The organism is Streptomyces sp. NPDC046909 (assembly GCF_040644695.1).
Classification (GTDB): Bacteria; Actinomycetota; Actinomycetes; order Streptomycetales; family Streptomycetaceae; genus Streptomyces.
In genome coordinates this window covers 1-230,163 of sequence record NZ_JBEYXC010000017.1, presented here as the reverse complement: position 1 = coordinate 230,163, position 230,163 = coordinate 1, and the positions used below count along the sequence as shown (strand labels likewise).

General features: G+C 68.8%; 204 protein-coding genes, 4 pseudogenes and 1 riboswitch (1 of these 209 only partly in view). Of the genes and pseudogenes, 101 read left to right on the top strand and 107 right to left on the bottom strand.

The window, feature by feature from the left end; all coding sequences use genetic code 11:
* Window positions 1–644 carry the 3' portion of an IS256 family transposase gene (locus ABZ928_RS41880; protein ID WP_361531193.1) on the top strand. The gene continues 601 nt to the left of window position 1, outside the view, so only the last 644 of its 1,245 coding nucleotides appear in the window; its start codon lies off the left edge, out of view; it ends in the stop codon at window positions 642–644.
* 86 nt (window positions 645–730) lie between these two features.
* Window positions 731–1,486, top strand: a complete 756-nt coding sequence (locus tag ABZ928_RS41875; RefSeq protein ID WP_361531190.1) for a tyrosine-type recombinase/integrase — start codon at window positions 731–733, stop codon at window positions 1,484–1,486.
* Between the two features lie 387 nt (window positions 1,487–1,873).
* Here ABZ928_RS41875 and ABZ928_RS41870 read toward each other — a convergent pair whose 3' ends face one another.
* Window positions 1,874–2,041, bottom strand: a complete 168-nt coding sequence (locus ABZ928_RS41870) for a hypothetical protein (protein WP_361531187.1) — start codon at window positions 2,039–2,041, stop codon at window positions 1,874–1,876.
* 264 nt (window positions 2,042–2,305) lie between these two features.
* Between ABZ928_RS41870 and ABZ928_RS41865 the strand changes: the two are divergent.
* Window positions 2,306–2,878: pseudogene (locus ABZ928_RS41865) on the top strand (NAD(P)-dependent alcohol dehydrogenase); the annotation flags it as partial.
* A gap of 325 nt (window positions 2,879–3,203) precedes the next feature.
* On the opposite strand, the gene ABZ928_RS41860 reads toward ABZ928_RS41865, so the two are convergent.
* The 5 genes from ABZ928_RS41860 to ABZ928_RS41840 form a co-directional block, all read right to left on the bottom strand.
* Window positions 3,204–4,355 carry an ABC transporter substrate-binding protein gene (locus tag ABZ928_RS41860; RefSeq protein WP_361531184.1) on the bottom strand — a complete coding sequence of 384 codons (1,152 nt, stop codon included), beginning with the start codon at window positions 4,353–4,355 and terminating at the stop codon, window positions 3,204–3,206.
* Window positions 4,356–4,478: 123 nt separating this feature from the next.
* The gene (locus ABZ928_RS41855) at window positions 4,479–4,859 is read right to left on the bottom strand and encodes a nuclear transport factor 2 family protein (protein WP_361531181.1); all 381 of its coding nucleotides are present in this window, start codon (window positions 4,857–4,859) and stop codon (window positions 4,479–4,481) included.
* Between the two features lie 36 nt (window positions 4,860–4,895).
* Complete coding sequence (locus tag ABZ928_RS41850) at window positions 4,896–5,306, bottom strand: nuclear transport factor 2 family protein (RefSeq protein ID WP_361531178.1); 411 nt, start codon at window positions 5,304–5,306, stop codon at window positions 4,896–4,898.
* Between the two features lie 2 nt (window positions 5,307–5,308).
* Window positions 5,309–6,115 (bottom strand): MBL fold metallo-hydrolase, encoded by an 807-nt coding sequence (locus ABZ928_RS41845; RefSeq protein WP_361531175.1) that lies wholly within the window; start codon window positions 6,113–6,115, stop codon window positions 5,309–5,311.
* Window positions 6,112–6,648 (bottom strand): hypothetical protein, encoded by a 537-nt coding sequence (locus ABZ928_RS41840; RefSeq protein ID WP_361531172.1) that lies wholly within the window; start codon window positions 6,646–6,648, stop codon window positions 6,112–6,114. Before ABZ928_RS41840 ends, ABZ928_RS41845 begins: the two co-directional genes overlap by 4 nt.
* A gap of 125 nt (window positions 6,649–6,773) precedes the next feature.
* Here ABZ928_RS41840 and ABZ928_RS41835 point away from each other — a divergent pair, with 125 nt between their 5' ends.
* Both ABZ928_RS41835 and ABZ928_RS41830 read left to right on the top strand, forming a co-directional pair.
* Complete coding sequence (locus tag ABZ928_RS41835; protein WP_361531169.1) at window positions 6,774–7,211, top strand: MarR family transcriptional regulator; 438 nt, start codon at window positions 6,774–6,776, stop codon at window positions 7,209–7,211.
* A gap of 398 nt (window positions 7,212–7,609) precedes the next feature.
* A pseudogene (locus tag ABZ928_RS41830) lies at window positions 7,610–8,027 on the top strand (transposase); the annotation flags it as partial.
* 128 nt (window positions 8,028–8,155) lie between these two features.
* Here the strand turns inward: ABZ928_RS41830 and ABZ928_RS41825 are convergent.
* Complete coding sequence (locus ABZ928_RS41825; RefSeq protein ID WP_361531166.1) at window positions 8,156–8,749, bottom strand: TetR family transcriptional regulator; 594 nt, start codon at window positions 8,747–8,749, stop codon at window positions 8,156–8,158.
* Between the two features lie 114 nt (window positions 8,750–8,863).
* Here ABZ928_RS41825 and ABZ928_RS41820 point away from each other — a divergent pair, with 114 nt between their 5' ends.
* Window positions 8,864–9,796, top strand: a complete 933-nt coding sequence (locus ABZ928_RS41820) for an oxidoreductase (RefSeq protein ID WP_361531163.1) — start codon at window positions 8,864–8,866, stop codon at window positions 9,794–9,796.
* Window positions 9,797–9,872: 76 nt separating this feature from the next.
* Here ABZ928_RS41820 and ABZ928_RS41815 read toward each other — a convergent pair whose 3' ends face one another.
* The gene (locus tag ABZ928_RS41815) at window positions 9,873–10,286 is read right to left on the bottom strand and encodes a helix-turn-helix domain-containing protein (RefSeq protein ID WP_361531160.1); all 414 of its coding nucleotides are present in this window, start codon (window positions 10,284–10,286) and stop codon (window positions 9,873–9,875) included.
* 120 nt (window positions 10,287–10,406) lie between these two features.
* On the opposite strand from ABZ928_RS41815, the gene ABZ928_RS41810 reads away from it, so the two are divergent.
* The 7 genes from ABZ928_RS41810 (at window position 10,407) to ABZ928_RS41780 (ending at window position 15,455) form a co-directional block, all read left to right on the top strand.
* Window positions 10,407–11,120, top strand: coding sequence for a DsbA family oxidoreductase (locus ABZ928_RS41810; RefSeq protein ID WP_361531157.1), 714 nt, complete (start codon window positions 10,407–10,409; stop codon window positions 11,118–11,120).
* 69 nt (window positions 11,121–11,189) lie between these two features.
* A complete protein-coding gene (locus tag ABZ928_RS41805) occupies window positions 11,190–11,834 on the top strand; it encodes an NAD(P)H-dependent oxidoreductase (RefSeq protein ID WP_361531154.1) in 645 nt (214 codons plus the stop codon).
* Between the two features lie 36 nt (window positions 11,835–11,870).
* Window positions 11,871–12,536 (top strand): NAD(P)H-binding protein, encoded by a 666-nt coding sequence (locus ABZ928_RS41800; RefSeq protein ID WP_361531151.1) that lies wholly within the window; start codon window positions 11,871–11,873, stop codon window positions 12,534–12,536.
* Window positions 12,537–12,621: 85 nt separating this feature from the next.
* Window positions 12,622–13,344 carry an SDR family NAD(P)-dependent oxidoreductase gene (locus ABZ928_RS41795; RefSeq protein WP_361531148.1) on the top strand — a complete coding sequence of 241 codons (723 nt, stop codon included), beginning with the start codon at window positions 12,622–12,624 and terminating at the stop codon, window positions 13,342–13,344.
* Between the two features lie 212 nt (window positions 13,345–13,556).
* Entirely contained in the window at window positions 13,557–13,952 is a 396-nt protein-coding gene (locus ABZ928_RS41790) for an NAD(P)H-binding protein (RefSeq protein ID WP_361531145.1), read from the top strand.
* A complete protein-coding gene (locus ABZ928_RS41785) occupies window positions 13,949–14,887 on the top strand; it encodes a catechol 1,2-dioxygenase (protein ID WP_361531142.1) in 939 nt (312 codons plus the stop codon). The genes ABZ928_RS41790 and ABZ928_RS41785 overlap by 4 nt, the downstream gene beginning before the upstream one ends.
* A 73-nt stretch (window positions 14,888–14,960) precedes the next feature.
* Entirely contained in the window at window positions 14,961–15,455 is a 495-nt protein-coding gene (locus tag ABZ928_RS41780; RefSeq protein WP_361531139.1) for a nuclear transport factor 2 family protein, read from the top strand.
* Here the strand turns inward: ABZ928_RS41780 and ABZ928_RS41775 are convergent.
* Window positions 15,449–15,799, bottom strand: a complete 351-nt coding sequence (locus ABZ928_RS41775; protein WP_361531136.1) for a hypothetical protein — start codon at window positions 15,797–15,799, stop codon at window positions 15,449–15,451. The two genes, ABZ928_RS41780 and ABZ928_RS41775, sit on opposite strands and share 7 nt — an antisense overlap.
* An 869-nt stretch (window positions 15,800–16,668) precedes the next feature.
* Between ABZ928_RS41775 and ABZ928_RS41770 the strand changes: the two genes are divergently transcribed.
* From ABZ928_RS41770 to ABZ928_RS41745, 6 genes are all read left to right on the top strand, one after another.
* Window positions 16,669–17,895: a helix-turn-helix domain-containing protein gene (locus ABZ928_RS41770; RefSeq protein WP_361531133.1), complete on the top strand. Its 1,227-nt coding sequence runs from the start codon at window positions 16,669–16,671 to the stop codon at window positions 17,893–17,895.
* Complete coding sequence (locus ABZ928_RS41765) at window positions 17,892–18,461, top strand: helix-turn-helix domain containing protein (RefSeq protein ID WP_361531130.1); 570 nt, start codon at window positions 17,892–17,894, stop codon at window positions 18,459–18,461. The genes ABZ928_RS41770 and ABZ928_RS41765 overlap by 4 nt, the downstream gene beginning before the upstream one ends.
* Before the next feature lie 179 nt (window positions 18,462–18,640).
* Complete coding sequence (locus tag ABZ928_RS41760) at window positions 18,641–19,354, top strand: ParA family protein (RefSeq protein WP_361531127.1); 714 nt, start codon at window positions 18,641–18,643, stop codon at window positions 19,352–19,354.
* On the top strand, window positions 19,351–20,202 hold the full coding sequence (locus ABZ928_RS41755) for a hypothetical protein (protein ID WP_361531124.1): 852 nt from the start codon (window positions 19,351–19,353) through the stop codon (window positions 20,200–20,202). Before ABZ928_RS41760 ends, ABZ928_RS41755 begins: the two co-directional genes overlap by 4 nt.
* A 118-nt stretch (window positions 20,203–20,320) precedes the next feature.
* The gene (locus tag ABZ928_RS41750) at window positions 20,321–20,632 is read left to right on the top strand and encodes a hypothetical protein (RefSeq protein WP_361531121.1); all 312 of its coding nucleotides are present in this window, start codon (window positions 20,321–20,323) and stop codon (window positions 20,630–20,632) included.
* On the top strand, window positions 20,629–21,255 hold the full coding sequence (locus ABZ928_RS41745; protein ID WP_361531118.1) for an HNH endonuclease: 627 nt from the start codon (window positions 20,629–20,631) through the stop codon (window positions 21,253–21,255). Before ABZ928_RS41750 ends, ABZ928_RS41745 begins: the two co-directional genes overlap by 4 nt.
* 153 nt (window positions 21,256–21,408) lie before the next feature.
* Here the strand turns inward: ABZ928_RS41745 and ABZ928_RS41740 are convergent, their stop codons facing one another.
* The 10 genes from ABZ928_RS41740 to ABZ928_RS41695 all read right to left on the bottom strand — a co-directional run bounded on the left by ABZ928_RS41740 (window position 21,409) and on the right by ABZ928_RS41695 (window position 32,431).
* Entirely contained in the window at window positions 21,409–22,065 is a 657-nt protein-coding gene (locus ABZ928_RS41740; protein WP_361531256.1) for an HAD hydrolase-like protein, read from the bottom strand.
* Between the two features lie 93 nt (window positions 22,066–22,158).
* A complete protein-coding gene (locus ABZ928_RS41735) occupies window positions 22,159–23,487 on the bottom strand; it encodes a hypothetical protein (protein ID WP_361531115.1) in 1,329 nt (442 codons plus the stop codon).
* Window positions 23,484–24,611, bottom strand: a complete 1,128-nt coding sequence (locus tag ABZ928_RS41730) for an ATP-grasp domain-containing protein (protein ID WP_361531112.1) — start codon at window positions 24,609–24,611, stop codon at window positions 23,484–23,486. The genes ABZ928_RS41735 and ABZ928_RS41730 overlap by 4 nt, the downstream gene beginning before the upstream one ends.
* Before the next feature lie 146 nt (window positions 24,612–24,757).
* The gene (locus ABZ928_RS41725; RefSeq protein WP_361531109.1) at window positions 24,758–25,624 is read right to left on the bottom strand and encodes a hypothetical protein; all 867 of its coding nucleotides are present in this window, start codon (window positions 25,622–25,624) and stop codon (window positions 24,758–24,760) included.
* A complete protein-coding gene (locus ABZ928_RS41720; protein WP_361531106.1) occupies window positions 25,621–26,298 on the bottom strand; it encodes a VUT family protein in 678 nt (225 codons plus the stop codon). The genes ABZ928_RS41725 and ABZ928_RS41720 overlap by 4 nt, the downstream gene beginning before the upstream one ends.
* Window positions 26,299–26,352: 54 nt before the next feature.
* Complete coding sequence (gene egtD / locus ABZ928_RS41715) at window positions 26,353–27,339, bottom strand: L-histidine N(alpha)-methyltransferase (protein WP_361531103.1); 987 nt, start codon at window positions 27,337–27,339, stop codon at window positions 26,353–26,355.
* A 12-nt stretch (window positions 27,340–27,351) separates the two neighbouring features.
* Window positions 27,352–28,620 (bottom strand): MFS transporter, encoded by a 1,269-nt coding sequence (locus tag ABZ928_RS41710; RefSeq protein WP_361531100.1) that lies wholly within the window; start codon window positions 28,618–28,620, stop codon window positions 27,352–27,354.
* 382 nt (window positions 28,621–29,002) lie between these two features.
* Window positions 29,003–30,019, bottom strand: coding sequence for a hypothetical protein (locus ABZ928_RS41705; RefSeq protein WP_361531097.1), 1,017 nt, complete (start codon window positions 30,017–30,019; stop codon window positions 29,003–29,005).
* A gap of 145 nt (window positions 30,020–30,164) precedes the next feature.
* A complete protein-coding gene (locus ABZ928_RS41700) occupies window positions 30,165–31,391 on the bottom strand; it encodes an MFS transporter (RefSeq protein ID WP_361531253.1) in 1,227 nt (408 codons plus the stop codon).
* A 680-nt stretch (window positions 31,392–32,071) separates the two neighbouring features.
* Window positions 32,072–32,431: a hypothetical protein gene (locus tag ABZ928_RS41695; protein WP_361531094.1), complete on the bottom strand. Its 360-nt coding sequence runs from the start codon at window positions 32,429–32,431 to the stop codon at window positions 32,072–32,074.
* A gap of 555 nt (window positions 32,432–32,986) precedes the next feature.
* On the opposite strand from ABZ928_RS41695, the gene ABZ928_RS41690 reads away from it, so the two are divergent.
* The gene (locus ABZ928_RS41690; protein ID WP_361531091.1) at window positions 32,987–33,745 is read left to right on the top strand and encodes a hypothetical protein; all 759 of its coding nucleotides are present in this window, start codon (window positions 32,987–32,989) and stop codon (window positions 33,743–33,745) included.
* Window positions 33,746–33,793: 48 nt separating this feature from the next.
* On the opposite strand, the gene ABZ928_RS41685 is transcribed toward ABZ928_RS41690, so the two are convergent.
* A complete protein-coding gene (locus ABZ928_RS41685; protein WP_361531088.1) occupies window positions 33,794–33,988 on the bottom strand; it encodes a hypothetical protein in 195 nt (64 codons plus the stop codon).
* Between the two features lie 683 nt (window positions 33,989–34,671).
* Between ABZ928_RS41685 and ABZ928_RS41680 the strand changes: the two genes are divergently transcribed.
* The 4 genes from ABZ928_RS41680 to ABZ928_RS41665 all read left to right on the top strand — a co-directional run bounded on the left by ABZ928_RS41680 (window position 34,672) and on the right by ABZ928_RS41665 (window position 37,611).
* On the top strand, window positions 34,672–35,616 hold the full coding sequence (locus ABZ928_RS41680) for a zinc-binding dehydrogenase (protein ID WP_361531085.1): 945 nt from the start codon (window positions 34,672–34,674) through the stop codon (window positions 35,614–35,616).
* Between the two features lie 147 nt (window positions 35,617–35,763).
* The gene (locus ABZ928_RS41675; RefSeq protein ID WP_361531083.1) at window positions 35,764–36,591 is read left to right on the top strand and encodes an IclR family transcriptional regulator C-terminal domain-containing protein; all 828 of its coding nucleotides are present in this window, start codon (window positions 35,764–35,766) and stop codon (window positions 36,589–36,591) included.
* A 105-nt stretch (window positions 36,592–36,696) separates the two neighbouring features.
* Window positions 36,697–37,053 (top strand): hypothetical protein, encoded by a 357-nt coding sequence (locus ABZ928_RS41670; protein WP_361531082.1) that lies wholly within the window; start codon window positions 36,697–36,699, stop codon window positions 37,051–37,053.
* 21 nt (window positions 37,054–37,074) lie between these two features.
* Window positions 37,075–37,611 (top strand): hypothetical protein, encoded by a 537-nt coding sequence (locus ABZ928_RS41665; RefSeq protein ID WP_361531079.1) that lies wholly within the window; start codon window positions 37,075–37,077, stop codon window positions 37,609–37,611.
* A gap of 82 nt (window positions 37,612–37,693) precedes the next feature.
* Here the strand turns inward: ABZ928_RS41665 and ABZ928_RS41660 are convergent, their stop codons facing one another.
* Both ABZ928_RS41660 and ABZ928_RS41655 read right to left on the bottom strand, forming a co-directional pair.
* Window positions 37,694–38,131, bottom strand: a complete 438-nt coding sequence (locus tag ABZ928_RS41660; RefSeq protein ID WP_361531076.1) for a DUF6233 domain-containing protein — start codon at window positions 38,129–38,131, stop codon at window positions 37,694–37,696.
* A gap of 33 nt (window positions 38,132–38,164) precedes the next feature.
* Window positions 38,165–38,386, bottom strand: a complete 222-nt coding sequence (locus ABZ928_RS41655) for a hypothetical protein (RefSeq protein WP_361531073.1) — start codon at window positions 38,384–38,386, stop codon at window positions 38,165–38,167.
* 275 nt (window positions 38,387–38,661) lie between these two features.
* Between ABZ928_RS41655 and ABZ928_RS41650 the strand changes: the two genes are divergently transcribed.
* The 7 genes from ABZ928_RS41650 to ABZ928_RS41620 all read left to right on the top strand — a co-directional run bounded on the left by ABZ928_RS41650 (window position 38,662) and on the right by ABZ928_RS41620 (window position 43,024).
* Entirely contained in the window at window positions 38,662–39,006 is a 345-nt protein-coding gene (locus ABZ928_RS41650) for an SH3 domain-containing protein (RefSeq protein ID WP_361531070.1), read from the top strand.
* 360 nt (window positions 39,007–39,366) lie between these two features.
* Window positions 39,367–39,735, top strand: coding sequence for a hypothetical protein (locus ABZ928_RS41645; protein ID WP_361531067.1), 369 nt, complete (start codon window positions 39,367–39,369; stop codon window positions 39,733–39,735).
* Between the two features lie 123 nt (window positions 39,736–39,858).
* Window positions 39,859–40,392 (top strand): GNAT family N-acetyltransferase, encoded by a 534-nt coding sequence (locus ABZ928_RS41640; RefSeq protein WP_361531064.1) that lies wholly within the window; start codon window positions 39,859–39,861, stop codon window positions 40,390–40,392.
* 11 nt (window positions 40,393–40,403) lie between these two features.
* Entirely contained in the window at window positions 40,404–40,601 is a 198-nt protein-coding gene (locus ABZ928_RS41635; protein ID WP_361531061.1) for a hypothetical protein, read from the top strand.
* Between the two features lie 72 nt (window positions 40,602–40,673).
* Window positions 40,674–41,261, top strand: coding sequence for a GNAT family N-acetyltransferase (locus ABZ928_RS41630; protein WP_361531058.1), 588 nt, complete (start codon window positions 40,674–40,676; stop codon window positions 41,259–41,261).
* Window positions 41,258–42,214 (top strand): alpha/beta hydrolase, encoded by a 957-nt coding sequence (locus ABZ928_RS41625; protein WP_361531055.1) that lies wholly within the window; start codon window positions 41,258–41,260, stop codon window positions 42,212–42,214. Before ABZ928_RS41630 ends, ABZ928_RS41625 begins: the two co-directional genes overlap by 4 nt.
* 321 nt (window positions 42,215–42,535) lie before the next feature.
* Window positions 42,536–43,024 (top strand): hypothetical protein, encoded by a 489-nt coding sequence (locus ABZ928_RS41620; RefSeq protein WP_361531052.1) that lies wholly within the window; start codon window positions 42,536–42,538, stop codon window positions 43,022–43,024.
* A 52-nt stretch (window positions 43,025–43,076) separates the two neighbouring features.
* Here ABZ928_RS41620 and ABZ928_RS41615 read toward each other — a convergent pair whose 3' ends face one another.
* Window positions 43,077–44,132 (bottom strand): hypothetical protein, encoded by a 1,056-nt coding sequence (locus ABZ928_RS41615; protein ID WP_361531049.1) that lies wholly within the window; start codon window positions 44,130–44,132, stop codon window positions 43,077–43,079.
* A gap of 594 nt (window positions 44,133–44,726) precedes the next feature.
* Between ABZ928_RS41615 and ABZ928_RS41610 the strand changes: the two genes are divergently transcribed.
* From ABZ928_RS41610 to ABZ928_RS41525, 18 genes are all read left to right on the top strand, one after another.
* A complete protein-coding gene (locus ABZ928_RS41610) occupies window positions 44,727–45,056 on the top strand; it encodes a hypothetical protein (protein WP_361531046.1) in 330 nt (109 codons plus the stop codon).
* Window positions 45,057–45,209: 153 nt separating this feature from the next.
* Window positions 45,210–45,959, top strand: coding sequence for a hypothetical protein (locus ABZ928_RS41605; protein ID WP_361531043.1), 750 nt, complete (start codon window positions 45,210–45,212; stop codon window positions 45,957–45,959).
* A gap of 283 nt (window positions 45,960–46,242) precedes the next feature.
* Complete coding sequence (locus tag ABZ928_RS41600; protein WP_361531040.1) at window positions 46,243–47,646, top strand: hypothetical protein; 1,404 nt, start codon at window positions 46,243–46,245, stop codon at window positions 47,644–47,646.
* 562 nt (window positions 47,647–48,208) lie between these two features.
* Entirely contained in the window at window positions 48,209–49,051 is an 843-nt protein-coding gene (locus ABZ928_RS41595) for a hypothetical protein (protein ID WP_361531037.1), read from the top strand.
* A 292-nt stretch (window positions 49,052–49,343) separates the two neighbouring features.
* The gene (locus tag ABZ928_RS41590) at window positions 49,344–49,478 is read left to right on the top strand and encodes a hypothetical protein (RefSeq protein WP_361531034.1); all 135 of its coding nucleotides are present in this window, start codon (window positions 49,344–49,346) and stop codon (window positions 49,476–49,478) included.
* 107 nt (window positions 49,479–49,585) lie between these two features.
* The gene (locus ABZ928_RS41585; RefSeq protein ID WP_361531250.1) at window positions 49,586–50,989 is read left to right on the top strand and encodes a DNA cytosine methyltransferase; all 1,404 of its coding nucleotides are present in this window, start codon (window positions 49,586–49,588) and stop codon (window positions 50,987–50,989) included.
* 98 nt (window positions 50,990–51,087) lie between these two features.
* Complete coding sequence (locus ABZ928_RS41580) at window positions 51,088–51,687, top strand: hypothetical protein (protein WP_361531031.1); 600 nt, start codon at window positions 51,088–51,090, stop codon at window positions 51,685–51,687.
* Between the two features lie 143 nt (window positions 51,688–51,830).
* A complete protein-coding gene (locus ABZ928_RS41575; RefSeq protein WP_361531028.1) occupies window positions 51,831–52,694 on the top strand; it encodes a phosphoadenosine phosphosulfate reductase family protein in 864 nt (287 codons plus the stop codon).
* A gap of 290 nt (window positions 52,695–52,984) precedes the next feature.
* Window positions 52,985–53,389 (top strand): hypothetical protein, encoded by a 405-nt coding sequence (locus ABZ928_RS41570; protein WP_361531025.1) that lies wholly within the window; start codon window positions 52,985–52,987, stop codon window positions 53,387–53,389.
* A gap of 81 nt (window positions 53,390–53,470) precedes the next feature.
* Window positions 53,471–54,415: a hypothetical protein gene (locus ABZ928_RS41565; RefSeq protein WP_361531022.1), complete on the top strand. Its 945-nt coding sequence runs from the start codon at window positions 53,471–53,473 to the stop codon at window positions 54,413–54,415.
* Window positions 54,416–54,520: 105 nt separating this feature from the next.
* On the top strand, window positions 54,521–55,276 hold the full coding sequence (locus tag ABZ928_RS41560; RefSeq protein WP_361531019.1) for a hypothetical protein: 756 nt from the start codon (window positions 54,521–54,523) through the stop codon (window positions 55,274–55,276).
* 126 nt (window positions 55,277–55,402) lie between these two features.
* Window positions 55,403–55,621, top strand: coding sequence for a hypothetical protein (locus ABZ928_RS41555; RefSeq protein WP_361531016.1), 219 nt, complete (start codon window positions 55,403–55,405; stop codon window positions 55,619–55,621).
* A 101-nt stretch (window positions 55,622–55,722) separates the two neighbouring features.
* A complete protein-coding gene (locus ABZ928_RS41550) occupies window positions 55,723–56,157 on the top strand; it encodes a hypothetical protein (protein WP_361531013.1) in 435 nt (144 codons plus the stop codon).
* A gap of 108 nt (window positions 56,158–56,265) precedes the next feature.
* Window positions 56,266–57,156 carry a hypothetical protein gene (locus ABZ928_RS41545; protein ID WP_361531010.1) on the top strand — a complete coding sequence of 297 codons (891 nt, stop codon included), beginning with the start codon at window positions 56,266–56,268 and terminating at the stop codon, window positions 57,154–57,156.
* A 399-nt stretch (window positions 57,157–57,555) separates the two neighbouring features.
* Window positions 57,556–57,816, top strand: coding sequence for a hypothetical protein (locus tag ABZ928_RS41540; RefSeq protein ID WP_361531007.1), 261 nt, complete (start codon window positions 57,556–57,558; stop codon window positions 57,814–57,816).
* A 407-nt stretch (window positions 57,817–58,223) separates the two neighbouring features.
* Window positions 58,224–58,856, top strand: coding sequence for a hypothetical protein (locus tag ABZ928_RS41535; RefSeq protein WP_361531004.1), 633 nt, complete (start codon window positions 58,224–58,226; stop codon window positions 58,854–58,856).
* Between the two features lie 219 nt (window positions 58,857–59,075).
* Window positions 59,076–60,170 (top strand): hypothetical protein, encoded by a 1,095-nt coding sequence (locus ABZ928_RS41530; RefSeq protein ID WP_361531001.1) that lies wholly within the window; start codon window positions 59,076–59,078, stop codon window positions 60,168–60,170.
* Window positions 60,171–60,242: 72 nt separating this feature from the next.
* Window positions 60,243–61,052: a hypothetical protein gene (locus tag ABZ928_RS41525; protein WP_361530998.1), complete on the top strand. Its 810-nt coding sequence runs from the start codon at window positions 60,243–60,245 to the stop codon at window positions 61,050–61,052.
* Window positions 61,053–61,226: 174 nt separating this feature from the next.
* On the opposite strand, the gene ABZ928_RS41520 is transcribed toward ABZ928_RS41525, so the two are convergent.
* Together ABZ928_RS41520 and ABZ928_RS41515 are read right to left on the bottom strand one after the other, a co-directional pair.
* Window positions 61,227–61,604, bottom strand: coding sequence for a hypothetical protein (locus ABZ928_RS41520; protein ID WP_361530995.1), 378 nt, complete (start codon window positions 61,602–61,604; stop codon window positions 61,227–61,229).
* 11 nt (window positions 61,605–61,615) lie between these two features.
* Window positions 61,616–62,128: a hypothetical protein gene (locus ABZ928_RS41515; protein ID WP_361530993.1), complete on the bottom strand. Its 513-nt coding sequence runs from the start codon at window positions 62,126–62,128 to the stop codon at window positions 61,616–61,618.
* Window positions 62,129–62,479: 351 nt separating this feature from the next.
* Between ABZ928_RS41515 and mobF the strand changes: the two genes are divergently transcribed.
* The gene (mobF, locus tag ABZ928_RS41510; protein ID WP_361530991.1) at window positions 62,480–67,306 is read left to right on the top strand and encodes a MobF family relaxase; all 4,827 of its coding nucleotides are present in this window, start codon (window positions 62,480–62,482) and stop codon (window positions 67,304–67,306) included.
* Between the two features lie 16 nt (window positions 67,307–67,322).
* Window positions 67,323–67,619: a hypothetical protein gene (locus tag ABZ928_RS41505; RefSeq protein WP_361530989.1), complete on the top strand. Its 297-nt coding sequence runs from the start codon at window positions 67,323–67,325 to the stop codon at window positions 67,617–67,619.
* 423 nt (window positions 67,620–68,042) lie between these two features.
* Here the strand turns inward: ABZ928_RS41505 and ABZ928_RS41500 are convergent, their stop codons facing one another.
* Window positions 68,043–68,963, bottom strand: a complete 921-nt coding sequence (locus ABZ928_RS41500) for a hypothetical protein (RefSeq protein ID WP_361530986.1) — start codon at window positions 68,961–68,963, stop codon at window positions 68,043–68,045.
* Between the two features lie 528 nt (window positions 68,964–69,491).
* Here ABZ928_RS41500 and ABZ928_RS41495 point away from each other — a divergent pair.
* The 4 genes from ABZ928_RS41495 (at window position 69,492) to ABZ928_RS41480 (ending at window position 76,480) form a co-directional block, all read left to right on the top strand.
* Window positions 69,492–71,063 (top strand): class I SAM-dependent DNA methyltransferase, encoded by a 1,572-nt coding sequence (locus ABZ928_RS41495; protein WP_361530983.1) that lies wholly within the window; start codon window positions 69,492–69,494, stop codon window positions 71,061–71,063.
* Window positions 71,056–72,249, top strand: a complete 1,194-nt coding sequence (locus ABZ928_RS41490) for a hypothetical protein (RefSeq protein WP_361530980.1) — start codon at window positions 71,056–71,058, stop codon at window positions 72,247–72,249. The genes ABZ928_RS41495 and ABZ928_RS41490 overlap by 8 nt, the downstream gene beginning before the upstream one ends.
* 3 nt (window positions 72,250–72,252) lie before the next feature.
* Window positions 72,253–75,327, top strand: coding sequence for an HsdR family type I site-specific deoxyribonuclease (locus ABZ928_RS41485; RefSeq protein ID WP_361530977.1), 3,075 nt, complete (start codon window positions 72,253–72,255; stop codon window positions 75,325–75,327).
* A 241-nt stretch (window positions 75,328–75,568) separates the two neighbouring features.
* On the top strand, window positions 75,569–76,480 hold the full coding sequence (locus ABZ928_RS41480; protein WP_361530974.1) for a Ku protein: 912 nt from the start codon (window positions 75,569–75,571) through the stop codon (window positions 76,478–76,480).
* Here the strand turns inward: ABZ928_RS41480 and ABZ928_RS41475 are convergent.
* Window positions 76,470–76,880, bottom strand: a complete 411-nt coding sequence (locus tag ABZ928_RS41475; protein ID WP_361530971.1) for a DUF6233 domain-containing protein — start codon at window positions 76,878–76,880, stop codon at window positions 76,470–76,472. The genes ABZ928_RS41480 and ABZ928_RS41475 overlap by 11 nt on opposite strands.
* A gap of 303 nt (window positions 76,881–77,183) precedes the next feature.
* On the opposite strand from ABZ928_RS41475, the gene ABZ928_RS41470 reads away from it, so the two are divergent.
* On the top strand, window positions 77,184–77,318 hold the full coding sequence (locus ABZ928_RS41470; RefSeq protein WP_361530968.1) for a hypothetical protein: 135 nt from the start codon (window positions 77,184–77,186) through the stop codon (window positions 77,316–77,318).
* Complete coding sequence (locus ABZ928_RS41465; protein ID WP_361530965.1) at window positions 77,311–77,511, top strand: hypothetical protein; 201 nt, start codon at window positions 77,311–77,313, stop codon at window positions 77,509–77,511. Before ABZ928_RS41470 ends, ABZ928_RS41465 begins: the two co-directional genes overlap by 8 nt.
* A gap of 137 nt (window positions 77,512–77,648) precedes the next feature.
* Here the strand turns inward: ABZ928_RS41465 and ABZ928_RS41460 are convergent, their stop codons facing one another.
* On the bottom strand, window positions 77,649–77,822 hold the full coding sequence (locus ABZ928_RS41460) for a hypothetical protein (RefSeq protein ID WP_361530962.1): 174 nt from the start codon (window positions 77,820–77,822) through the stop codon (window positions 77,649–77,651).
* Between the two features lie 642 nt (window positions 77,823–78,464).
* Window positions 78,465–78,710: a hypothetical protein gene (locus ABZ928_RS41455; protein ID WP_361530959.1), complete on the bottom strand. Its 246-nt coding sequence runs from the start codon at window positions 78,708–78,710 to the stop codon at window positions 78,465–78,467.
* A 648-nt stretch (window positions 78,711–79,358) separates the two neighbouring features.
* Here ABZ928_RS41455 and ABZ928_RS41450 point away from each other — a divergent pair.
* The 4 genes from ABZ928_RS41450 to ABZ928_RS41435 all read left to right on the top strand — a co-directional run bounded on the left by ABZ928_RS41450 (window position 79,359) and on the right by ABZ928_RS41435 (window position 85,607).
* Window positions 79,359–79,607 carry a hypothetical protein gene (locus tag ABZ928_RS41450; RefSeq protein WP_361530956.1) on the top strand — a complete coding sequence of 83 codons (249 nt, stop codon included), beginning with the start codon at window positions 79,359–79,361 and terminating at the stop codon, window positions 79,605–79,607.
* Window positions 79,608–79,828: 221 nt separating this feature from the next.
* Window positions 79,829–81,775 (top strand): AAA family ATPase, encoded by a 1,947-nt coding sequence (locus ABZ928_RS41445; protein ID WP_361530953.1) that lies wholly within the window; start codon window positions 79,829–79,831, stop codon window positions 81,773–81,775.
* A gap of 5 nt (window positions 81,776–81,780) precedes the next feature.
* Complete coding sequence (locus ABZ928_RS41440) at window positions 81,781–83,538, top strand: ATP-dependent helicase (RefSeq protein WP_361530950.1); 1,758 nt, start codon at window positions 81,781–81,783, stop codon at window positions 83,536–83,538.
* A gap of 1,136 nt (window positions 83,539–84,674) precedes the next feature.
* Entirely contained in the window at window positions 84,675–85,607 is a 933-nt protein-coding gene (locus tag ABZ928_RS41435) for a hypothetical protein (RefSeq protein ID WP_361531265.1), read from the top strand.
* A gap of 27 nt (window positions 85,608–85,634) precedes the next feature.
* Here the strand turns inward: ABZ928_RS41435 and ABZ928_RS41430 are convergent.
* From ABZ928_RS41430 to ABZ928_RS41415, 4 genes and pseudogenes are all read right to left on the bottom strand, one after another.
* Window positions 85,635–85,715 (bottom strand): annotated as a pseudogene (locus ABZ928_RS41430) (IS5/IS1182 family transposase); the annotation flags it as partial.
* A gap of 36 nt (window positions 85,716–85,751) precedes the next feature.
* Entirely contained in the window at window positions 85,752–87,053 is a 1,302-nt protein-coding gene (locus ABZ928_RS41425) for a DUF1173 family protein (protein ID WP_361530947.1), read from the bottom strand.
* Window positions 87,050–88,261: a hypothetical protein gene (locus ABZ928_RS41420; protein WP_361530944.1), complete on the bottom strand. Its 1,212-nt coding sequence runs from the start codon at window positions 88,259–88,261 to the stop codon at window positions 87,050–87,052. The genes ABZ928_RS41425 and ABZ928_RS41420 overlap by 4 nt, the downstream gene beginning before the upstream one ends.
* The gene (locus ABZ928_RS41415) at window positions 88,258–88,698 is read right to left on the bottom strand and encodes a hypothetical protein (protein WP_361530941.1); all 441 of its coding nucleotides are present in this window, start codon (window positions 88,696–88,698) and stop codon (window positions 88,258–88,260) included. Before ABZ928_RS41415 ends, ABZ928_RS41420 begins: the two co-directional genes overlap by 4 nt.
* 332 nt (window positions 88,699–89,030) lie before the next feature.
* Here ABZ928_RS41415 and ABZ928_RS41410 point away from each other — a divergent pair, with 332 nt between their 5' ends.
* A complete protein-coding gene (locus tag ABZ928_RS41410; RefSeq protein WP_361530938.1) occupies window positions 89,031–90,443 on the top strand; it encodes a hypothetical protein in 1,413 nt (470 codons plus the stop codon).
* A gap of 35 nt (window positions 90,444–90,478) precedes the next feature.
* On the opposite strand, the gene ABZ928_RS41405 is transcribed toward ABZ928_RS41410, so the two are convergent.
* The 9 genes from ABZ928_RS41405 to ABZ928_RS41365 form a co-directional block, all read right to left on the bottom strand.
* Entirely contained in the window at window positions 90,479–111,181 is a 20,703-nt protein-coding gene (locus tag ABZ928_RS41405; protein WP_361530935.1) for a UvrD-helicase domain-containing protein, read from the bottom strand.
* A gap of 62 nt (window positions 111,182–111,243) precedes the next feature.
* Window positions 111,244–111,516 (bottom strand): hypothetical protein, encoded by a 273-nt coding sequence (locus ABZ928_RS41400; protein WP_361530933.1) that lies wholly within the window; start codon window positions 111,514–111,516, stop codon window positions 111,244–111,246.
* A 615-nt stretch (window positions 111,517–112,131) separates the two neighbouring features.
* Window positions 112,132–112,740: a hypothetical protein gene (locus ABZ928_RS41395; RefSeq protein WP_361530930.1), complete on the bottom strand. Its 609-nt coding sequence runs from the start codon at window positions 112,738–112,740 to the stop codon at window positions 112,132–112,134.
* Window positions 112,733–114,550, bottom strand: a complete 1,818-nt coding sequence (locus ABZ928_RS41390) for a TraM recognition domain-containing protein (protein WP_361530927.1) — start codon at window positions 114,548–114,550, stop codon at window positions 112,733–112,735. The genes ABZ928_RS41395 and ABZ928_RS41390 overlap by 8 nt, the downstream gene beginning before the upstream one ends.
* Window positions 114,547–115,923, bottom strand: a complete 1,377-nt coding sequence (locus tag ABZ928_RS41385; RefSeq protein WP_361530924.1) for an ATP/GTP-binding protein — start codon at window positions 115,921–115,923, stop codon at window positions 114,547–114,549. Before ABZ928_RS41385 ends, ABZ928_RS41390 begins: the two co-directional genes overlap by 4 nt.
* A gap of 2 nt (window positions 115,924–115,925) precedes the next feature.
* Window positions 115,926–117,425 (bottom strand): SCO6880 family protein, encoded by a 1,500-nt coding sequence (locus tag ABZ928_RS41380; protein ID WP_361530921.1) that lies wholly within the window; start codon window positions 117,423–117,425, stop codon window positions 115,926–115,928.
* Between the two features lie 32 nt (window positions 117,426–117,457).
* Entirely contained in the window at window positions 117,458–118,993 is a 1,536-nt protein-coding gene (locus ABZ928_RS41375) for a hypothetical protein (RefSeq protein WP_361530918.1), read from the bottom strand.
* Complete coding sequence (locus ABZ928_RS41370) at window positions 118,983–119,786, bottom strand: hypothetical protein (protein WP_361530915.1); 804 nt, start codon at window positions 119,784–119,786, stop codon at window positions 118,983–118,985. Before ABZ928_RS41370 ends, ABZ928_RS41375 begins: the two co-directional genes overlap by 11 nt.
* A gap of 1 nt (window position 119,787) precedes the next feature.
* Complete coding sequence (locus ABZ928_RS41365) at window positions 119,788–120,111, bottom strand: hypothetical protein (protein ID WP_361530912.1); 324 nt, start codon at window positions 120,109–120,111, stop codon at window positions 119,788–119,790.
* A 446-nt stretch (window positions 120,112–120,557) separates the two neighbouring features.
* Here ABZ928_RS41365 and ABZ928_RS41360 point away from each other — a divergent pair, with 446 nt between their 5' ends.
* On the top strand, window positions 120,558–121,730 hold the full coding sequence (locus ABZ928_RS41360) for a hypothetical protein (RefSeq protein ID WP_361530909.1): 1,173 nt from the start codon (window positions 120,558–120,560) through the stop codon (window positions 121,728–121,730).
* Window positions 121,727–122,521, top strand: coding sequence for a hypothetical protein (locus ABZ928_RS41355; RefSeq protein WP_361530906.1), 795 nt, complete (start codon window positions 121,727–121,729; stop codon window positions 122,519–122,521). Before ABZ928_RS41360 ends, ABZ928_RS41355 begins: the two co-directional genes overlap by 4 nt.
* Before the next feature lie 372 nt (window positions 122,522–122,893).
* Here ABZ928_RS41355 and ABZ928_RS41350 read toward each other — a convergent pair whose 3' ends face one another.
* Together ABZ928_RS41350 and ABZ928_RS41345 are read right to left on the bottom strand one after the other, a co-directional pair.
* The gene (locus tag ABZ928_RS41350) at window positions 122,894–123,694 is read right to left on the bottom strand and encodes a hypothetical protein (RefSeq protein WP_361530903.1); all 801 of its coding nucleotides are present in this window, start codon (window positions 123,692–123,694) and stop codon (window positions 122,894–122,896) included.
* A 366-nt stretch (window positions 123,695–124,060) separates the two neighbouring features.
* A complete protein-coding gene (locus ABZ928_RS41345) occupies window positions 124,061–125,374 on the bottom strand; it encodes a hypothetical protein (protein ID WP_361530900.1) in 1,314 nt (437 codons plus the stop codon).
* Window positions 125,375–125,535: 161 nt separating this feature from the next.
* Here ABZ928_RS41345 and ABZ928_RS41340 point away from each other — a divergent pair, with 161 nt between their 5' ends.
* The gene (locus tag ABZ928_RS41340; RefSeq protein ID WP_361530897.1) at window positions 125,536–125,670 is read left to right on the top strand and encodes a hypothetical protein; all 135 of its coding nucleotides are present in this window, start codon (window positions 125,536–125,538) and stop codon (window positions 125,668–125,670) included.
* 398 nt (window positions 125,671–126,068) lie between these two features.
* On the opposite strand, the gene ABZ928_RS41335 is transcribed toward ABZ928_RS41340, so the two are convergent.
* Window positions 126,069–127,823: a hypothetical protein gene (locus ABZ928_RS41335; protein WP_361530894.1), complete on the bottom strand. Its 1,755-nt coding sequence runs from the start codon at window positions 127,821–127,823 to the stop codon at window positions 126,069–126,071.
* A 344-nt stretch (window positions 127,824–128,167) separates the two neighbouring features.
* Between ABZ928_RS41335 and ABZ928_RS41330 the strand changes: the two genes are divergently transcribed.
* Window positions 128,168–128,800: a DUF6417 family protein gene (locus ABZ928_RS41330; protein WP_361530891.1), complete on the top strand. Its 633-nt coding sequence runs from the start codon at window positions 128,168–128,170 to the stop codon at window positions 128,798–128,800.
* A gap of 334 nt (window positions 128,801–129,134) precedes the next feature.
* On the opposite strand, the gene ABZ928_RS41325 is transcribed toward ABZ928_RS41330, so the two are convergent.
* Both ABZ928_RS41325 and ABZ928_RS41320 read right to left on the bottom strand, forming a co-directional pair.
* Window positions 129,135–129,797: a hypothetical protein gene (locus ABZ928_RS41325; protein WP_361530888.1), complete on the bottom strand. Its 663-nt coding sequence runs from the start codon at window positions 129,795–129,797 to the stop codon at window positions 129,135–129,137.
* A gap of 39 nt (window positions 129,798–129,836) precedes the next feature.
* On the bottom strand, window positions 129,837–130,229 hold the full coding sequence (locus tag ABZ928_RS41320; RefSeq protein ID WP_361530885.1) for an NUDIX hydrolase: 393 nt from the start codon (window positions 130,227–130,229) through the stop codon (window positions 129,837–129,839).
* A 486-nt stretch (window positions 130,230–130,715) separates the two neighbouring features.
* Between ABZ928_RS41320 and ABZ928_RS41315 the strand changes: the two genes are divergently transcribed.
* Complete coding sequence (locus ABZ928_RS41315; RefSeq protein WP_361530882.1) at window positions 130,716–131,546, top strand: hypothetical protein; 831 nt, start codon at window positions 130,716–130,718, stop codon at window positions 131,544–131,546.
* A gap of 114 nt (window positions 131,547–131,660) precedes the next feature.
* Here the strand turns inward: ABZ928_RS41315 and ABZ928_RS41310 are convergent, their stop codons facing one another.
* The 14 genes from ABZ928_RS41310 to ABZ928_RS41245 all read right to left on the bottom strand — a co-directional run bounded on the left by ABZ928_RS41310 (window position 131,661) and on the right by ABZ928_RS41245 (window position 148,487).
* Window positions 131,661–132,542 carry a 6-carboxytetrahydropterin synthase gene (locus ABZ928_RS41310; RefSeq protein WP_361530879.1) on the bottom strand — a complete coding sequence of 294 codons (882 nt, stop codon included), beginning with the start codon at window positions 132,540–132,542 and terminating at the stop codon, window positions 131,661–131,663.
* A gap of 278 nt (window positions 132,543–132,820) precedes the next feature.
* Complete coding sequence (locus tag ABZ928_RS41305) at window positions 132,821–133,642, bottom strand: hypothetical protein (protein WP_361530876.1); 822 nt, start codon at window positions 133,640–133,642, stop codon at window positions 132,821–132,823.
* A complete protein-coding gene (locus ABZ928_RS41300; RefSeq protein ID WP_361530873.1) occupies window positions 133,614–134,702 on the bottom strand; it encodes a hypothetical protein in 1,089 nt (362 codons plus the stop codon). Before ABZ928_RS41300 ends, ABZ928_RS41305 begins: the two co-directional genes overlap by 29 nt.
* Entirely contained in the window at window positions 134,699–135,673 is a 975-nt protein-coding gene (locus ABZ928_RS41295; protein WP_361530870.1) for an endonuclease/exonuclease/phosphatase family protein, read from the bottom strand. Before ABZ928_RS41295 ends, ABZ928_RS41300 begins: the two co-directional genes overlap by 4 nt.
* 41 nt (window positions 135,674–135,714) lie before the next feature.
* On the bottom strand, window positions 135,715–136,272 hold the full coding sequence (locus tag ABZ928_RS41290; RefSeq protein WP_361530867.1) for an NUDIX hydrolase: 558 nt from the start codon (window positions 136,270–136,272) through the stop codon (window positions 135,715–135,717).
* Window positions 136,273–136,353: 81 nt separating this feature from the next.
* Window positions 136,354–138,654 (bottom strand): methyltransferase, FxLD system, encoded by a 2,301-nt coding sequence (fxlM, locus tag ABZ928_RS41285; protein ID WP_361530864.1) that lies wholly within the window; start codon window positions 138,652–138,654, stop codon window positions 136,354–136,356.
* A gap of 36 nt (window positions 138,655–138,690) precedes the next feature.
* Window positions 138,691–140,049 carry a phosphotransferase gene (locus ABZ928_RS41280; RefSeq protein ID WP_361530861.1) on the bottom strand — a complete coding sequence of 453 codons (1,359 nt, stop codon included), beginning with the start codon at window positions 140,047–140,049 and terminating at the stop codon, window positions 138,691–138,693.
* 41 nt (window positions 140,050–140,090) lie between these two features.
* Window positions 140,091–140,948: a class I SAM-dependent methyltransferase gene (locus ABZ928_RS41275; RefSeq protein ID WP_361530858.1), complete on the bottom strand. Its 858-nt coding sequence runs from the start codon at window positions 140,946–140,948 to the stop codon at window positions 140,091–140,093.
* Entirely contained in the window at window positions 140,945–142,207 is a 1,263-nt protein-coding gene (locus ABZ928_RS41270; protein WP_361530855.1) for a methyltransferase domain-containing protein, read from the bottom strand. Before ABZ928_RS41270 ends, ABZ928_RS41275 begins: the two co-directional genes overlap by 4 nt.
* Before the next feature lie 45 nt (window positions 142,208–142,252).
* Window positions 142,253–143,167 (bottom strand): NUDIX hydrolase, encoded by a 915-nt coding sequence (locus ABZ928_RS41265; protein ID WP_361530852.1) that lies wholly within the window; start codon window positions 143,165–143,167, stop codon window positions 142,253–142,255.
* A 127-nt stretch (window positions 143,168–143,294) separates the two neighbouring features.
* Window positions 143,295–143,768, bottom strand: coding sequence for a hypothetical protein (locus ABZ928_RS41260; protein ID WP_361530849.1), 474 nt, complete (start codon window positions 143,766–143,768; stop codon window positions 143,295–143,297).
* A gap of 99 nt (window positions 143,769–143,867) precedes the next feature.
* Window positions 143,868–145,766, bottom strand: coding sequence for an ATP-binding cassette domain-containing protein (locus ABZ928_RS41255; RefSeq protein WP_361530846.1), 1,899 nt, complete (start codon window positions 145,764–145,766; stop codon window positions 143,868–143,870).
* A 61-nt stretch (window positions 145,767–145,827) separates the two neighbouring features.
* A complete protein-coding gene (locus tag ABZ928_RS41250; RefSeq protein ID WP_361530843.1) occupies window positions 145,828–146,715 on the bottom strand; it encodes an aminoglycoside phosphotransferase family protein in 888 nt (295 codons plus the stop codon).
* 851 nt (window positions 146,716–147,566) lie between these two features.
* Window positions 147,567–148,487 carry a hypothetical protein gene (locus tag ABZ928_RS41245; protein ID WP_361530840.1) on the bottom strand — a complete coding sequence of 307 codons (921 nt, stop codon included), beginning with the start codon at window positions 148,485–148,487 and terminating at the stop codon, window positions 147,567–147,569.
* A gap of 246 nt (window positions 148,488–148,733) precedes the next feature.
* Here ABZ928_RS41245 and ABZ928_RS41240 point away from each other — a divergent pair, with 246 nt between their 5' ends.
* A complete protein-coding gene (locus tag ABZ928_RS41240) occupies window positions 148,734–149,207 on the top strand; it encodes a hypothetical protein (RefSeq protein WP_361530837.1) in 474 nt (157 codons plus the stop codon).
* Between the two features lie 99 nt (window positions 149,208–149,306).
* Here the strand turns inward: ABZ928_RS41240 and ABZ928_RS41235 are convergent, their stop codons facing one another.
* The 21 genes from ABZ928_RS41235 to ABZ928_RS41135 form a co-directional block, all read right to left on the bottom strand.
* Window positions 149,307–150,527 (bottom strand): acyl-CoA dehydrogenase, encoded by a 1,221-nt coding sequence (locus ABZ928_RS41235; RefSeq protein ID WP_361530834.1) that lies wholly within the window; start codon window positions 150,525–150,527, stop codon window positions 149,307–149,309.
* Between the two features lie 67 nt (window positions 150,528–150,594).
* Window positions 150,595–151,152: a GAF domain-containing protein gene (locus tag ABZ928_RS41230; protein ID WP_361530831.1), complete on the bottom strand. Its 558-nt coding sequence runs from the start codon at window positions 151,150–151,152 to the stop codon at window positions 150,595–150,597.
* Window positions 151,149–151,751, bottom strand: coding sequence for an ATP/GTP-binding protein (locus tag ABZ928_RS41225; RefSeq protein ID WP_361531247.1), 603 nt, complete (start codon window positions 151,749–151,751; stop codon window positions 151,149–151,151). The genes ABZ928_RS41230 and ABZ928_RS41225 overlap by 4 nt, the downstream gene beginning before the upstream one ends.
* Window positions 151,735–152,139 carry a DUF742 domain-containing protein gene (locus ABZ928_RS41220; protein WP_361531244.1) on the bottom strand — a complete coding sequence of 135 codons (405 nt, stop codon included), beginning with the start codon at window positions 152,137–152,139 and terminating at the stop codon, window positions 151,735–151,737. Before ABZ928_RS41220 ends, ABZ928_RS41225 begins: the two co-directional genes overlap by 17 nt.
* Window positions 152,126–152,629, bottom strand: coding sequence for a roadblock/LC7 domain-containing protein (locus tag ABZ928_RS41215; protein WP_361530828.1), 504 nt, complete (start codon window positions 152,627–152,629; stop codon window positions 152,126–152,128). Before ABZ928_RS41215 ends, ABZ928_RS41220 begins: the two co-directional genes overlap by 14 nt.
* A gap of 81 nt (window positions 152,630–152,710) precedes the next feature.
* The gene (locus ABZ928_RS41210) at window positions 152,711–154,033 is read right to left on the bottom strand and encodes an ATP-binding protein (RefSeq protein ID WP_361530825.1); all 1,323 of its coding nucleotides are present in this window, start codon (window positions 154,031–154,033) and stop codon (window positions 152,711–152,713) included.
* 540 nt (window positions 154,034–154,573) lie between these two features.
* A complete protein-coding gene (locus tag ABZ928_RS41205; RefSeq protein ID WP_361530822.1) occupies window positions 154,574–154,768 on the bottom strand; it encodes a hypothetical protein in 195 nt (64 codons plus the stop codon).
* Between the two features lie 383 nt (window positions 154,769–155,151).
* Complete coding sequence (locus ABZ928_RS41200; protein WP_361530819.1) at window positions 155,152–156,330, bottom strand: hypothetical protein; 1,179 nt, start codon at window positions 156,328–156,330, stop codon at window positions 155,152–155,154.
* The gene (locus ABZ928_RS41195) at window positions 156,327–157,328 is read right to left on the bottom strand and encodes a thiopeptide-type bacteriocin biosynthesis protein (RefSeq protein WP_361530816.1); all 1,002 of its coding nucleotides are present in this window, start codon (window positions 157,326–157,328) and stop codon (window positions 156,327–156,329) included. Before ABZ928_RS41195 ends, ABZ928_RS41200 begins: the two co-directional genes overlap by 4 nt.
* On the bottom strand, window positions 157,310–158,533 hold the full coding sequence (locus tag ABZ928_RS41190) for a lanthionine synthetase C family protein (RefSeq protein ID WP_361530813.1): 1,224 nt from the start codon (window positions 158,531–158,533) through the stop codon (window positions 157,310–157,312). The genes ABZ928_RS41195 and ABZ928_RS41190 overlap by 19 nt, the downstream gene beginning before the upstream one ends.
* Window positions 158,530–161,583 carry a lantibiotic dehydratase gene (locus tag ABZ928_RS41185; protein WP_361530810.1) on the bottom strand — a complete coding sequence of 1,018 codons (3,054 nt, stop codon included), beginning with the start codon at window positions 161,581–161,583 and terminating at the stop codon, window positions 158,530–158,532. Before ABZ928_RS41185 ends, ABZ928_RS41190 begins: the two co-directional genes overlap by 4 nt.
* An 89-nt stretch (window positions 161,584–161,672) precedes the next feature.
* A complete protein-coding gene (locus ABZ928_RS41180; RefSeq protein WP_361530807.1) occupies window positions 161,673–161,879 on the bottom strand; it encodes an FxLD family lanthipeptide in 207 nt (68 codons plus the stop codon).
* A 57-nt stretch (window positions 161,880–161,936) separates the two neighbouring features.
* Window positions 161,937–163,160 carry a methyltransferase, FxLD system gene (fxlM, locus tag ABZ928_RS41175; RefSeq protein ID WP_361530804.1) on the bottom strand — a complete coding sequence of 408 codons (1,224 nt, stop codon included), beginning with the start codon at window positions 163,158–163,160 and terminating at the stop codon, window positions 161,937–161,939.
* A 105-nt stretch (window positions 163,161–163,265) separates the two neighbouring features.
* Complete coding sequence (locus ABZ928_RS41170; protein WP_361530801.1) at window positions 163,266–163,922, bottom strand: hypothetical protein; 657 nt, start codon at window positions 163,920–163,922, stop codon at window positions 163,266–163,268.
* 8 nt (window positions 163,923–163,930) lie between these two features.
* The gene (locus ABZ928_RS41165) at window positions 163,931–164,662 is read right to left on the bottom strand and encodes a hypothetical protein (protein ID WP_361530798.1); all 732 of its coding nucleotides are present in this window, start codon (window positions 164,660–164,662) and stop codon (window positions 163,931–163,933) included.
* A gap of 270 nt (window positions 164,663–164,932) precedes the next feature.
* Window positions 164,933–165,775 (bottom strand): SAM-dependent methyltransferase, encoded by an 843-nt coding sequence (locus ABZ928_RS41160; protein ID WP_361530795.1) that lies wholly within the window; start codon window positions 165,773–165,775, stop codon window positions 164,933–164,935.
* On the bottom strand, window positions 165,765–166,742 hold the full coding sequence (locus ABZ928_RS41155) for a methyltransferase (protein ID WP_361530792.1): 978 nt from the start codon (window positions 166,740–166,742) through the stop codon (window positions 165,765–165,767). Before ABZ928_RS41155 ends, ABZ928_RS41160 begins: the two co-directional genes overlap by 11 nt.
* Before the next feature lie 194 nt (window positions 166,743–166,936).
* Entirely contained in the window at window positions 166,937–167,434 is a 498-nt protein-coding gene (locus ABZ928_RS41150; RefSeq protein ID WP_361530789.1) for a helix-turn-helix transcriptional regulator, read from the bottom strand.
* A gap of 279 nt (window positions 167,435–167,713) precedes the next feature.
* Complete coding sequence (locus ABZ928_RS41145; RefSeq protein ID WP_361530786.1) at window positions 167,714–168,550, bottom strand: DUF6415 family natural product biosynthesis protein; 837 nt, start codon at window positions 168,548–168,550, stop codon at window positions 167,714–167,716.
* A 254-nt stretch (window positions 168,551–168,804) separates the two neighbouring features.
* Entirely contained in the window at window positions 168,805–169,239 is a 435-nt protein-coding gene (locus ABZ928_RS41140; RefSeq protein WP_361530783.1) for an ATP-binding protein, read from the bottom strand.
* A gap of 337 nt (window positions 169,240–169,576) precedes the next feature.
* Complete coding sequence (locus tag ABZ928_RS41135) at window positions 169,577–169,882, bottom strand: hypothetical protein (protein WP_361530780.1); 306 nt, start codon at window positions 169,880–169,882, stop codon at window positions 169,577–169,579.
* A gap of 568 nt (window positions 169,883–170,450) precedes the next feature.
* On the opposite strand from ABZ928_RS41135, the gene ABZ928_RS41130 reads away from it, so the two are divergent.
* Window positions 170,451–171,785, top strand: a complete 1,335-nt coding sequence (locus ABZ928_RS41130) for a DNA-binding protein (RefSeq protein ID WP_361530777.1) — start codon at window positions 170,451–170,453, stop codon at window positions 171,783–171,785.
* On the opposite strand, the gene ABZ928_RS41125 is transcribed toward ABZ928_RS41130, so the two are convergent.
* Both ABZ928_RS41125 and ABZ928_RS41120 read right to left on the bottom strand, forming a co-directional pair.
* A complete protein-coding gene (locus tag ABZ928_RS41125; protein ID WP_361531241.1) occupies window positions 171,786–172,799 on the bottom strand; it encodes an NAD-dependent epimerase/dehydratase family protein in 1,014 nt (337 codons plus the stop codon). It abuts the gene before it with no gap.
* 422 nt (window positions 172,800–173,221) lie between these two features.
* Window positions 173,222–173,911, bottom strand: a complete 690-nt coding sequence (locus ABZ928_RS41120; RefSeq protein WP_361530774.1) for an HAD hydrolase-like protein — start codon at window positions 173,909–173,911, stop codon at window positions 173,222–173,224.
* A 108-nt stretch (window positions 173,912–174,019) separates the two neighbouring features.
* On the opposite strand from ABZ928_RS41120, the gene ABZ928_RS41115 reads away from it, so the two are divergent.
* Both ABZ928_RS41115 and ABZ928_RS41110 read left to right on the top strand, forming a co-directional pair.
* The gene (locus ABZ928_RS41115; protein WP_361530771.1) at window positions 174,020–174,769 is read left to right on the top strand and encodes an XRE family transcriptional regulator; all 750 of its coding nucleotides are present in this window, start codon (window positions 174,020–174,022) and stop codon (window positions 174,767–174,769) included.
* Window positions 174,770–174,784: 15 nt separating this feature from the next.
* Complete coding sequence (locus ABZ928_RS41110; protein WP_361530768.1) at window positions 174,785–175,255, top strand: NUDIX domain-containing protein; 471 nt, start codon at window positions 174,785–174,787, stop codon at window positions 175,253–175,255.
* Window positions 175,256–175,268: 13 nt separating this feature from the next.
* On the opposite strand, the gene ABZ928_RS41105 is transcribed toward ABZ928_RS41110, so the two are convergent.
* The 7 genes from ABZ928_RS41105 to ABZ928_RS41075 all read right to left on the bottom strand — a co-directional run bounded on the left by ABZ928_RS41105 (window position 175,269) and on the right by ABZ928_RS41075 (window position 181,454).
* Complete coding sequence (locus ABZ928_RS41105) at window positions 175,269–175,826, bottom strand: HD domain-containing protein (RefSeq protein ID WP_361530765.1); 558 nt, start codon at window positions 175,824–175,826, stop codon at window positions 175,269–175,271.
* A gap of 94 nt (window positions 175,827–175,920) precedes the next feature.
* Entirely contained in the window at window positions 175,921–176,775 is an 855-nt protein-coding gene (locus tag ABZ928_RS41100; protein ID WP_361530762.1) for a hypothetical protein, read from the bottom strand.
* Window positions 176,762–177,109, bottom strand: coding sequence for a hypothetical protein (locus ABZ928_RS41095; protein WP_361530759.1), 348 nt, complete (start codon window positions 177,107–177,109; stop codon window positions 176,762–176,764). Before ABZ928_RS41095 ends, ABZ928_RS41100 begins: the two co-directional genes overlap by 14 nt.
* A gap of 65 nt (window positions 177,110–177,174) precedes the next feature.
* Complete coding sequence (locus tag ABZ928_RS41090) at window positions 177,175–178,188, bottom strand: NAD(P)H-dependent glycerol-3-phosphate dehydrogenase (RefSeq protein ID WP_361530756.1); 1,014 nt, start codon at window positions 178,186–178,188, stop codon at window positions 177,175–177,177.
* Window positions 178,185–179,066, bottom strand: coding sequence for a class I SAM-dependent methyltransferase (locus ABZ928_RS41085; protein ID WP_361530753.1), 882 nt, complete (start codon window positions 179,064–179,066; stop codon window positions 178,185–178,187). Before ABZ928_RS41085 ends, ABZ928_RS41090 begins: the two co-directional genes overlap by 4 nt.
* Window positions 179,063–180,211 carry a YcaO-like family protein gene (locus tag ABZ928_RS41080; RefSeq protein WP_361530750.1) on the bottom strand — a complete coding sequence of 383 codons (1,149 nt, stop codon included), beginning with the start codon at window positions 180,209–180,211 and terminating at the stop codon, window positions 179,063–179,065. Before ABZ928_RS41080 ends, ABZ928_RS41085 begins: the two co-directional genes overlap by 4 nt.
* A complete protein-coding gene (locus ABZ928_RS41075) occupies window positions 180,198–181,454 on the bottom strand; it encodes a TfuA-like protein (RefSeq protein WP_361530747.1) in 1,257 nt (418 codons plus the stop codon). The genes ABZ928_RS41080 and ABZ928_RS41075 overlap by 14 nt, the downstream gene beginning before the upstream one ends.
* 589 nt (window positions 181,455–182,043) lie before the next feature.
* On the opposite strand from ABZ928_RS41075, the gene ABZ928_RS41070 reads away from it, so the two are divergent.
* Window positions 182,044–183,420 carry an XRE family transcriptional regulator gene (locus tag ABZ928_RS41070; protein ID WP_361530744.1) on the top strand — a complete coding sequence of 459 codons (1,377 nt, stop codon included), beginning with the start codon at window positions 182,044–182,046 and terminating at the stop codon, window positions 183,418–183,420.
* An 11-nt stretch (window positions 183,421–183,431) separates the two neighbouring features.
* Here the strand turns inward: ABZ928_RS41070 and ABZ928_RS41065 are convergent, their stop codons facing one another.
* Both ABZ928_RS41065 and ABZ928_RS41060 read right to left on the bottom strand, forming a co-directional pair.
* A complete protein-coding gene (locus tag ABZ928_RS41065) occupies window positions 183,432–184,013 on the bottom strand; it encodes an HAD family phosphatase (RefSeq protein WP_361530741.1) in 582 nt (193 codons plus the stop codon).
* A gap of 103 nt (window positions 184,014–184,116) precedes the next feature.
* Window positions 184,117–184,674 carry a hypothetical protein gene (locus ABZ928_RS41060; RefSeq protein ID WP_361530738.1) on the bottom strand — a complete coding sequence of 186 codons (558 nt, stop codon included), beginning with the start codon at window positions 184,672–184,674 and terminating at the stop codon, window positions 184,117–184,119.
* A 1,176-nt stretch (window positions 184,675–185,850) separates the two neighbouring features.
* Here ABZ928_RS41060 and ABZ928_RS41055 point away from each other — a divergent pair.
* The 3 genes from ABZ928_RS41055 to ABZ928_RS41045 all read left to right on the top strand — a co-directional run bounded on the left by ABZ928_RS41055 (window position 185,851) and on the right by ABZ928_RS41045 (window position 188,897).
* The gene (locus tag ABZ928_RS41055) at window positions 185,851–187,095 is read left to right on the top strand and encodes a tyrosine-type recombinase/integrase (protein ID WP_361530735.1); all 1,245 of its coding nucleotides are present in this window, start codon (window positions 185,851–185,853) and stop codon (window positions 187,093–187,095) included.
* Window positions 187,096–187,225: 130 nt separating this feature from the next.
* Window positions 187,226–188,380, top strand: a complete 1,155-nt coding sequence (locus tag ABZ928_RS41050) for a citrate synthase (RefSeq protein WP_361530732.1) — start codon at window positions 187,226–187,228, stop codon at window positions 188,378–188,380.
* A gap of 280 nt (window positions 188,381–188,660) precedes the next feature.
* On the top strand, window positions 188,661–188,897 hold the full coding sequence (locus ABZ928_RS41045) for a hypothetical protein (RefSeq protein WP_361530729.1): 237 nt from the start codon (window positions 188,661–188,663) through the stop codon (window positions 188,895–188,897).
* A gap of 75 nt (window positions 188,898–188,972) precedes the next feature.
* Here ABZ928_RS41045 and ABZ928_RS41040 read toward each other — a convergent pair whose 3' ends face one another.
* Complete coding sequence (locus ABZ928_RS41040) at window positions 188,973–189,479, bottom strand: DUF6082 family protein (RefSeq protein ID WP_361530726.1); 507 nt, start codon at window positions 189,477–189,479, stop codon at window positions 188,973–188,975.
* Between the two features lie 322 nt (window positions 189,480–189,801).
* Between ABZ928_RS41040 and ABZ928_RS41035 the strand changes: the two genes are divergently transcribed.
* Entirely contained in the window at window positions 189,802–190,896 is a 1,095-nt protein-coding gene (locus ABZ928_RS41035) for a GTP-binding protein (RefSeq protein ID WP_361530723.1), read from the top strand.
* Here the strand turns inward: ABZ928_RS41035 and ABZ928_RS41030 are convergent.
* A complete protein-coding gene (locus tag ABZ928_RS41030) occupies window positions 190,893–193,352 on the bottom strand; it encodes a DNA topoisomerase IV subunit A (protein ID WP_361530720.1) in 2,460 nt (819 codons plus the stop codon). The two genes, ABZ928_RS41035 and ABZ928_RS41030, sit on opposite strands and share 4 nt — an antisense overlap.
* A 314-nt stretch (window positions 193,353–193,666) precedes the next feature.
* On the opposite strand from ABZ928_RS41030, the gene ABZ928_RS41025 reads away from it, so the two are divergent.
* The 4 genes from ABZ928_RS41025 (at window position 193,667) to ABZ928_RS41010 (ending at window position 198,466) form a co-directional block, all read left to right on the top strand.
* Complete coding sequence (locus ABZ928_RS41025; protein ID WP_361530717.1) at window positions 193,667–195,061, top strand: pitrilysin family protein; 1,395 nt, start codon at window positions 193,667–193,669, stop codon at window positions 195,059–195,061.
* Window positions 195,058–196,446 (top strand): pitrilysin family protein, encoded by a 1,389-nt coding sequence (locus ABZ928_RS41020; RefSeq protein WP_361530714.1) that lies wholly within the window; start codon window positions 195,058–195,060, stop codon window positions 196,444–196,446. The genes ABZ928_RS41025 and ABZ928_RS41020 overlap by 4 nt, the downstream gene beginning before the upstream one ends.
* A 192-nt stretch (window positions 196,447–196,638) precedes the next feature.
* Window positions 196,639–196,806: riboswitch (cyclic di-AMP (ydaO/yuaA leader) on the top strand.
* A 12-nt stretch (window positions 196,807–196,818) separates the two neighbouring features.
* Window positions 196,819–197,583: a M23 family metallopeptidase gene (locus ABZ928_RS41015; RefSeq protein ID WP_361530711.1), complete on the top strand. Its 765-nt coding sequence runs from the start codon at window positions 196,819–196,821 to the stop codon at window positions 197,581–197,583.
* 187 nt (window positions 197,584–197,770) lie between these two features.
* Window positions 197,771–198,466 carry a GntR family transcriptional regulator gene (locus tag ABZ928_RS41010; RefSeq protein WP_361530708.1) on the top strand — a complete coding sequence of 232 codons (696 nt, stop codon included), beginning with the start codon at window positions 197,771–197,773 and terminating at the stop codon, window positions 198,464–198,466.
* 137 nt (window positions 198,467–198,603) lie between these two features.
* Here ABZ928_RS41010 and ABZ928_RS41005 read toward each other — a convergent pair whose 3' ends face one another.
* Window positions 198,604–198,885 (bottom strand): HPr family phosphocarrier protein, encoded by a 282-nt coding sequence (locus ABZ928_RS41005; protein ID WP_013000229.1) that lies wholly within the window; start codon window positions 198,883–198,885, stop codon window positions 198,604–198,606.
* A gap of 199 nt (window positions 198,886–199,084) precedes the next feature.
* Between ABZ928_RS41005 and ABZ928_RS41000 the strand changes: the two genes are divergently transcribed.
* The 4 genes from ABZ928_RS41000 (at window position 199,085) to ABZ928_RS40985 (ending at window position 204,443) form a co-directional block, all read left to right on the top strand.
* The gene (locus ABZ928_RS41000) at window positions 199,085–201,895 is read left to right on the top strand and encodes a GNAT family N-acetyltransferase (RefSeq protein WP_361530705.1); all 2,811 of its coding nucleotides are present in this window, start codon (window positions 199,085–199,087) and stop codon (window positions 201,893–201,895) included.
* Between the two features lie 52 nt (window positions 201,896–201,947).
* Window positions 201,948–202,535: a DUF5998 family protein gene (locus ABZ928_RS40995; RefSeq protein WP_361530702.1), complete on the top strand. Its 588-nt coding sequence runs from the start codon at window positions 201,948–201,950 to the stop codon at window positions 202,533–202,535.
* Window positions 202,535–203,728 carry a nucleotide pyrophosphatase/phosphodiesterase family protein gene (locus tag ABZ928_RS40990; RefSeq protein WP_361530699.1) on the top strand — a complete coding sequence of 398 codons (1,194 nt, stop codon included), beginning with the start codon at window positions 202,535–202,537 and terminating at the stop codon, window positions 203,726–203,728. Before ABZ928_RS40995 ends, ABZ928_RS40990 begins: the two co-directional genes overlap by 1 nt.
* A gap of 73 nt (window positions 203,729–203,801) precedes the next feature.
* The gene (locus ABZ928_RS40985; RefSeq protein WP_361530696.1) at window positions 203,802–204,443 is read left to right on the top strand and encodes a thymidine kinase; all 642 of its coding nucleotides are present in this window, start codon (window positions 203,802–203,804) and stop codon (window positions 204,441–204,443) included.
* A 23-nt stretch (window positions 204,444–204,466) separates the two neighbouring features.
* Here ABZ928_RS40985 and ABZ928_RS40980 read toward each other — a convergent pair whose 3' ends face one another.
* A complete protein-coding gene (locus ABZ928_RS40980; RefSeq protein ID WP_361530693.1) occupies window positions 204,467–205,243 on the bottom strand; it encodes a VOC family protein in 777 nt (258 codons plus the stop codon).
* A gap of 297 nt (window positions 205,244–205,540) precedes the next feature.
* Between ABZ928_RS40980 and ABZ928_RS40975 the strand changes: the two genes are divergently transcribed.
* A complete protein-coding gene (locus ABZ928_RS40975) occupies window positions 205,541–206,398 on the top strand; it encodes a sulfurtransferase (protein WP_361530690.1) in 858 nt (285 codons plus the stop codon).
* 200 nt (window positions 206,399–206,598) lie between these two features.
* Here ABZ928_RS40975 and sepH read toward each other — a convergent pair whose 3' ends face one another.
* Window positions 206,599–207,633, bottom strand: coding sequence for a septation protein SepH (gene sepH, locus ABZ928_RS40970; protein ID WP_361530687.1), 1,035 nt, complete (start codon window positions 207,631–207,633; stop codon window positions 206,599–206,601).
* A 470-nt stretch (window positions 207,634–208,103) separates the two neighbouring features.
* Between sepH and ABZ928_RS40965 the strand changes: the two genes are divergently transcribed.
* Window positions 208,104–208,862, top strand: coding sequence for a hypothetical protein (locus ABZ928_RS40965; RefSeq protein ID WP_361530684.1), 759 nt, complete (start codon window positions 208,104–208,106; stop codon window positions 208,860–208,862).
* On the opposite strand, the gene ABZ928_RS40960 is transcribed toward ABZ928_RS40965, so the two are convergent.
* Both ABZ928_RS40960 and ABZ928_RS40955 read right to left on the bottom strand, forming a co-directional pair.
* Window positions 208,786–210,105 carry a D-arabinono-1,4-lactone oxidase gene (locus ABZ928_RS40960; RefSeq protein ID WP_361530681.1) on the bottom strand — a complete coding sequence of 440 codons (1,320 nt, stop codon included), beginning with the start codon at window positions 210,103–210,105 and terminating at the stop codon, window positions 208,786–208,788. The two genes, ABZ928_RS40965 and ABZ928_RS40960, sit on opposite strands and share 77 nt — an antisense overlap.
* A complete protein-coding gene (locus ABZ928_RS40955; RefSeq protein ID WP_361530678.1) occupies window positions 210,065–211,306 on the bottom strand; it encodes an MFS transporter in 1,242 nt (413 codons plus the stop codon). The genes ABZ928_RS40960 and ABZ928_RS40955 overlap by 41 nt, the downstream gene beginning before the upstream one ends.
* Before the next feature lie 187 nt (window positions 211,307–211,493).
* Here ABZ928_RS40955 and ABZ928_RS40950 point away from each other — a divergent pair, with 187 nt between their 5' ends.
* Window positions 211,494–212,621: a ferrochelatase gene (locus ABZ928_RS40950; RefSeq protein WP_361530675.1), complete on the top strand. Its 1,128-nt coding sequence runs from the start codon at window positions 211,494–211,496 to the stop codon at window positions 212,619–212,621.
* Between the two features lie 8 nt (window positions 212,622–212,629).
* On the top strand, window positions 212,630–213,445 hold the full coding sequence (locus ABZ928_RS40945; RefSeq protein ID WP_361530672.1) for an inositol monophosphatase family protein: 816 nt from the start codon (window positions 212,630–212,632) through the stop codon (window positions 213,443–213,445).
* 101 nt (window positions 213,446–213,546) lie between these two features.
* Here the strand turns inward: ABZ928_RS40945 and ABZ928_RS40940 are convergent, their stop codons facing one another.
* Complete coding sequence (locus ABZ928_RS40940) at window positions 213,547–213,711, bottom strand: hypothetical protein (protein WP_361530669.1); 165 nt, start codon at window positions 213,709–213,711, stop codon at window positions 213,547–213,549.
* Between the two features lie 439 nt (window positions 213,712–214,150).
* Between ABZ928_RS40940 and ABZ928_RS40935 the strand changes: the two genes are divergently transcribed.
* The 4 genes from ABZ928_RS40935 (at window position 214,151) to ABZ928_RS40920 (ending at window position 217,700) form a co-directional block, all read left to right on the top strand.
* Window positions 214,151–214,804 carry a response regulator transcription factor gene (locus tag ABZ928_RS40935; protein WP_007385219.1) on the top strand — a complete coding sequence of 218 codons (654 nt, stop codon included), beginning with the start codon at window positions 214,151–214,153 and terminating at the stop codon, window positions 214,802–214,804.
* A 6-nt stretch (window positions 214,805–214,810) separates the two neighbouring features.
* Window positions 214,811–216,049, top strand: coding sequence for a HAMP domain-containing sensor histidine kinase (locus ABZ928_RS40930; RefSeq protein ID WP_361530666.1), 1,239 nt, complete (start codon window positions 214,811–214,813; stop codon window positions 216,047–216,049).
* Between the two features lie 393 nt (window positions 216,050–216,442).
* Window positions 216,443–216,739, top strand: a complete 297-nt coding sequence (locus ABZ928_RS40925) for a DUF4193 domain-containing protein (RefSeq protein WP_005481602.1) — start codon at window positions 216,443–216,445, stop codon at window positions 216,737–216,739.
* A gap of 13 nt (window positions 216,740–216,752) precedes the next feature.
* Window positions 216,753–217,700 (top strand): hypothetical protein, encoded by a 948-nt coding sequence (locus ABZ928_RS40920; protein WP_361530663.1) that lies wholly within the window; start codon window positions 216,753–216,755, stop codon window positions 217,698–217,700.
* 44 nt (window positions 217,701–217,744) lie between these two features.
* Here the strand turns inward: ABZ928_RS40920 and ABZ928_RS40915 are convergent, their stop codons facing one another.
* Window positions 217,745–218,206 (bottom strand): DUF3093 domain-containing protein, encoded by a 462-nt coding sequence (locus ABZ928_RS40915; RefSeq protein ID WP_361530660.1) that lies wholly within the window; start codon window positions 218,204–218,206, stop codon window positions 217,745–217,747.
* A 58-nt stretch (window positions 218,207–218,264) separates the two neighbouring features.
* On the opposite strand from ABZ928_RS40915, the gene ABZ928_RS40910 reads away from it, so the two are divergent.
* The 9 genes from ABZ928_RS40910 to ABZ928_RS40870 all read left to right on the top strand — a co-directional run bounded on the left by ABZ928_RS40910 (window position 218,265) and on the right by ABZ928_RS40870 (window position 226,859).
* Window positions 218,265–218,849 carry a PaaI family thioesterase gene (locus ABZ928_RS40910; protein WP_361530657.1) on the top strand — a complete coding sequence of 195 codons (585 nt, stop codon included), beginning with the start codon at window positions 218,265–218,267 and terminating at the stop codon, window positions 218,847–218,849.
* Window positions 218,846–219,397, top strand: coding sequence for a dUTP diphosphatase (gene dut, locus ABZ928_RS40905; RefSeq protein WP_361530654.1), 552 nt, complete (start codon window positions 218,846–218,848; stop codon window positions 219,395–219,397). Before ABZ928_RS40910 ends, dut begins: the two co-directional genes overlap by 4 nt.
* A 1-nt stretch (window position 219,398) precedes the next feature.
* Window positions 219,399–220,166, top strand: coding sequence for a DUF3710 domain-containing protein (locus ABZ928_RS40900; protein WP_361530651.1), 768 nt, complete (start codon window positions 219,399–219,401; stop codon window positions 220,164–220,166).
* Window positions 220,167–220,344: 178 nt separating this feature from the next.
* Window positions 220,345–221,511, top strand: coding sequence for an alginate lyase family protein (locus ABZ928_RS40895; protein WP_361530649.1), 1,167 nt, complete (start codon window positions 220,345–220,347; stop codon window positions 221,509–221,511).
* Window positions 221,512–221,576: 65 nt separating this feature from the next.
* Window positions 221,577–222,269 carry an ABC transporter ATP-binding protein gene (locus tag ABZ928_RS40890; protein ID WP_361530646.1) on the top strand — a complete coding sequence of 231 codons (693 nt, stop codon included), beginning with the start codon at window positions 221,577–221,579 and terminating at the stop codon, window positions 222,267–222,269.
* A 118-nt stretch (window positions 222,270–222,387) separates the two neighbouring features.
* A complete protein-coding gene (locus tag ABZ928_RS40885) occupies window positions 222,388–224,967 on the top strand; it encodes a sensor histidine kinase KdpD (RefSeq protein WP_361530643.1) in 2,580 nt (859 codons plus the stop codon).
* The gene (locus tag ABZ928_RS40880) at window positions 224,964–225,650 is read left to right on the top strand and encodes a response regulator (protein ID WP_361530640.1); all 687 of its coding nucleotides are present in this window, start codon (window positions 224,964–224,966) and stop codon (window positions 225,648–225,650) included. The genes ABZ928_RS40885 and ABZ928_RS40880 overlap by 4 nt, the downstream gene beginning before the upstream one ends.
* Before the next feature lie 45 nt (window positions 225,651–225,695).
* Window positions 225,696–226,094, top strand: a complete 399-nt coding sequence (locus tag ABZ928_RS40875) for an OB-fold nucleic acid binding domain-containing protein (protein WP_361530637.1) — start codon at window positions 225,696–225,698, stop codon at window positions 226,092–226,094.
* Between the two features lie 3 nt (window positions 226,095–226,097).
* Entirely contained in the window at window positions 226,098–226,859 is a 762-nt protein-coding gene (locus ABZ928_RS40870) for a DUF3159 domain-containing protein (protein ID WP_361530634.1), read from the top strand.
* Window positions 226,860–226,929: 70 nt separating this feature from the next.
* Here ABZ928_RS40870 and ABZ928_RS40865 read toward each other — a convergent pair whose 3' ends face one another.
* From ABZ928_RS40865 to ABZ928_RS40845, 5 genes and pseudogenes are all read right to left on the bottom strand, one after another.
* Window positions 226,930–227,607 carry a TrkA family potassium uptake protein gene (locus ABZ928_RS40865; protein WP_361530631.1) on the bottom strand — a complete coding sequence of 226 codons (678 nt, stop codon included), beginning with the start codon at window positions 227,605–227,607 and terminating at the stop codon, window positions 226,930–226,932.
* Window positions 227,607–228,278, bottom strand: a complete 672-nt coding sequence (locus ABZ928_RS40860; protein ID WP_314200937.1) for a TrkA family potassium uptake protein — start codon at window positions 228,276–228,278, stop codon at window positions 227,607–227,609. Before ABZ928_RS40860 ends, ABZ928_RS40865 begins: the two co-directional genes overlap by 1 nt.
* Window positions 228,279–228,399: 121 nt before the next feature.
* The gene (locus ABZ928_RS40855) at window positions 228,400–229,218 is read right to left on the bottom strand and encodes a site-specific integrase (protein WP_361530628.1); all 819 of its coding nucleotides are present in this window, start codon (window positions 229,216–229,218) and stop codon (window positions 228,400–228,402) included.
* An 88-nt stretch (window positions 229,219–229,306) separates the two neighbouring features.
* A complete protein-coding gene (locus ABZ928_RS40850; RefSeq protein WP_361530625.1) occupies window positions 229,307–229,600 on the bottom strand; it encodes a hypothetical protein in 294 nt (97 codons plus the stop codon).
* A 381-nt stretch (window positions 229,601–229,981) separates the two neighbouring features.
* Window positions 229,982–230,163, bottom strand: a pseudogene (locus tag ABZ928_RS40845) (hypothetical protein); the annotation flags it as partial.

The window sequence follows — 230,163 nt, the reverse complement described above, 5'->3', positions numbered from 1 at the left end:
TGGTCGGCGACAGCGAATCGAAGCCCTTCTGGACCAAATTCCTTCGGTCCTTACGGGCCCGCGGCCTCGAACACGTCCAGTTGGTCATCTCCGACAGCCACAGCGGCCTGGTCGCCGCGATCCGCACCGTCTTCCTCGGCTCGGCCTGGCAAAGGTGCCGCGTTCACTTCGTCCGGGACGTGTTCTCGGTGATCGAAAAGGGGTCCGGGGAGATGGTGGCGGCCACCATCCGCACGATCTTCGCGCAGACCACAGCCGAGCAGGTCCGCACCCAGCTGAACGTGGTCGCCGACATGCTCGGACGGCAATTCCCGCAGGTCAAGAAGATGTTGCTGGACTCCGCACCCGACATCACAGCCTTCGCCGACTTCCCGTCGGCCCACTGGAAGAAGATCTGGTCCACTAACCCGCTGGAACGGCTGAACCGGGAGATCAAACGACGGGCCGACGTCGTCCAAGTCTTCCCCAACCCCGCCGCCCTGGACCGGCTCGCCGCCGCGGTCCTGGCCGAACTCCACGACGAGTGGCAGGTCTTCGACCGCCGCTACCTCTCCGAGGGCTCCATGGCCGAACTCTTCACCACCCAACCAGTCTCACCCGAACCGAAGATCACCCCGCAACCGGAATCAAAACAGCTGCCGTGACTACACCATCCAGCGGGACATGACCCAGACCCGGCATCAGTTCACCCCGCACAGTCAGACAGATCTTCAAGACCTGGCGCCTCCTCATGCACTACATCATCGACGAGGACATCCCGCTCCCGCCCAACATCGTGGCGCGCATTGACCTCCCTGAGATCCCACCACAGGTCAAGGTGGCGCTGACGCCTAGGCAAGTCGCAGCAGTCGCCGCAGCAATGCGTCACGTGGAGCCCCGCTACGAGATTCTGATCTGGCTAGGAGCGTGCGCGGGCCTGCGCCAGGGTGAGGCCTTCGGGCTGAGACGAAGCCAGGTGATGTGGGAGCGCGGCTTGCTATGTGTCGTGGAGCAACGACAGCATGGCAAGGCTGTCCGCCTCAAGACCAGAGCCAGCTACGCCACGTTGCCGGTGGATCAGTTCCTGATCGAGCAGCTGGCCCGGCACACTGCGCGAAGCTCGGGCACGGAATCCGCTTCGTCGTACGCCGAGCACTTCGTGGATCAGTGCGGCCATACCGATCCAAGGGGCGAAGACCTGATTGTCACAAACCGCTTCGGCCGGCCTGTCCTCCATAGCGATTTCTATCGGAAATGGAGAAGGGCCGTGGTGCTGGCGGAACTTCCGGGCAGGACTCGCTTCCACGACCTCAAGCACTTCTACACCAGCATCCTCGGAGCCTCCGGCGAGCACGACCCGAAGACCGTGCAGGCGCTCTCGCGGCATGCAGAGTTCTCCGAGACCTGGGACACCTACGCCCATCCGCCACTGGCGGTGGAGGCAGCCCGCGTCACTGCGTTCGGCGCCGCATTCTCAAACGATGCTGACGTGGGCCAAACTGCTTGACGGACCAAGGACTTGATCAAACGTCGGCAGCCCACCGACGTGCGTGCGGCACGAAGGGCGGAGCCCTGTCTCTCTCCCCGCGGACACGAGCGCCTTCGCGCGGGATCGCCCTTGCGCCCGTTGGGGTGAGCGCAGAGGGTCCCCCCCACGCGTACCTGTCGCCAGGACGACGGGGCCGGGGCTCGTCGGCGGCTCCTTCTGCGGGAGGGCGGGCTCCGGCCGCCTGAGGTGCGCGTGCCGTGCAGGTGCACGGGGGCATCGACACGACGTTGGCGGCGGTCGCTGCCGGCGTTCGTCCCAACGGCACCGGCGCACAGCGGGACCAAGATGGCTTCGCTGCCGACAGGTGCGGTGATCGCAGGGGAAGGCCGCCTCCGCGGCCTTGTGTCAGTCACCGTGGCCGGTCGAGCTGATCAGCGCTATCAGGACGAGGAGGCAGGTGGTGAGGGTGATGACCTGCTCGGCGCTCCAGCCCTGCTGGATGGTGAGGGTGATCGCGGCGGCGGTCACGTAGGGCGCCGCCAGCCGCTCGCGACGAAGCTGTAGCTCGTTCACGTTCGGCTGCGGCGTCCCCCGTCATTCGCGCCACACCCATTGCGCCATGTGAGAAGAGAGAAGGACGATATCCATGTCGGCAACGCCCAGCAGCTGGAATCGCCGCACCGTCCTGCGCGGTTCGGCCGCAACAGCCGCAGTCGCTCCGCTGACCGGCTTCAAGTTCGTCCGTGACGGTGCGGCGCAGTCCGCCGCCACCGCGGCCCCCTCGGCGACAAGCCGTTCACCGTCCCCGCCTACGCGGCCACCTCGGCCACCGAGCCCCTGGTCCCGGCCACGATCCAGCGCCGCGCCGTGGGTCCGCGCGACGTGCTGATCGAAATCAAGTTCGCCGGCATCTGCCACTCGGACATCCACACCGTCCGCGGCCACTGGGGCACGCAGACCTATCCGCTGGTCGTCGGCCACGAGATCGCCGGAATCGTCACCCAGGTCGGAAGCAAGGTGACCCGCCACCGCGTCGGCGACCGCGTCGGGGTGGGCTGCATGGTCAACTCCTGCCGGACTTGCGCCAACTGCCGCAAGGGTCTGGAGCAGTACTGCCTCAACGGAAACGTACAGACCTACGCCGGCGTCGACCGGGACGGCACCATCACCCAGGGCGGGTACTCCACCCACGTCGTCGTCGACCAGGACTTCGTCCTCAGGGTCCCCAAGAGCATCCCGCTGGAGAAGGCCGCTTCCATCCTGTGCGCCGGCGTCACCACGTACTCCCCGCTGAGGCACTGGCGCGCCGGTCGCGGCAAGAAGGTGGCCATCAACGGGCTCGGCGGGCTGGGCCACATGGGCGTCCAGATGGCTCACGCGCTCGGCGCCGAGGTCACCGTCCTCTCGCGTACGCGCTGCACGCCGGCCGCGCCCAACCCGCCGTGACCGACCAACCGGTCAGCGTCTAGGACTACCCGTGTACGGCACCCGCTTCGGCGCCTCCGGCCGGTCGGTAAGCCGAAGCTGCCGAATACCCGGTTCCTGCGCCCGTCGCGTGCACAGGGCTTCGCGCACAGGAACGGGACCACCACGACACCGCCCCATCAACTCACTCGAAGGAGACCATCGTGACCCCGGCGGCCACCAGCCGACGCCCTCCAAACCGGCGGCCGGGAATGGGAGGGCCGCCGGCCCAGCGCGCGGGGAGTGCGGGCCGGGCGGCACCGGTCGGCGGTCAGGCTCCGGGGTGCAGTCCGAGCCAGCCCGGTGAGGGTTCTCCCTTGACCTCACCGAAGTACAGGGCGAAGGTCTGCTTCCAGCGCTCGATCGCCGCGCGGTCGGCCATGAACTTGGGGAAGCCGTCGAGGTTGCCGTTGGGGTACTCCCAGACGGGCTTGAGCCCGGTCGGCGGGGTGACGTCGGTGCGGACCGACCAGCCGTTGGTGGCGGCCTTCTGCTGCTCGACGGAGAGCCGCCAGTTCAGGTAGAGCTTGGCGGCGGTGGGGTTCTTGGCCTGCTTGAGGATCGCGGCCCGCTGTCCCCAGGACATGAACGGCGCCTTCTCGGGCAGCACCCACTTGACCGGGCCGGTGGACAGCGGCGCGCCGGAGCCGCCGATGCCGATGGCCTTCTGGCCGCTGGTGACGGCAGCGCTCGGGGTGTAGCTGCCGCGGGCGAACTGCAGGTTCTGGGTGGCCAGTCGAGCCAGCCAGTCCCAGCCGTACTTCTGCACGTAGAGGGTGTAGAGGTAGAGGACCGCGTCGTCGTCGTGCGGGTAGGAGGAGGCGATCTTCCCCTTCCAGCGGGCGTCGGCCAGGTCGAGCGGGCCGCTGGGGATGTCGGAGCCGACCGCGGCGGGACCGTACATGTAGCTGAACGCGCTCACCTGCACGGCGACCCACGCGCCGTGCGGGTCCTTGAAGGGAGCGTAGAGCTTGGAGAAGCCGGCCGGCTTGTAGGCGAGCAGGCGGCCCTGCTCCTTCCAGCGCACGAAGTCCTGAACGGTCTGCAGCTGTACGACGTCGGGTATCAGGGTGTCGGTCGCGAACTGGTTGTCGACGCGGACGTCGTGGAACTTGCTGTAGTCGACGACCACGGTCAGGTCGATGCCCGGGAACTGGCTCTTGAAGCCGTTGCGGATTCCGTCCGCCTGGGTGGAGACATCGCCGCCAGCGTAGAGCACGAGCTTGCCGCCCTCCGCGAGGGCTGCCTGGTAGAGCTCGTCAAGAGTCCGCTTCTCCTCGCCGCCGCCCGTTGCCACGCGCCCCGCAGAGGCTTGGCCGTTGGCGGCCTGAGCGGAAGTGGCGGAGGCAGCGGCGACGCCGAGACCGAGAGCGGCGCCCGCTCCGGTGGCAAGCAGGCGGCGTCGGCTGGGAAGGCTGGTCATGGTGGGGGTGAGCCTTTCTGTCCGTTCTGTTCTGTTCGGTTGTCTGTGTGGTGCGGCTGGACCACGGCGGTGGGGCAGCACGGCGCCCGGGTACGGCACGGGTGCTGTGCTGCTGCTGTGGGGTCAGAACATGGTGTTGTCGTTGGCGCTCTTCTCGGGCACCTCCTGGATCACGTCCCAGTGCTCGACGATCTTTCCGTCGGCGACGCGCCAGAAGTCCGCGACGGCCATGCCCCGGTCGCCGGGCTTGAGGTGCAGGTTGCTGTGGGTGACCACCAAGTCCCCTTCGGCGATCACGCGCTTGATGTCCAGGCGCAGGTCGGGGAACTGACCGCGCAGCCAGTGCACATAGCCGACGAAGGCCTGCGGTCCGTCCTGCGCCTCGGGGTTGTGCTGGGTGTAGCTCTCGCCGAGGTGTGCGGTGGCGGCCGCCTCGGGCTGATAGCCGTTGAACGCCTGCTCGTAGAAGCCGGTCACGAGTGCCTTGTTGTCCGCAGCTGACATCTCTGTCTCCTGTCCTCTCGGTGGGTGCGGTACGGCTCAGTCGGCCATGGCCTCGCGGACGAGCGCCGTGTCGACGAACTGTTCGAAGCGGACGATGAGTCCGCCCCGTACGACGAAGTGGTGGGCGACCCGGACGTCGATCGGCTTGCCCGTGGCCTTGTTGGTCGCGGTGTAGCGGGCGAGGACGACGACGTTCTCGCCGTCGACGACGTAGGTGTCGTCGTGGGCGGCCCAGCCGTCCCACTCCTTGCCGAGTTGCTCCATGACGTTCGAGGTGACGCCCTCGGGTGTGCGATAGGTCCCGGCCAGCGGGAAGCCGGCCATCTCCGTCCACTCCACGTCGGGGGCGAGGGTGGCGCGCAGGGCGTCCAGGTCGCCGGCGGCCGAGGCCAGGTACTGGCGGCGCACGACGTCGGCGGGCGCGGTGGAGGTGGCGAACTCGCTCATGGTCAGCCCCACTTCATCTCGCCCTTGGCGACCTTCGAGCCGATCTGTGCGGCGATCAGCATGCCGTTGCCGGGGAAGCGCTTGACGAGAGCGTCGTTCAGCGCGGCACCGTCGGCGGCCTTGCCGAGCTCCTCCTCGAAGGCGACCAGGTAGTCACGGGTGGCGCTGATGGCGGAGCCGTCGGCCGCGGTGCCGGGGAGGCGGTGGCCGGGGACGACCAGTTCCGGGTCAAGGGCGGCCATCTCGTCGAGCAGGTCGATCCAGGCGGCGCGGTCGCCGGGGGTGGGGGTGTCGGCGACCCAGACGTGCTCCTGCTGGAAGAGCAGGACGCCGCCGAGCAGGGCTCGGTGCTCGGCCTGCCAGAGGTAATGGCGGTCGGGCAGGCCGGCCGGGCCGCCCCTCAGCTCGAAGCGGTGGCCCTCCAGGGTGAGGTCACCGGTCAGCGGCTCGAGGTCGACCAGACGGGTGGGCAGGTTCGGGCCGAGCGCAGCCCAGGCCTTGAGCTTGCCCTCGTACGAGTGGGCGATGTGCTCGATGACGATCGGGGTGGCCACGAACCTCGCCTCGGGGAAGGCGTCGGCGATCACCTCGGCGCCGAAGTAGAAGTCGGGGTCGCCGTGGGAGACGAAGACGGTGGTCAGCGTCTTGCCGGAGTCGAGGATCTCGGCGACCAGACGGTGGCCGTCGGCGCGGGTGAAGGCCGCGTCCACCAGCAGGGCCTCGCTCTCGCCGGTGACGAGGGTGGCCGTCTTGTTCCTGGATCCGGCCGGGAAGTCGAGATCGAGGACCTTGAAGGAGAGAGTGCTCATGCGTGCTTCCTCGGGTGAAGGGTGATGGTCGGGGAAATCGCCTCGCGGCGAGGTGTACGACGTGAACCGGGTCGAGGCGGGCAGCCCGTGTCGAGCAGGGGTTCAGCCTTGGGTGCCCGGCTGGTCGAACGGGTGGAGGCTGAGGACGTGGGGTCGGACGAGTCGGCGCCGCGTGAATCGCCGATGTAGAGGCTGAGGCGGGCCTTGCCACGGTCGAGGGCAGCTCCGTCGCTCATGAACCGGCCGACGCCGGACGGGTTCATGGTGGCGTGGCCGAAGATGCCCTTGCGGCCGGCGGGCGGGGCGACACCCGTGCGGACGCCCGGGCGCCGATTGCGTGCTCCTGCACGTCCTTGGAGAGCAGCCGACTCAGGTACGGCTTGACGGCGGGCTGGTACGGAGCGTTCGCCGGTCCGCTCGGCGGTGGAGGAGGCGGCGGCGTCCGCCGAAGCGGGTGCCGCAGACAGGCCGGACGCGAGGACGCCGCCCATGGGAGCTACGACTCCGAAGGCGGCCAGGACGCGCTTTCCCATGGGGCGGACTCCACATCTGCGGGGTGGACACGGCGAAGTATCTGCCGACGCAGACAATATATCTGCCACAACAGATATTGCAACGGCAGATTCTTCCGCTCATGTTCTTCTGCCATCCTTGAGGAGTGAACGAGCAACTGCTGAACGACGACGACGTGACACTCTTCGGTCTCTTCGTGGAGGCCCACAGCCGTATCAAGCCCCTGGTGAACCGCGATCTCGATATACCGCACACCTGGTTCGAAGTGCTGCTGCGACTGGCCCGCACCCCCGACCACCAGCTCCGCATGACGGATCTGGCAGAGGCCGTGTCCTTCAGCTCGGGCGGCTTCACCCGGCTCGCCGACCGCATGGAGAAGGAAGGACTCATCCGCCGCGACCCCGATCCTGCCGACCGGCGAGCCGCACTCGCCGTACTGACCGACAAGGGCGGTCAGGCGCTCGACCACGCACTGACCGCCCACGTCTCCCACCTGCGCAACCACCTCTCCGGACCACTCTCAGCCCAGGACCGCCGCCACCTTGAGCGCATCCTGCGCACGCTCCGCGACGCGAACGCGTAAGCTCCTGTCCCTGATCCGGATCACCGCCGCGGGCTTCGGACGCCGCCAGAGCCTGCCTCTGGCTCCACCGGCGACCGATCTTGGCGAGCACGTTGCAGTAGCTGCTTCCCGGCGTCCTGCGTCCCGCTGGGCCTATGACGGCCGTCACGACCCGGTGCCGTACGCCCGGCTCCTCGCGCTGATCGAGGTCGCGTCCAGGCCCAGGCCCAGGGCCTCACCACCGCGAGGTCACCCGTTCCTGCGCGGGCGCCGCTCTCCATTCCTCGCCGTGGCCCGTCGAGGTCACCGACGACGAGCGGAGCACCGTCCTGACCGCCGCGGACGGCGGGGTCCTGCGCTTGCACCGCGCCCTGGACTCCACCACACCCGACACCCGCCCCGCGACGGCGGCCGGCAGCTTCCTCGCGATGCGGGTCCGGCCGGCCGGGGTGCGCTCGCGTCGGCTGGCCCAGCAGGCCACGGTGGCCGGGCACGGCCGGTGAGACGGTGTCCTGCCCGAGGTGCGGCTGCTGGCCGAGTGGCCCGATGGCGAGGAGGAACCGCCCCGGTTCTGGCTGTCCGACCTGCCCGACGACACACCGATCCCGGAGCTGGTCCGCCTGGCAAAGATTCGCTGGCGCATTGAGCACGACTACCGGGAACTCAAGCACGGCCTGGGCCTGGACCATTTCGAGGGCCGTTCCTGGACCGGGTGGCATCACCACGTCCCCCTGGTCACCGCCGCCCACGCGTTCCTCACCGAGCAGCGGCTGGCCCCAAAAGCCGATACAGCACTCGCCCTGTACCAGATCCTCGACGCCATCCAGGCCCTGCTGAACTGCTGGACCGGTACCGGCACCACCTGCCACCAACCCCTGCCCGGAAGGACAACACCAAGATCGAGAAAAACCTGACGGAGTCCTACTAGTCGCCGTGTGACGGGCCGATATGCAGTTCGGAGTCGGTCAGCCCGCATCGACTCCGAGTTCGATCACCGGTCCAACCAGGGCAAGAGCCTGATCGACGACCTCGTCCAGGCCTTCGCTGCCGTCGCTGTCCACCCAGCGGCGCAGGGCGGCCTGGAAGGCCGTCAGCGCGACGCCGGCAGCGACGGCAGGACGCAGGTCGACGTCCGGATCCAGTCCGGCACGCAGGGCGAGGATGCCGGTCATCTCGGCCTGCCACTGGGACTGCCGCTCCAGGAAGCGGGCCAGAAGGGCCGGGGTGTCGAGGATCAGTCTGCTCACGCGCAGCATCTTGGCCGGATTGCCGACGCTCATCGAGGTGAACACCGACAGGGCGCGACGCAACGCCACCGCGGGCGGCTCGTCGGCGGGCCGGGCGTTCAGCTCCGCGCACAGCCTCACGCCGGCTTCCGCCAGCATGTGCACGATCACGTCTTCCTTGGAATCGAAGTAGCGCGAGAACGTACGGCGTGACATTCCCACGGCGGCCACGATCTGGTCGACCGTCGTCTCTTCGAAACCCTGGTCGGCCAGCAGCTTGACCGCGGCCTCCGCCAGTTCGCTGCGCACGAGCAGGCGCTTGCGCTCCGCCATGGTGGCCGCCGGGGCCGTCTTCGCATCTCCCACGACACCGATGCTAGTCCGAGCCAGGCGAGTCTCTCCAGGCCCTTATTGACTCACTGTGCCATGGACGGCAGTCTGAGTCTCATGGCAGACAGTAAATGGACCGCATCGCGCATCCCCGACCTGACGGGCCGGATCTTCGTTGTCACCGGAGCCAACAGCGGCCTCGGCCTGGCCACCACCCGCCACCTGGCGCGGCACGGTGCGCACGTCGTCATGGCCGTACGCAACGAGGCCAAGGGCCGCCGGGCCGTCGCTGACATCCGCGCCGCCGATCCCGACGCAAGCCTTGAGATGCGTCATCTCGACCTCGCCGATCTGGACTCGGTGAAGGCGTTCGCCGCCCGCGCGCACGACGACGCACTGCAGGTCGATGTCCTGATCAACAACGCGGGTGTCATGACGCCACCCCGAACGCTGAGCCCCCAGGGTCACGAGTCACAGTTCGCCGGTAACCACCTCGGCCACTTCGCCCTCACCGGCCTGCTCATGGACCTGCTGCGGCAGGGTCGTGACCCGCGTGTGGTGACCGTCAGCTCGATCGGGCATCACGGCGGGCAGATCCACTTCGACGACCTCTCCGGCGCACGGAAGTACCAGCGCGTGAAGTACTACGACCAGTCGAAGTTCGCCAACGTCCTCTTCGGCCTGGAACTCGACCGCAGGCTCCGCGCGGCCGACAGTCCGGTGCGCAGCCTGCTCGCCCACCCCGGGATCACAGCCACCAACCTCCAGCGAACTGGCCCGACCGGCGTGTTCCGGGTGGGAGGCGCCCTCGTCAACCGACTGTTCGCCCAGGACGTCCAGATCGGCACGCTTCCCCAACTGCGCGCCGCGACGGCACCGGACGTCGAGGGCGGGCAGTTCTTCGGCCCCGACGGATGGAAGGAGTTGCGCGGACATCCCACGATCGTCCGCCCCGACCCTGAGGCGGAGGACCCTGACACCGCACGCCGCCTGTGGGTGCTGTCCGAGGAGCTGACCGGTGTGGTCTACGCACCCGCCCCTTCGGCATGACCCAAGGCCGTCTTCGGCCCGCATAATGCTGCAGCGGTGAGGGGCCCTGAGGAGTGCGTGCTGCCACGCATCGACCTCACGGCTCCGAACGGCCCACTACCACAGCGCGGGCCCGGTGTGCGCGGATCTCGTCGTGGTGGTCGGCGGCCCAGCCGATCAGGGACGTCACGATCTCGTGGAGGCCGCGGCCCAGCGGGGTGAGGGAGTACTCGACGCGCGGCGGGACCTCCGCGTAGGCGGTGCGGGTGATCAGACCGTCCTCCCGGAGCTGGCGGAGCGTGAGGGTGAGCATCCGCTGGGAGATTCCGGGGACCTGGCGCTGCAGGTCTGTGTAGCGCAGCGGGCCGGCCTCCACCACCGCGATGAGCAGCAGGCTCCACTTGTCGCCGACGCGGTCGAGGACCTGCCGGATGAACTCCATGTGCTCGGCGGGGATGCGGGCACAGGGCCCCACCGCCGCCGCACCGCCCGAACTGCCGGTGACCTCCATGACACACATTCCTCTCCGGCACGAACACCGATGTGCCTTTTGTATCGACTTCCATACTGGCCCATCATGGCGCTACGAACAAAACGTAGGAATCAAGCGCAGGCACGGGAGGCGCGCGTCATGAAGATCGAGATCTGGGCCGAGGTCACCTGCCCCTGGTGCGGACTGGGCAGCCACCGTCTGGACCGGGCCGTGGAGCGGTTCGAGCACGGCGACGAGGTGGAGGTCGTCCACCACTCGTTCCCGCTGAGCAGCTCCTTCCCCGTGGATGAGACGTTCAGCGTCCGTGACGCGCTGCTGCGCCGGCACGGCATCGGCGGCTCCCAGGCCGAGGCGTCCACGCGTCGGATCGAGGCCCTGGCCGAGGCCGAGGGACTCACCCCCTACCAGGTGCTGGACAACCTGGTCGGCAACACCGACCTGGCGCACGAGTTCCTCGCCCACGCCTCCGCCGAGGGCAAGAACCGCGAAGCCTGGGACACGATCTTCCGCGCCTACTTCGGCCAGGCCCGCCCCGTCTTCACCATGGACGACCTGCTCGACCTGGCTCAGGAGATCGGCCTGGACCCCGAGAGCACCCGCCAGGCGCTCTCCGAGCACCGCTACCAGCGACAGGTCCGCGACGATGCCACCCGCGCCCAGCGCCTGGGCGCCACCGGCGCGCCCTTCATCGTCGTCGACGGCAGGTACGGCATCCCCGGCGCGCAGGACAGCGACGGCCTTCTCGACGTGCTGCGCACGGCCTGGGACGCATCCCACCCGCTCACCCTCACCACCGACGGCGACGCTGCGGTCTGCGGCCCCGACGGCTGCGCCGTACCGGCCCGCAGCTGACCTCCACCGTTCACCCCCCGATCCGCCCCCCCGACCCACCCTTGATCGTTTCGAAAGGCTGAGTTCTCCATGTCCTACCTGCTGCACATCGACGCCTCCTCGCTCGACGAGGCATCCGTCTCCCGTCAGGTCGCCCGGTCCTTCCGTGACGAGTGGAAGGGTCCGGTCGTCCACCGCGACCTGGCCGCCTCCCCCGCTCCGCACCTCAGCGCGGCGGGCATCACCGCCCGCACCACCGACCCCGCCGCCCGCACCCCCGAACAGGCGAAGGCCGCGGCGGTCCAGGACGAGCTGATCGAGGAGTTTCTCGGCGCCGGCGCCTACCTCTTCACCGTGCCGATGTACAACCTCACGATGCCGTCCGTGTTCAAGGCATGGCTGGACCAGATCATGGTCGCCGGGCGCACCCTGAGCTTCGACGGACCCCCGCCCACCCTCGGCCGCCCCGCCACGGTGATCTCCGCACGCGGCGGCGGCTACGGCCCCGGCGCCCCCAAGCACGGCATGGACCACCTGGTGCCGACGCTGGAAACCGTCCTGGGCCACCCGGCCAACCTCGGCCTCGACCTGACGACGGTCCTGCCCGAACTGACCATGGCCCCGTACGTGCCGATGATGGCCCCGCTGCTGCCGATGCACGAGGCGTCCATGACCAAGGCGCACGACGAGGCCCGCCGCCTGGGTTCGACCCTGACCGGCCGGCCGGCTGCCTGATCCACCCCTGAACTGCCGGAAAGGCGTTTGACCACCATGAGTAACCTCCTTGTCCTCGGCGGCAGCGGCCGCACCGGCACCCACGTCCTGGAGCACGCCGCCCAACGCGGCCACCACGTCCGCGCCCTCGTCCGCAACCCCGACAAGGTGCAGGCACCGGCCGGCGTCGAACTGATCCAGGGCACACCCGCCAACATCGACGACATCCGCAAGGCCGCCGAAGGCACCGACGCGGTGATCAGCGCGCTGAACAACGCCCGCACCTCCGACAATCCGTGGGCCAAGCCCGTCAGCCCGCCGATGTTCATGACCGACGCCACCCGCAACACGCTCACCGTCATGGGCGAACAGGGCATACCCCGCATCGTGCTGACGTCCACGCAGGGCGCCGGCGACGACTGGGCCCGGCTCAACCCGCTGGTCAAGGCGTTCATCAACCTGTCGAACATCAAGGCGGGCTTCGCGGACCACACCGGCCTCGACCAGCTCGTCCGCGCCTCGTCCGGCATCGACTGGACCCTGGCCCGCGCCGTCACCCTGACCAACAAACCCCTGAGCGGTCCCGTACGGGCAGCCGAGGCCGGCACCGAAAAGCCCGGCGCACGGATCAACCGCGCCGACCTCGCCCACTTCCTCGTCCAGACGATCGAGGACGACACCTGGATCCGCAAAGCCCCCCTCGTCTGGAACACCCGCGGCTGACGCCCTCGGGCGGTCCGACATGAACCGGACCCTGTTCCACCCCACCACCGCACCGCAATCCGAACAGTGAAGGGGAGAACATCCCATGTCCAAGGTGATCGCCATCTTCGGCGCCGGCAAGGGCCTCGGCGCCTCCGTCGCGCGCCGCTTTGCCCGCGAGGGTTTCCGTGTGGCGCTCATCGCCCGCGGCAAGGAGCGTCTCGACGCCCTCGTCGAGGAGCTGAAGGCCGAAGGCATCGACGCGGCCGGTTTCACCGCCGACCTGTCCAAGCCCGAGCAGGCCGGCGCCACGGTCCAGGCCATCCGTGACCACTTCGGTCGCATCGACGTGGTCGAGTACGGTCCGATCAGCGGCGAGCAGGCCTTCGCTCCCGCCGCGAAGCTGGACGCGGCCACCCTGCGCAAGGACAGCCCGCTGCTCCTGCTCACCCCGGTCGAGGTGGCCCAGGCCGTGCTGCCGGAGTGGAACGAGCGCGGCGACGGCGCCTTCCTGATGACCACCGGCGCCACGGCCGGCTCCCCGCGCCCCTTCGCCAGCGGCGTCGGCCCGCACATGGCAGCCGCCCGCAACTGGCTCTTCTCGCTCAACGGCGAGCTGGCCGACGCCGGCATCTACGCCGGCACCCTGTCCATCGCCGCGTTCATCGCCCGGAGCGAGATGGGCGAACTCGCCGCGAGGAGCCTGGCCAAGACCGGCTCCGGCACGGGCCCGCTCGTCGACCCGGACGCGCTGGCCGACCAGTACTGGGACATGTACACCAAGCGTGACCGCGTCGAGCAGCTCTTCCCCGAGTACGACGCCGCCTGAGGTAACGGCTGGGCAGGTGCTGCCCTACCGGCCCGATAGGACACCGCGCGGGGTGCGGCGCCCGGACGCACAGCCGTGCCCCGACGGCAGTCGAGCGGGAAAGCCCACGAGCCTGCGCGGCCCGGCAGCGCAGCCCGCGTTGCCGAGCCCTCAGCCGCCCCGCCATCAGCTCACCCGACCTCATCCCTGCCGTGATCCACACACTGTCAGCCTTGCCTGGGGGCGAGTCGCTCCGCGGGGTCCTCTTCAAGCTGTCGAACATCAAGGCGGGCTTCGAAGACCACACCGCCCTCGACCAGGCCGTCCGCGCCACGTCCGGCATCGACTGGACCCTGGCCCGCGCCGTCGCCCTCACCGACAAGCCCCTCAGCGGCCCCCTACGGGCAGCCGAGGCCGGCACCGAAAAGCCCGGCGCCCGGATCAACCGCGCCGACCTCGCCCACTTCCTCGTCCAGCCGATCGAGGACGACACCTGGATCCGCAAAGCCCCCTCGTCTGGAGCACACGAGGATGACCCACCCCATGATCCACACCCACCTCATGCACCACAGCTGTCCCACCTTAGGCGCGCCGTCCCCCGACGGCGACGCCGGACTGGAGTGACATGACAACAACCGACACCCCCCACACCGACATCGCGTTCAACCAGCGCCTGCGCGTCGTGCTCGACGCTCTCCAGAAGACGTTCGGGGACGTGGCGCTCAGGCAGGGCATCACGTTCGAGGAGCTGGGCCAGGCCATCACCTACGTGCAGAAGCTGGTCGCGTCAGGGGAGTTCCCGCTGGCGGCGATCTCGCTCCTCGGCATCCGCCCGATGGAGGTCAGTTACGGCAGGGCCTACGTCCACCCGGAGAAGGACGGCGCCTCCACCTGGATCCCCACCGGGCCCGCCTACGTGCCCGGGGCACCGCAGATCGACAACCCCGGCGTGCTGCCGATGGCGCCCGACGAGCCCGGCGAGACCCTGCTCGTCTCCGGCACCGTACGTTCCACCTCGGGCAAGCCGCTGCCCGGCGCGGTGATCGATCTCTGGCAGACCACCGCCGACGGCCGGTACGCGGGTCTGACACCCGAGCAGGCGGGACCCCTGGAGGGCCTCGACGTCGTCGACTTCGACCTGCCGAAATACCACCTCCGCGGCAAGATCATCGCGGACGCCGAGGGCCGCTACGAGTACCGCACCGTCGTACCGGGCATGGAGGCCTCGGCGGTGCCGGGCAGCCTGTTCGACAACCTCCTGCTCATGCTGGGACGGGCCAACTCCCGCGCCAGGCACATCCACGCGCACATCACCCACGACGACCATCACATGCTCACCCACCAGATCCACTTCGACGGCGACCCGCTCGTCGACACGGTCAGCGAGGGCGCCATCGCCCGGGAGCTGATCCACAAGACCGCACTCCACGAGGACCCCTCCGAGTGGGAAGCACGCGGCCTGACCGGCCCTTACCGCACCCTCACCTGCGACTACACACTCCGCCCCATCGGCTTCGACGAGGTCAAGGACCCGTACGTCCTCGAAGGCTTCTGGAAGCAGTGACCCCAGCAGGTGAACAACAGGATGTGGGCGGCGCCGTCCGGCGCCGCCCACATCCGACAAGGGAGGAATCCACATGCCTGGCAAGACTGCCGACGAGCTGGCCATCCGTGAACTGACCGCACGTTTCAATCACCTGGACTCCCAGAAGCGAAACAGTGAATTGGCCGCGACCTTCGTGGAGAACGGTGTGCTCGTGGCTCGGGACGAGCGCTTCGAGGGCAGGCCGGCCATCGAAACCTACTTCGACACCCAGCAACTGGGCGCGCCTGTGAACATCGGCTTCGGGGTGACGGGACGTTTGGGAACGACCGTTCATGCCACGACCGACAACCTCATCACCATCGAGGGCGACGAGGCGACCCAGCTGTCGTTCATGATGGTGTTCCGTCAGGTCCCGCACGAGGTCGTGAGCGGCGGGCTCGTCATCGCCACCGAGCGCTTCGAGGATCGACTGGTCAGGACGGACGACGGTTGGTTGTTCGACCAGAGGATCATGACCATCCTCCAGACCAACGCGGCCCCTGACTCGTCCCTGCAGCAGGTCGGGGTGGTTGAGTCTCCTCATTGAGTGAGCCGCCGCACCGGTCCCACGAGGCCGTGATTGCGCACCCGCGTGATGTGTGTATGGCCGTCCCTTCCGAAGAGCCTCACTCCGACGTCAGGTATGTCGTCGTAGTAGCCCCGCGCGATGAGCCGGTTGTTCAACGAGCTTGAGACCCGGACGACGACCGTGTTCCCGCCGTCAAGCAGGTCTTCAGCGATGCGCGAGGCCGGCATGGGGACGCTGCTGTTCACCACCGCGGCGGATCGATCCACCCCGTCCCCATCTTCGGCAATGTCAACGCCACCGCTGGCGCCCTGCACACCTGGGTGCTCAACCTGCACAACGAGTTGGCGGGATCCGGTATCCACGCCGGGTCCGGTGCGGGAACGGGGGGCGAGCGAATCACCGATTACGAAAGTAATCCGCAAGTAGATTCGACCCTGAATCGACCCCAACGCCGCGGCTGGACCTGCGCCGCAACTCTGACCTGCGCAAATGCAAGTGAACTAGGGTCAATTACAGTACCGCCAGTAAATCTGCCGCACCCTTTCTGACCTGGGCTTGTGAGGGTCAAAGCGGCTGTGACCTGCTAGGACGGGTTGCAGAGGCGATCGGAGGCAGTCAGAGGAAAACGCTCTGATTCGACCCCGGTTCGACCCGGGTCGCTCGGAGGCAGTCAGAGGCGATCCCTCTGAAACTCGCCTTGGCGCGGCCCGAGCGGACCGGGTGGATGAGGAGCGCTGACCCCTGGACGGGCCTCTGGTTCGAGCCTTGGTCGAGTTGCGATGGGGACGCCTGCCTCCAAAGGAGCCAGGCATACGAAAGCCTCCAGGACGGCAATCCTGGAGGCTTCGCTGGCACCGATTGGAGGTCGGTTCCGGGCACCACCCGTGGTTTTAGCGGGCCTAGGTGGCGTCCATGTCTTTGCGAGACGACCCCCAGAATGCCACACGCCATCCCTTCCCCGCACTACTCGCAGCACCCTCCGGTCCAGCCAGAGGCAGTCACAGGCACCCAAACCTCGCGACAGGGGCTCGCCCAACTCTCAGGGGCAGCGGCTGATCTGGTCCTTCTCGGGGACCTCACTGGACGCTACGCCGCCGGTAGTTACAGCAAGCTCGATCGTCAAGGGCAAGTCGTCCAGCGCGACCCTCGGGCCGGGATTGCCGAACACGGTCACCGCATCACAGCGGCTATCGCCTGCCACGTGGCCCGAGTCGGCGGAACCGTTGACCAGTTGACGAGCCTGCTGATGCACCCGGATCACGAGGGCGGCAGCCATGCGCAGAACATCGCCCTGCGTTCTGGACAAGCACGCGCCCTCGCGTACATCGAGCGCGTTTGGGAGGGCGCCGTCGTAACGGTCAGCGACACGGCGCAGGTTGCTTCTCGCCAGGACGTCTACGAGGACCTCGCTGCCCTTCGCGACCGCATCGAGGTCACTCCGTGGCGGAGTGAGCGAGGACGCACGGCCTTGCGGGTGTTGCGCGCGCATCTCAACTTCGCTGAAGCCGCCGGCAGCCGTCTGCACGCTGCCAGCGAGCGCCAGGCGGCTGAGGAAGCCGGGGTCTCTCGGCAGGCGGTGCGCAGCGCGTACGAGACCGTACTGAAGCCCGGCGGGTGGCTCCGCCGGCTGAAGGTCGGACGCGGCAAGGAGGGTTCCTCCTGGTACCTCGGCAACGGTCCCGGACGCGTGACAGAGGATCCACTTTCTCACTCACAGACCACTCAGTTCCCCCCCGACCTGGCACTTGACGAGTGGTCCACTCCTGAGACAGCCCTTTCGGCCGATATCGACTCCACCGTCATTAGCCGCTTGATGGCCCACGATGCCTTCGCCCACCGCGCGCTGGGGAGCTCCGCCCTGATGATCATTGGGGCCCTGCACTCACGCTCATCTCAGACCGTCGGCGAACTCGTCACCACCTCGTCCGTGTCTCGCGCCACCGTCTACCGGACTCTCCACCGCCTCGTAAGCCACGGCCTCGTGCACCACGTCGGTGAGACCTGGATCCTGGCCCCCCGTGCCTTGGAAGGCTTCGGTAACAGGCTTCTGGAGGCTGCTACCGAAACAGACGTCGTTCCCTCACGCGGGTGGGACGAGATCGCCTCCCACCGCGGAACTGCAGGCCTCTCCGCACGCCGAAGGGCGCTCCACGCAGCCGAGCGGGCGAGGTACCGGGCGGCGCTCGACAACCTCGCAGAGCACCGCAGCGCGGCCCATGTGATCGTCCGCGACGGCCGCCAGATCTTCATCCCGACACCGCGCCCCGACGAAGTCCCCGCCACATGGCAGGCCCCGGACGGAGGCGTCCTCGATCCGGTAACCGGCCGTGCCGCGCCCGACTGGCGGATCGCCACCGACGGGCGGCTGATCCTCATCACCCCTACTGACCAGCGCAGTTACGACGAGCTGGCCGCTGCCCATGCCGAAGCCCTCAGTGAATGGGAGTCCGCAGCATGAACCCAGGTCCCGCGAGCACGCCTGCCGAGGGCGATTCGCCAACCCCAGAAGCCCTGCGCACGCAGTACGAGTCCGGTGCGACAGTCGATGAACTCGTGGCTGTCAGCGGCCTGTCGTACGGCACGGTCCTCAACCGGCTGCGCGAGGCCGGGACCGTGATGCGCACCTCGTGGCAGACGCGCAGGCTGCGCGACGGGCAAGCCCGCCGCAACCTCGCGGCTCGTCTGCGCCGCCTCTACGAGCAACAGGGCGCCACGCTCGGAGAGTTGGCCGTGGCGGGGTCCGTGACACGACGTGCCGCCAAGCGGCTGCTGATCGAGGCCGGGGGTACGCCCCGCACCACTCAGCAGACACTGCGTATCCGTTCCGCGGCCAGTACCGCGCGGCGGATGGAGCTCGCGTTGTCCCTGCGGGCGCGGTATGAGGCCGGCGCCACGGTGCCGGACCTCGCCGCGGAGTGCAGCTACTCCGTCGGCACCGTCTACCGGCTCCTGCACCAGGCGGGCACCCATATGCGGCCCAAGCACAACCATGGCCCGGCCCGCGCCCCGAGGAAGCGCTCATGAGCGCCCTCGAACGGGTCCCCGGCTGGGCCCGGCAGGTCACGGGACCGATGGCGAGCCATCCCGAATACAGCGCTTCTCGGGGCCCTCCTTTGCCAGCGCTCAGCAGCCACCGAACGTCGGTCTGCTCGCCGACGGACGCACGTCAATGCACCTTTCCCGATTCAGGAGATCAAGCACTCGTGAGTGAAAACACCCGTACCAAGACCCTGGCCGCTGCTGCGGCTAGCGACTGGGACGCCTTCGTCATCGTGGTCGGCATGCTCAAGGGCGGCACCGGCAAGACCACCTCCGCCTGGTTCATCGCCCTCTACTACGCCGTCGTCCTCGACCTGCCCACCCTGCTCCTGGACGCGGACGGCACCAGCCAGTCCGCCTACGACTGGTTCAGGGTCGCCCAGGCCGCCGGTTTCGAGATCCCGGCCAACCTGGTGGTCGAGCGGTACCCGTTCGAGGACATCGCCGAGTACATCCGGGCCAAGCGGGCCGAGTTCGGTGCGATCGTGGTCGACGCCGGCGGCGGCAGCGCCCGGATCTTCCACGAGGCTGTTACCGAGGCGAACCTGCTGCTCGTGCCGGTCGCTCCCACCAAGATCGAGCGCCGCAAGCTCGTGGCCACCTTCGACGAGGCCGAGCGCGCCGCCGCCCGCAACGAGCAGGGCGTTACCGCACACGTGGTCATGGTCAAGGCAGATGACCGCACCAGCCTGCCCGGCCGGGCGAAGCAGCAGCTGCTGGAGCCCGCCGAGGGCGAGGGCATCGGCCCGGACCGCGACGAGGCGTTCCCGCTGGCCGAGACCACCATCCACTCCTGGGTGCACTACATGGAGGCCTTCGGCGAGATCCCGACCGAACTGAGCGAGTACGCCAACCTGATGAAGGAACTCACCGCATGAGCGAGAAGAACGAGCGGCCGAAGCCGCCGGCCCGCCGCACCGGCGGGCGTGCCCTGGGTGGGGCCGCCAAGAAGACCCCGCCGCCCCCGCCGCCGGCTGCCGAGCTCACGCCTGAGCAGTTCGCCGCCGAGCAGGGTGCTGGCCAGGGCGAAGCCCGTCCGGCTGTTGCCGAGGCCGAGGTCCACCAGCCTTCCACGGCCCCGGTTGAGACTGGGGCGCAGGGCGAGCCGACCAGGATGCTCGCCGAGACTCCGCAGCCTCAGGCCCCGCCGACTGTAGGCGCCGTACCGAGCGGCCCCGTCCAGGCCCCGGCCGCAGGAGCGCCCGCGATGCACTCTGTTCCCCCTGGACATTCCACACATGGGCACGAGCAGTTCGCGGCCCGCACTGGCGAGCTCGCGGCGCCCACGGCTCAGTCCACGCAGGTGAGCGAGCAGGTTCCGCAGACCGGTCTGCCTCACGCCATTCCCACGGCCGCTGGGGTATCGCCGACCGCCGAGGTTGCCGTGCGGCCGGTTGTTTCTCCGGTCCCGGGCGGTACGGCCTTCCCGGTGAGGAGCGATGCTCCGGTATCTCACCAGGAGCAGAACACGCGATCGGAGGCGGCACCCAGCGAGGGAACCCCGTGGGCTCAGGGACCCGGTCGTCCCAAGGACATTCCCGAGACGGCCACCGTTCTCAACCAGCGCATCATCACGCGCGAGAGCCTCGACTCCTCGGTCCCTGCGGCGCTGAAGCTGAAGAAGCGCATCAAGCGCTTCGCGCTGGACAACGAACTCGACCACCTGCCCATCGGCGACATCGTCTCTGTCGCCCTGGATGAGTGGCTCACCGCCCGCGGCTTCTAACGCGCGCCTCCCGGGTGGCCGCGAGATCGCCGCTCTCGCGGCCACCCGCCCGCCCGACTATTCCACTAGTCCACTAGGCGGCTAGCTAGTCGCCTAGTGGACCTGACCGGAGCCCCCAGTGCCCGATCTCTCGCAACACGCCAGTCAACTGCGCGCTGTCGCTGACGCCCTCGAAGCCCAATCCGATCCAACCAGCGACCCGTTCGCCCCTCATCCCGACACCTTGAATATCATCAACGGTCGCCACACAAATCGCGGGCAAATCAATTACGCGGTTCCCGACGAACTCCAGATCCAGCGACGTATCCGCCGTTTTCATGCGGATCACGGAATCCAGCACGGAGACATCGTGGCGATGGCTCTCGACGCATTCCTGCGTGCAAACGGATATCCCCCCGACCTCAAACCGCCCAATACTGATGCGTCGTGAGCCGATCCGACGGTCAACTCCTACTGGGCGGCATCGTTCCTCCCCGTTCCCCGGAACCAGGCGACGAGCAGCTTTCTCTTCTTGGCGAGCCGACACCGATCCGGCTGCCCGCAGAGCTATGGCGCTCGTGGCTCAGCGATACGTCTATTGTGGCCCGGTTCGAAGCCAAGCGATATGTAAGGGCAGCCGACCTTTGTTGGCCATGCCTTAATGCCGTGAGTTCGACTGGGCACGGTTCTTTCCGTGCTGCGAGCCTTCCTGGACCTTCTCGGCGCGGGACTGTGCCGGCTCATCTATTCGCATACCAGTTGGCTAATGGTGTCATAGATCGGCCTGGGTGGTCTGCTTCCCAGGATCCTGTCGTGTGTCACACCTGTGATTTCCACGGCTGTACCAATCCGGGCCATCTCCGGCTCGGAACAGCAGCGGAGAACCGTGCGGAATGGTCACTGCGAAGGGGAAATCCTCACGGCCCTCTCGCGGATACGCGTGGAGCCGCTGGACGCACACGGGCCATCGCACAGGCGATCCGCATGGGACTGAAGGCGGGAGAGCCGCCGGAGAGGATTGAGCAACTGATTCTGGCCGCTGAGACAGACGGTCTTCCACTCACCCTCTGGTGACAGGCAGCGGGGAACTCCTCGTAGTGGCCGCCAGTACGGCCGTCGGCGGCATACGGGTGGGGCGGCTCTCTACCGTCCTTCTCCGCACCTGGCGCGACGCGGATATCTGGGTGCCCTCCATGGACTCACCTCCGAGGGCACCCAGATCTCACATCATCGGGATGGCCACGCTGTGTGGGCATACTCCACGGCCAGCGCCGCCGCCTCGGCCAGGGTCTCGGCGACCGGGACGCCACTGCTTCGGAGGATGTCGGGGTGGGTCAGGCCCCCGGTGTACGACACGGGGTGAATCTGATTCGCGAGCGCGGCGCGGACGTCATCAACAGCATCGCCGATGAGCACGATCGGCCGGGCTCCAATGGTCTGGCGCAGCGCCGATAGGTGCCCGGCCAGGGGCTGCTTCTTGCTCCTGGCGGGAGGTCCCGTGCGTCCGTCGACCCGCATGAACAAGGAGCCGACACCGAGAGCCGAGATGTGCCGGGCCAGCCCAATGTGGGCGCTCAGTGACAGTACGGAGTGGCTGCAGCCGCTTCGGATCAGCCGCGTGAGGAGTTCCTCGGTTCCGGGCAGGAGGCCGGCTGGAGGCCGCCGGGAATGGTAGGTCTCAAATGCCATGATCGTTCGGGTCCGCTCGCGATCGGTGAGGGCACGACCGAGGATGCTGGCACACATAGCGGGGGCCGAGGTGGCGAAGTGATGTCGGACAGTGTCGAAGTCAACCGGTTGCGCACCCAAAGAAGCCAACGCTGCATTTACCGCTCCGACCTGGCGCTCGACGTCGTCAGCGAGCGTGCCTCTCCATCCCCACACCAAGTGTGGCCGGTTCAAGATCCGTGGCACGGACGTGGCTTCCTCTCTTGATCAGGTGTGAAGAGTACGACTCCGTTTCGGGAGAACGGAATGTCACGGGTGCCGGATTTTGTGAAGATCCGCTATCAAGACCCGAATGCGCTGGTAATCCCTCTCGATCACCCCGGGCAGCTCGTGGGCCAGGACGATCTCCCACGCTCTCCCGCCGGGCGGGTGGGGCACGGTCCCGGAGGCGAACGAGTTCGGGTCCGTGTCAAGGCCCACCACGGTGGGCAGCGCCGCGAGGACCTGCAACACGGCTGACTCAGGTCCCGCCCCACGCGGTGTGTTCACGTAGACCCGGGACACGCAGCTGCGATGCCTGTCACTGCTGCGGAGGGAAGCGCAGAGCGCCCCGTCCAGCGCTGCGTCGATGGGGTCGTGACCAGTGATCGTCCATACCGCCTCGTCGCCGCGGGATCGGTTGGTGACCACGCGGGCGGACAGCAGGACCGAGCCGCGCTCGGGCTCAAACGCAACGTGGCATGACGTTGCCCCCGATGTCACGCCCAGGGTGTCCAGAGCACTGCGCACGTAGCGGGAGAGCCGGCGGGCGAGGAGGCCGTGGCGGCGCAGTAGGTCGATGCGGTCGAGAAGCCCCGTCGGAGCGTGCGCGTGTGCCCAGATGCCGGTAACAGCATGCTGGGGGCCGCCGGGTCCGAGCCGTGTCACGCTGTCGACCACGTACTGTCGCCCCTCCACCCGTTCTTGCAGGACGAGAGCGGCTTTCCCGCTTTGGCTGAGGGCAGCTTCTTGGAGCTGCGGCCAGACAGCTGCGATCGACTGCTTCGTGGGACACTCGACGGGTCCAGGAGTCCCGCCGATCGTGACGGAGGCCAGCCGGTACGTCGACGCCGGACACCGGTCGGCCCACGTCAGCGCCTCGACGAGACTGGCCGTACGCAGGGTGCGGGGCACGGCGACTCCCGCCCGTGACAGCGCTTCCGCCTGAATGCCTCGATCCGTACGCAGGAGCGCCGAGTCGGGAATGCCGCTGCCGGGCAGGCGCAGTTGCCAGGCGATGCGTTCGGCGAGCTCCACTCCTGCCGGGCTTGCGGCCACCACGGCTTCGACCCCGACCGCCCGCAGTTTCTTGGCGGTGCGGCGCAGATCGCCGGTGTACTCGATGACGCCGGTGTACGCCTCGTCCGCCCGTGTGGTCCCGTGGGCCGGAGGCCTTGCGCCGGGACCGAGAGTGACGGCAACGGCGTCTCGTCCTCGGCGGGCCAGCGCGTCGGCGTAGCCGGATCCGGAGAGCGGGGCGATGACCGCCACTGGCACCGTTCTCGCCGGATAGGGGGCAGTGGCCAGGGCGGTGCCTTGAGCAATGGCCATCGGACCGTCTCCAGGGTCGCTCGGCACGTAGGGGAAGACGGGGTTCACCGCGTGCAACTCGTGGTGTGGGCGGGCCGGGCGATTCGAATCGTGAGGTGATCGGCGACCAGGTCGAGGCGTTTCGTGCAGTCGGCGGCGGTGGGGCCGGTGACGACCCAGTGGGCAAGGCGGTCGTCGATGCTGGTGCGCGGTGGTGCGATCACCTGGGTGCCGAGGTCGCGTGTCCAGACGAGGCGTTCCAGCCATAGCTGGTCGTGCACGGGCCTGTGGGCGTCCAGGCGTTGGATGCGGCCGGTGTACTCGGGGTAGAGGAAGCGGATCGCGGCGGCTTCCGAGCGCGTCGGGGTCAGGTCGGGCTTCTCGCCGGCGGCGAGAGCAGCCAGTGCCTGGGGCAGGTTCACCCCGGTTGCGCGGTCGACGAGGAGGGGGATGAGGTCTCCCGCGGGGCGGCCGTTGATCTCGATCACCCGTGGGCCGGTGCTGGTCAGCCGCAACTCGACATGGACCACGCCCCAGGTGATCCCGAGGGCTTGCACGGCTGCGGCTACGACCTCGGCGAGGTACGGGTCGGTGAGCAGCGGGTCCTTGGCGTCGACGGTGTGCTCGATCTCCTGGAACTGCGGTTCGGGCCCGAGCACCTTGCGGGTGACGGCCACGATCTGGACGTGCTGCGGGCCGAGGATCACGGTCTCTGCGCTGATCTCCGGTCCTTGGAGGTACTCCTCGACCAGGGCGCCGGGAACGGACCAGTCCTCCAGCCCCAGGACGCTGTCCACCAGCGCCCGGTTGAAGGCCTCGCGGACGTCCGCGTCGTCGTCGGCCCGCAACACGCCCGCGCTTCCGGCCCGGCCGCGGGGCTTGACGACGACCGGATAGCCCAGCCCGCGGGCGATCTCCACCGCCCGGTCGGCATCCTGGGCGAGGTGGGAGCGCGCCGAGGGAACGCGGTGCTCGGCCAGAAGGCGCCTGGTGATCGCCTTGTCACGGCAAGCGGCAGCCGCAGCTGGGGAGTTGCCGGGAAGGCCGAGGTGGTGGGTCAGCCTGGCCGCGAGTTCGACGTAGTGCTCCATGTACGTGGTCACGCCCGCCACGCCGAGGCGGCTGGCGGTGTCCCGTCCGAACTCTGCTGCGGTCTCAGGGTCACGTAGATCGACTGCCATCTCGGCTGCCACGTAGGGGCGGGCCCACCTCGGTGGGGTTTTGTCGGCGAGCACGACAGGGCGGACGCGGGCTATCTGACGCAGAACGTATTCGCGATATTCAGGAGATCCGGCACCCAACAGCAAAATCGGGCTGGGTTCGGGGGAATGGTGGCTGCTCATGCTGCGTCTCCAGTGTCCTGGGAGAGAAGGGGAGGGGTGTGGACTCCGGCTTCGATTGCGGTCAGAGCGCGCTGACGCCAGGAGAGGGCGTAGCGCAGGCAATTCGCTTCGTTCTTGTGCGGGCTGCGGGAGCGCGGCAGGCGAAAATCGCAGTCGCGGGCGGAGATGCGGCGGCCTTGAGCGGACCATGCGTGTGAGTCCGCGCTGCCGAGGAGGTAGGCGACTTTCCGCAGGCCTGTGATTTTGAAGCCGAATCCATGGCACCGGCCCGGGCCGAGGATGTCGGCGACGGTTTCCACGATGTCGGCGGCTTCGTCCGTTGCCTGGATGCGGCAGACGGAGCCGATGCCGACAACGGGTTCCGTCAGCAGATTGATGCCCGCGCGGTGGTAGAGGTCGATGCAGTGTTCGTAGTCGGCCGGCCGTCGGCCCTGTACGACGGGGATGATGGGAAGGTCCGGGTCTGCGCTGCGCAGGTCCAGGTAGTTCCCGACGGTGCGCCGGAGGTGCTCCTTCACGCTCAATCCGGTGCCGGGATAGAACTGGTGGCCCACGGATCCGCCGTGAATGATGGCGTCCTCGCACATCCAGTCTTGTGGTGCGGCCCAGATCAGGTTTCCGATTTCGTCGCGATAGCGGCGTATCTGTCGGGCGTAGGTGCGAGGGCTGGGGCCGGTGTCCCAGGTTCCGTGGCGGCTGAGTTGGGTGAATCCGCCGGAGTCGACGGCGAACGGGCCCAACGCTCGTGGAAAGGTGCGCCGAGTGGCCAGGTGAGGATTGGCCACGAAAAGCGGCACTTCGGTGTGGGCGAGGAAGTGGGGCTTGGCGCCCAGGAAGAACGTGCGGAACTCCGGTCCGGTCATGGCATGGCCTTCGGGGAGGCCGTGTTCCTGGGCTGGGGCCGCGCCTGCGTGTCCGCGCCGGGTCCGAAACCGTCGCACCGCCCGCCGCCGCGGTGGACTGGGCGGGCCTCTGCCTCGGGGACGGTCTCAGAGGAGCCGTATGCCAGGAGGTGGCCGCCGTGGCGCAGGTGACGCCGGAGGAGGAGCAGGACAACGGCAACGCCTGTCATCCAGGTTTTCCCGATCACCTGTCCGGGCAGGTAGTGCAGCGACCCGAAGGCGAGCGACAGGAAGAGGAGGCTGTCCGCGATCAGGCCGGCCGCGTTCGAGAGGGCCAAGGCGATCGTGAAGCCGTGTGCGCGAAGCCGTTCGTACACGACGAAGTCGAGGCATTCTGAGAGGGCATAGGCCGCCGCAGACGCGGTCGCGACGGTCTCGCCGGCGGTCCAGGACGACAGGATCACTCCGCCCGCCATAGCCATCGCCACGGTGGTGCGCCCGGCCAGTTCCCTGCTGAAGTCGCGCAGGACCAGCGTCAGGCCCACGGCATACACCCCGGCCGGAGCCATGACGCCGGGTGCTACGGGTGCAGCCGGGTAGTGGGTGGTCAGCCAGTTCGCGGCCGGGACGGTCGCCACATATCCCGACGTCGCAAGCACGGCGGCGGCGAGCCGTCGGCGCCTGGAGCCGGTCACGCTGCCGCTCCGCGGAGCCCGGTGAATGGGTGTCGAGCGGTTCATGGCGGGCCGTCAGCGCCCCTGGGTCGGCCGCGGTGCGGCAGCCGGCTGTGCGAGCGCGAGACCGTAGAGCTGTCCGGCGGTCCACCAGTGCGTCAGTTCCAGTCCCCACAGGGCGAGTTCGCGGCGTACGACCTGCTGGCGGAACTTGGCCGACACCTCGGTGCGCAGTTCCTCGCCCGCCGTGAAGTCGACCGCCAGGCCGAGCGCGGGGATCTTGACCGTCTGTTTTGTGCGCGACCTCAGCCTCATCTCGATCCACTCGTTCTCGGTGTCCCAGCGGACCACGTGCTCGAAGGCGTCGAGATCGAAGTCGGCGCCCAGCTCCCGGTTGACCACGCTGAGCACGTTCTTGTTGAAGGCCGCGGTCACGCCAGCCGCGTCGTCGTAGGCGGCGATGAGGGATGGCTCGTCCTTGACCAGGTCGGTGCCGAGCAGGAGGGCGTCGCCGGGCGAGAGCAGAGAGCATATGGAGGACAGCAGCGTGGCGCGCTCGCGGGGCAGGAGGTTGCCGATCGTGCTTCCCAGGAAGGCGAGGAGTCGGGGTCCGGGTGTGCCCGGCAGGGCCAGGCCGGTGGTGAAGTCGGCGATCAGGGCATGGACGTTCAGGCCCGGCCGTTGCTCGACCAGGGCGTGTCCTGCCTGGGTGAGGGCGCTCTCGCTGACGTCCACCGGCACGTACGTGTCCAGGTCCGCCAGGGCGTTCAGCAGGTGCCGGGTCTTCTCGGAGGAGCCGGAGCCCAGCTCGATCAGGGTGCGCGCGCCAGTCACGGCGGCGATGTCGGCGGAGCTGGCGATCAGCAATTCGCGCTCGGCGCGGGCGGGGTAGTACTCGGGCAGTGCGGTGATCCTTTCGAACAGGTCGCTGCCGTGGGCGTCGTAGAACCACTTGGGTGGGAGCGTTTTCGGGGTGCGCGTGAGGCCGCGCCGGACGTCGGCGCGCAGGGCGGCATCGGTGGTCTCCTCGGGCAGGGTGCGGGTGATCAGGAACGGGCTCACCGGTGGGTCTCCTTATTCCGCTTCGAGTTCAGTCGTGGCAGGCAGCGTGTGCGGGCACGCCGGGGTAAGGCGCCGTCGGGCCGTGGCGAGGGTGAGTGCTGCGGCAGCAGCTCCGGCCGGGAGGAGGAGCTGGCTGTGGGTGAGGCCTGCCGTGGCGGTGCCGATCGCGCACCCGATATCGAGGAAGGCGACCAGCAGGGCATGGGCCTCCGTGGTGTGGCCCGGGGGTGCGAGGGCGCTGGTCATGACGAAGGCCGCGCCGAGGAGGGGGGCCATGGCCAGCCCGGGGATCGCCGCCGAGGGCAGTACAGTCGCGGGGTTTCCTGCGAACGTCAGAGGGATCCAGCCGGCGGCGAACACGGCGGACAGGATGATCAGGTGGTCGGCGGTGCTGCCCGGCCAGCATCGGGTGCCGTAGGCGAGGCCGCCCAGAACTGCGCCGGACGACAGGGCTGCGGGCAGGCCACCGGACAGTCCGGGGGCAGCGAGCCGGTCGGCCGCGTCCACGGCCAGGGGGGTGAGAGCCCCGATGGTGACTCCGGCACACGCCATCGCCGCGTACACCAGCCGAAGCCGAGCCGAGCGGATCGGTCCGAGCCAATCGGGCCGTACGGGCCGCGAGTTGACGCCGTACGTACGGGAGACCGGGGCGCTCACGAACAGCGCGGTGCCGAGAGTGCCGACGGCCGCGGTCGCCACGAGCGCCCATGACGCGGAGGTGGCCGCGGTGATCGTGGCCACCAGCAGCGGCCCGACGATGTAGATGAGCTCCTGGGTTCCGGAGTCCAGGGCCAGCGCCACCCGCCGATGGGCGGGCGACGGCATCCCCTTCGCACCCCACAGAGTTCTGAGCGCCGCGTCCAGCGGAGGCCGGGCTGCCCCCGCGACCGACACGGCGGCGACCGCCCACCCCACCTCGCCCGGCCCGGCGGCCAGGGCGAGGAAGGCCACGCTGCTTAGCGCGGCACCGACCGGGAGCGTGCACCGTGGCCCGTGGCGGTCGGCGAGGCGAGCGCTGAGCGGGCCCCCGAGGGCGTTGGCCACCAGGTACACCGCGGCGAGCAGGCCGGCCGACGATCTGTCCTCGCCACCGTGGTCGGTGCCGAGGAGGATCGCCAGTGGGGCCATCCCGGTGGGCAGCCGTCCGATGAGCGCCCCGCCCAGCAGCCGCGCCGCGTAGGGCACCCGCAGCACGTCGCGGTACCGGACACCGGAGAGCGGCGTGCTGACGGGTGCCCGAATGTCGTCGAGCAGGGTCATGGCCGACGTGCCGGGGCGCATCCGCCCGTGCCGACGGTGGACGAGCGGAGCGGCGTGGCTCCGGGATGGAAGTCCGGCTCCCATCCCGGGGCGTTGTGCCAGGCACTGTGGGCCAGGCACCGCAGCGCCCAGCCCAGGGCGTCATCCCCTGCGGTGGCTCCCCGGTCACTGGCCGTGGAGCGTTCACGTTGGTGGTGCCACTGCGTGGAGAGATCGAGCACTCCCGCTGCGAGCTTCCTCTCGGCCAGGCAGCCGGTCGCCTCCACAACGGCGAGTCGCTGGGCCAGGAAGCGCGCGAAGCGCTCGTCGCGATCGCGGGCCCACGCTGTGTCGTGGAATGGGACGGTGACCAGAAGGCTCGTCCGGGGCGTTTCGCCGGCCGGGCTCGTGCGGTGCGGTGCGGTCATCGCGAGTCCACCAGCTGGTACTCGACGCCGAGCACCTTCGGTTCACCGGCGGGTGTGAACTGGGCGAGGGCCTGTCCCTGGTACTCGTTGAGGATCGCCACGCGCGGGGTCTTGTTGTAGACGGCCGGTGCCGCCCCCGGGGAGAGCTTGATGTTGCCGCTGTAGATGTAGGCGTCCTTGAGCTGTTCCATCCGGTTGTGCGCGGTGGGGAACAGTGCGATCGCACCGCCGTCCCGGAGGCGGAGGGCATAGATCTTCGCATGGGTGGCCTGGGTGGCTTCCCAGTGCAGTGTGGCGTACTTGGCGTTCTTGTAGGTGGTGCGGTCGCGGTAGGTGGAGACGGCGGTGCGGGTGGCTGCGGTGCTGGCGAGTTTGGCGCCGGTGTGCTTTCCGCCGGTCTCGTACAGGTCCTCGAAGGCGCCCGATGCCTGGGAGGGGGCGAGGGTGCCCACGCGGGTGGAGGGCGCGACGGCCGTGGCCAGGGCGTGATTGCTGGTGTCGACGGCGGGGATCGCGTTCTTCTGGTCGGCGTAGACGGCGGCGACCATCTTGAAGTGGCCGTCGTCGGTCTTGTCGAAGACGAGGAGCGCCTGGTCCTTCGAGCCGCTGGCTGTGGCCTTGACCGCGAACCAGCTCTGGCCTTCGGGGATGTAGTAGGAGCGGTCGCGGTAGGTGAAGGGCTTCTCGTAGTAGGCCTGGTCCTTCTTCGGCCATGTCGGGAAGAGGCGGTAGTCGGCCTTCGACTGCTCGAAGAGCTGCCCGTCCTCCACGGTTCCGAGGAGGGCAGGGTTTTGGATCTTGTTGGCCTTTGAGTTGACCGCCTGATAGCGGTCGACGATCTTGGCTGCCTCGGCGCTCGTCACCGCACCGGTGGGTGTCGGGCTCGCTATCGCTGTGGGGTGACTTGGCTTGTCGGGGTTCGAGCCGCAGGCGGTGAGGACGACGGCCATGGTCGCGCCGGCGGCGAGCAGAGTCAGATGGTGCAGGCTCCAGGATTGGGGCGTGTGGGGCATCGTGCGGTGTACTCCTGGGTCGGTGGTGGATTGGGACGGTCCGTGGTTCTGGCCGGTTGGTGCGCGGCCGGTGAATTCGCGGGAGGGTCACGGGAGTTGACGGGATGGGGCAACTGGGTCCAGTGGCTTGCGGCGGCGGGGCTGGTCATGCGGACGTCCCGGCTGTGCGCGAGGGGCGGTGCATGAGCGCGGCCAACGGCAGGCAGAGCGAAGCCCCGAGGAGTCCGGACAGCACAGTCGTCAGGCCAACGACGTGGTGACCTCCGTGCGCGAGCGCCCATCCGCCCAGGGCCGGGGCGCACAGAACCGCGGCCGCGAGGGTCGTGCCCCAGACGCCCGCGTAGATGCCGCGGCTCGATGACGGCGCGATCCGGTTCAGGATGTTCGTGGCAGCGACGAAGGCAACGATCTCGCCCGGTACGGCGAGGGCTGCGGCGGCGCTGTAGCCGGTCGTCGAGGAGGCGAGTCCTGCTGAGCCCATCCCTGCGCCGAGGACGATGCCGCTCAGGCCGAGCAGTCCCACCATCGGGGTGGGACGCTGCGCTCGGCGTGCGAGCCAGGGGTTGAGGAGGGGCGACAGCCCTATCACAGCGGCGGCGCTGGCGACCTGTGTCCACCCGTAGGCCGCGGGCGGCAGACCGTCCTGGGCCATCATCATCGGCAGCGCGGAGAACAGTGCGGCGACCGGGATCAGGGTCAGGAGGCTCGCCAGCCACAGCAGCCACAGCAAGGGGTCGGTGAAGGCCTCCCGGCTTCCCCGGGGCCCCGGCGCCCGGGCTGCGGCGGAGGGCGGGATGACCCGCAGTGCGACGACGGCGAACGCAGCGCACACCAGTGCGTTGCACCAGAACAGCACGGGGATGCCGAGCGGTGCGGCGAGGGCTCCGCCGACGAGGCCGGTGGTGGCCGCGCCGAGATTGACGGCGAAGTGACGCCAGCCGGTGACGCGGGTACGACCTGGCTCGTCCGGGATCGTGTCAGCGATCAGGGCGGACACGATCGGCCGTGGCGCGTCGTAGACAAGACCGGCGACAGCAGCAGCGACGCCGACGGCGATCGGGGTACGCGCTGCGGCGAGGAGCGGGAAGCTCACTGCCGCCACCGTCATCGCGCTCACCAGCGTGGTCCTGCGGCCGATCCGGTCGGCCAGCCCACCGCACACCAGCTGGCCGGTGAACCAGCCAGCACCCCACAGCATCAGGACACCACTGGAGGCTGCGGTGTCGAAGTGGAGTTCGTCCAGGCGATAGGGCAGGTACGGGTAGACAAACCCTGCTGCCCGCACGGCGAACGTCCCGATGAGCAGGGCCCAGACGAGCGGGGGCCACCTCTTCGACACTGAGGGCGAAGCCGGGGGTGACGGTGCCGGCATCTCAGACGGCGAGGCTGTGACGGGCACAGGAACTCCAGGTGGCTGGAGGGCTCGGGCGTTGCTCGGCACCGGGGCGGTCATCGCTCGTCGTCGCGAGCACAGCGCGCGTCCAGCCGAACTCCGTTCGCTGCGACGGCTGTTGGGGGTGAGATGAAGAGCAACGGCTCAACGCGGTGCTTCGCTTCGGCTGTATCGTGCTCGGGCCTCTGGCCGGCATGTGCCCGGTCCCCTGTGCCGAGGGAGGACGCCGCGGAGGCGAGCGCCCCATCGTGCTCTGTCCTGGTCGTCGTCGTTGCGTGTTCTGGGCTGTCGGGCAGTTGCAGGCACGTGAGCAGTGGGGCAGGGAAGAGCTGGGGTTGGCGCCGCCGAAGTCGCGCGATGGCCTTCAGACGAGCGGTGCGCCGGTGTCGAAGGATGTCCACGAAGGTCTCCGTACGAAGAGGTAGCGAAGCGACTCGGCAGCGGGCCGCGGGCGACCGGGTGCCGGGTAACGGTGAGGGGCCCGTGGTGGGCGCCGTGCACCGCCGGGCCGAGGAATGACGGTTCGGGCGGACGGCGGAGGGGCGCCACCGCGGCCTGCGGTGGCGCCCCTCGGGGAGCCGAGGACCGGACGGGGGGTGGGTCCTCGGCTGGTCTGTGCGGGCCAGACGCTCGGCACTGCTCGTGTGCCGCAGGTGCGGCTACGGGCGCTTGGGGTACGCCGGCGGCGGCGAAACTTCGTACGGGTTCACGCAGTAGTAGATGGCGTAACCGGTCACGCGCTTGCCGTCCGACCGGCGCGTCACGGTTCCGCGCGAATACCAGCGCTTCTCCTTGACCTTGTAGGCGAACTGGTTGACCCGGACCTTGTCGCCCTTGTAACCGATGCCGACGACCGCGCTGCTCTGGCTGGGGCTCTTGTGGAACTTCACAGCGCTGCACGACACCTTCATGGTCGCGGTGTCGTAGGCCTGCGCTGCCGGAGCGGCAGCCAGCACCCCGCCGGCCAGCATGAAACCGAGTGTTCCTGCTGCGATCCTGCGGCGCTTCAGGACGATCATGGCGGACCCCTCACTGCTTCTCGGACGGCATCCGTGGATGTGAGATCCGGTAAACGCCGCACCCCACTGGCACTGCTCAGTGGGCACGCGGGCGCCCCAGCACCCACATCCATAAACACCTGTAGATGACAGGCGTTGACCATAACCCTCGTTCAGCGACGGGTCGACCCCTTTCCATAAACACATGTAGATGAAGGCGGGGATGCTGAAGGTCTGGCCGTCGAGAATCTGGACGCCAGGTGCCGCGACGCCGAGCCGGTACGACAGTCGGTCACCAACGGGCCAAGCCCGCCCAATGGTCCGGTATGTGCTAGATTCACATAAACACCTGTAGAGAAAACGCCAAGGCCAGCTTGCGACTTCTCACCGTGTGAGAGGCTCACAGGAAGCGGGTCGGCTCCAGTGGACTAGGCCTGTGTGAGGCATCCGAGCAGCATGGTGAGATCGCTTGACGCGACCCGCCCGCGAAGTGATATTCACGTGCGTAGATGGCGGCAGGGGTCGCGCATCTCCGCACAATGATCAAGTCACACAGGAGAGGAGGAGGGGCCGACGATGCCGGGAACCGGCGGCGGCAGCGCCATTGACCCGCCGCGGACGCTCGCGGAGAAACTGTCGATGCTCCGTGAAGCACGCGCGCCCGAAGGCGGGAAATCCCCGTCCTGGGAGGCGCTGGCCAGGGACATCACTGAAGAGACCGGCATTCCGATCTCGGGGGCCTACCTCTGGGAGCTGGGAACCGGCAAGTCAGACGACAGCGTGAAGCTGCGTCACCTCAGGGCCTTCGCCACGTTCTTCGATCGGCGCGTCTCCTATTTCGCCGATGACGAGGTGGCGTTCGAGGATGACGTACAGGCGCAGACGGCCCTCCTGGAGCAGCTGCGCCGCCTGGACGTTCGCCATATCAGGCTCCAGAACATGAAAGGGGACGTCGGGCCCGAGATTGTCACGGACCTCCTCGGGCGACTGCAGACAATCGACGTCCTGCGCGACCCGGACGTCCGCGCCGTCGCCCTGCAGATCACCAGCCTGACGCCCGGCCAGCGGGAAGCCCTCAGCAGACTGGCGGGCGAGCCGTCGCTGCTCGACGTCCTCCCGCGCGCGATCGGCCTCCTTGAAGCCGCAGTTGGGGTCACGGAGGAACAGATCGCTTCCGCCACCAGCGCCCTCGGGCGGGCCGACGTCCTCCAGTTGCTCCAGGACGAGGAGGTCGTCGAGGTCGCACGGCAGTGCAGTCAACTGCTGCCTTCCAGCAGGCAGGCGGTCCTGGCGATCATCGGGCAGTTCGAACGCCTGGAGAGCGGCAAGGCGTAAGAGTCGGGCCGTCCGCTGAAGGGGACGGTCCAGCACTCCCTCGACGAGCTAGGTGGCGCCGCCGCCACCGCAGTGCGGGCCCAACTGGAGGTATTCCGCGATCAGTTCACGCGGAAGCAGGGGCATCAGCCGGCAGGCCGCATCGAGCGTCATCTCGTCCGCTTCCTCCATGGAAGTGGCCGCCTCCGGCACCTGCCGCAGGCGCCCCTCTTCCGTCCCCGCGGAGACAGCATGGAAGAGCATGGTCCCGTCCCCGGTGGCGAGCCACACCCCGCAAGGAGCATCGGGCTCGCTCTCCTCGCCGCGGTGAACGGGACCGTCCCCGTCTTTCCCCTCGCGACAGCCCTCACCGTTTACGGACGGGTCCGCGAATTCGTGGGAGTCCGAGAGTTCCGTGATTTCCGGATCCTCGTCCAGGACTCCGTCCAAGTTTCCCCGCCGGCTCCCGCACGGCATCGTCATCACTATCGCCCCCGCGGTCCGTCTTCCACTTTCCGTGCATTGCGCGACTGCGGCTCGTTCCCCGATCAGTGCACGCGGCTCTTCTCCCTGTCAGTGAAGGCGGTACGCGCCGGGCACCGGGGCCCAACTGCCCGTCCCGGCGCATGATCCCAGGCACGGCAGTGTCCAGGCACCCGGCGCGCGGCGTCCCGGTCGATGCGGACGATCGCCTTCCCTGCGACTTGATTCCTACCCTCGAAAATATGCCTACGTCAACGAGGAAACACGGAGAGTCGTATACGTCATTGCGTTTCTCACCTGATGAGAAAACGGCCCGCTGAAGACATCTCATGCGGTGAGAATGCGGTTTCGTTTCTCACTACATGAGAAGCGGAAGGTGTTTGCAGGCACTCCGCAGAAGCGTCACCTTCGTGACATAGCCTGGCGGCAAGGAGATAAGCAGATCCACAAACGCAGGGAGAAATGTGCGCGCCATCAGGATGGAGCAGTTCGGCGGCCCGGAGGTACTGCAGGTGGTCGAGGTCCCCGACCTTGAGCCGCGAGGCGCCCACCACCTCTTGCAGGTGAATCGCTCCGGGGTGAACTATGCGGACATGCACGTACGGGGCGACGACTATCTCGCCCCGGTAACGCTGCCCTACATCCCCGGCAACGAGGTCGTCGGCCGCACGGCGGAGGGCAAGCGCTTCGTCGGACTCACCCGGGGCGGCGGCTACGCCGAGCAGGCCCACGTCCACCGCCGCACCTCGTGGGAGGTGCCCGACGGGGTGAGCGATGAACAGGCCGTCGCGCTGTGCCTCCAGGGCAACTCGGCCTACCACCTGCTGCACACCGTCGCCGGTGTGCAGGAAGGCCAGAGCGTGGTGATTCCGGCCGCCGCAGGCGGCGTGGGCTCCATAGCCGTCCAACTGGCCACGGCCGTCGGCGCGAAGGTGATCGCCTTGGCAAGCACCAAGGAGAAGCGCCAACTCGCCGAAGACCTCGGCGCGTTCGCCGTCGTCGATTCCACCAGCGAGAACCTCGCCGAGGAGATCAAGGAAGCGGCCGGCGGGCCGGTCCAAGTGGCCCTGGAGATGACCGGAGGGCTCACCTTCCACTCCACCGTCGCCGCTCTCGCCGACCGCGGCCGACTCGCCGTGTACGGATACGCCTCGGGTGAGCTGACCGAGGTGTCGACCAGGGTGCTGATGGAGCGGTCAATCACCGTGTCCGGGTTCTGGCTGCCCTCGCTGTACAGCGACCGAAACGCCCTGCCCACCAGCATGAACGCGCTGTTCGACGCGGTGCGCGACGGCTCGCTACGGCCCGTCCTCGGGCAGGTCTATCCGCTGAGCGAGGCGCCCGCCGCCCATGCCGCCCTGGCAGCCCGCACCCACACCGGGAAGCTCTGCCTGGATACCGCCCGGTAATTAAAACCTCAAGTTACCCTCAAATTATCCCTCCTGCGGAACAAGAGTGACCCGCGAGACGTCATTCAACTATTCGTCCACATGGGGGATTTGGTGGGCCGCCTCCCCGACGGGAGCGCGACCCACCCGACGGGAGGTAGCGGCTGCATGACCGGCAACGAAATCTCGAACAGTTCTCGGCTCGTCGACCGATTCATCCGCGTCCAGAAGGCCTTCGGCCAACTGGGAGGCGAGGTGCACGGGACGGGCGCGATAGCCAGAGCAGCCGGATTGGACGACTCGACCGTCTCCCGCATCCTGCAATCCGGCGTCTACGGCGGCTTCTTCGAGCGCATCGGTCACGGCAAGTACCGGCTCGGTGTCGGCGCGGTGCACCTCGGCATGCACGCGCTCGCCCACGCCCCCGCGAAGGACGACACCACCCACGCGATCCTTGAAGAACTGCGCGAAGCCACCAACGGAGGCTTGGTCTTCCAGTACATGATGGCGCCGTTCGGCGGCGCCCAGCGTCAGTGCATCGACATGGCTGTGGGCGACTCGGACCTGGTGGAACTCGGTATGACCGCCCTCGACATCCTGTCCATCACCCGCTCGCTCCGCACCGGAGCCAGCGGCCGGACCATCCTGGCCTACCTCCCCGCAACCCTCCAGGAGATCGTCCTGGAGGATCCCATTCCGGCCGAGGCCGGCCCGGGTGTCTACCGCGACGACAAGGAACTCCTCGCCTCACTCGAAGTGGTCCGCGACCGCGGATACGCCCTCGGCTACGAAGAGTGCATGCCCCTGTGGAACTCCTGCGCGGCACCCATCGTGTGGGGCGAGGCGATCATGGGCGCAGTCCTCTTGCTCAAGCCCGCCACCATCATGCCCGAGGCACCGGAGTCGGTGATCGAGGCCACCACAGCAGCCGCTTCCCAGCTCAGCGCCAAGCTGAGCCACCTGTCGGAGCCCATGGCCCTGATGCTCGGCTCGTAGCCGACACCCGGCACGGAATCTGGGAGGAACAGATGCGAACGGCGGGCGGGCAGTCGGAAGAAATCGCAGCGCCAGAGGACGGACTTGCTGTCTAGGGTGGATCACATGAGCGAACATCAGGCAGTTCACTCCGTCGCCCGGGTGGCCGCCACCCTCCGTACGGTGCTGGCCGGCTTCCGAGAGGGTGGGGACCGAGCCCGCCCGCTGCTGGTCGCTGAGCAGGAGGGAGGCCAGCCCGAGGCCGCCCTCCTGCCCTACGACCTCTTCGTACTCCTTCTCCAGGCGGTGGAACGTACCGACGAGATCGCCATCGGCGATCTCGCCGTGCAGCGGATGGGCGAGGCGCCAGCCCCTGGGCAGGGGCTGGACACAGCGGCTCTGGCCCGCCTGGTCGCCGATGCCGTCCCCGAGCACGCCGACGAGATCCTCCGGGCCGGTGGCGCGTCGGCCCAAGGCGACTAACGACAGCAGGACGGAGACAACGTGGCGTCGTCCGACCCCTTCCGCGGGGACCACCTGCCGCAGGTCGGCGCCGACATCCTGAAGCTGAACCCCCAGCTGCAGAAACTCGCCATCATCCGCATCGCACAACTGACCAGCGGTGAACGCACGGGCATCCGCCTGGAACGGATGTCCGACTCTTGGCCGGCGGAGATTAGAGACTGCTGGAAACTCTACTTCGACGAGCAGGAATACGACGAAGGCCAGCGGCTCAACCGCCCGGCCCCGCGCTACCGCATCGTGTACCGATTCCTCGATCCCGTGCCGGATCCCGCCGACCGTGATCGGCGACCACGACTCCAGGTTCTGGCGGTCGGCCCGCGCCACATGGCTGAAGCGTATGAGCGAGCCGTCTCCCGGCTCGCTCGACCAGAAGTAGCCGGCGAGCGTTCGGTCCAGCCGACACGGCGCGCGCCTCAGCGTCGTGGGCAGCGCGCCGAGGAACGCGGCAGACGGGCGCAGGACGAGCAGAGGCAACAACCCCGCCAGGGGTCCCCTCGCCCACGCCCCGGGCGGTAGTGCGCGGCCCGGATCTCCGGCCCGGGATGGCCCCGCACAGCGAGAGGATCTGCGACAGGCGGGCGTTCGCCTGGCATTGCTCTCAGTCGAAGAGCCCCAGCTCTGTGTCGGGACGACAGAACGCGCACGCTTCCAACTGCGCGTCGGTGAGCGCGAGTCGAGCACCGTGCGTGCTGACGCGATGGGTTCGATCGCTGGCCATCGTGCAGTCATCCAAGTGCACTGTGGCTTCCTCGGGGCCGTTCGGTGTGCGTCGCTGTTCGATCATGAAACCCTGTGCCTCGCCTTCCCCTCGGCTCGGGGCAGCACCGGCTACGGGTTTCCCTCCAGCCGCACCACGGTGCGGACGCAGTGACGGGTGGACAGCCGCGGTCTGCGCCTCGGCCACGGACAGTGCGCGCTGGACTGCCTGCTGCTGAACCGAGAGGTAGATGCCTATCGTCTGATTCCGCGCGACCTGATCGTCGAGGAAGTCCAGAATCATGCGGAGGCGGAGCGGGTCAGACGGCAGCTCGAACATGGCCGTCACCGGAGCAGACCCATACGCGGACGATCATGTGCGGTTCTCGTCTTCACGAGCCAGGTCGACGGCCTCGCCCCCCGGCACTGGCAATCGGCCGCGGGCGGTCCAGTGTGGGTGGTAGTACGACGCGGCGGACAAGGCCAGAAGCCGCCGCCGCAGCGTAGTGCCACCGCGCCCTGCGGCCAGCTCCTGGTAGGTGGCGGCCCACTCGTACTGGATGCGGGCGAGGTCGGAGGGGGTAGAGCGACACATGTAGCGATTCAATCATTTGTTCGAATTGCTCCGCCAGTGCTAGTTCCGGCGCGGTTGCCCCTCCCGGACCATGCGGCGCCCCTCCAGGGGCCCGCCAACCCTTCGGCACCCCCGAGCAGCAAGCCCCCCACCAGTGCATATGCACACATGTTGATAGACACAGACTTTGCGGCCCTGTGCTTTTGGCGTACCAGGCCGCCTATTATCAACATTTGTTGATGAGCGTGGCTTCGTGCTGCCGGAGCCCGTGTGTCTCACAGAAGGAGCCCCGAATCATGACTGTGCTGCGCCGAGCTGCCGCGCTGACCGTGTCCGCTGCTCTCCTCGCCGGAGGCGCGATAGCCCTGGCGCCGACTGCGTCTGCGGCCACCTCTCCCAAGTGCACGTACAACTTCTCCGACTTCACCGGCACGGTGGACGGTGACGGCGTCAACTACCGGACGGGGCCCAGCACCGGCTACACGGCCAAGGGCCGGCTCTACGACGGTGATCGTGTGCGCATCTACTGCGGGAAGGGCAACTGGTACTACAGCGCGCTGGCCAAGCGTTCGGAGGGGGGCCTGGCCGAGGGAACGGTCGGGTGGATCCGCAGCGACATGCTGTACCAGCTGGCAGGCTGAATGGCGTTGGGAACTGGGACGTTGCAGGTCCCGCGGTCTCGTACCGCGATCCGCGCCTGAACGCGTAGGCCCTGTGTTGCGAGCGACACGGTTATGACGCGAGTGCCGCGCACACAGCGGATTCGTCCAGTCCGGAGCCTGCGGGCGGCTGCCACACACCCCGTTCCGTCGAGGTCTCCGCGTCCGCTTCGCAACGGCTCCGCACTGGCGTCGCGGCGAACTCCTTCGCGCCGATGTCGCCGGACGCACCGCCGCGCATCCTGCCACCGCCGGCCGACAGCACAGCTCAGCCGGGTGGCCAAGCAGCGCCGCCTTCTTCACACCCCGCTTCAGCAATTCTCCTCGAAGGGAAGAACTCTCATGGAACTGCACACCCCTGCGCGTCTGGCCGCTTCCGGTCTGCTGGCCGTTTCGGTGGCCGCCGGTATGACGGTGACCGCCACCTCCACCGCCAGCGCGGCCAGCAGCGTCGGCCGGAAGGCCTGCACCGAGTCGGTGGGATTGGCCACCACCGTCTCCACCACGGTGAAGCTGCGCACTGGGCCGGGGACCAAGTACCTCGCGAAGGGACAGCTCGCCAAGAACACGCGGGTCTACTGGTCCTGCAATCGGGGCTCGACCGGCAGCGGGAAGTCCTGGGGCTACGTACTGGTGAAGGCGGGCCCGAACAAGGGCAAGTCGGGCTGGGTGTACCGGACTTACATCAACACGCCGATGAACCTCGACTGAGGAAGCCGGGGACACCACCCAATGTCGAACCAAGGCATCGGCTCAGGCAACACCAGTCACAACGGCACCTCGCCAGCGGGGAACCCAGAGCTCACACGCGACCCCGGCGCTCACCGACCGCAGTTGCCGACCTCCTCCCTTCTCGTCCCTCCCGCCCGGCTGGAGACGACCACGCGGGCACAGCGGGTCACCCTGACCCGAACCGCCCTGCTCGACGACCTCGACCAGGCCAACGCGATGCACGCCAGGTGCTCCTTGGAATCGCGCTTCACTCGCTACCACGCCGCTCGACGGTCCTTGGCGCCACGCGAGTGGAGGCATCTCTGCAATCAGGCCAATGGAACCACCCTGATCACGGTCCCGCTTCACGAACCATCCCGGGTCATCGCCATCACGCACCTCCTGCGGACGCCGGTCCCGCATGTCCGCGAACTCGGCATCCTCGTAGAGGACTCCTGGCAGGGCCAGGGCCTTGGTACGGCTCTCGCCCACTACGCGGTGGAACTCGCTCGCACTCACACCCTCGACTGCCACGAGATCACGGCCATGACAGGAAGCGGCAACCAGCGGATGTTGTCCATCCTGCGGGGGCTGCACGCCCGCGTAACGGGCAGGGACGGACCCACGCTGGACACCGTGATCCACGTGGAGGCATAGGCCCATGCACCGTGCCGTTCAGCAAGCTCGCGCGCGTCGTGACGCCGGAGTCCGCCAGGGCCGACGGCACCGGGATCGCGGTCCTCACGCTCGCCCCCTCGTCGTCCGGCGCCGCCGGGGCAGCCGCCGACGAAGGCGCGGTGCATGGGCTCGGCGCCTTCCGCAGGACAACCCATGCTCGGGGCGCGACTGGTCCTCTCGGGGGCTGACCGGTCGCGGTCCCGCCATCTGTTCCTGACCTGCCACATCACACAATTCGACGCCGATTGGGAGATCTTCCAGTGCCCCCGCTTCTCACCGATGCCCGACGCGACACGCTCCTCGTCCTCGACGACGGCACGATCACCTACGCCCGCGCAGCGACCTTCGACGACTATCCCCTCGTCGACGATCTGCACGCCCGGTGCAGTGTCACGAGCCTGTTCGCCCGCTACGGAGGCCGCCGTCCGGGATTCTCCTCCGCCGAGTGGCAGCATCTGGTGGACAGCCCGCGCGGCCGGATACTCCTCGTCACCCCAGCCCAGTCCGATCACGTTGTGGCCATGGCATCGATGGTCGAGCGTGTCCGCACCCCGGACGTGTGCGAGGTTTCACTGCTGGTCGCCGACAGCGCCCCGGAGACCTACCAGTCGCGCGGGCTCGGCACGCGTCTGGCCGACCTCGTCGCCGACCTCGCCCGTGACGCGGGATTCACGTCCCTCGCCGTGACGGTGCAGTGGACGAACTGGCGGACGCTGCTCATCGTCGAGCACCTCGGCGGCCCGGTCCTGCCTCAGACCGCGTACGTGCGCAACATGGCGGTGCTCGGCCTTCTGCCGAACTCCGGCCTCGACGTGGCCGACGAGCTCGAACTCCGGATCGCGCTGTGAGCGCGGCTGCACGCCCAGGCACCCGCCGGTCCACCGTCGTCACCGACGACAGGGCCCGGCTGACGGTCTACACCGATGGTCCTGCGCACGCTGGCGTGACGGCCATCCTCAGCCACGGATACCTGATGACCGCGGACGTCTGGCGCCTCCAGGCACGCGAACTGTCCGCCCACGGGGTCCGGGTCATCCGCTACGACCAACGAGCCCACGGCACCTCGGACCCGGGTCACGCCGCACTCACCATCGACCGGCTCGGCGCCGACCTCGCCCACATCATCGACGCCACCACACCCCAGGGCCCGATCGTCCTCGCCGGCCACAGCATGGGCGGCATGGCAGCCCTCAGCCTCGCGGCCCGGCACCCGGACCTCATCCTCCGCCGGAACCCCCACGTGGCCCTGATCTCGACGGCCTGCAGCAGAGCCCAGCTGGCACCCGGCAATCACCCTCTTCACTGGGCCAAGGCAGTAGCCCGCGCCAGCTACTCGTATCCGCTCTGCTGGATGCCGCCCGTGGCCGACCTCGTACGGCGCCGGCTCCCAAGCCGTCACCCATGGGCGCTTCTTCCCGAAGCACAGCACCATGACGACGTTCCGCCGCCGGGCCGCCAGGCCCTCCGCCGTACGCGCACCGGGCAGATCGCCGAGTTGTGGAAGTCCCTGCGCATCTACAGCACGGCAGATCAGCTTCACGCCCTCCACGCCCTCGACAACAGAGTCGAGATCGTCACGGGCGCGCTGGACGACTGGATCCCCTTGTCTCAAACCCGTGAACTGGCCCGGCAGTTGCCTGGCGCCCGCGTCCACGAGCCCGTCGCGGGCGCCAGGCACCGACTGCCCACCGACAGGGTCGGACACGCCAAGGTGACCCAGATCCTGAGCGGAATGGCCGACGCCGCGCTCCGCGAATCCGAGTCCACCGCGTCGACGCGTCTTCGAGGTGCACACGCATGAGCCACGACCGTCAACCACCACCGCCTACGGCACCCCCGTTGTCGATCCGGCTCGGCCCTGATACGGCTTTGACCCTGCGGTTCATGGCCGAGCCGACAAGGCCCCGCCGACGACGCCGAAGTGCCGTTGACCATCCCCGCGGTCCTGCCGAGCCCGGGCCACGGGCGCCATCCGGTGCGGGATACCCGTCCGCGTAAGCAGGACGGTCCGGGCCCACGGCACCGGTAGGCCCCACGGCGAGCCTGGCGATCGGGCCCAGTCTGTAACGAGTCGTACCGACCCAACTCTTGGCCTTCTCGATCGTGTTGGATCGGAGAGCCCATGCAGCCACACGCCCACCGTGCCCTTGAGGACTGGCACACTGCCTGGACCGCCCAGCAGGACGCCGCCGTTGTCGCCTTCGCCACCGCATTCCCCGGTCTCCGACGAATGGACCCCCCAACCGGCTGCTGTGATCCGCGCATGAAAGTCGAACGTCCAGGCGAAGCCGTCGGCTTCGTGTGCTTCGACGATCACGGCCGCGCCACGGTGGATTTCAGCGGAATCCCCCAGAACATCCTTGGCGGGACACTCGAAGTCACCTTCGGATGCGGCTGGTTCGAGGAAGGTCCCGAGGGAATCGGCGCCGCCCCGCCCGGCACCTACAACTGGGACGACGAGGCCACATACGCGGAATTCGAAATCAAGGTCGAGGCCGATTCCACGGCCTCGATCTGTATGTCGTACGTGACCGTGGAAGACGCGGTGGTCCTCCTGGACCAGTTGCAGTCCCATCTGGTCGGGCACTCCGGGGATCCCGAGCAGTCGTGACGTCGCCTCGGTCGGTCCTGCGCCCGCGCAAGGGCTGTGCAGGCGGAGCCCTTCAACGTTTCCAGACGCCGGTGAGACGTTCAGGAGCAGGCGTCTGAGCCTCCGCGTTCGCTCGCCATGTCGCCGTGAACGGGAAGTGGTGGTCCAGCCAGAGCACTCCGGCCAGATCGGAAGGCATCGTCCACCGGGGCGGGTTGTCGGGCTGGAACTCGATGGGATTGTGGATGAAGGTGTCGCCGTAGTTGAACTGCACCGTCACCGTGGGCTGACCGTTCAAGAGGCAGTCCAGCTGTTCGATGCCCAGGCCGGTGAACTTGTCGGCTCCGGCGGCGACGATGAGCGGCAGGCCGGCTTCCTTGGCCACGGCCCGGTATTTGCTGACCTTCTCCTCGATGCCTGCGACCAGCGGCTGGGCCGAGACGACTCCGGCCAGGCCGCTGGGCGGGACCAGGATGGCGCGCATCCCGGGCGGGCGCATGGTGGTGCCCGTCTGCGGGTCGGCCATGACGAGGAAGGTGTAGCCCTGGCTGGCGAACTGCACCTGGTGCAAGGGTGAGAACAGGTAGCGCCGCAGGTCCTGGGCGATCTTCTTCGCTGTGTGTGCGTTCGGCGGATCCACAGGGCGGTCAGGGAGGCCGGCCACGGTGAGCACCACCGGCACGGGGATCTCCTTGACCCGCTCGACCAGGTCGTGCCACGCCTTCATCCTCCCGGTCAGCTCGTTCGACGGGCTGTGCGTCAACACCTCCACCAGAGCGACCGGCTGGCCTTCGTCGTCGAGCACGGTCCAGTCCGGTGTCTTGGTGCCCCACAGCCGTTCGTACTCCACGCGGAGCCCCGACGCCCGGAGCGCTTCGCCGGCGGCGAGTTCGATGTGATCGCTCCAGAAGTTCTGGTCCTTCCAGAGGTTCCTGGCGTACGTATCGGCGTGCTTGTCCGGCAACAGGGCGAGCTGCGCGTCGAGCCACGCCCGCCACGGCTCGTACTCGTCCCCTACGGCGAGGTCGTACGAAAGGGGCCGCCCCTCAGGGCGGCGGTGGCCGTATCGGCTTTTCTGTTCGGCCACGAAATCGGGGCCGAACCGGCGATGCGGCTGATCGGTCGTCATAGGAGTGGATTATGAATCGCCGCATCCGTGTGCCGCACCCGAGTTGACGGCCGGTCCGACCCTCTGCGTCATCCGGCCCCATTGCCGAGTGCAGGGCACTGCCTGCGGCCAGTCCTCTGGGCGGCGAAGGCGGAGCCCGATGACGCATGAGGCACCTATGCGCATCAGGCCAAGCAGGGCGTGTCGGGGTTGATGCGCTCGGCCGGGTGCGGGTGGTGTCCCTCCCGGCTATCGAGTATGGGAGGCCGCGGCGGACTCCGCGCAAGGTCGGCCGCCCTGTATTTCTCCGCTCCTGCGTCACGGAGAAATACAGGCCGTCCTCCCCTGCACTCCGTCCGGCGGCCCCCCAAATCTCTCTTCGCCGGGAGGGGCCGGGGGGCCGATCTCCACGGCAACGCCCCGCACGGTGCTAGGTCCGTCAGCCGGCCGCGGCACACTGGGACGTGACCGCGCCAGCCAAGCCCTTCACACCCATAACTGACCAGCTCACAGCCCTATTTGCGATTGACCACCATCCCCATGGAAGGTAGATTTACCTATGTCAATAAGGGGCAGGGCAAGCCCCGGAACCCACTCTCGAACTACGGAGACCCCATGAGCCTCGACCACTTGAGGAAGCCGCTCCAGCTCAACGAAACCACCGAGCTCAAGGCGGTCTTCGACCCGGCTCTTCGGTGCTTCTCGGCGCAACTGTGGAAGGACGGCGACCCGGCCGGACTGCTCGGCCTGGTCGGCGAGTTCACCCACCCCGACGACGTACTGGACGCCGTCGATGAATTCCTCACCGAACGCGGCGAGAGCCCGCTGACGGAGTCCCAGATGGGGCAGTTCGGCGGGATGCTGATCATGGCGAAGGGCGGGCCGGACGCCGCGATGCTCCAGCAGGCAGTCGACGCCCCCCACACCGTCCTCCCTCTCTTCTGACCCACGCTCCCAGCCGGGGGCAGGGCTGTCACCCCGCCCTGCCCCCGGCCGCGGAACCCGCCCGTCGGCTCGCGCTCCCGCCCACGAGCCGCGCGTTCCGACGGCGCCCGTCCAGCACGAATTCCCACAAGAATCGAAGGGACCAGCCAGATCGTGCACACTCCAGGAGACATCGCGCAGCTCGCCGCCGGGATCCTCGGCGGCGCCTGGGCGGCCGAGCGCGGCACCCAAGGGGCCAGCGCCCGCCTGACAGCACCCGGGACCGACGCCTTCGCTCTTCGGTTCGACGACCACGGCCATCTGCGCGTGGGAACCGTCTTCGGCGGCCCCGGCGAGATCGCCCGATTCCCGGACCTGGCCACCGGTGACACCGAGGCGATCGCCCGCGCTGTCGCCCAGGTCATCCGCCAGCATCTGGCCACCAGCGGAGACGAGTGGAAGGCCGCGCTGTACCAGGATCTGAACCTGGGCGCGCACTTCTCCTGCGCGGACTACAACGACCCGCAGACCCCCTGCCACCCCAGCATCACCATCGCAGGGGCCGCCTGCTTCTTCTACGTCGACGAAGCCGGAGAGGCCCAGATCTCCGCCGAGACGGACGGGCTCACCGCGGTCGGCGCCCGGATCTGGGACGAGGACGCCGTACCCCTGCGGATCACGCTCAACGGCGACGTCGTGTTCACGACCACCGGCACGTGGGTGGTCCAGTTCCAGCATCCCGAAGACGGTGGGGACGACGGTGTATGGGAGTACACGATCCCCGCACAGGAGGCCCCGACCAAGGCGGCGGCCCGCGCCGTCGCCACGGAACGCTTCGTGGCCGACATCAACTCCCGCGCGAACGCGGACGCATGGGACGGCAGCACGATCCGCAGCCTGCGGTTCACGGCGCAGCCCCGGTGACGTGAGGCTCTTCCGCTCGCAACCGGCTGCCGAGCGTTCCTGACCAGCCCGGCGGACCCTGGTCCTTACGCCCTCCGGACGCTCCCGGATGCCGCCCGCCTCTTGCACGGGCGGCATCCTCCCGAGCCCAACACCTCTTCCTCGGAGGAGAGTTCGGTTCGCCCCACTGTGGGTGCGGGCCGGGCAGCGCCGGGGCCGTGCGCCCGACAGGGCGCAGATTCACCTACGTCGCAACAGGGGGCAGGGCAAGCCCCCGGAACCCACCTTCGGCAAGGGGACACACATGGGTGCCCACACCCGGCAACTACAACTCGACCTGTGGCAAGACCCTCCGCCCGCTACGGCCGACGCCAAGCCGACGACCGTGCTCTCTTATGGATTGGGCGCAGATTCCACCCTCGTCCTGATCGAAATGCTGCGCGACCCGACCGGCTACGGCCTGGAGCCGGATCTCTCCGACCTGATCGTGATCACAGCGACCGTGGGATCGGAATGGGAGGACACCGTCAGGCTCGTCGAGGACAACATCTTCCCTCTCCTGCGGCGCCACAGGGTCAGGTACATCCAGGTCGCGCGGTGCGGCCCGTACGAGGCGGACGGCTGGGAGGTCCTCGCGGACTCCCGTGAGCCGCGGCGCTTCGTCCCGCGAGGTCGCTGGACCCTGATGGACGAACTCTCCCTCAACGGCACGGTCGTACAGGCCGCAGGTGGTAACTCGTGCTCGCTGAAATACAAGGGCTGGCCGCTGGACCAGTGGGGGCTGGCCACGTTCCCTGACCGGCCGTTCCGGAAGATCGTCGGCTACCACGCCGGCGAGCACAAGCGCGCCCGCAGCTACGACGGATGCCAGCACGAGGACAACCTCAAGGCCCGCCGGACCATCTGCACCGTCGAGTACCCGCTCATTGGGCGGGCCTGGGATCGCGACATCGTGGAAGCCCGGCTGTTCACCCAGTTCGGCTTTGCGTGGCCCAAGTCATATTGCACGTTCTGCGTCTATTCGGGCTCCTGTGCTGCTTTGCCAGTCCATCTGGCACGCCTGCGCGACCACCTTGAGCAGGCTGTCGAGGTGCTGGCGTTGGAGTACACGTCGATGGCGCTGAACGAGAACGGCTCCTTCTACCCGAAGGGCACCCTGTACGAGCTCGTGGCGGAGGACGGCAACACCGTGGCGCTGCGGGCACTTGACGGCCACTTGGCGTCGGCGGAATGGGCGCTGTATCGGGTACGGCGCGTCTTCCCGCCAGCCCGTACCAAGAGCTGTCGGGAGCGGCACGGCGACTCCTGCCCCTCCCCGTGGCCCGGGTGCCTCGATCCGGACACCGGGGAGCGGACACCGCCGTGCGTGCAGTGGCACGGGCCCATCTGCCGCGACCCGCAGCCGGGCTGCCGCGACGCGTCCAGGAAGGGGAAGGCGAGCAGGTCCGTCGAGGTCGTGATCACGGGAACGCATGCACAGGTCGCCGACCTCCTACGCCGTCGCGCTCAGGAGGGCGACGAGCGCGTAGAGGAAAGCATCCTGCACCCCCTCGGTCATCTCCGCAGTCAGACCCTCTCGCGCGGCACCCGTTTCCCCACCGTCGAGGAGTTCCATGCGATCGCCCCCAGCGGTGTGATCCCGAAGCAGAAGAAGAACTTCGAGGAGCTGTGGCATACCACGTGCCGACAGCTCCGACTCCCCATCTGATCCCGCAAGCGGCATTCCCCGGCCTGCTGATCCGCCCTCGTGGCGAGCCGGCCGGGGCAACCCGTCTTCCCGGCCTTTCGAGCATGGGGCCCTCGGCGGGAGGGGTGCAAGGGCGGGCTCCGCCGCACCCTTGCACCCCTCCCGTTCGGACCCCCTTTTTCCTATTGCCGGGAAGGGGAGGGGGGCACTCTACGGCACCACGCCGCAATTGATACCGCTCTGTTGCCGAGCGCGGGCCGTCCAGCGTATTGAAAGTTTCTGCAGGCCGTCCAGCATTCGGAAAATTTCCCAAATCCGCCCCCAGGTAGCCCTTTTCTCAGGTTGACCAACTTCCCCATGGAACATAGATTTACCTATGTCGAGGGGGGCGGAAAGGGAAAATGGAAGCCGCCCGAAGAAATCGCCATCAGCAAACAGAAGTACTCGTTTAATCGCTCCTTGAAAACTCCACAGCGCGCTCTATCTAACCCGTAGAACATTGACGTAATTTCACGAAACTGAATTCCAAAGGGGGCAGGGCAAAGCCTCCTGGAACCCACAGCTACGGAATGGATCCACCCACGTGACTGACAAGAAAATCCCGATTTCTATGACCGCCCTCGCCATCGCTATCCGGGAAGGCGCACAGGTCGAGGCGAACCACAATCTCGGCAAGTCCGTCGTGTTCATCCTGCCGAGTTCCGGAGACGAGGTGACGGTGTGGCCCGGCCCCGACAGGCCCCAGCCCACCTCACCCCTCGTCCTGCTCTGGAACCGCCGGTCGTCGCAGGGTGCGAACATCGCAGGCGGTGAACTGCCCTGGCCCAGCGACCCCAAGCCGCTAGTGGACTGGGCGATCGCCATGGCCTACTCGGTCGGCGAGATCGGCCCCCAGTACGCGCCCGTCCTCGCCACGCTGCGCGAGCACGACGTGATCGGCGACATCGTCTCTGTCCAGGGTGTCGGCTACCTGATCCACGTCCCGCTCCCGGACTCCACGTACCTGACCATCGGGGGCGACGAAGGCCTGCCCAGCCGGGCCGACCAGGTCAAGAACTGGCACGTGCAGCACGAGGGCCCAGATGAGCACATCGCGGTCGTCTACCACGGCTCCGAGCTCCTGCGGATGATCGGCGCGACCCAGCGCTACCTCCAGGCGACGGCGATCCGCTACGGCGGTCACCACCCGCTCGGCGCCCCGGTAGACGGCGAGGCGCCGGACGGCCCGGACAAGTTCTACGGCCTCCTCTCCGACCTGTCCGAGGTGCGCCGCTTCGACCACACGACCCCCGGCGGAGCCCTCGTAACCGTCTTCGACGCCGACGGCTACAACGGCGCCACCATCAACGTCCCGGCCGAGGTCGTGACCCGCCTCTGCCGCCTGCTCACCGTCGAGAAGAGGGTCATCGAGACCTACGGCGGCTAGCAGCCGAAGCGACTCCCCAACGTGCCGGGCCCGGAGGGCAACCGGGCCCGGCACGTATGAACCCACAACCCCGGATGGACACATGACCAAGCGCATTCCCCGAGCTCACAACCACTGGCCCTTGATGCTGGCCAGCAACCACGCCAGTGATTCCTCACCGGCCAGCCTGCCCCTCCACGCTCAGACGGTCCCTGTTCTGTGGGCGCCTCTTCCCTGGCTGGCGAGCTGGAGTACGGCAGGCCTTCGACTCTCCGTGCAGACAGAGGATCCGCGCACTCGTGTCGCCCGTCTCGTGGCTGCCGAACTCGGCGCCGCTTCCACCTGGGACCTGATCCGCGAAGCACGGAGCCGCACCTTCGAGTTGGTCGCGGTCGAGGACGTCATCGAGACCGCGGTCTGGCTCACGTCCCAGAACCGCAGCAAGTAACCGCATCGCAGCTTTTCCAGCGCGTCGGGTCCGGAGGGCAAACCGGGCCCGACGCGTCCAGGGACCCACACACGCAGGAAGAACATTTGAGCCTCACATTCACCGACATGTACGCGGGCGCGGGCGGCTCCAGTACCGGCTTGGTCAATGCCGGACTCGAACTGATACTCGCTGCCAATCACTGGCAAGTAGCGGTCGATACGCACACCGCCAATCATCCCGACGCCGAGCATCTCTGCGCCGAGATGGAGTACTACGACATGAGACGCCTCCCGAGGACTGACATCCTCTGGGCGAGTCCCATCTGTACGGAGATAAGTCCCGCCGGGGGCCGCCCCCGGACCAAGGGGCAAGTGGACGACGAAGAGTGGAAGGCGCTCCCCGACAAGGCGTTCGTGCGCACGAGGGCCACCGCATTCGAAGTCATCCGTGCCGTTCAACTCCACCGCTACAAGGCCGTATTGGTGGAGAACGTCATCGAATTCGCCACCGACTGGGAGCTGTTCGACTGGTGGCTGGCCGGAATGACACAGCTGGGCTACAACTACCAGATTGTCTGTGTCTCGTCGGCGCACATCGGGGACGCATTCAATCTCCCCGCCCCGCAGTGGCGCGATCGGTTGTACATCGTTTTCACGAAGGTCGGGGTCCGTCTCCCGGACGTGAAGCCGACGCCGCTGGCGTTCTGCGAAGGCTGCGACGAGGACGTGCACGCGGTGCAGACCTGGCGCCCGCTCCGCAAGCCCCGCAAGGGCCAAAAGCCCCGGCGGGAGGGAGTCGGCAAGTACGGCGTGCAGTACGACTACACGTGCTCGCGCGGCCACGGCATCGTCGAGCCGTACGTCCAGCCCGCGTCCTCCATCATCAACTGGGAAGATCAGGGCATTCGCATCGCAGACCGTCACGAGCACGGGCTTGACCCGCTGGCCGAGAACACCGTCGCCCGGATCGAGGCGGGACTGGAGATGTTCCCCGAAACCCCCTCGGTGCTGACCGTGAACCACAGCGGTCACGACGGGCGCGTCTTCCGGCCGGACCTGGCCCCGCTGCCGTCCCGGTGCGCGAAGATCGGCGAAGGGCTGCTCATCCCGCCGGAGAGCTTCCCCTACGCCACGTCGTCCCCGGGCCTTGCGGCCCCGCCGTTCGTCATCGAACTGCGCAACCACGGCAAAGCCCGGAAGATCGAACGGCCACTGTCCGCGGTCATGGCGGGCGGCAATCACCACGGGCTGGTCATCCCGTACCGCAAGGGGGCGAAGGCCAAGCCGACGTCCGAGCCGCTGCACACCCTGTCCACGCACGATTCGGCCGGTCTGCTGCGGCAGGCGGCGCGGATCGAGGACTGCTACTTCCGGATGTTGAAGTGGCGCGAGCAGATGAACGCCCAGCGCTTCCCGCCTGGCTACATCGTCACGGGCACCAGCGACGCCGCCAAGACGGTCCAGGCCGGAAACGCGGTGAGCGTCAACGTCGCGCAGTGGCTCGGCGAGCGCGTGGCCGCCGTTCTGTAACTCCCGGTGGGGCCGCCCCAGGGTGGCCCCACCTCCTCCTCATTAGCCGGGCCCGGAGGGCAAACCGGGCCCGGCGCCCACACCTTCAGGAGCGCCCCATGGACCACCTGGATCGCCAGTACGAAGCCCGCGCACATGTCGCCCGCACCGTCCAGCGAAGCCGCACCGACCGAGCCACGATACGGCTCCTGCTCACCCAGGGCGTCCTGCCCCTCGTGACCCGCTCCCGGCCCACCGAATCGCCGTGGATGGAAGTGACGTTCACCCACGGCGTCACGTCCGGCCGCTGGTTCAACACCTACGTGCGCCACGGGCACAGCGTCCGCTTCAACCTCCTGCCGCTCAGTCTGGTGCCCGCGGTCCTCGCCGCCGTCGGCGACAGCCCGGACAGCGAGGAAGCCGCCTTCCACGACCCGGCCGACTTCCAGGGCGACGCCGCCCGGTGGCTGGACAAGCAGACCGCCGGTTTGCTGGGCGTGGTCGACAGCCGTCCTCTGCCCGGATACGACGCGGAGGCCTTCGATGCTCCGACCTACACATCGGAGCTGTCCGGACGCTGGCAGGTGGAGGGCCTCGCGCTCCTGGAGCTGTCCGGCCCTCACCTGACGGCCGTGTGCAATCTGGAGCTCCTTCGCCTCAGCGAGACGGCGGCGCACGCGGTCATCACCGCGTTCGTGAACCAGGTGTCGGAGCACTGACGCAGGCGGATGTTCCTGGCCAGCCTGCCTGGTGCTGGCCAGGGACATCCGGATCGCTTCCCTTCCGCCCGGCATGCGGCGAGACGCCTCTCCGCGCGCGCCCGGGCGTTCTTCCGAATCCCCTTATCCCTTGGGAGACCTCAGTGACCAAGCTCCTCACGTCCGCCCCGCCGTGCGGCACCGGATGTGCCCAGCTCGAACTGTTCACCCCGCCGGCCGAGGCGGCACCCGCGGAGCTGGCCGAGTTCGACTGGGACCGGCACGACGTTGTGGTCGTCGGCGACAGCGGCGGGAAAGACTCCGGTGTTCTCGTACACGAGGTGTGCACGCAGGCCGACCAGGCGGGCCAGCTGCACAAGGTCCGGGTGCTCCACTGCGACCTGGGCCGTACGCCGAACGGGCACCTGATCGAGTGGCCGGGTGCCCTGGAAGTGGCCCGCGACCATGCCGCCCTGTACGACGTGCCGTTCGCCGTCCGTCGCAGTCAGCGGTGGCCTTCCCTGTGGGACCGGATCATGGATCACGGCAACTGGCCCGGATATTTTGCGCGGTTTTGCACGAGTGATACGAAAACGGCTGTCGGGAGAGTTTTCGTCGACGAGCTCGGTGCGGAGCTGCGGCTGGGCCGCCCGATCAGGGCCGGGTATGCGCTGGGGATGCGGGCCGAGGAGTCCCGGGCCCGAGCGGCGAAGCCGGTCGTCGAGCGGCACCGGATGACCGCGAAAACGCTCCGCGAAGTCACGACCTGGCTGCCGATCCATCACCTCAAGACGGATGAGGTCTGGAAGACCCACGTCGACCACGGCATCCCCTGTCATCCTGCCTATGAACTGGTGGGGCGGCTCAGCTGCCGGGCGTGCCCGCTGGCGAGCCGCCAGGACCTGATCGGGTCCGCGCGGGTCAACGGCGGCATCTTCGAGGAATACGCGGGAGCCGAGGAGCGCATGGGCAAGCCGTTCAAGAAGAACCTCACCCTGAAGCGGATCCTCCAACTGGCCCGGAGCTGACCGGACCAGGGCCACCAGCCTGGTCGCCGCGAGATCGCACCCGGATGAACGGGGCCAGGACGGCCACCCCTAGACACTGCACTGCCTGCAAGTGGGGGTCCAGCCAGCCGAAATACCGTTGACCGTCCGACCATGGAAGCATAAATTTACCTATGTCGAGACGGGGTAAATGTCTCCGGGGGATCCACGCGGCCCTCAGTCAGTGGCGGCGACCGTCTCGACTCCCCGCCGGTGCCTGGCAGGACATGACCGGGCACCGGCTCCCAGCCCACTATCGCGATAGGACTTCCATGGAATTCGACGGACCTCTTCCGATCGACGCGCCCACCGACTACACCCTGCTGATCAAGTCAACCGCGGTGGAACGCGGACGCGCCCTGATGGCCTACACCCTCCGCTGGGTCGGCGAGGACGGCACCAAGATCGACGGTGACGGCAACGTCATCGCGCCGGGGTGGGCCACGGCGCCCGACGGCTGGGCGACGTTCAACGCCTCTTTCGCCCCCGAGTTGGCCGGAGACATCTGCGCCGACCTCCTCATGTACGTGCTGGCAGCCGCCGGAGACGCGGGCGTGCGGCGCACGTTGCGGGAGCTCCTCGATCCGGTGACCGAGGCGGTGGAGAGCGCCGACGACGAGGGCCAGACGCAGACCCTGCAACGCCTCGCCGATTCGCTGGCGGCCGCCATCGGCTGACAGCTCATCACCACCCCTCTCCGGTGTGCGGCAGGGCAAGCCGCGCACCGGAGTTGAACCCACGATTCGAAAGAGCACCCCATGCAGACACACACGATGCGAACCGCCGCGCGCGACAGGCTCACGGCCGCCCGGCGGCAGCTGATCATGACCGAGGCCGTGGTGGCCCTCCACCGCAGGGCCGCGAGCGGGCACAAGTGGTCGATCAGCAGGACGGACGGCCGTCTTGCCCAGCTCCGCGCTGAGCAGCCGCTCCTGCCCGCCGGATACAGCGCCGAGGGCGCCGAAGGAGCAGGCAGGAAGCTCATCCTCCGTCAGCACCTCCTGGAGAAGGAGACGGCGCTCACGGCGGCCTACGAGGTCGTCGCCGCCGCACATCGGCTGGCCCTCGGCGCGGCGTACCGCGAAGTGCACCCCCTGCCCGAGCGCGGCACTGTGCTCGCTCCGGCCAATCCGGTTGCACACGCCGCCAACTACACGGCCACATACGCCACTTCGCACGACAGTGATCCCGTCGAGCATCCGGCCGCACTGGCGGCCGACCGCGTCGAGTTCGTACTGGGCGTGTGGCAACAGGTACCGCAGGCCAACATCCTTGTGGATGCCTCCGGCGCGTACAGCGTGGCCATGCCGGGCAGCTACATCGAACTGCGCCCCGTCGACGAGCCCGCCCCCACCGAGGGTGACGTTCTGCATACGGCCCTCGGCGCCTACGGCATCCCGTCGTACCCCATGTGGGAATGCGGCATCAGCTACCGCGTTGTCCCGCTCGACATAGCTGCCGCTGGGGAGGCCGTCCACACCGGCCCTCGCCTGTACGTCCAGTCCGGTGACTACGCCGACCGGCCGATAGACGCCTACGACGAGCCGTGGACCATCACCTTGCAGAACGCCGACGGCGACCTGATCGACACCCTCTACAGCGGCTCCCGCCTGCCGGGAGGCATCGCCGAAGAGTCCGCCCACTGCGCGCAGTTCGCCGCGTCCTGGATCCGAGCCAACGCGCACGCCCACCTCCCCGGCTGACCCACCCCACTCCTCCGGGGCGCGGGCGACCGCGCCCCGGAGGCAACCTGTCACCTTTTCCAGCCGGCGACGCGTCGTCCGGCCGCACTCGAAAGGCAACCAAGCATGGACACCAGGGCACGTATCAGGACCCGCGGCAACCGGGGCGAAGCCGCCGTGTGGGAGTACCTCGACACGTCATGTGTTGGCGCCGCCTTCCACCAGGATCCCGCTGCCCGCGGCCTGCGCGCCGTCCTGACCTACGGCCAGGACCAGTGGAACGCCGGGTGGGACGTGCTGCGCACCAGCCCCGTCTTCCGCAGCGAGGCGGAAACCGTCATGACCACCCTGTTCGGCGACGTCCTGCACTACTGGGCCCGCCGCAACCCCAACGCCTTCGACCTTCTGCAGCGCCGCATCTGGGAACTGCGGGCGGAGTTCGAGAAGTTCGACTTCGAAAGGTTCGTCAACGAAGAGGAACTCGCAGCCCTGCCGGTCGCCGCCGTGAGCGAGGTGATCGCCCGTCTGCTGGCCGATCTGCTGCTGTGCGCCGAGCGGTTGAACCTCAGCTCCGACAACGTCTTCGCGAATGGCGTGCGGTTCTTCGTCGCCGACTGGAACCAGCTGAAGTTCGAACAGCTCCCGCGCGACGAGCAGCAGGCGCACATCACCCTGGCCACCCTGGCCGACCAGAAGCACATCCTCAGCTTCCGGCCGCACGGCCACGAAGGCGACGGCATGTGGCACGTACAGGAGAACCCCCTCGACCACACGATGCTCCCCACCGAGGACGTCGCAGCCTATGCCGAGCGGCGCCACGAGCTCATGCGCCGCGGCCCGGAGAACCCCGGAAGCGCGCGGAGCGGTTCCACCCCGCACTGATCGAGCCCTTCGCGTCCGCCGTCCGGCAGGGCAAGCCGAGCAGCGGACTCACGGAACCCACGGCGTTCCTGGTGGGCGGGCCGAATCTCCCGCCCACCAGGAACGCCCCTCCCGCGGAGCCTTCCTATGACCAGCATCGCGAGCACACCAGCCCACCCGGGTGACGACTTCGATCAAGCGACACGACAGGCACTCCGTCTCGTCAGCCCGGCCCGGCTGCGGCTGATCACCACCAGCCCACGGCCCGCAGCCCAGCCCGTCCCCTCCGAAGGCACTGACCTGGAGGCCCTCGCCATCAGCATCGGTGTCCTCCACCCCGTCCACCAGACCACCAGGCCCCGATAGGCCTCCCGCTCCCGGTCGCATCGGATCGCCCGGCCAGCATTCCCTGCCGCCGGTACGCCGCAGGACCGCACGGCCCCCTCATGCAGAAAGGCACAACTCCCATGACCACTCCTGCCCGCATCCCCGTCGCCGCGGTGCTGGTGCATGCCCTCGCCGCCGTGGAGATCCCAGGTTTCCCCGATCTCGACGAGAACTTCATCGTCGCCCACCCGCCGCACCTCTCCCAGAACCAGGCCCTGGACCACGAGCACGTCGCCGTCACCACCGGCTGGGAGTTCAACATCAACAACCCCATCGATCAGTACCCCGGCGGCTTGTCGGCCACTGCGTACGAGGGCTACGACGGCTCGGACTTCTGCGATATCGCCAGAATCTACGAGGCCCAGCCCGGCGCGGATCTCATGGCCCATGCCGCCGCCTGCGCGAAGGCGGTCGCCGAGTGGTTGGCCTCGCGCCAGTCCACGACCGACCCCGGAAAAGGGAGTGGGGCCGACGACACGGACGAAGTCCGTACCAGCACCACCGAAGTGTGCTGACTTGGGCAAAGCCGCCGGCCCCTGGAACCCACAATCGGAGATCTCCACGGAGACCCGGTTGCAGTACCCGACAGTGTAGAGCCTGGCCATGAGACAGGATGGGCCACGATGACCACGACCAGAGAACAGTTCGACCAGCGGCTCGCCGAGCTCCAGCGCACCAACCGGGAACTGAGCCGCAAGGACTTCGCCTACCTCGCCGGCGTCGCCGAGAAAACGGTGCGGAACTGGCTGGGCGCCGACCCGGACTTTGCGTCCACCGTGCGCACTGGTGCGCGAGGGGCCCAGTTCTTCCCCTTGGAAGAAGGTGCCCAGTGGGTGCGCAAGCAGCTCTTCGGCCCCAACGAGAAGGCGCCGGAAGCGCACAGGGGGCCCCGGCTCTCCGCCGAGCCCCAGCGCATGCCCTATACGCCCGGCGAGCGGTGGCGCTGGGTGGACATGGCGCGGCTGCGCGGTGTCACGCCGACCGCCGTCCGAGTCCTCGCCGCCGACTACGCAGACCATCCCGAGCGGCCGTTCCCGCCCCGCGACGAGTTCGACCACCGCTGTGACGCCAGCGAGGTCTCCGCCTGGTTCTTCTGGTACGACACCACCCGTCCGGGATACAGCGGCCCCCGGCCCGCCCAGATCACAGCGGCCTCCGGCACCCAGGACACCCGCCACAAGGAAGTGACCCGGCGCCTGCGCGCGGCGCTCGACAACGACGAGGACCTCACCACACGGGTACTGGCGGAGGAACTCGACGTGAGCGCCGACGTCGCGGCCCGCTACCTCAGGCAGGCGGCCGAGGCTGTTCTCCGCGAGCGCGGCCTGATCTCGCGCAGCCAGATCGCCGAGCGCCTGCCCGCGACGTCCCCCGCGCTCACGCCCACGCAGCGCCGGGAGCGTGTGAAGACTCTCCTCAAGCGGCAGAGCGCGCCTGCCCCCGTTATCACGGTGGGAGATTCGCCGTACTACGACGAGACGGCCGTCGCCGAGCTTCTCACGCCTCCCGCCTGACCCTCGCCCACGGCGTCCCCGAGCGGACAGGGCGAGGTCAGCACTCGCTCCTTCGCATCCCGGCGATCGAGTGTGGGGCCCTCGGCGGACGGAGTGCAAGGCCGGGCTTCGCCGCGTCCTTGCACTCCGTCCGTTCGGACCCCGCTTTTTCTTTGCCGGGACGGGGAGGGGGGCATCCTCCGGCACCGGACCGGGGGCGGCTCGGCACCGTGGCCGCGTGCGGCACCATGCGCCGTTGCACCTCTCCGGCGCACTGCGGGCACCACAAAATGCGCAGAGATTGATCCCAGTTGGGCTGCGATATCGCGTTGACCACACCATCCAAGAAAGATAGATTTACCTATGTCAAGAGGGGGCAGGGCAAGCCCCCGGAACCCACGCTCCACCGAGGAGATCACCTTGGACGAGAACCCCGAGCAGACCGAGTTCTGGTTGGTGTGCGAGACCGGCGACATCGAGGAGTTCGACACCTACGAGGCCGCCTACGACGCACTGACGGCCGCCGTCAAGCGTGACATCGAGCAGCACGGCGAAGAGACGGCCCGCAATTCGGGTTTGATCCACCCGTACGGCTACACCATCAACGTCATGCGCGAGGACCGGGACGTCACCCAGGACTGGCTGATCAACGAGCCCCACAAGCCGCTGAGCATCGACTGAGGGCCCTGCCGCCCGGCCCGGGCCCGTCACGCAGCGGGCCCGCATCCATCTCATCGCCGAGCCTCACGGCCCAGCCGCGCGAGCCTCCTGCTCCGCGAGCCGGCCGGAGCGGCGCCCCGCCCTGCCGTCTTTCGCACGCGGAGAAGAGCGCCTTCAAGCCCATCACCGGCGTACAGCCACACCAGAAATGCCCGAAGTGCGGCAGCACCCGCATCACGCCCACCGTCCGCACCTGGGCGTACTGCCAGACCTGCCGCCACGGCTCCACCTGGGACGAGTTCAAGGTCTGCCGCTGCTGGGGCTACGACTGCCCCGCCCTGCTGGCCCCACCTCTCCCCGGGGCGTCCCCAACGCGCCCCGTATCTCCGGGCCGGAGCGCAACCGGCCCCGCCCGAAAGGACTTGATCATGCAGCCTGCCGTCGCACCGCTCGCTCCCGCGGCCCGCGCCGCGCACGGCGGATACTCCGCCTACCCCGTACGACTGGCCCCACTGCTCATCACGCGGCTCACCGAGATAGGTGCGTACGCGTCGGCCCGCTGCCACCTCGCCGTCTGGGCCGAGACCGCCGACCTGGTGGACGACGCCCGCGCGGCCGTGTGCCTCGCCCATCTCGCGCCTCTGGGCCGTCGCCGCAAGTACCGCGCCTTCGCCAGCCGTATCGTCCTGGACGCCATCACGGCGTACGAGGAGGCGTACACGCTCTCCCTGTTGCTTGACGCAGCAGGCCACTACCACCCCGAGCCCGGCACCGAGTTCCCCTACTCGGTTTCCGACATCGGCCGTGCCGCCGCCGATCTCCTCGGCGACAAGTGGTCCGCAGACTCCGGCTCGTGGGGCGTGCGCTCCTACCTCCAGGCAGACGGCGAGAACAACGGCTACGCCCTCGCGGTCTCCGACAGCGGAGTCCTGCACATCGAGACCCTCCCCCTCCCCGAGGCGCACCGCGTCGACCTCTTCGCAGTGTGGCCCTGCGACGGTCTCGGCAACGTCGCCGCCCGCGTCGCCGACGCCATCCGTGAACTCCGCAAGAGCGACTGACCCGCCCAGCGCGACCGCGCCCCGGCCACGAAACCCGCCGGGGCGCGGTCACCACCCGGAGAGCACCCGGTTCACCGCCCGAAGCGGCGGAGCGCTACGGCGGGCGCCCGAGCGCCGTCCGTTCCTGGTTCTGACCTCCCGCCGGGGCGCGGCTGCCGCGCCCCGGCTCAACCACCCGCCCGGAAACCGACCGGGCCCCTGAGTGAGAGGACCCCAGCCATGACCACCACGGCCCGCAGCATCGTTCGGGAGACCACTCGGCCTTCCTACACGCGCTACACCCCCACCAACGGCAAGCGGCCGGAGGGCACCGAGTACGGCGTTGACGGATGGCTGTTCACGCTCCCCGGCGAGACGATCAACGGACACCGTTTCCCCCAGCGCACCTATGCGGCGTTCGAGGTGTCCGAACACGGGATGCTGTTCTGGATGGTGCGCGAAGTCGGCGGCGGACGACGCCAGCGCGGCAGCACCAGCACCAGCCGCAAGGGGGCTGTCGCCTTCGCGGTCGACGCTGTCGCCGCCGATCGGGAGCGTGCGGCGGACAACGCACGAGGCGACCGTGCAGCGGCGTCCCCGATCGCCGCCGAACAGGCCGGAGGGCAGTCCCATGTGTACTCCGCCGAGGCCGAGGCCGAGCAGTTGGAGCGCAGCCGCAAGTACGAGGAGACCGCGCGGCCGGTCATGGCGGAAATCCGGCTGGCGTACCCTCTCGCCGGGGGCGGTGCGTCGCTGCGCCTGTACGACGCACGCGGTAACGAAGTCGACCGCAAGCCGCTGACCGAACGCGGCGCGGCCGGTCGGGAGAACAACCCCGACGGGATCTATCTCGGATCGCTCACGTCCGGAGCCATGACAGCGGGACTGCTGCGGGCCGCCGAGTGGCACCTGAAGCGGTACGGGTTCACCTACGCACAGGGCGAGCGGTGGACGGCATACCCCGTGCGCGAGAACGAGGCCGAACAGTGGGCAGCGTGGGCGCCGATGCTGCCCGACGGGCACGCCGCTACGCCCCTCGCCCGCGTGGCGATCGTTCCCACCCGTGAGTACCTGGCCCTGACAGAACGCCGCTTCGGGCCCGTGCCGGAGATACCGGTCGTCGCCGGGCTGGAGTTCAAGCAGATGGGGCGCTGGTGGTGGCGCTCCACCACCCCCACGCGGGTTCTGGTTCTGGTGTGGACCCCACAGCTGGGCGGAGACCGCTGGGACCTGTGGGACGAAACCGACCGGCGCCACATCGTCAGTAGGGCAATCGGCAACGGCGCGTCGGGCGCTGCTCGTGCCTTCACAAGGGCCTGTCTGCCCCTCGCCTGACCCTCAGCCGCGCGGCCCCGGGAGGCCATCCCCGGGGCCCCGGGAACCGAGACCCAAGGAATGAGGAACCTCATGGGACTGCGCACGCCCCGTTTCCATCCGCTCTCCGACATGCCGCTGTTCGAGACCCAACGCAGGTTGCGCGGCCACAGCTTTTACCCGAGCGCGCGCGTGCTGCGTTCCCTCGCCCCCCGCAACCCGCGCCGCGAGCCCGAGGCATCGCCGTGCATCGTCTACCACTCCCCGTGGGGCCACATCGTCGTGACCGAGGTCAACCCCGAGAACCTGAACGGCTACGGCTGGACCTGCCGGTCGAGCTTCCCCGACGGCGCCGAATGGGGCGATCTCGGATACATGGGCGACTTCGAAAAGAAGCGAGGCACGCCGTGGGAGTTCTGGGAACGCGACCTGTACTCCGAAGACCGTACGGCCGCCGCCGCCATCGCCCGCATCCTCCAGCGCTACGCCCCGCACCCGCTCCGCGACGAGCCGGAGGAGCCGCTGATCATGGCCCGCCACGACGGACAGTGCGAGGTGTGGGAGACGGATGACATCGCGCTGATCGTCCCTGCTGCCCTGCGCTCCATCGTGTTGGTGCACGTGGTGATGACCGCACGCCCCCAGACGGCGTTGCCGGGCACCATCTGCCAATGGGAGGCACGAGACGCCCAGGGCAACGAGCTACTCATGTTCTACCAAGACGGTGTCGGCCGGGTCGGCGCCCTGAAGGACAACGACAGCTGGGGGCAAGACGAGGACGACTGGGTCGGCGTCGCGTTCTTCGACACCGGACGTCGTGGGGACAACGACATGCCCCTGGAGGAGTTCTGCCGACGCGCCGGAATCCTGCTCGCACCAACCGCGGTCCCGGAGTTGGGATGACCGGCCACGGCACGCTCTCCTCCCTGGTCAACTCACTGCCTCTGCACGTCCCGTAGTGAGACCAGCGCCGAGATGGCCACTCGAAAGCTCAAGCCGCGGCCCCCGCACCGACGTCTCGATCCGTCGGTGCGGGGGCCGCGGCTTTGTGCGTTCCCGGGCCTGCCTACGCCGACCTTATTGGCGGGGCGGCGTCACCCAGGACTGCGCACTTCGAGCAACTGGCGCAGGGGGCAGCCCCGCAGGGTACTGGGGAGCCTGCGGTGCGGGGTGGGCGGCCGGTACCGGCTGCTGCATTGGGTATGGAACGGTCGGGCTCACCGGGGCAGGCGGGGGTACCCAGCGGAGCTTGGTCCCCCCGTACACCGTGACGCTCCAGGAGGGGTGGTCGCTGAAGAGGCGCCATACGGGCCGCCCGTCGACGGTCGACTTCTCGTAGCGCCCGAGCCGGAACCCGACCGTCACCCCGTGTTCGTCCTCCACCTCCATCTTGAGGCCGATCCAGTCGGGGGCGAGGTCCTCGATCGGTCGTTCGACCGTTGCGTCGGGTGTCATGCGTTCCCCTTTCATGCCGCAGCCGTGTTCCCGTCGGTCGGCGCCGATCCGGCCTCGGCGGGCGCCACGCCGGCGGGCTCGACCGGATCGGTAACAGGCTGGCCCGCTTCCGACTTCGGATAGGTCGCCGTCGCTCCTTCGTGTCCGTGCTCCGGCCCTACGGTTCTGTGTGTCCTGCTGGGCTCGGCGGCGGCGAGCTTGCGGACTGTGTCCACGGCCTCACCAAGCCGGTCGGCGACGGAGCGTACGCCGTCGAGTTCGAGCATCTGGCCGACGCTCTCGGCCTGTTGACCCCGCAGGCCCTGCTTGGCCTTCTCGGCTTCCTGGCGGAGCCGGACGGTGTACGCGGCGATCTTCTCCTCGGTCGTTGTGGTGACGTCCTCGATCTCCTGCGCCGCTACTTCGTAGACGGTGGCCAGGTCCTCCAACTGCCGCTCGCGCTCCCAGTGCCCGGCCCGGCGTGCCCGCACTCGCTCGCGGGCCTCGACCTCGCGCGCCGACCTCCGCTGCTTCCGTTGGCCCATCGAACTCGCCTCTCCTCAGCGATGATTTGCGGCTCATTGTGGCTGATGAATACACCTCCGATACATGAGGGATCCGTGGCCTTTTCCCAATGACGCAGCCAGAGGCTTTCAGAGGCATTCAGAGCGACTTGATCTTGCCTGTGGATAACCGAACTGCGCGGTTTTCCCCAGGTCCGCTCAGGAGAGCGGACCTGGGGAAAACCGTGGTCGCTTCGCGGTCCGCGAAGAAGGAAGGTGCAGGTCGGCTCGTTGGCTCGACTCGTTCCTCGCTCGCCAACTCCCCTTCCCTGCACCCCCCTTCTTCGCGGTCAAAGCTCTTGCATTCACAATGACACAAGGTAATCTGAGTTCATGATGACCATCCACAAGCTCTCAGCCGGGGATGGCTATCGCTATTACACGAGTGAGACCGTGACCGGCGATGTGCGCCGTTCTCCCGACCGTGACCTGGGCGATTACTACACGGCGCAAGGAAATCCGCCCGGGGTATGGGTCGGTGGCGGAATCGCGGAACTCGGCGTGTCCGGGACGGTGTCCGAGGAGCAGATGGAGGCCCTGTACGGCGAGGGGCTGCACCCGAACGCGGACGCGATCATCAAGGCGGCCGTGGCCGAGGGGCTGTCGCCCGACGAGGCCACCCGGCGGGCGCGGCTGGGGCGCCGCTTCTACCGGTACGACCAGAGCGCCGGTCCCCTCGCGGCGAAGATCCAGGACGAGATCGAGGCCTTCGAGGCCCACAAGGGACGCGAAGCGACGGCCGACGAGCGCAGGCAGTTGCGCGCCAAGGCCGGCGCGATCGCCTACCGGAGGGACTTCGGCCGCTCCCCCAAGGATGCCGAGGAACTCGCCCGCTACATCAGCGCCCACACCGGATCTCAGCAACAGGCGGTGGCTGGCTACGACTTGGTCCTGCGGGCGCCGGAAGACTTCGGCAAGGGCCTGTTCGGCACCGGCGACGAGGACGTGTGCCAGATCGTGATGGAATGCGACGAAGAGGCGGTCCTTGAGACCATCACCTGGATCGAGGAGCATGCGCTCGCCACCCGGACCGGCGTCAACGGCATTGCCCAGGAAGAGGTCAAGGGCGGTCTGGTCGCCACCCTCTTCCGTCACCACGACAACCGGCTCGGCGAGCCCCTGCTCCACCATCACCTGGTCGTGGCGAACAAGGTGCTCGGCGTCGACGGCAAGTGGCGCTCGATCGACGGAAAGCTGTTGTACGCGATGGGAGTTGCCGCTTCCGAGTACTACAACCAGCTCGTGATCGAGAAGGTCTGTGCCCGGCTCGGTCTGGAAGCCGAGGAGCGTGAAGTCACCCCGGGCAAGCGCCCGGTCATGGGCATCAAGGGCTTCGACGCCGGAGTGCTCAAGCCCCACACGAAGCGCACGAAGGACATCCGCAAGCGGCTGGAGAAGCTGCTCCGCACCTACCGCCGGGCGCACGGCAAGGAACCGGGAACGGAAGCCCGGATGGCCCTCATCCAGCAGGCGACGCTGGAGACCAGACGGGTCAAGGAGAAGGGGCGTTCCCTGGCCCAGCTGCGGTCGGGATGGCGCAAGGCGTCGATCGCCGCGGTCGGGCACAAGCGTGTCGACGCGCTGCTCAGTACGGCGCAGGCCAGTGCCTCCATACCCCGTGACGGCAGCGTCGATCTTGCCGAGAGTGATGTCGCACAGGCCGCGGAGGAGATCCTGGCGGTGGTGTCCGACCAGCGGGCCGTGTGGGGTGAGCGGCACGTGCTGGCCGAGGCGCGACGCCACGTCGTACGCCTCACCCGGGGCCGCAGCAGCGCGGCCGGCGGGCTCGCCGAGCGGATCACCGAGCGCGTGCTGTCGCAGGGTTCGCTGAGGATCACCCCGCCCGACCTGCACCGGCCCTTTGCCCCGCTGCTGCGGTCGGACGGCAGCAGCATCTACCGGCGCCGGGAGTCGGTCCTGTACACCTCCCGCGAGATCCTGGCCGCCGAGGACCGGGTCCTCAACGCGGCACGCACCATAGTGAATCCTGCCCTCCACGGCGACCGGTTCGCGGACGTCGCCCACCGTTTCAAGGGGCGCCGAATGGACGCCGGGCAACTGCGGCTCGCCAAGGACTTCGCCTGCGCCGACCGGCTCGTCGTCGGCGGCATCGGCCCGGCCGGCGCGGGCAAGACCACCGCCCTCGAACTCGTCCGCGACGCGGTGGCCGCCGGCGGCGGACGGCTCATACCCCTCGCCCCCTCCGCACGCGCAGCGAAGGTCATGGAGGGCGATCTCGGCACCACGGCGTACACACTCCAGGGCTGGCTCGCCCAGCGCGACCGCCTGACCGAGGGCAGCATCGTCCACCGTGCCCTCCGGCGGAACAGCAAGAAGCGCCGCAAGGCCACCGCGCAGGAGTATGCGCTGCGGCCCGGCGACGTGATCGTGGTGGACGAGGCAGGCATGGCGGGCACGAAGAACCTCGCCCGCGTCGTGTCCGAGGCCGAGTACGCCGGCGCCCTGGTCCGGCTCATCGGTGACCCCGCGCAGCTCGGTGCCATCGAGTCAGGAGGCGTGCTGCGCCTCCTCGCCCGCGAGGTCGGCGTGGTGGAGCTGGAGGAGATCCACCGCTTCCAGACCGCGGGCGAGGCGGACGCCACCATGGCCTTGCGCGACGGCGATCCAGCCGAAGCCTGGAGCTGGTACCTGGACCAGGGCCGGGTCGTGGGCGGCGCCCGTGAGGAGATGCTGGACGCCGTCTTTGCCGGGTGGCAGCACGACATCGAGTCCGGGGTGCAGGCCCTGATGATGACCGACGACGGCGAGATGGTCCGCGAACTCAACCTCCGCGCCCAGGCCTTCCAGCTTGCCTCCGGCCGACTCGACCCGAGCCGGACGGCCCGGCTGCGCGACGAGCTCCAGGCCGCGGTCGGCGACGTCATCGTGACGCGCAGGAACCAGCGCAAACTCTCGCTGCTGGGCGGCCACGACTGGGTGAAGAACGGCGATCAATGGATCGTCGAACAGATCGACCGGCGCGGCCACGTCCGCGCCCGCCACACCGGCCACGGCGGCCGGGTCGTCCTGCCGCCGCACTACCTGCGCCGGCACGCGGAACTGGGCTACGCCTACACCACGCACCGCGCCCAGGGCATCACCGTTCAGGCCGCCCACGGCCTGCTCACCGCCCGTACCTCGCGGGAAGCCGCGTACGTCGAGGCGAGCCGCGGCCGTCAGTCCAACCACCTCTACGTCGTAACCGAGGACGCCCAGAACATGCGCGACGTGTTGGACACCGTGGCCCACAACAGCCAAGCCTCCATCTCGGCCCGGGAGATGATCGAGGTCGAGCAGGAACGCACCTACGGCATCGGCCAGCTCATCGCCGAATACACCGACGTCTACGCCCGAGCCACCAGCCAGCGGCTGCACAACCTCCTGCGCCGTGTGCTCGGCCTGGCAGCCGAGATGTTCATCGGCGCCGACGCCTGGGAGGTCGCCGAGCGATCCCTGCGCGCCGCCGAGGCCGAAGGCTGGAACCTCGACCGACTCATCCAAATCGCCTTCGACGAACGGGATTTCGCGGATGCCGAGGACCCGGCCGCCGTGCTCGCCTGGCGCATCGACAACCGCGTCGAAGCCGGACGGCAGGCCGCCGAACGGGCCGCACGAAAGGAAGCCGCGCCGGGCGGCAGCCGTCCGCTGAAGACGCTCGCCGCCGAGCAATTGCAGCGCCTTGTGGACCTCGCGGAGCAGCACCGCCGTGCCGCTCTGGAAGAACTCCTTCGCGCGGACGCATCCGTCGACAGCCAGCCCCGGCCCGTCATCGTGGACGGCCTTCCCCATCCCGCCTGGCCCGACCGAGCACACGGACATCTCACCCGCGCCCAACTCGCCACGGCCATCGCCCAGGCCCGCGCCCAGATCCGCCGCGCCCAGGACGAAGGCGACCACGACACCGAGCGCGCCGCCGCCGCGCAGCACGCCCTGCTGCGGCGCGAACAGCGCCTGCGCAGGGCCATGCCCGCACGCGAGCGCATGCGCGAGGACTGGCAGCGTGAACCCCGGCCCGGCGCCAGCCACACGGCGACGCAACCCCTCGAAGCCACCCGTGCCGAGCGCACCGCCAATCTCCACCGGCAAGACGCGGCCCGCGAGCGACTCAAGCGCGCCCAGCTCATCGCCGCCAAGATCCGAGCCGAACAGCGGCTCCGTGACGAACTTCCGCACCGCCCGGCACCGGCCCCGGACCACAGCGGCCACCTGCCCGACTGGATCGCTCCGTCGGCCGCCGTACGGGACATGGACACCCCGGAGGGCTGGCGGCAGCACCTCGTCGAGCGCCGCTTCGTGCTGTCCGAGCGGCTGGAACAGATGGGACTGGCCCTGGCGCAGTCCCCGCCGTCGTGGGCGCGGAGCCTCGGTCCGGTACCCCTTGCGGGAACAGACCTACGCGGGCAGTGGGAGCGTACGGCGGCGGTGGCCGAGGTGTGGCGTATCCGCCATGCCCTGGCCGACGACGTTCCCGGCATCGGTGAAGCGCCGTCCGATCCCCGTGACGCGCATGCCTGGGAGATCTTCCAGCAGCGGATCGCCGAGGTCGGCCGCCGTGCGCGTGCGTCCGCCGCCGCCAGGCATCGGCCCAACGAGCCGCTCGGCGGGATGCGGATCGCAGCCCGTACGGCCGAGAACCTTCACTATCGGCTGCTCGACGCGCAGGTGTCCGAGCCGGATGACCGGGAAACGGTGTCGGCCGCCGCCGCGGCCTTCGCCGAACTCGCCCTACGGCGCGTCTTGGAAGGTGAAGAACCTGTTGAGGAATGGGTCGAGCACATCCCTGCGCCGGCCACGGAGGACGGCACTCAGCAGGACCAATGGGAAGAACTCGTCACAGCCCTCGCGGCCTACCGGCTCCTGAACGAGATCGACTCCGCCGAGCCTTTGGGGGAGACTCCTGATGAGGCCGAAGAGCGAGAGCGGTGGACCGAGTTGCACGAGGCCATGACGCTCTTCCAGCGATCCCGCATCCAGCAGCGCCTGGTAGAAGTCCGAGCACACCGCGACGCCGAACGAGCCCGGCGCGGCCTGGCCCCTGTGGCATCGGCCTTGCCCTCGGACGATCTCGCACGTGGACGCCGGGCCGACACCCAGGACGAACAGCACCACCACCGGCGCCACAGCCCCAACGCGGGACCGCGGCGGGGGCCGGGAACCTGACCAAGAAGGAGAGCTCATGGACGAGCAGCAACCGAACACCGCTGGCGAAGGGCTCACTGCCGAACAGCAGGAACTCCTCGCGCAGTTCGCCACCCGGCGAGCCGCACGGCTCGCCGTAGCATCAGGTCGCACACCGGAGTTGGCGGCCCTGGAGACTCGACTGAAGGAGATGGACGCCGCCTTCGCGGCCAGCCCCGACCGCGACAACCCGCTGGCTCAGGAGAACCACGAACTCAAGCGGTACACGGCCATCCTCGAAGAGGCCATACGGGCATTCTGGGCCGGCGAACTGGTAGCTCACGGAGGGCAATAGCCCTGACCGACGCGTGGCACCTGGGCGTGATCGTCCGCAGCCGACGGCTGGATTCACGGCACCAAGCCGGCGTATCGCCAGCGGCGGTCCACAGCCGATGTGGAGCTGGCGAGCGGTGCTGCCGATCAGAGCACCACCGCCGGGGGCAGCTCGGAGAGCACCTCCAGGACCTGTCGGTACACCTCATGCCGGACCCCCCATCCGGGCACTGCACGTGCATCAGCGTCGATCCCGCACGCACGGACCTGTCCATGTCCATCACAGCTACCCCCACACCTCACGTTATCGATCATGCAGTCGAATGCGTGAGGGAGGCTGGGCAACCGCCTGCACTGAAGTGCCAGCTGAGCTGAGTGGGATAGCTGGCGCGCGGTCGCGATGGCAGGGTAGCGGTGGAGCCTGTTGGCTCTGGTTGCGCGCGTGCTACGAGATGTGGAGGTCCTGCTCCCAGCTGGCAATGGTGCTGTTTCCTGCAGATACGTCGGCTGGGTCGGCCGCGGGGTCCCAGACGGTCACGATGGTGAAGGTGCCACTGACCACGGCGTCGCCTTGCAGTTCGTCCGTCCCGTCTCCGTCGGAACTGCTACGGACCAAGGATGCCGAGAGGCTGCCCTCGAAGTTGCCATTGAAGGTGAACTCGATCTCGCCGACGGAGCGGCTGAAGTCGAGGGAGTCGACGTCAAGCGTGATGAAGTCGTAGGTGGGCGGACCCGCGGTGATCGGGTCGCTCGATTCGGCGCCCTCGAATCCGGCGGTCACCCGGTCGTGAATTTCGTCGACTAGCTGCACAACCGGGGCTTGTAGCGCGTCAGCCAGTTCTGCCCCGCAGACCTCTTCCAGCAGCGCTACCGCGGAGCGTCCCCGGCGGTTCAGGGTTACGTCAACGCGCTGGTATCTTCCCGTGTCCTCTTCGACCGTCACCTCCACGTCGAGGAAGGACTGGTAATCGACAAGCTGCGGATCCATCACTGCCAGGATCTGAACGATGGCGGGAGCATGGTCCAGGAACTCCTGGCGTAGGCCCAGGTCGCCGAAATCCGCAGTGACGGCTTCCAGTAGATGGGCGGCTACTTTGCCGGACCGACCGAGGCTCTGCACGCGAGCGACGACCTTGGCCCGCTGCTTCTCTGCGGTCTTCAGGCGGGTCACCACGATAGGGGCGTCGTAGGTGTCGTTGCTCTTGTTCTCCGCCCCGTTGCAAGGAGCACAGATGGGCGCGAGGTTCTGCGGGTCGTGGATGTCAAAGTCGTGCGGCAGACCGTGTGTGCGCTTAAGTTCGCGCAGTCGGGGTTCGCTGACGTCCTTGGGGATGATGTGGTCAATCTGGACGAAGCCGAACTCCACCGGTTTGGAACACCAGTAGCATTTCGAGCCCCATACTTCCCATAGAGCCAGGCGCAGCTCCTTGTTGGGGCCCCCTTTTCTGTAACGGACATTGCGGACTGCTGCGCGAACCATGGTGCCCCCGGGTCACTTGCTGCTGTTGCGCGTACGCACCGTTCTACCTCAGGCGCTGACGATGCGCCGAAGAGCCAGCCTGGTTCAGCGGTGTCACCTGTTGTGGCCTACGGCCCCTCGTCGTCGCCCTCAGCTGTAGCCCTGGGGTGCAGACGGTAGGGGCGAGCCGGACGTGTCCATCGCACAGCTGGAGTCGTGACGGTGCTGCAGTTCGAGGCCGAGGCAGTCACGACGTGCGTGCCACGACCGAGGGGTATCACGTCGTTGTCAGTGGCTGCGCGTACGTTGGCGATCTGTAGGTTGTTCGCGGAGACCCCCACTGTTGTGGGGGATCAAGCGAAAATAGCCTGACCAACACGATTGCGGCGCCCCACCCAGGCGCCGCCCGCTGACGAGCAAGGACACCCTCGACTGATGGCAGTGACCCAGCAGGAGATCGAGAGCCGGTTGTGGGACGCGGCCGACGAACTGCGCGTGGCGATGCCCGAAGCGCAATACGCGTCGGTCGTCTTCCCGCTGATGTTCTGGAAGTACCTCTCGGACACCTGGGAGCACCATCACCAGGAGTTCCTGGCGGAGTACGAGGGGGACGACCTCTCTTCCGAGGAAGCCCGCGAGATCGAGTACCGCGACCACCAGTCGTTCGAGATCCCGTCCATCCACCCTGGCACCGTCCAGGAGCGCCGCGCCTCCTGGTCGTCCATCCTCGCCACCATCACCCAGCCCGGCCTCGGCCAGCGAGTGCGCGCCTCTCTGCAGGCCATCGAGACGGCCAACCCTGACAAGTTCTCCCGCCTGTTCGGGTCCATGACCTGGACCTCCGAAGAGGTGCTGCCGGGGGAGGTGTTGGCGGCGGTCATGCAGGCGATGGACCGCACCCCGAAGATGCACGAGGGCAACATGTCCCACGACGTGCTCGGTGGGGCGTACGAGTACCTGCTGAAGCGCTTCTCCGACGGGTCCGGCACCCGCGCCGGCCAGTTCTTCACCCCGCGCGAGGTCGTCGAGCTGATCGTCGAGATCCTGGCCCCCAAGAGCCACGAATCGGTGTACGACCCGACCTGCGGGTCGGGTGGCATGCTCATCGCCTCCGCGAACCTGTTGAAGGCTCACGGCGGGCGTGGCTACACGCTCAAACTGCACGGGCAGGAGGCCGTACCGGACACTGCAGGTGTGGCGCGTATGAACCTCTTCATGCACAACCTCACCCAGTTCAAGGTCGAGGTCGGCGACACGCTGAAGGACCCGCGCTTCAAGAAGCCGGACGGATCCATCGCGCAGTTCGACGTGATCCTCGCCAACCCGCCCTACAGCCTGAAGTGGAAGCCCTGGATCAACGACCAGCGCGCCATCGGAGGTGTCGCACCGCAGTCGTCGGCGGACTGGGCGTTCGTGCAGCACATGATCGCCAGCATGGGACCGAAGAAGGGCCGGGCCGGTGTCGTCCTGCCCCACGGCGTCCTCTTTCGTGGCGGCCAGGAAGCAGCCATCCGGCAGCGAGTCCTGGACGAGGATCTGCTCGAAGCGGTCATTGGCCTGCCGGCGAACCTCTTCTATTCGACCTCCATCCCGACCTGCGTCCTCGTGTTCCGTGCCCCCGGCACCAAGACCGAGGAGCGCCGAGACGGGGTGCTGTTCATCGACGCCTCCAGGCGGTTCGTCAAGGGCAAGAACCGCAACACCCTCACCGATGCAGATATCGCCGACACGGTGACCACCTACCACTCAAAGTTTGACGCCGGCGGCAACCCGGTGGACCTCGACGGAGAAAGCGGACTCGCGGCGCGATTCGTCCCCACCACGGAGATCGTGGCGAACGGGTACGACCTCAACATCGGCCGTTACATCAAGCAGGCCGCCGCTGAGCAGGAAGACCTCGGCACCCTCATTGACGCCTACAACATCGCCCGAGCAGAGCGTCAGAAGACCGAGCAGCGCATGCTCGCTGTCCTCGCCGATGCTGGTATCGAGGGCTTCGATGAGTGAATGGCAGCACGTTCCTGCGGGGAAGATCGCCCATCAGCGGCGGGAAATCGTTCGCCTGGAACCGGGGACCGAATACCGCACGATGGGTGTGCGGTGGTACGGCAAAGGCGCCTACGACAGGGGTGTCGTAACGACTGAGACAGTCAAGGCCAAGTCCCTCTACCGGGTACGGGAGGGAGACTTTGCATTCAATCGGATCGACACTCACAAGGGTGCGTTCGATGTCGTCTCCGCTGATCTTGATGGTGCCCTGGCGACGAACGAATTCCCCCTCTATGAAGTGAACGAAGAGGAGTTGGACGCCCGTTTCCTGCTCCTCAACTTCCAGCGGTCAGAAGTTTTGCGACAGATCAGTGCCATGCGTGCAGGCTCCGAGGGGCGTGCCCGATGGAAGGAAGCTGACTTCGAGGCGTGGATAGTTCCCGTGCCTCCGCTTCCTGTCCAGGGGCGGATCATCGAGGTCATCGGCGCGGTCGACGACCAGATCACCGCGCTCGACGCGGAGGCTGGGGCGCTGACAGCGGTTCTGCGTCGCCGACGAGCCGACCTCATCACCAACAAGGGCGCTCCGGCAGTCCGTGCTGACGAGGCGTTCGAGATCACGATGGGGCGACAGCGGGCGCCGAAGTACGCAACAGGGCCTTACATGACGCCGTACTTGCGTTCCGCGAACGTCGGCTACGGGACGCTCGACCTGTCCGACGTGTTGGAGATGAACTTCGACCCGAAGGAACGCGAGGTGTTTGGCCTTGTGCCCGGCGATGTACTCGTGTCCGAAGGCAGCGCAAGCCAGTCCGCAGTCGGTATGCCGGTGATGTGGCGTGGAGAGCTGCCAGAACCGATCTGCTTCCAGAAGACGCTCATGCGGTATCGAGCCATCGAAGGCGTCAGCGTCCCGGCGTTCGTGAACCACTGGTGCCTGTGGGCCTACGAGTCGGGCACATTCCTCGACATCGCGGGAGGCACCAACATCAAGCACATCACCGCCATGCGTGCCGTTCGGATGCCGGTGCGCCTTCCAGACGTCGCAGACCAGGAGCGGATCGCTGCGGAGCTCGACACGATGAGCGACGTCGTCGCCGCGACCCGGGCCGAGGCACACCGTCTCCGTTCTGTGCGGGCAGGGCTGCTGTCGGGGCTGCTGGACCGCACCATCGACATCGAATCCGCCGAGTTGGAGGTCTGAGCCGTGGCGAAGGGCATTCGTGAGCGTGAGTTCCAGAACCTGCTGATTCAGTGGTCTCTGCCGATGGGCTGGGGCTTCACAGGGGGAAGATCGCTGCCACGTGAGACGACGCAGACGGTGCTTGTCGGCCCGCTCCGGGATGCCATCGCCCGGTTAAACCCTGGGGTGATCGCGGGGTTCGATGTCGACGCGGTTGTCGAGGAGATCGTTGCTACCGTCAACGCCGTCGAGGGTGGCCTGGTGCGGGCCAACGAACTGGTGCTGAACCTGCTGCGCGGGCACAAGGAGTTCCGGGACGCCGACGGTGTCTGGCACGCCTTGAAGGTCATCGACTTCGAGCACCCGACGGGCAACACGCTGGTCGTGTCGGACGAGGTGACCATCACCGTCCCCGGCAAGACCTCCCGCCGGTTCGACCTCGTGTACTGGGTCAACGGGCTGCCTCTGGTCGTTGTCGAGGTGAAGTCTCCGACGGCGAAGTCTGGTTGGGCGGATGCGGCCCGGGAGATCAACGACGTGTACGCCACCGAGTACCCGTGGTTCTTCACCCCTAATGTCTTCTCCGTCGCTTCCGATGGGCTGAAGCTGCGGTTCGGTGCCGCCGGCGCGCCCGTGAACCTGTGGCAGCCGTTCAGGTCCACCGCTGACGACGAGAACTTGTCCGGGCAGGCTGACGTGCGGCGCTCCGTCGAGTTGCTGCTCAATCCGTCCACGATCCTGGACATGGTCGCCAACTTCGCCCTCTTCGACACCTCCGGAGACGGGGTGGATATGAAGTACCTGCCTCGCTACCCGCAGATGGAGGCCGCGCACCTGATTCATGAGAGGGTTCTGGCGGGCGGGTCGAAGGGCCTGATCTGGCATCACCAGGGGTCTGGGAAGACGCTGTTGATGGTGTTCGCCGCCTCGCTGCTGCTGACCGACACGCGCACCGAGTCACCCACGATCATCTTGCTTTCGGACCGAACCGATCTTGTCCGGCAGACCTCTGGCGTGTTCACGTCCGCGATGGGGCACGCCTACTTCCACAAGCCTGCCACCAGCCAGCAGTTGCGCTCCCTGCTGGCCGATGACGTGCGCGGCGTCATCTCCACCACCGTCCACAAGTTCGCCGACGCCGGCCCGAGCCTGTCGACCCGGGACAACATCATCGTGCTGGTCGACGAGGCACACCGCACCCAGTCCGCCAAGTCGAAGTCCCTCGCCGGGCAGATGCGCGCGGCGTTGCCGAACGCGAAGTTCTTCGGCATGACCGGGACCCCCGTCAGGAACCTTGCTACCGACACCTTTGCTCTCTTCGGTGAGGAGAGTGACCCGGATCGGGTGTTGCACCGGTACTCGGTGTCCCGGTCTCTGCTGGATGAGGCGACCGTCCCGGTCATGCTGAACCCGCGCCCGGTCACCTTCGAGATAGACGACCAGGCGCTGCAGGCCGAGTTCGACCAGTTCGCCGACGAATTCGACCTCGACGACCCTGACCGCGAGGCCCTGTCCCGCAAGTTCGGGCGCCTGACCTCGGTGTTCGCCAATCCGAACCGCATCCACGCGGTCTGCCAGGACATCGTTGACCACTACCTGTCCAGCGCCTACCGCAACGGGCTCAAGGCTCAGGTCGTTGCCTACAACCGTGAGCTGGCCGTGGCGTACACGGACAAGATCAACGAGTTGCTGGCCGGCTATGAGGCATCCCAGGTGCTTGCCGAGGTCGGAAAGCATGAGCGGATCACCGCCGAGGTGAACATCCACGTCAAGGACTCCAAGGACGAAGACGCCGCCATGCGGCCGTACCAGCTCTCGGAGGTCGACGAGGAGAAGCAGAAGCGGCGGTTTCTCACCCCGGACGACCCGCTGTGCTTTCTGGTGGTCACCGCGAAGCTGATGACCGGGTTCGACGCACCCAACGAGGGCGTCCTCTACCTGGATAAGCCCCTCAAGGCCCACACGCTGTTCCAGACGATCACCCGCCCGAACCGCACCTGGGTGTCCCCGACCGGGTTCGTGAAGGCCGACGGCGTGGTCGTGGACTACATCGGCCTGGCCGAGGAGGTCCAGCGGGCCGTGGTCGACCCCACCGCGAAGGAGGCCGGTAAGGGGGGCGGGTTCGTCACCGACCTGACCGAACTGGTCGCCGAGTTCCGTACCACCTTCGCCCGCATCGAAGACCTCCTCGCAGACGTGGACGGCCTGGACCTCACCGTCCACGGATACGAGTCCGTGCGAACCATCAACTCCTTCCTGGACGGCGACCCGGCCGCCGCCGAGGCGTTCAGCAAGGACTACCGGCTCCTGGCCCGCCTGTACCCGCTCATCAACACCGACAAGCGGATCACCAAGTACCAGGACGGCTTCGGGCTGTTCGGGTCCGTGTACACGACCCTGTTCAAGAAGTCCTCCGACGAGGAGAGGAAGGAACGGCTGGCCGAACTAGGGCCGATGGTCCTGGAGATAATCAACGCTCACGTTCACTCCTTCTCTGTGGCTGCCTCCCAGGAAGAAGCCCTCGTCCTGGACGCCCAAGGCATCGCGATCCTCAAGGAACTGCTGGCCCTCGTCCGCCCCAAGCCCGGCAAGAACGACGGGGACAAGAGACCGCCGTCCGCGGCGGAGATCCTGGACCACATCAAGGCCGCCCTGGAGAAGGGCGTCGAACCGGGGTCCGCGAAGTACACCGCCCTGGCGGAGCGGATCAGGCAGCTGCGGGACCGGATCATTCAGAACTCCCAGGATGCGCTGGACTTCCTGTCGGAGGCCCTCCGGGTTGCCCGCGCCATCGTGGATGCCGAGAAGCACCCCGACGAGGCCGTCGTGGTCCTGGACGACGACCACGTAGGCGTCCTGTCCCGGATCATCCGCGACCACGCGCCGGCCGGTGTCACCATCACGGAGCGGAACTTGGCCGAGGAGATCGACCAGGTAGTCACCCGCACGCTAGGCCGGGCATGGGACAACGCTGACGCCCGCAACCGAGGCGTCCGCCGTGCCACCGCAGCCGTCTTCCGCCGGTATGCATTGAAGCCGGTGGGGGAGCCGTACGACTCCACCGTCGCCTACATCGAGGCCCACTACCTCGTTGACTGACTCATGTATGGCAGGCCCGGCCTTCTGTACGAAGGCCACGACGTCGAGCGGGCCGTAGGAGATCCCGACGAAGTGCCCATCAATACGGACACGCCGACCGCCGTCCACCGCGGGCGGGTAGATGACCATGGGCTGATCTGTGGCCATGACCTCAGCCTGCGGCCGGGGCTGGTGTGCGCGTGCGGGGCGCCCCTACGGCTCGTAGGCTGAGCATGCTCGGGGCTGTCGCGGAGGTACCCCCATGCCCCGGACCATCTGGAGCGGCGCCATCTCATTTGGCCTGGTCACGGTACCTATCCACGTCGTGGGCGCCACCGAGGATCACAGCATCCAGTTCCACCAGTACCACCTGGAGGACGGCGGCCGCGTCCGGGTGCGCAAGGTGTGCGAGCTGGAAGGCCGCGAGGTCGCTCAGTCGGAGATCGGCAAGGGCTACGAGTACGCCAAGGACCAGGTCGTGCCCGTCACCGACGAAGACCTGGCGAACCTCCCCCTCCCCACGGCGAAGGCGATCGAGATCGCCGGGTTCGTGCCCCTCTACAGCATCGACCCGATACGGATCGGCGATGGCTACTACCTGTCCCCCGATGGGCAGGTCGCGGCGAAGCCCTACAAGCTCCTCGTGCAGGCCCTCGGCAGGTCATCGAAGGTGGCCGTCGCGAAGTACGCCTGGAGCGGAAGAGAGCGCCTCGGCCTGATCCGCGTACGGGACGACGTGCTGGTGCTGCACGCCATGCGCTGGCCCGACGAGATCCGCGACCCCGGCGCCGTAGACACGCCGAACGCAGACTTGTCCCCCGACGAGATCGACAGCGCGCTCGCCCTCATCGACCGCATGACCCGCGACGACCTCGCGGGCGACGACCTCCGCGACACCTACACCGACGCCCTCGCCAAGGTGATCGAAGCGAAGCGCGAGGAGAAGCCGCTCCCTGAGGTCCCAGAGCCGGAGGCGCCGGGGAAGGTGCTCGACCTGATGGCCGCGCTGCAGGAGTCCGTCGCCAAGGCCCAGGCGTCGCGCGGCGAGACAGACGCCGCCTTCACCAGCTGCCGCCGAAGAAGACCGCGGCGAAGAAGGCCGCGAAGAAGCAGCCGGCCAAGAAGACGACGAAGAGAACTTCGGCGCGGAAGCCCCGGCCGGCCTAGTCGATGAACCCCAGCTCGGTGTCCGGACGGCAGAAGGCGCACGCTTCCACGTTCGGATCGGTCAGGGAGACGCGGGCATCATGCTCGCCGATCGGATGCGGGGTGCCCTCCACCATCGAGCAGTCGCCGAGGTGGACGATCGCAGGCTCCGGTCCTCGGGGTGAGCGCTTCTGCTGCACGACAAAGGTCGGCCGCACGCTGATCCGTACGGTCGGGCCGAGACCGGCCCCGCCCTTGGGGAGCCGCGGGCGCCGCGGCGGCGGGGCTTCGGCCTTGGCGAGTGCGGCCTGGACGGCGTCGCGCTGGAGCCGGAGGTAGATGCCGACGGTCTCGTGGTCGGCTACCTGCCGGTTCAGGTACTCCAGGATGGCGCGGAGGCGCGCAGGATCTGGCGGCAGGTCGTTCACGTGTTCGATTCTAGGCGCTAGCCTGACCCACGCACCCCAGCGGCACAGGAGACATCGTGGACCTCATGACCGTCGGCGAGCTGCTCAAACGGCACAACGTCGACCCGGCGACGCTGCCGCCCGCACCGTCTCCCCCCGCCTCGCAGCGAGGTGCGCGCCCGGATCACCACCCTGCCGCTCCAGCCGTGCGCCGCATGTGGAGAGCCCAGCCCGACGGTCCGCATCCTCCACACGGCGCAGGGGCCCCGGTGGCTCGACCCGTGTTGGGAACACGGCTGGGCCGTGTATGAGCCAGCACCGAACATGCCCACCACGAAGGAGGGAATCCTCGCCGACCTTCGAGAAGTCTTCGCCGAGGTCGCGGCCGAGCTGGGCGTAACGCCGCAGGTGCGCCTATGGACGGATGAGAACGACTGGCAGGACGAGCAGCATGGATGAGCAGCACCGCTACCACCTCACCCTGACCGTCGGTGGGAAGCCGGCGCGGCACGGCTGGTGGGGCAGCGAGAAGGTGGCGCGGGCGAAGTTCACGCTCTGGGTCAGCGAGTGCACCGGCCGGGCAGGCTCCCACGTGACCCTCGTCGACGAGGTGACGGGCGAGACGCTGGATACGTGGCCCGTCGCTTCATAGGTCAGGCGTCGGCGGGTTCGGGGTGGCGTGCCTTCACGACTGGCCCTGCTCGGCGGTGTCCACCTGGCCGTGAACAGTGTTGCGCCAGCGCGTGTGAAAAGGCCCCGCCTCCAGGGCAGGGCCTCCACTACAAGGAATCAGCTGCTTCGCCCCAGATGAATGGCCATCGAGAAAGCGAAGGCACCTGCGGGGAGAATTCCCATGAAGATCATGGCGGCGAATACCCCGATCGTCGCGATGTTGACTGCGGCCTCGGGCCAGCCCATGACGGGGCGGTTATCAGCGCCGGGGGGCGGGAAGATACTGTGCATAGGTAGGTGCTCCTTTGTGAGTGCTGACCGAAGGCCCCGGCTTGAGCTTCGCAGGCACTGAGCTGGGGCTTTCGCATGTCCGAGACGGACACCTTGACTATCAGACGAGAAGCATCGATTGAAACCTCAAGATCACAAATGCGGTCGAGGTGTCTCCGTCGTTACTCTCGCCCTCTCGCCCTCTCGCTCGTTAGGGAGATACCCGTAGAACAAGATTCGGAAGCGGGCTGTTGCAACGTCGAAGTGTTCAACACCCGTCAGACCGGGCCGACTCGCGCTAGTTTCACGCCTCCAGAAACAGGAAAACAGCGGTGGCCAGAGGGCTGCGCAGCTGGGGCTGGAATCGACAGCGAGGCCGGAGCTGAGGTCCTGTCGACCTGGATATGTGGATCGCTGACGACATCTGCGCCCAGTAGACGCCGGGCGTCGGAGGCTGAACGTTGACGCAGCTCACGGACGTGCCGAACTCCGCGAGGAAGTGCCCTGGCGAATGCATCCGTGTGCGCCGGGTTTCGGACGCACGCTGAGCAGGAAGCCGGACTGGCCGATCATCTAGTGGTCGGTGCATGCAGCGCTGCGCACACGAGCGGCCAACTGAAGTACACATGGGCCACCTGGCGTGCTCAGTCACAGGAAGCGGGGCTAGTCCGCCGGGTCTTCCTCGGCGTGCCGTACGGCCTGCTTCACGGCCTGTTCCAGCTCGTACCGGGACATGGCCACGTCGTCCCGTGCCGCGTACTCGGCCACTGCGACGTGGAAGGCTGCCGCCTTGTCGCGCCAGTCTCGGCGTTGCTCCTCGTATTTGTCATCCGAGAGGCCGGCGAGTTTCGCGCGCGCCTCTTCGGCGGATCGTTCCAGCTTGATCAGTTCGTCGGGGATGTCTGCCACGACCAGGGATCCTAATCGGGAAACTGTCAGGTCAGCCTGAGGTAGTGCACCATCATCGGACCTGGGCGCCACCAGTGCCTCGATGAGCCTCATCCTGTCGCGGTCGGCTCCCAGACAGACGGTGTCAGTCGCCGCCCTGGGGCGACTGACACTAGCAACGTCGAACGTCGGGGACTGGCTCTGCGACGTCCCACAGCCGAAAGTAGCAGCCGAGCGAACCGACAGACCGCCGCGAAGGAATGAGGGCTAGGGAGGGCCCCATTTCTGGGGACCTCCCTCCGTTTCAGGCCCAGGCCCAGGCCCCAAGGCTGGCAAGAACCAGGAGCAGGAGCGCCAAGGACACCCCGAGTGCGGCACTGCCGCCCCTGATGCATGTGGGCAGTCGACTGTCGTCGAGTAGGGATAGCAGGCCGGCCATCAGGCCGACAACGACCGATACCAGCGTCACCGCCAGTGACAGATTGGGCGCCGATCTGGTGACAACCGCCATGCCTCGCCGCCCACGAAATCGCAGTTCGGCGACAACCGCTGGTGACATCTATCGCGCTTCGGCACAGTAGATCGAGAGTTATCCACAGGCCCTCACCCGCTCGACAGCCAAGCCGTACGGTGCTGGCTCCAGACGATCACGGAGCACAGGGGGCAACGATGACGTACACGGTGGATCTTGCGGTTGAGGTCGAGCAGGCGCTGACGGAGCTGTCGGACGACGACCGCCAGGAGGTCATGGAGCTCATCGCCGGGGCTCTGGTCGATCCGAACTCCTGGCCTGCTCCCGACGGTTGGTCCTGGGCGCTGCGAGCCGGGCCGCGGCTGTGGATGGTGTTCACGGCCGATCTCGACGGGATCGAGGTCATCAGTCTCGGGGAGATCGACGTCGCGCTTCAGGCGGCGTAGGCCTGGTCGACGGGCAGTCATGGTCGGAGCGGCGGCAACGCAACGTGACCAAGACCACGCTGTGTTACTTGTCGGTTCATCCGAGCACTCTGTGGATCGTGTGCCAAAGTGCGTAAGAGATGCCCTATGTGGCGCATGGTGCAGGGGACCGATTTTATATAAAATGGCTTCATTGGTTAGCGGGGGGCGCGTAAGTGAGTCAGGGCAAGCCAAAATCCGGAATGTATCTGCGGCAGCTTGGTATCAAGAATTTCCGGTCGTGCTACGACATCGAGGTTGACTTCCGACCCGGCATCACGCTGCTGGTGGGGGAGAATAACTCCGGTAAGTCCAACGTCATCGAGGCACTCCGGCTCGCCACCACACCGCTCAACCGACGGGCCACGCGCTGGTTCGACGAGGTTGACCTGTCCCACGGCCGCGAAGGGCAGGAAGCTCAGTTCCGCGCGACGTACGATGACCTGTCGGCAGCCCAATGGGCCCACTACATCACCGCGCTCGACGTGGAATCGAACGAGGCCACCTACACGACGACGTACAAGCGGGACGAGGTTCGGCAGCAGATGCGTCCTACCGTGACCGCGGGTCCGGTGGATGGGCCGGACGCCGAGCCCGACAAGCGCGACCAGATCGCGCACGTCTACTTGGCACCGCTGAGGGACGCCCAACGGGAGCTGGATTCCTCCGACGGCAACCGGCTCCTGCGGATCATCCGCTACCTCACTGAGGAAGACGAACAGGAGGAGTTCCGGGTACAAGCCAACAAGTCGTTCACGGAGCTCAAGAAGCATCCCGTCCTGACTGCCACAACCGAGGAGATCCAGGGTCACCTGGGCGAGCTGACCGACTCGGTCCGCGGGCAGACAGTTGAGGTCACCTTCGCCGAATACGAGCTCCACCGCCTAGCGCGCAGCCTGCGGGTGAAGATGGCCGAGGCCGGCATCCCGCCAGCCGACCTCACCGAGTCAGGCCTGGGCTACGCCAACCTCCTGTTCATCGCGACGGTGATCCTGGAACTTCGCAACGCCCAGCGCATGGAGCTGACGCTGTTCCTCGTCGAGGAGCCTGAGGCGCACCTCCACCCGCAGCTCCAGGCCGTCCTACTGGACTACCTCCAGGAGCAGGCCGAGGCTTCCCTCAAGGACGACACCCTCGGCCCGGCTGGCCGCATCCAGGTCATCGCCAGCACCCACTCGCCCAACCTGGCCAGCAGCGTCGGCATCGAGAACGTCGTGGCACTGCGCACGCGCGTGGACCAGGAGACCGTCCAGGACGAGAAAGGCGAGGAAGTCCTGCGCCGGAAGACCCAGGCGCTCCCGCTGGCCAAGCTTGCTCTGAGCGACGACGAGCGGCGCAAGATCAACCAGTACCTGGACGCCACGCGGGCCGGCCTGCTCTTCGCCCGCCGGGTCATCCTGGTCGAGGGGATCGCTGAGGCCGTCCTGCTGCCGGTCATCGCCCGCCACTGCGTCTTCGGCGGCGAGGACCAGGCCAAACAGCGCCGGGACTTCCACGGCGTCACGATCATCAACGTCGGCAGTGTCGACTTCGCCCCGTACATCACGCTGCTGCTGTCAGAGGTCAACGGCTGCCGGTTGCTGGACAAGCTGACCGTCATCACCGACGGCGACCCGGATATCCCCAAGGAGAAGAAGACAGAGGAAGGGGAGACCGAGGACGGCCAGGGCGAGGCCCAGGAGCCGGCGGTCGTCCCAACCGAAGGCGACTCCACGGGAGAGGACGCCGAACCAGATGAGGACGAGCCGGCAGATGACGATGACGACACCGCGGTGGACAACCGCAAGGACCGGCTGACCGCTCACGCCGAGTCCATCGGCGCGGCCGAGCACCTCGTCGTCGCTGAAGCCCCGCACACCCTTGAGGCTGACCTCCTGACGCCCGAGGCCAATGAGCCCCTGCTCAAGGCGGCCTTCCTGAAGCAGAAGCCGCGCTCGAAGAAAAAGTGGCAGGCGATCCTCGACAACGAGAGAGGGCCTGCTTGGGGCTTCTACTTGAAGCTCCGCACGCACAAGAAGTTCATCGGCAAGGGCGAGTTCGCGCACGACGTCGCTCTGGCCATCGCCAGCGGGGGCACGTTCGAGGCTCCTCAGTACTTGGACGAAGCCATCCGGGGCGTCCTGACGGACGTGTCGGGTGAGGCACGTTGAACGACATGACGCTCACCGACGACCAGCAGGCGCTCGTCGACGCCGAAGACAGCCTCTTCGCGGCCGCCTGCCCTGGGGCCGGCAAGACCCGGGCCATGGTCACCCGCTTCCTGAAGCGGACCGCTGAGGAGCCCCGACGCGGCATTGCCCTGATTTCGTTCACCAATGCCGCCGTGGACGAAGTCCGGCACCGGTGTGGGAGCCAGGTGGAGGCTCTGCGGGTGCCCCACTTCGTCGGCACGTTCGACACCTTCATCCACCGCTTCATCGTCACACCGCTGTACGTGAAGGCGTACGAGCGGAAACCGAATTACGTCCAGTCCTGGCGGGACGTGGCCAGTACGAGCTTCCGACTCCCCGACATGGGGCGGACGAAGAACCTGGAATTGGAGTGGTTCGACTTCGATTCTGATGCTCGGGCCCACCTGAACTTCAACCGCGTACCTCGGGATTTCGGTGACGCCGTCGCGCTTCGTATGTTGTCGCAACGTAAACAGGAAGCTGAAGCGAACGCGTCCCACATCTTCGGCCGGCTCCTGAGGGCCGGGACCATCACCTGCGAGGCTGCCCGTCTCCTGGCCGCATTCTGGCTGGCCAGCGCCAAGGAGCGAGCGATCCTCGAAGGCCTGCTGCGCACTCGTTTTGCCGAGGTCATCGTGGACGAGGCGCAGGACTGCGGCCGAGAGGAACTCGATGTCCTTCAGTTCCTCCGTGACTGCGGGGTTCGGGTGGTCATGGTCGGCGACCTCGACCAGTCGATCTACGAGTTCCGCAAGGCCACTCCGACGGCCGTCCAGGAGTTCACTGCCAACCTTCCGGTTCAGCTTGAACTCGAAGACAACTGGCGCAGTTCCCCGGCCATCTGCGCCTTCAACAGCGCCTTGAGGTCTGGGCAGTTGGTAGAAACTGCTCGGGGTGACAACTCCATCATCCAGACCCCGGTGCAGCTGATCGAGTTCTCGACGCTTGACCAGATCGTGCCCGCGGTCCTAGAAGTCGCCGAGCAGCACAAGCTGGCGCCGAACGATCTCATGCTCCTGGCTCACGCCGAAGCGCACGGGATGAAGGCCGCTGGCGTAGGCGGCCAAGAGAGCGCTGGGAGCAACCGCGTGTTGGCCATCGCCCACGCCGGCGCCAAGCTCCGGTCGCGGGAGACGTCCCCGAAGACTCGGCTCAAGGCCGTCGAACAGGTTCAACGTGCCGTCCTGGCGGCGTTGACCGTGGGGCGGGAGGTAGAGCATCACAGCTTCGCCGCCATCTGCGAAGAGGTGGGGGTCGAGCCTCGGTGGCTGGAGGGCTTCGCCGTACGGATGGCTCTGGGGCTGGAGGCTGAGGGAACGGCTCGCGGTGACTTCGCCGGCTCAGTGCGCGATTTCTTGAAGACGGCCGACTGGGGTGGCTTGCAGGCCCCGGACTCCAGCGATCTGGGCAAGCTGTTCAGGGCGCCGTCGGAAGACGCCTGGGCCAGCGTGGCCAGCTACGGCAACAGCCCATTGATCCGTTACTCCACCGTCCACGGCGTCAAGGGCATGGAGTTCCCTGGAGTGGTCCTCGTCCTGCCGGACAGGTTGCGGGTGGACAAGGTCACCGAGCGGACGGTTCTGGATGACTGGGAGGGCGACCACAACACGGAAGCGCGACGGGTCCTCTACGTCGCCGGCTCCCGGGCAGAGCAGCTACTTATCTGCGCGGTTCATAAAAAGCACACTGGCCGAGTTGCTTCGCTGCTCGACACCAAGGGCGTTCCCTACAGCAAGGTCTAGTTCAGGAAGTCTGCGGCTCTGGCGAGGCAAGCAAATCGGGCCCAATGCACTGCGGCATTGAGCCCGATTGAGGCGGCATATTCTAATTAACTGGGTAACTACTTAGAGTTTGTGATTCGCTTGAATTGCTGTGATATAAGCACCGGCAGCGAAGAGGAGGGCGGCAGTACCTCCCGTAACCATGAGTACTGCACAAAGACAGTCCCACCATGGCTTCCCGAAGGCCCTCGCTACCAATCCGGCAATGGCGCCCGACAATAGGGAGACGACGATGATGAGGATCGCTTTCAGGTACGGATAGAGCAGTCGCCTAATGTCGTCTACGGAATTCGGTGTTGGCATGAAGTCTCCTTAGAGTGATTGTGATCACGGTCATGGGTTCACCTCTTGGGTTTCGCGCCTACAGCCACGGCGCTAGGGGATGGGAAACTGCCTCGCCGACCGATCCTGATATGGCTTCGAATCGGCGAGCCTTGGTCAGGGGCCTCTCATGAGATGTCCTCAGCGATTGAGTTGAATGATCACGCACAGGTGGCGATACCTCGCAGCGAAGGTGATCTCTTCGCTTGCCCAGTCCTACGGACCTCTCATCGCACGCCTCCGTTGTCATCAGCTGATAAATGTCCCCGCGCGCCCGCTTAAGGCGCTACGAATTGAACCGTTACCTCATCGGCCGAGCCGACCTGGCTCGCGCTGCGGGATTGGGGTCTAGGGGCCTCTCACGGGGTAACTCCAGGAAGATAGGGTCCGAATGATCACGCACAGGTGGCGATACCTCGCAGCGAAGGTGATCTCTTCGCTTGCCCAGTCCTACGGACCTCTCATCGCAGACCTCCTCGCTCGTTGTCGAAAGATCGCAAACGTGCCTCCGGCTGGATGAGGCAACCAACCGTCCCCACATCGGGTGGGACCGGTCAGGGAGCCGCCTAATCCCTCGCGTGGTCAGACGACCAGTCCGACCCACGGGTTCCGCTAGTTCCACCATTCACCCTTTCGTGTTCCGAATGCACGGCCCACCTGCATAAACAGGAGGAGGTGTCGGTACCGGTGTTGACGTGACGCCTCCACGCTGTCCGTAAAGGTGTGCGCACGTGACGCCTGATGTCCCACAATCGCTTTCTGAACAGGGAGGCACGATGGCTTCGGACATGAAGTTTGAGGATGGCACGCTGCTGCGGCTGAGGTCGCCGGAGCCGGGAGGCGTACCGCCCTTGTCCCTCATGCCGGGCTTCGGCGCGCACCGTCTGGCTGTGCGGATCGAGGTTGAGCGGCTCGACGTTGCAGAAGCCGTCAACCAGGTCACGTTCTCGGGTGAGTTGAGGGCGGCAGACGGCCTCGGCTGGATCGGATCGATCGTGCCGGTATCGGTACCCCTCCGCACCAACGTGAACGTGCAGTCCGTGGAGCTGATCGTCCCGGTCACCTCCGAGCAGGTCCTGGAGCTTGAGAGGCACCGCAACGGCCAGGACATGGCCTTCCAGCTCGACGTCGAAGGCACCTTGCCGCAGAGCACCGGGCACCCGTTCGCTCACGTCCAGGAGGTGCGGCGGGTGCCGGCCAGCGTCTGGGATAACCAGATCGAGCAGCTGGGGCTGGCCGTCTCCTTTACGGTCACCGTGCCCCTGCCGATGAACGAAGGTCTGCTCGCCACCGCTGCGAAGCACCTGCGGACCACAGCCCAGCAGATCATGGCCGGCGAGTACCCGGACGCCATCCGAGAGACCCGGCTGGCCGTGGAGTCCATGCGCAAGCTGAACGTCTGGCCGCAGAACGGCACCAAGAAGCGTGATGACCAGGACCAGGATGACAGGTACGGCACCATGCTCGACCGGCTCGCGGACCAGGCGGATGCGTATGCCGACCTGATGCAGACCCTGTTCAGCCAGGCCAGCGGCCCCCAGCACAACGACGGCGCGATCGGCAGCGCCTCGTGGGTGCGATCGGACGCCATCGCGCTCAACGGCATGGCGGCCTCGCTGCTCCACCGGCTCGCGGAGCAGATCCGGACGGGCGGCACCCCCGCAGCCCGATCGCTGTCGTCCCCCTCCGACACCGATACGAGCACCTAGAGGCTGTCCCGTCTGAGGCGGGAGTTGTCCGATGAGGGCCATGTTGTGGAGACGGGTGATGCCGAGCATGGCCAGGTGAACGCCGTTGCCCTTGAGCCGGCAGTCCCGCGACGACCTGAGGGAATATGTCCACTTCCGCAAGAACTATGGCGGCCGAACGTCCGGGATGGATTCAGCAACGTTCCATTCGATCAACCCGGCATCCTGGCTCTGGTAGTAGGCCTGTTTCACACGCTTGCGTTGGTCGTACGACTCTCTGCCGTGGATTCCGTAGACCTCTACATAGGAGTGGGGCTGAGTGTCGGTGAGGACGAAGTCCGGGAATACGAGGTTGCTTCCGTCGTACCGCACGGGCTTGACGTAGGCACGGCCGCCCTCGGTTAGGGCGTTTGCCATCACCACTTCATGACTGGAGTCGGCGGGTATGTACAGCCCGGAGACCAGCATGGCCGCCATGTCGACCACCTTGACGTTGTCCTTGGGACTGAGTTCGACCAGGAACAGGCCAATGCGGCGGGCTCCGTGTTCAGCAGCGGCATTGGAGAAGGCCGGGCGGTACGAGCGGCGTAGCCGCTCGTCGAGAGCGGTTGTCGCGAAAAGGGCGCCGCGGTGGTGTGCCAGCGTGTACCGGACGCCGTACCGGGTGGGGCTGATGTCCCTGATCTCGCCCAGGATGAGCCCGCGGCGCTGGGTGCCGGCGCGTTGCTTCAGCCGGGTGATGAGGAACGTCTCGAAGGCAGCGGTGTTGCGACGGGCGTACTCCTTGCGGAAGGGCGGCACGACGTACAGGGCGTCGGCCAGGTCCTCGTGGTTGATCGAGCATCCGGCTATGTGTTCGCTCAGTCGCGCGTGGCAGATCCACCAGCTGCGTCGGTGCCAGCGTGGGTGCCACGCGGTGAGCTGGGCCGACTCCCACAACCAGTGGAGAAGGCCGAGAAGTCCGACGGTCCGGCGTGCGCGTCCTTCGCGTGGTTCGGTGGAGGCCTTCGCCGGTTCCGGGTCGCTGAGCTTTCGGGCGAGGGCGGCGCTGAAGCGGATCGTTACGCCCTCGTCGTCCTCACGGATGGCCTCCGCGCTGTACGCGTCGCGGCCGGTCATTTCGGAGGCGAGTTTGTGGAAACTGCAGCTGGGATCGTGGAGTTCGCCCTCGCCGGGCCATCCGGCCAGGTGGTAGCGGCCGGCTCGGCTGCACCGGATGACCAGCCGGAGGGCGGGGGTCTGGCAGAGGCATTGGCCGTGGCCCACCTCGGCTCTGGCTCGGGCAAAGAGCGCGGCGTAGTTGGTGGCGTGCTCGCGCAGCACGAAGAGAGGCAGTGACTTGTCCGCAAGCTGTACGCGGTCGGCTCGGTCGCTGCGGGAAGTGCCGTTGTCCCCGGTGTTGTTCGCGTCGTCTGACTGGGGGCGGGCGGGCTCGTCGCGTGGCGCGGCGGCTTCCGAGGCGGTCATGTCCGTACGCCTCCATAGCCGGGACCGGTCTGCGGACGGTGATGCTGGAGTTCTTCCTCCGCCTCGGAGTGCCGACGTCGCCGGCTCACCTGCGCCATCAACTGGGCTGCGGCGTGGTGCGGGTTCGGGGTCGCGTCGGTATCGAGTTGCTCGGCCAGTGCGCGCCGTACGGCGGCCTCTTCCGCTCGCTGGCGCGCGGTGAGCCTGGAGCGCCGCTGGATTTCCAGGGTGATGCGCTGTACCTCGTCGAGGAGCTGCTGAACCTCCTGCATCCCCTCGGCGGTGTCCTGGGGCACTGGTACGCCTTCGGGGAGTTGCTCGGCCTGCTGCCGCAGTCCGTAGGAGGCGGTCAGCGCCGTCTCCATGATCTGGCCGCGTCGGCTGCTCAGCTCGGGCGGGCTCAGCAGGGCCAGGGAGTTCGCGCGTGCCAGTCGGGTCAGGGCGGCCAGCACATCCGTCCTGCCGATGCCCTCCAGGCCGGCGGCCACTCCGGGTTCCAGGCGGCTCTGATTGATCACGGCTGGTGCGATTCGCTCGGCCCAGGCCAGCAGGTCGGCGCGCAGCAGCGTCACGGCCTGCGGCTCCAACCCGTACCTGGCGAAGGCCGTGTCCGGGATGTCGGCGACCTGGGCCAGCCGGACGTACAGCTCCTCACGCACCTGCGTCTCGGGGATCTGCCGGAGCCCCGCGATCCCAGTGACGTAGTCAGCCAGGTAGGAGTCGACGACTCCCTGTCCCAGATGGCGGCTCAGCACGGCCAGGTCCACGAAGTCCTTGGCCGCCAGGCGGTGTTCAGGAGCCTCCAGCTTGCCGTAGAGGAGATCGCCTACGGCTGCCACCGGCATCGCCTTGACGGTGGCGGGGGCGAAGTAGCTGGTCATACGGGCCATTTGAACGGTGACCGTGCCATGCTCTGGATGAGTGACCAGCAGGTCCCCGTTCTGGTCGCATTGCGCGAGGGGGTGGAAGGCCCAGCTCCGGAGCTCCTCAACTCGGTACCCCCGGGCGGTCAGCATGCCGGCGACGGCCGTCCGCACCGCCGGGGAGTAGGCCTGAATCTGGTCCGTGAACACGTCGATGTCGTCTGCGGGCCGGGCCCCCGCGATCCCGAGGGCATGGAGCGCCAGCGAGCCGGACAGGTGGTAGCCGAGCGGGCCGCACGCGTCCAGGACGATGCGGGCGACCGCGAGCTTCGCTTCGGTGTTCACGGCGCGGTCAGCTCCGGGAACCGCCGCTCCCACACCTCCGCGACGGTGTGCGGGGCGAGCCGTCGCGGCCACAGGCGGCACAGAACCTCACGGTTGAGCAGTACTGCCTGTTCCGCCGCGGTCCCGCCTACGAGGAGTCTGCGGTACAGCGCGGCACACTGCGCCGGGTCCGCCACGTTCACACGCGCGGGCATCTCGCCGTCGGTCAGGTGGCGCGGAACGTCCACGAAACCCGAGGAGGGGCCCACAAGGGTGTCGAGGTCCGTCACCACGGCGAACCCCTGGAACAGGAGAAGGTCACTGACATCGGGCGCGGTGAGCGCGTGAGCGATGTCCTCGGGTATCAGCCCCTGGCGGGCCGCTTCGTCGACCACTCCCTGCTCGGCGCCCCGCAGGCGTGCCACGCGCGCGAAATGGGGCCGGGGGGTGCTGGCCATGTGGTCCGCCCTCCTTCAGTGATGCGTCAAGTACACGCATTGATTGACTAGTCGCGGCGATGTCGCCTGCGGTCCGCGCCACCCGCCTCTACCGTCGCTGAACGGCGGCTTCCCCATGTGGAGAAGTCATCCGACTGTCGCGCCGACCCCGCCACAAAATACCCCCAAGGGGTATAGGAAAATGTGAGAGTGTGGCGTCGACCGGCGGTAATGCACGTTCCCGAACGGAGGACTTGATGACTGACTGCTCCATATCCGCGCCGACCGGTGCACGTAACGCGCGGCCGTCGGCAAGATCGCGCCGTGCACCGCACCGGGTGGTCGCTGCGGGGATGGCGGCACTCGTCCTCGGTGCGCTGGCCGGGTGCAGCGGCGCCTCGGGGGGCGAGTCTGATCCGACGACCGGGGCAACGCGCAAGGCCGCGGCACCGGTCCGGCTCCCGGTGCCGGACGGATTCGACTCCGCGGCCGGCTGGAGCACGTCGGCGAGCGTCGAGGCCGCCGACACCGAGCCGGGTTCCAGCGGCTTCCCCCTGGTCGCCGTCGCACCCAAGAGTGCCCTGGTGATTCAGGCAGCCGCCGACGGATCGCGGGTGCGTGCCTTCTCCCTCTCCAGCGGCAAGACCGTGTGGACGTTCACTCCCGAGGCGCTCACGAATGCCCGTGCCGGTGTCTTCGTCCAGGAGGGCACGGCGGGTGAGAAGGTGGTGCTGGCCCGGCTGGGCGAGACCAGCGGGAACAGCCTGACGACGTCCCGCCCTACCACCACGATCGACGTCATTGCGGCGGACTCCGCCCGTACGGCGAGCGCCGAACATCACCTCGACCTGGCGGCGCCCGACGACACCGCCTCCTCCTTTACCGCCACCGATTCGGGTTTCCTCGTCGGCCCTGCATCCGGCGGCGTACACGAGACGGCCGTCGCGGTCGATGCTGCCACGGGCGCCCAGCGCACCGTGCGGACCACGTCGCTGAAGGTGCCCGGCTGCGGCTCGGGATCCTGCACCGTTCAGGCCTCTGCGGCCTTCGCCACCGCCGACGGTGTCGTCTCCGCCTTCCAGCAGCAGGACGGCTGTGACCAGTGGACCAAGAGCGGCACCCCGTGCACGTACGGCTTCCAGGTCGGCGACGCCTGGACCAGCACCAGCGTGGCCCCCAGCGGCATGCACGTCGGCATCCCGCTCGCGGTCAGCGGCCCGTACCTGGTGGCCGCCTGGCACACCAGCAACACGCAGACCGACCCGCCCGCTCTCTCCGACACCGACAAGACCATGCTGGTGGTGCACGATCTCGCCACCGGGAAGATCAAGGCCAAGGTCAGCTGCACCTCCGCCGAGACGCTCACCCTTCAGCCCGGATCGGCGCAGTCCTCCACCCGCCTCTCGCCGAACGGTGACTTCCTCATCTCCGGCCAGGCCGGGTTCGACCTGGCGACCGGACGCGGGCACTGCTTCACGAGTACCGCCAGCACGAAGGGCATCGACCTGACGGCCGTGGCCGACGACGGCACGGCGTACGGCATCGTGCACGCCGTTGACCAGACGGAAGCCACCTCCCTGTACGGGCGGCTGCCGATCACCACGGACGGCACAGACACACCCGAGCGCGCCTCGGCCCGTGTCAGCGTACGGACCGGGACGGCCAAGACCCTGCCCGCAGCCGCCGAGGTCCCCCTGTACGTGGCGGCGGACGGGCACGGTGTCTTCCGCACCCGCGACGTGGTCGCGGTCTACCCCGCTTCCTGAGCACCCACTGCTCTCAGCCCCGAGCATCGTCGCGCCTACCTGCGGCCGACGCCGCCCGGGGCGCTGTGCTGCCCGGGAAGCCGGTGCTCGGCCTGCTCTCGTTCCGCCTGTCCCCGGCGTATCGGGCGGGACCCTGCTGCGGCGGATCCCACGGGACTCGGCGCCGCCGCGGCGACCGCCTCCTGGGCCGCCTCCATGGCGCTGGCCAGCAGGTCATCGGGGATCTGCGCCCCCCGCGCCTGGGCCGTGGTCCTGAGCGCCGCCAGGAACGCCTCCGCGGTGAGCGCGGGGGGCGGCGAAGCCAGCGGTTCTCCGTCGGGCGTCGCCGCTCCGGCGATGCGGTCGGCGGTGGCCCGCGAGTTGGCCGCGATGGTCTGCAGAACTGCGGCTGCTCGCTCCTCGGCCGGGCTGGTCGCGGCGGCCCGGGCGAAGTCGGCGCGGTCCTGCATGCGTTGCGCCTGAACCTCGAAGGCGCCTGCCCCGACCGCCAGGTTCTGCCCGGCTGTCGGGGCAGGCTGCCGCCGCGGTCCCGCAGCCGCACGCTCGATCCTCGACGGACCGTCCGTCGGCGTCGGACGACGCCGACGCGGCAGTCCCGGCCCGGCAGCGGCCTGTTGGCCTTCCTCCGCCGGTGCGCTCGCAGCCGACGGCGAGACCGCGGGGGACGTTGCCTCGCGCAGCGCCCAGTCCCTGTTCGCCTCTCCGCGTACGTAGGCGAAGCCCTCGCCCGCCAGGTGCTGCGGGACTTCTGCGCCCCGGCCCTGAAGGAAGAGATCCACTGACTCGTTCGCGCGCAAGCCGGCTTCGCCCCGGTTGCCCGGCCGCGTGTTCTCGTGGTTGAGCAGACTCATCAAGTCCCGGCGAGACAGCCCGCGATCGCGCTGTACGTCGCTTCGTACGGCGGTCCTGACCTCGTCGAACCAGGCCGGGGTCAGCGCTTCGTTGACCGGCTGCCAGCGTGGCGCGGGACGGTCGGCTGCCGGGCTCGCGTCCAGGAGGCTTTCGGCTTCACCGGGCGTGACCAGGACTTCCCGGACGCCAAACTCGCCTTGAGGTCCGACGACGCCGAGTTCCTCCATGCGGGCCAGCAGTATGTCGGCGTCGGCTGCCGAGACGCCGTAGTCGTGGCTCAGGTCCAGGGCCAGGGTGTAGTCCCGCGCCGCCACTTGCAGCACGACCGCGCGGAACAGGTCTGAGTTCTCGACCGGGTTCTCGTCACCGGGCGGCGACTCGGCCCCTTCAGCGGAGGGCCCCTCCGACGCGGGCTCGTGCGGTGCCGTCCCCTCGGCCGCCGCGGGCGTCTGCTCAGCCGGCTCGTCGACGGCGGACTCGTAGGTGCCGAGTGGAGTGTTCACGTCCTCAGGGAGGTGGCCGTGAAGATGGCTGATGTGGTCTTCGGCAGTGTGGCGCAGGACCCGCAGCAGGTTCCACCGCAAGCCGTCCCGGCCGCCGTTCGCGGCCAGCCGGTTGATCAACGCCTGCGCGCCGGAAGAGATGATCTCCAGTGTCCGGAGCCACAACGCCCGCCCGGTGCCCATGGTTTGACGGTCCGCCATGAAGCGGCCCACGCCGAGCCAACCGCGGCGTACGAAATTGCGTACGGCGGACCACACGGAGGCGATCCGTTGCCATGCGGGATGCTGCGCCAGGTTCCCGAGCCGCTCCGAAACCGCACCGTAGATGCGGCCGATCGACTCGATACCGTTCGCCAGCATCGCGCGGATGCGTCCCGGCTCATCGCTGGCCGAGCCGTTCCCCGTGTCCCCCGTACTGCTCCCCGTGTCCTGGGAGCGGGCGGAGAGCCTTTCGCTGAACCACTGCCAGGCACGGCTCAGCTGGTCGGCGAGGTCGGTCCGCTGGCCGGCGGGGAGCAACCCCGTCAGACGGTCCGCGCGGGTCGCGGCGGCCCGGTGTAGACCCCATATCGCCCGCCAGCCGCGCGAGTCACGCTGACCGGACCGTTCCAGGCGACGCGCCAGCAGCATCGCCCCGTGAGAGATCGCGCGTGCCGTGCGGGCCTCGATCGTGCGGTTGATGCCGTGCGCGCGGATGTCACCGAGCGTGGTCTCCGCATACGTCAGCAACGCCTCCCGGACGGAGCCGCGCAGCTGCTGTCCTGCCTGGCCGATCGAGCGGATCATCGCCCATTCGGGAGTACCCCAGTAATAGCCCGCCTCGGCCTGGGCGTTGCTCATCGCCGCTTCGAGAGCTGCGGCGTCACCTGCCTCGACCGCAGGGTCTTCAGCCACCGGCAGGATCGGGTCTGCGTCAATGCTGGTGAGAATCCCGGACAGCGCTTGCCGAGTGGCCGCGTACTGCTCGCGCAGGTGCTGTTCGTCTTCGGCGCTGAACAGCGGCCTCGGCATGGGCGCCTGTGTCCCAGCCGGGGGTTCGGCGCCCCGCAGCAGGGCGACGATGTCCTCGAAGTGCCGGTCGAAATCGTCCTGCCCGGGAACGTCAGGCTGCGCAACCTCCGGCTGTCCCTGGACTGCCTCGGTCGCAGCCATGTGTGCCTCCCTGATCAAGGCCTCGTAGGCCTCGTCGAGTTCAAATCCGGCCAGTTCCTCGGCGGAGACGGGCTCGTCGTCCTCGTCCCTGCGGCGACGAACGCCGTCCTCCGGGTCCGGCTCCCATGCGCTGCGGCTGTAGACGACCCCGTCCACGACGAGGTCGTCGCCGATCACGTCCGTCCAGAAATCGAAGCCGTCGTCCCCGACGGCCGGCTCGCTCGGCGCAGGCCCGGCCACCAGATGGTCTGCCTCAGCCGCAGGAGCGGGCTCCGGAGTGCTCTCCTCCAGCACTTCGGGCAGCTCGACGATCTCCATGTGCGGCGCGTTGGTTTCGAGCGGCACGCGCTCCGGCTCGGCGCTCTCGGCGGCGGTGTCGGCTTGCGGAAGCGGTGCGGCAGCAGTCGTCTGCGGCTCGACCGCACGCTGTTCCTGCGTTGGTGCGGGCTCGGGAGTTTCGGAGGCCGCAGGCCGCCGGACCAGACGAGTCGCCTTGAGGCGGGAGAACGGCATGGCCCCCTCGTGCGCCCTGTCGAACAGCGTCTGCACGTTCTCGGTGACCTCCAGACGCGCCACCTGCTCCTGAGCCTGGGAGTACACCGCGAGGAGGAGAAGCCGATCGTCCTCGGACACGAACGCCGTGCGTGCGGCCAGAGAACGCCCGGCTTCGGCAACGGTCGTGTGCAGGTCCCGGCAGGCGCGCAGGACGGCGTCGGCCGAGGAGTGCGTGGTGTCGGAGGTGCGGACCAGCTTGCGGAAGGCCGTCTGGATACGTGCCGCCTCGTTGGGGTCTGTGACTCCGGTCTCCTCCTGGAGTTCCTGGGCCTCCGACAGCAGCAGCTGGCCCGTGGCCGAGTTGGCCCAGGCCTCGTACCTACTTTCCGTGGCATAAAGATCGTTGAGGAGGGCTGCTGGGGTCTCGTACGGCAGATGCCGCGCCCCGGTGTTGGCGCTGGATGCGGGAGGGGCGGCCTCGGCCGCCGCCGGCGCCTCGGGCTGAGGCTCGGCGGCGCGGTGCGTGTTGTCTTCGGGCGGGGTTGCGGCGGTGTGCTCGGTAGCTGGCGCTCCGACCGCGGGGGGCGCGGTCTCCGGCACGAGTTCCGTGGCGGGGGGCGCGTCGGGTGCCGTCGCCTGGCCGGTGGGAGCGGGCGATGCGGGGCGGGGTGAGTCTGCGGGAAGGTCGACGAGCCCGGCCAGTGACTGCGGCAGCAGCAGCGGCTCGACATGGTCGTCCGGGTGGCGACCGGTTTCCCACGTGTACGGGCGCGACTCCCCCGGCCCGACGACCAGCTCTCCCACGAGGGAGACTCCGGTGTCGTCACTGACCACCGGGCGCTCGCGAACGATGAAGGGAAGCCGTTCCTCGGACACCCCGGTGAGGCAGTCGCCCGGCTCGACCTCGCCGAGGCGCCGGACGCCGTTGCGTCGGTCGGGCAGCACTGCCCTGAGCGCGTTCACCCGCTCCAGCGTGGCAATGTCGGCGAAGGAGTCCTCCATGCCGCCGAAGTCGATCGGCAGCATCTGCCCCTGTTCCCAGTTCTCGGCGGCCCGGATCCGGGCGACTCGCTCGTCCGCAGTACCCGTGAGGTGAGCCTCCAGGGCTTCCTTGATCACGGTCGCCCTGGTGCCGACGCTGATGCGCCATAGCTCATTGTCGGCTGCCTTCCAGCGGCCCGACTCACCAATGACCTCGAAGCCCTGCTCACTGCGGGACAGGGCGTTCCTGGTTCGCCATGCTGCCGCCACCAGCTGACGCCGTTCCGGCGGCAGAGCCGGACGGAGCCATGCAAGGACCTTGGCCAGGGTCAGCCGTCCGGCGCGGATCGTCGTCGCGGTGTCGCCAGAGGTCTTGACCTCGATCTCGATGGCGCCGCCTCGGGAGTAGACACTGCCAAACTCGTTGCCCGCCTCGTTGTAACCAGGCTCCGACGGCAAGCTAAACCAGCCCTCGTACAGTTGCGGGCTCGCCCTCCTCTTCTGGTCCATTTCGAAGATCAATTTTCCGAAGTCCCACGGGCTCATCTTGCCCAGCGCCTCGGCGATGTCCCGGTCACCCAGCGGCTCGGGCGCGTGCTCCTCTTGCTCGGCGGGGGCCGGAGGCGCGCCAGTGTTGTCGGCGACCTCGGTGACAGGTGCCGGTGCGTTCTCGGTCTGGAGCTCCTCAGTCGGCTGCGCCTCGTGGTCGGCGATGAGGGCACGAAGGCGGGCGTACTGCTCGGTGACCGTCGAGTTGGACAACTCGGCGATACGTTCACGGGCCCGGTCCACCTGCACCTTGACCGGGGCCAGAGCCGCGTCGACGTTCGGCCAGATCTGCTGGCCATCGGGGCTGTACGAAGTGCCGGCCAGTCCCACGACCTGTTCCAGGGCGTCACGCGCGACGGCGGCCCTGACCTTGCGACTGCGCGCGGTGCGCTCGATTCCGTCCACGGCCTCCAGGCAGACGATCAAGGCCTGACGGACGAGCGGGTCGGTGAGCTCCGGCAGCCGGTGCGCGTCGGCGAGCTGCGTGTCGAGTTCGGCGAGTCGATCCGGCGAGTCAGCGTGGGCCTGGACCATGGTCTCAAAGGAGTTGAAGGCTTGGGCGGCGAGCTGGTCGATCTGGATGCGTAGTTGTGCGGCGGCCTCCGTCACCAGGATGTTGAGGGCGGAGTCCGGCTCCCCGCGCTCGCTTTGGGTGTGGCGGAGGTTCTCCTCGAACTGGGCCCAGGGATGGTCCATTTCCCAGACGTCGCGGACCTGGTTTTCACCGAGGGCCTCGCGCATCTCGCGGGCGAGGTTGGGAATCTCGTTCTTCTGCCCGCGGCGGATTCCGGCAGTTCCGCGCTTTTTGATCTTCTGGTCGTCCCAGGGCAAGGGGGCGACATCCGGGTCGGTGTCTGGTGTGGCGGCAGGGATGGTTGTCTGCTCGTGTGCAGGGCTGCTGTTTTCCTGGCCGGCGAAGAGGGACGGCTGGTCGGCTCCGGTGAGCGGTTCGCCCGGGTCCTGCAAGGTGGGGGCGGTCGTCGCGGGCTGCTCCTCGGGGCCGGTTTCTGCCTGGGGAGTCGGCGGGGTGTCCGGTTCCGTCGTGGTCGCGGTGTCGTCGGTCGGCGCGGGGGTTGCGGGCTCCGCAGCAGGCCGGGGCGCCGGGGTGGGGGTCTCTTCCGCTGTCGGCTTGGTGACCGTACGGTCCGGCTGGTCCTGAGGGACATCGGTCGGTGGCGCGGTCTCCAACGCCCCGATGGACACGGAGGGCAGGGGTGGTTCGGGGACGGCGGCGGGCTCGACAGCGGCGGTGGCGGGAGCGGGGGCGGCCTGCTCGGGGGCCGGGGCGGCAGTGATCTCGACCGGGTGGACGTCCGCGAGGGAGCCGACGGAGTGGATCCAGCCGAGGGAGCCGATGTCGAGGCGTTGCCTGGCCCGGGTCACCGTCACGTAAGCCAGGCGCAGCTTGTCCTGTGCGGGCAGCAGGAGTTCACCGGTCTTGGTGTCCTCCTTGGGCTGGGGGAAGTCGCTCCAGACCTGGACCTGGTCCCATTCGCGGCCCTTGGACTTGTGGGCGGTGGAGACGACCAGCTCCGGGCGGGTCTCCTCGGCCCGTGCTTCCTCCGGGACCAGGTCGCGGATCATGTTGAGCAGGCCCTGGGGCGTGTAGCGGTCGACGAGCCGTACGAAGGTCTGCAGGGTCTGCGCGTCCTCGTCGGATTCCGCGTACTCCTTGACCTCGCTCCAGTTCTCGAACGCCGACAGCTCAGGATGCGCGGTACGACGGCCCTGTTGCAGATCGCGGGCGGCCCGGGCGATGTCCTCGATGTCCCGGCCGCCGCCGACGAGGGCCACGCGCTTGCCGGCCTCGAATCCCGCGAACACCGCGGAGATGGCACCGACGTTGGTGTAGGTCAGGATCGCATCGGGTTCTTCGACGGTGCCCAGGACCGTGTCGAGGGTGGGCGCTCCTTCCAGCCGGAGGTCGGACTCCAGGAGGGCGAGGTACGCGTTGCCCACCTCGGCGACGGCGGGGCCGAACCGCCAGCTCTGCGTCAAGGGCAGGACCACGTCGGCCGGCCAGTCCTTCAGGGCGTCGACCGCGCCGCGGAACTCGTAAATCGCTTGGTTGCTGTCTCCGACGACGATGATCTGGGCGTCCTGGTCCTGGATCACCTTCTTCAGCACCGGGTTGATGTCCTGCGCCTCGTCGAAGAAGATCGTGTCGAAGTTCAGACGCGGGTTCCCCAGAGCCCAGATCTTGAGGTAGTCGTCGTGATCGAAGACGATCTTGTTGCTGTTCGGGTCCGCGATGTCCGCCCAGGCCCTGCGGGCGTAGTCCAGCAAGGTGCGCGCGGCGGGGACATGCGCCCATTTCTCCCCCAGGTGCTGACGCCCGAGTTCGGCGTCGGCGCTCTGGCGGTAGCGGCGGACGGCGCCCATCACGATCTTGGCGATCTCCTCGGGCCTGACGTGCTGAACGTTGCCCTCGCGGTCAGCGACGCGTAGCTCGGCGGTGATGCCGAGTGCAGCTGCGACGTCCTTGGGGCGGCGGGCTCCCGAGTTGCGGCCAGCGGTGGAGACCTTCTGCCGGTAGGGGGTGTTGCGCAGATCCTGAAGGGCGAAGGAGTGGCTGGTGCGGGCGGTGACATTGCGGCCGAATTTCTGGCCCGCTTCGTCGGCGATGGCCCGGTTGAAGGCGATGTAGCCGATGCGCCGCTCCAGCATCTGCGCAGCGATCATCACGAGCGTGGACGTCTTGCCGGTGCCCGCGAGGGCCTGCACCGCAACGTGCTTGCCCTCCACGGCCGCGGTGATGATCGCCTGCTGCTGGGCCGTGGGCGGGTACTTGCCGCCGGCCACGGTGGCGACCGTGCTCTCCTGAGCGTCCCTGGCCGCGAGGAAGGCCCGGACCTCGTCCAGGACCTGCTCCTTCTGCCCGCGCATGCCGGAGTAGCGCCAGCGGCCCTTCTCGTACTTGAAGTTCTTGTCCCGCTTCAGCAGTTCGCGGAGACCGTCCTCCTGCGGGGCGCCGGTCGTGCCGCTGACGTAGGTACCGGTCGCATCGCTGACGATCTTGATCCGGCTCGTCCAGGGGCCGGGAGCCTTGGTCTCCGGCTCGGTCGCCGCCACGGTGTCCTCCTGTTGCTCCTCGTCAGCTGCGGCCGAAGACGTCGACGCGTGTGCAGCGTCCTGCTCAGAAACTGATGGGCTTGGCTCTCCTTGCCGACGGTTGTCCGGACCGATGTGACCGATGGAGACCCGGTCCCCGAAGGCGCCTATCAGGTCCTTTAGAGGCTCTGTGTCCGCTTTCGGGGGGCGGGCCGGCTCGTGTAGATCCCTAGCGGGCAAACTGGCGGAGGCCTCGATCGCAGCGGCCAACGGCAGCCGGTCCAGGGCCTGGGCGTAGGGCAACCGGACGAGTTCCTCGATCTGGCCCCAGGCCAGGCCTTCCTCAAGGGGGAGAAGTCGGGCGTCCGTTCGATGCAGCAGGTCGCGCGGGAAGATCGTGTATCCGGTCCTGGACGTCAGGGAGAGGTTGCTGTCGGGCGCGATCAGAACGCCGTGCAGGATGTCGCCATGCTGCGGGTCCTCCTCGGCGGCCTGGAGGAGGAGAACAGCGTCGGGTATCTCGCCGTTGGCGAAGGAGAGCGTGACCACGACCCCGAACTGAATCTCCGCGTCGATCGGGGGGCGTGTCGAATAGCGCGGCAGGTCACGAAGGTGGTCACGGGTCAGCACCTCAGTCGATGCGCTCAATAGGTGCTGTGTACCGCCCGTCCCTGGCTCGGCCGGCGCGGCCTCTTCGGGCGGCGACTTCGGATTCGGCTCGGGCTGATGCCCCCAGGCCAAGGTGCGGTACAGCTCCGCAGCGTCCCCCGGATCCACGACGCCGGGCTCCAGCACCGTCAGGTACTGCGGGTAGGCGGTGGTGGGCACCCCCTGCGGCCACCCCTCGCGGTCAGCCAGGACAGCCGCGGACTGCCCGCCCACACTCATGACATAGCCGCAGACAATGCCCGTGCTTCCGGTGGAGATGTTCAGGACACGGTCACCCACAGCGGTCAGTGGGCGTTCGGCCAGCCTGGCGTCCCGCAGCCGTCGCCGCCCCTCCGGCGCAAGGACAACGGCCTGCCCTGGGCCGAGTTTCAGAGCGCTTTCGTCGATCAGTCGACTCACGGTGGACGGGTCCGCGAGGACGCCAGACTGGCCGTCGGTCCCGCCCAGGTGGATGACTGCGGGGTCCCGTCGCCCTTCGGGGGTCTGCCTTGTACGCAGCAAGTCCCTGTCCGCGGCGAAGAGAATCGAGAACTCGTCCGCCACGACGGGCAGTGTGGCGACGGGCTCGTTGTGATCCCCTTGCGTACTGGGAGCTACTGCTGCCCGAGGAGCGGCTTCCGGGCGCGGTGCTGGCCGGGCGCCCTTCGCGACCCTCTGGGTCGGGAGCAGATGTTGCATCGAGCGCAGCTGTTCCAGGGCCTTGTCATGGGGCAACGCCGCCAACGCCTCGACTGCTGTCCAAGTGATCGGAAGGGCGAGCGGCAGTACCCGGGAGCCGGGCATGGCCAGCAGGTCAGCAGGCCTGTATCGGCCGTTGAGGCTGGTGGACACCGGCCCGTTCGCCGGAACGATTTGAGCGCCACGGATGATCGGGTCTTCTCCGGTGTCCTCCTCCACCTCGACCGACTGCAGCAGGAGCAGGGCGTCATGGACTTGACCGTCGCGGAAAGTGAGCGTCGTGAGGATGGCCAGACGGGCGTCCTGGTCACCGTGCCGACCGTCGTGGCGGGGTAGCTCGTCAAGATGCTGTGGGGTCAGAAGGTTGCTGGCCTCGGCCGACTCCGCAGCCTTCACACCGTGTTCGGGATCTGTCGCCGGTGAGCTGGGAACAGCGTCTTCCGGTTCTGCCGCCGCGATCAGTGCGGCATGAATGTCGGCGATCGCTTGCTCAGCGACTTCTTCCTGCGCGCCCTGCGGGCTGGCGTGGAACCAGTCCTGCCACTGGTCCTCGGTGCCGTTCGGATCTCCGATGTCCGCCCAGTTCAGCCAGTCGAGGAGGTGGGCTCGCAGAGTCTTCCCGTCTGGCGCCTCGGCGAACCACAGGCCGACACGCGCGCTCGTCAGGGCGGCCCGTACTGCCTGCTCCCGGGCTCGATGGTGGTGGCGCTCCAGGCTGTCGGCGATGATCTGCTCAACGTCAGTGTGCTGTTGAGCCGGGGCATCAGCAGGCACGGCGGCTTGAGCAGCTGGTGGGGCTTTCCGGGTGGCCTGGTGCTCCAGCGCCTGCGGGTCCGGCTCGGGCTCCTCGGCCCGCTCGGCCATCTGGTGAGTCAGCGACAGCCGTATGAGGTGCTGCTCGGTCTGCGTGAGCAGGGAGGACAGCAGGTCGCGGGCGTGTTGTGGCGCTTGGGTACGGTCCAGTTCGCGTGCCAGGGCTCCAGCAGCGGCGAAGGCCAACCGGTAGGCATCCACCGCTTCGAGGAAGGGCCGGCTCCGCCGGACAGCGGCTCGCCCGATCGCCCCCGCCCCGTTCCAGCGCATGCCGAACTCCCAGCGCAGGGTGTGCGTGTCTGCTTCGGCGTCGGTCAGCAGACGGGAGTCCGCCGGAACAGCGACGATCTCGCGCGGGTTTATGCGTGTGCTCGGCGCGGCGTAGTAGTAGCCGTCGCGGTCACACGAGCTCGTGGTGATGACGAGGGTGCGGTACGACAGCCTCCTGGAATTGGGCCAGCGCTTGAACCCTTCGCGCACCACGTCGCCGGGCTTCAGGACGGCACGGTCGTTGGTGTACGGGGCGAATCCGTCCGGGATCTCGACGGAGGCCGGCCCCTTGAACCACGAGTCCGGGGCTCCGGAAGCCGGTCCAGGCGGCCCCTCGGGTTTCAGCGCTGCCGGAAGTGCCTCGTCCACCTGCCCGAACAGCACGTTGAGCCGGTCCACGGCCTCCAGCATCGTCTCCACGCTGTAGGGGGCCATGTCCGCGTCGGCAGAGACGTCGCTCCCCGCCTGTTCCGGGGACTGGGCGGTGTTGCTGTTGTGCGGCGCAGTGGTCGTGTCATGTGTGCTCACGGCGGAGGGCTTCGAGGATTCGACCGTCGTCGTGTCGGCCTCAGCGGGTTGACCGGGGTGTGCTGCGGACACGGTCTCGTACACCTCGTAGAAGGCGACGTTCGCATACTGTTCCTCGACCCCCTGACGGGTGTGGCGGAACGAGTCCCGGAACCGGTCGCCTTCCGTGCCCGTGGCCGACAGGTCGGCATGGATGAGCCAGTCTGTGAACAGCTGGCGGGCTTCCTCGCGTGAGCGCCCGTCCGTAAGCAGCGCCCGCAAGTGGTCGTCGGCGAGGGCCGCTCGTACCGCTCGTTGCCGGGCGTCCTCGCGCATCTCCGTGGCCCAGCGGGTGTTTTCTGCCTGGAACTCGGCGCGCTTGCGCTCTCGTTCGCTCTCGTTGACATCGGGCGAATCGGCTGGCTGCTCCTCTGGGACCGAGGGGCTCGGCTCCGGCGGCACGGGTTCCAAGGCCTGTTGGCGCAGCTCGCGGTGGGCGCGAGGGGCTGCCAGCTGGAGGACGTCGCGGCGTCCGTCTTCCTTGAGGTAGGTCCACAGCAGGTGTTCCGAGCCGCCGTCCGCGATCAGTTGGTCGGCGGCGGTCGCGAAGATGGGCAGGAAGTCGGCCTGTTGGTTGGCGTGGGCGGCCTGGATCAGCGCCGGGTTCTCGCTCGCGGTGTTCACCAGCCAGGCCGCGACATCTTCGGGGTCGGGGGCCATGGAGTCGCGCAGGGCGTCGCGGACCGTCTGCTGGATCACCGCTCGTACGGCGGGAGAGTTCCACGCCGGTGCTATCGGACCGGCTGGGAGATGTTCGTCGAGCCAGGCCTCGACTTCCTCGTCGGACACGAGTGCGTCGGACAGTTTCACCGGGCGGACCAGGAGGGGTAGTGCGGTGTGGGCGGGCAGGACCAGGCCGGGAACGTCGGCGCTGCGCAGGTCGGGAACCTCTTGGGCGCTGCCGCGGTCTGCGGGGAGCGCGACGTTGACCAGTAGGTGGCCGGCGGCGCTCCTGGCCGCCAGGGTGATCTCGATGCGCTGCTGTGATGCCGGCTCCGGACGGGGTACGGCCTCGTCTTCGGAGCCCGGGGTGGCGCCTTCCTCGGCGATCGGCAGGAGGGACGGCTCGCTCTCCAGCCCATCAGGCTGAGGCAGGACGTCGGTCCCCGGGGCAAGCTCCTCTCCTACCGGTTCCGGAGGTTCATCCGTGCTCTGCGCCGGTGGGAGGGCGGGGGTCCCGAACATCTCCTGCCAGTCGGCTGACTGTTGGGCGGTGGCGGTGATGCGGGAGGCCAACTGCACGGCGTGCTGCTTCATGGTGCGGAATCGGGCCATCACCACGGGCGCCCGGTAGCGCTCCTCCTCCAGGTTGTGGGCGAGGATCAGGACGGCGTGGGCGAGCTGGGTGCAGCGTTCGACCACGGTGGCGGCCGGATGGGTGAACGGGTCGCTGACCCGGCCCACTGGCCCGTCGCACAGTTCCTCCATGGCCAGCCAGACGGCTTGGCCATCCGGTCGTGTCTGCACGCCCGTGTCGGTGAGTCCCCGTCCGATCAGGCGGCGGCCCGCTGGGGTTTCCTTGAGCCCCGACAGCGCGCCGTACATCTCCCAGAAGTCGTGCTGGGCTTCCTCTTTCGACGTGTACGGCTCGCCGACGGGAATGACGATCTCGGGGGCCGTTTCCTGCCCGGGCTCCTCGACCATCCGGTAGGGGCGCCCCATGCGGGTCAGCTCAGCGGTCAGCTTCCGTACGCGGACATCGCGTGTGGCCTGGCTCAGGTTCCGCTTCAGGTACCAGAAGCCCTTGTTTCGGCTCCACTTGAACTTGAGGCCGTCCAGGACACCACGTACCGGAGCGTCGGCGTCCTCCGCAGTGGTGCCGCGGACCACGGTGCCGCGGTAGTGGTGCTCGATCTCCAGGGCGGCGGTCGACGCAGTGGCCGGCTGCGGTTCGGGGGCGGGGCCGCGTTCCGCTTCGAGCCGCCGGCGGCGCTGGACCACGCCGGTCCGCACGGCAGCGACGGTCTCCGGGTGGGCGTTGGAGGTCCGGCAGGCGACTGCGTGCTCGTACGAGTGGCGGACGAGGTCGCCCAGCCGCTTGGCGTCATCGGGATGGCGGTAGTCGCTCGGGGCCAGGCTCAGCACCAGGTCGTACGCTGCGTGCGCCGTCGCCGTCACGCGCCGGTTGACCTCGTCCAGGGTCTCGGCGGCCAGGGTGACGAAATCGGCGGCATACCGGGTGTCCCGGACCGCGTCGAGGGCCGCGCGCGCGGCGGACCCTTCGGGCGTGTCGAGCAACGCCTTGGCGGTGTCGGTCGCCATCCACCAGTTCCACGCGGATTCGGCTTTGTTGGCGCCGCCGACGAACGCATCGGAATCCTCGTACGGGGGCCGCTCCAGGCCCAACTCGTGGGCTGCGAGGCGCTGGTGGTGTTGGAAGGTCTTGCGGGCGAGGTCACGCAGGGTGTACTGGCTGACTCCGTCCTCGGCCTCCTGCGCGGCGCCGAGCGCGTAGGAGGTGACCTGCATCCAGTCGGTGAGCGCTGAGGCGACCGTGTCGTGCGGCCGGCGCAGCAGGAGCATGGCTCCGCGCAGTTGGTCCGAGTACGGTCCGCCGTGGTCGTCGTAGGCGTGCGGCCACTTCGGGAAGGTGTCGAAGATCTCAGTGAGTGCCCGCCCGATCTCGGCACTGTCCTGGTACCAGGGAGCTGTCAGCTGGAGCGGATCGTGGTGATCGAGGACCGCGGTGTGGTCCTCGTCGAGGTCGGCAGCGTCCAGGAACAGGTCGGCGAGGTCGTTTCGTCGCGCCTGCATACGGGCCAGGTGGCGCTCCGTGTACTGGGCGGCCTTCTGGGCGGCCGTGCTCACCTCGTAGCGGGGGTCGTCTGCGAGTTGTACGGCGGTCTCGGCGAGACGGTCGTAGAGGCTGAACACGTCCGCGGGCGTGGCCGGTTCACTCTCGATGACCGCGGTGGCTGCCGCGGCGGCTTGCTGGTGGGCCGGTGTCGTCCCCTGGGGGTCGCCCTCATGTTGTGCAAGGACCCGCCGGAGCTGCTCGGCGGCCATGGCGACGTAGCGGCGTCCGCCCACCAGTTCCGCGGCGTCCGCGTAGCCTCCGAGGACGATGGCGAGGCTTGCCACCTGGGGCCCTGTCGAGACGAGGCCATCACCCCCCGCACTGGCCAGCGGGGCGGCGGACGCCGCGGTTACGGGAGGCTCGTCCTGTGGCTCGCTTGCCGGATCCGGCTCCGGTGAGGGGACGGCGCTCGACACCGGGTCGGGTGCTGGTGCGGTCGTCGAGGTGGGCGCAGGCACGGGAGTACTCGGCTGTGCTGCGGCCAGCTGCACGGAGAACTGGACTTCGTCGGGCCCAAAGACCACGAGCCCGTCCGGGGTCTCTTCAACCCCGGTGCCGTCGGCGGTGAGTTGCGCAAGGCCGGCTGCGAGTTCACGGCCACTGACCGGGCCGGTGCGCAGGCCTCGGGGGCCTGTGACGACGTACTGATCCCACGGAAGGATGCCGGGGATGAATTCCACGGCGTCTTCGCCGAGCGTGAGGGGTTCCGCAGAGCCCGCCCAGTGCCGGTAGGCGTCGCTGGTGGGGTCCTCGACAGTGCTGCGGTACCGCGAGGCGTGATCGCGCAGGCCGGTGAAGACCTCCCAATTCCCCTCCGTGCTCCGGCCGTCTTCACGCTCCCACTGTTCGACCACGGCGCGGCATTGGTCGGCGAGGTGCTGAAGGTGCGTCCACTCGGGTGCCACATCCATGCCGAGCAGGCGGGCCATCCGGCCCGTTCGGCTGGAGGCGATCGCGGTGTCGGCCGCCGAGGTCAGAGCCTGCTCCCGCTCGCCCGCGGCCAGACGTCGGGCATGGTCCCTGGCCCAGCGGCGGTAGGCGGTCAGTGCCGCTTCCTCGGCGCTCCAGTATTCGGACCGGTCGGTGTAGGGCGTAGTCGGAACGCTCCAGGCTCGCTCGGTGGCGGCATGGGATGTCGTCGTCGGCACTGACTCCACGAGATCTTCGATGTCGGGAGATTCCTGTGCTGTGCGGGAGGTGTCTGCCGGATGCTCCCCGTCTGAACGGTCGCCTCCTCCGGCAGACGGCTCCTTGACCGGCTCGGCCACAGGCACGGATATGGCGCGACCGGAGGTCTGTTCCGGCGCGTGCTCGCGGGACCGCTGTGGAGCATCGGTTTCGTCGGCCGCGTCTTCCTGCCGAGATCGGGAGGCAGGCTGGGGACGGTCTGTCGTGTCCGGGTGCGCCCATGGGGAGATCGCATAGAAGCGCACCCGCATCGCCTGCCGGAACGCAGCTGCTTCATCGTCCGCCAGGGCCTCCCTCAAATTCTGGGCCGCGCCGTGGAGTTGGGCGCTCAGCCAGTCGTCGAACAGATCACCGGCTTGCTGACCGTTGGCGCGAAGAGCGTGCTGGGCATCCTGGAGGAGCCGCTCGATGGCGTCCTCGTACGCAGCGACGCTGGCGGGGATCTCCTCGGTGAGCGGTGTGATCGTCACCGACCCGAGGGGACCAGTGACCACCACCGTGCCCGTGGGGTCTGGTGCGATGGTGACGTCCGACCCGTCTTGGCCGAGCTGCTGCACGATGTCGTTGAGGAACGTGCCGCGTGAGTCGCTGAGCGTCCCGCCGAGCATCGTGTGCTGGTACCAGCGGTCCGGGTCGAACGGTCCGCTCGATGTGGGCTCCGACGGGCGTGCGGGAGAAGAACCTGCCGGTGTCGGCGGGTCCGGGCGTCGCCGATCTGTCAGTGGTGCGGCCCGATGGGTGTGCCCGATGGCGGCCCTCGCCACCTGCTCAGCACGGTCCCGCATCGCGCGTCCAGCTTCGTTGAGCCTGAAGCTGGGCGAGTCGAGGAAGGCAAGGAACTCCTCACTGGTGCGCGCCAGTTCTCGGCACAGGCCCAGAGCCCACGGATCGCCCCCCGGTCCTGACTCTCCAGGGGCGCTCGCGCGCTCCTGCTCCAGTGCCTCGGCCAGCGCGATCCCAGCTTCATTCATCTGGCGGGCCAGCTGCTGGCCACGGCCGCTCATTCCGTCGACGACGTCGAGGTCCTGCCAGGCGGCGAAGGCCGCCAGAACAGCCGCCTCGCCCGTCAAGGCGGCGGCTTCGTCGGCGTACGGTGCCAGCGCCACGCGGTCAGGTCCGCGGTCTCGCTCCGAGGGGGTGCCCGCGGACGATCCAGTCCCGGAGGTGGCGGGCGCCGCGGTGGGACCGTTCCTGGTGTTCGCTGTGTCGGCCAGCGCGTCCAGGAAGCCGCGGGTGGTATCGCTCAGGTCGTCGGAGGTTATGGTGGCCGGGTCGACCTCCACCCAGCCGTCACTCGTGCCACCCGCCATGACCATGAGGTCGTGGACCGCTGCGTCGACGAGGTCGGTGCCCTCTTCGGTGACCGCCTTGTCGTGGGCCTCTGGCTCGCCCGCCTCCACGGCGCTGTGCACGCCGAGCGCCTTGGTCAGCTTGCGGTGCTCGGCCGTGACCTTGTCGAGTTCGGCCTGCTGCGGGAAGGGCTTGCCCACCAGTTCCTTGGCCCGTTCGATGTTCGTCTCGATACGGGCGATGTGCTCCTGTGCCTTCGAACGGACGGATTCCAGGCCGTCCAGCGTGTTCTCCAGACGGCGGATCAGCCCGACGCGATCCTGGTTGGCCAGACCGCTCGCGGTCAGCCGGACCTCGTCGACGGGGGCATCCCGGAAGTACAGCTGCACGTACATGCCGTCGAAGGCGCGCTGGGTGACGGCGACGACCGGGAACCCGCCCAGCTCCCCGACGACGGCGTCCTTCTGCATGCCGGTGGCGACCGAGGCGCGGGCCAGGCGCTCCAGCCGCTGGGCCAGGGCCTCACCGGCCTCCCTGCGCTCGTCGAAGACGTGGCCCTCGACGGTCATCGTGAAGGCGTCGCCGCGGGTGTCGGTACGCCGCTCGATGGCGGCGGCGGCCTCCTGCATCCGGGCCTTCAGGTCCTGAACGCGGCGGCGCCCTTGCTCGCCGGTGACCTGGTAGGCGAACTGCTCGTCGTGCCACATCTGCTGGTCCAGGCGCAGCTTGGCCAGGCGGCCCTCGACGCGCTCCAGCTGTTCGAGTTCGGGTTTGTCCGCGGCGACGGCGAACATGACGCCGGCGGGGATGCGGCCGTCGTCGCCGTCCTCGGCGGCCTCCAGGATGCGCGAGGTGTCGTTGACGTCGAGGATCGCCTCGGCGAACGCCTGCTTGGTGGCGACCTTCTGCCACAGGAACGGGTCGTAGGACTTCTTGGTGACGATCGCCGTGTGGTGGATTGCCTTGTGAGCGTTGCCCTGACGCTTGCCCCGCCCCAGGCTCTGGATGATCGGCGTGGCCTTCCACGTGGGATCGATCTGCATCACGTGGATGACGCGCTTTTGCAGGTTGCGTCCCGTGCCCAGGCCGGAGCGACTGCCGACCAGTACCGCGACGCGCCCCTCACGGGCGTCCTTGTCGAGGCGGGCCTTCTGCTGAGGGTTCTTCGCCTCCTGGTCGAAGCGGATGAGGCTGCCCGGCATGCCACGGGCGGTCAGTGCCTCCCGCAGCGCCTCGTAGAAGACGAACTCCTTGTCGGGGCCCGGCACACCAAGGTCGCAGAAAGCGAGTTGCAGGCTGCCGCGATTGGGTTCCTCGTTGCCGTCCTCGTCATAGAACACGTCGTCCTTGTGGAGCTGCCACAGCCGGAACAGCTCGTCGGCGGCGACGTCGACCTTCTGGGCTTCGGTCGTGCTCCTGTTGACCAGGCGCACGTCGAGCGAGGCCAGACGCCCGTCGGTGGAGATCCACAGGGTGTTGTCCTCGACCAGCCGACCCTTGCGGTTGTACTTCAGGGCGGGATCGCCCAGGCGGATGCCCATCATGCGGGTGCCGAGCGACTGCATCACCGTGCGTAGTTCCGGGGAGGCCTCGGCTTCCAGGATCCGCATCTCCCCGCCGATGATGGCCGGTTCGCCGAGCTGGAGATCGCGCTTGAGTTTGACGTCCGCGATGCTGAACAGCACGCGCTTGAGCTCGGTCTGGTTGACGTACCGGGCGTAGCGGGCGCGGGTGGAGAAGGAGTTGCCGTCCGGGCTCATCTCGACCCGGTTGACGGGCTGGATGAAGGTGGAGACGAACTGGTCGTCCTCCTCGATGCCCCACTCGTCGCGCAGCAGGTCGGGGGCGAGGTACTTGATGGCGGTCAGGATCTCCATCGGGGAGTTGTCCACCGGCGTGGCGGTGGCCTGGGTCGTGACCCGGCCGCCGTAGTTCTTGCGCAGGTAGGACAGTTTCATGTCCATGTCCGCGGTGATCTGGTTGCCTTCGAGGGCGAGTTCGCGGATGGAGGAGATCACCCTCAGGTTCTTCAGGGTGTGGGCTTCGTCGTAGAAGATGTAGGTGGAGCCGGTCCGCTCGAACTCCACCCCGGAGTCGCCCGGGGTCTTGATCTCGTCCTCGATGCGCCCCTTCAAGGTGGCGATCTGGTTCTCGATGTCCTTGACGGTGAACTTGTCGCCGCCGTCCGCGTTGTCGAGGTGCGCCTCCAGGCGCTTGACCTCCTGGCTGATGTAGTCCAGGCGGGCCGCTTTGGACATGGGGATCTTCTTGAACGCGGTGTGGCTGATGATGACCGCGTCCCAGTTGCCGGTCGACCAGCGGGCGACGAACTGGTGACGGCGCTCTCCGGTGAGGTCGGAGGAGTCCGCGACCAGGATCCGGGCGCGGGGGTAGGCCTGGAGGAACTCGCGCTGGAACTGGCCCAGAACACCCTTGGGGACGGCGTAGACCGGCTTCTTGGCCAGGCCGAGGCGGGTCAGTTCCATCCCGCCGACGATCATTTCGAGGGTCTTGCCCGCGCCTGTGCCGTGGTACAGGCCGACGCCGGTTTTGGTGGCGCGGATCCGGGCGACCGCGGCCTTCTGGTGGGGGTGCAGGGTGTAGGCCTTGGACAGGCCGGGGGCGGTGATCTGCACGCCGGTGTAGTTCGGGGGGACGATCGCGTTGTAGCGGTTGTTGTAGTAGCGCAGCAGGGTTTCGGCCCGGTCCGGGTCCTCCCAGAGCCACATCCGGAAGCGGTCGTCGAGTTGCTTGGACTTGGCCAGGGCGAACGCCGTCGCCTTCGTGTCGGTCACCGTCGGCCCGTCGGGGGGCAGCTTTTTGGTGACCAGGATTTCCTGGTTGTTGAGCAGGTTGCTGGCCAGTGCCTGAGCCGAGCGGGCCTGGGTGCCCCAGACGGTGCGGGCCAGCAGACTGCCTGTGTCGCCGCCCTTGACGCTCCAGCGGGCCCCGAGATTGCTGACCTTGACGTCGTCGTCTTCGAGGATCTCGCGCAGGAACTGCTGCACGTATTTAGCGGAGACCCAGGCGGCGCCGAGCCGGCTTTCGATCTCGGCGGGCTGCAGGTCCCTGGGGATGACCTCGCTCAGCGCTTCGACGTTGACTGCGTACTTGGGGTCCTTGGCCGCTGCCTGCTCGGCTGCCGCGAGCTTGCGGCGGACGTTGCCCGACAGGTACTCCATGCGGCGGATCAGCCCGCCGTCCGGATCGTCGTAGACGAGGGTGCCCAGTGCCTCGCGCGCGGCCTGTTCGCTGTCCAGGCCGAGGAGAGCGGCCACCGTGTCGAGGCGGATCTCGTTGTGCTGGTCCCAGCAGATCAGCGCGGCGTCCTCGGGGCTGTCCGCGCGCTTGAGGGGCTCGGGCGGGGCGACGACCCGCTTGGCGAACAGGTCGGCCTTCTTCGCGGTCTGCGTGTCCTCGTCGAAGTTCTCCAGTGCGAAGACGTACGGGGCGAAGGGGTCGTTGCGGAAGCCGCCCATGCGCGGGTAGGTCCGGCGTTCGGCCGTTTCCTCGGCCGGTGTTCCGTCGGCGGAGGGAGGGTTGTTGACCTTGAAGCGGTTGATCGGACCGAACCGGGTCACGTATGCGTCGTAGCGGCGGTTGAGTTCGGCCCGCAGCTGCGTCATGCGGGGGGTGGTGAGGTGGTTCTCCGACTCCTCATCCAGCAGGGCGACCGCGATGTCGCGCAGGCCGATCAACTCGCGCAGCTCCTGGGCCTGTGACTTGGCGGGTACGTGCGGGACGGGGCGGCCGTTGCGGATTTCGGTGAAGGTGCCGTCGGGGCCGAGTTCCAGCAGTCCGTCGTACTTCTCCAGGGTCCCCTGGAAGTCCAGGCGCTCGGTGAACGTACGGCCCGAGTCCTGGGCCTGCTGCGCGACATGGTCCAGGGCGGTGCGGAGGGCGGTTTCGGCCTGCGGATTTCCTTCGACAACCAGCTTGGGGCCGTATCGGACGATGTCGGCCTTCGGCGTGCCGAGCACCATCTCCGGGTGCTGCACGAAGTAGTTGTTGATCTCGATGGGCTGCGCGGCGACGCCGGGCCGGGCTCCTGGCAGGACCGTCGGCTCAACGGTCAGCCAGTCGGCTCCGGCTGATGTCTCGCCTTCCGCGCGGCGCCGGAAGATGAGGAGATCCATCACCACGTTGGTGCCGGCGGCATCCTGGTGGGAGTTGCTGGGCAGCCGGACGGCACCGAGGAGGTCAGCGACTGCGGCCATCTGTTCCCGGGCTTCGCGCGCCTCGTCGGTTCCGTCCAGGGTGTAGCGGGAGGTGATCAGGGCGACGATGCCGCCGGGCCGGGTGAGTTCCAGGCTCTTGAGGATGAAGTGGTTGTGGATCGACTGGCGCCGGCCAGGGTTGTGTTTCGGGTCGCGGAGCTTGTACTTGCCGAAGGGGACGTTGCCGATGACAAGATCGAAGTCCTCTTCCGGTGGCCGGGTGTCGGCGAAGGACTCGGTGAGGATCTGCGCGCTCGGGTAGAGGGCCTGAGCCACGGCCGCTGTGATGGGGTCGACCTCGATGCCGACTATCGCGGCGTCGGCAGGGGCATCGGCAAGAAAGCGTCCTGCGCCAACTCCGGGTTCCAGCACCCTCAGTTGCGCACCGGCCGGTACGCCGAACTGCCGCAGGGCCTGCCAGACGACGCGGGCGTAGGCCGGATCGGTGTAGTGCGCGTTCAGAGTCGAGGAGCGGGCCTTGGCGTACTCGTCCGGCGACAGGATGTCCCGCAGATGGGCGCGTTCGGCCGCGAACGCGGAGGCGAACTTCTTCCGCTCGTCGAACAGGTACGGGGTGGCGCCCCAGCCGGTCCACTGCTGGAGCACCTGCCGCTCGGCCTCGGTGGCCGACCGGTTCTCCGCCCGCAGGCGGAGAACGACATGCACGGCCGCGATGTTCGCGGCGACCCGCTCCCGCTCCGTACGCGGTCCGGGCCGGGCGAGTTGTCCTAGTCCTGCTCCGGCTCCTCCTCCAGGAGCACTCTCTCCCGCAGCACCGCGCCCTCCGCCTCCAGCCGGGCGTTGTTCAGCCGCCCGAGGCGCTGAAGGTAGCCCTCCCCGTCCGGCTCCGTTCCCGCCAGCTGCCGGGCTCGCGCCTCGACTTCCTGCTCGATCTGCGTCCCCAGGTCCGTGAAGTACTCCTGGGGGTCCTCCAGCTCCCGGTAGGCCTGGGGCCGGCTCTGCCTCCAGTGCTCCATCGCCTGCTCGCCGTACCGGTTCATGGTCAACGTCTCCTGCCTGCTCAGCGCCGTCCGACGGGGTGGGGCTCGCCGTCCCATCCTCTCCCGCCAGTGGATCATCCGGGCGTGCCGAAGACCGGCTCCGCCCTTGAAGAGCCTCGGGATCGAGGTCCAGACCGGGCAGAAAGCCGTCGGAACTGTTGGTCGGTTGGTCGTCGGCGGGCGGCTGCGGTGTACTCAACGCCTGCTCCCAGGGTGCGAAAGGCAGATGCGTGGATCGGGGTCCAGGGCCGCGGGGGTGCGTGCGACCGGGGGCCGGTGGCTAGGAGAGGGGCAGCGGCACAGGGACGCCGCGGGTAGGGACGGCGGCGAGCAGGTGGATCAGCTCGTGGAGGACGATCCGGGCGGCTTCGACCCCGGCGGCGCCGGTCCGGGTCGGACCGCTGTTCCTCGCTCTCGCCGACGGCGGGCGTTCCGGCGAGGACCATTGCGTCCCGCAATTCCCCGGCCTGCCACTCGGTCGTGATCCCGAACTGGTGAAGTACTCCAGGAGATCCGGCCGCGTCCCGTACCGGTGGGGCAGGCGATTTGGCCAGGGGGAGAAGACGGTGCGCCCGTACCTGTTCTTGACCATGGAGGGGCTCCTGTGTGGTGTCCTCATCCGTTGCCGTCCTCGTCGTCGTCCGGAGGCTCTGCACGGTCCGGCCCGGGTGGGTCGCTGCCGGGCTCGCGGTCTCCAGCAGTCAGAAGGAGGGCCAGGTAGTCGGCGTCGCCGCTCCAGGCGGCGTCGCGGTGTCGTTGCTTGTGCTGGCCGTTGCGGCAGGAGCCGAGCCAGAACCGGCCCATCCGCTCCAGGGCGCGGGCCAGGGCGTCCTGCCACAGGTAGGGTGCCGAGCCGCCGTCCTCCCCGTTCGCGTACGCCGACTCGTGAGAGGTCCACAGGGCGGTGAGTTCCTCCACGACTGCGCCGTGCTGCCACCAGCACTGGCGCGGCAATTGATCGGTGGTCATCTCATAGCGGTCGGCCGCCCAGATCACCCAGGACACGAACTGCGGCCAGAGCAGGGCGTGTTGCTCGGCTTCGAGTTCGTGCCAGCGCACCGGCTCGCCGGCCGGGCGCTCCCGCTCGCCGTCCGCGCCCCCGCCGCCGGACGGACCGGCGGCCGACAGCTGCTCCTCCAGCAGCTTGACGCGCTCGCTGAGCAGGACCTGCTCGGCGTTGATGTTGGTGAGCTCGGCGAAGATGTCTTCGAAGCCGCTAGCCATGACCGCCCGCCTTTTCCAGGCGGACGCGGTCGGCGACCATCTCGTGCGCCCGGCGCGTGGCGTCCTTGATCTCCTCCGCCCGTGGCCCCTCGTGAGCCCGGACGAACGTGACGAGGGTGGCGGGGGTGCGGCGGTGGAACACCATCCCGCCGCGTTCCGGGATCATCCGGATCGTGGCTGGCTCGACGACCGCCCGGCGGCGTACCGCGGTGGACACCGACACGCGGTCCCCGTCGTCGGAGACGGTCTCCACGTCCTCGTCGAATTCACCGGCGAGCGCACTGTAGGACTTCAGTTCCTCGGGGTCGCTGATACCGCCCAGGAACACCTTCACGGTGCCGCTGGCGAACATTTTCCTGACCCCCAGGGCGCCCCAGCGCTCCTCGGCCTGGGCATAGCCCTGAAGCACGGCCATGATGAAAATGTTCTGCGAGCCGCTGACGCTCATCAGGCTCGGGATTTCCGGCAGCGGCGCGACGTTGGCCAGTTCGTCCAGGAAACAGCCGAGCGGAATCGGGAGGCGGCCGTTGGGGCTGCGGGCGGCCACCCTCTTGGCGGTGTCGAACATCGCTTTGGCGAAGGCCGCGTTCAGCGGAGCGAGGGCGCTTCCTTCTTCGTCCTCGCCGATCAGGAACAGGGTTCCCGACTGCCGGAGGTAGGTCTCGATGTCGAAGACCTCCACGTCCCCCTGGGGGGCGAAGATCTCGGCGACCTTCTCGTCATAGAGCGCGATGAAACTCTGCTCCGCGGTCCTCCAGGTGGCGGAACGTTCCTCCTCGGCCGCCGCGTGCTGGCCGGCCAGCGCGGCGGCGAGGAGGTGCTTCCCCTTCGCCGCCAGCAGGTCGACGGCCTCGCGGTTGTCCGGGTCGGTCGCCCAGGTCAGCACGTCGAGGACCGGACGCTGGTGCAGGGCCGCGGCATGCAGCCAGCAGGTAATAAGGGTTTTCGCGTTGAGCGCGAAATAACCGCCATTCTTTGTCCCTTCTTCACTTTTGGTGGTTGCCGCGAGGGTCTCGGCCCGCTTTCGCGCGACCTGGTACTCCTCGCATCCTGCGGTGAGCGGCCAGCGCAGCTGATTCGGCCAGCCGGACAGCCCGGTCGGGTCCAGGACCCAGACGGGACCGTGTTCTTGCCGCAGAAGTGCGGTGTTGTAGAGCACGTCGGTCTTGCTGCTGGTGGCAAGGACCGTTCCACGGAATTCGAGGATCTCCGGGAGGATGATCTGGGAAGTCTTTCCCTCGCGGGGCGGGGCGACCAGGATCATCGATTCCTCGATCGTGATCCACAGAGGGATGTCCGTGGGGTCGGCGCTTCCGATGTAGACGGCGACGTCGCGGATGGAGATGGCCTTGAGGTTCTGCTCAGCGAGCGTGGGACGCAGGGACCCGGCACGGGACAGGGCCTGCGGCTCGCCCATGGCCTTCTCCAGCTGAGCCCGGGTCGCCATCCCGTCGGCCCCGTCGGCACCCCGGCGCTTCCACCACCAGTACGTCTTCCACATGCCCCACACGGCCGCGGCGAGCAGCACCAGGAAGGTGGGCCAGAACACGACGGAGCCGGCCACCCCCACGTCCCGTGGCCAGGCCGCCGCAGGGTCACCGGGATGCCGGAAGACAGTGACGACCGCCTTGCCCGCCGAGTCCCAGGTGATGGACGCGGGCCGTCCATGCGCCAGGACTCCGGACACCAGCGCGGTCAGCCACAGCAGCGCGGTGAGCACGAACGCCGCGATCAGCGGGATGATCCACACGGCATCCCGCCCGAGGCGCACGCGTGCCGCCGTCTTCGGGGTGGCCGCCTTCGGCATCATGCCGCAGCCCCCTTGCGGAGGGGGATAATCGGAGCCGAGGCGTGACCGTGGCGGTCGGCGGACCCGGGCAGTCGCTCGGACATCCGACGATTAGTGTCCGTGAGACGTATTTCCAGCTTTGTCCGGATATGTTCTACGAGGTTGATCCGGGAGCCCACCTGCCAGATGGCTCGTCCGGGCGCGCACACGTTGGACCCGTCCGCGAGCGCCTTGCGCGCCCAGTCGGGAAGTCCCAGGTAGTCGGCGGTGGTCTCGGCCTCGTCCCGGTCCATGTGGTAGAGCACCCGGGTGGCCGTCAACTTGAGGATGGCCGCCGCCTCCGGGGCCTGCTCCAGCAGCAGATCCCCGAGGTGGTGCAGGACCGCCCAGAAGCTCAGCCCCAGGCGGCGGCCGTAGCGGACCAGTTCCTCGAAGAGGCGCGCGACCGGCCGGTGGGAGAGGATGTGCCAGGCCTCCTCGACGATCAAAGTCCTCTTGATCCGGTCGTCCGGCTTGATCCATCCGAACCTGAGCCAGGGCCCGATGACCGCCATCAGCAGCGGCATGGCCTCGCCCTCGCGCGGCAGCCTCGTCAGATCGAAGATGATCAACCGGGCGTCGAGGTCGATGCCTTCGGTCGTCGGACCGTCGAACATGCCCGCCAGGTCCCGGCTGGGGTTGCACAACGAGTCCAGAGCCAGGGCGGCCGGCTGGCCCCATTCCGTCAACTCCTGCGGCATGACCGGCTGTTGACCGAGCAGGGTCGGCTGCGGGGCGGTGAGGGCGTCCAGGACATCGGAGAGGATCGCCACGCGCTGCCGCTCGCGGGCGGTGGCGATCGCGCTCTTGTGGGCCTCGGCCAGGGCGAACTTGGTCTGCGAGGTGAGCGTGCCGGTGAGGATCTCCATCATGGACGTGAGCACCTTGAACTGGTGCTCGGCGGGGATCCGCGGATCGAGTGGGTTGATCCGCACTCCTTCGCCGCCGTCGGCGGCGCCGTAGACGAGCCGGATCGGGGTGATGCCCAACTGCCGGGCGATGCCGTCCCATTCGCCCGCGCCGTCCTCGCCCTGCGCGTCCAGGACCGCGAAGTTGCGCTCCTTGAAGCGCAGTTGGCGCAGGACGTAGGTCTTCTCCAGTGCGGACTTGCCGTAGCCGGATTTGCCGAGGATCATCGCGTGCCCGCTGGCGAGCCGGACGCGGGCGTGCGGGTTGTAGAGGATGAAGGGGTCGTAGATGTAGGCCTTGCCGCTGTAGGCCTCCCGGCCGATGATCACGCCGCGGGGGTCCATGCCGGCCGCGCCGACCGCGGGGTAGAGGCCGCAGGCGTGGCTGGTGGTCGAGCGGACGGCCCGTCGCCGGGTCTGCGTCTGGTGCCGCAGCATTTCCAGCATCGCTACCGCCTTTCCTTCAGGAGTCCGGCGGTGAAGGGCAGGGTGTTGGCGAAGGCCCGGTGGTGCTCGGTGTCGCACCACTCCATGCGCAGTCCGGCGCGGGTGGCGCCGGCGCGGACCGTGTCGGCGTCCCGGCGCAGGGCATCGAGGGTGGGCGAGGTGACGGTGATCCAGGCGGCGAGCCGTGTGCCCGCTGCGCCGTCGGCGATGTCCCGCATGGTGCGTATCGATGCGCTCTGGGCCTTCTGCTCGCGCGGGTCCTCGATGCGTCCGGCCTTTTTGTCGGCCTGGCCCAGTTCGTTGGTGGCGTCCGCCATCGCCTCGGTGATCGCCTGGTCCGTGCTGACGAGGTCCATGACCACGGACACCGACAGGATGATGTCCTGGACGTAGAGCAGGACGGGCGCGAGGAAGTTGATGCCGACCGGGAGGACGGGGAGTTCCTTCACCCATGCCGTCATCGAGTACCAGTCGTCCTCGGGGCTCTCCCAACTGCGGGAGGCCATGTACTTCTTGTTGCGGGCATCGAGGACGGCGGGCCAGCACGTGACCCGGTCCATCCCGGCGGTGTCGTCGATCCAGTGACTGGGGTCGTAGGAGTGGTGCAGGTAGGAGGCCAGTCCGGCTTCGTCGAGGTTGCGGACGTGACGCAGCTGTCCGCGCCCCAGCGTCCGGATGAAACTCTCGATCTCCTGTCCGAGCGTGATCGCGTAGCCCTCGTGGAGGGTGGTGTAGCGGCGGGCCTCGGCGACCAGGTCGGGGGTGTAGGGGATGCCCACGACGAGCAGCAGCCGGCGGTCTTCCGCGGTGACGGCGACGCGCTGGATCAGCTCGTCGTACGACTGCTGCAGTTCCGTCGGGCTGTTCTTGTCCCGGCGCTCGGCTGCGTCCCGGGCGTGGGCGTTGGGGTCGGTGGGGATGACCCTGCTGATCCACTGAAGGCGGCGGATCCGTCCGCCGCTGTCGGCCGTGGTCTTCAGCAGGTGCTCGTAGGCCCGGATCAGGGCCTCTTTGTCGGCGGTGTCGAGGCTGCCGAAGTCACGCTGGCCTTCGACCTCGACCACAGCGGTGAACATCAGCTCGTCCGGCTGAAGCACGATCGCGATCTCACCGAACGCGGTACGGGCCGTGATCCACTGCATGTTCCCAGGAACGCCGACCGGCACGTCGATGGGGACACGGCGGCCGTCGGCGTAGCGGCCGGCGTACGGCGCCCGGGACTTGTACAGCAGCGAGCCGTCGCGCAGCAGCTTCTTGTAGGTCCGGTTGATCTCGAACCACCGGACGTAGGTGCGCCCCCGGTACGGCGCCAGCGTGGCCCAGGCACAGGCGCCCGCGATCAGCACGAAGCCGCCGATCTTCAGCAGGATGCCGCCGAGGATCCAGGCAGAGATGAGTCCGCCGACGAAACCGGCTCCCAAGACGAGCTGCTCGTCGGCTTCGAGCTTCCGGCCGAGCAGGCCGCGCGGCCTCGGTCGCGGGTAGGTGAAGGTACGAGCCACGACTACTCCTGGGCATGCGATGGGGACGGGCATCAGCGCATCTCCTCGTCCGGCGGCGGGGGTTCCGGCTCGTCCAGGGGCTCGGGCGGCGGCCAGGACTGCGGGCCTGCCTCGTCCACCGGCCCCCCACCGGCCGTCCCGCTGTCCGGGACTGCGGCGTCGGGAGCCCCGCCCGGGGTGTGAGCGCTGTTGCCGTCGGAGTCGCCGCCCGCCGACGAGCCGGCGGAGGAACCATCGGAGTCGAGACCGGCGGTTGCCCCGTCGACACCGCGCTCCACTGCGGCTTCGGCCTCGTCCTTGGTCTTGTCGACCCCTTTCTTCGCGGCCACGGCCGCCGCACCGACACCGGTCGCGGCGGCTGCTCCCTCGGCCGCCCCCGACTCGGCCGCCTCCTCGCCGCCGCCACCGCTCAGGGCATCACCGTCCGCAGCCTCGGTCTCCCCGCTGTCGCCGTCGTCGCTGGATCCGCCGCCGTCACCACCGCCGCCTATGCGTGACTTCAGCTCGCCGTAGGAGTCGCCCACCTGGCTGCCGACGTCCTTGGCCCGGCCTTTGAGTTCGTCGCGGGCCGCGTACATGTCGCGCACCTCGTCGCCGAACGCGGGCAGGAACTTCGAGAGCTGGAAGGGCATGTAGAGGGCGAGGAACAGCAGCGCGAGCGCGGTGAACACGGTGGCGAAGGACTGCGCGAGGCTGGGATTCGGCGAGTCGGACGCGAGCGTGCCGGTGGCGAGCGCGAGGACGGTAAAAGTGACGTACTTCGATGCGATGATCGCCGCCATCACGCCGCACCAACGTTTGGTGTGCCCCCACAGGTCACGGTCGACCAGACCGCTGAAAACGGTCGGACCGAACACCAAGCCGGACAGGATCAGCGCGTTGCGGACGATGAGCTCCAGCCACACGCCGGCCACGGCCGCCAGCAGCGCCAGGCAGAAGAAGATCACGATGATCGCGCCGCCGGGTATCGCCATCAGCGCGAGCATCGCCGTCGTGACGGCGACGACCATGTCGGCGGCGTCTCCCGCCACCGGCTTGAGCATCGCCTCCGCGGCCTCGTCGAAGACCCGCACGACGTAGGCGACCGCCAGCGGCGCGAAGGCGGAGACCAGCACCGACATGAGGAGGAAACCGATCGACTCCCCGAGCGCCTGGAGCGGCGAAACTCCCTGAATCGCCCGCTTGGCCACGGCGACCAGCCACAGGATCACGGTCAGCACCGTGGAGGCGGCGAACGCCATGGTGTAGGTGCGGAGAAACCCGGGATCCTGCCAGTCGATCCGGGTGGTCGACCCCAACGCCTTCATCATCTGGGTGAAGAGGCTGGTCACGGCGTTGTTGAAGAACTGGGCGATATAGCCCAGGGGGTCGCTCGCGAAGTCGATCGCCTGGTTCGTCTTCTCGACGACGTTGCAGACCTTGTCCGCGAACGGGATGTTCTTGCAGGACCAGTCGGAGAAGTCGTTCGCCTGGGCCTGGCCCGGGGCAAGCATGATGCTGAGCGTGGCCGTCAGCCCGGTGATCCAGACGAGGCGGCTCCGCACCCGCTGCTGGGTCTCAGCCGACATACGGGGGCGCATTGAACTCCCGATCTGCCGTGCGGAACTCGTCGACGCTGGTAGGACTGTCGCTTCCGGCGTCCAAGGGGGTCGGACCGTTGACCGACGTGATCGCGGACAGCTTCCAGTCACCGGACTGCCACTGAAGCGTCAGCGTGTACGTGGTCCAGGACGCCGAGACGGGCATCGGAGCGTTGTTGTCCGTGACGCCGACGAGACCGGTCATCCACACGTCGACGGTGGCCACCTGATCGGTGTACGTGGTGACCCGGGTGCCCATCGCCGCACCACGTGCGACCAGCGCGTCCTCGTTGCCGCTGGTGACGCCCAGCGAGGTGAGGACCTGCCGCATCCCGTTGTCGTCGTTGCGGATCTGCCGGTCCAGAGCCTGGCTGGTCATCATCGCGGTGAGGGTCTGGTGGCGGACCTTCTCGTCGGTGAAGTACGCGGCGGACGATCGGGCCACCTGATAGTTGATCGCGGCCTGCACGGCACCGGCCTGGTTGTGGGAGTAGCCCACCGGGACACCGCTGACCAGCTTCCTGGCTGTGCTCTTGGGGTCTCCTCCGGTGCCGTTCTGCTGCACCGGGGCGGTCTGGCTCTGGCCGGCCGACGAATTGCCGGAATCGGATCCGCTGCTGCCGCCGGACAAGCCCATGAACACAGCGAGGACGAGCACCGCGAGGAAGATCCCTCCGGCGATGGCCATCCCCCGCCACCAGGGCTTTCCGCCGGTCGGTTCCGTCGGCGTCTCGTCGACCAGGACACGTGTGCCCTTCCGCGGGGCGCTCTGGGAGGCCATCTCAGATGCCCATCCCGTACACGATAGTGAAGATCGTCCCTATCGAGGCGACGACGAAGGCTCCGACCAGGCTCCCGGCGATGTCCTTCTTGCCCTTGCTGACCTGGGCTACGTCGTGCTGGCCCTCACCGACCTTCATGTGCACTGCGCCGAGGATCGCGCGGCCCAGCAGGATCAGAATGACGCCGGCCATGAGGGCCTGGATCACCGTCCGCCCCACCTTGCCGAGCTTCCCGAATGGGCCCCAGTCCGGGGACAGCCCGTTCACGAGGGTGCCGATGTCACCACTCGCCGCGAGATCCGCCAGGTGTTGTGAAACGGGCATCCCCCGACTCCCTTCCACCCTCGTCACGGAGACCGGCCCGAAACCGAGCCATGACGGTGAAAGGTACATACATACAAAGTTGACAACAAGCGTTTACAGAATGAGAGACCTGTTTGCGGGACCCTGGAGCGGCACGACCATGCACCCCGCCCCTGCCGCTCGACATGAATCAGCAGCATCCCCCCGACCTGGCCAGCCCCGATGAGAAGTCACATAGTTGCAGCTCATCGACCCACATCCGCCAGCCAATGGGCACCCATTGGAGTGCGCGGTGACACCTCTGCCACCTCGACCGCCGCCCGATGGGCGGTGGTCCGCCGACGCCCTCCGCCCGGCGGATCACAGTCGGATGCCAACACGAAGCAGCCTGGAATGAGTAGCCGTTCCGGCACCCTTGCTGTTCACTGACCTTCTGTCATCTACAAATGTTTATGACTGAGGTGAGGATGAACGGGATCGGGAAGGCCGCCATAGGCGTCACCGCGGCAGGTGTCTCGGTGCTCTCTCTCTGCGTGCTCGCGGTCAGCGGTGCCACGACCCAGGCCAACGCCAATACCTGCCAGAACGGTCTTCAGCCGGTCGGCAACGGGGAAAGCGGAGTCGGCGTGGGAGGCGAGGAGCCGGAGTTCGACGGCGAACAGGATGCAGGCGCCACCCAGGTGACGGTTCCGCTGCATCCCCAAGGCGCACAGAACAGTGCCAAATGGACCCCTCGGCAGGTGCGCAATGCCAGCACCATCACCAACGTCGCCCGTTCCCAGCACCTAGCGCCCCGTGCCGCGGTCATCGCCGTGGCCGTGGCCATGCAGGAAAGCACCCTCAACAACATGTACCACGGCCACGCGGACAGCGTGGGTCTCTTCCAGCAACGGCCCTCCCAAGGCTGGGGAACCGTCAGTGAACTCACCGACCCGGTCTACGCGTCCGGGCAGTTCTACGACCACCTCGTCGAAATCGACAACTGGCAGGAGAAGGCCCTCACCAAAGTCGCCGCAAGCATCCAGCGTCCCGCCGAGAAGTACCGCAACGAATACGCCAAGTGGGAGTCCGCAGCCGGCTCACTCGTCGCCAAAACCTGGGGGGCTCACGCCGTCACCTCGATCAGCACGGGCTGTGACGACCCGGCCGCCACAGGCGGCGCGGACCCCAAGGCAACGTTCAAGGCCAAGAATCCTCGCACCGCCGCCCAGGCTATCGCCGGCGCCCGGAACGAAGCGGGCAAGACGGGCTGGTACCGGATGTGCGACAACTTCGTAGCCCAGGCTTACGGTTGGGGCTCATCCGGGTCTGCGACAGCCAACGTCCACTGGAACCGGCTCGTCGACGCCGGACTCGCGCACCCGGGCGATATGTCACCGCCAGCAGGAGCGCTGCTGTTCTACGACACCGGCAGCTCGGCGGGGCACGTCGCCCTCTACCTGGGCAACGACCAGCTGGCCAGCAACGACATAGGGGACGACTACCCCCGCCAAGGCAAGATCGCCATCGTCTCGCGGAAAGAGCTCACCGACGGTGCTTGGCGTCTGCGGTATCGCGGGTGGGCCGAACCGAGCTTCCCGAGCGCCGGCGGAATCAGCACCATTCCCCTCCTCCCCGGCAAGCAGGTGGACCAGCAGTGAGTGACATCTCTCCAGACGCGGTGCAAATCCGGATCACACCCGACGGGATCTGCTTCATAGACGAGGAGTACTTCACGTCGCCCCCCGGCGTCCTGCTGAACGACGCTGTCCTGGCGCACCTCCAAATGGAGGCTGCCGCACTGGAGACGCCGATCCTTGCAGTGATCCAGGACGAGCAGGCGCAGTACACCACCACGATCCAGGTCGACGCCGACGGCACCAGTCACCCCTTGGACAGCAACGCTCCGGTCGCTGCCGCACTAAGCCAGCCCCAGGCAGCGGCGTCGCCGACGCGTCTGCCGCCACCGACGTCGCGCGCGGTGGACCCCGTCCCGCCCGAGCGGCCATACGAACCGCTGCCCGAGCCCTACCGCGGACAGCTCGCTTCCGTCTGCGCCACCGCCAACCGAAACCTCTTTGCCGAAGCCGGACACGCCGCCGATCACCTTCTCGCAGAGCTGTCCGCCCAGTTCGGCGCGAACCACCTCTACACCCTGGCCGCCGGCCTCGTACGCGCCGACATTGCCTGGCTCAACCAGGACTTCCAATACGGCCTCAAGAGTTGGGCCTTCATGGCTCGGGCCTGGCACCTCCACCTCGGGCCCCGGCACAGCACCACCGTCCGCGCCGTCGGCAACGCAATCGGCTGCTGGCGACGACTTGAACCCTCCGAAGCAACGGAATCAGTCCCCTACATGGTCAGGTTCCTCAGGGACGTCGAGTTCCCGGACAGCGAGGCGGCGGTGCGGACCATATACCGGCGGGCCGAGAGAATCGCTCTGGCCAAGTAGCAGACAAATAGGGATACTTGGCCTATGGATCCCATCCGTCTCGGCCGTACCGTCCTCTTCCTCCTGCCCTACTTGCTCATTGTGTCCGGGGTGCTTGCCGCGTCGAAGGTCGTTGGCGCACCCGGAGGGACCGGTGCCGCCCTCGGGGCCATGGGGGTGGCTGCTCTCGGTGCGCTCTGGGCGTGGCGACGCGGCCGGCGAGGCGACTACTAAGAGAGCCCCGCATCCCCTCGGCTCCCAACATCATGACCGGATCTTGTCCGACGTCGACACGTCGGGGAACCAGTCGGATGCTGAGCGGCGGGAAACAGACGTCGACATGAGGGCGCTTCGCTAGGTGGGATCGTCCGTCAGACGGGCATCTGGACCGGATCAGGGTGCCGGGCCCGATCCTGGATTCTGTGCCAGGACATCCGCGGTCACGCCCTCGATGGTGTCCAGGAGGCGGCGGCCGTCGTCCGTGAGTATCAGGTCGCGGTCGTCCGCGTCGGCGAGAGCGGTCATCGCGCGGATCAGATAGCAGGTGAGGGGGCCGCCAGCGTAGCGCGGGCGTTCGCTCTCGGGTGTCAGGCGTACCTCCCTCAGTGCCTGCCGCAGCCGCATGTCGCGGGTTTTCCGTTCTTCGCGTCGCGTTACCGCGCGGGCCAGGGGCTGCAGGTGGCTGTCCGGGATGGGCGCGTGGATCAGGGCGCGCAGGTCGTGGCTCGTGCTGGTGGCGGCATTGTTGTCGACGAGGTCGGTGACCCGGTCCCGGTAGATCTGGTGGGCCGTGTGCTGCTCGATGATGAGGTCGTTGAGGTGGCGCAGTTCCGAGGTGGCGTCGGTGTGCCACAGGATGAGCCGCTTGAGCAGGTTCACGGCCCAGGGTGCGTTGGAGATCGCCTGGAAGGGGCTGGAACAGGGGCATTGTAGGGTCAGTGGCCCGCCCCAGGTGCCGATGATGGTGAGCTGCTTGTAGTTGCCGCAGGGGCAGGCGAGTGCCTCGACCCCTCGGTGGGGCAGGTAGGAGTTGGACGGCGCGAACAATTCGTCGGCCATGACCCTGTTGTGCCAGTCGGTGTGGGTGTCACGCCACTCGACGAGGATCAGACGCGGAGCGGTGAACCGCCATGCGGTCTCGGCAGCGGCCGGGGCGGGCGCGGACGGTTCCGGCTCGCTGTATCCGTCGTCCAAGTGCCGTTGCCTCCCTCGCGGTTCGTGTACTCCACTGTAATCCTCCCCCTTGACGTGCTATCGGACGGGCGAGCCCCTGAGGTGATGGGGATATTTGAAAGTCCCCACCCCTTGCTCGGGGTGGCCCCACACCTGCTCAGTGGATCTCCCCACCCACAGGGCACCTGACCTGCGGACGGGCGCCACACGGGAGGGGCCGCCCGATAGCCAGCCACGGGTATCGCCGAGATGCGGGTCAAAAGGGGAAATCAGTGGATCTTGAACGCGGAAAGTCCCAGGTCACGACCGTAGGTCTCTCGCAGGTTTCTGGGCCAGATACGAAGCAGGAACCGTGTTCTCCCTGCTCAACGCCCCGCCCTCAAACGCCTACCTTGCGCCGCCGCCCAGTGCCTTCAGAAGAAACGGGCTGACATCCTCCAGAGCGATCCATGCTCCTTCGTAGTTAATGCCCGACCCGGTCCGCGCCACGGGCCTCACACGCTGCGGAAGCGCCCGATGCTCCCGACCAACCTGAGCGACCGCGTGCCCCAGTTCCGCCGCGTTGGCAAGCACCTGCCCACCCGAATGGCTGCTCAGCCTGAAAGGCAGCTGGACCTTCCGTCCAGGCCCGTCGGGAGGGAAGAGGTACAGCGCGGGGGCTCCGCCCCCGTAGTCGACCTCGATGCGTACGTCCTCGATCTGCACCTCGTGGACACCACGGTTGGCGGCCCTCACAACGAGGTAATACGGCTCGGAGAAGCCCCGTCGCCCCTCCTGGCCTGCGAGCCCCACGGGAACGCTGATGATCCCGCCAGCCTCCAGCGTGCACCCGGCCAGCAGCTCCACGCCGATGTCCGGCTTGCCAGCCTCTCCGCCAGGGGAACCGACGTCCTGCGCGGCAGGGCTCCCAGACGGAAGCAGAGCCCGGGCATTCAGCAGATTCACCAGAATCCTGTACGCGCTCAGGAACTCATCCCGGGCTTGGCATGCCTGCCGGTTGAGCTCGTTGCGCTCGGCCGTGGTGCCCGGGTAGCTCATCTCCAGGAACGGCCGGCCTTCATCGGAGACATCGTGCATGCCGTTCAGCTCGTCGTAGAACGCCTCCAGACGAACCAGGACGACCTTGTGGGCCTCCTGCACGGCCGGATCGACGTAGTCGAACACGTCACCGTCCAGCGCCTCATAGGCGTCACAAACGACGTGGCTCACCGAGAGGGGCACCCGGAACAGAGTTGCTGCCTTGCGAAGCCAGGCGTTCCAAGGCCCGTCAGGAGGCAGCAGATCTAGCAACCGGCCCGCCTTGAGCCGGTCGGAGTCAGACGGCGGACCGGACGGTGCGACAGAAGCGCCATTCACGACGGTCTGCGGCGGAGGCGCAGTGTCGTCCGAGCCCGATGGCAGGAAGCGACGCTCCTCAGCCGCCGCCTTGCGCAGCAGCTCCCACCTGCCCACCCCCTGCTTCGGACGCCCGACCTTTCGGAAGGCCTGGTCCTCAAGGAACCCAACCAAGGTGTTGAACGGCCGCCCGGGCTCCGGCACGGACTTCCCGTTGAACCACGGGCTGGTCTTGCTCTTACCCAGATTCACCGGCGGCGTCTGTGTCTTCCCGTAGGTCTCGATCTGCCCCCGTGACAGGCCTGTCACTTCCAAGAGCTGCTTCAGCGTGGTGGCGAGCCGATCAACCGCCGGCGTGTCACTCATGCGCCCCCCTGTTCAGTCCGAACGTTCGTTGAACGGCAATTCCACCAGGTCTGACCTGGCTGAACACCCCGTTCAGCGGGGTTCAGCCGACGACGAGATGCACATCCGACCGGCTTCCTGGGGCTATCGACCACACGGGTCGACCTCAAGGAGGGGACACGATGAACAAGTTCACGGCCGCCTGGCGCGACAAGGAGCTGCGGCACAATGCGGCGAAGGCTGCCAGCAGGTGGATCGCGTGGCAGGTGGTGAAGGTCGTCCTGCGCCTTGCGCTGGAGCTCTGGCTCCAGACTTGATCGGTCGCCACCGAGCGTCGAGGCTGTGATGCCCCGACGCTCGGACCAGCGCCGTGACCTGGGACTTTCCGCGTTCAAGATCCACTGATTGCCCCTTTGACCCGTATCTCGGCGGTACCCGAGCCAGGTCCAGGGGCGGGACGGACTGTCCAGAGTGGCCGGAGGCCAGCGCGTAGTGCCGCCGCAGGCGCCCTTGACCGGCCGGCACGGCCCGCACACTCCACGAGCGGGCGGCCCCGGTCGACAACGCGCGCCTCGCTCGCTGAAACTCCCCACTTCGTTGAACGCCGGAGCGAGTGGGGCGACGAGCAGCCCTGGTCGTTTTCAAGAATCCCCATCAGAGGAGGTTGAGCACCCTGACGCCCGCCGGCGTCAGGGTGTCTGGCCGGGCGGTACGTCTAGTGGCTGGCGCGACCGGTGCACAGATCGAGGCACAGGGTGCCCAGGGCGGAGGTGAGGTCTTCCAGGGCGCGGATGTACGCACGCATCGTGAGAGGGATGTGGATGCGTTCCCACCGGGCCACGTCGTGCTGCCGCTGTGCCCACACCGCTTCAAGACCGGAAAGGGCCCGAGTGCTGTCGTCCAGGGCGTTCCAGACTGTGCCGATCGCCAGGCCGAGCGGCTGACCGGGACCGACGTCGAGTTCGGTCTCACCCTTGTGGTGGTCCTGGACGGTCCGGAGCGTGGCGCGGAGGTGCCCGATCCGCATAGCGCGCTGGATCCAGGCCGGCCCCTGGACGTGGGCGGGCAGTTCGGGGGTGTCGGGCGGCGCCTGGAGCGTGGGCAGCAGCTCGGCCGCGGCCTGCCGCGCCTGGGCCTGGGGCTCCCACACTCCAGCGTGCAGTTGGCGCAGGGCGCCGGTGACGGCCTCGGCGGCGTAATCGACGGCGGGCTGCCACCGCGGCGGGCGCTCGTCGCGGAACGGCCCGGACGTCAGGTCCCGGCAGCGGGCGCCGAGCAGCAGGGGCGGCGGCTGAAGACTGGTGGGGTCCGCGGTGTCGCGCAACGGGCGGCTCTCGTGCAGGTCGCGGAGCAGATGCCAGGTCGCTATCCCCCGGGCCGCCTCCAGCAGTTCGTGCTCCTCGCTCAGCTCCTGCCAGGAGAGGTCAACGACATCGGGGTTGCAGACCGGCAGAGGGTCGGCGAACAGGCGCTCGTGCAGGGCCCCGCCCAGCCACCACAGGGTTCGGGCCAGGTCCACGTCGTCGACCAGCAGCCCTTCCTGGCGTGCCGCGCGCCACACGGCCAGCGCCAGGATCCGGTTGGCCGGCAGCCACGTGAGCTCACGCTCACTGATGGCCTCGGGGGTGGAGGCGGTGCCGGAGGCGTACAGGTCGAGGTCGTCGACGTGGTAGTCGAGGTGCCGTTGGCACAGTTCCCATGTTTGGCGCTCGGCCCGTGTCCAGGCGTCCAGCCCGTAGGCGCTGTGGTGGGTTTCTTCCCACGCCTCTTCGTCCAGGACGACCTGCAGCGCCGCGGTGCGCCAGATGACGTCCACCGTGTCGTCGGCGTCGGGCTGGGTCAGCTGGACGTGGTATCCGTGCGGCAGGGGGCCGCCGGACAGGTCTCGGCGTTCGTCGTCGAAGTACCAGGCCGGGGCGATCACGGAGCCGGTGACGCCGTCGAACTCCCCGCCGACGCCCTGCACTTGGGTGCCGGCAGGCAGGGAGCGGTGCAGCTCTTCCTCCAGGGCGTGGCAGACGGCGTGCACGGCCCTGCCGTGGCAGACCACGACGGCCGGTTCCGCCGAACCGCGTGCGACGCCGCGTGTCATGCCGCCCCACCTCTGCTTCGAGTCAGGGCGGTGGGGGTCGGCGGGCCAGGTGCGGGTCAGCCACAGCCAAGTGGCGATCACCGGATCACTGTTGTCCACCGTGGTGGGATCGGTGTCCGTGGCCAGGGCCAGGTCCTCGCCGACCAGGGGAATGGCGAGCTCCCGGACACCGCCGTCCAGGCGCGAGAGATGCCACAGCAGCGATCCGGATGTCACCGCCTCCACGCCGCCTGTCCTCTGGCGGCCCAGTGCGGCAAGGGCGATGGCCAGCACGTTGCGGGTACCGGTGTCCTCCCAGTTGTTGTTGTCAAAGACGGTCAAGGCGGCAGACGCCAGTTGCTGCGCCCTGGCGACCGCCAGACCCCACTGCCCTGTCATGCCGAGCCTTCCTCAAGCCGACGAGTTCACGCTGTCTTCCTGCCGCATACTCCCACGTGGCCCGGGCCGCGGTGCAGGCCGCGGTCTGGTCGGCTGAGGCCCCTCGCCCTCCAGGTTCGGCGGAGCTATGGCAGGCAACGCTGCCGCCGTCGCCGACCAGGGTGCCGGTCGCCGATGGTTAGAGACCCTTCAGCGTGACATCGACCCCGGTCGCGGAGTGGCGGCGTGCGTACCGCCTCGTGCTCGATCACCGGAGTGACGGTAAAGGGAAACACTGCAACACGAGCCATGGACAGGGACGATGAACTCGCCCGCTGCCGATCGAGACCGAACAGGGGGACGTCTTGAGGCACTCCGAGAAACGGATCGCGCTGCTGGACCTGCTGTGGGAGCACGAGCAGGCCGCGGGCGAGACGTGGGTCGTGGACGGTGTACCCGTTCAGGACCAGCAGCGTGTGGTGGCGCTGGTGAACGAGGGGCTGGTGGAACTGGCGGACCGAGAGGTCCGAGCGGAACTGTCCGCTCGCTTGTCCCGGCCCGTGCGCTGGGCAGCGAGGCTGACCTCCAGCGGCCGTGACGTGCACACCTACGCCCACGCTGGCCCGCCGCAGCCCTTCGGTGCGCCTGAACCCGGGCCCGGAGAACAGCTCGTGGAGCTGCGCCCGGCCCAGATGGACGCGGTACGGGTCTTTGTCCGTCTCGCCCATGCCCTGGCCACGGGGCCGGCGGAGGGGCTCGCCGAGCGTGTGCGCACCGCACCGTTCAGCCGCAGCGACAACCGCTGGTGGCTGTGCCTGACCCAGCAGCAGATCACGTCGGTCGCCTATGCCCTCCACCTGCACCGGCTGACCAACTCGGAAGCCGAGGCCAACGCCTTCGCCCGCGACTACGGCATCGTCTGCCGGCCCTCCCCGACGACCGGAACCCCGGTCCCGGTCACCCTGAGCCGGCGCACCAGCAACGCGGACCGCGGGTGAGCGCCCCGACACCCCACGATGCCCGGCCCACGTCCGGTGGCCGCCTGCACGGCCCCGAGCACACTCGACCAGCTGATCAAGCCGGTCATCGAGCTGTGCGACTATTATGCGCTGGCGTCGTGGCGGATCACCCCGCGCCACTTGGACAGCTACATCGCCGGCCCTGGGAAGCGAGCCCGGGGCACCAAGCGGCAGAAGATCACGGGCCGCCTCCGACTACCGAAAACCGCCGATCACCGAAGCCCACGTGCAGGAACGCCGTCCTGCCCACGGTCATCCACGCGGTTGGCGACGTACCGTCATGCGAAGAGTGGGTAGAGCGGCACCCCGACCGCTATGCGCGCTGACGGAACTCCTCGTCCGCTGGGCCGTTCAGCATGTAGGTGTTGCGAAGCAGCGGCACTGGCCAGTGTGCCGTGCGCATCGCCTCGGATTCGGTCACACCGGCGGTGGCTGCCCATCTTCTGAGACCGCGCAGCGCGGTGTCCGACTCGGCGGCGGTCATGTTCGCCGCGTACACCAGCCATCCGCCGTCGGCGAGTTCCTCGCCGACGGCGCACTCGGGGCTCCCCTTGGACGGCCCGAGCGGCTCGTCCGTCCCGACGACCAGAACACGGGCGCCCTCCATGCGGGCGAGGAACAGCACAACGCGGGACATGTCCGCCTGAGCTTGCACATCGCCGACCGCCGCGACCACCCGCTTCCACAGTTCCGCTGCTGACACCTCGTCGAGGTTCACGGTTTCGCTCTGGCCGCCTTGTGGCATGCGCTCTGCCGGCATGTGCGCGCTCACCCCGTCGGCTTTGAGCTGCCGAAGGACGGACCGTTCCACCTGCCGTGCGGGCTCCCGGGAGGGGAGCAGCACGGCGCGGTACAGGTGCCACCCCTTGCTCCGGTGCTGGGCGATCCGCGACGAGTCGAGGTCGGCGATCCCGACCTTCCCGACCTGGGTAGCGCTGTGCGTCACCACGTAGACGTGGGTGGCTGTGGCGGTCATTCGTTGATCTCCAACCAGACCTCGTTCACGCCACTCAGCCTATGCCCGTGAGTGATCGGCCAGGAGGAGGGCGACCACACTCCCAGCCTCGGTGATCCTGCCGGATCGAACCGCCTCGACGGCGTCGTCCAGTTTCCAGCGCTGCACCGCCATCCCGATCTCGGTCGCGTCGCGGTGAATGCGGCCCGGCCGAAGACCCGTGGCTAGGTAGAGATGTGTTCGTGCACCCGTGATCGCGGGGAGCGGGTCGATTACGCCCAGCAGACGTGTCTCCCTCGCGACCAGGCCGGTCTCCTCTTCCAGTTCCCGGACGGCCGCCACGTGTGGATTCTGACCACCGACGCCACCCCCAGGAAGATGGAGGACGCGACGCTCCTGGAGATAGAAGTCGTCCTCGACAAGGGCGATTCGTCCTTCGTCATCGAGGGCCACGATGCGGACTCCGTCATCGACGCTTGCATGTTCGTAGGTGCCGGGGCTACCGTCCGGCCGGATGACCGAGTCGCGATTCAGGGCGATGAAAGGTCCGCGGTGCAATACCTCGGACGCTGTTCGTGTCCACCCCACCGCCCACTCTCCCTGAGCAACTGGCACTGATCGCGGAGATCCACGCTAAGCACCCACAGCCGAACTCGCATGCCATTACCCTGAATCCATACCTCCCACGTGCGAGTTCTCACTCCTACGAGCCTCGGATTCCTGGAACCCGCGCGCTTCCGTCGGCGGGATCCGGTGACACATTCAGAGGCGACGCTCGCCCGGGAGATGGGAGAGGTGTCAGAGGGCATCATGCTGGGCACAGGTGCCGCCATGGAGCCCAGCGCGGGCGCGCGTTCACGCGGTAGTCTCGACCAGTTGGCGAACCCGCACACCCCGGCGCCCCGTTGACCCTTCCCCGTACCTGCTTGGAGTCGCCGTATGACGGTTGCCCTGCCTCCACGGACGCTGCCGGACGAGATGGCCTACCTGCTGCCCACGACGGCGCCGGACGTGTGGCGGGCCGCCGTGGCACGCGCCGCCCAGCTTCTCGCGCCCACCTGGGATGACCGCCCCGGCGACATCGGGGCACTCTCCTTTGTCCTGCTCACCCTGTCGGTCGAGCGTGAGGAACCCCCGCAGTCCATCCCCCTGGCCGTCACGGCCGAGTACCTGCGCGCCCAGGGCAGGGAGCCGGAGGAGCTGAGCCGGCGGATCGAGGCGGCGGGACAAAGCGCCGGCGTTCTGGGCGTCGGTGACGGCTCCGGCCCGCTGGACAGGCTGTGGAGGAATCTGAGCAGCTGGCTGGAGGCGCCGGGCGAGCCGATGGGCGACGCACCGGGACAGCCCCCGGTGCTGTGGACGGCCGTGCGCGGACTGCACGACGTGATCAGCTCCTTGGACGAAGCCGACATCCGGCAGACGCCGGTACCGCTGCCCTCCCTCAGCACTCTGACGGTCCTGGTCAGCCGCTACGTCCAGATCGTCACTGCCCGCGCCATCCGACCGGTCAAATGCGACACCTGTACCGGAAGCGAGGGCGGCGTCCTGCGGGTGGACGGCCCCGAGGTCACCTTTGTGTGCGCCGAGGGACACACCACGGCCCACGACCGGCTGGAGGTCCGGCGCGTACGCAACGCCCTTGCATACGCCGGAGTGCCCATCGGCGCTGCGGTGGCCGTCGAGGGGGACCTCCCCGTCACCAGCAGCGCCTGCGGCGAACGCTCTGACCCGCGCCACCTGTCCCGTTTTACCGCTGACCTGCTGGCGTGACACAACGGGGCGACGATCACAGGCGGCGCTACCGCGCGGATGTCTGCGGACTGATTGCCCGTCCGCAGCAGCAGGCGCCTCCGGACGCCTGGCCGCCGCTATCTCGCACACTGCTCAGGAGCGGGCGGCTTCGGGCGGTGGCGGCAGCTCGTCCAGGGCAGGCAGGTGGGTCCGCTGCAGCGATGTCACCCAGGAGGGAAGGTCTTTCGAGCCCAGCGTGTACAGGGTCTGCTCGCGGTGCGGCTCGATGACCTGGCCAGACTCGTCCGCGTGCACGGTCGTGGCGAGGGTGGCGTAGGCCCACCACTCCGCGGGCAGCCATGTGCCGTGGAACGTGTGCTCGGCGGCATAGCGGTATTCGATGGTGAGCCGCTCCACGCGCAGCAACTGGTCGCCCGGGGCGGTGCACTCGGACAGGACGTTGCCCGCACGCCGGCGGGTGTAGGGCTGATGGCCTTCGGCGAAGTGCACCGTGACGTGTTTGACCATCTCCACGGTCCTGGCCCCGTCGGGACCGGACCAGAACTCCTCCCAGGACACGTCGACTCCGGCGGCCCGGATGTTGTCGTTCTCCAGCGCGAAGCGGCCGTGGGCTGCGTCGTCCTGGGGACGGTAGGTGACGACCAGCCGCTCGCCCCGGTCGAGCGCATGGGCACGCGTCGGGCCCTGCACGTGCACCGCAGCCAGATGCGGGACCCTGCCCGCCCAGATGGTGAAGATCCACTTGCCCAGCTGCCACGCCCCGCAGTTCTGCGCCAGCGAATCGTCCAGCGTGTTCAGATTCTGCTGGTGCAGGTACGCGTCGATCCAGGCGTCGAACTCGGCGAATGCGGTGTGCACCGCGACCGACTCGTCTGCGGTCAGGTTGTCGGCGGCGGCTATCTCCAGCCGCACCGTCCAGCGATGCTGGTGGGGCGGGTGGCACATGTGCCAGGACGGCAGAGTCGACTGGGTGTGGATCGCGTTGAAGTCGGCTTCACGGGTCAACGTCATCATTAGCAGCTTCTCCTTCGCACCCGTCAACCAGCTCACCTGAACGAGCCGCCACGGGGCCCGTGCTGCGGGGCATCCCGGAGGTACGCCTCGTGAACTCCTCCAGACGGTAGACGATCAGCAGGCGTCGTGGTGACGGAACACGGGAGGCTTCCCGATGCTGATGGCGGGCTGTAGAGGTAACGAAAGGCGCTACCCGACAGCACACTGTCGACCGCAGACCGGTACCCGGAGCGCGTGGACACGGTGCCGGGTAGGCCGATTCAGGAAGCTGGGTCCGCTCACCCCAGGGTTGCTGTGAGTGTCCGGAGGGGCTCGGCAAGTTCCGGGTGGTCGCCGCGCGAGCAGGACTGAAGGAGGTCCGCCGCGACGATGAGAAGCGCTTCTCGGCCCGCTTCGCTGGTCAACACAGGGAATTGTGCGAGGACTTGGTCCGCAGAGCGAGGGGCGAGCAGCGAGTAGACGTACAGCAGGGCGCAGTCGTATCCCAGGGGCGCGGTCCCGAAGCCCTCGAAGTCCAGGAGGGTGGGGCCGTCGGCTGTGAGGTTGGCCCACTGGAGGTCACCATGGGCCGTCGCCCAGTGCTCGATGACCGGTGCGGGACGGCCGGTGAACTGAGGTACGGCCCGGTTGATCCACTCCTGCCGTACGGCGGTGCGGTCGGTGGGAGTGGCGGCGATGGTGTCGAGGTCCGCGCGCAGGCTCTTCCACCAGGTGTCAGGCAGGGCGAGTTCGGTGCGCAGGACGGGGTCGGGTGAGCAGACCGGGGAGGTGACCAGTGCGCTGAGTTCGGCGCGGTAGGCGGTGTCCTCCCGGACGAGGTCATGGATGCCGTGCAGGGCGGGGCGGCGCACGTCGGGGAAGGTAGCTGCCGCGAGGCGGGTGCCGTCCCAGAGCTTTCCGTGTGCTTTGTCGACTGGGGCGGAGATCAGCCGCAGCCAGCACGCGCCGTGGCGGAGGTGGTGGGCTTGCTGTCCCAGGGAACGGCCGGCGTAGCCCCAGCGGCGCGGCCCGCTGACGGTCACCTCCAGGGCCTCGGCAGCCCGGGGCTGGGCGGCGAGGATGCGCTGTTCGTCAGCAAGGCTGGTGGGGGGCGAGTACATCGAGGACCTTCCGCAGGGCATCTGCTGGGATGGGCGGCTCGGCGAGCGCGGCGCGTGCGGCGTCCCAGTGTGCCGCAGTGGAGGCGGACAGCAGGACTTTTGAGACGCCTGGGCAGGAGGCGGCGGCCAGCAGGCACGCTTGGGCGGTGGACAGCCCGCTGCGCAGCAGGGCGGCGAGTTCCGGGGTGGCCAGGCCGGGGAGTTCGCCGCCGTGCAGGGGCGCAGAGGCGTGCACGGACCAACCATGGGCGGCGGCTTCCGCGATCGGCCCATCGTGGTCCAGAGCCTGAGCGAGGGCGATGTCCAGGACGAGGCTGACGGGAAGCTGGATGACGCGGAGGTGGTGAGCGGCACTGCCGGCCGCTTCGGTGGCCAGGCGGTCGAGGATCTCGACGGTGAACAGGTGCTCGATGAAGCCGTGCCAGGTGGCGATGCCGTAGGCGCCGATGTGCCCGGCGGCGGCTTCGGCCTCCAGCACGGCGAACGCTTCCCGCAGAACGACGTGGAGGGCGTCGGGGGGCAGTGTGGTGTGTTCGGGGTTGTGGACGAAGATGGCATCGAGGTGCGCGCGGCCCAGCTCCGCCCGGTTGCGGTCGGTCTGCGTCGCGAAGGTGGCGACCAGTTGCCGGCCTTGGGCAGGGTCAGTCCGGCGGCGCCGAGTCCGGCCCGGACGCCCACGTAGAGCTGGTGCAGTTCGTCCTCCGGCCACACATCGGTGGGCGGATGCGGACGCGCGGGGCGGGCCGATCTCGATGCTGATCGGCGCCACACGGGAGAGCGCCTTCTGAAGAACCGGCGCGGCGTGCAGCAGGCGCTCGGCATCGAGGCGCCGTCCGTCGCCGTCGCGGGGGTCGATCTTCTGGATCGTCATATGGAGGTCGGGCTCGGCGACCGGCGTGATGAAGTCCTGGTAGGGCGCCAGTACTTCACGGAGACGGGCGAAATAGGCCAGTACCTGTAGCTGGTCGTGCGGCAGCCACAGCACGTGAGGCTTGATCCGGTCCTCGTCCGGTCCGTCCGCCGCAGTCCACAGCCGCTCCGGGTTCAGGAACCGTCTCACCGGCCACCTCCCTGAACCGTGATGAGAGTGGGATCGACGGTCGTCCAGATGATCCGGTGGTCCGAACCGGCCAGCGCGGTCTTGCTGTCCAGGACGCCGTACCCGGTCACGGCGGGAGCGACGGGCCGGGTGGCAAAGATCAGGTCGATCCTGCGCTCGCCCCAGGGGTCGGGGTCGCCCTTCCCGTCTCCCCAGTGCCCCACCGTGGCCTGCCACGGAACGCCCAGATGGGCCGCCACGTCCACCATGTAGCCGCGGCGCAGCAGGATTTCGCTCTGGCGCCGGTCGGCCAGCTGGGCTCCGCCGATGGTGCCGGCCTGGACCTGGTATTCGAGATCGTCGTGGTCCTGCTGGGCATATGCCTCGCTGTCGTAGTAGACCGGTGCCCCGTCCGGGCCCGGCACTTGGGCGGCGGACAGGGCGTTGAAATCACCGACGACGAGAGCGGGCCTCACCCCTCCGGTGCGGCGCAGGAGGCCCTTGATGCGCAAGGCTTCCTCCGCCCGCCAGTTCGGCCGGAACGGATCTCCGTGGTAGGCGACCATCGTGAGGGGCTCGGCGGAGCCGATGTCGAAGGCCGCCGTGGTCAGTCCGTGCCAGAAGTCAGGAACACCGAGGGGCCGGTAGCTGCCCGGGACGTAGCCGACCGTACGGGGGTTCCACAATACGGCCGTGTACCAGGCTCGGTGGGGGTGGCCGTCGGCGGCCATCGCCACGCCGTGCGGATACCCGTCGGTGGGAGTGATCTCGGCGGTCAGTCCGCAGCCGTCGGCGAACGCTGCCACCGTCTCGGCGGCTACGGCATCCCACTGCTCGCGCGGAGTGTTCGGCGTATCGACCACGATTTCCTGGATGCCGAGAAGATCTGGGTCGAGTTCGCGGACCGCTGCGACGCGTGCGTTCCAGGCGGCGGTTCCCAGCGCGTCGAGACGGAGTTTGTAGGCGTTGTAGTTGCCTATCTTCAGCAACACGAAGTCCTTTCACAGCAGGCGAGTTGACCTGGGCAGACGGGTCAAGAAGCAGGGGACGGCGGAGTGATCGGGTAGCCGTCTTGCAGTACCACCGCACCATCGGTGGTGCGGGCGTGGAAAGCGGCCAGGGCGCGGCGGGCGTTGCCGGGCGCCATCAGGGCGGGGAGGTCGGCGGGATCGACGAAGTCGACGCCTTCGATCTCGCCTTGGCGCGGGCGGATCGCGGCGATCTGTTCGCTGTCCCAGGTACCGCCGTCGAAGACGTAAATGATCTCGCCGGGGAAGTGCGCGGGGTCGTATCCGGGTGTGGTGGACGGGACCCAGTCCACAGCCAGGGTCCGGCTGATCGGCAGGTGGATGCCCAGTTCCTCCAGGACCTCGCGGGCAGCTGCCCGGGTGGGGGCTTCCTTGTCGTCTACGGCGCCGCCGGGCAAGAGCCGGGTGGTGCGGTAGGTGACGCGCTCCAGCAGGATGCGGTCGGCTAGGTCGGTGATGAGCACGGACGCGCCGGTCCACAGGGTGGCCCGGGAGGCCCCGTAGGCGGCGGGCGTCGATCCGGGGCGGGGCGGGGTGGCGGAGCTGGGCGGCGGGGCAGACATGAGGTCCTCCGAATCATCAGGACGTATGCGGGACACGGGTGCGGGGCCGGCGGGGTACCTGGCGCGGCAGGACAGGGTGCGTCAGGGCGTGTCGTGGTTCCAGTCGAAGACGAGCCGGGTGTGCGGTTTGTCCAGGACGTGGCCTGGGGGCAGTTCCGCGGCGGCGCGAGCGGCGGGATACCCGGTGAGCTGGGGGCTCAGGGTGCGGGCGTGGCGGTCCCAGGTGGTGACGAGTCCGGCCAGGGTGTCGGCGAGCTGCTGGGCGTGGGGTCCGTAGGCGTGGATGCCGAATTCCCACAGCGGTTCGCGGGTCGGGGCATCGGGGAGTTTGCGGGTCAGGACATAGCCGAGGGAGTCGTCGCGAACGAGGGTGGCGGCGTCCCAGCCTCTCGGGCGCTGGAGGAGGCCGGTGTCGAGATCCGCATCGACGGTGAGGCGGGCGAACCCTTCGTCGAGGTGGGTGGCCAGCCACAGCATCAGCATGTCGAAGGGGACGTCTGCGCCGATGGTGACGCCGGTCCAGCATTCAGTGCGGGGCATGGCGAGCGCGGCTTCGAGGCGGCTGGTGTCGGTGGGGGTGCCGTCGGCGAAGCGGACGGTGACCTCCCCGTCGCGCAGCCGGACGGTGTGATCCGGGCGGTAGCCGGGGCCTTGGAGGGGGACGAAGCCGCACACCGTGTATTCGTCCGCGACGAGCGTGCCGTGGCGTTTGGTGAAGGGGATGGACCAGGTGTAGCCGTGGATGCGCAGCGGGACGACGAGCCGGCCGCCCTCGGTGAGGCAGTCGGTCCAGGCGGGCGGGATGTCACGGGCCTCGACGGTGACGATCAGGGCGTCGACGCTGCCGGGCTGGGCGAGCGTGGCGGGGGCCTGTTCTCCGTCGCCGAGGTGGACACGGACGTCGTGGTAGCCGGTGTCGTCGAGGAAGCGCCGGGTGCGGTCGGTGACGAAGGGGTCGATGTCGATGCTCGTCACCCGGCCGTGCGGACCGACGAGTTCCTGCGCGAGGGCCGCGTTGGGGCCGGAGCCGATCTCGATCACGGTGTCGCCGAGGCCCAGACGGGCGTCGCGGAGCATGACGGCCTGCAGCCAGGGGGCTGAGACGCTGCTGGTGGCCTGCCCGCCGGGGGCGCGTCGGGTGACGGGCGCCGTCATCGGGTCGTAGGCGTCGTCCAGGTCGATGCCGGGCAGGAACCAGTGTCGGGGAACTTGCCGGAACGCGGTCTCGATCGCGCTGCCCTCCTCCAGATAGCCGTCGCGGATCAGCCGGTCGGCCATCGTGTGCCGCAACTCCGCGGCTTTGGCGGCCTGTTCGGCGGGTTCCGGGATCGCGGCGGGGGTGATCGAATAGCGGTGGACGGGCGGCAGCCCGGGCAGCAGTCCGGGCCAGACGGTGTCGATGACGTGCGCGCTCGGCGTGAACAGCGGCTGGGCCAGGCAGGGCAGGTCGGCGGGCTCCATCCACTCCCAGCGGCTGATCAAGTCCGCTTCACGGACGGCTGGTTCACCGTGGTAGGCGGTGACGCGGACGGCGGCGGTCATCCGGGGGATGCTGTGGACGGAGTCCATCAGCAGGGCCAGCAACCGCGCATCCTCAGCGCGAGCGGCCAGCCCGGTCTCCTCCTTCAGCTCCCGCACGGCCGCGGCGACGAAATCCTCGTCGGCGTCGTTCTTCCCGCCGGCCAGTTCCCAGACCCCGCGGCGGGCCGACCAGCCGAGCAGAATCCGCCCCCGCGGGTCGGTGACGACGACGCCGGCCCCGGTCAGGGCGTGCGGAGACGGCCGGCCCTTCCCTGCGCACCGGACCGCAACCGCCACGGGCTCCCGCAGGACGATCACGGCGAGTCCGTCGGCGTCGTGGCGGTCGGCAATCTTCCAGCCCGCGCACAGCAGAGTGATCTCCGCCTCGTCCAGGGCGATGTCCCGCTTGCCGTCCGGCACGGTGGAGGCGACGGGCGTGATGACGCACAGGGCGCCGCCGGGGCGCAGGCGTTCGCGCAGCTGGTTCATCACGCGGGTGCGGTCATGGATGAACGCCCAGCCCAGACGGCAGATGATCAGGTCGTACGCGGGGTGAGGCAGGGCCTGGGGGCCGTCGTCCTCGATGTCGAGCAGCAGGTAGGTGACCGGCGTATCGGGGCCGGTGTCGGCTTCGGCGCGGGCGAGCGCGGCGGGGGCGTAGTCGAGGGCATCGACCGTGTAGCCGCTGTCGGCGAGATGGCGGGCCAGTTCCCCGGTGCCGCAGCCGACATCCAGGGCGACACCGTTGTCCGGGGCGGGGGCGTGCCGGGCGAGCAACTGGCGCTCGGCGTCACCGAGCTTGCGGAACGCACCGCCGTCGGTGTAGTGCGTATTCCACTCATCGGGCGTGGTGTAGGCCACCGGGAAGGCTCCTTGCCGGGCAGAAGGGGAGGGATGTCAGAGGAAGGTGTGGGTGCGCAGGGCGCGTAGGGTGCGCAGTCCACGTTCGAGGAGTTCGGGGTCGTGGTGGGTGCGGCCGTAGGCGATGCCGCTGACGGCGTCGAGGGCGGCTTCACAGCGCAGCCGCTCCAGCTCCTCCGTGGTCAGGTGGCGTCCGTAGCCGGTGAAGAACGCCTCCATCAGGTCCGGGCGGCCCAGCCAGGTATCGGACAGCCGCACGAAGTCGCGGACTGCGGGGCCGAGTTCACTGCGTTCGAAGTCGATCAGCCCGGCCCGCAGGTTTCCGTCACCGACGGTCTCCAGGAGGATATTGCGGGGCTGGAGGTCACCATGGGTGGGCACATGCGGCGCGGGTGGCAGGGTGTCGCGGCGCGCGGCGAGGGCGAGAGCGAGGTCCTCGTCCCCGGCGGCCAGCAGGGGGCGGGCGCTGTCCAGGTGCCGGTGGAGTTTGCCGGGCCCGGGCGGCGGGGCCACGTTCGCGGGGGCCGCGTGGTGGTAGCGGGCCGTCAGTTCCCCGACCTGCCGATGCACCTCCTGCTCCAGTGCGGCGGGCAGGGCCTGGCCGTGCAGGGGGCGTCCGGCTACTTCCGTCAGGACCACGAGGCGGCCCGGACCGTCGGTGGCGACCAGGCGTGGCGCCCGCGTGCCAAGAGCAGGAACCCAGTGCCGCAGCGCCTTCACCTCCCGGGCGTGGAACCGGTCGTTCTGGTGCCGCTTGACGTACCAGGCGCCGCCGCGTGCCCCGGTGGCCCGCCAGACCTGGCTCTCCTCCCGCGGCCACGAGCTGTCCGCCCAGTGTGTGATCCGGCCCACCGCCTGCTCGGCGAAGACCCGCACCGCCTCCTCCGGACGCTCCGCATCGTCTTGGAGCGGTGCGTCGGGGACGATGTAGAGCCGGTCGACGGCGGGATCGTAGGCGATCGGGTCACCGGGCTCCTGGAAGTGGACGGCCAGGCGGGCGCCGGCACGGTAGGCGTCCAGACCGGCTCGGCAGTAGGCCACCATCGGCTCCGGCAGCGCCTGCCACCCGAACCAGTCCATCCCGTCGCACAGTTCCGGTTCCGTGATCTCCGGCTCGCCCTCCCAGACACGGATGACGAGGAACACGCCGATCCGCGCGGCGCCGGCCGGGGCGCGGTGATGGACGGTGACCCCCGCCTGCACGTCAGCCCGCCCGGTGCGTACGCCGGTCTCTTCCAGGAGTTCGCGCCAGCCGCCGTCGATGACGTCTTCGTGCGGGCCGTCGAGGTGTCCCGACGGCAGATGCCACATCCCGCTCGCATACACCCCACCGGCCCGCCGCGACAGCAACACCTGCTGCCCCGTGGGGCCTTCGCGCAACAAGATCAGGTGCACATCGGCAGGAACTCGATAGCGCCCTGCGGCGCTGTGCCCGCTCACCTCGCGCCCCGGGGGCGGCGCGCGAGCAGCACGGTGAAGTCCACCTGCTCGGTCAACAGCCCGTCGGATGCGTAGGTTTCCAGCAGCCGTGCGGCCTTGGCCTCGAACGCGGCGTGCTGCCCGCCGAACCGCTCGGGGCGGGCGCAGGAGGTGGTGCGCAGGCAGTCGATCACCTGCTGGGGTGTCCAGGTGCGCGGAAAGCGGAACAGGTGCCGGCTGACGTCACTGAACGCGGAGCCGGCCAGTTCGCTCTCGTAGTGCAGGTGCTGCGCGGAGCGGGGCGAGGGCCTTGCGGGGCTGTGGTCGGGGTCGAGAGAGGACTGGATCAACTCCCGCAACGGGCCTGCCCAGTCGGAGCGGTGGGCGAGCAGAGGGCCGTCGTCCAGGAGCGCGAGCACGGTGTGCGGGGCGGCGATGCGTTCCGCCATCGCCAGCACGGCGGCGCGGTCCATCCGGTGGAAGGCCCGCGCGCAGGTGATCAAATCGGCTCGGCATGCCGGGCCGCGTGCGGCGTAGTGCTCGGCAGGTGTTTCGTGGCAGGCCAGGGACCGATCGCCCATCAGGGGGTGCAGGGCCAGGGCTGCTTCGCGGAGCATCGCCCGGCTGGGGTCGACCAGATCCACGCGCCGGATGCGGGGCAGCGCGGGCAGCACCGCGGCGGCGACCTGCCCGGTGCCCGCGCCGAGATCCAGCAGCGTCACCGCCGGCATGCCCGCCATGGCGTCGGCCAGCAGCCAGGCCACCTCATCCGGTACCCGAGGCCGGAAGCGGGCGTACGCCCGCGCCATCGTCCCGGACAGCGGCGGAGGCGCCACCGGATCCGGGGCGGTATGGGAGGGGGCGGGGTGGTTCACCGCGGTTCTCCGTTCTCGCACTCGAAGGGGCGGTCGTCGTTCAGGGGCCAGGACAGCCGGGTGCGGCCGGAGCCGGCGACCGCCCACTGCGTGCCGTCGGGATCGAACTCGATCCGGTACTCGCCGGGTTCGCCGGCCGCCCGCCACCGGGTGGCGATCTCCTCGATCTCCTGCCAGATCCCGCGCGGCCCGAACTCCGTGACCGTGCACGTTGCGCCGTTCCGCCCCACGCGCACCCAGGAGTCGTCCTGGGGAGCACCGATGGCCACCTCCTCGGCGCCGAAGTGCCGCACCAGGCCCGGCCGCAGATGACCGAGCGCCAGCCAGAACCCCCGTGCCGCATCGGGTGGCGGCGGCCTCAGCCCCGACACCGTGACGCCCGCCTGCGTGGTCATCCGGCTTCGGAAGGCCGCGTCCAGAAAGGGGCGCTCCCAGCCCCACCCGGCGCGGTGCCCGAACTCCACCGCCCGCAAGATGCCCTGGGCATGCCCCTGCGCGTTCTTGGTGACCACGGCCAGCCCGGGCCAGGACGGCGAGCTGCTGCCGACGGTGGCCAGCAGCCGGCCCCCGGGCGCGAGCTGCTGCACCAGCGCCGGCGGCACCCTGGGAACGGCGAAGGAGACAAACACCCGGTCATAGGGCGCCCGCGGGGGCCAGCCCGCCTCCCCGTCCCCCGCCACGACCGCAGGCTCGAACCCCAGCCGGGCGAGGCGGACTTCGGCGGCAGCGGTCAGATGAGGATCGCGGTCGATGGTGGTCACGCCCCCGTCGCCGCACAGGTGGCAGGCCACGGCGGCGGTTACGCCCGCGCCGGTCCCCACATCCAGCACCCGCTGCCCGCCGCGCAAATCCAGCTCCTGCAGCAGCTCGGCGGTCATGCCCATCACGCTGGACATGGAGGTCATCGCCCCGCCCGAACGCCAGCCGCGCGCCCGCCCGAGCAGCGCCTCGCCGTCGTGCTGGACGGCGACGCTGTCGCCGCTGTGCAGCACGCGCAGCAGCTCCTCCTGGTCATCGGTCACCGCCCAGTCCAGCAGCTCCCAGCGCGGCACGGTCTGATCCGGGGCGCTGCGCCGTACGTACGCCTGCGGCAGCAGGATCTGGCGGGGCAGCGCCAGCAGTGCCTCGGTGAGCGGGCCCGGGGACAGGTTCCCGGCCTTGTGGAGGCGGGCGACCATGGCCGAGCGCGCTGTTGCTGCCGCATCGCTGTCGTCCCCGGCGGGCGAGGCCGAGGGGGCGGGTGCGGGGGAGTCAGGCACGGTGAGCGTCTCCTTTGAGGACGGTGAGAAGGACAGGGGGCGGGGTCAGGTCCAGCCGAGTTCGCTGTAACGGCCGCCCTGTTGGATGCAGTCGACAGCGACCCGGGTATAGGTGACGGTCGCCTCGGGCAGTGCGTTGATCGGCCACCAGCCCCAGCTGACGCACTTGTCCTTCTCCTTCACCTCCGGCTCGCCATGCCACCGGTGGGCGCGGAAGACCAGCTGGATACGGGGCTGGCCGCCGGGCGCATCCACGAGATGCACGGTGTGCACGAGCTCGACATCCTCGGCGCTGATCACCAGACCGGCCTCCTCCCATGCCTCCCGGACCAGACAGGCGGTGGCGGACTCCTGCTCGCAGTGCCCGGCCAGGAAGTGGTGCTGCAGCGGCGCGTAGGCGGAGTCGGGGTGGCGCAGCCCGAGGAGGATCTCGCCGTCCCGTTCCAGATACAGGTGGACGCCGATCACGACCGGCACGGTCCTCGTGTCGCGACTGCGGACACGGAGCACCGGCAGAGCCTCACCGGCGCGGGGCCGGGCACGCGGTGCGGTGCGGTGGTGGTCGAGGACGGCCGTGGTCCCCGGGGCCATGGTCAGACACGGGATCTGCGCCGGATCGGTCCAGCGCAGCATGACCCCCTCGGTGAGCGGCAGCAGCGCGGGATCGCCGTTCCAGCAGCCGACGTACACCTGGACGCGGCTGACGGGTTTGTCGTCGGCGTCGGTGTGCTCGACGATGGCGAACGGGGCCAGCCCGGGGATGTCCAGGCCGGCCTCTTCGCGCAGTTCGCGGGTGATCGCCTCATCCAGGCTCTCACCAGCTTCGGGATGGCCGCCGGGCAGCGACCACTGTCCGGCGGCGGCGATGGCCTTGTTCGCGTCCCGCAGGTGGAGCAGAAAGTACCCGTCATCGTTGACGAGCAGTGCCGCCGTGGTGGTGGCGAGCGCCGGTGCGGTCACAGAAGATCCTCCATCCGTATGGCGAGCAAGAGGCCACGCCTTCGTGCAGGCCAGTCACTGGGGAAACCGAGGGCGGGGTCGGGTCGCGAGCGGGCAGGCGCGCATCCTGGTGGCGGGCGTGACGCCGCTACAGCGGGTGCGTGACGGCGGTGACCCGGCCGACGATGGTGGCGTGCTCCGTCACCGGCCGGTCGGGGTCGGGCTGCGTGTCGTGCTCCACGGTCAGCTGGGCGCCGTTGAGCAGGGCGTGGCCGAGGCGTGGTCCGAGCATGATCTGCAGGACGTACGCCGTCCCGGAGGCGTCCTCGGTGGGCGTGGGCGTAAGGAAGTGGCACGCGGCCGTCGGGAGGTCGTGCGCAGGCTCGGGCGGCTCGGTGTCGAGCGCTATCCGACACGTACGGGGACGCTTTGGATCAAGCGTGAGATGTCCCAGCTCTACGAGGCGTTCCAGGTGGTACTTGACGGTGGAGGTGCTGCTCACCCCGATCGCGTCGCCGATCTCACGGTACGAGGGCGGGAATCCGCGGCGTGCGGTCGAGTCCTTGATGAAGGTGAGGACCTGCTCTTGCCGCAGCCGCAGGGGGATGTCTCTAGCTGACATGGGATGGAGTCGTCCTTGGCTGTTCGGGCTTGATGAAGCAACGGAGTTACAGCGGAACCGAAGTGCGGGTGCCGCCCTTGGTAGGGCGGCACCCTTGGGTTACCGGTCCTGGGAGCAGGCAAGTAGTCGGGCGAATTCGCCGCCTCCCGCGGCAAGTTCCTCGTAGCCGCCCTGTTCGGTGATGCGGCCTCCTTCCATCACGATGATCCGGTTCGCGATCTTGGTATTGATGAGCGTGTGGGTAACCACGATGGTGATGCGGTCGGCGGCGATGGTCTTGATCTGCTGGAGGAGGGCGTGTTCGCCGCGGGGGTCCATCTGGCTGGTCGGCTCGTCCAGGATCAGCAGGTCGGGGCTGCGGTACAGGGCCCGCGCGCACGCCAGACGCTGCCACTGCCCGCCGGACAGCTCGGTGCCACCCCACAACTCCCTGGCCAGCAAGGTGACCAGGCCGCGCGGCAGGTCCTCGACGACCGTGCGCAGGCCGACCGCCTCCAGGGCCTGCCAGACCAGCGCATCATCGTGACTTCGCGGCTGTCCGAGGGTGACGTTGTCGCGGACGCTCAGGGGCCACTGCGCGAAGTGCTGCGGCACCAGCGCGGATCGCTCCCACAGCCGGTCCGGGTCAAGGTCGGCGAGGCTGTGGCCGTTCCAGGAGACCTGGCCCTTGTCCGCCAGGAAGATCCCGGCAAGCAGCCGGGTCAGCGTGGACTTCCCCGAGCCGTTCTCACCGACCACGGCAAGGATCTCCCCGCGCCGCACGGTCAGCGACACACCGGCCACTGCCGGAGTCTCCTTGCCCGGGTAGCAGTAGACAGCCTCGTCCAAGCGGACCTCCTCCACCGGCCCGGAGAGCGCCAACTCGCCGCGCCTGGGCGCCCGTTCGTCGGCGAAAGCGAGGAACGCCTCCAGGTCGGCGAGGTAGAGCGCGGTGTGGAACATCGCCGCCCCGTAGATGACCAGCTGGCCCAAGGCGGCGAGCGTCGTCTGCACGGCGACCACCGCGGTGGCGGCGATCGCCGGCGCAATTCGCCCGGTGGCAGCCAGCCACGCCAGCGCCGACCAGGTGCCCAGGAGGAAGACGCCACCGATGGCCGAACTGGACAGCGCGACCCGCAGCATCCGGGGAGCGACGTCCACGATCCGCTGGTCGATGCGGTCCGAGATCGCCCGGTGCCAGTACTCCAGGTAGCCGGACATGCTGTTGGCTCGGATCTCGTCGGTGTATTTCGTACTGACGAGCCATCCCCGCATGTTCTGACGCACGTTGCGGTCGGCCACGTTGGCGTAGTGCGTCTCGTACTGCAGCCGGGCGTGCCGGATGGCGCCCACAGCGGCCGGGACTACGGCGAGCAGGAGCAGCGGCAGCATCGCCGGGTGCAGCACGGACAGCACCCCACTCGCGCTGACCATGCGGACCACGGCGGCCGTGAACCGGGTGGCGTCCTGCACCATCACGTGACCGCGCACCACCCCCATCTCCGCCGCTTCCTGCCGGTCGGCGAAGCCGTCCTCGGCGCGCGCAGCGGCCTCCACCCGGCACACCGCCGCCACCAGTCGGCTGTCCTCCGCCGTCGTCAGCCGGGGCGTGATCCGGCCGTCCGCATACGACGACAGCGCGCTTGCGATCCGTCCCACCGCTGCCGCGGCGCCGATGACCCACAGCGCGGGCAGCGCCTCGTGCAGCCGCTCGGCCACCGGACCGTTCGCCAGGATCGCGCGCATCGCCCGCGCCGTGGACGTGAGCAGGATGACCGCGGCGGCGCCGATGGCCAGCTGGCAGCCGGCCAGCAGCAGCACGGCCCGGCGGTCGATGGCCCACGCCATCCGCGCGGTCTGCGTCAGCACCCCGGGCAGCCGCCGGCACATCGCCCCGAACGTGGCATCGGCGAGCGGATTCTTCCCGAACCTCCCGCCGTAACGGATCTCGGCCGGCGGCGGAGGCGCTACCTTGGACGGCCGGGGCAATGGCGCCTGGTCGGTCGCGTCGGTACTCACCGGCGCCTCCCGCTGTCCGGGGCGACACGGCACCTGCCGCAGCCGCGTGGGACGAGGTCGATCATGCGTGCGCCTCCCGCATCAGCCGGTCCAGGAGGCGGCGCCCGCGCTCCGCCGCCGCAGTCTGCCCGCGTGCCGCGCCCCTGAGCGAGAACGTCGCTGCGTGCAGGGCCGTCAGGCAGGCCAGTGCGTGTTTTTCCTCGTCACTAAGGCGTCGGCCGTAGCCGGCCAGGAACGCCGACCTCAGCCGCGGCTCCTCGGCCCAAGCCCCACACGCCATCAGCACGAAGTCCTCCACGACCGCCGCGAACCGGGCGTACCCGAAGCCGGTAAACGCCATCGGCTGCCGGGGCCCGGACCACATCCACTGGTCCGCCTCGGCGTTGCCGTGGATATAGCCGAGCGGGAGCCGGTCCAGGAGCCGGAGTTCGGCTGCGCGGACCATCACGAGTTTGCGCTGCTCCGCAGACAGGTGTTCCCCGGCGGCCTCCACGTACTGCTCGGCGCGGTCGGCGGCCCGCCGCAGCGACGTGGACGCCTGTTGGTGCGTCGACCGGGTCAGCTTTCCGGCCTGGTGCAGCAGGGCGAGCAGGGCTCCGGCCTTGCGGTAGGCCGTCTCCAGCGCGGAGCCGCTCAGTTGGAGCCGGGACAGTGCGGTGCCGGGCACGGCGGTCACGATCAGCGCAAGGTGCTGGGCAGAGGTCGCCGCCAGCCCGGGTGCTCGGCCGGCACCGAGACGCGGCACGGCATGGCGGTAGGCGAACGTGGCCCGGGTGAACGACGCGGGGCTGGCGGCGAGTTTCACGAAGAAGCGGTCCCCGCCGTCGTGACGGGTCACTTCCCACACCCGGGGCGAGTAGTTGCCGGAGGCGTCGTCAACGGTGAGGGAGCCCAGTGAGGAGCGGGCCCAGTCCAGGACGGGCGCTGGAAGTGTGGTCGGCTCGGTCATGCCCCCCACCCCGGCGCGCGACGTGACGGATCCGCCCCGGCGGCAACAGCGTCAACACCGTGCACCGCAAGCACACTGCGGGACGTCGTGTGCCAGGCAGGCTGTTCGAACACAGGAGATGCGGCGGCGGTGGCGGGGACGGGATTCATGACAACCTCCTGCGGTTGGTCGGATGGCATCGGTGCCTGAAGAACGTGCCTGATCAAGAAGCCGTCACGGGTGCATGGGGGCGACTTGTCGGACGAAAGTTCGAGCACGGTGGCGCTGCCCTTGGTGTCGTTGGGTGATACGGCTGTGATCCGGCGTTCGACTCCAGGTGTAGTGCGTCATCACCTGATCGAGGGATTGCTGTTGAAGGTGAGCACGGTGATCGGCGCCTCCGCCGCTGCGCGGTGGCCAGCGGTCTGCGGAGGGCAGCTGTGCACCGCTGTGGTGCGGCGGACCGGTCTGCCGCACCGCGGCTCGCGCGCCTGGACCGCGCCGCCACCGGTCGTGCGAGCCCCTGTGGTTCGAAAGCCGTGGGATGACAGCGGAGATCAGCCGGGGCTCCTTGTCCTGCTGGGTGCTCAGTGCGCTTCCCGTCGGGGCCACCGTCGTGCTCCACGTTGGCCAACACCAGCCGCACGATTCGTTGGCCGTAGGACGACTTCGACGGGGCATGGGAGGACGGGCGGGCGATGCGCATGCGGTGTCCTTTACATGGTGGAGGAACGGATCAGGTGCCTGGTGCACGGAGCGAGCAGGCGAGAGTGAGCAGCCCTCGCGCGCGCTTCCGGGCGGGACGTGGACGTCACCGGCGGCGCTCCCGCACTGGAAGGACCCGGCGAGGACGGTGGCACAGGGCAAGTTCTTCATCCCGGCGGCGCCTGCGTGCTGTCGACCGGAGCAGCCCTGGGCCCCGGCAGCAGAACCGAAAGGGCACGTAGGACATCCACGAGATCCGCGTCCGTCTCTGGCTCTGCCCGCGAGGTCGCGTGCCACAGGTCCTCGACGGCGGCAAGGATGGCGAAGTCGCCCAGCAGCCCGCGCTCCAGCTCGTCCAGGGGACGGCCATATCCTCGGGCGAAGGCGTCCTGCAGAGCGGGCCGGTCGCTCCACAGCACCGACGGCCGGGCGAAGTCGACGACAGCGGCCATCATCTGCGAGCGGGCGAACCCGGTCAGGGCCAGGGACTGCGTCGCAGGCTGCCACCGCCAGACGCCGAATCCGAAGGATCCGTGGCAGAAGGCGCCGGGCAGTTGTGGCAGGGCCTCCCGCAGGGGCATCAGCCGGCGCCGGATGCCCTCACGGTGCCCGGCCATTTCGGGGACCTGGATCCGGTCCAGTACACGGTCGATGTAGTCGACGTAGCGCAGGGTGGTCTCGGCAGCCTGGGTCTGCCGGTCGCGGGTCCCGACCGTGCTCTCGTGCAGGACGCGCAGCATCTGCCCGGCCTGCTCGTGCACGGATTCCCTCAGGTGAAGACCCCTGTCCGGGGCGTGGTCCACCCGCTCGCCACGTGGCTCCCGTGTCAGCAGCGCCCGCAGGCTGGCATCGAAGCCGACGAGGCGTGGCGCTCGCCCGGCGCCCAGTCGGCCGACGGCATGCCGGTGCGCGGAGACCTCGCGCTGGAGGTCGCCGTGCGTTCGGGGAACTCGCAGCTCGATGATCCCCTCTGGCGAGGACATGCGCCAAGAACGGGCTCCGGAACCGTCGTTGGGCAGTTCCCACGTCGGATGAAGTCCCACATGGTTGGTGACCCAGGTGGCCAACTCCGCAGGGATCGGGGCCATGCCTCCTCGTGCTCTGGCATGTGGTGTCCTGCTGTGGCCTGACCCGACCGGGGCGGATACCGGGACGGCCTCGGCATCGATGCCGGGGTTCTGGAGGGCGGAGTCCGTCAACGGCTGCGGAGGTGCTCCATGGAGCAGTGCGTCTGTGCCCGTCCAAGTGACGTGGAACGGAGGAAGCTCGGACAGTGGCTGGCGGGGAAAGCGCGGAGAGACGGCGTGGCAGGTCACTGCCTCCACCAGCACGGCGTGAGCGGCGAGCTGGCACCGATTGTCGGCGCCGAACGCGAAGGCGAGCCGCGCGATCGCCTTGTGCACAGAGTGGCCGCCGCACTGGAAGCGGGCTGCGATACGGGACTCGCTCACCCCGGCCGCCACGAGATCGAGGACGTCCTGGTCGTCCTCGTCCACGTGGGGACGGCTGCCTGGCAGGCTGGGGAGGTGGTCGCGGGTGACCAGACCGTACACGGCGCCGAGGGCGGCGAGATGGGCCCTGTTGTTCGCATCGAGCACGCGACGCAGCTGTCGCGTGCGCGCGTCGGTCTTCGGCACAGTGCTGAAGGTGTCCGCAGCGATGTCGGCGCGGCGCCGCCCGGCCGCGATCAGACGGAGGATCGTCAGATCCGCCTCTTCCAGGAGAACCGGCGCGGCGCCGACAGGCGGTGCTTCGGTCGTGGCATCGGTCGCATCAGCAGACGGGGTGTTGACGTTTTCGCAGATTAGAGTCATGAGGTTCGCTGTCGGGCACTCTCGGTACGGAAAGAAGGCACGTGCGGTGAGGGAAGCCGGCCCGCCCGCGACGCAGGCGCGGACGGAACGGCGCTACTGGGCCGGGCGGAAGAGCGAGGTCTTCGCCGCGAGCCGCTCGGACCACTGCACGGGCGGGGGGCCGAATTCGGTTTCGGCCAGACGCTGACGCTGGACCTCACCGGTCCCGGCGGGCGCGTTCATGTGCTGGAGATCCCGCCACAACCGCTGCAGCGGATAGTCGACGCGCAGGGCGTGGGCGCCGTGCAGACGCATGGCAGCTTGACCGGATTCGACCGCCCATTCGTCGTTCAGGAGCTTGGAGTTGATGAGTTCGGCATCGCACGACTGCCCCTGGTCCAGCATGACGGTGGCCTGGTGGGCGAGCGCGCGCGCAGCCATCAGCCGGGACTTCATATCGGCGACCGGGACACGGAGGACTGGAAGGTCTGACAGGGTGCCGCCGTAGCGTTCGCGCTCGCTGAGGAAGGTCGTCGTGCACGCCAGGGTCGCTTCGTGGATGCCGAGGGCCACTGCGGCGAGGTTGGGGCGGCCGTAGAGGATGCTGCTGCTGTAGGCGATGTCCTTGCCGTCGCCTACTTCGCCGATCACGTTGGCCTCGGGTATTCGCACGCCATCGAAGGTGAGCTGGCCGAAGCTGAAACCGTGCAGGCCGAGGGCGGGTCGGTGGCGTTCGACGGTCAGGCCCTTGCGGTCCTTTTCGACGAGGAAGGCGGTCAGGGAGCGGGAGCCGGCCTCGTCGGCGGGGGCGGTGCGGGCCACGACGCAGTGGACGTCCGCGATGTGGCTGTTGCCGATGTGGACCTTGCTGCCGTCGATGATCCAGTCGCTGCCGTCGCGGCGGGCGGTGGTCTCCATGCCCAGGACATGACTGCCTGCCTTGTCCTCGGTTACCGCGATCGACAACAGCGAGTCCCCGGATGCGATCTGGGGCAGCAGCAGGGCCTTCTGCTCGTTGCTGCCGAAGTGGATGATCATCGATACGGGCAGCTGGCTGGCCTGCAAGAGAGCTCCGGCCGCGCCGGAAGCGCGCGCCATGCTCTGGATCATGAGGGTCTTGGCAAGGTGGCCGGCGTGCATGCCGCCGTACTGGCGGGGGATCGTGACGCCGAACCAGCCCTGCTCGGCCATGAGCCCGGGCAGCTCGCTTTCAACGGTGTGCGGGGAGGATTCCATGTGCTGGACTCGGGGGGCGACTTCCTCAGCGGCGAACTCGTCGAAGTCCTGGACCAGAGCGTCGTAGTCGGGTGTGAGGTCTGCAGTCGTGGACGACATCGTGGGCATCGTTGTCTCCCCCTCGGGGTGGTGGTCGCGGGTGGTGCGGCCGGGCGCGCGGGTGCTGCTAGTGCGGTGAGGTCCGCAAGGCGAGGTCGTCCATGAGGAGGCCCCCGTACTGGCCCATGAGTTGCCAGTGCTGCCGGGAGGTGGAGCGATCATGAGGTTCCGGGCCGATGAGGCAGATCGTGCCCCGCACCTGATTGGTGTGCTGGTCGATGAGGGGGGCGCCGGCGTACCAACGGACACCGAACTCATCGATGACCGGGTTGGAGGCGAAGTCGGCGTAGGCGAGGGTGTCGTGCAGGACGAAGGGCTGCCTCAGCGTGGCGACGTGCGGGCAGAAGCCGTGGGTGTAGGGCATGCTGCGGCCGAGCAGGGGCAGGTCGCTTCCGGTCGGATTGGCCACGCCCACGAACACCTGCTCATGTGGACCGAACCAGTTGACGATGCCGTACGGGGCACCTGCCGCATCCGCCAGCATCCTGGCGAAGGCGTCGAAGGCGCCCATGGGTGGGGAGGCCGGGTCGAAATGGTCCGGCAACTGTGCCTGCCAGTCCTGAGCTTGGCCCTGATCGAGCAGAGATGAGGGCTGACCGGCCGTGAGGCCGGGTGCGTTGTTCACAGCGGGGCTCCTTGGAGTTGGTTCCGGTGAGCGTGCGTGCCGGCGAGTGCGTATTTGATGACGTGGCGCAGCACGCTGACCACGGAGGGGGTATGGCGGGCGTCGCAGAGCAACACCGGAATGTCGGTGTGGAGTTCGAGGGCGTCCCGGACCTCTTCCGGGGTGTAGCGGTGGGCCCCGTCGAATTCGTTGACCGCGACCATGAAGGGCGTGGCGCGTGTCTCGAAGTAGTCGACCGCAGGCCAGCAGTCCTGGAGCCTGCGAGTGTCGGCGAGAACGACCGCGGCGGTGGCTCCCCGGCTCAGTTCATCCCACATGAAGAAGAAGCGGTCCTGACCGGGAGTGCCGAACAGCATCAGGACCACGTGGGCCGGCGAGACGAACGTACGGCGACCGAAGTCCATGGCCACGGTGGTGCCCGTCTTGCCGGACAGGAGGGATACGTCGTCGACGCCCTCGGACGCCGTCGTCATCAGCGCCTCGGTGCGCAACGGTGCGATCTCCGAGATGGCTCCGATGAACGTTGTCTTGCCGACGCCGAACCCTCCAGCCACGACGATCTTCAACGTAGCGGGAGCCGCGCTAGCGTGCGGCGGCAGGCTCGACGGGGAGATTACGGAGTCCCTCAAGGACGGCCTCCATGACTGAGGTGGCGGCCGGGGCACTGGAGCCCGACACCACACGTGTAAGCGCACCGGCATCGATGAGCTGAGACAGGACGACTTTGGTGATCTGAAGAGGGACCTCGATCAGGGCGGCGATCTCGGCCACCGAGGTCGGCTGCCCTCGACACACCTCGATGGCGCGCTGGGTCTCCGGCCCGAGCGTGATGACCGACCCGATGTCCTCGGCCACCAGCATCGTCTGAACCTCCAGCCGATGAGTGGGGACGCTCTGGCCGCCGGTCAGGACGTAAAGACCGGGAACCTCGGCGTCCTCACTGGTCCACGCCGGACCGTTGAAATCCGTCATCTCACTGGCCGGCACCGGCAAGGGCTCCGCTGCCACGGGCCGGGGTACTCAGGCGTTCCCCCAACCGCCGGATGGTCTGCACCATTTCGTAGGCGACCGAGCCCTCGTCCGCCTCCGACTTGATCCAGACCCCCAGCACAGCCTCGACGCGGGAAGGGTCGCTGTCCGGGCTCAGCGACACCTCCGCCGGCACGCCGCGCCCGGCACGCATCACGATCAAGGAGAAGGTCCTGTGCTTCAACAGGACCTGCTCCAGATCCCGCCCTGTGCTGCCGTCGAGTTCGGCAACGCCGTGGGCCACGCCGTGCATCCCGGAGATCACCGCGGCAACCCGGTCGGCCTTGGTCTCTGCAGTCTTCTGGTCGTCGTCCAGGCCCGCGTAGGCCATCATCAGGCCGTCCTGCGATGCCAGGACTACCCCGACCACATGGGGCAGAGTGATCAGGGGCTCGAACAGCCAGCCCAGGGCCTGGCCTTGCCGACCCGTGTGCGTCCCATCAGCCATCGAAATCTCCGAATCTCCGTACTGGGTACGGTCGGTGCCCCGGAATACCGGGCGCGGTGCGTAAGGAATCGAGGCAGCGGGTCACTGGCCCGCCGGCCCGTTCGGCGCTCCTGGAACGTGCGGAGACGGCACGTCGATCTGCCAGTCCTCCTCCGCCTGTCGGGTCGCGCCGGTGATGTTGGAAACGAAGTCCGCCTGAGGCGGGGCCGACGGTGCCGCAGCGGTCTCGTCGGCCCCGCCGCCGTGACGTGACGGCTGCTGCGTCGGACGTCTCGGAAGAACGGGCCGCGCGTCAGGCGAAGTGCCGAGAGCAGCTGCGGGCCTGCGGGCAGCCGGGATCGGGGCCCGGTCCACGGCACCCGGCACCGGGGCCCGCCCTGACCCCGCCGGAATGGAGCTCCCCGTCGCCCCGCCCCTCGGCCGCGGACCGCTCGCGGCTTGCGGCACGGCGCCCTGATGGACAGCGGCGCGGGCGGACGGCCCCGGGACGCCGGCAGCCCTACGCTCAGGTCCCGCACGGTGGGGCAGCTTCTTGTCTTCCGGCTGCTCCAGCAGGTTGTGCGGTATCACGACGAGCGCGGTCGTACCACCGGTGATGTTCCTGCTGAGCTGGACTCGGATGTTGTACCGGCGGGCGAGTCGGGCGACCACCAGCAGCCCGACCCGACGCTGCCGCAACCGCTCGGCGAGGTCCGACGCCTGCGGGTCGGCCAGCAAGCGGTTGGACTCGTGCAACACCGCGTCGGTCAGACCCCAGCCCCGGTCCTCGATCTCCACGGCCAGCCCCGCGGCCACCGGCTGCACCCGCATGAACACCTTCGTCTCCGGCGCCGAGCACGCCGTCGCGTTCTCGGTGAGCTCGGACAGAATGTGGATCACGTCGGGACCGGCGACGCCAGGAACCTGCCACGTCACGCCCGGCAGCGGGATACGCACGCGCGCATACCTCTCGATCTCTCCGGCCGCCCCGCGCAACACGTCGAGCACCGGAACCGCGCGGGTGACCGTCCGCGACTGCGCGCCGCCCAGGACCGCCAGACGGCTCCCGGACCGGCGGATGCGCCGGAGCAGATTGGCCAGATCGAACAGGGTGTGCAGCTCGTCGGGATCCGACACCTTCTCCGTGCGTTCCGTGACAACGCTCAGGGCACGCACGACCAGGTTCTGCAAGCCGCCCGCAAGATAGACAAGCGTCGATGCCAGCTCGCCCTGCTTCCGACCCACCAAGGCCACCCAGGCCGCTTCGTGTGCCCCGATCAGCGCAGCCTCCAGCTCGTGCCACGGATCGTCCGGCACCTGGGCGGCCTTGGCCGGCCCGAGATCGGGGGAGGAGGGCGGCTCGCCACGATCGAGCTGCTCCAGCAACACGGTGATGCTCTTCTGGCCTTCCTCGGCGAGGGCCATGTACCGCTGAAGCCAACTGTGCACTCTGTCGTGGTACGTGCTGCGCTGCCGCTCCAGCTCAGTCGCCATCCTCATGCCCCAGCGATCGATTACGACGATCGCTCCACCGCAGCCCAGCACGGCTGCCGGAATCAACCAGGCTGCCGGAACGCCTCCGTGAGCGTGCGCCGTCCAGGCCGAGCACACCACCACGGCTGAGAGAAGGGGCCCAAGCGCCATCAGCCGCAGACGAAGCCGCAACCCCTTCTCCGTGGCGAGGGGCGCAACGCCACGCGCGCGCCGTCGCTGGCTGCGACGGTGGCCATTTGGGCGCGGGCATGACAGATCAGACATTGGTGACCTCGTGGGACCTGGTCCTGGCAGGGGAGAGGGAACGGCTGGCAGGGATCGGGTGAGCAGCACGCCGGCGCGGCGCGCGGGAACCATCGAGCGCACGCGGGGAGTTGGACAGGGATGGCCGCCGGAACGTGGGCACCAGACCACAGCCGACGGGGGAGGCGGCATATGGTCCGGGCCCGCATGAGTGCCCCGACGGCCGGTCTATAGGCGGATCTCGCTGATCATCTCGGCCGCACTCTGTACAGCGCGGCTGATGGACGGGGCGAACGAGCTGTCGTGGAGGTAGAACCCGAGGAGTATGGCCGCTACTGCGTGGCCGGCCTTGAGACCGCCTTTGCGGATCAGCAGCCACACCACGACGGCCAGCAAAATAACCAGAGAGACAGTAATGCTCACGGAATTGGGTTTCTGCAGGGTGAATGCATCCGGGGCGACTCGCGTTGCCCATGGCGTCGGCCGCAATGACCCGAGTGGTAGCGGGACTTGAAGTGTCAGCGTGCCTGAAGGGCGGCCTGGCGACCGCATTGGCGCGGGCGCGGCCGAGGCGGGCCGTCATACCGGCTAAGGCGGGAAACAGGGCGGGCATGATGTCCTCCGGGGGCGCAGACTTGTCGTCTCGCGTCATGTCCGTGACGCCCGCGGGTGACCGTTTCCGGCCTTCGTTGATTTTACAGGTAGACCAGGGAAGTAATGCATGTTCTCAGGTCAGAACTCTGTGAAAAATGCATGGTGCACACGGGCGTTGGCACCCAGATCGGGAAATTCCGCTTCTCTGCGCCTCAGGGGGCGCCTGGCTGTCTTGCATGTGTCGATACCCCTCCTCCCTCCTCGGTGAGGCACTGAGTGAGGCTCGCCTCAGCCGTGCTGACAGCCCGCATCATCGTGGACAGTACGGATTCCGGCAGGGTGCCCCGGCCGAGGCCGCCGTCGTGGACGATTGCCTCCAGCTCGTGGCGTGAGCGCTCGTTGGCCGGTGCAGCGGGATGGCGGAGGATTTCGCGTGCTGCGTACGCGTCGCGCGCCAGTGTGGTGTCGCTGACGATCACGTCGCACATGGGGCGCGCGAGGGTTTCACAGCCTTCCGGCGCCAGGTCCATCGCCGCCAAGGCCAGCCGCACCCGGAACATACGCAGGTGGGGCGGGGCCGTCTTCAGGACCTCCTGCACGGCGAGTGCCGTAGCGGCGAACCCTTTTGCTGTAGCGCGGCCGGCAAGGCGATCGGCGTAGTGGCGGAGGACCTGTGCGACGGCTTCCTCCCACGGCTCCGTGATCGTGGCCTTGTCGATCAGGGAGGTGGCCGTGTCCAGGGCGTCCGTGTGCAGGTTCGCCACGATGCGGGCTTGCCTGCTTCCGTACAGTCGCTCGGGATGCTCGTCGTAGGCGGTCGCGTGTTCGGCCGCCTCATGCCATTGGCCGGCGGCGACCAGGAGCCGGGTGCCGTCGTCGAGCAGAAGGTCGTGGAGCCAGGGCTGGATGTGGTCCAGGGCGGCGTCGGTGGTGAAGCCGGTGAGGTCGATGGCCTGTTCGTGGACGGTCACGCTGCCGCCGTCGCGGGCGGCGCGGTGCACGCTCATGAGTTGCTGAAAGGCGGCCTGCGGGTTGCCCGTTCGGGCGGTCAGCCGTACGAGGTTGACGATGGGCTGGAGGCTGGCGATGGCCGTGTCCCCGGTGACGGGCCATGCGGCCTGGAAGAGACGGAGCTGACGCAGGCAGAGGTCTGTCGCCAGGTCGGTCAGCCCGCAGTCGGAGGCGATCAGTGCGGACAGGTTCCAGGTGGCGCATGCGAGGTTGATCCGGTCGCGGAGCGGTCCGTCCTGCCCCGACTTCTCTGCGCAGGAGCGGACTTCGTCGAGCCGGGCGGCGAAGCTGGGGTAGACGAGGTGGGATCGGCTGACCAGCGGGAACCGCCTGGAGAGCCGACGGAGCCGTGCCTGCGGGTGCTGCGGCGGCGCGGTCACGACATGGGCCTTTCCACGAGGTCGGCGGGATGCAGGATCGCGGTATGTGCCGCGTGAGCGAGCACGCTCTGGGTGCGAGTGGGCAGGCCGAGCCGGTTCCAGTGGAAGATCACGTGGTAGGAGATGACCTCGCGCAGGCCGCGGTCGAGGGCTCCGTCCCGGGCGGCTGCGCCGAGGTCTCTTCCGGCCTGCCGAAACGCGCTCACCCAGTCGGCGGCGGACTTGAGGGTGCGGTCCGACTGGAGCATGGGGCCAGAGGGGCTGGTGTCCGCGATGAGCAGTTGCCGGAGGCTGTCGGCCATGGCGTGGACTTTGGCGGCCGGTACATCTGAGGGAAGAGGACGTTCCCGGCCAACGCGGTGCCAGACGTCTCCTTGCTCGTACCACTCCAGTCCGGCGCCGCGCATCAGGGTGGCGCACAACAGCAGCGACAACTCCCGGCGGCCCAGCTCGCCATGAGGTGTGGTGAGGATGGCGTGGCTGTCGGCGTGGAACAGGGCATGGGCGATGTTCATGCCGGTGTCGCCGCCGAACGCCGCGGTCTCGGACTCGTAGATGCCGGTCCACCAGCGGTGGACTGGCCCGGCGGCCGTGAGTTCGTCGAGTATGTTCGGCAGGGCGAGGGGGAGCTGAGTCCCGTAGGCCGGGAGCAGCCGCATCCGCCAGCACGGGTGCTTACGGATGAACCACCACCCGGTGATCAGGCCGTCCTGTTGAGCCAGGTCCAGGATGGGGGCGAGGCGGTCGGCGGCGGTCTGCTCGGCCTTGGCCCAGTCGGTGAACTGGATGTACAGCTGACGCCATGCCAGGGGTCCCGCCTGTTGGGCGAGGGCCTGTTGCCCGGCCTGCTGGTAGACGGCGACGGCGGCGTCCAGGTCGGTGGGCTCAAGTCCGGCGCGGGCTGCTGCGGTGTCCGTGTCGGTGCCGGCCAGCACGTCCAGCACGGCGTGCAGGGTCGCTTCCAGGCGGGAGGGGCGGTTCAGTCGATCAGTAGGCATGCGTCCCATCCCGAGGTCGGTGCAGCGTCGTGGGCTGCAGTGGTCAGGGCGAGAGCGGTGCCCGCGTCGCCTTGCAGGAGGCCGGGGTCGCCGCCCGGACGGGCGTGCCGGGTCAGTGCGGCGGCCAGGTCGGGCAGGGCGGCGCGCAGAGCGGGGGCGGCAGCGTCGTGGGCGGCGCGGAAGGCGGTCTGGTAGACGCCCGCCCAGCCGTGGCACAGGCCGGCGTCGGTGATCTTGGACAGCTGATCGGGATCTGTCAGACAACGGACCAGGGTGTCCTCGTACAGGCGCTGGCGAGCCGGGTCGCGGCGGGCGAGGGCGGCGAGCTGTCCGGCGCGGGCGATGCCGGGGGTGCCGTAGCACCAGCTGGGTCGTGCCGGGCCGCGCTGGTCGGGACGGCCGGCACGGAGTTCACCGAGGCAGATGTGCTCGGGCCACCAGAATCCGGCGGGGCCGTCCTGCCGCCACCTATCGAGCCAGTCAAGGATGGTGTCGATGGCCTCTTCCTGTCCGTCGACCTTCACGTCTTGGCGCAGCGCGTGGGAAAGGAGCAGCAGCGGGCCGGTGATGCCGTGGGCGGCGCCAAAGTTGGCGTGGCCGGCGGAGACGGTGGACGGAGTGAGGTCGGGCTGGTGATCGACCCACCAGCCGGGCAGCACGCCCTGGTCACCGTGGCGGATAGGGCGGGTGAGCTGTACGAGGTAGGCGAGGACGCGTGCCATCGCGGTGCTGGACGGGGACCGGCGCAGCAGGTACGCGCCGATGCCGGTCAACCCGTAGAAGATGTCGTACTCGTGGAAGTTGGCCGGACGCCCGCAGCGCATGCGGGTGCGCGCCGCGTCGCATTTGCGGTGGGCGAGTTGAGCCACGTGGTGGTCCAGAGTTGCCAGCGCGTCCTTGTACCGGGGTGCCTCGGCGGTGGCGGCGCAGTCGAGCATGAATCCGGCAGCGGGCGCCCCCAGGTACAGGCCGCTGGTGTCGCCGGCGCTGACGGTGGTGGCGACGGCGTTCTTGATCCACGGGCGTGCGTGCTGCCAGGTGCCGTCTCCGGTACGGGCGCGCTCGATGTGCAGGAGCGCGGATCCTGCGGCGCCGGCGGCCAGGTCCTGTGCCGCCCAGGGCTGGTCTTCGGGCGGTGGGGCGGGCGTGGCCAGGTGGCGGGCGAAGCCGTCCGCCAGCAGGGCGGGACTGGTTGTGGTGGTCACGGCTGCCGCTCCCGGTGTCGCAGTGCGCAGGCCCGGGCGAGTCGGCCGGTGGCGCGTTCGTGCTCGGGGTCGACGGGCAGTGCCCGGCGGCAGTGCTCGTCGAGCAGCACCCGCAGAACCCTGTCGGCGGCGGGCCGATTGGCCACCTGCTGCCGGTAGGCGGCCAGAGCGGCGGCCCGCTGCTCCCAGGCGGCGACGACTTCGGGCCCGCCCGGAAGAGCGTTCAGGGCGTTGTGCCCGGGATCGGCCAGGGCCAGGGCCAGGGCGCCGCGCTCCCGGGATATCGGGCCGCGTTCCTGAGGCAGGGCGTGGGGTAGCCAGTCGGCCGCCTCGTTCGTGTCGCCGGTGAAGTGCACCGTCAGGTCGAACATGCTTGCCGCGGTCAGGGCCTGCCCAGTAGCGGCGTCCCCACCAGCGGCGCGGATCTGCGCTACGGCTGCGGCAGAGTCCATAGCGAACACCCGCTGAGCCGCCTCCAGTGCGGGGCCGTGCCCGTACAGGCCGGTCTGCGGTGAGTGGGCGGCCAACTCCATGCAAGAGGACAGGTGTTGTCGGCCGAGGTCTTCGGCCCAGGCGGTGACGTGCTGGGCGGTGGGGCCGAAATCGGCTGGATCGCCGACGCACAGGTACAGCTCCAGGTACTGGTCTCCATCCGGGCGACCGTGGTCGCGGTGGCGCCTGAACCACCACGGCGGCGGGGTGGCGAACCGGCTGAGCAGCGTGGGCAGATGGCCGGTCAGGATCTCGTCGTAGCGCTGGGGGTGCGCGAACAGCCGGGCGCACACGACGGCGGACTGACGGGGCATCGCATGAGGGCCGGAGGAGACTCGGGTCAGGAGCGTCGTGTGGGCGTCGGGGGTGGAGTTCGCCAGTGGGATCAGGAGCTCGTGGGGGCGGCCGATCCAGGCCCAGTCCTGCGGGGTGGTGCTTTCGCGGAGTTCGACGGTGCGGTTGCGGTCCACGCCGGCGCGCAGCAGGGCGCGGTGAATGTGCTGGTCGAGGTCGAGGGGCAGCTGCTGGCCGTCCTCGACAAGGGCGAGGCGTGCGGGGACACGGAGTCGTTCGCGCCACCGGTCAAGCGCCGTGTCCCAGTCCGACATCGGGGCGGAGCGGCCGGGCAGGTCCTGGTCGGACAGCAGCCAGCGGGCCGGGGCGAGGATCGTCCGCTTGTAGCGCACCCGGGGCAGGTAGGGCATGGTGGCGGCGACGCCGAAGGTGAACTTCCGGTAGGCAGCGCTGCGGGCGGTGGTGATCTCCGCAAGGAACCGGGCGAGCGGCGGCGTGTGGACGGAGGCTTCCAGCGCGTGCGGGACGCGCGGCTCGACATGCTGCCCGGTCGATAGGCGGACGAGACAGAAGCGGCGGTCATCGGCCGTCACTGCGAGATCGTCGAGCGGGATGACGCCCGACCCCGCCTCGTGGTGCTGGCCGAGGGGGATGACCTGCGGGAGGACCTGCAGAGTGCGGGAGACGTTCTCGTTGCGCCGCCGCCGCGGAGCGAAGGACAGCTGGGCGGCGACTGCCCCGGGACTCGCGATCGCGTACGAGTCGGTGAGCGCGGTCTGAGCGGAGGGCGGGAGCAGGTGCGCGAACCGGCCCAGCATGCTGCTGCCGGGGCGGGGAGCTCCGGTGACCAACAGCCGGTAATCGCCATCCCGTACGGCGTCCAGGGACGGGGCGTGGATCTCCACGGCGATCTCTGCCCGGGGCAGGGGCAGCAGCGGTTCGGCGTGGCCGGCGGTCAGGTCGGTGATCGTCGCCCGAGTGAGGACCAGCTCACTCCTCCCGGCCAGGATCGTCTCCTGGAGCAGACGCAGGACCTTCTCGTCCCGGTCGGTGACCTGATACGGCGGCCGGGCGCGCTCGGAGCCCAGGAAGCCAGCGGGCAGGCCGAGGCCGCTGTCGGCGACCAGGTCCAGAACGGGCACGACGGCCCCGGCGCCGTACCGGTCGAGGAAGCGCTGGTGATAGTCGCGCCATTGCGGATACCCGTACGGATGGGGTGACAGCTGGTGCATGACCCCGGCGGCTTCGGCGGCTTCGTCCAGCAGGGCCTCCGGGATGCGGACGGTGCAGTCCAAGGCGGCATCGACCAGCAGAGGGACGCGGCCGGTGGCGCTCACGCGATGCATGCTCTGCGCCAGCCGTCCCCCGGGTATCCAGGGGTTAACGGTGTCCGGGTGGGCCAAGGTGCTCTGGATCGCTGCGAGTTGGCCGGTCAGCTTGGCGAGGCCGGGGATGTGGGCGGCGTCTGCTTTCTCCAACTCGTCGCAGAGGTGGGCGAGGGTGTCGAGCGACGTCATCGGGGGCCACAGACTGCTGATCAGGATGTGCTTGCCGAGCAGGTCGCCGATCAGGCCGGTGACCTGGTCGGGGCGCGCGCCGGGGAACTGTTCGGCCAGCCGCTGCACGAGCAGGTCGTAAGGGATCGGGGTACGGGCCGCCTCCAGCACAGCGGCCACTGGCCGGGTGCGGCGCACCGACAACTCGACGGGCGCGTACCCAGGGGTGTGCGCGTCGGTGGGCATCCCCTCCACTACGTGTCGGTTGCCGCGTGTGCGGCCGGTGTTGTTAGCGACGACGGTCAGCCGGGCCAGGAGTTCGGGGCTGGCTTCCAAGCGGGTGATGACGTCCGTCAGCCAGTCGGCATCGGGCCGAAGAACCGTCCGGTACCCGTCTCCCCACTGAACGCCGGGGGACGCGGCCGGTTGCGCGGGGGCGACGCCGGCGAAGACCCCGAACGGGGTGGGCCGGTGGTTCCAGCGCAGGAGGTAGGCCGCCATAGACCGTACCGCTCGCCGGATACGGCGGGCGTCGGTGAGGCGGCCGTTGAGGATGTCGGTGACACGCTGGCACAGGATGGGGCTGGCTGCGGACAGGGCCTCGGGCAGCGGGTCGTGCCATACCTCGGCCAGCCACTGTCGCCCCTGGGTGAGGATGGTGCTGTCGTGCAGGTCGAGGTCCGGCACCGCAATCGGTTGGGCGGCGGTGGAGGCGCGCAGCAGCATGCCAGGCTGCCACTGATAGGCGATGGGTGAGGCGTGGGCCACCGGTGCCCCTTTCCTGGTGGGGGTGCGCGGACGGGGTGCCGGGGCGACAGCGGTGATCGGCTGCCGCCCCGACGGAGGAGAAGGGGTTGTCAGGCGGCGTCCTCGATGGAGGACTGGCAGGCGCTGGCCCCGTTCACGCAGGTGTTGCCGCAGCCGTCGCTGGTGGGGCACATGAGGACGGTGAAGGGGCTCTCGGAGATGACGACCTTGATGTCGAGCTCGAAGTCGTCGTCGGCGAGTCCGTCGGCCGGAAGCTCGGCCGGGGCGGTGGGGTGGTCGAGTACGGCAGTGGTCATGTGATCACTCTCTTTGTCCGGTGGGATGCTGCAGAACGCCCTGGCCTGTGCCGCAGTTCAGACGGTCGGCCAGGAGATCGAAATCCGGCTGTGTCGTTTGTCGATGATCCGGTCGCCGGTGATCCGGTCATCGGGTGTGCCCGCCGGGTAGACGGCGACGTGCGGGCCGTCAGCGCCGCGGACCTTTTCGCTCCAGGTGCGGAAGATGTCGGCGATTCGCTCGGCGAATTCGGCCGCGTCGGGCCCGAAGGCGTGGATGCCGTACTCTGCGGTCTTCCTCTCGGTGTCGCGGCGCACGACGGTGTAGGCGAAGTTCGGCCCGTCGATGGCGACCATGGACCAGCTGTTGCCCGTGGGGCCGATCTTGCCGCTGGCCTGATCGGGCTTGGTGGACATGAAGGAGAACGTGGGGACCTGTGTGGACAGGTACATCTGGAGGCTGCCGATGGGCTCCTGGCTGGCGACGGTCACCCCGGTCCACGTCTCGGCGCGGGCGCTGTTCAGGACGCCGTCCAGTAGAGAGGGGTTGGCGGGCAGGCCCTCGTCGAAGCGCAGCGTGGCGCCCTCTTCTCCGGGGATCTGCATGACCTGCTGTGTGTGGCTACCGGCGCCTTGCGCCGCGACGAAACCGCACACGTGGGCGCTGGTGGCGACGAGGTGGTCAGCCTGCCGGATGAACTCGTACGTGCGGGTCAGGCCGTTGACGCGCAGCGGCACGACGAGTCGGCCGTTGTTCTTGAGCTGGTCGATCCAAGCGGGCGGGATGTCCCAGGCGCCGACCGTCACCACGATCGCGTCGTAGGGGGCGTGTTCGGGGACGCCGTTCTCGGCGTCGGCGACGACGACGTTGACGCTCGTGTAGCCGGTCTCGGTGAGGAAGCGCCGGGCGCGGTCGGCGGGCGAGGGGTCGATGTCGACGGTGGTGACCTGACCGGTGGGCCCGACCAGCTCCGCGAGGTAGGCGGCGTTCGGCCCGTTGGTGCCGATCTCCAGCACGTTGTCGCCCGGGCGGATCCCGGCCTGCTCCAGCTGCATTGCCTGGATCTGCGGAGCCGACACCGAGCTGGTGTGGTTACCGTGCTCATCCTCCTGTGTGATCACGGCGTCGTACGTGCTGTACGCGTCGCTGAGCGGCGCCTCGGGCACGGCCAGGTGCCGGGGCACCTTGCGCATGGCGGCCTCGACCGCGGGCGACACGATTGTGCCGTCCTCCTTGAGCTGGTCGACGACCTTGTTGCGGAGCCGGGTGGCCTCGTCGGGAGTCTCGGTCACATCGGTCATAGAGGGGGTTCCTTACGGGGGGCTTCGTGCGCTTCGCCTCCGGCGGCGGCGCCAACTGCAGGGTCGTTCGGCGATGGATGCCGGCTGTCGGACGCCGGCTGTTGTTCAGCGCCCCAGGGGCAGCTCCTGAATCCGTTCGAAGGTGTAGGTGTGGCGGTCGGGATGCTGGGTTTCCATCACCAGCCACACAGACGTGACGCGCACGGTCACGTGATGGCGGGCGTGGCGCAGCAGGGCTGAGGCGAGGGCGTCTGCCCGGTCCATCTGGTTGAGGTAGTGGGTGTCGACCTTCCCGTAGGCGGCCGACATGTGGGGGAAGTACATTTCGGTGGCCTCGGGCAGGACCAGGCCGGCGTTCGCCAGGCCGGCTCGGACTCGCAGATTCAGGTGCAGCGGCGGGTTCGAGGGGGCGTCATGGGGCCAGACGCGGGCGAGGACGGCGCTGCGGCTGAGCGCGACCGGTCCGATGTCGATTGTGAACGGCTCCTGCTCGGCCAGATCTACCCGAAGAGCTTCGGTAGTGTCCTTGAGCTGCCGGGGACCGACGCGCTCATCGGCGTAGTCATGTGACAAGGCGCCCTGGATAGTCCAGTGCAGGTCGTCGTCGGTGACCGGGGCCACGATGTCCTCGTACGGGGCGAGGACGTCTCGTACCTGCCGGAAGTAGTCGATCACCTCGACCGGTGGCAGCCACAGCACATGCGGGCGGACGCTGTCCTCGGCGGGAGCGCCTTCGGCACGCCATCGTCGGCCGGTACTCATGAACGCCCTCATGCTGCTGCCGCCTCCAACCTATACAGAGCCCCGACGCCAAGCCCGTAGTGGGTGGTGTGTGCGCGAGTGGTGGCGGCGACGTTCTCCGTGACGCGGAGGGTGTTGATGCGTCGGCGACCGAAGTCGTCGGGCTTGCCCTTGGCGTCGACCCAGTGCCCGCACGACCACTGCCACCGCGTGTCCAGGACTGCGGCGGGATCGTGCAGCCCGCCGGGCTTGCGCCGCAGGAACTCCCCGGCTCGCCAGTCCGTGACCTTCGGCGCATCGGCGTCTTTGGGGTCGAAGATGACCTGGTAGCGCAGCTTGCGGTGATCACGGCCCAGGTAGGGATCGGGGTCGTAGTACGAGCCGTCTGGGCGGCGGTCGCCGCTGATCGAGTTCCAGTTGGCCGGGACCCCGCCGACCACGTCCGGCTCCTGGAACAGAGAGAGCACGCGGTGGGGCTCCTGAAGCCGTCGCTCCGGCCGGAAGGGGGTGGTGTGGTACGAGCACCAGCGGGTGGGCGCCGGGATGCCGGTATGGAAGCCGGCCATGACCAGGGCGTGCCAGAAGTCGTTGCTGCTTTCGTACGCGCGCAGGCTGCCCGGTACCGGTTCGACGTTCGGCGTCCACAGCAGTACGACGTGGCTGCGGCGGCGCGCGCCGAAGCCTGCGAGCAGTGCGGCGGATACGAACTCGACATGTGGCTTATCGTCCCCGCGCCGCTGCGAGTCTCTCGGCCCGTTCACCGCCGACCTGCCAGACGGGGGCGAGGCCGATTTTGGCTCGCGTCCGTGTAGCAGGGCGTGGTGCTGGCCCATGGCCCCCAACAGGGGTTTACGGGAACGCGTGGGAACCCACGGGTGTTGGGCATGAGGATCTCCGGGGTGCAGACGTGACGTCCAGCGTCAGTGACCGCGACGCCCGGGTGCCCGTTTCCGGACATGATCAAGTCTATCGGGGGAACGCCCCGGCGGCGTAGGGGCACCGCTCGGAATGCGCCAGACGCCGTGCGCAGCTCAGTCATGCACGGCCTCCTTCCGGGCCATGCCCGCGTACGACGCGGCCTGCTGCGGGACTGGATACTGAAGTGCCATCGCTTGGGGCTCGGCTAGTCCCGGAGGAACCAGCTGCCAGGCGTCGAACAGCGAAGTGATCTGCTCCCTCGTCCGCGGGTAGTGCGGGCAGCCGGCGGCCGTCATGGCCTGGGCGGCGTTGAGGGCGGGTTCCCTGTCGAAGTCGGCCGTGGCATGGGTGACGACGAGGGCACTGCCAAAGGCAGCGGCCTCCTTGTAGGGGTTGACGAGCACCGGCAGGGGGCGATCCGGTGTGTCGTCGATGTGCTGGAGCACGCCTCCGAACAGCAGGATGACCGGTTCGCGCCAGTTGATCGTCGCCATCTCCGGCGACGCCAGCACGGCGTCGGGGTCGCGGATATCGGCACACACGTGTGCGAAGGAGGCCGGCGCGCTGGCCTTCAACAGGGCGTTGGTGTGGGCGTGGACCAGTACGTCGTTGTCGATACAGACGGCGCGCACGTCCCGATGCACCCGGGCGATGACGTCCACAGGGTTAGGGGAGTGCGGCATTCCGCAGCCGAAGTCGACCAACTGCCGGATGCCGGCGATGGCTAGGGCCTGCACCATCAGCAGCACATACATGCGCTCGTGGCGGACGGCGTTCTCCAGGAACGGCATTTCGCCGGTGACCTGGAGGGCCACCTCCCGGTCTGAGGCGTAGTTGTCCCGCCCGCCAAGCAGGTAGTTGTGGATTCGGGCTCTCGACGGCCCGGACAGCGAGTTGACCTGCTTCCCGCCCAGCGAGTCGGGACGGGCCAGGAGCATCGGGTGGTCAGCGCGCATGACGCTCCTTCCCGCCGCTGGACCCGTCGAGGTCGGGCAGCTGCCACGACGGGCCGTCGGGAGCGCCGAGCCACAGCGTGTGCTCGGTCTTGGTGACCGTCATACCCAGCTGTCCGAGCTTCGGCTCCCCGGCCGCATGCCACTGTGCGAGTGCGTTGAACAAGACGGTGCCGAGGTCACGCGGCCCCCACTCGTAGATGCTGCCAGGGTCCCAGAGGAAGATCACTGCCCGCGATGCCTGATGGTCATGGATGCGGAGACGGTCGGCGACATCCCCCTCAAGCTGCGCGGCCCCCCGCACCAGCTCCATCTGAAGATCGGGCTGGAGGAGGCCGGAGAACAGCCGTGCGGCGGGCCACAGGGGTGCCCGCGTCGTACCCGGCGCCGCCGAGGTGCGCGGGGACTTCTGCGGCTCGACACGTGTCCCGACGCCGGGGCGCTGCTCGCGCAGCCACAACGCCTGCACCGCCGGGCCGGTAAGGAAGCGGCCGCTGGCTGACAGCCCGTCCCGCGCCACCTGCAGCGTGAGCAGCGTGCTGGAGCCGCTGAGACCGGTACGCACCGGCAGACACAACTGGCCACCGGGACGTACGAGGGTGACCCACTGCCAGGGAACACGCTGCACAGCGCGATGGGACAGGAGTCCGCCAAACGACCCCACCGGCCCCAGCACTCCGCCCTCTGCCCTGCTCACCACCTCTACCTGCGGGTAGTGCTCCAGGTGTTGCCGTGCGATATCGGCGAGGCGGTCTGTGTCGGCGAGCGTGACGACCCGACCACCCTGAAGATGGTGGGCCAGCAAGGCGGCCGTCCACCCGCAGTCCGTACCGATCTCGGCAACGGCGGTCATTGCTTTCGCGGGAGCGAGGGCCGCCAGGCGCGCTACGGCGTCCGGGACGCTCGGGAGCGCGCCGGTGACCAGGCCGGGACCGCCCTCCTGACCATCGTCCACATCGAAGACGACCATCTCGTCGCGGTGGACGAACTTCCCCCACTCCCCAGAGTTCTTCGTCCGATCTACCCGACGCCAACGGCCACCGCGGTGCGTACGGATCACGGAGGGCACGAAGTCCTGGCGGCGGTCACAGGAGAACGCGTCCCCAGTATGCCGGCGGACGCCACCAGCGCACGGCTGCAGACTGCCTGCCCCGGTACCGGCGTTCATGCCGAACCTGCCATGGCAGCGATGTCGCGGCTGCCCTCGGCACCGGCCGCAGTACCAAGAAAGCCGAGCTGCCAGCCACGCGTGATCGCGTGCGCGGCCGAGGAAGCGCCCAGCCCTCGCAGCATGCGCCGCGCGTCCTTGCGGACGTCGGACAACGGACGCTGCTCGTCGGCCGCCATCTCCTCGACGGTCCTGCCGCCCGCCAGCCTGTCGAGGACCGCGCGCTGTTCGGTAGGAAGTTGGACTTTGCTGTCCACGGGGGAGGGGGTGTCCAAGTGGTGGTGGCGGTAGGCGAGGTTCACCATGGCGGCGCGTTCGAGGGTCCCAAGCTTCCCGCCAATCCGGATGAGGTACGTCTTGACAGTGCTCTCGGACACGCCCATGTCGGCTGCCGTCTCCGCGGTCGTCTTTCCCCGGGCGATGCCCAATAGGGCCTCCCGCTCCTGGGCTGAAAGCGATGGCGTGAGGGTCCCGTCCGGGGCCGGCATGGTCATGCTCCTTCGGTGGTTTGGTGTGACACGGTCTTCGAGAGGCGGGCTCCGGATCTGGTCCTGGCGGGGAGCTACGGTCCGGCGCAGAGCTGCATGACGAGCACGGTCAGGACCCAGACAGTGGGCACGCTGATAGCGGCGGCGAGGCAGAGGGCACCCCAGTGCCTGCGGGCTTCCCGTAAGCCACGTCGCATGCGCCCCGGAGAATGCTCCTCCGGGCGTGTGGTCGGCGTGGGTGGAGAGGCAGCAGGGCTGTGAACGCGAGCGGAGTAAGCAGCGAGATCAGACCGAGGCATGCCGCTCCCCGCTCTGCTCGCGGTACTGCTCCGCGTACTGCAGCAGTACCTCCACGTGGACAGCGAGACGGAACGCGTGCTCACTCGCTGCGACGAGGCCCTCTCCCACGGGGGCGTCGCGTGCTTCCTGGGCGCGTTCAATCGCCCCGCAACACGTGATCTGCGCAGGGCTCTCGGTGGCAAGGAATTCCGAATAGATCGTGACGTACGGGACGAGTGCTGTGATGTGGCCGCTGAGGGCATGCGTGACCGCTGCAAGGGTGCGGGGATGCGGGTAAACCCGGGCCTGCTTCCACGACTTCGCCGTACGGCTGGCTTCACGAATGCGCGTCGAGTCGAAGCCAGCGGGCACCGTCAGGGCCCGGGGCCCGGTAGCTTCGTGACGGCCATCGTTGTCAGGAAGCGATGTGAGCAACTCCCGAACGGCCTTGTCCATGTCCCGGTGTAACGCCGCCGCGCGCACGGCGTCCCCCGGAATCTCCACACCAAGCAGGGCCCGCACCCGCACGACCAGTTCGCTCTGGTCGGAGGCTCGGTCGCCCTCATGTGCGGGACGTGCTGCCCCGAGGAGCGTCATTAGGTACCCGCGCATGAGGAGTATCTGGTTGTAGCGCTCGTCTGGGTCCTCGCTGAGGGAGGCATCGGGAGCAAGGGACTGTTCGGTCACGTCACGGCGACAGCCCGTTTGCGATGCGAGAAACGCTGGTTCAGAGGCAAAAGTCGCCAGAACAGCATCTGAGTTGCTGGGGAGTTCATGTAATGGTCCGTCGAGCCAGGACAAGCTGACTGCTTGTTCAGCGCAGATCTTGGCGATCGCGGTCACGCAGTGGGGCATTGGGGCAACTCCATTGTCTGGATCTGAAGTCGGCGAGGGTCGAAGCTCTGCCTCGGCGGTTCCCGCGGAGGAGCCGCCGAGGCTGTTCGAGCCGCCGCTCGCCGACAAGGGCGGTTCGTTCAGATGAGACACGGCGCGGCGTGCTACATGGGCATCGTCCAAGTGGTGTGGAGACACCGGTACCGCCTCGCGGGACCCGGTCAGGACGTCCTGGGACGTCCCGCTGACCGCATGAACGGTCATCACGGCCTCCCCGCAGGTACGCGGAAGACGCACCATGTCGTCCTGCCGTCTGCGCTGACGCCCCAATTCCGTGCAAGGACGGCAACGAGGAACAGGCCCCGGCCCGACACAGCCTCACTGCCAGCGACGCGTAGTTCGGCTGGGGCGGGATTGTCGTCAGTGACCTCGATCCGCAATTCGTCGCCGGGGTACCAGACCCGGAGTCCCATGTCGCCGGTCCCGTGCTCGAAGGCGTTGGTGACCAGCTCGGAGACGGCGAGCACGATGTTCTCTGCCAGTTCGCCGTTCACGTTCCACAGGCGAAGGAAGGCTCGGGTAGTCCGGCGTGCCTGGCTTGCGCAGGCTGGGCCGGGGGCGAAGGCCATGTCGAAGGCCCGCGAGGTCTGCAGCAGCGCCTCAGGGGAGGCCGGCGCGACGGCTGTGGCGGGGCTCATCGACGGTCTCCCAGGTGAGCGGTGTGGGAGAGCGCGCGGCATTCGGCGCCGTTACGTCGGGACGCACACGGTGGACCGACTGGAAGGGCGCTCTGTTGCGCAAACGGTTCCGTTGCGTCACGGCGGCGAAGGTCGAGGGTCCGCCACCTGGCTACGCTCTCCCGCCTCGCTACTGCTTTCCAGTGGCCTCTGGATCTCGGCTCCGCTACGCGTCTGAGCAGCAGCTGCGCAGGCGCGGCAGGCGAAGAAGCCAGCTGAGCGACTAAACGAGGGAGCTCAGCCGGGCTGACCTCCCGATTCTCCTTGTTCGAGGCAACCGTGCACCAAGGGACCTGGGTCAGGAGCACGCGGACACCTCCGGCATTGCCGGGAGCAGGACCTGAACGGTCTTCCCCACGGCCTGCCCGGCGCCGTCCTTCAATAGGGCATAGGAGAGGCGGCCTCCGTAGCGCCGGACCCACCACAAACCCCGGGGAGGAACGTCCTCGTCCGTCGGCTCCCAGGCGATCGCGCCGGCGAAATTCGGGAACTCAGGGGTCTGGTCCTCCACTTCAACGACGAGTTCGTTCGTAGGCAGAATGAACGCGCGCAGCGGATATTTACCGTCCTGGAACGGCTGTGCGTGTCTCACTGCGTTGTCCATCAACTTGTCGGTGATCTGGGCTGCGGCGTCGACGTCCCCAGCCCATGCCGCCACCGTGAGGCGGGGACGGATACGGAGCCGTGCGTTCGGGCCGGCCCCGAAGGTGGCAGCAAGGGATGTCCTCCACGCCCATGGGAGCTCATTTGGGACACGGATCGGGAGCGGAACCAGAACGCCCGTCGCCTTGTTGCCGGGACTGTGCTTGGCCGTCGGACCGTCGGGGGTGGGGCCCGTTCGGGCCTCGGTCGTGCACGTGTCCGCTGCGATAGCGAGGGACGCGGTGCGCTGCGTGGGCGGGTTCACTGAGGGACTCCCTGAATCAGATTGTGCCTCGACGTGCACTCTCAGCGAGGGTTGTCGATCAGGGTTCTCCTGCAGCCCGTAGCTCCGCCATGCCCTAGGACGTTGCCTCTGGGGCACTTCTGAGTGACGGACATAGTCTCGGGGTAGCTTTGAAGTCGCTTCTTTGCAGGGCGTGTTGCCACGATGGACGTCGGCGGTATCCCCTTCCCGAGAAGGGATCGATCCACGGACGTGCAAGTTGAACGGCACCGGAGACGGAGGCGGTATGAGCGGTCAACCGAGCACACTGCTGAAAGTGCTGTGTGACCGGGAACGGCTGACCTACCGCAAGTTCAACGAGCGGTTCACCGACACCGGGGTCAAGTTGTTCGGCCGCAACTCGAACAATCCGACCGTCGGCGAGCCTCAGTTCCGCAAGTGGACGGGTGGCAGGCTCGTGGGCCTACCCGGGCCGGAAGCGTGCGCGGTCCTTGAGCGCATGTTCCCCGGTTACACAGCTCAGCAACTGTTTGCGCACCCGTCTGAGGTCATCGACTCCCAGGTACCCGCATACGACCTGGATCTGGAAGAACGAATCGCAATGACCGCAAATGATGCCCATGAGTCCGCCGACGCGACCGCCGGCATGTCCATCTCTGACAACACCGTCGAAGAGCTCCACGACCAGGTCGTCACCCTCGCCCAGAGGTACCACCGTCTCGCGCCGGTGAGGGCTTTCGAGGAGGCCGACGCCCTGCGGACGAGGGTCGAGGATCAGAGGGACCGCACGCAGGTGCCCGCGCAGCTCCAGGCACTGATGATTCTCAGTGGCCAGGTCGCGGCGCTGCTGTCTGCAGCGGCCTTCGATCTCGGCTACCTACGCCACGCGCGGACATTCGCCCGCACCGCCGCCATGTTCGGAGAGACCACCCGGTTCTCCCCGTTGCGGGCGTTCGCCGACGGATCCCTGGCGTACATCGCCTACCACGCGGGCAACCACACCGAGGCCGTGACCAAAGCCGACCGTGCCTTGTCCTACGGAGGACTCGGCGACGTCGCGCAACGACGGCTCCACGCGATTCAGGCCCGCGCTTACGCTCACATCGGCGACATCTCATCCGCGCAGCACGCCATCCGTCTCTCCGAGGAGGTCGGCCGCGACCGAGTGGACGAGCTCCACGACACGGTGGGCGGCGAGTTCGGCTTCACCGTCGAGCGGCTGGCTATGTCCAACAGCACGACCGCGCTCATCATCGGCGACAGCGGCCAGGCCGAAGCCGCCGCACGCCAGGCGCTCACCCTTCATGGGCAACGGGCGCGGGACGCGCAGTCCGCGCACGTCCTGGGCAGCGCGGCGGCCGACTTGGCGATGGCACGCCTCCTCGCTGATGACGTCGAGGGAGCAGCCGAAGCCTTGGCGCCGGTGTGGGAAATCCCGAGCGACCGTCGGATGACGGGCATCGTGGTCCGCACGGCGCGCATCCAACGCCACCTTTCACGGCCGACCTATCACGGTGCGCAGCTTGCCGGACAACTCCGCGAGCAGATTGAGGACTTCAACCGCCTCTCCCCACCACACCAGATCGGCCCGCACGTTGGGCTGCTCGCGCTCGAAGCCTGATCACAGCGAGGCGAGGATCTTCGCCTCCTTCTCCGGGGCGATCCCGTGCTCTGCCCATCTCGGGTGGTCCACGGGACGCCCGTCCCGGGCGAGCCACGCCCAAGTATCTCGGATCGTCTCAACGACAGGGCGGCAGCGCAGCCCATCGGCTACGGCACGTCCGGCGTCCACGGACCACACGCCAGCGTGTGTGCGCCACAACGGCAACTCCGTCCACTGCTCTACGCCCTGCTGAATCAGGACCTCCGGTGCTACCCATACCGGAGTTCCAGTGCTGTCTGTGACGCTGAGGCATTCGCCGAGGAAGTCAGCGAAGCTGATTCCCTCGGGGTGGGCGACGTTGTACCCGCCGCTCGTCGTGCTCCCGGCGAGATCGAGCGCGAACTCGGCGACGTCCCGTACGTCTACCGGTTGGATGCGCTGCTCGGCTGGAGCCGGGGCCACGATGCGCCCTCCTCGCTTGGTCCGGTTGAGCCACCAGGGGAGGCGACCCACGTACTCACCGGGGCCAAGGATCACACCCGGTCGGAGGAAGACGGCCGCCTCCGCGAAAGCCTCCGACACTGCACGTTCCCCGCCGGCCTTCTTGAACCCATAGGCCGTCGGGCTCCCGTCCTTGCCCGTGTACCCGTACGTCTCGTCCGCGTCCGCGGGGCACTCCAGCAGGGGTGAGGTATCCGTCAATGGCTGGTGCGGCCACCCCTCGTACACGGACACGGTGGAGATGTGGACCCACCGACGGGCCGCGTCCCGGAGCGCGGTGGTGGCCAGGAGGACTTCACGAGGTGCGAGGTCAGAGCTGGACGTGTCGATTACCGCATCCCATGGGCCGTGCCTGGTGAGCCGGTCGAGGTCCCCCTGTACCGTACGGTCGCCATGGACCGGCTGTACGCCTTCAACGTCGGGGCCTGACCGCCCGCGGTTGAAGGTCGTGACCTCCCACCCCCGGCCGAGTGCTCGTTCCGTGATGGACTTGCCCAGGAACCAGGTTCCGCCTATGACGAGAATGCGCATGGCCCAGATCTTGCCCTCTCTTGGGAAGCAGCGGAAGCATCGCCCCGGCTGTCGACACCCGGCCTCACCGCTGCAGGAGAGATTGCATACCCGTCGGCGGAACACGACCCGTGCAGTCAATGTGAAGCTGGCCGTCAAGCTGGTCCATCCTTCCAGCCGTCGGTCATGCAGTGGAGGGTGTAGTCCGTGCATCCGATTGGACGTTCCAGCCCGCGCCTTGCTCTGCGCGAGCCCATCCTTGAGGGCGTGAACTCGGTGCTCGCGCTGTTACGCCCTGCGCCCATGACCTACCACGGTGTCCGGTTCCCTCGTCCTAGCTTGCGCACTCTGAACCCGCCCTCGAATCCATGGCATTGCTGTCTGCTGGCGGCATTGTTCACGCCAAGGTCACCGACAGCGTCCTCCTTCAGAGGCAGGCTGGCTCAGGCCAGCGCGGCCTGCAGATGGGTGAGTAGACCCTCCGTGTCCGTCAGGTCCGGAACGACGAGGTCGGCGCCGGCGGCACGGAGCTCCGCCGCTGAATGGATCCCGGAGGCGACAGCGATACAGAGTGCCTCGGCGTCATGCGCAGCACGCACGTCACGAGGCGTGTCGCCGATCAGCGTGGTTGGCGTGGTCGTCGCCACGCCGTGGGCGGCGTGAATCCGAGCCCGTGCAGTATCGACGAGACGGGCACGGTCCTCGCTGTCCTCCCCATACCCGCCCACCGACATGTCGAGCAGGCTGTCGAGCCCGAATGCTCCCAGCTTGACGTGCGCATTCGCGGAGATATTGCCGGTGAGGACGGAGGAACAGATCTCGACGTCCGCCGCGAGAATCTTCAACGCCTCCTGCACCCCGGGCAGAACCCGGCCCCGCCGTCGTAGATCCTCCTCACGGCCACGCCCGGCATCCTCCAGCGCCCGCTGCGCCGACTCCCATTTGGGAACCGGCAGACCGTGCTGAACGAACATCTCGCGCATGATCGCCCGGTCTGTGCGTCCTTCCGTCGGCGCAGGCAGTTCGGCCTCCCTGCCCGCGAGGGCCTTGAAAGCGCTGGCGTAGATCTCTTTACTCACGCCGGCGTTGTCTACGAGGGTGTGGTCCACGTCCCAGAGCACAATGAGCTGCACGTGCCCAGAGTAGACATCGTGAACTGCCCGTTAATAGTGCCCTCTTGGGACGTCCTGGCGTCCCGAAAGATCTTGCCGCGTCCCAGGACGTCCTGCGAAGATGCGAACGTGAACGAGCGGCTGCGTACGGTGATGATCCAGCGACGGGTGACCCCGGAGGACCTTGCGGCCTCGTGTGACGTCGACGTCAAGACGGTCGAGCGCTGGATCAGCTTGGGGCGGCAGCCACTCCGCAAGCACCGCTGGGCGGTTGTAGAGCGCCTCGGTGTGGACGAGTCGTATCTGTGGCCGCCGGAGGAGGACGACGCCCAGGGGCAGCCGACGGAGCAGGCAGAGCTGGTTGCGGCGTTTTCCAACCGCGCAAGCTTCCCGCAGAAGTCCTGGGTCCGCCTCCTGCAGGCCGCTCAGGAGCACATCGACGTTCTGGTGTTCAGCGGAACCTTCTTCGCCCAGACCAACCCGCGCGTGGCGGCGATGCTCGCCGAGCGCGCCGACGCCGGGGTCCGGGTCCGTCTCTGTTTCGGCGATCCATCGGGCAAGGCGGTCGCCGTCCGAGACGAGGAAGAAGGGATCGGTGGCACTCTATCCGCCAAGATCAGGGCGTCCCTCACCTACTATCGCAAGCTGATCGGTACCCCTGGCTGCGAGGTACGCCTCCACGACACGACCCTCTACAACAGCCTCTTCCGCTACGACGACGCACTCCTCGTCAACCCGCACGTCTGGGGGCAGCCCGCCAGCGCCAACCCCCTGTTCGAACTGCGACGCCTGGGAGACGACGGCTGGTTCGACCACTACGCCGGCAGCTTCGAGGCGGTCTGGGAGACTGCAAAACCCTGGTCACCCGAATCCATGTAAGGAGCGCGGCCCGCGATGGGACGTACGGAGTACTGGTACGACGAGAACGCACCCAAGCCGAACACGCTGATCCCGGCATGCAACATGCTCGTCGTCCAGGAGACGGACGGAGCGATCCTCCTGCAGCGCCGCCGAGACACAGGCCAGTGGGCGCTTCCAGGCGGAGCCATGGACATCGGGGAATCCCCGGCGCAGTGTGCGGTCCGGGAGTGCAAGGAGGAAACTGGAATCGACGCCGTCCCCACCGGTCTCCTCGGCGTCTACTCGCCCCCGCAGCACGTGGTCGCTTACTCCGACGGCGAGATTCGGCAGGCGTACGAGGTGACGGTGATCGGACGCCCTGTCGGCGGCGAACCGACCGTCAACAACGAAGCAGACGGTGTTCGCTGGGTTCTGCCGGGTGACTTGGAGTCCTACGACATCCATCCCTCCATGCGCCGGCAGATTGCCCACTATCTGGAGGGGGCGTACCCTCACGTCGACTGAGCTTCAGACGCTTTTACTGCTCCGCTAGGATCAGGCGGGCTTCGACCCTGTATACGGCAGCTCGGAGATCCTCATCGGCTCGGCGGATGAACCGGCCGACGACGCTGTCGCGGTCGTACCGAGTGAGGATCTCTGCCAGCCGGGCGTCCACGGTGGTCGGGGTGCCGTCCGGGGTGGTGGTCATGTCGCAGTACACCAGAGCGTCCACCAGCTCGGCGTCATCGAGGATCGGGAACTCGGACTCCAGCTCTTCCCGTAGCCCGCGCTCTTCCGCCTCCATCAGTGCGTACGAGTGATTGGCGACCAGCCGGACCAGGCGCTCGTCCGTGGCCGAACGGCCGCGCAGATAGCGGGCGCCGTCCAGCGGATGGAACCCCGTCGTGGCCAATGACGGGGTGTAACCGATGTCATGCAGCATCGCCGCGGCCCACAGCAGTTCCGCATCGTCGCTCAGGATTCCCGTCAGTGACTGTGCCTTTGCAGCGACGCCCTGAGAGTGTGCCCAGCGCCGCGGAAGAGGCTCGGCGAGGAGGGATCTGGCCAGGTCACGGGCCCAAAGGGTGAGGTCCATGTTCGGCAGACTATGACGTACGGCGCGGGGCTGGGCGATGTTCGGCAGGACGTCCCGGGACGTCCTGCGGATTCGATCTCCGGCGGGTCGGTTGTCAGGCGGCGAAGGCGACGTAGGTGCCGATGGTGAGGCCGGAGAAAGTGAGGAGCTGGCGGGGTTTGAGGCAGGTGAAGGCGGCGTGCATTCCGATGCCGACTGCGATGGCGTAGGGCGTCGTCTGCGGGATGAGCAGTGCTGGAGGCAGCGCGAACTCAGCCGTGATGACGGTGACCGCGACCGCACGCCAGAGGTGGACGTCCCGGGCGGTGAGATTGCCCGCGTGCTGGCGGACGAGGCCCGGGATGGCGTATTGGCGCCGGTAGGGGAGCTTGTCCCTGACCTGGGTGTAGACGTGCACCCACTGCGCGAGGTAGAGCCCGCTGCGGAATTGCGGGGAGCGGATTTTCTGCCAGGCGCTGTTCCAGTAGATGTCGGTGGCGATCAGCACGAGGAGGCACTGTGCCCAGGTGTTCGCCGTGCTCAGGTCGTGTTCGACGTGCAGGCCGTGCCCGAGGTTTCCGGCGGGCAGTAGGCAGGCGCCGGTCAGCAGGGTGAAGCGGACGGCGTTGGGGCTCTTGAGGTAGAGGAGTTCCATGGCGGCCCCAGCCAGGACCAGCAGGAGCGCCAGCCGTGAGGCGATGCCGGAGGCAAGCGCGAGGGCGGCGGCCGTACGGGCGATCAGTGCGGGCCGGTAGACGGTGATCAGGAGGCGGGCCCTGTCGGGGCCGAGGCGCTGTTCTGCCAGATGAGCGCTGAGGGACCCGGGTGTGAAACGGTCCCAGCCGCCCTGTCCGAAGGCGAGGGCGAACCGCAGGGTGCACACGCTCCCGAAGACGATCCGGAACCACTGGATCCGTCCGGGGTCGGTGGGGTGTTGGAACCCGGAGGTGAGGGCGTCAAAGAACCACACGGCTGCCCCTCACCTCCACGGGCTGCTCACCGCTCGCGGACAGGACGCGGCCTTGTCCGTCGATCCGGTCGTACTGGCCGCTGTGGGTGAGGCGGTCGATGATCGCCTGGAGCTGGGGAGGGCCGAGGATGAAGCTGCCCGGGGACAGATGGTCGTAGACGTTCACGGGCTCGGTGCGCCCGTCCTTGGTGGTGCCGGTGAGTGAGATGACCGTGAAGGTGGCTCGGCAGAACATCTTCCAGCGCAGCCAGCGACCGGGCACTCGGGTGAAGCCGGTGATCATCCACGCCACCAGGGCGACGGTGACGGCGATCTGGACAGCGGATACGCGCATGGGCAGGAGCCTCCGGGCGGGGAGGGTACAAGTGATGGGCGGCCCCGTGACTGGGGCGCCGGGGGTCAGCGCTCGGGCTTGGGGGGCCGCTGCATCAGCGCCGCGGCGGCCTCGTCGAGGGTGACCTTCTCGTGCAGCAGGGCGGAGATCACTTCCGTGATCGGCATCTCGACGCCGTGGGCATGAGCCAGGGCGAGAATCGCCACGGCGGATTTGACACCCTCGGTGGTCTGCCGAGTGGCGGCCGTCGCCTGCTCGACGCTCAGGCCGTGACCGAGGTGGGTGCCGAAGGTGCGGTTACGGGAGAGCGGGGACGAGCAGGTGGCCACGAGGTCGCCGAGGCCGGCCAGACCGGCGAGGGTGGCCGGGTGGGCGCCCATGGCCACAGCCAGCCGGGTGGTCTCCGCCAGCCCGCGAGTGATGAGCATCGCCGAGGCGTTGTCGCCCAGCCCCATGCCCGAGGCGATGCCGACCGCCAGAGCGATGACGTTCTTCACCGCGCCGCCCAGCTCGCAGCCGGTCACGTCGGTGCTGGTGTAGGGCCGGAAGTAGGTGGTGTGGCACGCCTGCTGGAAGCGCCGGGCGGTGTCCTCGTCGGGGCAGGCGACGGTGGCGGCGGCGGGCTGGCCGTCCATGATCTCGCGGGCGAGGTTCGGACCCGACAGCACAGCGACCCGGTCCGCGCTCACGCCGGTCACCTCGGTGATGACCTGGCTCGCCCGTTCCCCGCTGCCCAGTTCGATGCCCTTCATCAGGGACACGATCACGGTGTCGGGCCCGATGTGGGGCGTCCACGCGGCGAGGTTGGTCCGCAGGGATTGCGCGGGGATGGACAGCACCAGATAGTCCGCGCCGTGAAGCGCGGCTGCCGGGTCGGTCGTGGCCGTCAGGGAGGCGGGCAGCGCGACGTCCGGGAAGTAGCCGGGGTTGCGGTGAACTGTGTTGATCGCGTCAGCGATCTCGTCCCGGCGGGCGTGCACGATGACGTCGGTGCCTGCGTCGGCCAGGATTTTAGCGACAGCGGTACCCCAGGACCCGGCCGAGAACACCGCCGCACGGGCGGAACGGTGCTGGCTCACTGCGGGGTCCTCTCGCCGGGCGCGGGCCCGTCACCGGGGCGGCGACCAGGCCGGGACATCCTATCGGCCGCGTCAGGCCCGGCCGGAACAGGCGCCGGGCGTCGCAGGGTCAGCAGGACAGCCCGGCGGCCCGGCAGCATGGGCAGCACCTGGTGCGCCTCGCGCAGCATGTTCTGTGCCTGTACCTCGCCCAGCTCGCGCCGCAGCTCGTCGGCGTGGGCCACCCACAGCCGATAGAGCCGGTCCCACATCACGGGCTCGCCGGGACGCTCATCCGCGTGCTCCACCTCAAGGCCGGCAGCGCGCGCCTGCTCCTCCCAGGCGGGTTTAGCGCCGCGCCGCAGCGAGCGGGTCAGGACCAGCCGGCCGCCCGGGGCCAGGACGCGACCGAGCTCGCGCACCGCCACGTCCCGGTTGGCGGCGCGACCGAGGGCGTCCACACACACGATGCCGTGGGCACTGGAATCGGGCAGGCCGGTGTCCTCCAGCTCGGCAACACGGAAGGCAGCCCGATCGGCGGCCATGCCGAAGCGAGGGCGGCGGTCGCTGGCCTGGGCGACGGCAACCGGGGACAGGTCGAAACCCTCCAGCCGCAGGGCGAGGGCGCGGGCCAGCCACAGACCGATGCCTCCAGTGCCACAGCCCGCGTCCACGAGGAGCTGGCCCGGCCGCATCCGCAACCGCCCTGTCATCAGCCCGAGCAGGGGCCAGTCACAGGAACTGGAGGCGGCGACCTCGGCCGGGTAGTCCTCCCCCATCGCCGTGGCGTACAGGCGCGAAACCAGATCGGTGCGGGCACGGGCCGTGTGGAAGGCGTCGTACTGGGCGGAGCGCTGTTCACGGGGAGCAGGCGGCGCCGTCGTGAGGGCGGGGTTCATCGGGGCATCGACCTCCTGATGCGCGAACGGGCGCCGGGGCAGACGACCTGCACGGCGTGGACCGGACAGGCCAGGTCGGACAGGTCCAGGGCCACCGGCTCGTACCCGTTGACGCGTGCGATCCGCTGCGCCACGTCCCCGACCTGCCCGGCGAAGCCACTGTCGGCCGCGGCGAATTGATCCGTCACCTCCGGCCACGGTGCAAGCCCGGTGGTGTGCGCCGGGCGGAAGGGCGCATTGTCGAAGCCGCTGAGGTCGCTGGGAAGGTCGTCCCGGGTTCCGGCGATTGCGGTCAGCCGGGACTGCGCAGCCTCGGTCAATGCCCGGGTCAGCGCGATCGACGGGTCGGTGTGGCAGCCGCCGCCGGCGAAGACCACCGGATAGTCCTCCGACCACAGGTAGGCCAGACACACCGGCAGCTCGTGCGGGCCGTCCACCAGCGCCATTTCCAGCGCCATCCCCGCGGCCATCAGCCCGTCGATCACCTCCCGGCCATGGGGGTCGTCGACCGTCCCGGGCGCGATGAGGGTGCGCCGCCGCCCACCCGACTGCCCGTCCCGGTACAGCACGTCCCGCTCCACTACCTCGTACAGCGCGTGCAGCAGCGCCTCGTCCCGCGTGTTCCCGCAGGCCAGGCCGGTGCTGGTCGCACGCAGCAGATCCGCGCTCCACTCCGGCCGCTGAGCCCGGCGTCGGACAAGATCGACCGGCAGCAGCATCTTCTCCCCGCCCACCAGGCCGGTGCCCGGCGTCCACTCCCACACCATCCGGGCCAGGATGCGCGCGGGGTACGGGACCGTCAGCGGCAGCGCGGCTAGGGGGCAGTCGGGGGCCACCTCGGCGGCGGGGCCGCGTGCGGCGACAGGCAGCGGCTGCTCGACATGCCACAGTTCGATCGCCTCCATCACGGCCGACAGCTTCGCCAGCAGGCCGGTGGCGCCCTTGCCCTGGGAGGTGCTCAGGGTCAGCGAGGCCGGCCGGATCGCCGTCCAGACCGGTAGCCCTACGCAGTCCAGGCCGGTCAGGTCCGCGACCCGGGTGATACCGAACTCCGGCAGGCGCCCGGCCACCGCCTCCCACGTCTGCTCAGGGGCCCGGGCGCGCACCGTGCCCGGCAGTGCCACCAGCTCTTCAACACCCGCCACAGGCCACCTCCGTCCGCTCGGTCGTCTCGGCCATCTCGTCCAGCAGCCCAGGTATGAGCCGCTTGGCCGTCTCGACGGCGCGCACCCCATGGACCAACCCGCGCGCGGACGCCTCCGCGTCGAACCGCTCCTCAGGGCACTGCCACACCCGCAGCAGGAGCCGGCGGGTTACGTCATCGCGCACCGCCGCGGTCGAGAACCCAGGCCGGCTCTGGCGCTCGCGCGCGAGGGCGTCTGCGTACCGGGCGACCGCCTGGCGGTCCATCTCGGTCTCCCCTGCCAGCAGCAGGGCCACGGTCGCCTCGTTGCGCAGGTCGATCGCCGGGTGGAACACGCGGTCGGCGGGCAGGTCGTTGCCGGTGACCTGGGCCAGCCGCTCGGCCAGTGGCAGGCCCGGCCCGCAGTCGGCGGGATGGAGCGAGCGGTGTTCGAGGTAGGCCGCCCACGTCGTGTGGAACGCCGGGTCGAACACCTGCTGGTAGACGAGGCGGTCCTCGGTGGACAGGTCCAGTCCGTCCACGCATGTGCGGGCGAAGGCGTTGGACCAGCGCCGGAAGTACGTCGTCTCCCACACAGCCGGCGCCGTCCGGGCAGCAGCCTGCGATGCCCGGCCGCCGAGCGCGATGTCAATGGCCGCGAGGGCGTCGGCGCGCTTGAGGTCGCCGAAGTGCCGGTCCTGCTTGCGTTGTTCGGCCAGCCATCTGGCGAACTCCGTCTCACCCTGGCGGCGGCAGACGGACTGCACCGCAGCGGTGGTGCGCTGCGGATAGTAGACTGCGCGCAGCGCCGCCAGCAGACGGGCAGCCCGCCCGCCATTGAGCACCGCGGCCGACCGGGCCAGCCCAAGAACGTGCCGGAGGTTGACCACCGGCCAAGTCAGCGCGTCCCACTCCCCGTCCGGGGTCTGTCCGACCGCCACCTCGTCGTCGCCGTCGATCTCCCCCGAGGCGTAGGCACTGTAGACGCGTCCAACCCCGAGCATCCCGTAGGGCCCCAGTTCAGCCGCCCGTAGCGCGCCGATGCTCGCCGCCCCGATCACCCGGACCCCTCGGCCCATCGCGGCCAGGATCTCCTTGTGACGCAGCGCCGGCGCCTGGTGGTACACCCCGTCGATGACGACCACCGTGTCTTCGCCCCGGATCGCGGAATCGAACAGGTCCCCGTGTCCTGCCGGTGGCCACACCCGCACATCCGGAGCGGCAAGCTGCGGATCGGACCGTGGCAGTGTCGGCCCGACGAACACGTGAATCACTGTGACCTCCAGACAGGCGGAGAGCGGCGGGCGCCCCTCCTCGCGCCCCATGGGGACGGGGAGGGACGCCCAGGTCAGGACGGGCGCGAGGCGCTACTCCTCGTCCTCGACGTCGACGGCAACCACGACGGCCGCGGTGATCTCCTCGGTCTCCTCCGACGGCGCCGAGGCGCTGACGGCGGCGGCAGACTTGGGCAGCTTCATGGGCTCTTCCCTTCCATGCGGGGGTTGCGGAGGGTGCGGGCGCATCCCGCCCGTACCGGTGGTGCCGCGGGCGCGAGTTCGCCCCGCGGCCCGCCTGCCCGCCCCCACTGGGGACGGGAAGCACTGGGTTCAGCCCGCGGCGAGGCGACGGCCGGCGACAACCTCCTCCGCGGCATCGCCCTCGGGGCGCAGGAAGCACATCGCACCCCGCCGTAGCGAATCCAGACCCCAAGGCGTCGCGGTTCGTCGCGAACTGCGCGCGACGGTTCGTCGCGCGGTGTCGCGAATCAACTCGTCATAGATACACAGGAGTTCGAGGCCGATACCGTGGGGGCTCATCACCGCTTCGCCACCTGCGCCGGAGAGGAATCCCCAGGTGACCCGTCCTCAGCAGCGCCCGAAAAAGCCTCCCAACACGGCCCTAGCAGGTTGGATCACCCGGTCCGGGAGGAGCTACGGCGCCCTGGCCGTCGAATTGAAGAACGACCTGTGGATCGCGGGCCACACCGACGCCTGCCCACCGCACCGCACCCGGATCGGCCACTGGGTCCGCGACGGCGAGATTCCCCGGGATCCCTTACCGGTGGTCCTCGCCTACACCCTCACTCGCCTCTGCGGGCTCTCCCAGGCTCTGACTCCCGCTGATCTGGGTATGGACCCAAACGCGGCATCCGGCCGTGGCCCTGACCATCCTGCGCCGCCCGCCGCGGCGCCCGACGAAGCAGGTGATCCCACGAAGCGACGCACCGCCCTCGCGCTGATCGGCGGCACGGCCCTGGCCCCGCTCATGACACCTGGCTCCGCCAGCGCCGCCACTGCGCGCGCCTACGCCCAGCACGCGACGCTCACGGAACTCGCCCCTTCCGATATGGCGGAACTAGAAACGGCCGTTGATGGCTTAGGAACCACGTACTCCTCCCAGCCGCCGCACGAACTATGGCCGACGGCCGCACGCATAAGGCACCGCGTCTTCACGTTCCAGCACGAGCACCGGCACACCCTGCGCGAGGCCCGCGAACTCGCTCGCCACGCCGGCATGCTCTCGGTGATCCTTGCGTGGGTCGCACACGACCTCGGCGAGGGAGATCTCGTCCAGGCGTATTGCGACGACGCCTGGGCGCAGGGGGAACAGGCCGACCACCCTGAGGTTGGCGCCTGGGCCGAAGACGTCCGCAGCACGCACGCCCTCTACGACAGCCGCCCCTTGGACGCGCTGCTCGCGGCAACCCGCGGCCTGGCCGTCGCTCCCCGGGACGGCAACGCCGCCGTACGCCTGTCCGCTCAAGTCGCCCGCGCCCACGCACGGCTCGGCAACCACCATGAGTTCGAACGAGCCGCCGTACGCGCCCGTGACTACCAGGCGCGGCTGCCGCTCCACGGCACCGGGCTGTTCGGCGTTGACGCGGTGCGCATCACTTCCTACGACGCCTCCTCGTACGGGTGGCTCGGCCACGCTAACCGCGCACGCGCAGCTGCTGAAGAAGCCATCGGCCAATACCGGAGCTTCCCCCGCCCTCTCCAAGCCCCCACCCGGCTTGCGATCGCCCAGCTCGACCTGGCCCAGGCGCACTCAGCGCTCGGCGAGCCGGACGCCGCCATTGCCACCGCCCGCCAAGCCCTCACCAGCGGCCGCATGGTCGACTCCGTCCGAGGCCGCGCCCAGCACCTCGATCGCACCCTGAAGCGCCGATACCCCCAGGCCCCCGCCGTGACGGAGTTCACGGAGGAACTCAAGGTCCTCATTGCTCGGTGAGTGGAAGCAGATCACCAGCTGGATGTCACATATGGACGAACGTCAACCACGTCCATCCCCGCCGCCAGAGCTGCCGTGAGCCCTTCTTCCGCGTCCTCAACCACGAGGCATCGTTGCGGCGGCACTCGAAGCTGCCGTGCAGCCTCCAGAAACAGGTCAGGCGCCGGCTTGCCCCGGACTGCGTCCTCACGGGTCACCACCACATCGAACAGGTGTGCCAGCCCCGTGGCTTCGATACCGGCACGGACTACGGCGCCCCCACCGCCGGACGCCACCGCACAGGCGAGCCCCTTCCCACGAGCGCGCTCCAGCCATTCGACCACCATCGGGAACGTCTTCAACGACGGCAAATCCTGGACGATCAGTTCGCCACAGCGGTCGAGAACTTCGGCGAGAGGTACCGAGACGCCGAGCTCAGCCAGCAGACCATCCACCGACGTTCCCAGTCGCTCGCGGTACCAACCCTCCCGTAACCGCACCCCATAAGCTTTCAGCGCTTCTGACAGGCAGCGGAAGTTCATGGGCTGCGAGTCCACGACCGTGCCGTCCCAGTCCATGATGATCGCGTCATACGCCGTGAGATCTGACTCCATGGGCAGACACTGCCCCGATTCTCATCCGGGCACTCAGGCATGAGCACTTGGTCGTACTGCTTAAAACCGTACGTGAGGACCGGCCCTGACTGCCCCGCCGAACTCAGGGAGCAAAAGTCTCTTCCAGGAGGATCGCGATATCTCTGTCGTACCCTCCGGGCACTGGCACTAGCTGCTTGCTTGTTGCAACTTTCGACAGCCCGAAGTAGGCCTCTATGTGTGCCAGTGGTGTCCCGCTGTTTATCACTACCGCTATCGCGGCGCGGCGTAGATCGTAGACATTCAAATTGAGGCCGCATTCCCGCATCCGCAGCCGAAACAGTCGCGACATCTGGAACGGATTCTCGGCCGTCTTCAACCCCAGAAGCAATGGTTCTTCCGCCTCCACTTCCACACCGTCCAAGCAGGCATCCACGGCAGCCGCCGCTGTCGTCGCAACGCGGATCATCCGCTTCTGCCGCCCCAGAATCCTCACTTGAGGGTATGCGCCTGGCGACCAGTCGCCAACAAGCAGTCTCGTCGCTTCATCTCGGCGCAGGCCAGCCAACAACAGGAGAGAGGTTCCTGCATACAGCAGTTGGTCGCCACGGGTGGCGTCCAAGGCGGCACGCGGCGCGGCCACAGACAAGAAGGGCTTCTGCTCCGCTGTTCTCGTCGTCATGGCCGCGACCGTAGCGCGTCGGCATCACCGCGTGACAGCGAATTCGAGCCCCATGTCTTTCAGATCGTGTGCCCTCCTGATGGCCGCCCTGTGCGCAACGGAGTTGCTGAGATTGCCCGATCCCGAGATAGGCGCGGCCGCAAGCTCAACGCAGCTCGTCTGCGTAACGATCCGTTCCTGGGACTGTTGGAATGAACGGTGCCACGAATTCCACGGACCCCAGCCCCGTATCGTCACGCGGGGTTATTTGCCTGGCGACCAGTCCCCAACAAGAAGCCCCTTTACCTCTCCCCTCCGTAGTCCAGCAAGCAGCAATAGTGAAGATGCTGCATATAGAAGTTGGTCGCTTCGGGTGCCCTGAAAGGCGGCTCGCGCGACCGATATGAGCAGGAGGAGGTTGCGCCCTACTTCGCTCGTCAGTCGGCCGGTCAGGCACCTGAGGTGTGCCCCTCGTGGAGGTGCAGCCTCCACGACTGAGGGCCGGCGTGGGCCGCGCAGGCCGCACCTTCAATCTGACCCCGCCACACCCTCTCTCTCGCAGTCGCATCGACTTTCATCTACAAGTGTTTACGACAAAAGCTATCTAGATGTGTTAAATGGGACTCTAGATGCCTGTTGCATCACCCTCGACTGGGTTACCGTCTACCTCGATCATCTACACCTGTTGATGGCGTGGTGATGGCGCTCCCATGCGTGATGCCTGCGCCGGGCCCGTTCATCCAGGGGGAGGACTGCTAGGTAAAGGGAGGCGTGATCTTGTCGGACTACAGGCTGGTGCACAGGTGGTTTCCCGACTCGGACTCATTCAGAGTGTCGTTCTCGGTGCGGCCATGACGAAATCGGAAAAGGCTTCTGAAGCCCCTTCTTTTAATTCACCGGACCGATATATGATGCCCCGCGAGGTGGAACGCCGGCTTGGCATTTCGCCTTCGACGCGGCGGCGGTGGACGAATCGTGGTCTGCTGCACGCTGTTCCTCTTGGTCCGTACTACCGGCCCGGTCCAGGAGACAACCGGGGAGGGAATAGGAATGGCAGTCGGGTGCGCTATAGCGAACATGAGGTCAACGACCTCTTCGAGCGCATCAAGAAGGGTGAGCTTGCCAGGTCACCTAAGCCCCTGGATCCCTAGGTGTCGCAGGCTCAGAGGAACGGGAGATCTCCCATGGAAGGGGCACATGGCCGAGTCCGACGCACCGTTTGACCGGTGGCACAAGAAGCATCCGAAAACAGGTGACGTGCAGTGCAAATGCGGCACGAAGAAGAATCCGCTGTACCCGTCCGCCGATCACGGGAGGGGGTTGCAGTGGCAGGCTCGTTACACGGATCCGAATGGTAAGCCCCGTCGGCCGATGTTCGGCACATGGGAAGAGGCCCGGGATCAACTGGACAAGATACGAGTAGCCCTGCGCAACAACTCGTGGGTGGACCCCGAACCCGGAAAGAAGCCTGTCGGGTTCTATGCGGACGAGATGATCGCAAGGCGGAAAAAGAAGAGGAAGAATGACAACACGATTGGCAACTATGAGAGCCATCTCAAATGCCACATCAAGCCCTTCGCGGGAACCAGACCCTCGCAGTCCCTGACCCGTCGGGACACGATGGCCTTCATCGATTTCCTGTTGGAGCAGCCGGGGCTCAACGAGGGGTCCAGCGTCATCCAGGTGTACAAGACCTGGCGCATTCTCATGAACTACATGATTGACGCGGACGTTCCACTGCCCGCCAATATCTGTGCCCGCATCGAACTCCCAGACGTCGATCCGCGCGTGAGTGTTGCACTGTCTCCTGAGCAGGTGGCGGACCTGGCCGCGGCCATGCGCGAAGTGGACCCGAGGCTGGAGATCCTGGTGTGGATCGGGGCCTGCGCTGGGCTTCGCGAAGGGGAGGCCTTCGGGCTCACTAGGCAGGCCGTGAACTGGGATCAGGATCTGCTCTACGTGAAGGAACAGCGACAGCGAGGCAAGTCCGCAAAGCTCAAGACCAAGGCCAGCTACGCGACGCTGCCGGTCGATCATTTTCTGATCATGCGCCTGAAGGAGCATCTTGAGACCTTCCCTCAGGTGGCTCCGGTCTGTGCGGACACCGAGCGCCAGCGGAGGGCAAGGGGCTACGTCCCGCCGCCAGACGAGGGCCTCATCGTCACCAACCGACTTGGCCGGCCCCTTACGCGGGCGGCCTTCCGCTATCACTGGAAGCCTGCCGTGGAGCTGGCAGGCCTGCCGAACGAGACCCGCTTTCATGACCTCAAGCACTTCTACACGACGCGGCTCGGCGCGTCTGGCGAGTTTGACCCCAAGACGGTGCAGGCTCTCTCGCGTCACGCAAACTTCAATGAGACGTGGGATACGTACGCACACCCCCCGCTTGCCGTTCAGGGCGTCAAGGTGAGCACCTTCGGGTCCTTGTTCGAAGCCCCATGATCGAAGTCCCCTGGCGTCCCATCGCCGCTTGTGGGGGACTTGACCCGACCCGACCCTGTTGTGCAAGACTCAACGTCAGTTCGAGGCTACCCATCGCGACGCGAGGGGGCGCCGGTCCGTGGAACGACCGGTGCACTCGATTCGACCCCGATTCGACCCCGTAAGTACCGGCAGAGCGGGTCAGCGCTCTGACCAGGGAAGATGGGGTGTAGCAGAGGCTACTGGCCTTTATCGCCAGTACTCGGCCGTCGAACTCGCGCAGACCCGCGGCTTCGAGGACGTCTGGCATCTCCTGGTCCACGGCGAACTGCCCGACGCCCAACGCGCCGCCGCCTTCGCCGCCGAGACCGCCGCGCTGCGCCGGCTGCCCGACGAGGTGCGGGCCGCACTGCCCGCCGTCGCGGCGGCGAGCGCGCTCTCCGGTCCGCTCGCCGGAATGCGCACGGCGCTGTCGCTGCTGGGCGCGGCCAAGGGCTTCCGCCCGGTGTACGACATCGACGCGGACGAGCGTCGCCGGGACACGGTCGTGGCGGCCGCCGCCGTGCCGACCCTGCTCACCGCGCTGTACCGGCTGGGGCAGGGGCTGGAACCCGTGGAGCCGCGCGAGGACCTGTCGTACGCGGCCAACTACCTGTACATGCTGACAGGTTCGGAGCCGGATCCCCGCCGGGCGCGGGCGGTCGAGCAATACTTGATCTCAACCATTGATCACGGCTTCAATGCATCAACCTTCACGGCGCGCGTCATCACCTCGACGGGTGCGGATGTCGCGGCCTGTCTCGTGGGCGCCGTCGGCGCGCTCTCAGGACCGCTGCACGGCGGTGCGCCCAGCCGCGCGCTGGACACCCTGGACGCGATCGGCACACCCGACCGCATCGACGGCTGGATCCGCGAACGGGTCCTCGCGGGCGAGCGCATCATGGGCTTCGGCCACGCGATCTACCGCACCGAGGACCCCCGTTCCCGGATGCTCCGCGAGGTGGCCCAAAGCTTCGGCGGCCCGCGCGTCGACTTCGCCGTCGAGGTCGAGCGCCAGGTCGAGACGATCCTCGCGGAGCTGAAGCCCGGCCGCGAACTCCACACCAACGTCGAGTTCTACGCGGGCGTCCTCATGGAACTCTGCGGCCTGCCCCGCGAGATGTTCACCCCGACCTTCGCGGCGGGGCGGGTGGTGGGCTGGAGCGCCAACATCCTGGAACAGGCGGAGGACTCGAAGATCATCAGGCCGGTGGCGCGGTACGTGGGGCCGGGGGCGCCGGTGGCGGTGCCCGGAGCGAACAACTGACCGGTCCTGGAAGGAAGTTGTGAGGGAGGGTCCTTCCGTGATGACCCCGTGTCAGACCGTTGTGGAAACTTCACCCACTTGGACCGGGGTAACGCGCGTAGAACGCCGAGCGGACTGGATACCTTGGCCTGGCCCTCCGGGCGCTCCGGCCAACACCCTTGCGCGCGGAGACCGCACTCTGACATTGCAACGAACCAGCGCGGCTATTCAGAGGGCACACCTTTCCCTCTGGTCTCAGAGGGCTTACTCATCCCTCTGAGTCACAAGGCGGTGCACCTCGGTGAAGATCGTGCGACGTGTCGGGGTCTCTCCACGGGAGCGTGGCAGCACCACAGGCCAGACCTGCCCCGACATCTTCGAGCTCAGCAACGGCGACTTCGCGGTCATCGGTCGAGAGGCGACCGCGGAGATCGACCCTGAGCTCCCGTCGGACGCCGCACGAGCGGACTACGAGCGGATCGTCGTCATCACGCGCGAGACGCTCGTCCGCGCCAAGCATGACATTCCCGACGCCTGACACCTCCTGAGCCATACCCGCCTTGCCGAGGTCCGGCCCCAGTGGGCGTTCGGCCCAGTGGGTCGGACCTCGAAGTCATGCCTGCTCGTCGGGCGGTTCGCCCACGACCCACCACTCGTCCGTGTCGGCGTCGGCCAGTTCCTGGATCAGATCGTCCGTCATCCGGCCGAGGACGAACTCCTCCGACGCTTCGGGCAGGCTCTTGCGGTGATGGCGAGTCGCCTCCCAGTACTCGCGGAACACCTTGTTCTGGCACATCACGCGCAGATGGCCGTACAGCTCCGCCTGGGACAGGGCGCCGATCCGGTAGAAGTGCAGGTTGTTGACGTAGAGCGCGTTGGCGAAGAGGAACTGGCGCTGCTTGTCGATGGGGATCTCGGACTCGTACGTGTTCAGCACCTCGGCCAGGGCCGGATCGGCCATGGCCTTGCAGAGCAGGTCGAAGGAGAGCCGGTGCTGTTCGGCCAGGGCGGCCCTTTTGCGGCGTCGCGAGCCGGGCATGCCGACGGCGTCGATGACGACCGTGAACCGCGCTTTCGCGGCTGAAAAGACCCGCCGTAGACCTGCACTCTGTGTGGCCATGTCAACCCCCGGATCAGGCGGCCGTCCGCCGGTCGTCGGGATGCGGGTCGACTGATGGGGACCGGCGAGCGGTGGGCGGCGCTTGCCGTCTCCCAGGGTGCCGAGCGGCTCTGATCGGCGGGGGAGGCGGAGGGACGGCGCACGGAGGGAAGTGAGGGTCGCACGAACCGGCGCCTTGCCCAACGTCTGCCCCGCAAGTGCTGCTAACAATCGTTCACTTCGCGGTGATTCTTCCGGCTCGTATCCTGGTCCGGCATTCAATCCTCGTACGTGCGCCGGAGCCGCGATCCGGTGCGCGCACCAGCGCGAAAGAGGTCGCACGTTGAGTCAGCCGAGCGGGAGCCCCCGGCAGATCCCGGTCGTCGTCCTCGCCGGATTCCTCGGTTCCGGCAAGACCACCCTCCTCAACCACCTCCTCCACCGCAGCGGAGGCAGCCGGATCGGGGCGATCGTCAATGACTTCGGTGCCATCGAGATCGACGCCATGGCCGTCGCGGGCGCCCTCGGCGACTCCACCGTCTCGCTCGGCAACGGCTGTCTGTGCTGTGCCGTCGACGCCAGTGAACTCGACGTCTACCTCGAACGCCTCGCTGCCCCCGCCACCGGCATCGACGTGATCGTCATCGAGGCCAGCGGCCTCGCCGAACCCGAGGAACTCGTACGCATGCTGCTCGCCAGCGACTATCCGGGGATCGTCTACGGCGGACTCGTCGAGGTCGTCGACGCCGCGGAGTTCGACGACACGCGCGCCAAGCACCCCGAGATCGACCGGCATCTCGCCCTCGCCGATCTCGTCGTGGTCAACAAGCTCGACCGGGCCGCCGACGGTGCGCACGTCCTCGACCTCGTCCGGTCCCTTGTCGACCGGGCCGCTGTCGTGCCCGCCACTTACGGCCGCATCGACCCCGAGTTCCTCTTCGACTGCCGGCCCAGCGAGGAGCGGATCGGGCAGCTGTCCTTCGACGACCTGCACGAACATGGCGATGACACCCACGACGGGCATCTGCACACCGCCTACGAGAGCCTCTCCTTCGTCTCCGAAGTGCCCCTCGACCCGCGCCGCCTCATGCAGTTCCTCGACAGCCGTCCCGAAGGGCTGTACCGGATCAAGGGATACGTCGACTTCGGGCCGTACGACGTCCGGAACCGTTACGCCGTCCATGCCGTCGGGCGGTTCCTGCGCTTCTACCCGGAGCCCTGGCCGGCCGACGTGGAGCCGCGTACCCAGCTGGTGCTCATCGGGTCCGGCATCGACACGCCCGCACTCGGCAAGGAACTGGACGGGTGCAAGAGCGACGCCCCACACGCCGACGAGTACGGCATGTGGGGCGTCCTGCGCTACGTACAGGATCCCGACGAGCAGGAATCCGACGAGCAGGAATCCGACGAGCAGGAACCCGCCTACCCCGACCTCTAGACCGGCCCCGCCACCACCGAAACCGTCTTCGGCAGCGACACCCCCGAACCGTCACGGCGCGGGTCGATCTCCGGCAGCTCCGCAGGCGTGCCGTTCTTCTGTGCCGCACGGGCCGGTACGGCGCCCGCCCAGGCCAGGGACAGGCAGTCCTCGCCCTTCAGGAACCGCTGGCAGCGGACACCGCCGGTGGCGCGGCCCTTGCGCGGGTACTGGTCGAACGGGGTCAGCTTGGCCGTCGTCTGGACCGAGTCGTCGAGCGTGCCGCGCGAGCCCGCCACCGTGAAGACGACCGCGTCCACCGCCGGATCCACCGCCGTGAAGGAGATGACCTTCGCGCCGTCCGTGAGCTTGATGCCCGCCATGCCACCCGCGGGGCGGCCCTGCGGACGGACCTGGGAGGCCTGGTAGCGCAGCAGTTGCGCGTCGTCCGTGATGAAGACCAGGTCCTCCTCGCCGGTGCGCAGCTCGACCGCGCCGACGATCCGGTCGCCGTCCTTGAGGGTGATGACCTCCAACTCCTCCTTGTTGGACGGGTAGTCGGGCACCACGCGCTTCACCACACCCTGTTCCGTGCCGAGCGCCAGGCCCGGCGACGACTCGTCGAGGGTGATCAGGCAGACCAGCGTCTCGCCGTCGTCCAGCGAGACGAACTCCGATACGGGCGCCCCTCCGGCCAGGTTCGGCGCCGACACCGTCTCCGGCAGCTGAGGCAGGTCGATGACGTTGATCCGCAGCAGCCGGCCCGCCGAGGTCACCGCGCCGATCTCACCGCGCGCGGTCGCCGGCACCGCCGAGACGATCACGTCGTGCTTCACGCGCCGCCCGTCCGCGTCCTCGGGGAACGGCTCGCCGTTCGCCGTACGCGCCAGCAGTCCCGTCGAGGACAGCAGCACCCGGCACGGGTCGTCCGCCACCTGAAGCGGAACCGCGGCCGTGGGGGCGACCGCGCCCGCCTCAAGGAGGACCGTACGGCGGTCGGTGCCGAACTTCTTGGCCACCGCGGCCAGTTCGGTGGAGACCAGCTTGCGCAGCTCGGCGTCCGAGTCGAGGATCCGGGTCAGCTCCTCGATCTCCGCGTTGAGCCGGTCCTTCTCGGACTCCAGCTCGATACGGTCGTACTTGGTCAGGCGGCGCAGCGGCGTGTCGAGGATGTACTGCGTCTGGATCTCGCTCAGCGAGAAGCGCTCCATGAGGCGCTGCTTGGCCTCGGCGGAGTTGTCGCTGGAGCGGATGAGGCGGATGACCTCGTCGATGTCGACGAGCGCCGTGAGCAGGCCCTCCACCAGGTGCAGCCGGTCGCGGCGCTTGCTGCGGCGGAACTCGCTGCGGCGGCGCACGACCTCGAAACGGTGGTCGAGGTAGACCTCCAGGAGCTCCTTGAGGCCCAGCGTCAGCGGCTGACCGTCCACCAGCGCCACGTTGTTGATGCCGAAGGACTCCTCCATCGGCGTCAGCTTGTACAGCTGCTCCAGGACCGCCTCGGGCACGAAGCCGTTCTTGATCTCGATGACCAGGCGCAGTCCGTGGGCGCGGTCGGTGAGGTCCTTGACGTCGGCGATGCCCTGGATCTTCTTGGCGCCGACCAGATCCTTGATCTTGGCGATGACCTTCTCCGGGCCCACCGTGAACGGCAGCTCCGTGATGACCAGGCCCTTGCGGCGGGCCGTCACGGTCTCCACCGCCACCGTGGCACGGATCTTGAAGGTGCCGCGGCCCGTCTCGTACGCGTCCCGGATGCCGGCGAGGCCGACGATCCGGCCGCCGGTGGGCAGGTCGGGGCCCGGGACGTACTTCATCAGGGTGTCCAGATCCGCGTTCGGATAGCGGATCAGATGGCGGGCGGCCGCGATGACCTCGGAGAGGTTGTGCGGCGGCATGTTCGTCGCCATGCCGACCGCGATGCCCGACGCGCCGTTCACCAGCAGGTTCGGGAACGCGGCGGGCAGGGCCACCGGCTCCTGCTCCTGGCCGTCGTAGTTGGGCGCGAAGTCGACCGTGTCCTCGTCGATCGACTCGGTCATCAGGCTCGTCGCCTCGGCCTGCCGGCACTCGGTGTACCGCATGGCGGCCGGCGGGTCGTCGTTGCCGAGCGAGCCGAAGTTGCCGTGGCCGTCGACCAGGGGCACGCGCATGGAGAACGGCTGGGCCATGCGCACCAGGGCGTCGTAGATCGACGCGTCGCCGTGCGGGTGCAGCTTGCCCATGACCTCGCCGACCACGCGCGCGCACTTCACATAGCCGCGGTCGGGGCGCAGGCCCATCTCGTTCATCTGGTACACGATGCGGCGGTGCACCGGCTTGAGGCCGTCACGGGCGTCCGGCAGCGCACGGGAGTAGATGACCGAGTACGCGTACTCGAGGAAGGAGCCCTGCATCTCGTCGACGACGTCGATGTCGAGGATCTTCTCCTCGTACGAGTCCTCGGGCGGCGGGGTCTTCGTGCTACGGCGGGCCATCGCTGCCGGCTCCTCTTTTTCCAGTCGTTCGCCTACGGGGCGCTCCCCTTCGGCTCACTCTTGCTGAAGCGTGAACGGGATCTGACGCGACCATTGTGGACCGCGGCACTGACAACTAGGACGACGACCCGGCATCGACGGTCCCGCCCGGTGGTGAAGCGCGCCTCACGGCGGTCCGTTCGCAGGCTACGGGATCTCGCTGTCGGCGTACGACCATCGGGAACTCCACCAGCGCTCCACACGCTTGCATACAGTGGCAGGACCGGCAGAAAAACGCGGTTCCGATCAACCGCTCAGCCATCGAAGGGACGTACATGCCCATGGGTCACACGGCCACAGACCAGGCAGGCACCGGAGGCCTGACAGCAACGGAGCACCGCCTGGCCAACGGGCTGCGCGTGGTGCTCTCCGAGGACCACCTGACCCCGGTCGCGGCGGTGTGCCTCTGGTACGACGTCGGCTCGCGCCATGAAGTCAAGGGGCGTACCGGCCTGGCTCACCTCTTCGAGCATCTGATGTTCCAGGGCTCGGGCCAGGTCAAGGGCAACGGCCACTTCGAGCTCGTGCAGGGCGCGGGCGGCTCGCTCAACGGCACCACCAGCTTCGAGCGCACCAACTACTTCGAGACCATGCCCACCCACCAGCTGGAGCTCGCCCTCTGGCTGGAGGCCGACCGCATGGGCTCGCTGCTCACCGCCCTCGACGACGAGTCGATGGAGAACCAGCGGGACGTCGTCAAGAACGAGCGCCGCCAGCGCTACGACAACGTCCCCTACGGCACGGCCTTCGAGAAGCTGACCGCCCTCGCCTACCCGGAGGGCCACCCCTACCACCACACGCCGATCGGCTCGATGGCCGACCTGGACGCGGCCACGCTGGAGGACGCGCGCGCGTTCTTCCGCACGTACTACGCGCCGGGCAACGCGGTCCTGTCCGTCGTCGGCGACATCGACCCGGAGCAGACGCTCGCCTGGATCGAGAAGTACTTCGGCTCCATCCCGGCCCACGACGGCAAGCCCGCCCCGCGCGACGGCTCGCTGCCCGAGATCATGGGGAAGCAGCTGCGCGAGGTCGTCGAGGAGGAGGTCCCCGCGCGCGCGTTGATGGCGGCGTACCGGCTGCCGAACGACGGCACGCGCGCGTGCGACGCCGCCGACCTGGCGCTGACCATCCTCGGCGGCGGCGAGTCCTCCCGCATCTACAACCGGCTGGTACGGCGGGACCGTACGGCCGTCGCCGCCGGCTTCGGTCTGCTGCGGCTCGCCGGGGCGCCCTCCCTCGGCTGGCTGGACGTGAAGACGTCCGGCGACGTCGAGGTGCCGGTCATCGAGGCCGCGATCGACGAGGAGCTCGCCCGGTTCGCCGAGGCCGGCCCCACGGCCGAGGAAATGGAGCGCGCCCAGGCCCAGTTGGAGCGCGAGTGGCTGGACCGGCTCGGCACGGTCGCGGGCCGCGCCGACGAACTGTGCCGCTACGCCGTCCTGTTCGGCGACCCGCAGCTCGCCCTCACCGCCGTGAACCGGGTCCTCGAGGTGACCGCCGAGGAGGTCCAGGAGGTCGCCAAGGCCCGTCTGCGCCCCGACAACCGCGCGGTGCTGGTGTACGAACCCGTCTCCGGAGAGCCCGCGGAGGACGCGGATCCCCCGGAGGACCCCGAGGCCGAGGCCACCGTCGAAGCCGGCGACAAGAACGAGGAGGCGGCCAAGTGACCGAGCTCGCCACGATGGAATTCCACCCTCAGCCGCAGCCGGGCGAGGCCAGGCCGTGGGCCTTCCCGGCCCCCGAGCGCGGCACGCTCGACAACGGCCTGACGGTGCTGCGCTGCCACCGCCCCGGCCAGCAGGTCGTCGCCGTGGAGGTCCTCCTCGACGCCCCGCTGGACGCCGAACCGGCGGGCCTGGACGGCGTCGCCACGATCATGGCGCGGGCCTTCTCCGAGGGCACCGACAAGCACACCGCCGAGGAGTTCGCCGCCGAGCTGGAGCGGGCCGGTGCCACCCTCGACGCGCACGCCGACCACCCGGGCGTCCGTCTGAGCCTGGAAGTCCCGGCGTCCCGGCTGGCCAAGGGGCTCGGTCTGCTGGCCGACGCCCTCAGGGCGCCCGCGTTCGCGGACAGCGAGGTCGAACGCCTCGTCACCAACCGCCTCGACGAGATCCCGCACGAGCTGGCCAACCCGTCCCGCCGGGCCGCCAAGGAGCTCTCCCGGACCCTGTTCCCGGCGGACCTGCGCATGTCCCGCCCGCGCCAGGGCACCGAGGACACCGTCCGGAACATCGACTCGGCGGCCGTACGCGCCTTCTACGAGAAGCACGTCCGCCCCGCCACCGGCACCGTCGTGGTCGTCGGCGACCTCACCGGCATCGACCTCGACGCGCTGCTCGGCGACACCCTCGGCTCCTGGACCGGCTCCCCAGCCCAGCCGCGCCCGGTGCCGCCGATCACCGCCGACGACACCGGCCGTGTCGTCATCGTGGACCGCCCCGGCGCCGTCCAGACGCAGCTGCTGATCGGCCGGATCGGCGCCGACCGGCACGACCGCGTGTGGGCCGCGCAGGTGCTCGGCACCTACTGCCTCGGCGGCACCCTCACCTCCCGCCTGGACCGCGTCCTGCGCGAGGAGAAGGGCTACACCTACGGCGTGCGCTCGTTCGGGCAGGTCCTCAGGTCCGCGCCCGACGGCAGCGGTGCCGCGATGCTCGCCATCAGCGGCTCCGTCGACACCCCGAACACCGGTCCCGCCCTGGACGACCTGTGGAAGGTGCTGCGCACCCTCGCCGCGGAGGGGCTCACCGACGCCGAGCGCGACGTCGCCGTGCAGAACCTCGTCGGTGTGGCGCCGCTCAAGTACGAGACGGCGGCGGCCGTCGCGAGCACCCTGGCCGACCAGGTCGAGCAGTTCCTGCCCGACGACTACCAGGCCACGCTGTACCGGCAGCTCGCCGCGACCGGCACCGTCGAGGCCACCGCGGCGGCCGTCAACGCCTTCCCGGTGGACCGTCTGGTGACGATCCTGGTGGGCGACGCCTCCGCCATCAAGGAGCCGGTCGAGGCTCTCGGCATCGGCGAAGTCACGGTCGTCACGGCCGAGTAGCGGCACGCGCGCGTGAAGGGGCCCTGGTGACTGAAGCGTCACCAGGGCCCCTCAATGTCCGAATTGAAGGCTGGTTGCCTGTTTGCCCTGTGGGATGCGCTACAAACTGCGTCATCCGTTTGGGGATTGAAAGTGGCCCCCCTTAGCGTCGTCCGGGCTGTCCGTCAGGCACTGCGCCGCGTCCGCGGCACCGGACAGTCATCGCCGAGTCCCCGTACGGCGCGAGCCAGGGGAGCCGGGGACCCACTTGTGCAGTCCCTGGGGTGAATCGGACGCCCGCGCGTGTCGCGAGGGGGTCCGTAGGAGACCTTCCTGCTCCGAACCCGTCAGCTAACCCGGTAGGCGAGAAGGAAGGAAAGGACCAGCCACTACATGGCGTTCACGCGCGCCACCGGGAAGCACCGTGCCCCGAGCCGGATGAAGCGCTCCACCGCCCGCGCGGCGGGGATCGCGGCCCTCACCACCACCGGCGTCATCGGCACCCTCGCCGCCCCGGCCCTCGCCGCGGAGCCCGCGGCCGAGCAGACCGGCCTCATCCCGGTCATCACCATCGGCGACTCGGTCGCCGACCAGATCGACGCGCAGGCCGAGGCCCAGGAGCAGGCCGCCAAGGAGGCCGCGCAGAAGAAGGCCGAGGAGGCCGCGCGCAAGAAGGCCGCCGCCAAGGCCGAGAAGGAGCGCAAGGCCAAGGAGCGCGCCGCCCGCGCGGCCGCCGAGCGCAAGCGCCTCAACAGCTACGTCGCCCCGATCTCGGGCTCGTACATCTCCACCGGCTACAAGGCGGGCGGCGCCGTCTGGTCCTCCGGCAGCCACACCGGCGTCGACTTCCACGCGGCCAGCGGCACCTCCGTCCACGCGGTCGGCTCCGGCACCGTCGTGGAGGCGGGCTGGGGCGGTTCGTACGGCAACAACATCGTGATCAAGATGAACGACGGCACGTACACCCAGTACGGCCACCTGTCGTCCATCGGCGTCTCGGTGGGCCAGACGGTCACCCCGGGCCAGCAGATCGGCCTCTCCGGCGCGACCGGCAACGTCACCGGACCGCATCTGCACTTCGAGGCCCGCACGACCGCGGAGTACGGCTCGGACATCGACCCCGTCGCCTACCTGCGCTCGCACGGCGTGAACGTCTGACGACGGACCGCAAGATCTTCTGGAACCCCGGCTCATCGAGCCGGGGTTTCGCCGTTTCCGTCCCTCTGCTGTCCAAAAAATATCCATGGATTCCGGTCCGCCATCGGAAATTCCCGCTCTTTGCAATAGAGTCACTGAACACACGTCAATCGTCGACGTTTCACGGGGATTAAAGCGGAGGTCGGTCATGCGTATTCCGGCGCACTCGGTATGCACCGCGATCAGGGACGACATCGTCGCCGGTGTCTACGAGCGCGGGAGCCGCCTCACCGAGGAACTCCTCGCCCGCCGCTACGGCGTCTCCCGTGTCCCCGTCCGGGAGGCGCTGCGCACCTTGGAGGCCGAGGGCTTCGTGGTGACGCGGCGGCACGCGGGCGCGTGCGTGGCCGAACCGACCGAGCAGGAGGCCGCCGACCTCCTGGAGATGCGGATGCTCCTGGAGCCCCTGGGGGCCTCCCGGGCCGCCCAGCGGCGCACCGAGGCCCATCTGAAGGTGCTGCGCGGGCTGGTCAGGCTGGGCCAGGAGCGGGCCAGGCGGGGCAACAGCGACGATCTGCGGTCCCTGGGGGGCTGGTTCCACGAGACGCTGGCCCAGGCCTCCGGCAGCCCCGCGCTGACTTCGATGCTGACCCAGCTGCGGCACAAGATCTCCTGGATGTACGCCGTGGAGGCGCCCGCCAACCCCGTCGAGTCCTGGGCGGAGCACGGCGCGATCGTGGACGCGGTGGCGCGCGGCGACGGGGAGCGCGCGCGGGCGGTCACGGCCCTGCACACCGAGCGCTCGACGGTCGCGCACCGGCTCCGTTTCGGCAGTGCGGGAGAGCGCCCGGAGCGTGTGAGGAACTCGCAACATCCCGTAAACATGCCGAGCCTGCGGCATTAACACGAGGGCCGTATACAAAGAGGAAGTAATTCGCGGGAGATTATTTCCGCTGCCCGCCGACAGGAAATGCAAAGGGCCCGCCCGATAAACTCGGACGAGCCCTTCAGTGGTGCCGTGATTCAGTCGGCGCCGGTAATTCAGACGGTCTCGGGAAGCTCCTCGAGCCCCTCGGCGACCAGCTTCGCCAGCCGGTCGAGGGCGGCGTCCGCACCCTCGGCGTCGGAGGCGAGGACGATCTCCTCGCCGCCCTGGGCGCCCAGACCCAGGACCGCGAGCATGGAGGCCGCGTTGACGGGGTTGCCGTCGGCCTTGGCGATCGTCACGGGGATACCGGAGGCCGTGGTGGCCCGGACGAAGATGGAAGCGGGGCGGGCGTGGAGGCCCTCGGCCCAGCCGACGTTGACGCGGCGCTCAGCCATGTGATGCTGCCCTTCGGTGTTCAGGGTTGTCTAGACCAGTTTCCCACACGTGAAGTGTCTCCGGAGCGGTCCCTTGGTCCCGTCCGGGGTGAGTCGTCGGACCGCGGCCTCGGTCCGACTTCCGTCCTCTTGAGATGGTCGTGCGTTCTCCACAGACTGCCTCGCGCCGTTGTCGTACGCGAGCCGTAATCTGGGGCCCATGCAGACCTCGCCGGACCGGCACGAGTACCCCGCGCACTGGGAAGCCGACGTGGTGCTGCGCGACGGCGGCACCGCGCGCATCCGCCCCATCACCGTTGATGACGCCGAGCGCCTGGTCAGCTTCTACGAGCAGGTGTCGGACGAGTCGAAGTACTACCGCTTCTTCGCGCCCTACCCTCGCCTGTCCGCCAAGGACGTCCACCGCTTCACGCACCACGACTTTGTGGACCGGGTGGGACTCGCCGCCACGGTCGGAGGCGAGTTCATCGCCACCGTACGCTACGACCGCATCGGCACCGACGGAATGCCCGCGTCCGCACCCGCCGACGAGGCCGAGGTCGCCTTCCTCGTGCAGGACGCCCACCAGGGCCGGGGCGTCGCCTCCGCCCTCCTCGAACACATCGGCGCTGTCGCCCGCGAGCGCGGCATCCGCCGGTTCGCCGCCGAGGTGCTGCCCGCCAACAACAAGATGATCAAGGTGTTCACGGACGCCGGGTACACCCAGAAGCGCAGCTTCGAGGACGGCGTCGTCCGCCTGGAGTTCGACCTGGAGCCCACCGACCGCTCGATGGCCGTGCAGTACGCGCGCGAACAGCGCGCGGAGGGGCGGTCCGTGGAGCGGCTCCTCAAGCCGGGCTCGGTCGCGGTCGTCGGCGTCGGCCGCACCCCCGGCGGGGTGGGTCGCAGCATCCTCGACAACATCCGGGACGCCGGTTTCACCGGCCGCCTGTACGCCGTGAACAAGGCCTTCACCGACAAGGAGATCGACGGCGTCCCGGCGCACCGCTCGGTCCGCGACATCGAGGGCCCCGTCGACCTCGCGGTCGTCGCCGTGCCCGCCGAACACGTCCCCCAGGTCGTCACCGAGTGCGGCGAGCACGGAGTGCAGGGACTCGTCGTGATCTCCGCCGGGTACGCCGAGAGCGGGCCCGAGGGACGCGAGCGCCAGCGTGAACTCGTGCGGCACGCGCGCGCGTACGGCATGCGGATCATCGGGCCCAACGCCTTCGGGATCATCAACACCAACCCCGACGTGCGGCTCAACGCCTCCCTGGCCAACGAGACGCCCCGCCCCGGCCGCATCGGCCTGTTCGCCCAGTCCGGCGCCATCGGCATCGCCCTGCTGTCCCGGCTGCACCGACGCGGCGGCGGGGTCACCGGGACCACGGGCGTCTCCACCTTCGTCTCCTCCGGCAACCGCGCGGACGTCTCCGGCAACGACGTCCTCCAGTACTGGTACGACGACCCGGACACCGACGTCGTCCTCATGTACCTGGAGTCCATCGGCAACCCCCGCAAGTTCACCCGCCTCGCCCGCCGCACCGCCGCCGCCAAGCCCCTGGTCGTCGTCCAGGGCGCCGGCTCCGCACCCCAGGGCCACGCCGTACGCGCCACGCGGCTGCCGCACTCCACGGTGTCCGCGCTGCTCAGGCAGGCCGGCGTGATCCGCGTGAACACCATCACCGAGCTCGTCGACACCGGCCTGCTGCTCGCCCGGCAGCCCCTCCCGGGCGGCCCGCGCGTGGCGATCGTCGGCAACTCCGAGTCCCTGGGCCTGCTGACCTACGACGCGTGCCTCTCCGAGGGGCTCCGGCCGCTGCCCCCGCGGGACCTGACGACGGCCGCCTCGCCCGCGGACTTCCACACGGCCCTGTCGCGCGCGCTGGCCGACGACACCTGCGACGCGGTTGTCGTCACCGCGATCCCGACCGTGGGCGAGGGCTCCGCCGGGGACGCCGCGCTCGCCGAGGCGCTCAGGTCGGCGGCCGAGCGGACGCCGGGCAAGCCCGTCCTGGTGGTCCACGTCGAGCTGGGCGGACTCGCGGAGGCACTGTCCGCCGCCACCAGCACGGCACCGCAGGCCACCACCCCGAGCGCCTCCCACCCCTTCCGCGCCCTGGACCGCCTCGCCGCCAAGCCGGCCGAGGAGGCGCCCCGCAACTGCTCCCGCCTCATCCCCGCCTACCCCGCCGCCGAACGCGCCGTCCGCGCCCTCGGCGAAGCCGTGAAGTACGCCCAGTGGCGCCGCGAGGCCGCCGAGCCCGGCAAGGTGCCCGAGTTCGAGGACATCGACGAGAAGGGCGCCGCCGGACTGATCGACGGCCTCCTCACGCGCGGACAGGGCCTCACCCTCGGCACCGACGAGACCTGCGAACTCCTCGGCAAGTACGGCGTCCAGGTGCACCGCGCCCTGCCCGCCCCGACCCTCGACGCGGCCGCACAGGCCGCCCGCACCCTCGGCTACCCCGTCGCCCTCAAGGCCACCGCCCCGCACCTCAGGCACCGCGCCGACCTGGGCGGCGTACGCCTCGACCTCGCGGACGAGGAACAACTGCGGCGCGCGTACACCGAGTTGTGCGAGCTGTTCGGGGCGCCCGAGGAACTGCGCCCGGTCGTGCAGCGGATGGCGCCACGCGGCGTGGACACCGTCGTACGGGCCGTCATCGACCCCGCCGCCGGCGCCGTGCTCTCCTTCGGGCTCGCCGGGGCCGCCTCCCAGCTGCTCGGGGACACGGCGCACCGGCTGATACCGGTCACCGACCGCGAGGCGACCTCACTGGTCCGCTCGATCCGGACGGCACCGCTCCTGTTCGGCTGGAGAGGATCCGCGCCGGTCGACACCGCGGCGCTGGAGGAACTGCTGCTGCGGGTCTCGCGTCTCGTCGACGACCATCCCGAGGTCGTCGCGGTGACCCTGGAGCCGGTCGTCGTCGCCCCGTACGGGCTGAGCGTCCTCGGCGCGTCCGTGCGTCTGGCGCCGCCGCCCGCCCGCGACGACCTCGGCCCACGGACGCTGCCGGCGTACTGAGACACCCCTGATCGGTGCCTCGCAGTCAGTGGTCCCCCGTAGGATGGGGGTCATGGCCAAGACCAGTACGACGACCCAGGGGCTGCGAGCGGCGATCGAACGCAGCGGCTACTACCCGGCCCTCGTGGCCGAGGCGGTGGAGGCCGCCGTCGGCGGCGACTCCATCCGGTCGTACCTGGTCCACCAGGAGACGACGTTCGACCAGAACGAGGTGCGGCGGCACGTGACCGTGCTGGTCCTCACCGGCACCCGCTTCATCGTCAGCCACACCGACGAGCAGGCCGCCGACAGCACGTCCCCGACGCCGTACGCCACGACCTCCACCGAGTCCGTCAAGCTCGGCCGGATCTCGTCGGTCGTGCTCAGCCGGGTGGTCGCCAACCCCGAGCAGTACCAGCCCGGCACCCTGCCCCGCGAGGTCGTCCTGACGATCGGCTGGGGCGCGGTCTCCCGTATCGACCTGGAGCCGGCCGCCTGCGGCGACCCCAACTGCGAGGCCGACCACGGCTACACGGGCAACTCCACCGCCGACGACCTCAGCCTCCGCGTCAGCGAGGCCGGGGACGGCCCGGAGACGGTCCGGCAGGCCCTCGCCTTCGCCCAGGCCCTCTCCGAGGCGACCGCGGACGTCACCCGCTGATGTCCCAGCCCACCACCTGGGACCCCCACCCCGAACCCCTGGCCGTCGACTCCGCCCCGCTCCCCGAGTACGGCAGCGGCTCCCTCGCCGACCTCCTGCCCACCCTGGCCGCGGGCATGGACGTACCCGGCACGACCGCCACGATCACCGAGCTGACCCCCGCCGACCGGAACTGCGTGTTCCTGATCGACGGACTCGGCTGGGAGCAGCTGAAGGCACACCCGGACGAGGCGCCCTTCCTCGCCTCCCTGCTGGCTAGCTCGCGCGGCGGCACCGGCCGCCCGCTGACCGCCGGCTACCCGGCGACCACCGCGACCTCCCTCGCCTCCGTCGGCACCGGTCTGCCGCCCGGCGCGCACGGACTGCCCGGCTACACCGTGCGCAACCCGGACACCGACGAGCTGATGAACCAGCTGCGCTGGCAGCCCTGGACCCAGCCGCGCACCTGGCAGCCGTACCCCACGGTCTTCCAGCTCGCCCACGACGCGGGCGTGCACGCGGCGCAGGTGTCCTCGCCGACCTTCGAGAACACCCCGCTGACGAAGGTCGCGCTCAGCGGCGGCAGGTTCCTCGGCCGGCTGTCCGGCGAGGACCGCATGGACCTGGCCGCCGAGCAACTGGCCGCCGGCGACCGGTCGCTGGTCTACACGTACTACGCCGAACTCGACGGCGCCGGCCACCGCTTCGGCGTCGACTCCGACACCTGGCGCGGCCAGCTCATGCACGTGGACCGCCTGGTGCAGCGCCTCGCCGAGCAGCTGCCGCCGCGCAGCGCGCTGTACGTCACCGCGGACCACGGCATGGTCGACATCCCCTTCGACGAGCAGCACCGCATCGACTTCGACGAGGACTGGGAACTGCGCGCGGGCGTGGCCCTGCTGGGCGGCGAGGGCCGGGCCCGCCATGTGTACGCCGTCCCCGGCGCCGAGAACGACGTACTGACCTGCTGGCGCGAGGTGCTCGGCGAGCAGTTCTGGGTGGCCTCGCGGGACGAGGCGATCGCGGCGGGCTGGTTCGGGCCGCGGGTCGACGACCGGGTGTACGCGCGCCTCGGCGATGTCGTCGCGGCCGCGCGGGACGACGTCCTGATCATCGCGTCCGAGCGGGAGCCGAAGGAGTCGGCGATGGTCGGCAACCACGGCTCCATGACCCCCGCGGAGCAGCTGGTCCCGCTGCTCGAAGTACGCTCCTGAAGTCTTCTGAAGCCCTTGCCGTTCCCGAAGTCCCGCCCGTCGCTCCCCCTCGCCGAAAGGTGCTCAACTCCCCATGCCCGAGCTGGTGTTCTTCTCCGGAACCATGGACTGCGGGAAGTCGACCCTGGCTCTCCAGATCGAGCACAACCGCTCCGCGCGCGGCCTGCAGGGCATGATCTTCACGCGTGACGACCGCGCGGGCGAGGGCAAGCTGTCCTCCCGCCTCGGCCTGGTCACGGACGCGGTCGAGGTCGAGGACGGCCAGGACCTCTACGTCTACCTGGTCGACCACCTCTCCCAGGGCGGCCGCGCGGACTACGTCATCGCCGACGAGGCCCAGTTCCTGGCGCCGGAACAGATCGACCAGCTCGCGCGCGTCGTCGACGACCTCGGCCTCGACGTCTACGCCTTCGGCATCACGACCGACTTCCGCTCCAAGCTCTTCCCGGGTTCCCAGCGGCTGGTGGAGCTGGCCGACAGGGTCGAGGTCCTCCAGGTCGAGGCCCTGTGCTGGTGCGGCGCTCGCGCGACACACAACGCCCGCACGATAGGCGGCGAGATGGTCGTCGAGGGCGCCCAGGTGGTGGTCGGCGACGTCAACCAGGCGGACGCCATCGGCTACGAGGTCCTGTGCCGCCGCCACCACCGCCGCAGGATGACCGCGGCCACGTCGAAAGCCGCGGCACTGTCACCCGACGTGCTGCCCGTGTCCTAGAGACCCGGACGCAGAGCCGCGCCTCAGCGCGGTCCCTGTACCAGCGAGAAGCGTGCCCCCTCCGGATCCGCCACCGTCGCCACGCGGCCGTGGGGGCTGTCGTGGGCCGGGGTGAGGATGTGGCCGCCGAGGGCGGTGACGCGGTGGAGGGTCTCGTCGGTGTCGGCGACCTCGAAGTACGTCATCCAGTGCGGACCCCGGTCGCGGGGCAGGGAGTTGCCGACGCCGTGGATGCCGGCGACGGGGTGGCCGGCGACGTGGAGGGTGACGTAGTCGATGTCGGCGGAGACGACCGGTTCCTCCTCGTAGGCGAAGACGGTTTCGTAGAACTTGGCGACGCTTTCCGACTCGAAGGTGAGCAACTCGTGCCAGGCGGGAGTGCCTGCGACCCCGGCGATGCCCGTGCCGCGGTGGGCGCCCGCCTGCCAGACGCCGAAGACCGCGCCCGCGGGGTCCGAGCCGATGGCCAGGCGGCCCGCCTCGTCCGCGTCCAGGGGGCCCACCCCGATCGTGCCGCCGCACAGCCGTACCGTCTCCGCGGTCAGGTCCACGTCGTCCGAGGCGAGGTAGGGCGTCCAGGCGACGGGGAGGTGGCGGTCGGGCGGGAGTTGGCCGATACCGGCGACCTCCTGGCCGTCCAGGAGCGCCCGGACGTAGGGGCCGAGCTGCTGAGGGCCGGGTTGGAATTCCCAACCGAACAGGTCGCCGTAGAAGTCCTGGGTCGCGGTCAGTCCGTGCACCATCAGGCTCACCCAGCAGGGCGTGCCGGGCGCGTGCCGAGTGTGCGTCTCGCCGGTCATCGTCACTCTCTCCTCGACCCCTTGCGGCGGCCGTGTCACCACCGCACTCCGGAACCCCGTGCCGATGCTCGCACCACCCGTGGCGCGGCGCGCTCCGGGCGCGCCGCCGCTCGATGTCCCATGTCCGCAGAATGCCCGGTGTGCGGTTTCCCGTCCGTTTCTGCATGATTGCCGACGGGTGTCGATCGGCTGTACAGCATGTGCCCGATCCCGTACGCCTCGTGATCGGACCTGCCCGGCCTGGCAGAGTAGCCGGACATGGACGAAGCGGCCACCCCGTGCGCGAGGATGGGGGCCATGAACGCCATCATCTCCGCATCCGAACTCGCGAGCGCCCTGGTGGGGGAGCACCCGCCCGTTCTGCTCGACGTCCGCTGGCAGTTGAGCGTGGCCAAAGCGGCCGGTGAGCCGCCCTTCGACGGCCGGGCCGAGTACGCGGCCGGGCACATCCCCGGCGCGGTCTTCGTCGACCTGGACAGGGAACTCGCCTCCGCCGCCGGCGTGGGCGGCCGGCATCCGCTCCCCGATGTCGCGGAGTTCGGCGCCGCGATGCGCCGGGCGGGGGTGTCGGCCGGGACTCCGGTGGTCGTGTACGACGGCGGGCAGGGCTGGGCGGCCGCCCGCGCGTGGTGGCTGCTGCGCTGGACGGGTCACCCGGACGTGCGGGTCCTCGACGGCGGGTTGCCGGCCTGGGAGGGGGCGCTTCAGTCGTCTCTCCCCGGCCCCGCGCTCGCCGAGGGCGACTTCGAACCGGCCCCGGGAGCCGTGGGGTTGCTCGACGCGGACGCCGCGGCGGGGCTGGCGCGGTCCGGGGTGCTGCTCGACGCGCGCGCGGGGGAGCGGTACCGGGGTGAGGTCGAGCCGATCGACCGGGTCGGCGGCCACATCCCGGGCGCCGTGTCCGCGCCCACGAACGAGAACGTGGGGCCGGACGGGCGCTTCCTCCCGGCGGAGGAGCTGGGGGCGCGGTTCAAGGCCCTCGGGGCGAGCGACGGTTCCGAGGTCGGCGTGTACTGCGGGTCGGGCGTCTCCGGTGCGCACGAGGTGCTGGCGCTGGCGGTGGCCGGGATTCCGGCTTCCCTGTACGTCGGTTCGTGGTCGGAGTGGTCGTCGGACCCGTCCCGGCCGGTCGCCGTGGGGCCGGATCCGCAGTAGCCCGGCGTGGGGGCCGGGTGAGGGTGGGGCGCGCGGCCCGGCGCTGACGGGATGCCTCCCCCAGAGGGGGACCCCCAGCGCCCACCCGTGCCGCCCCAGGCGGCACGCATGTCCGCCGGCTGAGCAGAGAAAGGGCCCGCTGCCGTTGACCGGCGCGGGCCCTCATCCTCGTACGGCCGTCTCCACAACCGTACGACCGACTACTCCTGCTTCTTCCGCCGCGTCCCGAACACGATCTCGTCCCAGCTCGGGACCGCCGCGCGGCGGCCGGGGCGGACGCCGTCGGCCTCGGCCTGGCGGTCGGTGGAGCCGATGAGGCGGTCGCGGTGGCTGCCGACGGAGCGGGGCATGAGGACGTCCGCGTAGGCGGAGCCGGCCGAGGCCGCCGGGGCGGGGGGTTCCTCCTCCGCCGGTTCGGCGGGCGGTTCCTCCACCGGGGCGGAGGGCTCCGACGGGCGTTCCGGGACCACCAGGTCGCCCCGGAAGCTCGGGACCGCCTCCAGCAGGCTGGTCAGCGAGTCGCGCTCGGCCGTGGCCTCCTCGGCCGGCTCGGGAGTCGGCGCGGGCAGGCTCGGCCGGTCGAGGGCGCGGTCCAGCGGCCGGTCGCGCGGCAGCCGGGCGATCCGCGGAACGAACGGAAAGCTGGGCTCCGGCGCGGCGAGGTCGTCGGACTCGCCGATCAGCGAGCGGGCCTCCTCGTCGACGGCCTGGACGAGCCGCCGGGGCGGGTCGTAGGTCCAGCTCGCCGAGTGGGGTTCGCCCGCGACCCGGTAGACCAGCAGGACCTCCCAGGTGCCGTCGTCGCGGCGCCAGGAGTCCCACTGGACGGTGTCCTTCTCGGCGCCGCGCAGCAGCAGTCGCTCCTGGACGGCCTCGCCGAGCTGCGGACCGGCGTTCTCACCGGGCCGGCGGACGGGTGTCTTGCGGGCCCGCTCGGCCATGAACGCGCGCTCGGCGAGGACGGGGCCCTCGAAGCGGCGTACGCGGTCGACGGGGATGCCGGCGAGCTGTGCGACCTCTTCGGCCGACGCACCGGCGCGTATACGTGCCTGAATGTCGCGGGGGCGGAGATGACTCTCCACCTCGATCTCGATCTGGCCGAGGCGGGGACGGTCGCCGCGAACCGCGGCGCGCAGACGCTCATCGATCGGAAGCGTGTACTCCGTGCTGTCCGCAGCCTTCAGCACCAGCCGTGTGCCGTCATTCGAGACGGCCACGACACGCAGTTCGGGCATGGGGACCTCCCGGGTGGTGCCTGCCGACGTCACGTGCGTCGCTGCTTCCGCTAGTCGAGTGTGGCCTGCCCGGGTGCAGCCTGCCACAACCTTGCCGAGTTGCCCGGCGTGTCGGGCCGGGGCCCTGGATCGCCGTTATGGCACGGTTATCTATTCGCAACGCTAAGTGACCAACTCCGTCACCCTGTGCAACTAGCCCCCTCCAGGCGGCCCTTGAGGTCATGGACGCCCAGGCGGGAGACCGGACCCAGGGTTCGCAACAGTACTCCATTTGGGCCACGTGCGTGGATTGGCACGCCGCTCAACTTCCTGCAAGAGATGCAACTTGGCCGTCCCTGACGCGGAATTGCGGATCTTGAACGTGGCGTACTTCACGGAATCACCAGAAACGGAACTATTGGTTTCGCGCATACGTCCTTTTCTCGTGCAGTTGGTTGATCAAGTGCGGGAAAGGCAGGCAAGGCACCGGAATGCGTGAAAGGCCCGATGTCAGGGAAAAGCGGATCGATCTGAACCTGCCGCAGGTGGCGGGCGGAGCGGTGGCCGCCGTGGTGGCGGCCAAACTCGCCTCCTACTTCGGGGTCTACGGCACGATCCTCGGCGCCGGTCTCGTCAGCGTGATCGCCACCTGCGGGGGCTCCGTCTTCCAGCACTTCTTCAGGCGCACCGGGGAGCAGCTCCGGGAGGCGACGGTGCCCGCCAAGGCGCAGCCCGCGGAACAGCCGCCCCCTCCGGGGGAGTTCACGGAGGGCACGGTCTACCGAGCACGGGTCAGGGGCTGGAAGCGCCCGGTCCTCGCCGCGGCCCTCGTCTTCGGCCTCACCATGGGCGGGATCACCGCGTACGAACTGGTCTCCGGCAGCAGCTTCAGCGGCGGCGACGGCACCACGGTCAGCGGTGCCGTCACCGGCCACGACTCCTCGTCGTCCTCGAACTCCGGTGACGACACTCCCACTTCGACCGGCTCGGCCACCCCGTCCGCCACGGCCGACGGCGCCGATGGCGCCACGCCGTCGGCCAGCGCCTCTTCGGACAGCGGTACGGCGTCCAGCGCGACGCCGACTCCCAGCGCCTCGGACGACAGCGGCGACAGCGGCGACAGTGGGGACAGTGGGGAGACGCCGTCCGCCACGCCCAGCGAGTCGTCCGGCGCTACGAGCCCAACACCCGCCGCAAGTAGTCGTTCTGGAACCGCCGGTCAGGATCAAGACGATCCCTCAGGGCAGTGAACTCGCCGAAGCGCGGGTAGACGCCCTCGAAGTACTCGGCGTCGCGCGTGTGCACCTTGCCCCAGTGCGGCCGCCCCTCGTGCGCGGTGAAGATCCGCTCGGCGGCGGTGAAGTACGCCTGATAGGGCGTGCCCTTGACCATGTGGACGGCGATGTACGCGCTGTCGCGCCCCGACGCCGTGGACAGGGTGATGTCGTCGGCCGGCGCGGTGCGCACCTCGACCGGGAAGCTGACCCTGAGGCCGGAGCGCTCGACCATGGTCCTCAGTTCGCGCAGCGTCTCGATGACGGCCTCGCGCGGAACGGCGTACTCCATCTCCACGAAGCGCACCCGGCGCGGTGATGTGAAGACCTTGTAGGGGATGTCGGTGTAGGTCCGCGCGGACAGGGCCTTGCTGGAGATCCGGGCGATCGACGGGATCGTCCCGGGCGCCGCGCGGCCCACCCACTGGGCGACCTGGAAGACGCCGTTGGAGAGGAACTCGTCCTCGATCCAGCCCTGGAGCTGCGGGACCGGCTTCTCGGGGCCCGCGCTGCGGTTGTTGCGCTTGGTGTTGGTGCTGCCGGTGTGCGGGAACCAGTAGAACTCGAAGTGCTCGTTCTCGGCCCAGAGCTCGTCGAAGTCGGCGAGGACCTTGTCGATCGGCATCGGCTCCTCGCGCGCGGTGAGCAGGAAGACCGGCTCCACGGCGAAGGTGATCGCGGTGACGATGCCGAGGGCGCCCAGGCCGATCCGGGCGGCCGCGAAGACCTCGGGATTCTCCTTCTCGGAGCAGCTGAGCACCGAGCCGTCGGCGGTGACCAGCTCCAGGCCCTTGATCTGGGCGGCGATCGAGCCGGACTCGCGGCCGGTGCCGTGGGTGCCGGTGCTGGTCGCGCCGGAGACGGTCTGCTCCATGATGTCGCCCATGTTGGTGAGCGACAGACCCTCCCGCGCGAGCGCCATGTTGAGCCTCTTGAGCGGGGTGCCGGCCTCGACCGTGACCGTCATGGCATCGCGATCAATGTTGCGGATACCGGTCAACAGTTGAGGGCGGATCAATACACCGTCGGTCGCGGCGATCGACGTGAAGGAGTGGCCGGTGCCGACGGCCTTCACCTTCAGACCGTCCTCGGCCGCCTTCCGTACGGCGTCGGCGAGCTCCTCGACCGAGGCGGGAGTGACCTCCCGCGCGGGACGAGCGGAGACGTTTCCGCCCCAGTTACGCCACGTGCCGTTCTTCCCGCTCGCTGTGCTGCTCAACGGTGCCTCCCCGACCCGTAGCCGGCCCCTTGAGCCGGCGGTACCCCAGGAAACCGACCGTGACCGCGACGGCCCCGGACACCGCCGGAACCCCGTACCCGGCGCGCGCTCCGGCCGCGTCGATGACCCAGCCGGACACGGAGGAGCCGAGCGCGACCCCGACGGCGAGCCCGGTACTGATCCAGGTCATGCCCTCGGTCAGCTGCGCGCGTGGTACGTGCTGCTCGATGAGGGACATCGTGGTGATCATCGTGGGAGCGATGGCCAGACCCGCTACGAACAACGCCGCGGCCAGAAACGGCAAGTTTCCGACCAGTAGGAGGGGGATCATACTCACGGCCATCGCGCATATGCCCAGCAGCCAGCGAGGTTCGGGCGCCCCCTTGAAGCGCAGCAGCCCGAACACGATGCCCGCCGCGCACGAGCCCGCCGCGTACAGGGCGAGCACGACGCTCGCGGCGCCCTTGTGGCCCCGCTCGTCCGCGAAGGCCACGGTGACCACGTCCACGGCCCCGAAGATGGCCCCGGTCGCCACGAAGGTGGCCACCAGGACCTGGAGCCCGGGGGAGCGCAGCGCGCTGCCGCCGTCGCGGTGGCGCTCGCGCGGGTGCGGCGCGGGCTCGGTGGCGCGCTGGGCGGTCAGCCAGAAGACCCCGGCCGCCAGGAAGCAGGCGGCGAGCAGCGGCCCCGCCTCCGGGAACCAGGCCGTGGACAGCCCGATCGAGATGATCGGCCCGAAGATGAAGCAGATCTCGTCGACCACCGACTCGAACGAGTACGCGGTGTGCAGCCGAGGCGTCCCCCGGTACAGCTCCGCCCACCGCGCGCGGATCATCGCGCCGATGCTGGGCACGCACCCGATGCCCGCGCTGAACACGAACAGCGTCCAGTCCGGCCACCCGTAGTGCGCGGCGAACAGCAGCCCGGCCGCCGCGGTGAGCGCGATGAGCGTCGCCGGCCGCAGCACCCGGCGCTGCCCGTGCTGGTCGACCAGCCGCGAGACCTGCGGCCCCGCCACGGCGGCGGCCAGCGCGATGGTGGCGGACAGCGCGCCCGCCAGGCCGTACCGCCCGGTCAGCTGCGACACCATGGTCACCACGCCGATGCCCATCATCGACAGCGGCATCCGGCCGAGGAACCCCGCGGCGGAGAAGCCCTTGCTGCCGGGGGCGGCGAACAGGGCGAGGTAGGGGCTCGGCACGGGGGTCTCCGGTCGGACGGGGTCGGCTGCGGGCGCGGATGCGGTGCCGACAGTCCAGTAAGGCGTGAATGCGGCGGATACAGCTTACGAGTTAGGTGACCCTAATGCACCTGGCGGGCCGGTTCCGGAACTCCGTCCGTCACCCCGCCGTTTCCCGCCTGTCAGTACCGGATGACAGGATCGACCCATGCGAGACGCGCTCGATGCCACCCCCTACGACGCCCTGCTCCTGCTCTCGTTCGGCGGCCCGGAGGGCCCGGACGACGTCGTCCCGTTCCTGGAGAACGTGACGCGCGGGCGAGGCATCCCCAAGGAACGCCTGAAGGAAGTCGGGCAGCACTACTTCCTCTTCGGCGGGGTCAGCCCCATCAACGACCAGAACCGCGCCCTGCTGGACGCCCTGCGCAAGGACTTCGCCGACCACGGCCTGGACCTGCCGATCTACTGGGGCAACCGCAACTGGGCGCCGTACCTGACGGACACCCTGCGCGAGATGGTCGCCGACGGCCGGCGCCGCATCCTGGTCCTCGCCACGAGCGCGTTCGCCTCGTACTCGGGCTGCCGCCAGTACCGCGAGAACCTCGCCGACTCGCTCGCGGCGCTGGAGGCCGAGGGCGTCGAGCTGCCGAAGATCGACAAGCTGCGGCACTACTTCAACCACGAGGGCTTCCTGGAGCCCATGACCGAGGGCGTCCTCCAGTCCCTCGCCGACCTCCCCGAGGACGTCCGGGACGGCGCGCACATCGCCTTCTCGACCCACTCCATCCCGAACGCGTCGGCGGACACCTCGGGGCCGGTCGAGGACCACGGCGACGGCGGAGCGTACGTGGAGCAGCACCTGGAGGTGGCGCGGCTGATCGCCGAGGCGGTGCGCGAGCGCACCGGCGCCGACCACCCCTGGCGGCTCGTCTACCAGTCCCGCTCCGGCGCCCCGCACATCCCGTGGCTGGAGCCGGACATCTGCGACCACCTGGAGGAGCGCCACGAGGCGGGCGTCCCCGCGGTCGTGATCGCCCCCATCGGCTTCGTCTCCGACCACATGGAGGTCCTCTACGACCTCGACACGGAGGCCAAGGCCAAGGCCGAGGAGCTGGGCCTGCCGATGCGGCGCTCCGCCACGGTCGGCGCCGACCCGCGGTTCGCGGCGGCCGTCCGCGACCTGGTCCTGGAGCGCGCCGCCGTCGAGCGCGGCCAGGAGGTCACGCCCTGCGCCCTGGGCGCCCTGGGGGCGAGCCACAACCTCTGCCCGGTCGGCTGCTGCCCGGCCCGCGCCCCCCGCCCCGCCGCCGCGGGCGTCGACAGCCCCTACGCGTGAGGAGCCCCGTGACCGACCCCCTGCACACCGAACTGCTCCGGCTCGCCCAGGAAGCCGCCCGCAAGGCCGGCACCCTGCTCCGGGACGGCCGCCCGGCCGACCTCGCGGTGGCCGCCACCAAGTCGAGCCCCATCGACGTGGTCACCGAGATGGACATCGCGGCCGAGAAGCTGATCACCGACCTGATCTCCGCGCACCGCCCCGACGACGGCTTCCTCGGCGAGGAGGGCGCCTCCAGCGAGGGCACGAGCGGCGTCCGCTGGGTGATCGACCCGCTCGACGGCACGGTCAACTACCTGTACGGACTGCCCACTTGGGCGGTCTCCATCGCGGCCGAGCAGGACGGCGAGACGGTCGTCGGAGTGGTCGCGGCCCCGATGCGCGGCGAGACGTACCACGCGGTGCGCGGCGAGGGCGCCTGGGCCACGGGCGCGTGGGAGGGCGAACGCGAGCTCGCCTGCCGCCCGGCCCCGCCCCTGGACCAGGCCCTGGTCTCGACCGGCTTCAACTACGTCCTGGAGGTCCGCGCCCACCAGGCCGAGGTCACCCGGAAGCTGATCCCGCTGCTCCGCGACATCCGCCGCAGCGGATCGGCGGCGGTGGACCTGTGCGACGTCGCGGCAGGCCGCCTGGACGGCTACTTCGAGCGCGGCCTGAACGCCTGGGACCTCGCCGCGGGCGACCTGATCGCCCGGGAAGCGGGCGCCCTGACCGGTGGACGCCCCGGAGAGCGCCCCGCACGGGATCTGGCGATCGCGGGCTCCCCCGGCGTCTTCGAACCTCTCCAGCGCCTCCTGGAGGACTTCGGAGCCTGGCACGACTGAGAATCCGGTCGACTGAGAATCCGGTGAGAATCAAGAAAAGCCGACGGGCCCCGGTGCTGGATTCACCGGGGCCCGTCGTCGTGCTGAAAGCCGATCAGACGCTAGGCGCCGACCTCCACACCGTGCTCGGCGGCGAGGCGGCGCAGGTCGTCGAGCTCGGCCTGTTCCACCTCGGCGAGGAAGTCGTCGCCCTCGTCGCGAGCCCGCGTCAGGTCGGACTCGGTCGTCCTTATGCGCTGCAGAAGTCCTGCGGTGAATGCGTCCATGCTGCGCCCCCTCGTCCTGGGTCGTGGGTCGGTGGCACGGGGGTGTGCCGTTCGGAAGGGGCGATCACGTCTCCAGCAGATGCCCAGCGCTGCCCAGCTGGGCGGCGACGGCGCCGGACACCCACGCCCGCTCTGCGGAAAGCGGATTGCGGTGTACCGCATGGTGGTGCGGCACATGCGGAGCGTGATCGCGGGGTGTAAAGCCGTCCTCCCCCCGCTCCCTGTCACGGAAACCTCAACCCACCGAGAAAATCTCGCATTCCCGCGCCGCACACCTGTCCTTCACCCGGCCGTACAACGGAGCTTCAGACGGCCCTCACCCGTCTTACAGCCGACTTATGGCCGAAAAGGGCAGGATGGAGGTCAACACACTCACCGAAGCCCCTGCCCGCGTGCCCCGAGAAGCGCTACGCGGGTGGACACAGGAAGGACAAGCGACGTGCGCGTACTCGTCGTCGAGGACGAGCAGCTGCTCGCCGATGCGGTGGCCACCGGACTGCGCCGGGAGGCCATGGCCGTCGACGTCGTGTACGACGGTGCGGCCGCCCTGGAGCGCATCGGCGTCAACGACTACGACGTGGTCGTCCTCGACCGCGACCTCCCCCTCGTCCACGGCGACGACGTCTGCCGCAAGATCGTCGAGCTCGGCATGCCCACGCGCGTGCTGATGCTCACCGCGTCCGGCGACGTCAGCGACCGTGTCGAGGGCCTGGAGATCGGCGCCGACGACTATCTGCCCAAGCCCTTCGCGTTCAGCGAGCTGACGGCACGCGTGCGTGCCCTCGGCCGCCGGACCAGCGTGCCGCTGCCGCCCGTCCTGGAGCGCGCCGGCATCAAGCTCGACCCGAACCGCCGGGAGGTCTTCCGGGACGGCAAGGAAGTGCAGCTCGCGCCCAAGGAGTTCGCCGTCCTGGAGGTGCTGATGCGCTCCGAGGGCGCCGTCGTCTCCGCGGAGCAGCTCCTGGAGAAGGCCTGGGACGAGAACACCGACCCGTTCACCAACGTCGTCCGGGTGACCGTCATGACCCTGCGCCGCAAGCTGGGCGAGCCCCCGGTCATCGTCACCGTGCCCGGCTCCGGCTACCGGATCTGATCCGCCGTGGCCGCCGCTCCCGCGCCTCCCCAGGCGCCCCCGAAGCCCACCTGGGACCCGCGGCGGGTCGAGCCGCCGTTCCCCTGGCTGCGCCCGACCATCCGCATAAGGCTGACCCTGCTGTACGGCGGCATGTTCCTGATCGCCGGCATCCTGCTGCTGTCGATCATCTACCTGCTGGCCGCGAACGCGCTGAACGTCGGCAGTGACCTGCCCTTCAAGGTCGTCACCGGTTCCGTGTCCAGCGAGAGCTGCAACATCGGCTCCACCCAGCTGCCCGCCGCGGACCTCAACCACGCGCTCAACGAGTGCGTGAACGAACAGCGCCAGCACGCCCTCGACAACCTCCTCAGCCGCTCCCTCCTCGCCCTCCTCGGCCTCGCGATCATCGCCTTCGCCTTCGGCTACGCCATGGCCGGCCGTGTCCTGTCCCCGCTCGGCCGGATCACCCGGACCGCCCGAGCGGTGGCCGGCTCGGACCTGGCCCGGCGGATCGAGCTGGACGGCCCGGACGACGAGCTGAAGGAGCTGGCCGACACCTTCGACGACATGCTGGAGCGCCTGGAGCGGGCCTTCACCGCCCAGCAGCGCTTCGTCGGCAACGCCTCGCACGAGCTGAGAACACCCCTCGCGATCAACCGCACGCTCCTTGAGGTGCACCTCTCCGACCCGGGCGCGCCCGTGGAGCTCCAGCAGCTCGGGAAGACGCTGCTGGCCACCAACGAGCGCAGCGAGCAGCTCGTGGAGGGCCTGCTGCTGCTCGCCCGCAGCGACAACCAGATCGTCGAGCGCAAGCCCGTGGACCTCGCGGAGGTGGCCGAGCAGGCCGTCGACCAGGTGCACGCGGAAGCCGACGGCAAGGGGGTCGAGATCCGGGGCGAGCGCCAGTCGGCGGTCGTCCAGGGCAACGGCGTCCTGCTGGAGCGGATCGCCCTGAACCTCGTCCAGAACGCCGTACGGTACAACGTGCCGGAGGGCGGCTGGGTCGAGGTCACCACCGAGATCCAGCACGGCCAGGCGGTCCTGGTCGTGTCGAACACCGGCCCGGTCGTTCCCGCGTACGAGATCGACAATCTCTTCGAGCCGTTCAAGCGGCTGCGAGGGGCCGATCGCACCGGCAGCGACAAGGGCGTGGGGCTCGGTCTGTCCATCGTCCGCTCGGTCGCCCGGGCGCACGGCGGGCACATCTACGCACAACCACGCGAGGGGGGAGGGCTCGTGATGCGGGTCACCCTGCCGATCTGAGATCATGTCGCCGACACACGGGGATGTTCGCTTTGCGCGGAATTTTCTGGGCACTCGTCGAGCCGTCCCGTGTGTGATCGATCACAAGGGCGAATTTCAGGCCATCTACTGTCCGTGATCAAGAATGCTGTCGTAAAGCCGGGAAAGTCCGGGTTTTCGGGGGCCTTGATCACGGGAAGTACACGGTGAGACGCCTTTGAAGTGCGGCATTCGGACCGTGTACGGTCCCCATCGCCATCCCAGCCGATCACTCATGAGGAGTCCGGTTGGGTGTCGATTGAGTAACAGACCTTGATGTGAGGCAAAATCTCCGCCTCGGGTCGGGCACAAGTCCGGCCTCTCACGCGTTACGTGCGCTGGAGACACCGCAGACACCCAGAGGGGGAGAGCGACATGGCAACGGATTACGACACCCCACGCAAGACCGACGACGACGTCGACTCGGACAGCCTTGAAGAGCTGAAGGCCAGGCGGAACGACAAGTCGACCTCCGCAGTGGACGTCGACGAGTTCGAGGCCGCCGAAGGCCTGGAGCTGCCCGGCGCGGACCTCTCGAACGAGGAGCTGGCCGTCCGGGTCCTGCCCAAGCAGCAGGACGAGTTCACCTGCATGAGCTGCTTCCTGGTGCACCACCGCAGCCAACTGGCCCGGGAGAAGAACGGCCAGCCGATCTGCCGCGACTGCGACTGAGGACGGGTCGGCCGTGACTGGCTCGACCCCTCCCTGGAAGCGCCGCTCCCCCCTGCCGGGAGCGGACCAAGGGCCGTCCGACGGCCCTCACGGCGCGCGTGACGACGAGCGGGGCTCATCCGGTACAGCACCATCGGGTACGGGATCGGCCTCGCTCGAACCCGCGGCCGGCCGGGGTGACCTCCCGGCGCCCGCGGAGCATCCCGCGCCCGTCGCTCGCCGACGGGCCGCGGTGATCCGCGGGAAGGTCGGGGAAGGCGTCCGCAAGGGCGGCAGCCGGGCCAGGGCGGGCCTGGCGTACCTCGCCGACCGGATCATCGACAACGCGCCCAGAATCCCCGTACGCGACCTCTCGACGCTCCGCAGGCAGTTCCCGGGCCTGGGACCCGAGCAGCTCGCCGACAAGCTCGTGGCGGGCGCCGCGAACGCCTCCTCGACGGTCGGGGCCGGTGTCGGCGCGGCCGCGATGCTGCCCGTACCGCCGGCGATGCCGACCGAGCTGGCCGCGGAGATCACCGGGGTCGCCGCGATCGAGCTGAAGCTGATCGCCGAGCTCCACGAGGTCTACGGCGTGCGGCCGCCGGGCAGTCTCAAGGACCGCAGCACCGCGTATCTCAACTCCTGGTCGGGCGAGCGAGGCATCGACGTGACCAAGCCGTCGACGATCAACTCCGCCCTCAGCGGCCCGATGAAGAACCAGCTCCGCCAGCAGATCATGAAGCGCATGGTCCGGAACCTGCCGAACCTGATGCCGTTCATGGTCGGCGCGGCCGTGGGCGCGGTCATGAACCGCCGGGACACCAAGAAGCTCGCGGGACGCATCCGCGCGGACCTGCGGAAGATCCAGGTGCCCTGGGACGCGCTCGACCAGCTCCCGCCGCTGGAGACTCCGGCGCACCCCCTGGAGGTCGGGGACATCGCGAAGGAACTCGGACGCGGACACCACGGCGGTCCGCGGTAAGAGTTCCGTGAGATTCCCGCCGGGTGAAACCCCGCGCGAACGTTCTAGACGGTCGCCCGGGCCCGCTTGATCGCCTCCGCGAGCCGCTCAGGCTCCCGTGTCGACAGATACAGGTACGGCGTCGGGTCCTCGGGGTCCGTGACCTCCACGCGCAGCGCCGTCGGGATGTAGGCGCGCAGCAGCAGGAAGGCGCGGGTGTCGGCCTTGTACGTGCGCCAGGCGCGCGCCTCCTCCGGGTCCAGCACCTCCATGTCCCCCAGGGCCGTGACCGGGAGCTTCGCCTCACCGGCGATCAGCGCACCGCCCACCACGCGGATCCGGAGCGAGCCGTACGCGCTGGCGGCGACGGCCGCGACCGCGGTGCCGCCGACCAGGCCGCCGAGCAGCGGCAGCGTGCCGAACGGGAGCAGGATCAGGGCGAAGGAGAGCCCGACCAGGCACGAGATGAGCCACCACGAGCGGGGGGCGGTGAGGCGTTCTTCGTACGGGGTGGCGGAGAGCTGCATGAAGCCAAGCTTGGCACGGTGTTAGTAACGGGCCGACGCGCGGGTAAGGTCTGCGGCTGTGAGTGGTAGTTCCGCAGCTCTTCAGCCTCCCGCCGACGCCGTGAAGCCGGTGCGTCACCCTGACGCGCCCGCACCCGGCGAGCTCCTCGGCGCGCACTACGGCCAGTGCTTCGGCTGCGGCGGCGAGCAGGCCCACGGACTGCACCTGGCGGCCCGGGCCGGCGAGGGCGTCTCGGTCACCGCCGAGTTCACCGTCCGCCCCGCCCACCAGGGCGCCCCCGGCCTCGCGCACGGCGGCGTCCTCGCGACCGCCCTCGACGAGACGCTCGGCTCGCTGAACTGGCTGCTGCGCACCATCGCGGTGACCGGACGCCTGGAGACCGACTTCGCGCGGCCCGTCCCCGTGGGCACGGTGCTGTATCTGGAGGCCGAGGTGACGGCCGTCGCCGGGCGGAAGATCTACTCGACCGCCACCGGACGGATCGGCGGCCCCGACGGGCCCGTGGCCGTCCGTGCCGAGGCGCTCTTCATCGAGGTGAAGGTCGACCACTTCATCGACAACGGCCGTCCGGAGGAGATCCGGGCCGCCATGGACGACCCGGACCAGGTCCGGCGTGCCCGTGCCTTCGAGGTGAACCCGTGAGCCGTGACCCCCTGAGCGTACTGATCCGGCGCGTCGACCCCGACGTACCGCTTCCGTCGTACGCGCACCCCGGTGACGCGGGGGCCGATCTGCGGACCACCGAGGCGTGCGAACTGAAGCCCGGGGAGCGGGTCGTGCTGCCCACAGGGGTGTCTGTCGCGCTGCCGGAGGGGTACGCGGCCTTCGTGCACCCCCGATCCGGTCTCGCCGCCCGCTGCGGTGTCGCTCTCGTGAATGCCCCGGGGACGGTTGATGCCGGGTACCGTGGGGAGATCAAGGTGATCGTGGTCAATCTCGACCCGCGCGAGGCGGTGCGGTTCGAGCGCTTCGACCGGATCGCCCAGCTGGTCGTCCAGCGGGTCGAGCGGGTCAGCTTCCAGGAGGTCGCGGAGCTGCCCGACTCGGTGCGGGCCGAAGGGGGCTTCGGGTCCACCGGAGGCCATGCGGCGGTGGCCGGTACGAACAGCACAAGCGGTCAGGCCGCCGTCGGCGGCACAACGGGTGGGAATCGATACGCTTCGGTCGTATCCGACCGGGAAGGACAGTGACGTGTTCGGACGTCGCAAGAAGAAGGATGCCGCCGAGGGCGCGGCCGGCGAGGCCGAGCAGGTCGTCGACAGTGTCGACACTGAGGCGGACGACGAGGACGGCGCGCGCGAGCGCGTGAGGCTCGAACCCGAGCCTCGGCCCGACGGGCCCTGGGACGACTCCGAGGTGAGTGAGCCGGGCGAGGGCCGTGTGGACCTGGGCGGCATCTTCGTGCCCGGCGTCGACGGCATGGAGCTGCGGGTCGAGGTCGCGGGTGACGCGATCGTCGCGGCGACCGTCGTGCTGCGCGACAGCGCGGTCCAGCTCCAGGCCTTCGCCGCGCCCAAGCGCGAGGGCATCTGGGGCGAGGTGCGCGAGGAGATCGCCACCGGCATCACCCAGCAGGGCGGCATCGTCGACGAGGTCGAGGGTCCGCTGGGCTGGGAGCTGCGGGCCCAGGTGCCGGTGCAGCTGCCGGACGGCACGGGCGGCTTCCAGGTCGTGCGGTTCGTCGGTGTGGACGGCCCGCGCTGGTTCCTGCGCGGTGTGATCTCGGGCCAGGGCGCGGTGCAGCCGCAGGCGGCCGGGCTCCTTGAGCAGATCTTCCGGGACACGGTCGTGGTCCGCGGCGAGGGCCCGATGGCGCCCCGCGACCCGATCGTCCTCAAGCTGCCGAACGACGCGCAGATGGTGCCGGAGGGCGTCCAGCAGCAGGACCAGGAGGGCTCCCGCTTCTCGGGTGGCATGGGCCAGCTCCAGCGCGGCCCGGAGATCACCGAAGTCCGGTAGTAGCCAGAAGGCATCGAGGGCCGTACCCCATCGCGGGGTGCGGCCCTTTGTCATGCGCCGCCCTTTGTCGTGCGCGGACTCTTGACGGCGCATTGGTCTGTACCTACCGTCTCGGCCCAACGCGTCTGTTCATAAAGGCGCTTCACGTTCATATACGAGAACGGAAGGCCCCCCACGCATGCGCAGAACCGCTCTCTTCGCGGCTGTGGCCGCCCTCGTCGCCGGTGCCCTCGCCTGGCCCGCCGACGCCGCTCCCACCACCTTCGCCCACCCCGGAGTCACCGTCTCCAAGGGACAGTTGGACTTCGCCCGCTCCCAGGTCAACGCCGGCGCCCAGCCCTGGAAGGGCGCCTACGACCAGATGATGGCGAGCAAGTACGCCGATCTGAACCGCACGCCCAAGCCCCGCGCGGTCGTCGAGTGCGGGTCCTACTCGAACCCCAACTACGGCTGCACCGACGAGCGTGAGGACGCTGTAGCCGCCTACACCGACGCGCTCGCCTGGTACATCACCCGGGACGAGCGCTACGCCAAGAAGTCCATCCAGCTCATGGACGCCTGGTCGGCGGTCGTCACGGACCACACCAACAGCAACGCGCCCCTCCAGACCGGCTGGGCCGGCTCCTCCTGGCCGAAGGCGGCCGAGATCATCAAGTACACGTACACCGGAAGCTGGACCAACTCCGGGCGGTTCGCGACCATGCTCCGGAACGTCTACCTCCCCGAGATCATCAACGGCTCCAACTCCAACGGCAATTGGGAGCTGTCGATGATGGAGGCCGCCGTCGGCATCTCCGTCTTCCTGGAGGACAAGACGTCGTACGACAAGGCCATGGCGAAGTTCCGCACCCGCACCGCCGCCTACGTCTACCTCGCCTCCGACGGCTCCGTGCCGAAGACCGTGCCGAGCCAGAACCTCGACACCACCGCGAAGATCGTCGCGTACTGGCAGGGACAGTCCACCTTCGTCACCGGGCTCACCCAGGAGACCTGCCGCGACCTCACGCACACCGGGTACGGCATCTCGGCGATCTCCCATGTCGCCGAGACCAGCCGGATCCAGGGGCAGGACCTGTACGGCACCGACGTGGGCGAGCGGCTGCGGCAGGCGCTCGGGTTCCAGGCCAAGTACGAGCTGGGGACGGCCGTGCCGAGCCGGCTGTGCGGCGGCTCCCTGAACCTGGGGCTCGGGCCGGTCACCGAGGTCGGGTACAACGCCCTGCACAACCGGCTCGGCATCGCCATGAGCAACACGCAGACGCTGACCGAGCGGAACCGTCCAGCGGGCTCCAACAACCTGTTCGTGGCCTGGGAAACCCTCACCCACGGGGACAACCTGAGCTGAAACCGTTGATCGGCCGGGCGGCAGGTGGGGATACTGGCGCCCGGTCTTTCACGGGGGAGGGGCTCATGAGCCAGGTGGTCACCGAGACCATGGTGCGGGTCGAGAACGTCCACAGGACCTTCGGGCGGGGCGCCGGTGTCGTGCACGCCCTGCGCGGGGTGTCATTCGAGGTGCCGCGCGGCGAGCTCGTCGCGCTCAAGGGGCGGTCGGGGTCCGGCAAGACCACGCTCCTCAACATCGTCGGCGGGCTCGACACCCCCGACGAGGGGCGGATCGAGGTCGGCGGGCGTGACCTCGCCGGGCTCGACGAGGACGGGCTGCTCGCGCTGCGCCGCGATCACATCGGGTTCGTGTTCCAGTCCTTCGGGCTCATCCCGATCCTCACCGCCGCCGAGAACGTCGGGGTGCCGATGCGGCTGCGCCGGGAGGACCCACGCGCGCGTGAGGAGCGCGTCGACCTGCTGCTGGCCCTGGTGGGCCTCGCCGACCATGCGGGACAGCGGCCCACCGAGCTCTCCGGCGGCCAGCAGCAGCGCGTCGCCATCGCCCGCGCCCTCGCCAACAACCCCTCGCTCCTGATCGCCGACGAGCCGACCGGCCAGCTCGACGCGGAGACCGGCCACGGCGTGATGGAGCTGCTGCGGGCCGTCGTGCACAGCGAGAACGTCACCGCGCTGGTCGCCACGCACGACGCGACCCTGCTGGACCTGGCTGACCGGGTCCTGGAGCTGAGCGACGGGGAGATCGTCGAGGTCTGAGCCCCGTCAGGGTTGTGTCAAAGACGGTCCTTCGGGGGCCCGCGGGCCCATTTGGCGTGATTCTTGGTCGTAGGGTCGACGCTGCGTAGGCAGCGGTGACCGGAAGACAATAGGACCCATGGGACGCGGCAAGCTTCGGATCTACCTCGGTGCGGCACCGGGCGTCGGCAAGACGTACGCGATGCTCTCCGAGGCGCACCGGCGCGTCGAGCGGGGCACCGACTGCGTGGTGGCGTTCGTGGAGTGCCACGGGCGGCCGCGCACCGAGGTCATGCTGCACGGCCTGGAACAGATCGCGCGCCGGGAAGCGGCGTACCGGGGGAGCACCTTCGAGGAGATGGACGTCGACGCCGTGCTGCGGCGCGCCCCCGCCGTCGCCCTGGTGGACGAACTCGCCCACACGAACATCCCCGGCTCCCGCAACGCCAAGCGCTGGCAGGACGTGGAGGAGCTGCTCGCCGCCGGGATCGACGTCGTGTCGACCGTCAACATCCAGCACCTGGAGTCGCTGGGGGACGTCGTCGAGTCGATCACCGGGGTACGGCAGCGGGAGACCGTGCCCGACGAGGTCGTACGGCGGGCCGATCAGATCGAGCTGGTCGACATGTCCCCGCAGGCGCTGCGGCGGCGGATGGCGCACGGAAACATCTACCAGCCCGACAAGGTCGACGCGGCCCTCTCCAACTACTTCCGGCCCGGGAACCTCACCGCCCTGCGCGAGCTGGCGCTGCTCTGGGTCGCCGACCGGGTCGACGAGTACCTGAAGCAGTACCGCGACGAGCACCAGGTCTCGAAGATCTGGGGCTCGCGCGAACGGATCGTGGTCGGCCTGACCGGCGGTCCCGAGGGGCGCACGCTGATCCGGCGGGCCGCGCGGCTCGCGGAGAAGGGCGCCGGGGGTGAGGTACTGGCCGTCTACATCGCCCGCAGCGACGGGCTGACCTCCGCCTCGCCCAAGGAACTCGCCGTCCAGCGCACCCTCGCCGAGGACCTCGGCGGCACCTTCCACCACGTCATCGGTGACGACATACCCGTGGCGCTGCTCGACTTCGCCCGGGGCGTCAACGCCACGCAGATCGTGCTGGGCTCCTCGCGCCGCAAGGCCTGGCAGTACGTCTTCGGCCCCGGCGTCGGCGCCACGGTCGCCCGGGAGTCGGGGCCCGACCTCGACGTCCACATCGTCACCCACGACGAGGTCGCCAAGGGACGCGGACTGCCCGTCGCCCGCGGCGCCCGCCTAGGACGGGCCCGGATCGTCTGGGGCTGGGCGATCGGCGTGATCGGCCCGGCGGTCATGGCCCTGCTGCTCAACACCGTCCATCTCGGCCTCGCCAACGACATGCTGCTGTTCCTGACCGTGACGGTGGCGGCGGCCCTGGTCGGCGGACTGCTGCCCGCGCTGGCCTCGGCCGCGGTCGGCTCGCTGCTGCTGAACTACTTCTACACACCGCCCCTGCACAACTGGACGATCGCCGACCCGAAGAACATCGTCGCCATCGTGATCTTCGTCGGCGTCGGGGTCTCGGTCGCCTCCGTCGTCGACCTCGCCGCCCGGCGCACCCACCAGGCCGCCAGGCTGCGCGCCGAGTCGGAGATCCTCTCCTTCCTCGCCGGCAATGTCCTGCGCGGCGAGACCAGCCTGGAGGAGCTCCTGGAACGCGTCCGGGAGACCTTCGGGATGGAGTCGGCCGCCCTGCTGGAGCGCGGCGGTGACGTCGAGCCGTGGACCTGCGCGGGCCGGGCCGGCTTCGGACGCCCGGTGGAGCGCCCTGAGGACGCGGACGTGGACGTGCCGGTCGGCGACCACATGGCGCTCGTCCTGATCGGCCGGGTGCTGCCCGCCGAGGACCGCCGGGTGCTCGCCGCCTTCGCCGCCCAGGCCGCGGTCGCGCTGGACCGGCGGCGCCTCCAGGAGGAGGCCGACCAGGCGCGCGCCCTCGCGGAGGGCAACCGGATCCGGACCGCGCTTCTGGCCGCCGTCAGCCACGACCTGCGCACCCCGCTCGCGGGCATCAAGGCGGCCGTGTCCTCACTGCGCTCCGACGACGTGGCGTGGTCCGAGGAGGACCAGGCAGAGCTGCTGGAGGGCATCGAGGAGGGGGCCGACCGGCTCGACCATCTCGTCGGGAACCTGCTCGACATGTCCCGGCTCCAGACCGGCACCGTCACGCCCCTGATCCGCGAGATCGACCTCGACGAAGTGGTGCCGATGGCGCTCGGCGGGGTGCCCGAGGACAGTGTGGAGCTGGACATTCCGGAGACGCTGCCCATGGTCGCCGTCGATCCCGGCCTGCTGGAGCGGTCCGTGGCCAACCTGGTCGAGAACGCCGTCAAGTACAGCCCGCCCGGCAAGGCCGTCCTGGTCTCCGCCAGTGCCATCGCCGACCGCGTCGAGGTCCGCGTCGTCGACCGCGGCCCCGGCGTCCCCGACGAGGCCAAGGAGCGCATCTTCGAGCCCTTCCAGCGGTACGGCGACGCCCCGCGCGGTGCCGGGGTCGGGCTCGGCCTCGCGGTCGCCCGGGGCTTCGCCGAGGCGATGAGCGGCACGCTGAACGCCGAGGACACCCCGGGCGGCGGCCTCACCATGGTCCTCACACTCCGGGCCGCGGAGACGCGCCCCGATCTCTTCACGGAACACCTCTCAGCAGCAGAAACAGAAGCAGCAGCAGAAGCAGAACCGGAAAGGCAGGTCACATGACCCGGGTGCTCGTGATCGAAGACGAGCCGCAGATCGTGCGCGCCCTCGTGATCAACCTCAAGGCCCGCAAGTACGAGGTCGACGCCGCCCACGACGGCGCCACCGCCCTCCGCCTTGCCGCGGCCCGCCACCCCGACGTGGTCGTCCTCGACCTCGGCCTGCCCGACATGGACGGCGTCGAGGTCATCCGGGGCCTGCGCGGCTGGACCCGGGTGCCGATCCTCGTGCTCTCCGCCCGCCACTCCTCCGACGAGAAGGTCGAGGCGCTCGACGCGGGCGCCGACGACTACGTCACCAAGCCCTTCGGCATGGACGAGCTGCTCGCCCGGCTGCGGGCGGCGGTCCGCCGGGCCGAGCCGGTCGGTCCCGGCGAGGACGACGTGACCACCGTGGAGACCGAGGGGTTCACCGTCGACCTCGCCGCGAAGAAGGTCAACCGCGACGGCAACGACGTACGCCTGACCCCCACGGAGTGGCATCTGCTGGAGGTGCTGGTGCGCAACACCGGCCGTCTGGTGAGCCAGAAGCAGCTGCTGCAAGAGGTGTGGGGCCCGTCGTACGGGACGGAGACGAACTATCTGCGGGTGTACATGGCCCAGCTGCGTCGGAAGCTGGAGGCGGACCCGTCGCACCCGAAGCACTTCATTACGGAGCCGGGGATGGGGTATCGGTTCGAGGGCTAGTACCGCGGGTACGAAGGTGTCAGTGCACCCCGGTACGCTTCACATATGAGTGCTGTTCCGCGTTCCGAGAAGCCGGCGGGCCGGTTCCGGCGCATGCTCGACCGGCTCTCCTCGTCCCAGGAGGACCTGGAGTCGGAGGAGCTGCGGGAGGACGCCGAGACCGCAGGCTGCATCAAGATCGGTGACTGCCACGACCGACAGATCGTGACCGTTACTGGTACCTTGCGCACGGTCACGCTGCGCCCGCGCGCCGGTGTCCCGGCGCTGGAGGCCGAGCTGTTCGACGGCTCCGCCGCACTGGACGTGGTGTGGCTCGGCAGGCGCTCCATCGTGGGGATCGAGCCGGGGCGCAAGCTGATCGCATCGGGCCGGATCTCGATGAGCCGGGGCCGCCGGGTGCTGTTCAACCCGAAATACGAACTGAGACCCCTCGGTAGGGAGTAGCCGGTGACGTCGCTCGACAAGCCGACCGAAGAGACCGATCAGCACGACGCCCGGGCGGTGACCGAGGCCGCGCTGTTCGAGGCCTTCGGAGGCCTGCGGGGCATGGTCGAGACGGTGCTGCCCGGCCTCCTCTTCGTCACGATCTACACGATCAACAAGGACCTCCACATGTCCGCGATCGCCGCGCTCGCGGTGTCGCTGATCCTGGTCGTGGTCCGCCTCGTGACGAAGGACACCGTCAAGCACGCCTTCAGCGGTGTCTTCGGCGTCGCCTTCGGTGTCGTCTTCGCGATGATGACCGGCAACGCGAAGGACTTCTATCTGCCGGGCATGCTCTACACGCTGGGCCTCGGCCTCGCGTACATCATCACGACCCTGTGCGGGGTCCCGCTGATCGGCCTCATCCTCGGGCCGGTCTTCAAGGAGAACCTCTCCTGGCGCAAGCGCAACCCGGGCCGCAAGAAGGCGTACGCCAAGGCCAGTTACGCGTGGGGCGCGATCCTGCTCGCCAAGTGCGCGATCCTCTTCCCGCTGTACTGGTGGGCCAACACGGCCCAGCTCGGCTGGGTCCTGGTCGCCCTGAAGATCCCGCCGTTCCTGCTGGCGGTATGGCTGACGTGGGTCTTCCTGGCGAAGGCTCCCGCGCCCATCGACGTGTTCGCCGAGATGGAGGCCGCCGAGAAGGCCGAGGAAGAGCGCAAGGCGGCCCTGGCGGCCGAGCGCGGCGAGACGAGCGGCACGGCCCGGCACCGGCGCGAGGCGTAGTCACCTTTACGACGACGGAGGGCGCCCCGATCACCCGGGGCGCCCTCCGTCGTCGTACCGCCGGAAAACCTCAGTTCGACGCGTCCTCGCGGCGCACCGACAGCAGGTCCTCCAGTTGCTCCTCGCGCGCCGGAGCCGCCACGAACAGGAGTTCGTCGCCGGCCTCCAGGGAGTCGTCGCGGGTCGGGGTCAGGACGCGGTTGCCGCGGATGATCGTCACCAGGGACGTGTCCTGCGGCCACTCGACGTCGCCGACCTGGGTGCCTGCCAGGGCCGACTCCTCCGGGAGGGTCAGCTCGACGAGGTTGGCGTCGCCGTGGCTGAAGCGGAGGAGGCGGACCAGGTCGCCGACGCTCACCGCCTCCTCGACCAGGGCGGACATCAGACGCGGGGTCGACACGGCCACGTCCACGCCCCAGGACTCGTTGAAGAGCCACTCGTTCTTGGGGTTGTTGACGCGGGCGACGACGCGCGGGACGCCGTACTCCGTCTTCGCGAGGAGGGAGACGACGAGGTTCACCTTGTCGTCGCCCGTCGCGGCGATCACGACGTTGCAGCGCTGGAGCGCGGCCTCGTCCAGGGAGGTGATCTCGCAGGCGTCGGCCAGCAGCCACTCCGCCTGCGGGACGCGCTCGACCGAGATGGCGGTCGGCGCCTTGTCGACGAGGAGGACCTCGTGGCCGTTCTCCAGCAGTTCGCCCGCGATCGAGCGGCCCACCGCACCGGCACCGGCAATGGCGACCCTCATCAGTGACCGCCCTCCTCTTCGGGACCCTTGGCGAAGGACGCCTCGACTTTGTCGACCTCGTCGGTGCGCATCATCACGTGCACCAGGTCGCCCTCCTGGAGCACCGTCTGCGAGCTGGGCAGGATCGCCTCGCCCAGGCGGGTCAGGAACGCCACGCGGACGCCCGTCTCCTCCTGGAGCCGACTGATCTTGTGACCCACCCAGGCGGCGGAGGTGTGCACCTCGGCCAGCTGGACCCCACCGGTGGGATCGCGCCACAGCGGCTCGGCGCCCGAGGGCAGCAGACGGCGCAGCATCTGGTCGGCGGTCCAGCGGACCGTGGCGACCGTCGGGATGCCCAGGCGCTGGTAGACCTCGGCGCGCCGGGGGTCGTAGATACGGGCGGCGACGTTCTCGATGCCGAACATCTCGCGGGCCACGCGGGCCGCGATGATGTTGGAGTTGTCTCCGCTGGAGACCGCGGCGAACGCGCCGGCCTCCTCGATGCCCGCCTCGCGCAGGGTGTCCTGGTCGAAGCCGACTCCGGTGACACGCCGGCCTCCGAACCCGGAGCCCAGTCGTCGGAAGGCGGTGGGGTCCTGGTCGATCACGGCGACCGTGTGCCCCTGTTGCTCCAGGGTCTGGGCGAGAGCGGAACCCACTCGCCCGCAACCCATGATGACGATGTGCACCTAGCCCTACCCCGCAGTCCTGGTCATCTCGCTGACCTGCGAAAACACCCTGATCACTCTCTTCTCCAAGTCTGCCAGGCAACAACGGGGCAACAGCGTGGGGGGTTGCCCGGACACGAGCTTATGCGGCAACCGCGTCCATGACCTCACCCGTGTACGCGATGGTGGGTTCCCCGCCGTCGAAGGCACGGTCGATCACGTTGCGGGTCCGCTGTTCCGACTCGGGGTAGAGGTGGCCGTACACGTCCATTGTGATCTTGATCGAGCTGTGCCCCATGCGCTTCTGGATGACCTTGGGCGACTCTCCTCCGTCGATGAGGAGCGAGGCGTAGGTGTGGCGCAGCTGCTTGGGCTCGGTTCCTTCCGGGAGACCGGCGAGAGCGACCGTGGGTACCCAGACACGCGAGAACGAGCCGCGGTTGTAAGCCCTGCCGTCCTCCCGGGCGAACACGAGGCCGTGTGCATCCAGGGCTGTCATCTTGTGCTCGCGCAATGCCCGCACGACGGTACGGGGCAGTGGGATGGTGCGGTAGCTGGCCTTGGATTTGAGGGTCCCGAACCGGGGTGCGCCCGTGGCGCGATTGGAGCCGACGAGTTGTTGGTCGACCTTCACGGTTGCCGCGTCGAAGTCGAGACGATCCCAGGTGAGCCCCAGCATCTCGGAGGTACGCAGACCGCTGCCGGCGTTCACGATCGGCCAGGCGCGGAGGTGATCGGGCGTCGCCTCGGAGAGCGCCTCGACCTCGTCGACCGTCAGCGGCTTGACTTCCTCGGTCTCCGCCTCGGGCAGTCTGACCCGCACGCACGGGGTGCTGCCGATCTTCCGGTCGAAGACCGCCTCGGTGAAGACGCTGGCCGTGGTGTCGTAGATCTGACGGACTGTTCGGCCGGCGAGGTCGTCGCAGAGGTTGTTGACGAGCCGCTGGACAGTCGCGCCCACCCCATAAACGGCGACTTGCACCGGCCTATACATCAGCCAGGTCGCAGGAACGGGAACTGAGGGCCCGCCCATGGCGCGGTTGTCCTTACTACGCGACGTGGGCGGGCGGTCTGGGGAGCGGTGCTCCAGCGGACCACTGGGCAGAGGGAGGTAATCCGGCGGACGAGGGGGCGCTCTGCAGGCGGACGGCCCGTTCGCGCATCGTCCAGTGGAGCTGTTCCAGCCGGAACACACAGCGCTGGCAGGCGTACAGCGAGAAGGGCACCTCGGCCACCGTGATGTCGCCGATCTCGGCGACGGGGACACCGGTCTGCTCGCACCTGAAGCAGCTCCCGATGCGCCAATCGAAGCGGCTCCACAGTTCCTCCGGCCTCAACGCCATGGCGCCTCCTCCGTCCACTCGTGGGGCGGGGGTTGGTCGTCGATGAGGGGCAGAAAGGCGACAGGCCGTGCGTGCCACACGAAGGAAAAGGGCTCGGCCACGAGGGGCAACGTGAAGTCCGCGCCCCGTTCAAGGGCTGTCACGGCGTCACGCCAGCCCGGGTGGGTCCGGTCGACGAGAGGGTCCACCCAGGCCGGCGCGACAGCCGAGGCGACGATGCGGATCTGGACGCGTGCCCAGCGGACGGCTGATGCGGGGGTCGGACACCGGGCGGAGTTGATCCGACGGCCATCCACGTGACCCCACTCGCACCAGAATCCCGGCGTCAGGATGCTTTCGGCGTGTGTCAGCGCGGACGAGCTGTGCAGCAGCATGGGGTGATCAGGTCGCATGAGAACTCGGCTCGTTGTGGATCCACAGCAAGCGTCGGGCCAGGTTGGCCACGTTGCGCATGTAGAAGAAGGCGTGGAAGGCCGCGGTCTGCTGCGTGGGGCGGTTCTTTATCTCCAGAAGTCGGTAGGCCTGTCTGAACAGGTCTCTGACAGCAGGGTCTTCGTCGGCGC

What these genes read in the sequence shown, in the direction of transcription:
- ABZ928_RS41345 (WP_361530900.1), bottom strand. Translation starts at nt 125,374, where the DNA reads ATGAGTGACACGCCGGCGGTTGATCGGCTCGCCACCACGCTGAAGCAG.
- ABZ928_RS41215 (WP_361530828.1), bottom strand. Translation starts at nt 152,629, where the DNA reads ATGGCTGATGGGACGCACACGGGTCGGCAAGGCCAGGCCCTGGGCTGG.
- ABZ928_RS40985 (WP_361530696.1), top strand. Translation starts at nt 203,802, where the DNA reads ATGCCCGAGCTGGTGTTCTTCTCCGGAACCATGGACTGCGGGAAGTCG.
- ABZ928_RS41325 (WP_361530888.1), bottom strand. Translation starts at nt 129,797, where the DNA reads ATGACCGCCACAGCCACCCACGTCTACGTGGTGACGCACAGCGCTACC.
- sepH (WP_361530687.1), bottom strand. Translation starts at nt 207,633, where the DNA reads ATGCCCGAACTGCGTGTCGTGGCCGTCTCGAATGACGGCACACGGCTG.
- ABZ928_RS41800 (WP_361531151.1), top strand. Translation starts at nt 11,871, where the DNA reads ATGAGTAACCTCCTTGTCCTCGGCGGCAGCGGCCGCACCGGCACCCAC.
- ABZ928_RS40995 (WP_361530702.1), top strand. Translation starts at nt 201,948, where the DNA reads ATGGCCAAGACCAGTACGACGACCCAGGGGCTGCGAGCGGCGATCGAA.
- ABZ928_RS41820 (WP_361531163.1), top strand. Translation starts at nt 8,864, where the DNA reads ATGGCAGACAGTAAATGGACCGCATCGCGCATCCCCGACCTGACGGGC.
- ABZ928_RS41610 (WP_361531046.1), top strand. Translation starts at nt 44,727, where the DNA reads ATGAGCCTCGACCACTTGAGGAAGCCGCTCCAGCTCAACGAAACCACC.
- ABZ928_RS41030 (WP_361530720.1), bottom strand. Translation starts at nt 193,352, where the DNA reads ATGGCCCGCCGTAGCACGAAGACCCCGCCGCCCGAGGACTCGTACGAG.
- ABZ928_RS40950 (WP_361530675.1), top strand. Translation starts at nt 211,494, where the DNA reads ATGCGAGACGCGCTCGATGCCACCCCCTACGACGCCCTGCTCCTGCTC.
- ABZ928_RS41660 (WP_361531076.1), bottom strand. Translation starts at nt 38,131, where the DNA reads ATGTTCGAGCTGCCGTCTGACCCGCTCCGCCTCCGCATGATTCTGGAC.
- ABZ928_RS41385 (WP_361530924.1), bottom strand. Translation starts at nt 115,923, where the DNA reads ATGCTGGAAATGCTGCGGCACCAGACGCAGACCCGGCGACGGGCCGTC.
- ABZ928_RS40975 (WP_361530690.1), top strand. Translation starts at nt 205,541, where the DNA reads ATGAACGCCATCATCTCCGCATCCGAACTCGCGAGCGCCCTGGTGGGG.
- ABZ928_RS41530 (WP_361531001.1), top strand. Translation starts at nt 59,076, where the DNA reads ATGACCACCACGGCCCGCAGCATCGTTCGGGAGACCACTCGGCCTTCC.
- ABZ928_RS41390 (WP_361530927.1), bottom strand. Translation starts at nt 114,550, where the DNA reads ATGATGCCGAAGGCGGCCACCCCGAAGACGGCGGCACGCGTGCGCCTC.
- ABZ928_RS40885 (WP_361530643.1), top strand. Translation starts at nt 222,388, where the DNA reads ATGGGACGCGGCAAGCTTCGGATCTACCTCGGTGCGGCACCGGGCGTC.
- ABZ928_RS41875 (WP_361531190.1), top strand. Translation starts at nt 731, where the DNA reads ATGCACTACATCATCGACGAGGACATCCCGCTCCCGCCCAACATCGTG.
- ABZ928_RS41315 (WP_361530882.1), top strand. Translation starts at nt 130,716, where the DNA reads ATGACGGTTGCCCTGCCTCCACGGACGCTGCCGGACGAGATGGCCTAC.
- ABZ928_RS41855 (WP_361531181.1), bottom strand. Translation starts at nt 4,859, where the DNA reads ATGTCAGCTGCGGACAACAAGGCACTCGTGACCGGCTTCTACGAGCAG.
- ABZ928_RS41700 (WP_361531253.1), bottom strand. Translation starts at nt 31,391, where the DNA reads ATGCCGGCACCGTCACCCCCGGCTTCGCCCTCAGTGTCGAAGAGGTGG.
- ABZ928_RS40990 (WP_361530699.1), top strand. Translation starts at nt 202,535, where the DNA reads ATGTCCCAGCCCACCACCTGGGACCCCCACCCCGAACCCCTGGCCGTC.
- ABZ928_RS41370 (WP_361530915.1), bottom strand. Translation starts at nt 119,786, where the DNA reads ATGGCCTCCCAGAGCGCCCCGCGGAAGGGCACACGTGTCCTGGTCGAC.
- ABZ928_RS41480 (WP_361530974.1), top strand. Translation starts at nt 75,569, where the DNA reads ATGCCCCGGACCATCTGGAGCGGCGCCATCTCATTTGGCCTGGTCACG.
- ABZ928_RS41025 (WP_361530717.1), top strand. Translation starts at nt 193,667, where the DNA reads ATGCCCATGGGTCACACGGCCACAGACCAGGCAGGCACCGGAGGCCTG.
- ABZ928_RS41525 (WP_361530998.1), top strand. Translation starts at nt 60,243, where the DNA reads ATGGGACTGCGCACGCCCCGTTTCCATCCGCTCTCCGACATGCCGCTG.
- ABZ928_RS41825 (WP_361531166.1), bottom strand. Translation starts at nt 8,749, where the DNA reads ATGGCGGAGCGCAAGCGCCTGCTCGTGCGCAGCGAACTGGCGGAGGCC.
- ABZ928_RS40940 (WP_361530669.1), bottom strand. Translation starts at nt 213,711, where the DNA reads ATGGACGCATTCACCGCAGGACTTCTGCAGCGCATAAGGACGACCGAG.
- ABZ928_RS41520 (WP_361530995.1), bottom strand. Translation starts at nt 61,604, where the DNA reads ATGACACCCGACGCAACGGTCGAACGACCGATCGAGGACCTCGCCCCC.
- ABZ928_RS41785 (WP_361531142.1), top strand. Translation starts at nt 13,949, where the DNA reads ATGACAACAACCGACACCCCCCACACCGACATCGCGTTCAACCAGCGC.
- ABZ928_RS41710 (WP_361531100.1), bottom strand. Translation starts at nt 28,620, where the DNA reads ATGCGCCCCGGCACGTCGGCCATGACCCTGCTCGACGACATTCGGGCA.
- ABZ928_RS41810 (WP_361531157.1), top strand. Translation starts at nt 10,407, where the DNA reads ATGAAGATCGAGATCTGGGCCGAGGTCACCTGCCCCTGGTGCGGACTG.
- ABZ928_RS41765 (WP_361531130.1), top strand. Translation starts at nt 17,892, where the DNA reads ATGAACCCAGGTCCCGCGAGCACGCCTGCCGAGGGCGATTCGCCAACC.
- ABZ928_RS41040 (WP_361530726.1), bottom strand. Translation starts at nt 189,479, where the DNA reads ATGGCCACACAGAGTGCAGGTCTACGGCGGGTCTTTTCAGCCGCGAAA.
- ABZ928_RS41335 (WP_361530894.1), bottom strand. Translation starts at nt 127,823, where the DNA reads ATGACAGGGCAGTGGGGTCTGGCGGTCGCCAGGGCGCAGCAACTGGCG.
- ABZ928_RS41690 (WP_361531091.1), top strand. Translation starts at nt 32,987, where the DNA reads ATGCCGGGAACCGGCGGCGGCAGCGCCATTGACCCGCCGCGGACGCTC.
- ABZ928_RS41180 (WP_361530807.1), bottom strand. Translation starts at nt 161,879, where the DNA reads ATGACCACTGCCGTACTCGACCACCCCACCGCCCCGGCCGAGCTTCCG.
- ABZ928_RS41060 (WP_361530738.1), bottom strand. Translation starts at nt 184,674, where the DNA reads ATGACGACGAGAACAGCGGAGCAGAAGCCCTTCTTGTCTGTGGCCGCG.
- ABZ928_RS41585 (WP_361531250.1), top strand. Translation starts at nt 49,586, where the DNA reads ATGTACGCGGGCGCGGGCGGCTCCAGTACCGGCTTGGTCAATGCCGGA.
- ABZ928_RS41845 (WP_361531175.1), bottom strand. Translation starts at nt 6,115, where the DNA reads ATGAGCACTCTCTCCTTCAAGGTCCTCGATCTCGACTTCCCGGCCGGA.
- ABZ928_RS41600 (WP_361531040.1), top strand. Translation starts at nt 46,243, where the DNA reads ATGGGTGCCCACACCCGGCAACTACAACTCGACCTGTGGCAAGACCCT.
- ABZ928_RS41725 (WP_361531109.1), bottom strand. Translation starts at nt 25,624, where the DNA reads ATGACCGGACCGGAGTTCCGCACGTTCTTCCTGGGCGCCAAGCCCCAC.
- ABZ928_RS41795 (WP_361531148.1), top strand. Translation starts at nt 12,622, where the DNA reads ATGTCCAAGGTGATCGCCATCTTCGGCGCCGGCAAGGGCCTCGGCGCC.
- ABZ928_RS41840 (WP_361531172.1), bottom strand. Translation starts at nt 6,648, where the DNA reads ATGGGAAAGCGCGTCCTGGCCGCCTTCGGAGTCGTAGCTCCCATGGGC.
- ABZ928_RS41365 (WP_361530912.1), bottom strand. Translation starts at nt 120,111, where the DNA reads ATGCCCGTTTCACAACACCTGGCGGATCTCGCGGCGAGTGGTGACATC.
- ABZ928_RS41620 (WP_361531052.1), top strand. Translation starts at nt 42,536, where the DNA reads ATGCAGCCACACGCCCACCGTGCCCTTGAGGACTGGCACACTGCCTGG.
- ABZ928_RS41465 (WP_361530965.1), top strand. Translation starts at nt 77,311, where the DNA reads ATGGATGAGCAGCACCGCTACCACCTCACCCTGACCGTCGGTGGGAAG.
- ABZ928_RS40850 (WP_361530625.1), bottom strand. Translation starts at nt 229,600, where the DNA reads ATGGCGTTGAGGCCGGAGGAACTGTGGAGCCGCTTCGATTGGCGCATC.
- ABZ928_RS41755 (WP_361531124.1), top strand. Translation starts at nt 19,351, where the DNA reads ATGAGCGAGAAGAACGAGCGGCCGAAGCCGCCGGCCCGCCGCACCGGC.
- ABZ928_RS41170 (WP_361530801.1), bottom strand. Translation starts at nt 163,922, where the DNA reads ATGAGTACCGGCCGACGATGGCGTGCCGAAGGCGCTCCCGCCGAGGAC.
- ABZ928_RS41235 (WP_361530834.1), bottom strand. Translation starts at nt 150,527, where the DNA reads ATGTCGTCCACGACTGCAGACCTCACACCCGACTACGACGCTCTGGTC.
- mobF (WP_361530991.1), top strand. Translation starts at nt 62,480, where the DNA reads ATGATGACCATCCACAAGCTCTCAGCCGGGGATGGCTATCGCTATTAC.
- ABZ928_RS41085 (WP_361530753.1), bottom strand. Translation starts at nt 179,066, where the DNA reads ATGAACCCCGCCCTCACGACGGCGCCGCCTGCTCCCCGTGAACAGCGC.
- ABZ928_RS41105 (WP_361530765.1), bottom strand. Translation starts at nt 175,826, where the DNA reads ATGGACCTCACCCTTTGGGCCCGTGACCTGGCCAGATCCCTCCTCGCC.
- ABZ928_RS41560 (WP_361531019.1), top strand. Translation starts at nt 54,521, where the DNA reads ATGGACACCAGGGCACGTATCAGGACCCGCGGCAACCGGGGCGAAGCC.
- ABZ928_RS41615 (WP_361531049.1), bottom strand. Translation starts at nt 44,132, where the DNA reads ATGACGACCGATCAGCCGCATCGCCGGTTCGGCCCCGATTTCGTGGCC.
- ABZ928_RS41440 (WP_361530950.1), top strand. Translation starts at nt 81,781, where the DNA reads ATGACGCTCACCGACGACCAGCAGGCGCTCGTCGACGCCGAAGACAGC.
- ABZ928_RS41805 (WP_361531154.1), top strand. Translation starts at nt 11,190, where the DNA reads ATGTCCTACCTGCTGCACATCGACGCCTCCTCGCTCGACGAGGCATCC.
- ABZ928_RS41850 (WP_361531178.1), bottom strand. Translation starts at nt 5,306, where the DNA reads ATGAGCGAGTTCGCCACCTCCACCGCGCCCGCCGACGTCGTGCGCCGC.
- ABZ928_RS41695 (WP_361531094.1), bottom strand. Translation starts at nt 32,431, where the DNA reads ATGATCGTCCTGAAGCGCCGCAGGATCGCAGCAGGAACACTCGGTTTC.
- ABZ928_RS41245 (WP_361530840.1), bottom strand. Translation starts at nt 148,487, where the DNA reads ATGGCCCCGATCCCTGCGGAGTTGGCCACCTGGGTCACCAACCATGTG.
- ABZ928_RS41495 (WP_361530983.1), top strand. Translation starts at nt 69,492, where the DNA reads ATGGCAGTGACCCAGCAGGAGATCGAGAGCCGGTTGTGGGACGCGGCC.
- ABZ928_RS41655 (WP_361531073.1), bottom strand. Translation starts at nt 38,386, where the DNA reads ATGTGTCGCTCTACCCCCTCCGACCTCGCCCGCATCCAGTACGAGTGG.
- ABZ928_RS41445 (WP_361530953.1), top strand. Translation starts at nt 79,829, where the DNA reads ATGTATCTGCGGCAGCTTGGTATCAAGAATTTCCGGTCGTGCTACGAC.
- ABZ928_RS41415 (WP_361530941.1), bottom strand. Translation starts at nt 88,698, where the DNA reads ATGGCCAGCACCCCCCGGCCCCATTTCGCGCGCGTGGCACGCCTGCGG.
- ABZ928_RS41675 (WP_361531083.1), top strand. Translation starts at nt 35,764, where the DNA reads ATGACCGGCAACGAAATCTCGAACAGTTCTCGGCTCGTCGACCGATTC.
- ABZ928_RS41155 (WP_361530792.1), bottom strand. Translation starts at nt 166,742, where the DNA reads ATGGTCGTCTTCGATGTGGACGATGGTCAGGAGGGCGGTCCCGGCCTG.
- ABZ928_RS41130 (WP_361530777.1), top strand. Translation starts at nt 170,451, where the DNA reads ATGAGCGGTCAACCGAGCACACTGCTGAAAGTGCTGTGTGACCGGGAA.
- ABZ928_RS41110 (WP_361530768.1), top strand. Translation starts at nt 174,785, where the DNA reads ATGGGACGTACGGAGTACTGGTACGACGAGAACGCACCCAAGCCGAAC.
- ABZ928_RS41290 (WP_361530867.1), bottom strand. Translation starts at nt 136,272, where the DNA reads ATGTCTGCCCCGCCGCCCAGCTCCGCCACCCCGCCCCGCCCCGGATCG.
- ABZ928_RS41250 (WP_361530843.1), bottom strand. Translation starts at nt 146,715, where the DNA reads ATGACCGAGCCGACCACACTTCCAGCGCCCGTCCTGGACTGGGCCCGC.
- ABZ928_RS41780 (WP_361531139.1), top strand. Translation starts at nt 14,961, where the DNA reads ATGCCTGGCAAGACTGCCGACGAGCTGGCCATCCGTGAACTGACCGCA.
- ABZ928_RS40875 (WP_361530637.1), top strand. Translation starts at nt 225,696, where the DNA reads ATGAGTGCTGTTCCGCGTTCCGAGAAGCCGGCGGGCCGGTTCCGGCGC.
- ABZ928_RS41425 (WP_361530947.1), bottom strand. Translation starts at nt 87,053, where the DNA reads ATGACCGCCTCGGAAGCCGCCGCGCCACGCGACGAGCCCGCCCGCCCC.
- ABZ928_RS41135 (WP_361530780.1), bottom strand. Translation starts at nt 169,882, where the DNA reads ATGGACAACGCAGTGAGACACGCACAGCCGTTCCAGGACGGTAAATAT.
- ABZ928_RS41140 (WP_361530783.1), bottom strand. Translation starts at nt 169,239, where the DNA reads ATGAGCCCCGCCACAGCCGTCGCGCCGGCCTCCCCTGAGGCGCTGCTG.
- ABZ928_RS41055 (WP_361530735.1), top strand. Translation starts at nt 185,851, where the DNA reads ATGGCCGAGTCCGACGCACCGTTTGACCGGTGGCACAAGAAGCATCCG.
- fxlM (WP_361530804.1), bottom strand. Translation starts at nt 163,160, where the DNA reads ATGACCGATGTGACCGAGACTCCCGACGAGGCCACCCGGCTCCGCAAC.
- ABZ928_RS41645 (WP_361531067.1), top strand. Translation starts at nt 39,367, where the DNA reads ATGGAACTGCACACCCCTGCGCGTCTGGCCGCTTCCGGTCTGCTGGCC.
- ABZ928_RS40915 (WP_361530660.1), bottom strand. Translation starts at nt 218,206, where the DNA reads ATGCAGCTCTCCGCCACCCCGTACGAAGAACGCCTCACCGCCCCCCGC.
- ABZ928_RS41545 (WP_361531010.1), top strand. Translation starts at nt 56,266, where the DNA reads ATGACCACGACCAGAGAACAGTTCGACCAGCGGCTCGCCGAGCTCCAG.
- ABZ928_RS41450 (WP_361530956.1), top strand. Translation starts at nt 79,359, where the DNA reads ATGACGTACACGGTGGATCTTGCGGTTGAGGTCGAGCAGGCGCTGACG.
- ABZ928_RS41305 (WP_361530876.1), bottom strand. Translation starts at nt 133,642, where the DNA reads ATGTACTCGCCCCCCACCAGCCTTGCTGACGAACAGCGCATCCTCGCC.
- ABZ928_RS41095 (WP_361530759.1), bottom strand. Translation starts at nt 177,109, where the DNA reads ATGCGCGTATCCGCTGTCCAGATCGCCGTCACCGTCGCCCTGGTGGCG.
- ABZ928_RS41815 (WP_361531160.1), bottom strand. Translation starts at nt 10,286, where the DNA reads ATGGAGGTCACCGGCAGTTCGGGCGGTGCGGCGGCGGTGGGGCCCTGT.
- ABZ928_RS41460 (WP_361530962.1), bottom strand. Translation starts at nt 77,822, where the DNA reads ATGCACAGTATCTTCCCGCCCCCCGGCGCTGATAACCGCCCCGTCATG.
- ABZ928_RS41395 (WP_361530930.1), bottom strand. Translation starts at nt 112,740, where the DNA reads ATGGCTAGCGGCTTCGAAGACATCTTCGCCGAGCTCACCAACATCAAC.
- ABZ928_RS41565 (WP_361531022.1), top strand. Translation starts at nt 53,471, where the DNA reads ATGCAGACACACACGATGCGAACCGCCGCGCGCGACAGGCTCACGGCC.
- ABZ928_RS40865 (WP_361530631.1), bottom strand. Translation starts at nt 227,607, where the DNA reads ATGAGGGTCGCCATTGCCGGTGCCGGTGCGGTGGGCCGCTCGATCGCG.
- ABZ928_RS40965 (WP_361530684.1), top strand. Translation starts at nt 208,104, where the DNA reads ATGCGTGAAAGGCCCGATGTCAGGGAAAAGCGGATCGATCTGAACCTG.
- ABZ928_RS41410 (WP_361530938.1), top strand. Translation starts at nt 89,031, where the DNA reads ATGGCGGCACTCGTCCTCGGTGCGCTGGCCGGGTGCAGCGGCGCCTCG.
- ABZ928_RS41705 (WP_361531097.1), bottom strand. Translation starts at nt 30,019, where the DNA reads ATGCCCCACACGCCCCAATCCTGGAGCCTGCACCATCTGACTCTGCTC.
- ABZ928_RS41260 (WP_361530849.1), bottom strand. Translation starts at nt 143,768, where the DNA reads ATGTCAGCTAGAGACATCCCCCTGCGGCTGCGGCAAGAGCAGGTCCTC.
- ABZ928_RS41375 (WP_361530918.1), bottom strand. Translation starts at nt 118,993, where the DNA reads ATGTCGGCTGAGACCCAGCAGCGGGTGCGGAGCCGCCTCGTCTGGATC.
- ABZ928_RS41570 (WP_361531025.1), top strand. Translation starts at nt 52,985, where the DNA reads ATGGAATTCGACGGACCTCTTCCGATCGACGCGCCCACCGACTACACC.
- ABZ928_RS41010 (WP_361530708.1), top strand. Translation starts at nt 197,771, where the DNA reads ATGCGTATTCCGGCGCACTCGGTATGCACCGCGATCAGGGACGACATC.
- ABZ928_RS41125 (WP_361531241.1), bottom strand. Translation starts at nt 172,799, where the DNA reads ATGCGCATTCTCGTCATAGGCGGAACCTGGTTCCTGGGCAAGTCCATC.
- ABZ928_RS41015 (WP_361530711.1), top strand. Translation starts at nt 196,819, where the DNA reads ATGGCGTTCACGCGCGCCACCGGGAAGCACCGTGCCCCGAGCCGGATG.
- ABZ928_RS41310 (WP_361530879.1), bottom strand. Translation starts at nt 132,542, where the DNA reads ATGATGACGTTGACCCGTGAAGCCGACTTCAACGCGATCCACACCCAG.
- ABZ928_RS41210 (WP_361530825.1), bottom strand. Translation starts at nt 154,033, where the DNA reads ATGGCCCTCGCCGAGGAAGGCCAGAAGAGCATCACCGTGTTGCTGGAG.
- ABZ928_RS41360 (WP_361530909.1), top strand. Translation starts at nt 120,558, where the DNA reads ATGAACGGGATCGGGAAGGCCGCCATAGGCGTCACCGCGGCAGGTGTC.
- ABZ928_RS41490 (WP_361530980.1), top strand. Translation starts at nt 71,056, where the DNA reads ATGAGTGAATGGCAGCACGTTCCTGCGGGGAAGATCGCCCATCAGCGG.
- ABZ928_RS41550 (WP_361531013.1), top strand. Translation starts at nt 55,723, where the DNA reads ATGACCACTCCTGCCCGCATCCCCGTCGCCGCGGTGCTGGTGCATGCC.
- ABZ928_RS41400 (WP_361530933.1), bottom strand. Translation starts at nt 111,516, where the DNA reads ATGAACCGGTACGGCGAGCAGGCGATGGAGCACTGGAGGCAGAGCCGG.
- ABZ928_RS41685 (WP_361531088.1), bottom strand. Translation starts at nt 33,988, where the DNA reads ATGCTCTTCCATGCTGTCTCCGCGGGGACGGAAGAGGGGCGCCTGCGG.
- ABZ928_RS41515 (WP_361530993.1), bottom strand. Translation starts at nt 62,128, where the DNA reads ATGGGCCAACGGAAGCAGCGGAGGTCGGCGCGCGAGGTCGAGGCCCGC.
- ABZ928_RS41650 (WP_361531070.1), top strand. Translation starts at nt 38,662, where the DNA reads ATGACTGTGCTGCGCCGAGCTGCCGCGCTGACCGTGTCCGCTGCTCTC.
- ABZ928_RS41005 (WP_013000229.1), bottom strand. Translation starts at nt 198,885, where the DNA reads ATGGCTGAGCGCCGCGTCAACGTCGGCTGGGCCGAGGGCCTCCACGCC.
- ABZ928_RS41000 (WP_361530705.1), top strand. Translation starts at nt 199,085, where the DNA reads ATGCAGACCTCGCCGGACCGGCACGAGTACCCCGCGCACTGGGAAGCC.
- ABZ928_RS40980 (WP_361530693.1), bottom strand. Translation starts at nt 205,243, where the DNA reads ATGACCGGCGAGACGCACACTCGGCACGCGCCCGGCACGCCCTGCTGG.
- ABZ928_RS41580 (WP_361531031.1), top strand. Translation starts at nt 51,088, where the DNA reads ATGGACCACCTGGATCGCCAGTACGAAGCCCGCGCACATGTCGCCCGC.
- ABZ928_RS41470 (WP_361530968.1), top strand. Translation starts at nt 77,184, where the DNA reads ATGCCCACCACGAAGGAGGGAATCCTCGCCGACCTTCGAGAAGTCTTC.
- ABZ928_RS41340 (WP_361530897.1), top strand. Translation starts at nt 125,536, where the DNA reads ATGAACAAGTTCACGGCCGCCTGGCGCGACAAGGAGCTGCGGCACAAT.
- ABZ928_RS41435 (WP_361531265.1), top strand. Translation starts at nt 84,675, where the DNA reads ATGGCTTCGGACATGAAGTTTGAGGATGGCACGCTGCTGCGGCTGAGG.
- ABZ928_RS41670 (WP_361531082.1), top strand. Translation starts at nt 36,697, where the DNA reads ATGAGCGAACATCAGGCAGTTCACTCCGTCGCCCGGGTGGCCGCCACC.
- ABZ928_RS41555 (WP_361531016.1), top strand. Translation starts at nt 55,403, where the DNA reads ATGACCAGCATCGCGAGCACACCAGCCCACCCGGGTGACGACTTCGAT.
- ABZ928_RS41505 (WP_361530989.1), top strand. Translation starts at nt 67,323, where the DNA reads ATGGACGAGCAGCAACCGAACACCGCTGGCGAAGGGCTCACTGCCGAA.
- ABZ928_RS41535 (WP_361531004.1), top strand. Translation starts at nt 58,224, where the DNA reads ATGCAGCCTGCCGTCGCACCGCTCGCTCCCGCGGCCCGCGCCGCGCAC.
- ABZ928_RS41160 (WP_361530795.1), bottom strand. Translation starts at nt 165,775, where the DNA reads ATGCGCGCTGACCACCCGATGCTCCTGGCCCGTCCCGACTCGCTGGGC.
- ABZ928_RS41065 (WP_361530741.1), bottom strand. Translation starts at nt 184,013, where the DNA reads ATGGAGTCAGATCTCACGGCGTATGACGCGATCATCATGGACTGGGAC.
- ABZ928_RS41860 (WP_361531184.1), bottom strand. Translation starts at nt 4,355, where the DNA reads ATGACCAGCCTTCCCAGCCGACGCCGCCTGCTTGCCACCGGAGCGGGC.
- ABZ928_RS40890 (WP_361530646.1), top strand. Translation starts at nt 221,577, where the DNA reads ATGAGCCAGGTGGTCACCGAGACCATGGTGCGGGTCGAGAACGTCCAC.
- ABZ928_RS41150 (WP_361530789.1), bottom strand. Translation starts at nt 167,434, where the DNA reads ATGACCATGCCGGCCCCGGACGGGACCCTCACGCCATCGCTTTCAGCC.
- ABZ928_RS41195 (WP_361530816.1), bottom strand. Translation starts at nt 157,328, where the DNA reads ATGCCTACTGATCGACTGAACCGCCCCTCCCGCCTGGAAGCGACCCTG.
- ABZ928_RS40925 (WP_005481602.1), top strand. Translation starts at nt 216,443, where the DNA reads ATGGCAACGGATTACGACACCCCACGCAAGACCGACGACGACGTCGAC.
- ABZ928_RS40895 (WP_361530649.1), top strand. Translation starts at nt 220,345, where the DNA reads ATGCGCAGAACCGCTCTCTTCGCGGCTGTGGCCGCCCTCGTCGCCGGT.
- ABZ928_RS40880 (WP_361530640.1), top strand. Translation starts at nt 224,964, where the DNA reads ATGACCCGGGTGCTCGTGATCGAAGACGAGCCGCAGATCGTGCGCGCC.